This window comes from Lelliottia jeotgali, assembly GCF_977070485.1.
The window spans coordinates 1-224246 of sequence record NZ_CDRVFO010000002.1; the positions used below are offsets into that span (position 1 = coordinate 1).

The 224246-nt window shown below is 63.0% G+C and carries 211 protein-coding genes, 2 tRNA genes and 1 pseudogene (1 of these 214 running past the window's edge); 107 read left to right on the forward strand and 107 right to left on the reverse strand.

Features of this window, described 5'->3' with window-relative positions; translation table 11 throughout:
- The first annotated feature begins 235 nt into the window (after positions 1-235).
- From ACW4TB_RS02430 to ACW4TB_RS02440, 3 genes are all read left to right on the forward strand, one after another.
- Positions 236-312, forward strand: a tRNA-Val gene (locus ACW4TB_RS02430).
- Positions 313-464: 152 nt separating this feature from the next.
- Complete coding sequence (locus tag ACW4TB_RS02435; RefSeq protein WP_042111322.1) at positions 465-1037, forward strand: SPOR domain-containing protein; 573 nt, start codon at positions 465-467, stop codon at positions 1035-1037.
- A 178-nt stretch (positions 1038-1215) separates the two neighbouring features.
- The gene (locus tag ACW4TB_RS02440) at positions 1216-1641 is read left to right on the forward strand and encodes a GTP pyrophosphokinase (RefSeq protein ID WP_279928674.1); all 426 of its coding nucleotides are present in this window, start codon (positions 1216-1218) and stop codon (positions 1639-1641) included.
- Between the two features lie 20 nt (positions 1642-1661).
- Here ACW4TB_RS02440 and ACW4TB_RS02445 read toward each other — a convergent pair whose 3' ends face one another.
- Complete coding sequence (locus tag ACW4TB_RS02445) at positions 1662-2099, reverse strand: nuclear transport factor 2 family protein (protein WP_012313848.1); 438 nt, start codon at positions 2097-2099, stop codon at positions 1662-1664.
- Positions 2100-2198: 99 nt separating this feature from the next.
- Between ACW4TB_RS02445 and dksA the strand changes: the two genes are divergently transcribed.
- Entirely contained in the window at positions 2199-2630 is a 432-nt protein-coding gene (dksA, locus tag ACW4TB_RS02450) for an RNA polymerase-binding protein DksA (RefSeq protein ID WP_012313849.1), read from the forward strand.
- Positions 2631-2682: 52 nt separating this feature from the next.
- Here the strand turns inward: dksA and ACW4TB_RS02455 are convergent, their stop codons facing one another.
- Positions 2683-2925 carry a DUF1654 domain-containing protein gene (locus tag ACW4TB_RS02455; RefSeq protein ID WP_012313850.1) on the reverse strand — a complete coding sequence of 81 codons (243 nt, stop codon included), beginning with the start codon at positions 2923-2925 and terminating at the stop codon, positions 2683-2685.
- A gap of 166 nt (positions 2926-3091) precedes the next feature.
- A complete protein-coding gene (locus ACW4TB_RS02460; protein ID WP_012313851.1) occupies positions 3092-4180 on the reverse strand; it encodes an asparaginase in 1089 nt (362 codons plus the stop codon).
- Between the two features lie 341 nt (positions 4181-4521).
- Here ACW4TB_RS02460 and ACW4TB_RS02465 point away from each other — a divergent pair, with 341 nt between their 5' ends.
- The 7 genes from ACW4TB_RS02465 (at position 4522) to ACW4TB_RS02495 (ending at position 11480) form a co-directional block, all read left to right on the forward strand.
- Positions 4522-5478 (forward strand): sugar ABC transporter substrate-binding protein, encoded by a 957-nt coding sequence (locus ACW4TB_RS02465; RefSeq protein ID WP_012313852.1) that lies wholly within the window; start codon positions 4522-4524, stop codon positions 5476-5478.
- Between the two features lie 18 nt (positions 5479-5496).
- Positions 5497-7050, forward strand: coding sequence for a sugar ABC transporter ATP-binding protein (locus ACW4TB_RS02470; RefSeq protein WP_012313853.1), 1554 nt, complete (start codon positions 5497-5499; stop codon positions 7048-7050).
- Positions 7047-8042 carry an ABC transporter permease gene (locus ACW4TB_RS02475; RefSeq protein WP_455828222.1) on the forward strand — a complete coding sequence of 332 codons (996 nt, stop codon included), beginning with the start codon at positions 7047-7049 and terminating at the stop codon, positions 8040-8042. Before ACW4TB_RS02470 ends, ACW4TB_RS02475 begins: the two co-directional genes overlap by 4 nt.
- 4 nt (positions 8043-8046) lie before the next feature.
- On the forward strand, positions 8047-9069 hold the full coding sequence (locus ACW4TB_RS02480; RefSeq protein WP_012313855.1) for a LacI family DNA-binding transcriptional regulator: 1023 nt from the start codon (positions 8047-8049) through the stop codon (positions 9067-9069).
- A 9-nt stretch (positions 9070-9078) separates the two neighbouring features.
- Positions 9079-9987: a ribokinase gene (gene rbsK, locus ACW4TB_RS02485; RefSeq protein ID WP_012313856.1), complete on the forward strand. Its 909-nt coding sequence runs from the start codon at positions 9079-9081 to the stop codon at positions 9985-9987.
- Complete coding sequence (rbsD, locus tag ACW4TB_RS02490) at positions 9984-10382, forward strand: D-ribose pyranase (RefSeq protein ID WP_012313857.1); 399 nt, start codon at positions 9984-9986, stop codon at positions 10380-10382. The genes rbsK and rbsD overlap by 4 nt, the downstream gene beginning before the upstream one ends.
- Before the next feature lie 90 nt (positions 10383-10472).
- Complete coding sequence (locus ACW4TB_RS02495; RefSeq protein WP_012313858.1) at positions 10473-11480, forward strand: nucleoside hydrolase; 1008 nt, start codon at positions 10473-10475, stop codon at positions 11478-11480.
- Here ACW4TB_RS02495 and ACW4TB_RS02500 read toward each other — a convergent pair.
- Positions 11452-11664, reverse strand: coding sequence for a hypothetical protein (locus tag ACW4TB_RS02500; protein ID WP_012313859.1), 213 nt, complete (start codon positions 11662-11664; stop codon positions 11452-11454). The two genes, ACW4TB_RS02495 and ACW4TB_RS02500, sit on opposite strands and share 29 nt — an antisense overlap.
- Positions 11665-11949: 285 nt before the next feature.
- On the opposite strand from ACW4TB_RS02500, the gene ACW4TB_RS02505 reads away from it, so the two are divergent.
- Positions 11950-12270, forward strand: coding sequence for an I78 family peptidase inhibitor (locus tag ACW4TB_RS02505; protein WP_012313860.1), 321 nt, complete (start codon positions 11950-11952; stop codon positions 12268-12270).
- A gap of 176 nt (positions 12271-12446) precedes the next feature.
- Here ACW4TB_RS02505 and ACW4TB_RS02510 read toward each other — a convergent pair whose 3' ends face one another.
- Together ACW4TB_RS02510 and ACW4TB_RS02515 are read right to left on the reverse strand one after the other, a co-directional pair.
- Positions 12447-12659, reverse strand: coding sequence for a cold-shock protein (locus ACW4TB_RS02510; RefSeq protein ID WP_012313861.1), 213 nt, complete (start codon positions 12657-12659; stop codon positions 12447-12449).
- 159 nt (positions 12660-12818) lie between these two features.
- Positions 12819-13121 carry a hypothetical protein gene (locus tag ACW4TB_RS02515; RefSeq protein ID WP_012313862.1) on the reverse strand — a complete coding sequence of 101 codons (303 nt, stop codon included), beginning with the start codon at positions 13119-13121 and terminating at the stop codon, positions 12819-12821.
- Between the two features lie 335 nt (positions 13122-13456).
- Here ACW4TB_RS02515 and thrS point away from each other — a divergent pair, with 335 nt between their 5' ends.
- The 9 genes from thrS (at position 13457) to ACW4TB_RS02560 (ending at position 20929) form a co-directional block, all read left to right on the forward strand.
- The gene (gene thrS / locus ACW4TB_RS02520; RefSeq protein WP_012313863.1) at positions 13457-15379 is read left to right on the forward strand and encodes a threonine--tRNA ligase; all 1923 of its coding nucleotides are present in this window, start codon (positions 13457-13459) and stop codon (positions 15377-15379) included.
- Between the two features lie 17 nt (positions 15380-15396).
- Entirely contained in the window at positions 15397-15930 is a 534-nt protein-coding gene (gene infC, locus ACW4TB_RS02525) for a translation initiation factor IF-3 (RefSeq protein WP_042111930.1), read from the forward strand.
- A gap of 60 nt (positions 15931-15990) precedes the next feature.
- On the forward strand, positions 15991-16185 hold the full coding sequence (gene rpmI, locus ACW4TB_RS02530; protein WP_012313865.1) for a 50S ribosomal protein L35: 195 nt from the start codon (positions 15991-15993) through the stop codon (positions 16183-16185).
- Positions 16186-16213: 28 nt separating this feature from the next.
- Positions 16214-16570: a 50S ribosomal protein L20 gene (gene rplT / locus ACW4TB_RS02535; RefSeq protein WP_003250671.1), complete on the forward strand. Its 357-nt coding sequence runs from the start codon at positions 16214-16216 to the stop codon at positions 16568-16570.
- Between the two features lie 110 nt (positions 16571-16680).
- The gene (gene pheS / locus ACW4TB_RS02540) at positions 16681-17697 is read left to right on the forward strand and encodes a phenylalanine--tRNA ligase subunit alpha (RefSeq protein ID WP_012313866.1); all 1017 of its coding nucleotides are present in this window, start codon (positions 16681-16683) and stop codon (positions 17695-17697) included.
- A gap of 31 nt (positions 17698-17728) precedes the next feature.
- Entirely contained in the window at positions 17729-20110 is a 2382-nt protein-coding gene (gene pheT, locus ACW4TB_RS02545) for a phenylalanine--tRNA ligase subunit beta (protein ID WP_012313867.1), read from the forward strand.
- Positions 20111-20114: 4 nt separating this feature from the next.
- Positions 20115-20417 carry an integration host factor subunit alpha gene (gene ihfA, locus ACW4TB_RS02550; RefSeq protein ID WP_003250679.1) on the forward strand — a complete coding sequence of 101 codons (303 nt, stop codon included), beginning with the start codon at positions 20115-20117 and terminating at the stop codon, positions 20415-20417.
- Positions 20398-20754, forward strand: coding sequence for a MerR family transcriptional regulator (locus ACW4TB_RS02555; RefSeq protein WP_008100384.1), 357 nt, complete (start codon positions 20398-20400; stop codon positions 20752-20754). The genes ihfA and ACW4TB_RS02555 overlap by 20 nt, the downstream gene beginning before the upstream one ends.
- A gap of 98 nt (positions 20755-20852) precedes the next feature.
- Positions 20853-20929: transfer RNA gene (locus ACW4TB_RS02560), tRNA-Pro, on the forward strand.
- A 218-nt stretch (positions 20930-21147) separates the two neighbouring features.
- Here ACW4TB_RS02560 and ACW4TB_RS02565 read toward each other — a convergent pair.
- Positions 21148-21441, reverse strand: a complete 294-nt coding sequence (locus tag ACW4TB_RS02565) for an integrative conjugative element protein, RAQPRD family (RefSeq protein ID WP_042111338.1) — start codon at positions 21439-21441, stop codon at positions 21148-21150.
- 245 nt (positions 21442-21686) lie between these two features.
- Between ACW4TB_RS02565 and ACW4TB_RS02570 the strand changes: the two are divergent.
- A pseudogene (locus tag ACW4TB_RS02570) lies at positions 21687-23110 on the forward strand (IS1182 family transposase).
- Positions 23111-23330: 220 nt separating this feature from the next.
- On the opposite strand, the gene ACW4TB_RS02575 reads toward ACW4TB_RS02570, so the two are convergent.
- Positions 23331-24152: a DNA-binding transcriptional regulator gene (locus ACW4TB_RS02575; RefSeq protein ID WP_012313869.1), complete on the reverse strand. Its 822-nt coding sequence runs from the start codon at positions 24150-24152 to the stop codon at positions 23331-23333.
- Positions 24153-24478: 326 nt separating this feature from the next.
- On the opposite strand from ACW4TB_RS02575, the gene ACW4TB_RS02580 reads away from it, so the two are divergent.
- The 10 genes from ACW4TB_RS02580 to ACW4TB_RS02625 all read left to right on the forward strand — a co-directional run bounded on the left by ACW4TB_RS02580 (position 24479) and on the right by ACW4TB_RS02625 (position 37430).
- Positions 24479-26146: a bifunctional 3-(3-hydroxy-phenyl)propionate/3-hydroxycinnamic acid hydroxylase gene (locus ACW4TB_RS02580; protein WP_012313870.1), complete on the forward strand. Its 1668-nt coding sequence runs from the start codon at positions 24479-24481 to the stop codon at positions 26144-26146.
- 1 nt (position 26147) lies between these two features.
- Positions 26148-27092 carry a 3-carboxyethylcatechol 2,3-dioxygenase gene (gene mhpB, locus ACW4TB_RS02585; RefSeq protein WP_012313871.1) on the forward strand — a complete coding sequence of 315 codons (945 nt, stop codon included), beginning with the start codon at positions 26148-26150 and terminating at the stop codon, positions 27090-27092.
- A 19-nt stretch (positions 27093-27111) separates the two neighbouring features.
- Entirely contained in the window at positions 27112-27975 is an 864-nt protein-coding gene (locus tag ACW4TB_RS02590; protein ID WP_279928699.1) for an alpha/beta fold hydrolase, read from the forward strand.
- 21 nt (positions 27976-27996) lie between these two features.
- Complete coding sequence (mhpD, locus tag ACW4TB_RS02595) at positions 27997-28785, forward strand: 2-keto-4-pentenoate hydratase (RefSeq protein ID WP_455842894.1); 789 nt, start codon at positions 27997-27999, stop codon at positions 28783-28785.
- Between the two features lie 11 nt (positions 28786-28796).
- Positions 28797-29729 (forward strand): acetaldehyde dehydrogenase (acetylating), encoded by a 933-nt coding sequence (locus ACW4TB_RS02600; protein ID WP_012313874.1) that lies wholly within the window; start codon positions 28797-28799, stop codon positions 29727-29729.
- Positions 29726-30739 (forward strand): 4-hydroxy-2-oxovalerate aldolase, encoded by a 1014-nt coding sequence (gene mhpE, locus ACW4TB_RS02605; RefSeq protein WP_012313875.1) that lies wholly within the window; start codon positions 29726-29728, stop codon positions 30737-30739. Before ACW4TB_RS02600 ends, mhpE begins: the two co-directional genes overlap by 4 nt.
- Before the next feature lie 64 nt (positions 30740-30803).
- Positions 30804-32036, forward strand: coding sequence for a 3-(3-hydroxy-phenyl)propionate transporter MhpT (mhpT, locus tag ACW4TB_RS02610; RefSeq protein WP_012313876.1), 1233 nt, complete (start codon positions 30804-30806; stop codon positions 32034-32036).
- A gap of 36 nt (positions 32037-32072) precedes the next feature.
- Entirely contained in the window at positions 32073-33740 is a 1668-nt protein-coding gene (locus ACW4TB_RS02615) for an arylsulfatase (RefSeq protein ID WP_279928705.1), read from the forward strand.
- A 96-nt stretch (positions 33741-33836) separates the two neighbouring features.
- On the forward strand, positions 33837-35087 hold the full coding sequence (locus tag ACW4TB_RS02620) for an OprD family porin (protein WP_254467532.1): 1251 nt from the start codon (positions 33837-33839) through the stop codon (positions 35085-35087).
- Positions 35088-35135: 48 nt separating this feature from the next.
- Positions 35136-37430, forward strand: coding sequence for a tetratricopeptide repeat protein (locus ACW4TB_RS02625; RefSeq protein WP_012313879.1), 2295 nt, complete (start codon positions 35136-35138; stop codon positions 37428-37430).
- Positions 37431-37688: 258 nt separating this feature from the next.
- Here the strand turns inward: ACW4TB_RS02625 and ACW4TB_RS02630 are convergent, their stop codons facing one another.
- Complete coding sequence (locus ACW4TB_RS02630) at positions 37689-38528, reverse strand: PhzF family phenazine biosynthesis protein (RefSeq protein ID WP_012313880.1); 840 nt, start codon at positions 38526-38528, stop codon at positions 37689-37691.
- Positions 38529-38821: 293 nt separating this feature from the next.
- Here ACW4TB_RS02630 and ACW4TB_RS02635 point away from each other — a divergent pair, with 293 nt between their 5' ends.
- Positions 38822-39841: an IS30 family transposase gene (locus tag ACW4TB_RS02635; RefSeq protein ID WP_012313881.1), complete on the forward strand. Its 1020-nt coding sequence runs from the start codon at positions 38822-38824 to the stop codon at positions 39839-39841.
- A gap of 405 nt (positions 39842-40246) precedes the next feature.
- Positions 40247-40603 carry a hypothetical protein gene (locus ACW4TB_RS02640; protein WP_042111341.1) on the forward strand — a complete coding sequence of 119 codons (357 nt, stop codon included), beginning with the start codon at positions 40247-40249 and terminating at the stop codon, positions 40601-40603.
- Positions 40604-40906: 303 nt separating this feature from the next.
- Here ACW4TB_RS02640 and ACW4TB_RS02645 read toward each other — a convergent pair whose 3' ends face one another.
- Entirely contained in the window at positions 40907-41068 is a 162-nt protein-coding gene (locus ACW4TB_RS02645) for a hypothetical protein (protein WP_190273321.1), read from the reverse strand.
- Between ACW4TB_RS02645 and ACW4TB_RS02650 the strand changes: the two genes are divergently transcribed.
- The 3 genes from ACW4TB_RS02650 (at position 41019) to ACW4TB_RS02660 (ending at position 42246) form a co-directional block, all read left to right on the forward strand.
- Complete coding sequence (locus ACW4TB_RS02650; protein WP_455828231.1) at positions 41019-41135, forward strand: WYL domain-containing protein; 117 nt, start codon at positions 41019-41021, stop codon at positions 41133-41135. The genes ACW4TB_RS02645 and ACW4TB_RS02650 overlap by 50 nt on opposite strands.
- A gap of 5 nt (positions 41136-41140) precedes the next feature.
- Positions 41141-41488 (forward strand): hypothetical protein, encoded by a 348-nt coding sequence (locus ACW4TB_RS02655; protein WP_233100421.1) that lies wholly within the window; start codon positions 41141-41143, stop codon positions 41486-41488.
- Between the two features lie 110 nt (positions 41489-41598).
- Entirely contained in the window at positions 41599-42246 is a 648-nt protein-coding gene (locus tag ACW4TB_RS02660; protein WP_012313882.1) for a hypothetical protein, read from the forward strand.
- A 144-nt stretch (positions 42247-42390) separates the two neighbouring features.
- On the opposite strand, the gene ACW4TB_RS02665 is transcribed toward ACW4TB_RS02660, so the two are convergent.
- On the reverse strand, positions 42391-43089 hold the full coding sequence (locus tag ACW4TB_RS02665; protein ID WP_012313883.1) for a hypothetical protein: 699 nt from the start codon (positions 43087-43089) through the stop codon (positions 42391-42393).
- On the opposite strand from ACW4TB_RS02665, the gene ACW4TB_RS02670 reads away from it, so the two are divergent.
- Positions 43088-43318 carry a hypothetical protein gene (locus tag ACW4TB_RS02670; protein WP_039602299.1) on the forward strand — a complete coding sequence of 77 codons (231 nt, stop codon included), beginning with the start codon at positions 43088-43090 and terminating at the stop codon, positions 43316-43318. The two genes, ACW4TB_RS02665 and ACW4TB_RS02670, sit on opposite strands and share 2 nt — an antisense overlap.
- A gap of 203 nt (positions 43319-43521) precedes the next feature.
- Here the strand turns inward: ACW4TB_RS02670 and ACW4TB_RS02675 are convergent, their stop codons facing one another.
- Together ACW4TB_RS02675 and ACW4TB_RS02680 are read right to left on the reverse strand one after the other, a co-directional pair.
- Positions 43522-44244: a FadR/GntR family transcriptional regulator gene (locus tag ACW4TB_RS02675; protein ID WP_012313884.1), complete on the reverse strand. Its 723-nt coding sequence runs from the start codon at positions 44242-44244 to the stop codon at positions 43522-43524.
- 269 nt (positions 44245-44513) lie between these two features.
- Complete coding sequence (locus ACW4TB_RS02680; protein ID WP_012313885.1) at positions 44514-46247, reverse strand: IlvD/Edd family dehydratase; 1734 nt, start codon at positions 46245-46247, stop codon at positions 44514-44516.
- A gap of 186 nt (positions 46248-46433) precedes the next feature.
- Here ACW4TB_RS02680 and ACW4TB_RS02685 point away from each other — a divergent pair, with 186 nt between their 5' ends.
- The 5 genes from ACW4TB_RS02685 to ACW4TB_RS02705 all read left to right on the forward strand — a co-directional run bounded on the left by ACW4TB_RS02685 (position 46434) and on the right by ACW4TB_RS02705 (position 52885).
- Complete coding sequence (locus ACW4TB_RS02685; RefSeq protein ID WP_115275242.1) at positions 46434-47741, forward strand: MFS transporter; 1308 nt, start codon at positions 46434-46436, stop codon at positions 47739-47741.
- A 28-nt stretch (positions 47742-47769) separates the two neighbouring features.
- A complete protein-coding gene (gene araD1, locus ACW4TB_RS02690) occupies positions 47770-48759 on the forward strand; it encodes an AraD1 family protein (RefSeq protein WP_012313887.1) in 990 nt (329 codons plus the stop codon).
- Between the two features lie 165 nt (positions 48760-48924).
- Entirely contained in the window at positions 48925-50499 is a 1575-nt protein-coding gene (locus ACW4TB_RS02695; RefSeq protein WP_279932139.1) for an aldehyde dehydrogenase (NADP(+)), read from the forward strand.
- Between the two features lie 88 nt (positions 50500-50587).
- On the forward strand, positions 50588-51919 hold the full coding sequence (locus ACW4TB_RS02700; RefSeq protein ID WP_174141685.1) for an MFS transporter: 1332 nt from the start codon (positions 50588-50590) through the stop codon (positions 51917-51919).
- A gap of 9 nt (positions 51920-51928) precedes the next feature.
- Entirely contained in the window at positions 51929-52885 is a 957-nt protein-coding gene (locus tag ACW4TB_RS02705) for a 2-hydroxyacid dehydrogenase (RefSeq protein ID WP_012313890.1), read from the forward strand.
- A gap of 74 nt (positions 52886-52959) precedes the next feature.
- Here ACW4TB_RS02705 and ACW4TB_RS02710 read toward each other — a convergent pair whose 3' ends face one another.
- The 6 genes from ACW4TB_RS02710 to ACW4TB_RS02735 form a co-directional block, all read right to left on the reverse strand.
- On the reverse strand, positions 52960-54123 hold the full coding sequence (locus ACW4TB_RS02710) for an AAA family ATPase (RefSeq protein ID WP_115275238.1): 1164 nt from the start codon (positions 54121-54123) through the stop codon (positions 52960-52962).
- A gap of 112 nt (positions 54124-54235) precedes the next feature.
- The gene (locus ACW4TB_RS02715; RefSeq protein ID WP_279932133.1) at positions 54236-54505 is read right to left on the reverse strand and encodes a DUF3077 domain-containing protein; all 270 of its coding nucleotides are present in this window, start codon (positions 54503-54505) and stop codon (positions 54236-54238) included.
- Positions 54506-54672: 167 nt separating this feature from the next.
- On the reverse strand, positions 54673-54915 hold the full coding sequence (locus ACW4TB_RS02720; RefSeq protein ID WP_254467535.1) for a hypothetical protein: 243 nt from the start codon (positions 54913-54915) through the stop codon (positions 54673-54675).
- Between the two features lie 523 nt (positions 54916-55438).
- Complete coding sequence (locus tag ACW4TB_RS02725; RefSeq protein ID WP_254467536.1) at positions 55439-55651, reverse strand: DUF3077 domain-containing protein; 213 nt, start codon at positions 55649-55651, stop codon at positions 55439-55441.
- Positions 55652-55768: 117 nt separating this feature from the next.
- Entirely contained in the window at positions 55769-56038 is a 270-nt protein-coding gene (locus ACW4TB_RS02730; protein WP_012313892.1) for a DUF3077 domain-containing protein, read from the reverse strand.
- A 167-nt stretch (positions 56039-56205) separates the two neighbouring features.
- On the reverse strand, positions 56206-56448 hold the full coding sequence (locus tag ACW4TB_RS02735) for a hypothetical protein (RefSeq protein ID WP_254467537.1): 243 nt from the start codon (positions 56446-56448) through the stop codon (positions 56206-56208).
- Positions 56449-56974: 526 nt separating this feature from the next.
- Here ACW4TB_RS02735 and ACW4TB_RS02740 point away from each other — a divergent pair.
- From ACW4TB_RS02740 to ACW4TB_RS02750, 3 genes are read left to right on the forward strand one after another with little or no spacing between them, the layout of a single operon-like run.
- Entirely contained in the window at positions 56975-57388 is a 414-nt protein-coding gene (locus ACW4TB_RS02740) for a thiol-disulfide oxidoreductase DCC family protein (RefSeq protein ID WP_279932149.1), read from the forward strand.
- Entirely contained in the window at positions 57373-57933 is a 561-nt protein-coding gene (folE, locus tag ACW4TB_RS02745; RefSeq protein ID WP_125924799.1) for a GTP cyclohydrolase I FolE, read from the forward strand. Before ACW4TB_RS02740 ends, folE begins: the two co-directional genes overlap by 16 nt.
- Before the next feature lie 35 nt (positions 57934-57968).
- Positions 57969-58427, forward strand: coding sequence for a DUF3429 domain-containing protein (locus tag ACW4TB_RS02750; RefSeq protein WP_046787095.1), 459 nt, complete (start codon positions 57969-57971; stop codon positions 58425-58427).
- Between the two features lie 36 nt (positions 58428-58463).
- On the opposite strand, the gene ACW4TB_RS02755 is transcribed toward ACW4TB_RS02750, so the two are convergent.
- The 7 genes from ACW4TB_RS02755 to galB all read right to left on the reverse strand — a co-directional run bounded on the left by ACW4TB_RS02755 (position 58464) and on the right by galB (position 64157).
- A complete protein-coding gene (locus ACW4TB_RS02755; RefSeq protein ID WP_279932128.1) occupies positions 58464-58850 on the reverse strand; it encodes a cupin domain-containing protein in 387 nt (128 codons plus the stop codon).
- 71 nt (positions 58851-58921) lie between these two features.
- A complete protein-coding gene (locus ACW4TB_RS02760; RefSeq protein WP_279932125.1) occupies positions 58922-59746 on the reverse strand; it encodes an AraC family transcriptional regulator in 825 nt (274 codons plus the stop codon).
- 24 nt (positions 59747-59770) lie between these two features.
- Positions 59771-61294 carry a Fic family protein gene (locus ACW4TB_RS02765; protein ID WP_279932123.1) on the reverse strand — a complete coding sequence of 508 codons (1524 nt, stop codon included), beginning with the start codon at positions 61292-61294 and terminating at the stop codon, positions 59771-59773.
- 74 nt (positions 61295-61368) lie between these two features.
- Complete coding sequence (locus ACW4TB_RS02770) at positions 61369-61596, reverse strand: hypothetical protein (RefSeq protein ID WP_254467548.1); 228 nt, start codon at positions 61594-61596, stop codon at positions 61369-61371.
- Complete coding sequence (locus tag ACW4TB_RS02775; RefSeq protein ID WP_279932120.1) at positions 61580-62665, reverse strand: 4-oxalomesaconate tautomerase; 1086 nt, start codon at positions 62663-62665, stop codon at positions 61580-61582. The genes ACW4TB_RS02770 and ACW4TB_RS02775 overlap by 17 nt, the downstream gene beginning before the upstream one ends.
- 2 nt (positions 62666-62667) lie before the next feature.
- On the reverse strand, positions 62668-63384 hold the full coding sequence (locus tag ACW4TB_RS02780) for a 4-carboxy-4-hydroxy-2-oxoadipate aldolase/oxaloacetate decarboxylase (protein ID WP_254467550.1): 717 nt from the start codon (positions 63382-63384) through the stop codon (positions 62668-62670).
- Complete coding sequence (gene galB, locus ACW4TB_RS02785; RefSeq protein ID WP_279932147.1) at positions 63381-64157, reverse strand: 4-oxalmesaconate hydratase; 777 nt, start codon at positions 64155-64157, stop codon at positions 63381-63383. The genes ACW4TB_RS02780 and galB overlap by 4 nt, the downstream gene beginning before the upstream one ends.
- 118 nt (positions 64158-64275) lie before the next feature.
- Between galB and ACW4TB_RS02790 the strand changes: the two genes are divergently transcribed.
- Positions 64276-65469 carry a LysR family transcriptional regulator gene (locus ACW4TB_RS02790; RefSeq protein ID WP_279932117.1) on the forward strand — a complete coding sequence of 398 codons (1194 nt, stop codon included), beginning with the start codon at positions 64276-64278 and terminating at the stop codon, positions 65467-65469.
- A gap of 42 nt (positions 65470-65511) precedes the next feature.
- Here the strand turns inward: ACW4TB_RS02790 and ACW4TB_RS02795 are convergent, their stop codons facing one another.
- From ACW4TB_RS02795 to katB, 3 genes are all read right to left on the reverse strand, one after another.
- Positions 65512-66774, reverse strand: coding sequence for a gallate dioxygenase (locus ACW4TB_RS02795; RefSeq protein WP_279932115.1), 1263 nt, complete (start codon positions 66772-66774; stop codon positions 65512-65514).
- A gap of 268 nt (positions 66775-67042) precedes the next feature.
- The gene (locus ACW4TB_RS02800) at positions 67043-67603 is read right to left on the reverse strand and encodes an ankyrin repeat domain-containing protein (protein ID WP_279932113.1); all 561 of its coding nucleotides are present in this window, start codon (positions 67601-67603) and stop codon (positions 67043-67045) included.
- A gap of 56 nt (positions 67604-67659) precedes the next feature.
- Complete coding sequence (gene katB, locus ACW4TB_RS02805; RefSeq protein ID WP_279932111.1) at positions 67660-69201, reverse strand: catalase KatB; 1542 nt, start codon at positions 69199-69201, stop codon at positions 67660-67662.
- 562 nt (positions 69202-69763) lie between these two features.
- On the opposite strand from katB, the gene ACW4TB_RS02810 reads away from it, so the two are divergent.
- A complete protein-coding gene (locus ACW4TB_RS02810; protein ID WP_115275212.1) occupies positions 69764-70837 on the forward strand; it encodes an aldo/keto reductase in 1074 nt (357 codons plus the stop codon).
- A gap of 7 nt (positions 70838-70844) precedes the next feature.
- On the opposite strand, the gene ACW4TB_RS02815 is transcribed toward ACW4TB_RS02810, so the two are convergent.
- The 8 genes from ACW4TB_RS02815 to ACW4TB_RS02850 form a co-directional block, all read right to left on the reverse strand.
- Complete coding sequence (locus tag ACW4TB_RS02815) at positions 70845-71810, reverse strand: carbohydrate kinase family protein (RefSeq protein ID WP_279932108.1); 966 nt, start codon at positions 71808-71810, stop codon at positions 70845-70847.
- Positions 71811-71851: 41 nt separating this feature from the next.
- The gene (gene xylB / locus ACW4TB_RS02820; RefSeq protein ID WP_279932106.1) at positions 71852-73342 is read right to left on the reverse strand and encodes a xylulokinase; all 1491 of its coding nucleotides are present in this window, start codon (positions 73340-73342) and stop codon (positions 71852-71854) included.
- Positions 73343-73357: 15 nt separating this feature from the next.
- Complete coding sequence (locus tag ACW4TB_RS02825; RefSeq protein ID WP_254467556.1) at positions 73358-74833, reverse strand: mannitol dehydrogenase family protein; 1476 nt, start codon at positions 74831-74833, stop codon at positions 73358-73360.
- Positions 74834-74844: 11 nt separating this feature from the next.
- The gene (locus ACW4TB_RS02830; protein WP_012313927.1) at positions 74845-75957 is read right to left on the reverse strand and encodes an ABC transporter ATP-binding protein; all 1113 of its coding nucleotides are present in this window, start codon (positions 75955-75957) and stop codon (positions 74845-74847) included.
- A gap of 63 nt (positions 75958-76020) precedes the next feature.
- Positions 76021-76854, reverse strand: coding sequence for a carbohydrate ABC transporter permease (locus tag ACW4TB_RS02835; RefSeq protein ID WP_012313928.1), 834 nt, complete (start codon positions 76852-76854; stop codon positions 76021-76023).
- A gap of 10 nt (positions 76855-76864) precedes the next feature.
- Positions 76865-77788, reverse strand: coding sequence for a carbohydrate ABC transporter permease (locus ACW4TB_RS02840; RefSeq protein ID WP_012313929.1), 924 nt, complete (start codon positions 77786-77788; stop codon positions 76865-76867).
- Positions 77789-77868: 80 nt separating this feature from the next.
- Positions 77869-79179, reverse strand: a complete 1311-nt coding sequence (locus ACW4TB_RS02845) for an ABC transporter substrate-binding protein (protein WP_279932100.1) — start codon at positions 79177-79179, stop codon at positions 77869-77871.
- Between the two features lie 142 nt (positions 79180-79321).
- Complete coding sequence (locus ACW4TB_RS02850) at positions 79322-80227, reverse strand: AraC family transcriptional regulator (protein ID WP_012313931.1); 906 nt, start codon at positions 80225-80227, stop codon at positions 79322-79324.
- Positions 80228-80349: 122 nt separating this feature from the next.
- On the opposite strand from ACW4TB_RS02850, the gene ACW4TB_RS02855 reads away from it, so the two are divergent.
- Entirely contained in the window at positions 80350-81063 is a 714-nt protein-coding gene (locus ACW4TB_RS02855; protein WP_012313932.1) for a GntR family transcriptional regulator, read from the forward strand.
- Between the two features lie 6 nt (positions 81064-81069).
- Here the strand turns inward: ACW4TB_RS02855 and ACW4TB_RS02860 are convergent, their stop codons facing one another.
- The 3 genes from ACW4TB_RS02860 to ACW4TB_RS02870 form a co-directional block, all read right to left on the reverse strand.
- Positions 81070-82020 carry a PDR/VanB family oxidoreductase gene (locus ACW4TB_RS02860; RefSeq protein WP_012313933.1) on the reverse strand — a complete coding sequence of 317 codons (951 nt, stop codon included), beginning with the start codon at positions 82018-82020 and terminating at the stop codon, positions 81070-81072.
- Positions 82021-82032: 12 nt separating this feature from the next.
- Positions 82033-83100, reverse strand: a complete 1068-nt coding sequence (locus tag ACW4TB_RS02865; protein WP_279932096.1) for an aromatic ring-hydroxylating dioxygenase subunit alpha — start codon at positions 83098-83100, stop codon at positions 82033-82035.
- 148 nt (positions 83101-83248) lie between these two features.
- The gene (locus tag ACW4TB_RS02870; RefSeq protein WP_279932094.1) at positions 83249-83719 is read right to left on the reverse strand and encodes a MarR family winged helix-turn-helix transcriptional regulator; all 471 of its coding nucleotides are present in this window, start codon (positions 83717-83719) and stop codon (positions 83249-83251) included.
- 198 nt (positions 83720-83917) lie between these two features.
- On the opposite strand from ACW4TB_RS02870, the gene ACW4TB_RS02875 reads away from it, so the two are divergent.
- The 5 genes from ACW4TB_RS02875 to ACW4TB_RS02895 all read left to right on the forward strand — a co-directional run bounded on the left by ACW4TB_RS02875 (position 83918) and on the right by ACW4TB_RS02895 (position 91233).
- A complete protein-coding gene (locus ACW4TB_RS02875) occupies positions 83918-84748 on the forward strand; it encodes a p-hydroxycinnamoyl CoA hydratase/lyase (RefSeq protein ID WP_039604652.1) in 831 nt (276 codons plus the stop codon).
- A gap of 75 nt (positions 84749-84823) precedes the next feature.
- Positions 84824-86272 carry an aldehyde dehydrogenase gene (locus tag ACW4TB_RS02880; RefSeq protein ID WP_012313937.1) on the forward strand — a complete coding sequence of 483 codons (1449 nt, stop codon included), beginning with the start codon at positions 84824-84826 and terminating at the stop codon, positions 86270-86272.
- Between the two features lie 76 nt (positions 86273-86348).
- The gene (locus ACW4TB_RS02885) at positions 86349-88232 is read left to right on the forward strand and encodes a feruloyl-CoA synthase (protein WP_279932092.1); all 1884 of its coding nucleotides are present in this window, start codon (positions 86349-86351) and stop codon (positions 88230-88232) included.
- The gene (locus ACW4TB_RS02890) at positions 88229-89470 is read left to right on the forward strand and encodes a thiolase family protein (protein ID WP_279932090.1); all 1242 of its coding nucleotides are present in this window, start codon (positions 88229-88231) and stop codon (positions 89468-89470) included. The genes ACW4TB_RS02885 and ACW4TB_RS02890 overlap by 4 nt, the downstream gene beginning before the upstream one ends.
- Positions 89471-89484: 14 nt before the next feature.
- Entirely contained in the window at positions 89485-91233 is a 1749-nt protein-coding gene (locus ACW4TB_RS02895; protein ID WP_279932088.1) for an acyl-CoA dehydrogenase, read from the forward strand.
- Here ACW4TB_RS02895 and ACW4TB_RS02900 read toward each other — a convergent pair.
- Entirely contained in the window at positions 91214-92224 is a 1011-nt protein-coding gene (locus ACW4TB_RS02900; protein WP_012313941.1) for a formylglycine-generating enzyme family protein, read from the reverse strand. The two genes, ACW4TB_RS02895 and ACW4TB_RS02900, sit on opposite strands and share 20 nt — an antisense overlap.
- Positions 92221-93891 (reverse strand): arylsulfatase, encoded by a 1671-nt coding sequence (locus ACW4TB_RS02905; protein WP_279932085.1) that lies wholly within the window; start codon positions 93889-93891, stop codon positions 92221-92223. Before ACW4TB_RS02905 ends, ACW4TB_RS02900 begins: the two co-directional genes overlap by 4 nt.
- A gap of 248 nt (positions 93892-94139) precedes the next feature.
- Here ACW4TB_RS02905 and ACW4TB_RS02910 point away from each other — a divergent pair, with 248 nt between their 5' ends.
- Both ACW4TB_RS02910 and mhpT (ACW4TB_RS02915) read left to right on the forward strand, forming a co-directional pair.
- Positions 94140-95531, forward strand: coding sequence for an alginate export family protein (locus ACW4TB_RS02910; RefSeq protein WP_279932084.1), 1392 nt, complete (start codon positions 94140-94142; stop codon positions 95529-95531).
- A gap of 36 nt (positions 95532-95567) precedes the next feature.
- On the forward strand, positions 95568-96773 hold the full coding sequence (gene mhpT, locus ACW4TB_RS02915) for a 3-(3-hydroxy-phenyl)propionate transporter MhpT (protein ID WP_115275194.1): 1206 nt from the start codon (positions 95568-95570) through the stop codon (positions 96771-96773).
- A gap of 80 nt (positions 96774-96853) precedes the next feature.
- Here mhpT (ACW4TB_RS02915) and ACW4TB_RS02920 read toward each other — a convergent pair whose 3' ends face one another.
- Positions 96854-97363: a nucleoside deaminase gene (locus ACW4TB_RS02920; RefSeq protein ID WP_012313945.1), complete on the reverse strand. Its 510-nt coding sequence runs from the start codon at positions 97361-97363 to the stop codon at positions 96854-96856.
- A 34-nt stretch (positions 97364-97397) separates the two neighbouring features.
- The gene (locus tag ACW4TB_RS02925) at positions 97398-98732 is read right to left on the reverse strand and encodes a nucleobase:cation symporter-2 family protein (RefSeq protein WP_279932078.1); all 1335 of its coding nucleotides are present in this window, start codon (positions 98730-98732) and stop codon (positions 97398-97400) included.
- Positions 98733-98918: 186 nt separating this feature from the next.
- On the opposite strand from ACW4TB_RS02925, the gene ACW4TB_RS02930 reads away from it, so the two are divergent.
- Both ACW4TB_RS02930 and ACW4TB_RS02935 read left to right on the forward strand, forming a co-directional pair.
- Positions 98919-99833: a LysR family transcriptional regulator gene (locus tag ACW4TB_RS02930; protein ID WP_012313947.1), complete on the forward strand. Its 915-nt coding sequence runs from the start codon at positions 98919-98921 to the stop codon at positions 99831-99833.
- 98 nt (positions 99834-99931) lie between these two features.
- Positions 99932-100405 (forward strand): anti-virulence regulator CigR family protein, encoded by a 474-nt coding sequence (locus ACW4TB_RS02935; protein ID WP_254467565.1) that lies wholly within the window; start codon positions 99932-99934, stop codon positions 100403-100405.
- 226 nt (positions 100406-100631) lie between these two features.
- On the opposite strand, the gene ACW4TB_RS02940 is transcribed toward ACW4TB_RS02935, so the two are convergent.
- The 3 genes from ACW4TB_RS02940 to ACW4TB_RS02950 all read right to left on the reverse strand — a co-directional run bounded on the left by ACW4TB_RS02940 (position 100632) and on the right by ACW4TB_RS02950 (position 104661).
- Positions 100632-101636 carry a hypothetical protein gene (locus tag ACW4TB_RS02940; protein WP_012313949.1) on the reverse strand — a complete coding sequence of 335 codons (1005 nt, stop codon included), beginning with the start codon at positions 101634-101636 and terminating at the stop codon, positions 100632-100634.
- A gap of 275 nt (positions 101637-101911) precedes the next feature.
- Positions 101912-103576, reverse strand: a complete 1665-nt coding sequence (locus ACW4TB_RS02945) for a hypothetical protein (protein WP_254467566.1) — start codon at positions 103574-103576, stop codon at positions 101912-101914.
- A 212-nt stretch (positions 103577-103788) separates the two neighbouring features.
- Positions 103789-104661, reverse strand: coding sequence for a helix-turn-helix transcriptional regulator (locus tag ACW4TB_RS02950; protein ID WP_012313952.1), 873 nt, complete (start codon positions 104659-104661; stop codon positions 103789-103791).
- Between the two features lie 119 nt (positions 104662-104780).
- Between ACW4TB_RS02950 and ACW4TB_RS02955 the strand changes: the two genes are divergently transcribed.
- Positions 104781-105038, forward strand: coding sequence for a hypothetical protein (locus ACW4TB_RS02955; RefSeq protein ID WP_012313953.1), 258 nt, complete (start codon positions 104781-104783; stop codon positions 105036-105038).
- 9 nt (positions 105039-105047) lie between these two features.
- Here ACW4TB_RS02955 and ACW4TB_RS02960 read toward each other — a convergent pair whose 3' ends face one another.
- Positions 105048-106037, reverse strand: a complete 990-nt coding sequence (locus ACW4TB_RS02960; RefSeq protein ID WP_012313954.1) for a 5'-nucleotidase — start codon at positions 106035-106037, stop codon at positions 105048-105050.
- 173 nt (positions 106038-106210) lie between these two features.
- On the opposite strand from ACW4TB_RS02960, the gene adhP reads away from it, so the two are divergent.
- Positions 106211-107221, forward strand: coding sequence for an alcohol dehydrogenase AdhP (gene adhP / locus ACW4TB_RS02965; RefSeq protein WP_012313955.1), 1011 nt, complete (start codon positions 106211-106213; stop codon positions 107219-107221).
- Between the two features lie 104 nt (positions 107222-107325).
- Here the strand turns inward: adhP and ACW4TB_RS02970 are convergent, their stop codons facing one another.
- The 4 genes from ACW4TB_RS02970 to ACW4TB_RS02985 form a co-directional block, all read right to left on the reverse strand.
- Complete coding sequence (locus ACW4TB_RS02970; protein ID WP_012313956.1) at positions 107326-108072, reverse strand: SDR family NAD(P)-dependent oxidoreductase; 747 nt, start codon at positions 108070-108072, stop codon at positions 107326-107328.
- Between the two features lie 12 nt (positions 108073-108084).
- Positions 108085-108771, reverse strand: a complete 687-nt coding sequence (locus ACW4TB_RS02975) for a type 1 glutamine amidotransferase domain-containing protein (protein ID WP_012313957.1) — start codon at positions 108769-108771, stop codon at positions 108085-108087.
- A 246-nt stretch (positions 108772-109017) separates the two neighbouring features.
- Positions 109018-110169, reverse strand: coding sequence for an MFS transporter (locus ACW4TB_RS02980; protein WP_012313958.1), 1152 nt, complete (start codon positions 110167-110169; stop codon positions 109018-109020).
- 54 nt (positions 110170-110223) lie between these two features.
- Positions 110224-111906 carry an amidohydrolase gene (locus ACW4TB_RS02985; RefSeq protein WP_012313959.1) on the reverse strand — a complete coding sequence of 561 codons (1683 nt, stop codon included), beginning with the start codon at positions 111904-111906 and terminating at the stop codon, positions 110224-110226.
- Between the two features lie 132 nt (positions 111907-112038).
- Between ACW4TB_RS02985 and ACW4TB_RS02990 the strand changes: the two genes are divergently transcribed.
- Positions 112039-112659 (forward strand): TetR/AcrR family transcriptional regulator, encoded by a 621-nt coding sequence (locus ACW4TB_RS02990; protein WP_012313960.1) that lies wholly within the window; start codon positions 112039-112041, stop codon positions 112657-112659.
- A gap of 9 nt (positions 112660-112668) precedes the next feature.
- Here ACW4TB_RS02990 and ACW4TB_RS02995 read toward each other — a convergent pair whose 3' ends face one another.
- The 4 genes from ACW4TB_RS02995 to ACW4TB_RS03010 form a co-directional block, all read right to left on the reverse strand.
- Positions 112669-113292, reverse strand: a complete 624-nt coding sequence (locus ACW4TB_RS02995; protein WP_012313961.1) for a glutathione S-transferase family protein — start codon at positions 113290-113292, stop codon at positions 112669-112671.
- Positions 113293-113632: 340 nt separating this feature from the next.
- Positions 113633-114031 carry a hypothetical protein gene (locus ACW4TB_RS03000; protein WP_455828223.1) on the reverse strand — a complete coding sequence of 133 codons (399 nt, stop codon included), beginning with the start codon at positions 114029-114031 and terminating at the stop codon, positions 113633-113635.
- 6 nt (positions 114032-114037) lie between these two features.
- On the reverse strand, positions 114038-114205 hold the full coding sequence (locus ACW4TB_RS03005) for a hypothetical protein (protein WP_012313962.1): 168 nt from the start codon (positions 114203-114205) through the stop codon (positions 114038-114040).
- Between the two features lie 128 nt (positions 114206-114333).
- Positions 114334-116478, reverse strand: a complete 2145-nt coding sequence (locus tag ACW4TB_RS03010) for a methyl-accepting chemotaxis protein (protein ID WP_012313963.1) — start codon at positions 116476-116478, stop codon at positions 114334-114336.
- 216 nt (positions 116479-116694) lie between these two features.
- Between ACW4TB_RS03010 and ACW4TB_RS03015 the strand changes: the two genes are divergently transcribed.
- Positions 116695-118014 (forward strand): Na+/H+ antiporter family protein, encoded by a 1320-nt coding sequence (locus ACW4TB_RS03015; RefSeq protein WP_012313964.1) that lies wholly within the window; start codon positions 116695-116697, stop codon positions 118012-118014.
- Positions 118015-118018: 4 nt separating this feature from the next.
- On the opposite strand, the gene ACW4TB_RS03020 is transcribed toward ACW4TB_RS03015, so the two are convergent.
- Positions 118019-119029: a FecR family protein gene (locus tag ACW4TB_RS03020; RefSeq protein WP_012313965.1), complete on the reverse strand. Its 1011-nt coding sequence runs from the start codon at positions 119027-119029 to the stop codon at positions 118019-118021.
- A gap of 243 nt (positions 119030-119272) precedes the next feature.
- Between ACW4TB_RS03020 and ACW4TB_RS03025 the strand changes: the two genes are divergently transcribed.
- From ACW4TB_RS03025 to ACW4TB_RS03035, 3 genes are read left to right on the forward strand one after another with little or no spacing between them, the layout of a single operon-like run.
- On the forward strand, positions 119273-119746 hold the full coding sequence (locus ACW4TB_RS03025; RefSeq protein ID WP_012313966.1) for a MarR family winged helix-turn-helix transcriptional regulator: 474 nt from the start codon (positions 119273-119275) through the stop codon (positions 119744-119746).
- Between the two features lie 28 nt (positions 119747-119774).
- On the forward strand, positions 119775-120968 hold the full coding sequence (locus tag ACW4TB_RS03030) for an HlyD family secretion protein (protein WP_012313967.1): 1194 nt from the start codon (positions 119775-119777) through the stop codon (positions 120966-120968).
- Positions 120965-122500 (forward strand): DHA2 family efflux MFS transporter permease subunit, encoded by a 1536-nt coding sequence (locus tag ACW4TB_RS03035; protein ID WP_012313968.1) that lies wholly within the window; start codon positions 120965-120967, stop codon positions 122498-122500. Before ACW4TB_RS03030 ends, ACW4TB_RS03035 begins: the two co-directional genes overlap by 4 nt.
- A gap of 95 nt (positions 122501-122595) precedes the next feature.
- On the opposite strand, the gene ACW4TB_RS03040 is transcribed toward ACW4TB_RS03035, so the two are convergent.
- On the reverse strand, positions 122596-123615 hold the full coding sequence (locus tag ACW4TB_RS03040) for an alpha/beta hydrolase (protein ID WP_279932067.1): 1020 nt from the start codon (positions 123613-123615) through the stop codon (positions 122596-122598).
- A gap of 146 nt (positions 123616-123761) precedes the next feature.
- Here ACW4TB_RS03040 and ACW4TB_RS03045 point away from each other — a divergent pair, with 146 nt between their 5' ends.
- The 6 genes from ACW4TB_RS03045 (at position 123762) to ACW4TB_RS03070 (ending at position 127852) form a co-directional block, all read left to right on the forward strand.
- Positions 123762-124646 carry a LysR family transcriptional regulator gene (locus tag ACW4TB_RS03045; RefSeq protein WP_012313970.1) on the forward strand — a complete coding sequence of 295 codons (885 nt, stop codon included), beginning with the start codon at positions 123762-123764 and terminating at the stop codon, positions 124644-124646.
- Between the two features lie 66 nt (positions 124647-124712).
- Positions 124713-125114: a hypothetical protein gene (locus ACW4TB_RS03050; protein ID WP_012313971.1), complete on the forward strand. Its 402-nt coding sequence runs from the start codon at positions 124713-124715 to the stop codon at positions 125112-125114.
- 112 nt (positions 125115-125226) lie between these two features.
- Positions 125227-125448, forward strand: coding sequence for an MbtH family protein (locus ACW4TB_RS03055; protein ID WP_012313972.1), 222 nt, complete (start codon positions 125227-125229; stop codon positions 125446-125448).
- Positions 125445-126164: a thioesterase II family protein gene (locus tag ACW4TB_RS03060; protein WP_012313973.1), complete on the forward strand. Its 720-nt coding sequence runs from the start codon at positions 125445-125447 to the stop codon at positions 126162-126164. The genes ACW4TB_RS03055 and ACW4TB_RS03060 overlap by 4 nt, the downstream gene beginning before the upstream one ends.
- 57 nt (positions 126165-126221) lie before the next feature.
- Complete coding sequence (locus tag ACW4TB_RS03065) at positions 126222-126773, forward strand: hydrolase (RefSeq protein ID WP_012313974.1); 552 nt, start codon at positions 126222-126224, stop codon at positions 126771-126773.
- 26 nt (positions 126774-126799) lie between these two features.
- Complete coding sequence (locus ACW4TB_RS03070; protein ID WP_012313975.1) at positions 126800-127852, forward strand: DUF1615 domain-containing protein; 1053 nt, start codon at positions 126800-126802, stop codon at positions 127850-127852.
- Between the two features lie 58 nt (positions 127853-127910).
- Here the strand turns inward: ACW4TB_RS03070 and ACW4TB_RS03075 are convergent, their stop codons facing one another.
- The 9 genes from ACW4TB_RS03075 to ACW4TB_RS03115 all read right to left on the reverse strand — a co-directional run bounded on the left by ACW4TB_RS03075 (position 127911) and on the right by ACW4TB_RS03115 (position 135470).
- Entirely contained in the window at positions 127911-128780 is an 870-nt protein-coding gene (locus ACW4TB_RS03075; RefSeq protein WP_279932061.1) for a metal ABC transporter substrate-binding protein, read from the reverse strand.
- On the reverse strand, positions 128777-129676 hold the full coding sequence (locus tag ACW4TB_RS03080) for a metal ABC transporter permease (RefSeq protein WP_012313977.1): 900 nt from the start codon (positions 129674-129676) through the stop codon (positions 128777-128779). Before ACW4TB_RS03080 ends, ACW4TB_RS03075 begins: the two co-directional genes overlap by 4 nt.
- Entirely contained in the window at positions 129676-130422 is a 747-nt protein-coding gene (locus ACW4TB_RS03085) for a metal ABC transporter ATP-binding protein (protein WP_012313978.1), read from the reverse strand. The genes ACW4TB_RS03080 and ACW4TB_RS03085 overlap by 1 nt, the downstream gene beginning before the upstream one ends.
- Positions 130419-131321, reverse strand: a complete 903-nt coding sequence (locus tag ACW4TB_RS03090; RefSeq protein WP_012313979.1) for a metal ABC transporter substrate-binding protein — start codon at positions 131319-131321, stop codon at positions 130419-130421. The genes ACW4TB_RS03085 and ACW4TB_RS03090 overlap by 4 nt, the downstream gene beginning before the upstream one ends.
- Before the next feature lie 17 nt (positions 131322-131338).
- Positions 131339-131923 (reverse strand): DUF6162 family protein, encoded by a 585-nt coding sequence (locus ACW4TB_RS03095; protein ID WP_012313980.1) that lies wholly within the window; start codon positions 131921-131923, stop codon positions 131339-131341.
- Entirely contained in the window at positions 131920-132240 is a 321-nt protein-coding gene (locus tag ACW4TB_RS03100; RefSeq protein ID WP_012313981.1) for a hypothetical protein, read from the reverse strand. The genes ACW4TB_RS03095 and ACW4TB_RS03100 overlap by 4 nt, the downstream gene beginning before the upstream one ends.
- Positions 132237-132776, reverse strand: coding sequence for a thiamine pyrophosphate-binding protein (locus ACW4TB_RS03105; RefSeq protein ID WP_254467579.1), 540 nt, complete (start codon positions 132774-132776; stop codon positions 132237-132239). The genes ACW4TB_RS03100 and ACW4TB_RS03105 overlap by 4 nt, the downstream gene beginning before the upstream one ends.
- Entirely contained in the window at positions 132773-133966 is a 1194-nt protein-coding gene (locus ACW4TB_RS03110) for a PepSY-associated TM helix domain-containing protein (protein WP_012313983.1), read from the reverse strand. Before ACW4TB_RS03110 ends, ACW4TB_RS03105 begins: the two co-directional genes overlap by 4 nt.
- A gap of 169 nt (positions 133967-134135) precedes the next feature.
- Complete coding sequence (locus ACW4TB_RS03115; RefSeq protein ID WP_254467580.1) at positions 134136-135470, reverse strand: lysine N(6)-hydroxylase/L-ornithine N(5)-oxygenase family protein; 1335 nt, start codon at positions 135468-135470, stop codon at positions 134136-134138.
- Between the two features lie 200 nt (positions 135471-135670).
- On the opposite strand from ACW4TB_RS03115, the gene ACW4TB_RS03120 reads away from it, so the two are divergent.
- Positions 135671-136102: a hypothetical protein gene (locus ACW4TB_RS03120; RefSeq protein ID WP_279932055.1), complete on the forward strand. Its 432-nt coding sequence runs from the start codon at positions 135671-135673 to the stop codon at positions 136100-136102.
- A gap of 59 nt (positions 136103-136161) precedes the next feature.
- Here the strand turns inward: ACW4TB_RS03120 and pbpG are convergent, their stop codons facing one another.
- Together pbpG and ACW4TB_RS03130 are read right to left on the reverse strand one after the other, a co-directional pair.
- Positions 136162-137094 carry a D-alanyl-D-alanine endopeptidase gene (gene pbpG / locus ACW4TB_RS03125; protein ID WP_217433299.1) on the reverse strand — a complete coding sequence of 311 codons (933 nt, stop codon included), beginning with the start codon at positions 137092-137094 and terminating at the stop codon, positions 136162-136164.
- 237 nt (positions 137095-137331) lie between these two features.
- Entirely contained in the window at positions 137332-137514 is a 183-nt protein-coding gene (locus ACW4TB_RS03130; RefSeq protein WP_012313987.1) for a hypothetical protein, read from the reverse strand.
- Positions 137515-137734: 220 nt separating this feature from the next.
- On the opposite strand from ACW4TB_RS03130, the gene ACW4TB_RS03135 reads away from it, so the two are divergent.
- Positions 137735-138556, forward strand: a complete 822-nt coding sequence (locus ACW4TB_RS03135; RefSeq protein ID WP_012313988.1) for a shikimate 5-dehydrogenase — start codon at positions 137735-137737, stop codon at positions 138554-138556.
- Between the two features lie 58 nt (positions 138557-138614).
- On the opposite strand, the gene ACW4TB_RS03140 is transcribed toward ACW4TB_RS03135, so the two are convergent.
- The 3 genes from ACW4TB_RS03140 to ACW4TB_RS03150 form a co-directional block, all read right to left on the reverse strand.
- Positions 138615-138857 (reverse strand): hypothetical protein, encoded by a 243-nt coding sequence (locus ACW4TB_RS03140; protein WP_012313989.1) that lies wholly within the window; start codon positions 138855-138857, stop codon positions 138615-138617.
- A gap of 109 nt (positions 138858-138966) precedes the next feature.
- Positions 138967-139494 carry a lactoylglutathione lyase gene (gloA, locus tag ACW4TB_RS03145; protein WP_012313990.1) on the reverse strand — a complete coding sequence of 176 codons (528 nt, stop codon included), beginning with the start codon at positions 139492-139494 and terminating at the stop codon, positions 138967-138969.
- A gap of 224 nt (positions 139495-139718) precedes the next feature.
- Positions 139719-140078, reverse strand: coding sequence for a histone-like nucleoid-structuring protein, MvaT/MvaU family (locus ACW4TB_RS03150; RefSeq protein ID WP_012313991.1), 360 nt, complete (start codon positions 140076-140078; stop codon positions 139719-139721).
- 355 nt (positions 140079-140433) lie between these two features.
- On the opposite strand from ACW4TB_RS03150, the gene ACW4TB_RS03155 reads away from it, so the two are divergent.
- Complete coding sequence (locus tag ACW4TB_RS03155; protein WP_279932049.1) at positions 140434-141723, forward strand: OprD family porin; 1290 nt, start codon at positions 140434-140436, stop codon at positions 141721-141723.
- A 65-nt stretch (positions 141724-141788) separates the two neighbouring features.
- Positions 141789-142544, forward strand: coding sequence for a precorrin-6A synthase (deacetylating) (cobF, locus tag ACW4TB_RS03160; protein WP_279932048.1), 756 nt, complete (start codon positions 141789-141791; stop codon positions 142542-142544).
- A gap of 44 nt (positions 142545-142588) precedes the next feature.
- On the opposite strand, the gene ACW4TB_RS03165 is transcribed toward cobF, so the two are convergent.
- Positions 142589-142939 (reverse strand): response regulator, encoded by a 351-nt coding sequence (locus tag ACW4TB_RS03165; protein ID WP_012313994.1) that lies wholly within the window; start codon positions 142937-142939, stop codon positions 142589-142591.
- Between the two features lie 249 nt (positions 142940-143188).
- On the opposite strand from ACW4TB_RS03165, the gene ACW4TB_RS03170 reads away from it, so the two are divergent.
- From ACW4TB_RS03170 to ACW4TB_RS03210, 9 genes are all read left to right on the forward strand, one after another.
- Positions 143189-146656: a response regulator gene (locus ACW4TB_RS03170; protein WP_279932047.1), complete on the forward strand. Its 3468-nt coding sequence runs from the start codon at positions 143189-143191 to the stop codon at positions 146654-146656.
- A complete protein-coding gene (locus ACW4TB_RS03175) occupies positions 146653-147474 on the forward strand; it encodes a CheR family methyltransferase (RefSeq protein WP_012313996.1) in 822 nt (273 codons plus the stop codon). The genes ACW4TB_RS03170 and ACW4TB_RS03175 overlap by 4 nt, the downstream gene beginning before the upstream one ends.
- On the forward strand, positions 147471-148046 hold the full coding sequence (locus ACW4TB_RS03180) for a chemotaxis protein CheB (RefSeq protein ID WP_012313997.1): 576 nt from the start codon (positions 147471-147473) through the stop codon (positions 148044-148046). Before ACW4TB_RS03175 ends, ACW4TB_RS03180 begins: the two co-directional genes overlap by 4 nt.
- The gene (locus ACW4TB_RS03185) at positions 148040-149266 is read left to right on the forward strand and encodes a hybrid sensor histidine kinase/response regulator (RefSeq protein ID WP_279932043.1); all 1227 of its coding nucleotides are present in this window, start codon (positions 148040-148042) and stop codon (positions 149264-149266) included. Before ACW4TB_RS03180 ends, ACW4TB_RS03185 begins: the two co-directional genes overlap by 7 nt.
- 47 nt (positions 149267-149313) lie before the next feature.
- Entirely contained in the window at positions 149314-149691 is a 378-nt protein-coding gene (locus tag ACW4TB_RS03190) for a response regulator (protein WP_012313999.1), read from the forward strand.
- A gap of 126 nt (positions 149692-149817) precedes the next feature.
- Complete coding sequence (gene hemB, locus ACW4TB_RS03195; protein WP_455828224.1) at positions 149818-150792, forward strand: porphobilinogen synthase; 975 nt, start codon at positions 149818-149820, stop codon at positions 150790-150792.
- Between the two features lie 91 nt (positions 150793-150883).
- Entirely contained in the window at positions 150884-152386 is a 1503-nt protein-coding gene (gene proP / locus ACW4TB_RS03200) for a glycine betaine/L-proline transporter ProP (protein WP_012314001.1), read from the forward strand.
- Positions 152387-152419: 33 nt separating this feature from the next.
- The gene (gcvA, locus tag ACW4TB_RS03205) at positions 152420-153310 is read left to right on the forward strand and encodes a transcriptional regulator GcvA (protein WP_279932040.1); all 891 of its coding nucleotides are present in this window, start codon (positions 152420-152422) and stop codon (positions 153308-153310) included.
- 114 nt (positions 153311-153424) lie between these two features.
- Complete coding sequence (locus ACW4TB_RS03210) at positions 153425-154129, forward strand: SDR family oxidoreductase (protein WP_279932038.1); 705 nt, start codon at positions 153425-153427, stop codon at positions 154127-154129.
- Here the strand turns inward: ACW4TB_RS03210 and ACW4TB_RS03215 are convergent, their stop codons facing one another.
- The 3 genes from ACW4TB_RS03215 to ACW4TB_RS03225 form a co-directional block, all read right to left on the reverse strand.
- The gene (locus tag ACW4TB_RS03215; protein ID WP_254467586.1) at positions 154130-154747 is read right to left on the reverse strand and encodes a riboflavin synthase subunit alpha; all 618 of its coding nucleotides are present in this window, start codon (positions 154745-154747) and stop codon (positions 154130-154132) included.
- A 120-nt stretch (positions 154748-154867) separates the two neighbouring features.
- Positions 154868-156934 carry a maltose alpha-D-glucosyltransferase gene (gene treS / locus ACW4TB_RS03220; protein WP_279932036.1) on the reverse strand — a complete coding sequence of 689 codons (2067 nt, stop codon included), beginning with the start codon at positions 156932-156934 and terminating at the stop codon, positions 154868-154870.
- Positions 156935-157022: 88 nt separating this feature from the next.
- Entirely contained in the window at positions 157023-157940 is a 918-nt protein-coding gene (locus ACW4TB_RS03225) for a LysR family transcriptional regulator (protein WP_012314006.1), read from the reverse strand.
- A 119-nt stretch (positions 157941-158059) separates the two neighbouring features.
- On the opposite strand from ACW4TB_RS03225, the gene ACW4TB_RS03230 reads away from it, so the two are divergent.
- The 3 genes from ACW4TB_RS03230 (at position 158060) to ACW4TB_RS03240 (ending at position 160765) form a co-directional block, all read left to right on the forward strand.
- Positions 158060-158818, forward strand: coding sequence for a 5-oxoprolinase subunit PxpA (locus tag ACW4TB_RS03230; RefSeq protein WP_012314007.1), 759 nt, complete (start codon positions 158060-158062; stop codon positions 158816-158818).
- 91 nt (positions 158819-158909) lie between these two features.
- Positions 158910-159797: a 5-oxoprolinase subunit B family protein gene (locus tag ACW4TB_RS03235; protein ID WP_012314008.1), complete on the forward strand. Its 888-nt coding sequence runs from the start codon at positions 158910-158912 to the stop codon at positions 159795-159797.
- Positions 159794-160765, forward strand: a complete 972-nt coding sequence (locus ACW4TB_RS03240) for a 5-oxoprolinase subunit C family protein (protein WP_279932033.1) — start codon at positions 159794-159796, stop codon at positions 160763-160765. Before ACW4TB_RS03235 ends, ACW4TB_RS03240 begins: the two co-directional genes overlap by 4 nt.
- A gap of 74 nt (positions 160766-160839) precedes the next feature.
- On the opposite strand, the gene ACW4TB_RS03245 is transcribed toward ACW4TB_RS03240, so the two are convergent.
- From ACW4TB_RS03245 to ACW4TB_RS03255, 3 genes are all read right to left on the reverse strand, one after another.
- On the reverse strand, positions 160840-163008 hold the full coding sequence (locus ACW4TB_RS03245; protein ID WP_279932031.1) for a TonB-dependent siderophore receptor: 2169 nt from the start codon (positions 163006-163008) through the stop codon (positions 160840-160842).
- 165 nt (positions 163009-163173) lie between these two features.
- A complete protein-coding gene (locus ACW4TB_RS03250) occupies positions 163174-163896 on the reverse strand; it encodes a TIGR03915 family putative DNA repair protein (RefSeq protein WP_455842895.1) in 723 nt (240 codons plus the stop codon).
- Positions 163897-164007: 111 nt separating this feature from the next.
- Positions 164008-165228, reverse strand: a complete 1221-nt coding sequence (locus ACW4TB_RS03255; protein WP_012314012.1) for a putative DNA modification/repair radical SAM protein — start codon at positions 165226-165228, stop codon at positions 164008-164010.
- 231 nt (positions 165229-165459) lie between these two features.
- Here ACW4TB_RS03255 and ACW4TB_RS03260 point away from each other — a divergent pair, with 231 nt between their 5' ends.
- Positions 165460-166506, forward strand: coding sequence for a class I SAM-dependent methyltransferase (locus ACW4TB_RS03260; RefSeq protein WP_279932028.1), 1047 nt, complete (start codon positions 165460-165462; stop codon positions 166504-166506).
- Between the two features lie 219 nt (positions 166507-166725).
- Here ACW4TB_RS03260 and ACW4TB_RS03265 read toward each other — a convergent pair whose 3' ends face one another.
- Entirely contained in the window at positions 166726-167970 is a 1245-nt protein-coding gene (locus ACW4TB_RS03265; RefSeq protein WP_039602482.1) for a saccharopine dehydrogenase family protein, read from the reverse strand.
- Positions 167971-168002: 32 nt separating this feature from the next.
- Entirely contained in the window at positions 168003-169100 is a 1098-nt protein-coding gene (locus ACW4TB_RS03270; protein WP_012314015.1) for a carboxynorspermidine decarboxylase, read from the reverse strand.
- Between the two features lie 236 nt (positions 169101-169336).
- Here ACW4TB_RS03270 and ACW4TB_RS03275 point away from each other — a divergent pair, with 236 nt between their 5' ends.
- Positions 169337-169795, forward strand: coding sequence for a metallophosphoesterase family protein (locus tag ACW4TB_RS03275; RefSeq protein WP_254467592.1), 459 nt, complete (start codon positions 169337-169339; stop codon positions 169793-169795).
- A 51-nt stretch (positions 169796-169846) separates the two neighbouring features.
- On the opposite strand, the gene ACW4TB_RS03280 is transcribed toward ACW4TB_RS03275, so the two are convergent.
- Both ACW4TB_RS03280 and ACW4TB_RS03285 read right to left on the reverse strand, forming a co-directional pair.
- Positions 169847-170764 (reverse strand): pyridoxal-phosphate dependent enzyme, encoded by a 918-nt coding sequence (locus ACW4TB_RS03280; RefSeq protein WP_279932024.1) that lies wholly within the window; start codon positions 170762-170764, stop codon positions 169847-169849.
- A gap of 89 nt (positions 170765-170853) precedes the next feature.
- Complete coding sequence (locus ACW4TB_RS03285) at positions 170854-172080, reverse strand: MFS transporter (RefSeq protein WP_012314018.1); 1227 nt, start codon at positions 172078-172080, stop codon at positions 170854-170856.
- Between the two features lie 329 nt (positions 172081-172409).
- Here ACW4TB_RS03285 and ACW4TB_RS03290 point away from each other — a divergent pair, with 329 nt between their 5' ends.
- Positions 172410-172661, forward strand: coding sequence for a hypothetical protein (locus ACW4TB_RS03290; RefSeq protein WP_012314019.1), 252 nt, complete (start codon positions 172410-172412; stop codon positions 172659-172661).
- 109 nt (positions 172662-172770) lie between these two features.
- On the opposite strand, the gene ACW4TB_RS03295 is transcribed toward ACW4TB_RS03290, so the two are convergent.
- The 3 genes from ACW4TB_RS03295 to ACW4TB_RS03305 all read right to left on the reverse strand — a co-directional run bounded on the left by ACW4TB_RS03295 (position 172771) and on the right by ACW4TB_RS03305 (position 182611).
- On the reverse strand, positions 172771-173037 hold the full coding sequence (locus ACW4TB_RS03295) for a hypothetical protein (RefSeq protein ID WP_279932020.1): 267 nt from the start codon (positions 173035-173037) through the stop codon (positions 172771-172773).
- 141 nt (positions 173038-173178) lie between these two features.
- Positions 173179-173910 carry a Crp/Fnr family transcriptional regulator gene (locus tag ACW4TB_RS03300; RefSeq protein ID WP_279932018.1) on the reverse strand — a complete coding sequence of 244 codons (732 nt, stop codon included), beginning with the start codon at positions 173908-173910 and terminating at the stop codon, positions 173179-173181.
- Positions 173911-173965: 55 nt separating this feature from the next.
- Positions 173966-182611 (reverse strand): GH36-type glycosyl hydrolase domain-containing protein, encoded by an 8646-nt coding sequence (locus tag ACW4TB_RS03305; RefSeq protein ID WP_279932017.1) that lies wholly within the window; start codon positions 182609-182611, stop codon positions 173966-173968.
- A 207-nt stretch (positions 182612-182818) separates the two neighbouring features.
- Here ACW4TB_RS03305 and ACW4TB_RS03310 point away from each other — a divergent pair, with 207 nt between their 5' ends.
- Positions 182819-183457: a TetR family transcriptional regulator gene (locus ACW4TB_RS03310; protein WP_254467600.1), complete on the forward strand. Its 639-nt coding sequence runs from the start codon at positions 182819-182821 to the stop codon at positions 183455-183457.
- A 16-nt stretch (positions 183458-183473) separates the two neighbouring features.
- Here the strand turns inward: ACW4TB_RS03310 and ACW4TB_RS03315 are convergent, their stop codons facing one another.
- The 4 genes from ACW4TB_RS03315 to ACW4TB_RS03330 form a co-directional block, all read right to left on the reverse strand.
- Positions 183474-187037, reverse strand: a complete 3564-nt coding sequence (locus ACW4TB_RS03315; RefSeq protein WP_279932014.1) for a molybdopterin cofactor-binding domain-containing protein — start codon at positions 187035-187037, stop codon at positions 183474-183476.
- A gap of 15 nt (positions 187038-187052) precedes the next feature.
- Entirely contained in the window at positions 187053-187520 is a 468-nt protein-coding gene (locus ACW4TB_RS03320) for a (2Fe-2S)-binding protein (RefSeq protein ID WP_012314025.1), read from the reverse strand.
- A gap of 168 nt (positions 187521-187688) precedes the next feature.
- Entirely contained in the window at positions 187689-188165 is a 477-nt protein-coding gene (locus tag ACW4TB_RS03325) for a MarR family winged helix-turn-helix transcriptional regulator (RefSeq protein ID WP_012314026.1), read from the reverse strand.
- 69 nt (positions 188166-188234) lie between these two features.
- Positions 188235-189287, reverse strand: coding sequence for a 2,5-dihydroxypyridine 5,6-dioxygenase (locus ACW4TB_RS03330; RefSeq protein ID WP_279932009.1), 1053 nt, complete (start codon positions 189285-189287; stop codon positions 188235-188237).
- 327 nt (positions 189288-189614) lie between these two features.
- Between ACW4TB_RS03330 and ACW4TB_RS03335 the strand changes: the two genes are divergently transcribed.
- The 6 genes from ACW4TB_RS03335 (at position 189615) to ACW4TB_RS03360 (ending at position 195944) form a co-directional block, all read left to right on the forward strand.
- Complete coding sequence (locus ACW4TB_RS03335; protein ID WP_012314029.1) at positions 189615-190763, forward strand: FAD-dependent monooxygenase; 1149 nt, start codon at positions 189615-189617, stop codon at positions 190761-190763.
- The gene (gene nicD / locus ACW4TB_RS03340; RefSeq protein ID WP_254467605.1) at positions 190760-191566 is read left to right on the forward strand and encodes an N-formylmaleamate deformylase; all 807 of its coding nucleotides are present in this window, start codon (positions 190760-190762) and stop codon (positions 191564-191566) included. Before ACW4TB_RS03335 ends, nicD begins: the two co-directional genes overlap by 4 nt.
- Before the next feature lie 13 nt (positions 191567-191579).
- On the forward strand, positions 191580-192332 hold the full coding sequence (locus ACW4TB_RS03345) for a maleate cis-trans isomerase family protein (protein ID WP_115275151.1): 753 nt from the start codon (positions 191580-191582) through the stop codon (positions 192330-192332).
- Positions 192333-192346: 14 nt separating this feature from the next.
- Positions 192347-192988: an N-carbamoylsarcosine amidohydrolase gene (locus ACW4TB_RS03350; protein WP_254467606.1), complete on the forward strand. Its 642-nt coding sequence runs from the start codon at positions 192347-192349 to the stop codon at positions 192986-192988.
- 209 nt (positions 192989-193197) lie between these two features.
- A complete protein-coding gene (locus ACW4TB_RS03355; protein ID WP_012314033.1) occupies positions 193198-194511 on the forward strand; it encodes an MFS transporter in 1314 nt (437 codons plus the stop codon).
- A gap of 137 nt (positions 194512-194648) precedes the next feature.
- Positions 194649-195944 carry an OprD family porin gene (locus ACW4TB_RS03360; protein WP_254467607.1) on the forward strand — a complete coding sequence of 432 codons (1296 nt, stop codon included), beginning with the start codon at positions 194649-194651 and terminating at the stop codon, positions 195942-195944.
- A gap of 12 nt (positions 195945-195956) precedes the next feature.
- Here the strand turns inward: ACW4TB_RS03360 and ACW4TB_RS03365 are convergent, their stop codons facing one another.
- On the reverse strand, positions 195957-197669 hold the full coding sequence (locus ACW4TB_RS03365) for an FAD-dependent oxidoreductase (protein WP_279932002.1): 1713 nt from the start codon (positions 197667-197669) through the stop codon (positions 195957-195959).
- A 185-nt stretch (positions 197670-197854) separates the two neighbouring features.
- Between ACW4TB_RS03365 and ACW4TB_RS03370 the strand changes: the two genes are divergently transcribed.
- The 3 genes from ACW4TB_RS03370 to ACW4TB_RS03380 all read left to right on the forward strand — a co-directional run bounded on the left by ACW4TB_RS03370 (position 197855) and on the right by ACW4TB_RS03380 (position 200716).
- Complete coding sequence (locus ACW4TB_RS03370) at positions 197855-198631, forward strand: IclR family transcriptional regulator (protein WP_012314036.1); 777 nt, start codon at positions 197855-197857, stop codon at positions 198629-198631.
- Positions 198632-198796: 165 nt separating this feature from the next.
- Complete coding sequence (locus tag ACW4TB_RS03375) at positions 198797-199849, forward strand: Gfo/Idh/MocA family protein (protein WP_279931999.1); 1053 nt, start codon at positions 198797-198799, stop codon at positions 199847-199849.
- 51 nt (positions 199850-199900) lie between these two features.
- A complete protein-coding gene (locus ACW4TB_RS03380) occupies positions 199901-200716 on the forward strand; it encodes a sugar phosphate isomerase/epimerase family protein (protein ID WP_279931997.1) in 816 nt (271 codons plus the stop codon).
- 93 nt (positions 200717-200809) lie between these two features.
- On the opposite strand, the gene ACW4TB_RS03385 is transcribed toward ACW4TB_RS03380, so the two are convergent.
- From ACW4TB_RS03385 to ACW4TB_RS03400, 4 genes are read right to left on the reverse strand one after another with little or no spacing between them, the layout of a single operon-like run.
- Entirely contained in the window at positions 200810-202501 is a 1692-nt protein-coding gene (locus ACW4TB_RS03385; RefSeq protein ID WP_279931995.1) for an FAD-dependent oxidoreductase, read from the reverse strand.
- 21 nt (positions 202502-202522) lie between these two features.
- Positions 202523-202843 carry an NIPSNAP family protein gene (locus ACW4TB_RS03390; RefSeq protein WP_042111369.1) on the reverse strand — a complete coding sequence of 107 codons (321 nt, stop codon included), beginning with the start codon at positions 202841-202843 and terminating at the stop codon, positions 202523-202525.
- The gene (locus ACW4TB_RS03395; RefSeq protein WP_279931993.1) at positions 202828-204561 is read right to left on the reverse strand and encodes an FAD-dependent oxidoreductase; all 1734 of its coding nucleotides are present in this window, start codon (positions 204559-204561) and stop codon (positions 202828-202830) included. Before ACW4TB_RS03395 ends, ACW4TB_RS03390 begins: the two co-directional genes overlap by 16 nt.
- 4 nt (positions 204562-204565) lie before the next feature.
- Positions 204566-205375 carry a shikimate dehydrogenase family protein gene (locus tag ACW4TB_RS03400; protein ID WP_279931991.1) on the reverse strand — a complete coding sequence of 270 codons (810 nt, stop codon included), beginning with the start codon at positions 205373-205375 and terminating at the stop codon, positions 204566-204568.
- Between the two features lie 176 nt (positions 205376-205551).
- Here ACW4TB_RS03400 and ACW4TB_RS03405 point away from each other — a divergent pair, with 176 nt between their 5' ends.
- On the forward strand, positions 205552-206322 hold the full coding sequence (locus ACW4TB_RS03405; RefSeq protein ID WP_279931989.1) for an IclR family transcriptional regulator: 771 nt from the start codon (positions 205552-205554) through the stop codon (positions 206320-206322).
- 51 nt (positions 206323-206373) lie between these two features.
- On the opposite strand, the gene ACW4TB_RS03410 is transcribed toward ACW4TB_RS03405, so the two are convergent.
- The 3 genes from ACW4TB_RS03410 to ACW4TB_RS03420 form a co-directional block, all read right to left on the reverse strand.
- Positions 206374-206589, reverse strand: coding sequence for a TIGR02450 family Trp-rich protein (locus ACW4TB_RS03410; RefSeq protein WP_012314044.1), 216 nt, complete (start codon positions 206587-206589; stop codon positions 206374-206376).
- Positions 206590-206803: 214 nt separating this feature from the next.
- Positions 206804-206983, reverse strand: a complete 180-nt coding sequence (locus tag ACW4TB_RS03415; protein WP_012314045.1) for a CsbD family protein — start codon at positions 206981-206983, stop codon at positions 206804-206806.
- 73 nt (positions 206984-207056) lie between these two features.
- Positions 207057-208043, reverse strand: a complete 987-nt coding sequence (locus ACW4TB_RS03420; protein ID WP_039601269.1) for a hypothetical protein — start codon at positions 208041-208043, stop codon at positions 207057-207059.
- 195 nt (positions 208044-208238) lie between these two features.
- Between ACW4TB_RS03420 and ACW4TB_RS03425 the strand changes: the two genes are divergently transcribed.
- Positions 208239-209714, forward strand: coding sequence for a helix-turn-helix transcriptional regulator (locus tag ACW4TB_RS03425; RefSeq protein WP_279931985.1), 1476 nt, complete (start codon positions 208239-208241; stop codon positions 209712-209714).
- A gap of 98 nt (positions 209715-209812) precedes the next feature.
- Here ACW4TB_RS03425 and ACW4TB_RS03430 read toward each other — a convergent pair whose 3' ends face one another.
- Positions 209813-210061, reverse strand: coding sequence for a CsbD family protein (locus ACW4TB_RS03430; RefSeq protein WP_012314048.1), 249 nt, complete (start codon positions 210059-210061; stop codon positions 209813-209815).
- Between the two features lie 138 nt (positions 210062-210199).
- Between ACW4TB_RS03430 and ACW4TB_RS03435 the strand changes: the two genes are divergently transcribed.
- Together ACW4TB_RS03435 and ACW4TB_RS03440 are read left to right on the forward strand one after the other, a co-directional pair.
- Positions 210200-211741 (forward strand): gamma-glutamyltransferase family protein, encoded by a 1542-nt coding sequence (locus tag ACW4TB_RS03435; protein ID WP_279931983.1) that lies wholly within the window; start codon positions 210200-210202, stop codon positions 211739-211741.
- A gap of 74 nt (positions 211742-211815) precedes the next feature.
- Positions 211816-212511, forward strand: coding sequence for a GntR family transcriptional regulator (locus ACW4TB_RS03440; RefSeq protein WP_039601266.1), 696 nt, complete (start codon positions 211816-211818; stop codon positions 212509-212511).
- Here the strand turns inward: ACW4TB_RS03440 and ACW4TB_RS03445 are convergent.
- From ACW4TB_RS03445 to ACW4TB_RS03460, 4 genes are read right to left on the reverse strand one after another with little or no spacing between them, the layout of a single operon-like run.
- Positions 212480-213727 carry an amidohydrolase family protein gene (locus ACW4TB_RS03445; RefSeq protein WP_279931980.1) on the reverse strand — a complete coding sequence of 416 codons (1248 nt, stop codon included), beginning with the start codon at positions 213725-213727 and terminating at the stop codon, positions 212480-212482. The two genes, ACW4TB_RS03440 and ACW4TB_RS03445, sit on opposite strands and share 32 nt — an antisense overlap.
- The gene (locus tag ACW4TB_RS03450) at positions 213724-216204 is read right to left on the reverse strand and encodes a branched-chain amino acid ABC transporter ATP-binding protein/permease (protein ID WP_279931978.1); all 2481 of its coding nucleotides are present in this window, start codon (positions 216202-216204) and stop codon (positions 213724-213726) included. The genes ACW4TB_RS03445 and ACW4TB_RS03450 overlap by 4 nt, the downstream gene beginning before the upstream one ends.
- A gap of 2 nt (positions 216205-216206) precedes the next feature.
- Positions 216207-217076, reverse strand: a complete 870-nt coding sequence (locus ACW4TB_RS03455; protein WP_012314053.1) for a branched-chain amino acid ABC transporter permease — start codon at positions 217074-217076, stop codon at positions 216207-216209.
- A gap of 15 nt (positions 217077-217091) precedes the next feature.
- Positions 217092-218264 carry an ABC transporter substrate-binding protein gene (locus tag ACW4TB_RS03460; RefSeq protein ID WP_279931976.1) on the reverse strand — a complete coding sequence of 391 codons (1173 nt, stop codon included), beginning with the start codon at positions 218262-218264 and terminating at the stop codon, positions 217092-217094.
- Between the two features lie 184 nt (positions 218265-218448).
- Between ACW4TB_RS03460 and ACW4TB_RS03465 the strand changes: the two genes are divergently transcribed.
- Positions 218449-218847, forward strand: a complete 399-nt coding sequence (locus ACW4TB_RS03465; protein ID WP_046785557.1) for a nuclear transport factor 2 family protein — start codon at positions 218449-218451, stop codon at positions 218845-218847.
- Positions 218848-218949: 102 nt separating this feature from the next.
- A complete protein-coding gene (locus ACW4TB_RS03470; protein WP_254467622.1) occupies positions 218950-219879 on the forward strand; it encodes a LysR family transcriptional regulator in 930 nt (309 codons plus the stop codon).
- Here ACW4TB_RS03470 and ACW4TB_RS03475 read toward each other — a convergent pair.
- On the reverse strand, positions 219870-220313 hold the full coding sequence (locus tag ACW4TB_RS03475) for a GlcG/HbpS family heme-binding protein (protein WP_251962361.1): 444 nt from the start codon (positions 220311-220313) through the stop codon (positions 219870-219872). The genes ACW4TB_RS03470 and ACW4TB_RS03475 overlap by 10 nt on opposite strands.
- Before the next feature lie 2 nt (positions 220314-220315).
- A complete protein-coding gene (locus ACW4TB_RS03480) occupies positions 220316-221659 on the reverse strand; it encodes a metal-dependent hydrolase family protein (RefSeq protein ID WP_174141427.1) in 1344 nt (447 codons plus the stop codon).
- Between the two features lie 257 nt (positions 221660-221916).
- On the opposite strand from ACW4TB_RS03480, the gene ACW4TB_RS03485 reads away from it, so the two are divergent.
- Positions 221917-222297, forward strand: a complete 381-nt coding sequence (locus tag ACW4TB_RS03485; RefSeq protein ID WP_115275131.1) for a nuclear transport factor 2 family protein — start codon at positions 221917-221919, stop codon at positions 222295-222297.
- Positions 222298-222371: 74 nt separating this feature from the next.
- Here the strand turns inward: ACW4TB_RS03485 and ACW4TB_RS03490 are convergent, their stop codons facing one another.
- Both ACW4TB_RS03490 and ACW4TB_RS03495 read right to left on the reverse strand, forming a co-directional pair.
- Positions 222372-223529, reverse strand: coding sequence for an alpha/beta hydrolase family protein (locus ACW4TB_RS03490; RefSeq protein WP_161871384.1), 1158 nt, complete (start codon positions 223527-223529; stop codon positions 222372-222374).
- A 182-nt stretch (positions 223530-223711) separates the two neighbouring features.
- Positions 223712-224246: the 3' portion of a LysR family transcriptional regulator gene (locus ACW4TB_RS03495; RefSeq protein ID WP_046785551.1), read on the reverse strand. The gene runs 404 nt beyond the window's last position; 535 of the gene's 939 nt are visible here — the last part of the coding sequence; its start codon lies off the right edge, out of view — the gene reads right to left on this strand; its stop codon occupies positions 223712-223714.

A 224246-nucleotide genomic window follows, 5' to 3' on the forward strand; every position in this document is an offset into this window, starting at 1 on the left:
CACATAGCTCAGTTGGTTAGAGCACCACCTTGACATGGTGGGGGTCGTTGGTTCGAGTCCAATTGTGCCTACCAAATCTCAGGAAGGGCGATCCGAAAGGGTCGCCTTTTTTGTTGGTGCGCCTCTTTAAAAGGCCGGGCGCTACAGATGTGGCAGGCTTCTGAAAGTTTTTGATTTTTTTGAAAAAAACGCTTTACAGGTGCGCATTCGGTGACTAATATGCGCACCACACGACAGGCACATAGCTCAGTTGGTTAGAGCACCACCTTGACATGGTGGGGGTCGTTGGTTCGAGTCCAATTGTGCCTACCAAATATCAGAAAGGGCGATCCGACAGGATCGCCCTTTTTGCATTGTGCGCGTCCGACGGGCGTCCGGTGTGTAGCAAGGTGTAACGTATGGTCGCGGTCCGGGCCATGGGCCGCCATGCTAGAATCCGCCGCTTCGAAACGGGAGGTACACGCGTGCGCAAACTGGCAGTGGTAATGGCAGTGCTGGCCCTGGTGGGCTGTGAGAACGAGGTCGAAGGTGTGCACAAACAGGTGGCCGAGCACCTGCCCAACCCTAAGACCGCCAAGTTCGGCAACGTGCGGATCGACACCAAGGGCACCATTTGCGGCCAGGTGCGTGGCAAGGACGACGCCGGGCAGTACGAAGCTTACCGCAGCTACGTTGCTATCAAGGGTGACGGTGGCCAGTACGACATTATCGTCGACGACAACGGCAACAACCTGCGTATCCGCGAAATCTGCGGGGGCGCCGAGTTGCAGCGCCGCGCCGAGGCCCTGGCCGACCAGCCTGCCCCCCAAGGCTGGGATGTCGAGGTGATCCAGGGCGCCAACATGGGCGCATTGAGCGACATGACCGCCCGCCTGATCGAGAAGGGCATCCCGTCCTCGGTCGAATACCGCAATGGCAAGCCGGTGGTGCTGCTTGGGCCGTTCCCCACCAAGGAGGAGGCCGAGGCACGCAAGGCAGAGGTCATGGCCAAGCTGGGCACGGATTCGGTTGTCATTCAGCACGGAGCGCAGCGCTGATAACAGCGCACAGTGCACTTTGTAGTATGGCTTCTGTGGGAGCCATGCACTGAGGTGCCTGCATAGAGGCGAGCCGCCTTTTCCCACTGGCTGTGAAAGCCCCGGAACAGACGCCTGTCATCTGTAACCCGACCGGGCTATGCTTGCTCTGGGAGACTGCTGAAACGGGGAGGGCCTCATGTCTACACTGGAACGGGCCATCGTGGTAGCCATCAAAGCACATGAAGGGCAATACGACAAAGGCGGTGCAGCGTACATCCTGCACCCCCTGCGGGTGATGATGCAGGTGTCCACGCCCGAACAGCGCATCGTCGCCGTGCTTCACGATGTGATCGAAGACACGCCGCTGACACTTTCCGACCTTGCCCGCGAGGGCTTCACGCTCAAGATCCTCGCCGCCTTGCTTGCCTTGAGTCGGCGTGATGGCGAAAGCTACGAGGATTTCGTCGTGCGCCTGGGCTGCGACCCACTGGCGCGTACCGTCAAAATGGCCGACCTGGCCGACAATAGCGACCTTTCACGCATCGCCTGCCCAGGCCCTGCCGACCTGGCGCGGCTGGCCCGTTATCGACAGGCCAGCGCTTACCTGCAGGCACTGGTCTAGGCCTCGAGCTGAACTCGGGCTCAAGCTTCGATGGACGAGTGATGGCCAGTGATCAGCCACTGTTCATCGATGTTCTCGAATGTGAACAGAAAGCGCGCTGGTACCACGCGCTGAGCATCGCCTTCGCGCAAGGCAAAGGTGTACAAGCCACCGATGACCACGGTGCCGAGCTTGCGGCTGACGCGTTTTTTGAAAACCTCGATGTCACACACCAGGCCATCGTTGGCCAGAAAATTCTCGAAGTAATTACGGCGGCTGTCGTTGCAATCGCGCACCTGGTTGGACAGGGTGGGCACCAAGATGGCGTCCGAGGCGTAAAGCGCCAGAATCTTATCGACGTCACGGGTGGCCACAGTGGCCGCCCAGTGATAGAGCGCCGCTTTGGCCCCAGCCAGGCAGGCCATCTCGATGTCGGCATAGGGGGCTGTGCTGGCGGGCGAGGTAGTTGCTGGGCTCATGGATGCTTACCTGTGGGTTCGAAATTGGAAATGGCGTAGGTATGCTATCGTAAATTGTCATGTGTTATAACATAACAATTTAATCGAAGGCCCTACGCTATGTTTCGCAAGTTCGAACAGGTGCTCATGACCGAACAAGAACTGCTGTCTCTGCCCGATGAAACCTACATGGATGCTGCGCAGCAGGCGTTCTTCCGCGCGCTTTTGCTGTCACAGCGCAAGGAGCTACAGGATCGGATCTCGGGCGAGTTCGAGGCGATGCGGCAGTTCGAACCCAGCAGCGACCCTTCGGACCTCGGCACCGTTGAAGAGCAGCGGCAGTGGCAGTTGCGCCTGTTGGAGCGTGAAAAGAAGCTGCTGGACAAGATTGACGAAGCGCTGGAGCGCCTGTCGCGGGGGGAATATGGCTGGTGCAAGGAGACTGGCGAGCCCATCGGCTTGCGGCGGCTGCTATTACGGCCCACAGCCACGTTGAGCATCGAAGCCAAGGAGCGGCAAGAGCGGCGCGAGCGGCATATACGAGAAGGCTGAAGCTTGCCTGCACTTTTCTGTCGCCTGGCGCTCTGCCGCGGACTTTGCGCAGTCAATCGTCCTTCGGCACCGTCCAGAAAATCTGCACACCGCCATCGTCGCGGTGGGCGAGGGTGACGTTGTCGTTCTCGGCGATCTCCTCGAGCAGGGTTTCCCAGTCGTCGGGCGACTCCTGCTCCAGGCGGAAGATCAGGGCGGCGCGGCTACGTTGAGCGGTGGGGCTGTTGATGATTTTCTGGATACGCGTACCCAGTAGTTCATAACTGCTCGGCGTTGCGGGGGCGGTACTGGCCACGGGGCTTTTCCTTGTTTTGCTGTATGCGCATACAGTATTTCACTGTAAGGGATTTCGCAACTGCGTGTAAGGTAAAAAGCGGGGGCTGTGGGTGGGCGATTTGTGGCGAGTGGAACCGCTTAAAGGGCCGGTGTAGCCAGTACACCAGCCCCTTGTCATGCGGCAATCAGTATTCCCAGAAAATCCGCTGCAGCTCTTTGCTGTCCTGGGTCTTGGTCATTGCCACCATGGCCAGGATCCGCGCCTTCTGCGGGTTCAGGTCGTGCGCTACAACCCAATCGTTCTTGTCATCCGGTTGCTCGGCGTTGCGCAGCACGAAACCGCCCTGGTTGACGTGCGACGAGCGGATGATCTGCACACCTTCCTTGCGCAGCTCCTGCAGCGCCGGCACCACGCGCGACGACACCGAACCGTTGCCGGTACCGGCATGAATCAGCGCTTTTGCGCCGTTCTGTGCCAGTGCCTTGTAGGCCGTGTCGGTCACATTGCCATAGCCGTAGGCGATGTCCACCTGGGGCAGGCTGCTGATCTGCTTGATGTCGAATTCCGAGTTGACGGTGTGACGCTTGGCCGGCAGGCGGAACCAGTACGATTTACCCTCTACAACCATGCCCATCGGGCCCCAGGCGCTCTTGAATGCTTCGGTCTTGATGTTGACCGCCTTGCTCACGTCGCGGCCAGACTGGATCTCGTCGTTCATGGTCACCAGTACACCCTTGCCGCGGGACTGCTTGTCGCTGGCCACGGCCACGGCGTTGTACAGGTTGAGCATGCCATCGGCCGACATGGCAGTGCCGGGGCGCATGGAGCCCACCACCACGATCGGCTTGTCGGTCTTCTCTACCAGGTTGAGGAAGTAGGCGGTTTCTTCCAGGGTGTCGGTGCCGTGGGTGATGACGATGCCGTCGACGTCCTTGCTTTCGGCCAGTTCGGCGACGCGCTTGCCCAGCTTGAGCAGGTCGTCATTGCTGATGCTTTCGGAGGCGATCTGCATCACTTGCTCACCGCGCACGTTGGCAATGTCGGCAAGCTCCGGCACGCCGGCGATCAACTTGTCGATGCCCAGCTTGGCCGCTTGGTATGTGGCACTGTTGGCAGCGCTGGCGCCGGCGCCGGCAATGGTGCCGCCGGTGGCGAGGATGACCACGTTGGCCAGCTTCTGTTGGGTTTGAGCTTCTTTCGCCGAAGCGGTGGTTGGCAGGATCAGCAGCAGCGCCAGGGCGCTGGGTGCGAAGGTCTTCAGTGCAGCATTCATAATTATTCTTCTCTCTTCCTATATGAGATTTTGCTGTGTCGCATAGGGGTGCAAGGCAGTTTTCGTACCATCTTCGAGGGAGTGCTGTAATTTCCCGGCGCGGCGCTGTGCCTATGGCACGGGCTTTCCGGCAATGGGGGCGCAGCGGCCCCATCGGTTCGGCAATCCGAACAAGCTTAGGAAAACCTGTTCGGTTTTTCGGAAAAATCCAGATACTCTGCGCCATGAGCGACTAGGCGCAAAAGCGAAACGGATTTGACAAAACCTCGTCCTGTTTCCATAGTTAGCCAACGCAAACGTTTGCGATCCGATAAAAACCACAAAATTCGGAGTCATCTCCCATGAAACTGCCGTTTCCCGGTCGTCTGCTGGCGCTCGCCGTCATTTCCTCGTTGTCGCTTGCCCTGCCTCTGTCCGCCGCCCATGCCGAAGACAAACCCAAGGTCGCCCTGGTGATGAAGTCGCTGGCCAACGAATTCTTCCGCACCATGGAAGACGGCGCCAAGGCCTACCAGAAAGACCACGCCAATGAATTCGAGCTGGTGGCTAACGGCATCAAGGACGAGACCGACACCGGCAACCAGATCCGCATCGTCGAACAGATGATAGCTACCGGCGCGAAGGCGCTGGTCATCGCACCGGCCGACTCCAAGGCCCTGGTGCCAGTGATCAAGAAAGCCATGGACGCCGGCATCACGGTGGTCAACATCGACAACCGCCTGGACCCCGACGTACTCAAGAGCAAGAACCTCAGCGTACCCTTTGTCGGGCCCGACAACCGCAAGGGCGCGCGCCTGGTGGGTGACTACCTGGCCAAGGAAAAGCTCAAGGCCGGTGACCAGGTCGGCATCATCGAAGGCGTGCCGACCACCACCAATGCCCAGCAGCGTACCGCCGGCTTCAAGGACGCCATGGAAGCGGCGCAGATGAAGATTGTCTCGGTGCAATCGGGCAACTGGGAAATCGACAAAGGCAACGCTGTCGCCGCCGCGATGCTCAACGAATACCCCGACCTCAAGGCGCTGCTGGCCGGTAACGACAGCATGGCCCTGGGCGCTGTCTCGGCCGTGCGCGCCGCCGGCAAGACCGGCCAGGTGCAAGTGGTGGGCTACGACAACATCAACGCCATCAAGCCCATGCTCAAGGATGGCCGCGTGCTTGCCACCCTCGACCAGGCGGCCAGCCAGCAGGCGGTGTACGGCATACAGGCGGCATTGCAGATGCTCAAGGGCCAGAAGCCGAACGTGGACGCCGACAACGTCATCCAGACCCCGGTCGAACTCATCACCAAGCCTTGACGGCCAGGAGACATGGCCATGCCTGTAACGGCCAATGAAGTGCTGCTCGCTGCCAGCGGCTTGGGCAAGAGCTACGCGCAACCGGTGCTGGGCGACGTCAGCCTGGCCCTGCGCGCCGGCGAAGTGCTGGCCCTGACCGGCGAGAACGGCGCCGGCAAGAGCACCCTGTCTAAGCTCATCAGCGGCCTGGAAACGCCCACCACCGGGCAAATGACCTTCCGCGGCCAGGCCTATGCACCTGGCAGCCGTAGCGCCGCCGAGCACCTTGGCGTGCGCATGGTCATGCAGGAGCTCAACCTGCTGCCGACCCTGACCGTGGCCGAAAACCTGTTCCTCGACAACCTGCCCAGCCGCTTCGGCTGGATCAGCCAAAAGCGCTTGCGCCAACTGGCCACGGCCGCCATGGCGCAGGTTGGCCTGGACGCCATCGACCCGGACACCCCGGTGGGCGAACTGGGCATCGGTCACCAGCAGATGGTGGAGATCGCCCGCAACCTGATCGGCGACTGCCATGTGCTGATCTTCGACGAACCCACCGCCATGCTCACCGCCCGCGAGGTGGAGCTGCTGTTCACCCAGATCAAGCGCCTGCGCCAGCGCGGCGTGGCCATCGTCTACATCTCACACCGCCTTGAAGAACTCCAGCGTGTGGCGCAGCGCATCGTGGTGCTGCGCGACGGCAAGCTGGTGTGCGACGAGCCAATCCAGCGCTACAGCAGCGCCGAGTTGGTCAACCTGATGGTCGGCCGCGAGCTGGGCGAACACATCGACCTGGGTCGCCGGCAGATCGGCGCGCCGTTGCTCAAGGTCGATCGGCTGTGCCGCGGCGACAAGGTGCGGGACGTGTCGCTGCAGGTCAGGGCAGGGGAGATCTTCGGCATCTCCGGGCTGATTGGGGCCGGCCGTACCGAGCTGCTGCGGCTGATTTTCGGCGCCGACCGCGCCGACAGCGGCAGCATCGAAATCGGCCAGCCACTCACGGCGGTGACCATCGACTCGCCCAAGGCGGCGGTCAAGGCCGGTATTGCCCTGATCACCGAAGACCGCAAGGGCGAAGGCCTGCTCCTGACGCAATCGATCAGCGCCAACATTGCCTTGGGCAACCTCGCCGCGCTGTCCCGTGGCGGGGTGGTCGACGGCGACGCCGAAAAGGCTCTGGCCGAGCGCCAGATCAATGCCATGCGCATTCGCAGCGCCAATGCCGCCCAGGCGGTCGGCGAACTGTCCGGAGGCAACCAGCAAAAGGTGGTGATCGGCCGGTGGCTGGAGCGTGACTGCCAAGTGTTGCTGTTCGACGAACCCACCCGCGGCATCGACGTGGGCGCCAAGTTCGACATCTATGGCTTGCTGGCCGAGCTGGCGCGCCAGGGCAAGGCCCTGGTGGTGGTGTCCAGCGACCTGCGCGAGCTGATGCTGATCTGCGACCGCATTGCCGTGCTGTCGGCCGGCCGCCTGATCGACACCTTCGAACGCGACCACTGGAGCCAGGACCAGCTCCTTGCCGCCGCCTTCGCCGGCTACCAGAAACGTGACGCCTTGCTGCACGACGCAGCGCCCAGGATGGATGCATGAAAACCACACCTCTCGACACACAGGCCCGCGCCCCCGCGCGCCGCAGCGGCACCTACTTCGGCCTCGGCACCTACCTGGGCCTTGCGGGCGCCTTGCTGGCCATGATCGTGCTGTTTTCGTTGCTCAGCAGCCACTTCTGGTCGTACGCCACCTTCAGCACCCTCGCCAACCAGATCCCCGACCTGATGGTGCTGGCCGTGGGCATGACCTTCGTGCTGATCATCGGCGGCATAGACCTGTCTGTGGGGTCGGTGCTGGCGCTGGCGGCATCGGCAGTCAGCGTGGCCATCCTCGGCTGGGGTTGGAGCGTGCTGCCGGCCGCCTTGCTCGGCATGGCCGTCGCCGCGCTGGCCGGCAGCATCACCGGCGCCGTCACGGTGGCCTGGCGCATCCCGTCGTTCATCGTCTCGCTGGGCGTGCTGGAAATGGCCCGCGGCCTGGCCTACCAGTTCACCGACTCGCGCACCGCCTACATCGGCGATGCCTACGCCTGGTTCTCCAACCCGATCGCCTACGGTATCTCGCCGGCCTTCATCATTGCCTTGCTGGTGATCATCCTCGCCCAGCTGGTGCTGACCCGTACCGTGTTCGGCCGTCACCTGATCGGCATCGGCACCAACGAAGAGGCCGTGCGCCTGGCCGGCATCGACCCGCGCCCCTACAAGGTGCTGGTGTTCGCCCTGATGGGCCTGCTGGCAGGCTTGGCCGCGCTGTTCCAGATTTCCCGCCTGGAGGCCGCCGACCCCAATGCCGGCGCCGGCCTGGAGCTGCAGGCGATTGCCGCCGTAGTGATCGGCGGCACCAGCCTGATGGGCGGGCGCGGCTCGGTCATCAGTACTTTCTTCGGTGTGCTGATCATCTCGGTGCTGGCCGCAGGCCTTGCACAGATAGGCGCCTCCGAACCCACCAAACGCATCATCACCGGGGCGGTCATCGTCATCGCCGTGGTGCTCGACACCTACCGTAGCCGGCGAGCAGGCCGGCGGAACTGAAAACATGGCAACCATCAAAGACGTCGCGGCACTCGCGGGTATTTCCTACACCACGGTGTCCCATGTACTGAACAAGACCCGCCCGGTCAGCGAACAGGTGCGGCTGAAGGTCGAAGCGGCCATCGTCGAACTCGACTACGTGCCCAGCGCCGTGGCGCGTTCGCTCAAGGCGCGCACCACCGCCACCATCGGGCTGCTGGTGCCCAACAGCGTCAACCCTTACTTCGCCGAGCTGGCGCGCGGCATTGAAGATGCCTGCGAGCGCAACGGCTATTGCGTGATCCTGTGCAACTCCGATGACAACCCGCAGAAGCAGCGCAGCTACCTGCGCGTGCTGCTGGAAAAACGCATCGACGGCCTGGTGGTGGCGTCGGTGGGCGAGGACAGCGACCTGCTGCAGAGCCTGGCCTGCGTGCGCACGCCGATGGTCATCGTCGACCGCGCGCTGGAAGGCGTCGACGCCGACCTGGTGCGCATCGACCACGAGCAGGGCGCGTATCTGGCCACCCAGCACCTGCTGGAGCTTGGCCATCGCGACATCGCCTATATCGGCGGCCCTGCTGCGACCGGGGTCAGCCAGCTGCGCCTGGCCGGCTTCCACCGCGCCATGGCCGAGGCGCAGGTAGGCGTGCAGGGGGCGCACATCCTGCAATGCGACTTCACGAGCCCAGGCGGCCATGCGGCGGCCGGGCAACTGCTCGACGGCCAGCGGCCCACGGCGATTTTCGCCGGCAACGACATGATCGGCTTCGGTGTGCTGCGTGCGGCTGCCGAGCGCAACATCAGCGTGCCGGGCGAGCTGTCGGTGATCGGCTTCGACGACATCGAGCTGAGCCGCTACGTGTACCCGCCGCTGACCACCGTCGGCCAGTCGATCCGCGAGCTCGGCGAAAGTGCGGCGGCGCTGTTGCTGTCACGGATTGCCACACCACGGCGCGAGGGTGCAGAGCAACGCATCGTCGCCCCGCGCATCGTGCTGCGCGAGTCCACCGGGCCGCGCCCGGACCTGTTCAATGATTACCGCTAAGGAATGCCCATGAGTGCCAAGGTCGTGGTGGTCGGTAGCCTCAACATGGACCTGGTGGCCCGCGCCGAGCGGCTGCCACGTGCAGGCGAAACACTGGCCGGCGAAAGCTTTTTCACCGTGCCGGGCGGCAAGGGCGCCAACCAGGCGGTGGCCGCGGCGCGCCTGGGCGCGAGCGTGGCCATGGTCGGCAACGTCGGCGATGACGCCTACGGCCAGCAGCTGCGCCAGGCCCTTGAGGTTGAGGGTATCGATTGCCAGGCGGTGAGCGCGTGCCCGGGCGTCTCCAGTGGCGTGGCGCTGATTACCGTAGATGCCGCCAGCCAGAACTGCATCGTCATCATCCCCGGCGGCAACGGCCAGCTGACCTCGGCAAGCGTGCAGCGTTTCGACGCACTGTTGCAGGCTGCCGAGGTGGTCATCTGCCAGCTCGAAGTGCCCGCCGACACCGTGGCCTGGGCTCTGGCCAGGGGGCGTGAGCTGGGCAAGACGGTGATCCTCAACCCGGCCCCGGCCACCGGCCCGCTGCCCGCGCAGTGGTTCGCCCATATCGATTACCTCATCCCCAACGAAAGCGAGGCCGAGGCGCTGGCCGGTGAGCCGGTCAACGACCTGGCCAGCGCCCGCCGTGCCGGCGAGCGTCTGCTGCAACTGGGCGCCGGCAAGGTCATCGTCACCCTTGGTGCGCAGGGCGCGCTGTTCGTCAGCCGAGATGGCAGCCGGCACTTCCCGGCGCCGCAGGTCAAAGCGCTGGACACCACGGCAGCGGGCGACACCTTTGTTGGCGGTTTTGCAGCCGCGCTGGTGCGCGGCCTGGAGGAGGGTGAAGCGATCACCTTCGGCCAACGCGCTGCGGCGCTGTCCGTCACTCGCGCCGGTGCGCAGCCTTCGATCCCGACCTTGGCGGAGCTGGCCCCATGAAAAAGACCGCGCTGCTCAACATTGCCCTGTCGCGCACCATTGCCGGGCTTGGCCATGGCGATATCCTGGTGATCGGCGATGCCGGTTTGCCCGTGCCGCCAGGGGTCGAACTGATCGACCTGGCCTTGACGCCGGGCATTCCCGACTTCGCCAGCGTGCTGCGCGCAGTGCTAAGCGAGATGCAGGTAGAGCGCCATGTGCTGGCCGAAGAGATGCAGAAGGTCGTGCCGCCCGGCCTGGTCGAGATCGAGCGTCTGCGCGGCAAGCTCGGCAAGCGTGAATGGCTGAGCCATGAGCAATTCAAGGTGTTGTCGCGCAGTGCCCGCGCCGTGGTGCGTACCGGCGAGTGCCAGCCCTACAGCAATATCGCCCTCATAGCTGGCGTAACCTTCTAGTTCCCAGTCCAGTCTGTGGGCGCCGGCTTGCCGGCGATGGGCCGCAAAGCGGCCCCGACCGCTTCACCACCAAGGCAACAGGAGTGCCCCATGCTCAAACCCCTGCTACAAGGACTCGCCCTCATGGCCGCAGCCGCCACCACCACGCTCCAGGCCGCACCCCGCGACCTGATCATCGACACCGACCCCGGCGCCGACGATGTGGTCGCGCTGTTCCTGGCCATGGCCTCGCCGGGCGAGCTCAACATCCGCGCCATCACCACCGTCGCTGGCAACGTGCGCCTCGACAAAACCTCGCGCAACGCCCGTCTGGCCCGCGAGTGGGCCGGCCGCGAAGACATCCCGGTATACGCCGGAGCAGGGCGCCCGTTGGTGCGCGCGCCCATCTACGCTGCCGAAGTGCATGGCGAAGAAGGCCTGACCGGTGTCCCGGTGCATGAACCGAAAAAACCCCTGGCCCCGGGCAATGCCGTGCAGTATCTGGTCGATACCCTCGGCGCTGCCGAACCCCGCAGCATCACCGTGGCCATGCTCGGCCCACAGACCAACCTGGCACTGGCACTGATCCAGCGCCCGGACATCGCCAAAGGCATCAAAGAGGTGGTGGTGATGGGCGGCGCCCACTTCAACGGCGGCAACATCACCCCGGCGGCAGAATTCAACCTCTACGCCGACCCGCACGCCGCCGAGGTGGTGTTGGCCAGTGGCGTGCCACTGACCTACCTGCCACTGGACGTCACCCACAAACTGCTGACCAGTGACGCCCGCCTCAAGCAGCTGGCAGCCGTGAACAACCAGGCCAGCAAGCGCGTGGTAGACATCCTGAATGCGTACATCAAACACGACATGGACTTGTACGGCATGCCCGGCGGCCCGGTGCATGACGCCAGCGTCATTGCTTATCTGCTCAAGCCCGAGCTGTTCAGCGGGCGGCGCATCCACATCAGCGTCGACAGCCGCGAGGGCCCGACCTTCGGCCAGACTGTCGCTGACTGGTACGGCGTGCTCAAGCAGCCGGCCAACGTGATGTGGGTGGGCGAGGGCGATGCCCAGGGCTTTTTCGACCTGCTCAGCGCGCGCCTGGCTCGATTGCAATAGCGGCGTGCGGTGCGTAGCGCTCGAACACCTGGTCGATGAAGTTGCGCGCCGCCTCGCTGCCCAGGTCGCGCACCAGCAGGTCCAGGGCGATCAATACCAGTTCTTCTGGCGTGCTGGGGCTATAGGCGCTCTGGCCCTCCGCCCATTTGACCTTGATGTCGGCGTCGATGCTGTGGTGGCTCATGAAAGGCTCTCGTTTGGGCCTGTGGCGGAGGGGCGAACACCTGACCCTGGTGTTCGCAGCAGGCACTGTGCCTGCACTTCTTAAAGTAAATCATCACTTTGCGTCAATGGCTCTTCGACTTAAGAATAAAAAGCTTGCCCAAGCAAACCAACTGCGTGGTGCAAAATCCGGTCACGATTGGCTTTCGCTACACGCGGCGAGTTCAGGCAGACTTGGGCGGTTTTGCAACGAATTCAGGGTGGAACTGTCGGAACAGGCAGTTCCCAGATCTATTTAGGAGGATTCATGTTCCGTACCCGTGCTTCCCTGGCAACCTTGCTGGTCGCTGCTGTGCTGGCTGGTTGCAGCACTGGGGGCAACTCTGGCGGCGGCAGCGCCCCGGCTGCACCTGCAGGCAACGACGGCCGCTGCGAGGCCAGCGGTGCCGATTTCGCCATTGGCAAGCAAGGCAGTGCCGAACTGCTTGAGCAGGCGCGCAAGGCCAGTGGCTCGCAGATGGCCCGTATCCTCAAGCCGCATGACATGGTGACCCTGGAGTACCGCTCCGAACGCCTCAACCTGAATGTGGACGAGCAGGGCAAGGTGACCCGCGTCAACTGCGGTTGATGCAGCTCCAAGGACTACACTGCTCGGCATTTCATGCGGCGGCGCTAGAAGCCTGGGGCCGCTTAGCGGCCCTTCGCGACACAAGGCCGCTCCTACGAAGGGCTGGCGTGTGCTGCCCTGGCAAACGCCCATAAAAAAACCCGCCACAAGGGCGGGTTTTTTTACAGCTATCCGAATTACTCCGGACGAACCTGCGCAGCCTGCATACCCTTCTGGCCTTTTTCGGCAACGAAGGAAACAGTCTGGCCTTCTTTCAGGCTCTTGAAGCCGTCGGATTCGATGGCTTTGAAGTGAACGAACAGGTCGTCGCCGCCGCCTGCTGGGGTGATGAAGCCGTAGCCTTTCTCATCATTGAACCATTTGACGGTGCCTTGTTGGCGATTGGACATGGGTGAATCTCCAGAACATTTAATTTTCAGTGGTGCAATGTGGCCGAGGCTACGGAGCACGGACACCATAATAGTCTAATTCTGCGCCTGTAGCGTCTTTTACCTTCGCAGGATGCTGATCCAGGGCAAATAAAGCCCGGAAAGCCCTCCGCGCATGGCTCATTTCGGCTTGCAGGCCGCTTGCACGACGCTCTGTGCCTTCTGCATCAGCTTGGCGTCAACGCCGTCATTGCTGTCCAGGTCTTCGATCTCCTTATCAGTGAAATTATCTTTGATGGCTTGCGCGCCGCACGAGCAATGCTTGTCTGCAGTCGCAGCGTCGACACCTTGACCTTGCGCCACCTGCTTGCATTGCGTCATGTAGGCACCCTCCTTGCCGGCAGGGAAGTTGCCAGCGGTGGCTGCCATGGGCAGCAGCAGGGCGCCAGCGGCCGCCAGGGCCAGAAGAGACGGAACTCGCATAACCAGACACTCCTTGGGTTAAGGTCTCATCAAGAGTAGGTTGCTTCCCAAGGTCTGATAGGAAATTTTCCGTGTAAGTTCACCGCTACCGCGTAATTTCCAAATATTTCTGCGCTGCCATGCAACCCCCGTGCTAGCATGCCCGGCTTGCAGCTACACACTTGCAGCCTGCAACTATCTTTTTACTTTCCAGTCACTCAGGTCCCCCTGGCAAGCCGAAAGGCTTCTGCCACTGTGAGGCAGGCTTCCTTGAAGGAAGGCAGGTCGGATCTTGTACTGGCTCATCCCAACCCACGTGACCTTTGGTAGGGGTCACCACTAGGAGAGGAGGCGCCATGCCCACTATTACTCTTCCCGATGGCAGTCAACGCGCGTTTGATCACGCGGTATCCGTAGCCGATGTCGCCGCTTCGATCGGTGCCGGCCTGGCCAAGGCCACCGTTGCCGGCAAAGTCGACGGCAAGCTGGTCGACGCCTGCGAGCTGATCACCCACGACGCCACCCTGCAGATCATCACCCCTAAAGATGAAGAGGGACTGGAGATCATTCGTCACTCGTGCGCCCACCTGGTCGGCCACGCGGTGAAACAGCTGTACCCGACCGCCAAGATGGTCATCGGCCCGGTCATCGACGAAGGCTTCTATTACGACATCGCCTACGAGCGCTCCTTCACCCCTGAAGACCTGGCCGCCATCGAAAAGCGCATGCAGCAGCTGATCGAAAAAGACTACGACGTCATCAAGAAGATGACCCCGCGTGCCGAAGTCATCGACGTGTTCAAGGCCCGTGGCGAAGACTACAAGCTGCGCCTGGTCGAAGACATGCCCGACGAGCAGGCCATGGGCCTGTACTACCACGAAGAATACGTCGACATGTGCCGTGGCCCGCACGTGCCGAACACCCGCTTCCTCAAGGCATTCAAGCTGACCAAGCTGTCCGGCGCCTACTGGCGTGGCGATGCCAAGAACGAGCAGCTGCAGCGCGTGTACGGTACCGCCTGGGCTGACAAGAAGCAGCTGGCTGCCTACATCCAGCGTATCGAAGAAGCCGAAAAACGCGACCACCGCAAGATCGGCAAGCAGCTCGACCTGTTCCACCTGCAGGAAGAAGCGCCGGGCATGGTGTTCTGGCACGCCAACGGCTGGACCGTCTACCAGGTGCTCGAGCAGTACATGCGCCAGGTCCAGCGCGAAAACGGCTACTCGGAAATCAAGACCCCGCAAGTCGTCGACCGCATCCTCTGGGAACGTTCCGGCCACTGGTCCAACTACGCCGAAAACATGTTCACCACATCGTCGGAAAGCCGCGATTACGCGGTCAAGCCGATGAACTGCCCGTGCCACGTGCAGGTGTTCAACCAGGGCCTGAAGTCGTACCGCGACCTGCCACTGCGCCTGGCCGAATTCGGTGCCTGCCACCGTAACGAGCCGTCCGGCGCCCTGCACGGCATCATGCGCGTGCGTGGCTTCGTGCAAGACGACGCGCACATCTTCTGCACCGAAGACCAGGTGAAGAAAGAAGCCGCCGACTTCATCAAACTGACTCTGGATGTGTACAAGGACTTCGGTTTCACCGACGTCGCCATGAAGCTCTCCACCCGCCCCGCCAAGCGCGTGGGTTCCGAAGAGCTGTGGGACCGCGCCGAAGGTGCACTGGCCGACGCCCTGAACGAATCCGGCCTGGAATGGGAATACCAGCCAGGTGAAGGTGCCTTCTACGGCCCGAAAATCGAATTCACCCTGCGCGACTGCCTGGGCCGTAACTGGCAGTGTGGTACCCTGCAGTACGATCCGAACCTGCCAGAGCGCCTGGACGCCAGCTACATCGCCGAAGACAACGCGCGCAAGCGCCCGGTGATGCTGCACCGCGCCATCCTCGGCTCGTTCGAACGCTTCATCGGCATGCTCATCGAGCACTATGCCGGTGTGTTCCCGGCGTGGCTGGCACCGACCCAGGCCGTGATCATGAACATCACCGACAAACAGGCCGATTTCGCCCTTCAGGTTGAGAAATCTCTGAACGGTAGCGGTTTCCGTGCCAAGTCGGACTTGAGAAATGAGAAGATCGGCTTTAAAATCCGCGAGCATACTTTGCTCAAGGTCCCGTACCTTTTGGTTATAGGGGACCGCGAAGTCGAAACGCAAACCGTCGCTGTGCGTACTCGCGAAGGTGCAGACCTGGGCTCCATGCCCGTCGCCCAGTTCGTTGAGCTTCTGACACATGCGGTTTCCCGGCGTGGTCGCCAAGAATCGGAGTAATGACTATTAAGCGTGAAATGAGAAACGATAAACGTGCTGCACCGAAGGCCCCGATCAACGAGAATATCTCGGCCCGCGAGGTTCGGTTAATTGGCGCAGACGGCGAGCAGGTTGGCATCGTCTCGATTGATGAAGCGCTGCGTATCGCTGATGAAGCGAAGCTGGACCTGGTTGAAATCTCTGCAGACGCGGTACCGCCTGTCTGCAAGGTCATGGACTACGGCAAGCACCTCTTCGAAAAGAAGAAGCAGGCTAACGAAGCCAAGAAAAACCAGAAGCAGATCCAGATCAAAGAAATCAAGTTTCGTCCAGGGACGGAGGATGGGGATTACCAGGTAAAACTACGCAACCTGGTACGTTTCCTTACCGATGGGGACAAGGCCAAGATCTCTCTGAGATTCCGTGGTCGTGAGATGGCCCACCAGGAGCTGGGCATGGAGCTGTTGAAGCGGGTTGAAGCTGACCTCGCCGAATACGGCACCGTTGAGCAGCATCCGAAGATGGAAGGACGCCAGCTTATGATGGTCATCGCCCCCAAGAAAAAGAAGTAATCTCCCGGGCACGGCAGGCCTGATGATTATGTGTAATTTTATCGAATGCGGAGTTCCAACATGCCAAAAATGAAAACCAAGAGCGGTGCTGCAAAGCGCTTCCTGAAGACCGCTACCGGCTTCAAGCACAAGCACGCTTTCAAGAGCCACATCCTGACCAAAATGTCGACCAAGCGTAAGCGTCAACTGCGTGGTAGCAGCTTGCTGCACCCGTCTGACGTCGCGAAAGTCGCGCGCATGCTGCGCGTTCGTTAATTCTGGTCAAAGATAGAGGAAGTTACTCATGGCTCGTGTAAAGCGCGGCGTTATCGCTCGTAAGCGTCACAAAAAAATTCTGAAACTGGCTAAAGGTTACTACGGTGCACGCTCGCGCGTATTCCGCGTAGCCAAGCAGGCAGTCATCAAGGCAGGCCAATACGCCTACCGCGACCGTCGCCAGAAGAAGCGTCAGTTCCGCGCACTGTGGATCGCTCGTATCAACGCCGGTGCCCGCACCAACGGTCTGTCTTACAGCCGTCTGATTGCTGGCCTGAAAAAGGCGTCGATCGAAATCGACCGTAAGGTTCTGGCTGACCTGGCAGTGAACGAAAAAGCGGCGTTTGCTGCAATTGTCGAGAAAGCTAAAGCCGTTCTGGCTTAAGTACCCACGACAATCATCCGGCAGCGTTCTGCGCTGTCGGGTGTAAAACGTCATCGATAGGGGAAGAGCCTTCAAAGCTCTTCCCCTATTTTCGTATCTGGAGTCTGTACATGGAAAACCTGGACGCGCTGGTCTCCCAAGCCCTTGAGGCCGTGGAGCGCGCTGAAGACATCAATGCCCTGGAACAGATCCGGGTTCAGTATCTGGGCAAAAAAGGCGAACTGACCCAGGTGATGAAGACCCTGGGCAACCTGCCAGCCGAAGAGCGCCCGAAAGTCGGCGCGCTGATCAATGACGCCAAAGAGCGCGTCACCGAAGTGCTCAACGCACGCAAGGCAGCCTTTGAAGAAGCCGAGCTCAGCGCTCGCCTGGCCGCCGAATGCATTGATGTGACCCTGCCAGGCCGTGGCCAGGCTACCGGTGGCCTGCACCCGATCACCCGTACCCTCGAACGCATCGAGCAGTTCTTCACCCATATCGGCTACGGCATCGCCGAAGGCCCCGAGGTCGAAGACGACTACCACAACTTCGAGGCGCTCAACATCCCCGGCCACCACCCGGCCCGGGCGATGCACGACACCTTCTACTTCAATGCCAACATGCTGCTGCGCACCCACACCTCGCCGGTGCAGGTGCGGACCATGGAGTCCACCCAGCCGCCAATCCGCATTGTGTGCCCGGGCCGCGTCTACCGCTGCGACTCGGATATCACCCACTCGCCGATGTTCCACCAGGTCGAAGGCCTGCTGATCGATCGCGACATCAACTTTGCCGACCTCAAGGGCACCATCGAAGAGTTCCTGCGTGTGTTCTTCGAAAAAGAACTGGCCGTGCGCTTCCGTCCGTCGTTCTTCCCCTTCACCGAGCCGTCCGCCGAAGTCGACATCCAGTGCGTGATGTGTTCCGGCAAAGGCTGCCGCGTGTGCAAGCAAACCGGCTGGCTGGAAGTGCTGGGCTGCGGCATGGTGCACCCGAACGTGCTGCGCATGTCCGGCATCGACCCTGAAGAATTCCAGGGCTTCGCCTTCGGCATGGGCGCCGAGCGCCTGGCCATGCTGCGCTACGGCGTCAACGATTTGCGTCTGTTCTTCGACAACGACCTGCGGTTCTTAGCCCAATTCCGCTAGGCCCAATCGACGCAATTTTCAGGAGAACAGCATGAAATTCAGTGAACAGTGGCTGCGCGGTTGGGTAAACCCGCAAGTCTCCCGTGACGAACTGGTCGCCCGCCTGTCCATGGCCGGCCTTGAAGTCGACAGCGTAACCCCCGCTGCCGGCCAGTTCAGCGGCATCGTCGTGGGCGAAATCCTCGCCACCGAACAACACCCCGACGCCGACAAGCTGCGCGTCTGCCAGGTCAGCAACGGCCAGGAAACCTTCCAGGTCGTCTGCGGCGCCCCCAACGCGCGCCCGGGCATCAAAATCCCGTTCGCCATGATCGGCGCCGAACTGCCGGGCGACTTCAAGATCAAGAAGGCCAAGCTGCGCGGCGTCGAGTCGTTCGGCATGCTGTGCTCGGCAGCAGAGCTGCAGATCAGCGAAGAAAACGACGGCCTGCTCGAACTGGCTGCCGACGCTCCGGTAGGCGAAGACATTCGCCAGTACCTGAGCCTGGACGACGCCAGCATCGAAATCGGCCTGACCCCCAACCGCGGTGACTGCCTGTCGCTGGCTGGCCTGGCCCGCGACGTCAGCGCCCTGTACAACGTCCCGGTCACCCGCCCGGTGGTGCCGGCCGTTCCGGCTGCCCACGACGAAGTGCGCCCGGTCGAAGTCAGCGCCCCGGCCGTGTGCCCACGCTACCTGGGCCGCGTCATCCGCAACGTCGACCTCAGCAAGCCCACCCCGCTGTGGATGGTTGAACGCCTGCGCCGCAGCGACGTGCGTAGCATCGACGCCGCCGTCGACATCACCAACTACGTGATGCTCGAACTCGGCCAGCCGATGCACGCCTTCGACCTCGCCGAAATCAACGGTGGCATCCGCGTACGCATGGCCGAAGAGGGCGAGAAGCTCGTGCTGCTCGACGGCCAGGAAGTCGCCCTGCGCGCCGACACCCTGGTCATCGCCGACCACACCCGCGCCCTGGCCATTGCCGGCGTGATGGGTGGCGAGCACAGCGGCGTCAACACCGAAAAAACCCGCGACCTGTTCCTCGAAAGCGCCTTCTTCGAGCCGATCGCCGTTGCTGGCAAGGCCCGTTCCTACGGCCTGCACACCGACGCCTCGCACCGCTACGAGCGCGGCGTCGACTCGCAACTGGCCCGCGAAGCCATGGAGCGCGCTACCGCACTGGTGCTGGAGATTGTCGGCGGCGAAGCCGGCCCCATCATCGAAGCCGTCAGCGAACAGCACCTGCCGCAAGTCGCTCCGGTGACCCTGCGCGCCGAACGCATCACCCAGATGCTCGGCATGGAGCTGCAGGCCGCCCAGGTCGAGCAGATGCTCAACGCCCTGGAGCTGACCACCACGGCCAACGGGGCAGGGGAGTGGACCGTCAAGGTGCCAAGCCACCGCTTCGACATCAGCCTGGAAGTCGACCTGATCGAAGAGCTGGCCCGCCTGTACGGCTACAACAGCCTGCCAGTGCGTTACCCGCAAGCGCGCCTGGCACCCAAGGCCAACCCGGAAACCCGCGGTGAGCTGCCCAACCTGCGCCGCCTGCTGGTCGCCCGCGGCTACCAGGAAGCCATCACCTACAGCTTCATCGACCCGAAGCTGTTCGAGCTGTTCACCCCAGGCGTAGAGCCGCTGCTGCTGGCCAACCCCATCTCCAGCGACATGGCCGCCATGCGCGCCTCGCTGTGGCCGGGCCTGGTCAAAGCTATGCAGCACAACCTCAACCGCCAGCAAGACCGCGTGCGCCTGTTCGAAAGCGGCCTGCGCTTCGTCGGCCAGCTGGGTGACCTGAAGCAGCAGCCCATGATCGCCGGCGTCGTCACCGGCAGCCGCCTGCCAGAAGGCTGGGCCAACGGCCGTGACAGCATCGACTTCTTCGATGTGAAAGCAGATGTCGAAGCCCTGCTGGGCTACTCGGGCGCCCTGAGCGACTTCACCTTCGCCGCCGGCAAACACCCCGCCCTGCACCCAGGCCAGACCGCTCTCATCCAGCGCGACGGCAAGGAAGTCGGCTACCTCGGCGCCCTGCACCCGGAAGTTGCCAAGGCCCTGGGTCTGGACCGCCCGGTGTACGTCTTCGAGCTGGTGTTGGGTGATGTGGTCGAAGGTCGCCTGCCGAAATTCAGCGAACTCTCCAAGTTCCCGGAAACCCGTCGCGACCTGGCCCTGATCGCCGGCCGTGACGTGGCTGCCAGCGCCGTGCTTGAAGTAATTCGTGACAATGCAGGCGAATGGCTTACAGACCTCAGGCTGTTTGACGTCTACCAGGGTAAAGGTATTGATCCTGATAGAAAAAGCCTGGCCGTCGGCTTGACCTGGCAGCATCCATCGCGCACTCTTAACGACGATGAGGTGAACACTACCCTGCAAAACATCCTCACCTCGCTTGAACAAAGGTTGAACACCACGTTAAGGAAATAACGGCATGGGTGCTCTGACGAAAGCTGAGATGGCCGAAAGGCTGTACGAGGAGCTGGGGCTTAACAAGCGTGAGGCCAAGGAGTTGGTCGAGCTGTTTTTTGAAGAAATTCGGCACGCACTTGAAGAGAACGAGCAGGTCAAGTTGTCCGGTTTCGGCAACTTCGACCTTCGCGACAAACGCCAGCGGCCGGGCCGCAACCCCAAAACAGGGGAAGAGATCCCGATCACTGCACGGCGCGTCGTCACCTTTCGTCCAGGGCAGAAGTTGAAGGCCCGGGTTGAGGCCTATGCTGGAACCAAGCCATAACGACGAACTGCCCCCCATACCGGGCAAACGCTACTTCACCATTGGTGAAGTCAGCGAGTTGTGTGCCGTAAAGCCACACGTGCTGCGGTATTGGGAGCAGGAGTTCCCTCAGCTCAACCCTGTGAAGCGGCGGGGCAATCGACGGTATTACCAGCGCCAAGACGTGCTGATGATCCGCCAGATTCGCGCGCTGCTTTATGACCAGGGGTTCACCATTGGCGGGGCGCGGTTACGGCTCTCCAGTGATGAGGTGAAGGATGAGTCAAGCCAGTACAAGCAGCTGATTCGGCAGATGATTGTTGAGTTGGAGGATGTGCTGGTTGTCTTGAAGAAGTGAGCTTGAGCCGATGAATGGAAATTTTTGAAAAAAAGCTTTCATTTATCAAAAGGTTAGGGTAGATTTCTCATCGTTCTCAGAGGTTGTGAGAATGTAGTCGGGGCGTAGCGCAGCCCGGTAGCGCACTTGCATGGGGTGCAAGGGGTCGAGTGTTCGAATCACTCCGTCCCGACCAAAAAACTCCAAAGAATCCAGTCACTTAACGGTGACTGGATTTTTTTATGGCTATGGTTTTTTGCGGTGAATTCATTTTTGCTCCACTTTTTGCCCCACCGTGAAATCTCTTCAGTTTGTTGGCTTGTTATTGGTTCCTCTTAGATTGTCTGACCTTCAGCCAAGTGCTTACTCAGGGTTTCGCGTGAAAATCAGGTGTTACCAGGTGGTGTAGGCCTTTCAGGAATCACCGGTCAGTTCGACCAGATCGGCTGGCTGCGCACGCGAAGGAGACAGGTATTTTTGGATGCCTTGGCGCACACGTTCAAGGTCCGCTGCGAACCTCGGGTAGTCGAAGCGATAACGAGGCTCAGCGGTACTGACTGAGGCGGTGCTTGCGCGGTCTGCCAACAGTTCAATGGAGGTGATTTGCTGCTGCACCAGGCCGAGATCCGAGCGCTCCGGCGTGTCTTGAGCAGCGGCGCCGAGCGACACCACAAAGGTAAGCAACAGGGCGGAAGTTGAAGTGTTCATGGCGAAATCCAGCCGGGTAACTGGCATTCACTTTGGCTAGTCAGGCAGCCTTTGGCATGGAATAAAGGGATCTTTGAGCCTTCGCTTTAGAACCGGAGACTGCAGTGAGTGCGTCGTGAGCCACTGGGGCATGTGTGTTGGATCGGCTATGTATTACTTTCCAATGGCCGCAATCGACCCAGGCTGTGTGAAAACGCCTGCGATTGTCTAACCTTCTGATCGTCGAGATCGCGGCGGGGACGATCATGAAGCGATTCATTGAAGGTGAGTCTCGGACGCAAGTCACGTTGCTGCCGGAGTGCCTGGACGATTACATCACCGAAGAAAACCCAGTTCGGGTAGTCGACGTTTTTGTCGATGAACTCGACCTTGGAACACTCGGGTTCGAGGGTGTCGATCCTGCGGCAACGGGTCGTCCGGCTTACCATCCAGCAGTGCTGCTAAAAATCTACATCTACGGCTATCTCAACCGAATTCAGTCCAGCCGCCGGCTTGAGCGTGAGGCTGAGCGTAATGTCGAGCTGATGTGGCTGACAGGCCGATTGGCGCCTGACTTCAAAACGATTGCCGACTTTCGCCGAGACAATGGTAAAGCCATTCGCAGTGTCTGCCGGCAGTTCGTTGTACTTTGCCGCAACCTCAATCTCTTCTCCCAATCGATCATCGCCATCGACGGCAGCAAATACAAAGACGTGAATAACCGCGACCGCAATTTCACTCAAGGCAAAGTGAAGGCGCGCATGCAGCAGATCGAGCAGAGCATCAACCGCTATCTAGCGGCAATGGATTCAGCGGATCGGGCAGCGCCGGAAGTGGCCGAGGCCAAGACTGAGCGGTTGAAAGACAAAGTCGAAAAACTGAAACAGCAGATGCAAAAACTCAAGGACATCGAGGCGCAGCTTCAAGCCAGTCCCGATCAGCAAATCTCACTTACCGATCCAGATGCCCGTTCAATGGCCACAAGCGGCCGAGGCTCCGGCACAGTTGGGTACAACATACAAACAGCAGTCGACGACAAACACCATCTGATCATTGCCCATGAGGTCACCAACGTTGGTAATGATCGCGGGCAACTGAGCAATATGGCTAACCAGGCACGGGAAGAAATCGGTGCTGAGGCGCTGACGGTGGTTGCTGATAGAGGCTATTACAAAGGCTCGGAAATCCTTGCTTGCGAGCAAGCTGGCATCACCACCTTTGTACCTAAACCACTGACATCGAGCAGCAAAGCGGAAGGCCGATTCGGCAAGCAGGACTTCATCTACATGGCTGCTTCGGACGAATATCGATGCCCTGCGGGTCAGTTGCTGACGCGCCGGCATTCCTCAGTGGAAGACGGCATGCTACTGCACTGCTACTGGTGAGCTGCTCGATGCAGAAGCAGTGTACGACCGGTAAAGAGCGGCGATTAAAGCGCTGGGAGCATGAAGCCGTAGTCGAAGGAGTGCAGATTCGATTGGAGCATGATCCGGGGAAGATGAAGGTTCGCCGGCAGACGGTGGAGCATCCCTTTGGCACGCTCAAATTCTGGATGGGAAGTACCCACTTCCTGATCAAAAACCTGCCGAGGGTAAGCACCGAAATGAGCCTTCACGTGCTCGCCTACAACCTCAAACGAATGATGAGCATCTTCGGCCTCGCAGGGTTACTTGAGGCGATCAGGGCGTAAACCCCGCTGTTTGCTGGCCCGCAAACAGCTATATGGGCCGCTGACGCGGCCCATATAGCGCTGCAAACGTCTTTTTCGCTGGGTGAGGCTATTCGCGCTCTCGCGTGCTGATTCCACAGGCAGTCAGCTCGACTCTGAATTATCGATGTATTTACTGCGTTTTCACACAGCCTGGACCCGAAGCTGTCGGTGGCAACGGGCAGAAATCGGCCAAAAGCGTCTATTGAGGGCTTACAGACCCCGCAAGCGATTCACGAGTTAGGTTTTGCCGAACTTGTTGAGCGAATGTCTGCAGGGCTGGCAGATAGCGATCGACTGCCTGCTGGATACTCATTGCCTTTGCAATGTATATGAGGCTTACACAGCCCAGCAGTCGCTGGGTATCGTCGTACAAAGGGACTGCAATGGACGCGATGTTGGCTTCCTGGTTCCAGCCCATGTAGTTCTCGCCACAGCCCCGATGGCGCGCTTTGCGCAGGATGTTATCCAGCGCCAAGCGATCACGCGCCAGGCGGTACTCAGGTTCGTCTCTGCTGGCTAGCAGTGCCAGGATCTGCTCACGCTGCGCTTCATCACAGAATGCCAGGTACGCCAGCCCCGTGGCGGTCTGCAGCAACGGCAAGCGACGCCCGACCATGGAGCGGTGGAACGACAGGCGGCTGAAGCGGTGGGTGGTTTCGCGGACCACCATCTCGTCGACTTCCAGGGTGCATATGTCAGTCGGCCAGACCACCTGCTGCAGGAGGTCGCCAAGCAGGGGGGCGGCGATGGCGGAAATCCACTGTTCGTCGCGAAAACCCTCGCTCAGTTCACGGACCTTCAATGCCAGGCGGAAGCTATCGTCGGATTCACTGCGGCGCACGTAGCCCTCGTCCTGCAAAGTTTCGAGCAGGCGCCGAACGGTCGTGCGGTGCAAGCCAGTGAGCTCGGCAAGGCGCGTTGGGCTGGCGCCCCCATCCAGACGGTTCAAGGCGTTGAGCAGGGCCAGGCCGCGGCTTAGGCCACGCACGGTCTTGTAATCGGAATCTCGGTCTCTATTCACAAAAATCCATAAAAAACAATGATGTGCACTAAGTGCTCGGCGGGACTGTTTTTCATTGTAGGGCAATCGGTGCCATTCCTATACTCGCCGCAACAACTACAAACACCCTGACAGGGGAACACACCATGCGCTATGCCTGCCTGCACTCGCCATTTTTACCTGCATTCATTGCCTGCGTCTTTGCCCTGCGAAGCGTAGCGACATTCCGCTAGACCCGTACCAGTCAAAACGCCCAGTCATCCCCCTTGCGCCTGTCAGCGCGAGGACGGTCGCGGCTTGCCTGGAAACCTTCCGGGCCGCCGAGGGCAGTGTCGAGGATTACAACAATGAATAAGCCGCATCCAGATCACATTCAGGCCGATTACACCGCAGACGTGGTGATCATCGGTGCCGGGCCCGTGGGGCTGGCCATCGCCAACTATCTCGGCCAGGCTGGCGTACAGGTGCTCCAGATCGAGAAGCTCGACCAGCTGATCGACTACCCGCGCGCCATCGGCATCGATGACGAGTCGCTGCGCACCGTGCAGGCCATCGGCCTGGTCGAGCAGGTGTTGCCACACACCACGCCGTGGCACGCCATGCGCTTTCTCACGCCCAAGGGCCGTTGCTTTGCCGATATCCAGCCGACTACCGACGAGTTCGGTTGGTCGCGCCGCAATGCGTTCATCCAACCGCAGGTCGATGCGGTGCTGCACCGTGGTCTGGAACGCTTCGCCCATGTGCGCACGCTGTTCTCCCGCGATGTGGTGCAGTTCCAGCAGGACGACGAAGGCGTGAGCCTGCAGATGACTGCTCCGGACGGTCGTCAGGAAACTGTGCGGGCGCGGTACCTGGTGGCTTGTGACGGCGGCAACAGCCTGATCCGTCGTACCCTGGAAATCTCTTTCGAGGGCAAGACCGCCCCCAACCAGTGGATCGTCATCGATATCGCCAACGACCCGCTGGGCACCCCCAATGTGTACTTGTGCTGCGACCCGGTACGCCCTTACGTATCGGCGGCGCTCCCCCATGGTGTACGGCGCTTCGAGTTCATGGTGATGCCGGGTGAGACCGAGCAGGAGCTGGGCAAGCCGGAGAACCTGCGCAAGCTGCTGGCCAAGGTGCTACCCGATCCGGACCGCGTCGATCTTATCCGCAAACGCGTGTACACCCACAATGCCCGCCTGGCCGGCCGCTTCCGGGATAAGCGGGTGCTGCTGGCCGGCGATGCCGCGCACATCATGCCGGTCTGGCAGGGCCAGGGTTACAACAGCGGCATGCGTGACGCCAGCAACCTGAGCTGGAAGCTGGCCCTGGTGGTCAAGGGCCTGGCCGGCGAAGCGCTGCTCGACACCTATGAGCAGGAGCGCCGCGACCATGCCAAGGCAATGATCGACCTGTCGGTGCTGGCCGGCCATGTATTGGCGCCGCCCAAACGCTGGCAGGGCGCGCTGCGCGACGGAATTTCCTGGGCGCTAAACTACCTCCCGGCGGTCAAGCGCTACTTCCTGGAAATGCGCTTCAAACCCATGCCCCAGTATACGAAGGGGGCGCTGGTCGGCGCCGAGGACAGCAAGACGACAGCAGTCGGGCGCATGTTCATCCAGCCCAAAGTGGTCACCGAATCGGGCGAAATCCGCCTGCTTGATGACGTCATCGGCAGCAACTTCGCCTTCATTGCCTGGGGCAGCGATCCGCTCTGGGGTCTGAGCGCCGACCAGGAGCAAGCCTGGCGTGCGCTCGGGGCCTGCTTCATGCAGGTTGTGCCGGACGTGCAACTCAAGGCCGGTCGCAAAGTGCGAGATGGGGTGATTCGCGTGGGGGACTGCACGGGCCGCCTGAAGCAATGGTTCGGTCTCTACCCGGTATCCATCGCACTGCTGCGCCCGGACCGCTTCGTCGGCGCGGTGGCCATCCCGCAAACCATCGGTCAGGCCAGCGATACCCTGCTGCGCGCCTTGGCTGCCCAGCCACAGCCAAGCGCTCAGGCGTCTCTGGCATCGAAGGTGGCGTGAGATGAGCGCCTACCTGCACTGCCTGTCCCATACCCCGTTGGTCGGCTATGTCGACCCGCCGCAAGCCGTGCTGGCCGAGGTCGACGAAGTGATCGGAGCCGCCCGCGCACGCATCGCTGCATTCGACCCCGAGCTGGTGGTGCTGTTTGCCCCGGACCATTACAACGGCTTCTTCTATGACGTCATGCCGGCCTTTTGCATCGGCATGGGAGCTACCGCCATCGGCGATTTTCAGAGCGCCGCCGGACCGCTCGACGTGCCCCGTGAGCTGGCCGAGGCCTGTGCCGCTGCGGTGTTGGAAGCCGGAGTGGACGTGGCCGTGTCCTACCGCATGCAGGTCGACCATGGTTTTGCCCAGCCGCTGGAGTTTCTGCTCGGTGGCCTGGCGGAAAAGCCGGTGATCCCGGTATTCATCAACAGCGTGGCTGTGCCGCTGCCAAGCTTCGCTCGCGCCCGGCTGCTCGGCGAAGCCATCGGTAGTTTCGCCCAGGGCACTGGAAAACGCGTGCTGTTCCTGGGCTCTGGTGGCCTGTCGCACCAGCCGCCGGTGCCGGAGCTGGCCCATGTAGATGCGCGCATGGCCGACCGGCTAATGGGCAGCGGCCGCGACCTGCCGGCCAACGAACGCGAAGCCCGCCAGCAACGGGTAATCAGCGCCGCCGAGGGCTTCGTGCGTGACCAGCACAGCCTACACCCGCTCAACCCAGCCTGGGACAACCACTTCCTCGACCTGCTCGAACAACAGCGCTTCGGTGAGCTCGATGGCATGGGCAATGCCGAGCTGTCGACCCTGGCCGGCAAATCAACCCACGAGGTCAAGACCTGGGTGGCGGCCTTCGCCGCGCTCGCTGCATTCGGCGACTACCAGGCCCGTGAGCGCTACTACCGGCCGATTCCCGAGTGGATCGCCGGTTTCGGTTCGCTCAGTGCCCATTCCATTACCTGATGAACGGAGAACTCCCATCATGACCCGCATTGCCATCAGCGAAGCTGCAAGCAGCCGTTTCGCCCACATCCGCGAAGGCGAGCTGGACCTGCAAGTGCACTACAACGACCTGGGCGAAGGCGCCGAGACCGTGGTCATGCTGCACGGGTCCGGTCCAGGTGCCAGCGGTTGGGCCAACTTCAACCGCAACATCGAACCGTTGTTGACCGCCGGCTACCGTGTGGTGCTGATGGACTGCCCGGGTTGGAGCAAGAGTGACCCGATTGTCTGCCGCGGCTCGCGCTCGGACCTCAATGCCACCGCGCTCAAGGGCTTGCTCGACGTTCTCGGCCTTGAGCGCGTGCACATCCTTGGCAATTCCATGGGTGGGCACAGTGCCGTGGCCTTCACCCTGGGCTACCCCGAACGGGTCGGCAATCTGGTACTGATGGGCGGGGGCACCGGCGGCGCCAGCCCCTTCGTGCCGATGCCCACCGAAGGCATCAAACTGATCAACGGTCTGTACCGCGAGCCGACCATCGACAACCTGAAGAAGATGATGAACGTCTTCGTCTACGACCCGAGCGACCTCACTGAGGCGCTGTTCCAGACCCGCCTGGACAACATGCTCAGCCGCCGCGACCACCTTGAAAACTTCGTTGCCAGCCTGGCCGCCAACCCCAAACAGTTCCCCGACTTCAGCGCGCGTCTGGCCGAAATCAAGGCCAAGACCTTGGTGATCTGGGGCCGCAACGACCGCTTCGTGCCCATGGATGTCGGCCTGCGCCTGATTGCCGGTATCGCCAATTCCGAACTGCACGTGTTCAACAACTGCGGCCACTGGGCGCAGTGGGAGCACGCCGACACCTTCAACCGCCTGGTACTGGACTTCCTCCAGCACTGATTTGAGGTACATCCCATGACCATCGATTCGCAAACCCTCGAGCGCCTGGCTGCCGACCTGCGCCGTGCCCAGCAACAGGGTGAGGCCATTGCCCCGCTGCGGGACGTCATCGGCGCGGAAAATGCCGAGGCGGCCTACGCCATCCAGCGCTTGAACGTTGCCCATGCCCTGGCTGACGGGCGTCGCCTGGTGGGCCGCAAGATTGGCCTGACCAATCCCAAGGTACAGGCCCAGCTGGGCGTGGACCAGCCGGACTTCGGCAGCCTGTTCGCCGACATGTGCTATGGCGACAACGAAAGCGTGCCGTACGCCAGCGTCATGCAGCCGAAGATCGAGGCCGAGATCGCCCTAGTGCTGGCCCACGACCTGCCCAGCGCACAGACCACTTTCGCCGACGTGATCGCCGCCACTGGCCATGTGTTGCCGGCGCTGGAAATCGTCGGGAGCCGCGTGCAGGGCTGGAATATCCGTTTCGCCGACACCGTGGCTGACAACGCCTCCAGTGGCTGCTTCGTGCTTGGCGGCCCGGCCCGCCAACTGCAAGACCTCGACCTGCGTAGCGCGGGCATGCGCATGACCCGCAACGGCGAGCTGGTGTCCAGCGGCACTGGCGCCGAATGCCTCGGTCATCCGCTCAACGCCGCCGTGTGGCTGGCCCGCACCATGGCGAGCCTGGGCGAGCCGCTGCGTGCTGGCGACATCATCCTCACCGGCGCCCTCGGGCCGATGGTGGCGGTGGCGCCGGGCGACCATTTCGAAGCCGAGATCGACGGCCTTGGCCGCGTCGGCGCGACCTTCAGCGGCGAGTGACGGAGACCTCCATGAGCCAGAAACGCAAAGTCGCCATCATCGGCTCCGGTAACATCGGCACCGACCTGATGATCAAGATCCTACGCAACGCCAAGCACCTGGAAATGGCCGCGATGGTCGGTATCGACCAGGCTTCCGACGGGCTGGCCCGCGCCGCCCGTATGGGCGTGGCCACCACCGCTGATGGCGTAGACGGCCTGACCCGCCTACCGGTGTTTCAGGACATCGATTTCGTCTTCGACGCCACCAGCGCTGGTGCCCATGTGAAGAACGACGCTTTCCTGCGCCAGCACAAGGCCAGCCTGCGCATGATCGACCTGACCCCGGCGGCCATCGGTCCGTACTGCGTGCCTGTGGTCAACCTCGAACAGCACCTGCAGGCGATCAACGTCAACATGGTCACCTGCGGTGGCCAGGCCACCATCCCCATGGTCGCGGCGGTGTCGCGCGTGGCCAAGGTGCACTACGCCGAGATCGTCGCCTCGATCGCCAGCAAGTCCGCCGGCCCCGGTACCCGGGCCAACATTGACGAATTCACCGAGACCACCAGCAAAGCCATCGAAGTGATCGGCGGCGCGACCAAGGGCAAGGCGATCATCATCATGAACCCCGCCGAGCCGCCGCTGATGATGCGCGACACGGTGTACGTGCTGAGCGAGACCGCCGACCAAAAGCAGATCGCGGCAAGCATCGAGGAAATGGCTGCCTCGGTGCAGGCCTACGTGCCGGGCTACCGCCTCAAGCAGCAGGTGCAGTTCGAACAAGTGCACAACCTCACTTTGCCGGGGCAGGGGACCTTCACCGGCCTCAAGACCTCCGTGTTCCTCGAAGTCGAAGGCGCAGCCCATTACCTGCCGGCCTACGCCGGTAATCTCGACATCATGACCTCAGCCGCGCTGGCCACCGCCGAGCGTATGGCGCAAGCAATGGGGCCCCTGGCATGAACGGCAAGAAACTCTACATCTCCGACGTGACCCTGCGCGATGGCATGCACGCCATCCGCCACCAGTATTCGCTGGATGACGTGCGGGCCATCGCCACCGCCCTGGATCGGGCCAAGGTCGACTCCATCGAAGTCGCCCACGGCGATGGCCTGCAGGGTTCGAGCTTCAACTACGGCTTTGGTGCCCACACCGACCTCGAATGGATCGAAGCAGCCGCCGACGCGGTCAGCCACGCCAAGATCGCCACGCTGCTGCTGCCAGGGATCGGCACTATCCATGATCTGAAGAACGCCTACGACGCCGGTGCCCGCATCGTGCGCGTGGCCACCCATTGCACCGAAGCGGACGTTTCGCGCCAGCACATCGAGTATGCCCGCGAGCTGGGCATGGACACCGTGGGCTTCCTGATGATGAGCCACATGCAGACGCCTGAAGGGCTGGCGCAGCAGGCCAAGCTGATGGAGAGCTACGGCGCCACCTGCATCTACGTGGTGGACTCGGGTGGCGCGATGAACATGGAAGATATCCGAGCGCGATTCCGCACCGTGAAGGCGGTGCTGAAGGCGGACACCGAGACCGGTATCCATGCGCACCACAACCTCAGCCTGGGGGTGGCCAACTCCATCGCCGCGGTGGAGGAGGGCTGCGACCGCATCGACGCCAGCCTCGCCGGTATGGGCGCCGGTGCCGGCAACGCTCCGTTGGAAGTGTTCATCGCCGCCGCCGACAAGCTCGGCTGGAACCACGGCACCGACCTATACGCGCTGATGGATGCCGCCGACGACCTGGTCCGTCCGCTGCAGGACCGGCCGGTGCGGGTGGACCGCGAAACCCTGGCGCTGGGTTATGCCGGGGTCTACTCGAGCTTCCTGCGCCATTCCGAGATGGCCGCTGCCCGCTATGGCATCAAGGCGGTGGACATTCTTGTCGAGCTGGGCAAACGACGCATGGTCGGTGGCCAGGAAGACATGATCGTCGACGTAGCACTGGACCTGCTCGCTCGCCGTTGAACTACCGTGAGCCGGCTCATGCCGGCTCCCCATCGACCCAACAACAACAATTCGGGTATCAACGATGAAAGCATTGCACAACTTTGCCGCCCAGCAAGCCGCGCCGGCTGGCAACACTCACCTATCGCTCACCATCGGCCTGTGCTTTCTGGTCGCCTTGATGGAGGGTCTCGACCTGCAGGCTGCCGGTATCGCCGCTCAGGGCATCGCCGCCGACTTCGCCCTCGACAACCTGCACATGGGCTGGGTCTTCAGCGCCGGCATCCTTGGTTTGCTACCCGGCGCATTTGTCGGCGGCTGGCTGGCCGACCGCATCGGTCGCAAACGGGTGCTAATGGCCTCGGTGGCGCTGTTCGGGATATTTTCCCTCGCCACCGCCCAGGCCTGGGACTTCCCTAGCTTGCTGGGCGCGCGCCTGCTTACGGGCCTTGGTCTCGGAGCCGCGTTGCCCAACCTCATCGCCCTGACCAGTGAGTGTGCTGGAGGACGGCTGCGCGGTTTCGCCGTCAGCCTCATGTACTGTGGCGTGCCGCTGGGGGCAGCGCTCGCGGCAGGTATCAGCATCGCCGGCTATGCCGGAAGCTGGAAGACGGTGTTCATCGTTGGTGGCGTGGTGCCGCTCCTGATCGTGCCGCTGCTTGGCTTGTTCCTGCCCGAATCGCCGGCTTTTATCCAGCGTGAGGCGCAGTCCGAGACGCCGCGTACCGGCGTCTGGCAGGGGCTGTTCCAAGAGGGCGCCGCGACTGTCACGCTCCTGCTCTGGGTCAGCTACTTCTTCACGCTCATGGTGGTGTACATCCTGATCAACTGGTTGCCGAGCCTGTTGGTTGACCAGGGCTTCAGCCCGGCGCAGGCCGGCTGGGTGATGTTCTCCCTGCAGATTGGCGCAGCGGTCGGCACGCTGGTGCTCGGGGCGCTGGCCCAACGGCTACCGGCCTGGGCAATCTCATCGCTGGTCTACGCCGGCATCCTTGCTGCTCTCGCCATCCTCGGCGTTTCCAGCGAGTTCCCCTCGATGTTGCTCGCTGGCGCGGTCGCTGGCTTTTTCGCTACAGGTGGCCAGGGCGTGCTGTACGCATTGGCCCCGCCGCTGTACCGCACCGATGTGCGCGTCACCGGCGTCGGCAGTGCGCTGGCGGTCGGGCGTATTGGTGCCATGAGTGGGCCGCTGGTGGCCGGTCAGGTGCTTGCCCTCGGCGGCGGCACCCTCGGTGTGATGCTCGCTTCGGCGCCTGGCATCGTGGTCGCCGCCGTGGCGATGTTCTGTCTGTCGGCGCGTCGCGACCGCCACATCTGACACGCCGCCCCTCATCCTGCTATAGAGAGCCTTCAAATGACAATTCCAACTCGGCGCTTTCGTGCCTGCGCATTGCTTGTCACGGCCTTGTGCTCCGCCCCATTCGCGCTTGCGGATCAACGGCCCAATATCCTTTTGGTGGTGGCTGACGATCTTGGTTACTCGGATATCGGTGCCTTCGGTAGCGAGATACATACGCCCACGATCGACTCTTTGGCCAGCAGTGGTGTAGTTCTACGCGATTTCCACACCGCGCCCAGTTGCTCGCCGACGCGTGCCGCATTGCTGACAGGTAACGACCAGCACCTCTCCGGCCTCGGCCTGATGGCCGAAGTACGCAAGCGTCGCTTCGCCAGCCAACCCGTGCTGCCGGGATACGAAGGCGTGCTGAACAAAAACGCCGTCACCTTGCCGCAGCTTTTAAGCGACGCTGGCTACAAAACCATTATTTCCGGCAAGTGGCACCTTGGCAGAGCGCCTGAGTTGCAGCCGCAAAATCGCGGTTTCGAAGAGTCCTATGTGGTGCTGGAGGGCGGTTCGGCGAACTATCGGCAGAAGGAAATGGGCCTGTTCCCCAACTACCCGGCGACCTTCCTGCACAATGGCAAGCAGGTGGAGCTCCCGGCTGACTTCAATGCCACGGTGAACTACACCGATCACCTGATCGAATCGATCGACGCTGCCCGGCGCGAAAACAAGCCTTTCTTCGCATTCGCCGCCTACACCGCCCCGCACTGGCCGCTGCAGGCCCCGGACCGCTATCTGCAACAGACCCGAGGCCGCTATGACGCAGGTTACCAGGCGATCGCCAACAAGCGTGTCGAGCGCATGCATGCGTTGGGGCTGCTGAGCGAGGAAGAAGCCGCCAGCGCAAGCGTGGATGCACCGAATTGGAGCGGCATGTCGACAGAAGCCCGGCAGCATGCTGCGCGCAAGATGGAAATCTATGCCGCAATGGTGGAACAGTTGGACGACCAGGTCGCACGGCTGGTCGAACACCTGAAGAAAACCGGCCAGTACGACAACACGTTGATCGTGTTCATGTCCGACAACGGCCCGGAAAGTAAGGACTACGACGGTCGCCTCGCTGAATGGGTGAATGCCAATTTCGACAACAGTCTCGCCAACATGGGCCGGGTCAACTCTTTCGTCGCCTATGGCAAAGACTGGGCTGCGGTCAGCGCCACGCCACTGCGCGGCGCCAAGCAGAGCGTTCTGGAGGGGGGCACGCGAGTAACCGCCATTGTCAGCCTGCCGGGAGGTATCTCACCGGGAGAACGAAACGAGCTGCTCAATGTGCGCGACCTTATGCCGACAATTCTGGAGTTTGCCAAGGTTCCGGTACCTGGCATCGAATATGCCGGTCGCCCCGTTCATCCGTTGCAGGGCGAGTCGTTCGTTCCGCTTCTGCGCGATCCGAGAGCCACGACCCTCAACGGCGATCGCAGCGTAGTCGGTTGGGAAGTGGACGGCAGCGCGGCACTGCGCCTCGGTTCGATGAAGCTGGTGTATTCCGGCAAGCCGGGCGATGCCTGGCAATTGTTCGATCTTGCCAAGGACAAGGGTGAACGGCACGACCTCGCCGGCCAACAACCGCAACTGATCGAGACCATGAAAGCTCATTGGCGTCATTACGCGCAAGTCAACAACATTGCCTTGGACCCCGACCTGAGCCCGGCTGAACCCCTGCTTAAAAAGAACTGACTACGCGCTGTCGGGCTTCAAGATCTGGAGCCCGTCAGGGCAAGGAAGAGCGGCATGCCCGCGACTACCAATAAGAACAATCAGAGGTATTTCTTCATGTTGAGCACCTATAAAGGCCTGCTCATGGCCACCGTTGTGCCTTTTGCCTGCTCCAGCATGGCCAGTGGTTTCATCAATGACAGCAAGGGTAGCCTGACCCTCGAAAACTATTACTTCGATCGGGATTACCGTGAGGGGCCAGGTCAATCCCAGACCCAGGAATGGGCACAGGGATTGGTTCTGGACATGCGTTCGGGATTTACCGAAGGCCCCGTCGGTTTTGGCGTCGATGCGCTTGGTCAGCTGGGTTTCAAATTGGATTCCGGTCCGGGGCGCAGCGGCATAGGCTTGCTCAGCGTGGATGCTGAAACCGGTGAGCCGGGGGAGAGCTATGGAAAATTCGACGTGCTGGGCAAGGCCCGTCTGTCTAAGACTCAATTCGAACTCGGTACGAAGCAGGTGCTCGCGCCCGTGGCTCGCGGCATGAACGTGCGACTTTTCCCACCATTGATGCGTGGCGCATTCCTGACTTCCCGTGAGATAGACGACCTCACGCTTCAGGTGACGCGTATCGACGCGATTAAACTGCGTAACTCGACCAATCATGAGCCGATGTCGATCAGCAGTCCGTATCGTCGCTTCAATGGCTCTGCCACCAGCGACCAATTCGACATCCTTGGCGTCGACTACCAATGGAATGCGGGCCTGGCCACCAGTTACTACCATGCAACGCTGCAGGATCTATACCGGCAGGACTACATCAGCCTCCTGCATACATGGGCGCTGCCGCAAGCAAAGCTGGTCAGCGACCTGCGCTATTTCATCAGCAGGGAAGACGGCGCAGGTGAAGCCGGCCCGGTGGACAACCGCACCTTCAGCAGCATGTTCACGCTCAGTACCCAGGGACATTCCATCGGTCTAGGCTACATGGCACTTAGCGGGGCCACCGCCATGCCCTACGTTGCCGGTACCAGCCCATACGTGAACACCGGCGGCTCGCAGGTCAGCGAGTTCGTCAACCCCGGCGAGAAGACCTGGCAGTTCAGGTACGACTACGATTTTGTCGCGCTAGGCGTGCCAGGGCTGAAATTCATGTGGCGTTACATGGATGGTCGGCAGCTCAAACTGCCCATCGCCAAGTTCGAGGCCGAAGAGTCGGAGCGCGATGTCGAGCTCAGCTACGTCATCCAGAGCGGCAGTCTTAGGAACCTTGGCATTCGCCTGCGCAATGCCGACTACCGCGCCGACTTCACCCGTGACATCGACGAGACACGGGTGCAGATCGACTATACCTTGGCGCTCTGGTGAGCGTAACTCCGCCAAGGGCTCTCACGTGAATTTCTCAATAGGATTGGAATGAATCGTTGTCTCGGTCGCGGTGTCGTGTTGGTGCTGCTAGCGCTTTCGTGGTACGCCTCGGGCGCGCAGGTCCCTGAGCTCGCCCAGAACGCTGCCGGCTACGCGCCAGCAGATAGCTGTGCGGGGTGTCACATTAAACAAGCCAAGGCCTGGAAAGGCTCTGATCATGATTGGGCGATGCGTGTGGCGGATCCATCCAGTGTATTGGGAGACTTCTCAGGCGTAATCTTCAGCGATGCGGGCGTCGAGACGCGATTTTTCCGCCGTGGTGACCTGTTCTTCACACGTACCGAGGGAGAAGATGGCAAGCCCGCGGACTTTCAGATTCGCTATACCTTCGGCCACCGCCCGCTACAGCAGTATCTGGTAGCCTTTCCTGGTGGCCGGCTGCAAGCCCTGACTGTCGCTTGGGACAGCAGACCTGCCAGCGCGGGCGGGCAGCGATGGTTTTCCCTTTATCCTGGTCAGCGTTTTTCTGCTGGCGATGCACTTCACTGGACCGGGCGATATCAGAACTGGAATGCCATGTGTGCAGATTGTCATTCCACGAACCTGCAAAAAGGCTATGACAGTCAGAGCGATACCTTCGCCACTACCTGGCATGAGCAGAATGTGGGGTGCCAATCCTGCCACGGCCCAGCGCAATCCCATGTGAACTGGGCACGAAAGGCTCAATCGAAAACCCCTCATGACTCAGCTGGCGACGTCGGTCTGCTGGTGGACTTCTCCGCCCTCGGGGCCCAGGGGCTCATCGAGCAATGCGCTTACTGCCACAGTCATCGTGAGGGCCTGGGCGTTGCCCAGCAACCCGGGCATCCGTCACTCGATGCAGTGCTTCCGGCTACGTTGCGGCCAGATTTGTATCACGCCGATGGGCAGATCCAGGCAGAAGTGTACGTTTACGGCTCTTACACCCAGAGCAAGATGTACGCGGCGGGCGTGACATGCACCGACTGCCATGATCCACACTCCACACGGGTGAAACGCGAGGGCAACAGCCTCTGCCTGCAATGCCATAACCCCAAGCCACCGACCGAGCGATTTCCCACCTTGCTGGCAAAGAACTACGACAGCCCTGTCCATCACCATCACACGCCGTCATCGGCAGGCAGCCAGTGTGTGAACTGTCACATGCCAGAAGCAACGTACATGGTCGTGGATCCCCGCCGAGACCACAGTATACGAATACCTCGCCCGGACCTTGCGCGAGCGACAGGCAGCCCAGACGCTTGCACTCGATGTCACCAGGGCAAGACGGTTGAGTGGGCAGCTGAAGCGGTCAAGGGTTGGTTTGGCCAACCGCAACGTCCACCTCACTACGGTGAAACCTTTCAGGCGGTGCGTACTCGCAGCGCAGAATCCATAGCCCTGCTTGTCCAAGTGATCGATGACCTAGGCAAACCTGCAATCGTGAGGGCAACGGCGGCTGATCGCCTGGCTGACTTTGGCGGGGCTGCGCTACCAAGCCTGAGCAAAGCGTTGGAAGACCACAGCGCATTGGTGCGTGCTTACGCGGTAAGTGGTTTTACGGTGCTTACCCCGGCGCAGCGGGTTGTGCATTTGTTGCCGCTACTCAACGATCCTCTTCGCGCAGTGCGTGACGAAGCCATACGTGCGTTGGCGGATATTCCGCTGGCTGCGCTTCCATCGGCCCGCAGGGCGGGTTTCAGGGCTCAGTTACAGGAATACGAACAACGTTTGCACGCCAATGCCGACTTGCCGGGTAACCGCTTGAACTTGGCTGTGTTCCTGGAGCGTCGCGGTCGCGAACTTGAAGCCATGGAACAGTACCGTCAGGCCTTGCGCATGGATCCTTACTTCTCACCTGCTCGTGTAAACCTGGCGGCACTCGCCAGTAGGACCCTGCACATGGATGAAGCCGAACGGGTGCTGCGCAAGGGTATTTCTCTGCAGGACATACCGAAGGCAGACCGCGCGAACCTGGCTTACATGCTGGCGCTTTTGCTGGTAGAGCGTGGTCAGCCTGAGGATGCAGCCGTATATATGGCTGAGGCAGCTGAAGCCGCGCCTCAAAATACCCGGATCCGTTACAACCAAGGGCTGCTTTTGCTGCAGTTGCGCCAATCCGAGGCCGCGCGCAAGGCCTTGGAAGCCGGCCTGAGTCAGGCGCCGGCCGATTCCGACCTTCTCTATGCATTGATCTACCTACATAGTGTCAGCGGAGGTCGCGAGCAGGCAGTTCGATATTGGCGACAACTCAGACTGGTCTCACCCAATGATCCTAGGCTTATTCCATTACGCCGCGAACTCGGAGTTTCTGAAGGAGAGTAAGTCTGCATTAACGTGGAAGAGGTCTTTACCGGATACCTTTGGCATTTGGAGGCGATAACTGCAGGCCACGGCGGAGCGCTTTTCACCCATTGCGGATAGTGGATGTTCAGTGATGCTTTGACATTTTCAATGAACATCATCCGGATGCAGTGCTTCCTCGTTGTAATAGGCCATTGGACACGGATCTTAGTGACTCCATTACAGCTGGAAGACTTGAGTTATTGGCCCCCCTTTGGGTTCAGATGTCTCTCGTCAGGCTCAGCAGAAGACAGCCCTTCCCGAAATACAGTGCTGCACCTCCCCACCCACCCAGATCGTTCCGTTGATGCATTCGATCTGTAACCGACCGCGACGCCCCATAACCGTGCCCTGGCTGACCGTGTACCGATCACGAAGGATGCCTGCTCCGATCAACCACTGAGCCAGGCCTGCATTGAGGCTTCCCGTGACCGGATCCTCGTTGCATTCCTCCCCCATAAAAGTTCTGACCTCCACATCTGCTTCAGCCTCGGGACCTGCCCAAGGCGCAATGACGCCGACATTCAACCCCTGCAGTGCGGCGTAATCGGGTTTGATCGCCAGGACCTGATCACGACCCGCCAGCAACACTCCCGCCCAGCCAGGACCATTGTCCACCCATTGGCTAGCCAAGATCTGTCCCGCAGCAAGACCGAGCCCCTGCTCGATCTGATTCAGCGTCTTGGCGTCCAACGGGCCGCTGCGCAGCAGTGGGGGAGCAGAGAAAGCCAAATACCGCCCCTGCTTGAGCACACGAATCAAGCCAGCCGAACACTCTTGAATGATCTCAACGTTCTCGCGGTTACCTTGCTGTTTCAACCATACCTCGCAACTTCCTAGTGTAGGGTGCCCGGCGAAGGGTAACTCCCGTAGCGGGGTAAAAATGCGTACGCGATAATGCGCCTCGGGCGCTTCAGGTCTTAGCAGAAAAGTGGTTTCACTGAGTTGCGTCCAGCGAGCGAAAGCCTGCATCTGCTCGGCTGTCAGCTCGTCGGCCCCCACTACCACGGCCAGCGCATTACCCTCGTGGGGACGCTCGGCAAATACATCTACCTGTTCGAATTGCAGATAAAACGGCATCAGACTTCCTTGATAGCTATCGGTTGAATATCGCCAACTGGAGCGCGAGGCTACTCGCTACGCGGAAATAGTGGGAGGGTGCTCCGATCACGAGGTCGCCGAGGATAGCCTCATCCACGCGCAGCCGGTTGATCTCCAAACGACCGTACTTGGCTACGACATGATACCGGTCGTACCACGCCCGCCTGAGGGCAGTGAATCACCTTCGATTTTACGGCTTGATTGACTGACCGTTAGCGACCCAGACTGGGCGGTCTCAGTGACCAAGTGCAACACCCGAGGTAAGGTGCTGCATGACTACTCACTACACCCACTTGACCATCGAAGAGCGCGTAACGCTAATGATCATGCGTATGCAAGGCGCCTCGCTGCGAGCCATCGCCCAAGTTCTTGGGCGCCAACCCAGCACGCTGAGTCGAGAGGTGCGGCGCCAGTCGCAGCCTGAGCACTATGACGCCAGCACTGCCGGTGCTCGAGCCCGTGCCCTCAGACACGTCCCGAGGTGCAGCAAGATTCTTGCCCCTGGTTCTGAACTGTTCCAGGTCGTACACAGCATGTTGGCCAAGGGCTGGTCTCCTCAGCAAATTGCCGCCAGACTCAAGGACTACTGGCCTGATAATCCTGAGCGGCATGTGAGTCACGAAACGATCTACCTGACAATCTATGCATACCCACGCGGCGAGCTTAAGCGTCAACTCATTGGTTACCTGCGCCAGGGCGGCAGCAAGCGGCGTACTCGCAGCACTGCGCCAGCTCGGCGCGAGCGCTATCCAGCTGAACAGAATATTCGCTACCGGCCTGAAGAGGTCGAGGGTCGACAAGTGCCAGGTCATTGGGAAAGCGACCTGATCATGGGCGCGAACAATCGCTCGGCAGTAGCGACGATGGTCGAGCGCACGAGCCGTTTCGTGATCCTGGCCAAGTTGGATGCGCCCACCGCAGACGCCGCGCTAGAGGGGATGACGCGAGAACTTTCGCGGATGGCACCGGCGCTGCTGAAAACCATGACCCATGACCAAAGCAGCGAGATGGCCAAGCATCAAGAGCTGACAGCTCGTACGGGAATGAAGATCTACTTCGCTGACCCGCACAGCCCTTGGCAAAGAGGCAGCAACGAGAACACGAACGGCCTGCTCCGGCAGTACTTACCCAAGGGCACCGATTTGTCGCTGGTTAGCCAGGAGCGGCTGGACGAGATTGCCGACTTGCTCAACACCCGACCTCGTCAGACATTGGGCTGGAAATTCCCTGTTGAAGTGTTGACGGATCATCTGCAACTGCTGGCAACCAATCGGCTCAACATTATCAACTGACTGTTGCACTTGGAACCTGAGGCCGCCAAGCGTTGCACTTCATCGAAGTCGAGCAAACGGCTGTCCACGAAGCCCTCAGGTAGGGCCCACATCAGAGAGGTGAGTTCCATCTGCATCATCCGGCAGAACCGACTTCATTCACATCAATGCCCCATCAAGTAAAGACAGGCGCCCGGAAAGACAGCCGATAAGCTGCAAGAGTTCACGCCTTAAGTCCCCCATCGACTTATTCCAATAGACGTTCAAACAATGCACTGCAGATGATATGAAGTTCAAAACACCTAGTGGCCGATTTACATGAACCTCTCGCCTCACCCACCCCTTTGGTGCTCGCACCTGGAGTGATGGCATTGTGCCTTGGGCGGAAGGTATGATGCTACCTACCATCAAAATCATGGAGGGATTATGCGTCATTTTCTTTTCGCCCTAGCGGGTGCCATTGCTCTATCTCCTACAGCGCACGCTGCTACCTCGCCAATGCACGTGGACAAGGTTACTCAAGGGTACTATCAGATCCACACCGACAAAGGCCGTGAGCGGATTGAGGTCGTATCCACTGACAGCACGGGTAAAGTGACTGGCAGAATGACTGGTGACATCGCGCGCGAAGCCCGTCTCGCGCGTTTCACCGCCACGTTTGGTGAAGACTGCGTACTTGGTTTCACTCCAGCGAAGATGAAGATCTTGGTAGTAGAGGACATCGCGGTTGGCGCTGGCGTTTGTGAAGTCATGCCCCTTCCCACAGCACTTCGTGCTAAATGACCCCGCGTTATAATCGCTGAATTAGTGGCTGGTTTTGCCATCAGGCCACGAATCGCGGCTTCAAAACCTGATGAGGCCGGTCACGCCACAGGTCAAAACCGTCGAGCATCCTGTTAGTTCCTGAGCCGTCAGGGCAAGTGCCTGGAGTCGAACCCCGCCACTTTGAAATCGAGTTTGACCGGAAAACGCTATAGCCGGTGTGTTCAAAATCACATCCGAGCTGAGGACCCGTAGCAACCCCCGGCCAACCTTGGTCTCGATCCTTCGCAAACTGCGCATCGCCCGCGAGCTCTCTTCGGTCTACTACATCTGCGCTTCGACGGTCAGTGCTGCGGCTTCGTGCTGCTCCCAAGCTACGAAATGCTGAATCCTGGCAACGTCGAATGGCAGGACCGGAGCTTCTGTGAGACCGGAGGTGCTGCGGCAACTGCTCAAGGCTTGCTGGGAAAAGCGGCGCTTGGACATCGGGTATGTGTCTTTCAAAACCCCGCAAGTGGAAGGGCGTACGATCGCTCCGCACCCGCTGGTTTAACCGGCATGCGTTGGCACGTTCGTGCCTATTGCGAGAAAAACCGTGACTACCGGGACTTTGTGCTGGGTCGTTGTAGGGGTGAGCCGGAGCTGCTCGACGATCAGACGGACAACGGCAGCGAACACGATGTCGAATGGAACACTAAAATCAATGTTATCTTCAAGCTGGACGAGCGCCTGACGCCGGCGCAACGCTCGCTCATTGAATTGAATTACGCAATGACTGACGGGGCGGTTGGTTGTCGAAAGCTCTCAAGCGGTGGCGAAGTAGGTAGTGAAACGGTTTCACGTAAACCCGAATTTGCATGGCGCACGGCCTCAAGCTCAGCAATTAGTGTTGGCGAACCGGGCTGAATTGAAACGCTGGCTGAGGCTTGACTAAAAGCGTCCTTGGCCGATCTTGGGTTTTTGCCTGGCTTGGCGTTCAAGCCGATGTATAAATCATTACGTTCGAGGAAAAAGACATGGCAGTCGCCCCCGTTTGGTTTGCAAACGCGAAAAAACGCGCCCACGAGCTCGCCAAGGCCTATGAACAACGACACGATAGCTTTGAACGCTTGAAGGATGAACAGTTGCGCATCTTTGCCAGGACGGATGCTGCATCTTACCTGACACTCCTTGGTGAGCATGTTCGCAGCGCGTATGGAGATAATCAGGAGGCCGGCTGGTTACCGTCTGCCGGTTCTACGTATAGCGACCTGGAGTTCTTCGAGACCTTGATTCGCCATGATCGTAGCGCACGCCGTTTCAAGTCGTTGACCGAAGTGCCTGAATTTCTGCGCGAGGAATTTGAGGATTGGAGCGATGCTGATTTTCGCGCGCATGCCGAGGATCTGCGGGAGGCATCTCGTAATGGCTACGCCGGGCTTGAGGAGTCACGGATAATCATGGAAGACGAGCCAGAATGTGAAGACTTTTTTGAGCGCCTTTACAACTGGCCAGGCGAAGCTGGTGCGCCGGAGCGTGAACTCGCCCAGGCGGAAGTTCTGGTGGATAACCTGCATTCCGGCTGGAAGCGTTGCCAGAAAGCCGGGCTCGCGCTCTTGCATCCTGCCAACTATGACAGTCCGGACTATGATCCGTCATTGATAGCTGCACTGATGGAGGAGTGAGTCCTTGCAGTGCAGTCCATCATCTTTCCTTCAGGCGCCATGACAGCCGTGCCTGCCGCGTCGGCAGGCGCGTGAGAACATCTTTCAGATGCGCGTAGGGATCCGGTGTTGTCCAGCTTTTAAGGTGTGAGGTGGCAAGCCTTTCTAGTTTTGCTGCGCAAGCCCGGCCCAGCCATCGCGCATGCCGGCGAACACGTTCAAGCTTGGACATACCAAACGCACCATGCGGTCTGCCTTGCGCCGGAAGTTGAGGTTTTCGTCCTCTGTCCACACATAGGCTTTGAGCCAGATCGTCACGGAGCCGACCTGAAACCGCAGGGCACTCTCCCCATCCAGAATTTTTAGCGCTCGCTTGACCTTTTCGTCGCGCTCGAAAACGGTGGCTACCAGCCCGACGCGATAATCCAGCCCGTCATCCTGCTGCTGTTTCACGGCGCGGAAGTCGGCATCGGAGAAGCGGTAGTAGCCCCCTCGCTCCAGCTCCAGCTCAGTCTTTATCTCATCATCCTGATAGCTATACGGGTGGCTGTGATAATCGCCGAGGAACGTGACCTCGGGGAAGAAGGTATCGATGAAGCTTTGTTTGATTTCCTGCGGTGCATCGCTATAGGAAATCGACCCTTGGTCTCGGGTTACAGAGGTGCAAGTGTCTGCCCACACCACGCGATACATCGTTTGTCCGAAAGAGGATGTTTGAGCGTAACCCCACAGGTGGCCGTACGTTTCCACCCGTGCCGCGAAGTCGCCGTTTTCAAGCTGATGCTCGACTTTGTAAGCTTCCAGCGCCGAGGTAACGATGCTGAAGAATGCCTGTTCGGATATCGATACTACTGAGTTGACCATGGGTTACCTGGTGTTGATCAATCGGTTGTTGGGGCGGCGCTGCGCGCCAACGTATTGGGGAGCCTCGCTGCCAGGCCAAGCTGAAGAGGCTGGCCCAAGCGATACCTATGGTTTTATCAGCCTGGTGTATTTAGCGCAGGAAGTTGAAAAAGCTGGCCCTGTGATCGGTTTTGTCACGCAGGTACTTCGGTGTGAAGGTTTGCAAATTGGCGCTGTAGTGTCAATTTGATGTTGAAGATGGCGCAGCTGTACAGCGCATATGGGCAATTGAAGTCTTCAGGTTTGCTGAGAGGGGGGGGGGGGAGTCGCTCGATATTGGGGGACCGCTCTGCGGTCCTTTCGCGACACAAGGCCGCTCCTACGGAGGGCAATAACGTTTACATAAGCGATCCGCCACTTGTCCTGGGCGACCGGGCAATCAGCAGCTTTGCTTCAGCTAGTCGGATCTTGCCCCAAGACCTTGCTCAACGCCACACGCGCATCTTCAAGCTGCACCAGCGAAGCATGCCGTGCACCCAGCGCGTCGCCGTTCTGGATAGCCGTGAGAATCGCCTTGTGCCGGGGCAGGGCGAGTTGGTTGAAGTTCGGCCGCTGGTTGGAATAGCGCACCGATTCGCGCAGCGCCATCGAGAGCATGTTGCACAGGTAGGCCAGCAGATCGTTGTGGGTGGCGTCGGCGATGCGGGCGTGGAAGTCAAGGTCGGGTTGCAGGCGCTCTTCATGGGTGCGCGCGGCTTCCATGCGCTGGTAGGCCTCGGCGATCGACTCGACATCCTCGGGGCTGGCGTTGGTGGCGGCCAGCGCGGCGGCGGCGGGTTCGATAACCCAGCGCACGCTGGACAGGGTGTTGAAGAAGTCCTTTTGCGGGGTGGCCTGCATCAGCCAGTGCAGCACGTCGGGGTCGAGCATGTGCCAGTCATGGCGGGGCCTCACCAGCGTACCGACCCGTGGGCGGGCTTCGACCAGGCCCTTGGCGGTCAGGGCGCGCATCGCTTCGCGGAACACCGGCCGGCTGATCGCGTAGCTTTCGCACAGGCTGGCCTCGGAGGGCAGCTTTTGCCCGGGTGCGAGTTGGCCGGATACGATTTGCAGGCCGAGGTCCTGGACCAGGGTGGCATGCATGCTTTTGCGCGTGGTGGGCTGGCGGTAGTTCATGGGGGGCGCGGGAGGTCCTTCGAGCGAGGTGGGCATCATAGCATTAGTGGGTGGCGGAGGGCCTGTGGGGCAGATGTCATGCAGGCAGTTGCAGCCATCGGTATGCACTGCCTCAAGGTATGCGTGGGATGTGTAGGAGCGGCCTTGTGTCGCGAAAGGGGCGCGTAGCGCCCCCGGCAATATCAGCCTGATGCATGAATTGTGGGGGCGCTGCGCACCCCTTTCGCGACACAAGGCCGCTCCTACCGGGGGGAGGTGTTGAGGGTTGGTTAGTGCGAATGCTTGGGCACCGCCGCGCCACGGCAGCCAACCAGGAAGTCGAAATCGCAACCTTCGTCAGCCTGCATCACATGGTCCAGATACAGCTTCGCATAACCGCCACTGATCAACTGTGGCGGTGCTTGCAGGTCGGCCAGGCGGCCAGCCAGTTCCTCGGCAGAAATGTCCAGGTGCAGCCGGCCTTCCTTGCAGTCCAGCTCGATCCAGTCACCTTCGCGCACGGCTGCCAATGGGCCGCCCGCAGCAGCCTCGGGTGCCACGTGCAGCACTACGGTGCCGTAGGCAGTACCGCTCATGCGGGCATCGGAGATGCGCACCATGTCGGTCACGCCCTGGGCCAGCAGCTTGGCGGGCAGGCCCATGTTGCCGACCTCGGCCATGCCCGGGTAGCCCTTGGGCCCGCAGTATTTCATCACCAGCACCGAATTGGCGTCCACGTCCAGCTCAGGGTCGTTGATGCGCGCTTTGTAGTCCTCGAAGTTTTCGAACACTACGGCCCGGCCGCGGTGCTGCATCAGCGCTGGGGTGGCCGCCGACGGCTTGAGCACTGCGCCTTTGGGTGCCAGGTTGCCGCGCAGGATGCAGATGCCGCCATCGGCCACCAGCGGTTTATCAAGCGGGCGGATGACTTCTTCGTCATACAGCGGCGCGGCCTGGCAGTTGTCCCACAGGCTCTTGCCGTTGGCGGTCAGTGCGGTGGGGTTGGGCAGCAGGCCATGCTCGCCCAGGCGGCGGATGACTGCGGGCAGGCCGCCGGCGTAGTAGAACTCTTCCATCAGGAAGCGGCCCGATGGCTGCAAGTCGACCAAGGTCGGTGTGCCGCGGCCGACGCGGGTCCAGTCTTCCAGTTGCAGGTCTACACCAATGCGCCCGGCAATCGCCTTGAGGTGGATCACGGCGTTGGTCGAACCACCGATGGCGGCGTTGACGCGGATGGCGTTCTCGAAGGCTTCGCGGGTAAGGATCTTCGACAGGCGCAGGTCTTCGCGCACCATGTCGACAATGCGCATGCCCGACAGGTGGGCGAGTACGTAGCGGCGGGCATCCACCGCCGGGATGGCGGCGTTGTGCGGCAGCGAGGTGCCCAGCGCTTCGGCCATGCAGGCCATGGTCGACGCGGTGCCCATGGTGTTGCAGGTACCCGCCGAGCGCGACATGCCGGCCTCGGCCGAGAGGAACTCGTTGAGGTCGATCTGGCCGGCCTTATAGGCCTCGTGCATCTGCCAGACGATGGTGCCGGCGCCAATGTCCTTGCCTTTGTGCTTGCCGTTGAGCATCGGCCCACCAGTGACCACGATCGCCGGCACGTCGCAGCTGGCGGCGCCCATCAGCAGCGCCGGGGTGGTCTTGTCGCAGCCGGTCAGCAGCACCACGGCGTCCACCGGGTTGCCACGGATCGCTTCTTCCACATCCATGCTCGCCAGGTTGCGGGTGAGCATGGCGGTAGGGCGCAGGTTGGACTCGCCGCTGGAAAACACCGGGAACTCCACCGGGAAGCCACCGGCCTCCAGCACGCCTTTTTTGACGTGCTCGGCAATCTTGCGGAAGTGGGCGTTGCACGGGGTCAGCTCCGACCAGGTGTTGCAGATGCCGATGATCGGCTTGCCCTGGAATTCGTGGTCGGGGATGCCTTGGTTCTTCATCCAGCTGCGGTACATGAAGCCGTTCTTGTCGGCGGTACCAAACCATTGGGCGGAGCGCAGGGGGCGTTTGTTATCAGACATAAGCGGGACACCTAATTAGTATTACTATTTGTCGTTATGAGGCTGACTCTAGCGGCTAAAAAGGCATCTGTGAAGGCTTGTTGTTTTAAATAGTAATACTATATGATCGATTCGCCAGGTTAGCGGTCTGCCAAAAAGCCCCGGCCAGGTGCTGTGCCCATTACAAGAACAATTGGAGACATCGCCATGATTCAGGAGCAGCGGCTCGTCCGCCTGATCACACTGAAACTCATCCCTTTTCTGGTTCTGCTTTACCTGGTGGCCTATGTCGATCGTTCGGCGGTGGGCTTTGCCAAGCTGCACATGGGCGCCGACATAGGCCTGGGTGATGCGGCATATGGCCTTGGCGCCGGGCTGTTCTTCATCGGTTATTTTCTTTTCGAAGTGCCGAGCAACCTGTTGCTCGACCGCTTCGGTGCACGTCGCTGGTTCGCCCGCATTTTGCTGACCTGGGGCGCGATCACTGTCGGCATGGCGTTTGTCACGGGGCCCAACGGCTTTTATGTGATGCGTTTTTTGCTGGGGGCCGCCGAGGCGGGCTTCTTCCCGGGGGTGCTGTACTACATCACCCAGTGGTACCCGGTGCGCCATCGCGGCAAAATTCTGGGCTTCTTCATTCTCTCGCAGCCGCTGGCCATGCTGATCACCGGGCCACTTTCGGGTGCGCTGCTGGGGCTTGAGGGCATCTACGGCCTGCATGGCTGGCAGTGGTTGTTCATCTGTATCGGTACCCCGGCAGTGCTGTTGGCCTGGCCCACCTTGCGCCTGCTGCCGGACGGCCCTGCCAAGGTGCGCTGGCTCAGCGACGAGCAACGCAACTGGCTGCAGGAGCAGTTGGCCAACGACCTGCGCGAGTTCGGCCAGACCCGCCATGGCAACCCGCTACATGCCCTAAAAGATGGGCGGGTGCTGTTGCTGGCGCTGTTCTACTTGCCGATGACCCTGAGCATCTATGGCCTGGGCCTGTGGCTGCCAACGCTGATCCACCAGTTTGGCGGTAGTGACCTGGTCACCGGTTTTGTCTCGGCGGTGCCTTACCTGTTCGGCATCATCGGCCTGCTGATCGTGCCGCGAAGCTCCGACCGCCTGAACGACCGCTATGGCCATCTGGGCCTGCTGTACGCCCTGGGTGCCGTCGGCCTGTTTTTCAGCGCCTGGCTGACGGTGCCGGTGCTGCAGTTGGCCGCGCTGTGCCTGGTGGCGTTCGCGCTGTTCTCCTGCACGGCCATCTTCTGGACGCTGCCGGGGCGGTTCTTCTCTGGTGCCAGCGCTGCTGCGGGCATCGCCTTGATCAACTCGATCGGCAACCTCGGCGGTTACCTGGGCCCGTTCGGCATCGGCGCGCTCAAGGAGTACACCGGGCAGCTGTCGTCGGGCCTGTATTTCCTGGCGCTGGTGATGCTGTGCGGGGTGCTGCTCACGGGCGTGGTCTACAACCGCCTGGAGCGCCGCCAGCGCCTGGCTTCCACGCGGGCGGCCGAAGCCTCCCGCTAACCTTCGCAACCGACAAGCGAGCACAAGCATGCGACTGATCCAATTCGAAACCGCCGCCGGCGCGCGCCGCGTGGGCGTGGTGGAAGGCGAGTACGCCCTTGAAGTACTGGGCGCCGCCAGCACCCGTGAGCTGGCCCTGCAGGCCATAGCCGCTGGCCGTGACCTGGCCTGCGAAGTGCAGGCCGCCGGGCTGGGCGAGCGCCATGACTACCTGGCCCTGCTGGCCGAAGGCCGCGTACTGCCACCGCTGGACCACCCGGACCCGGCTCACTGCCTGGTGACCGGTACCGGCCTGACCCACCTGGGCAGCGCCGCCACCCGCGACAAGATGCACCAGCAGCAAGCCGAAGGCGCCGTCACTGACAGCATGCGCATGTTCCAGTGGGGCCTGGAAGGCGGTCGGCCGCCAGCGGGCGAGGAGGGCGCGCAGCCGGAGTGGTTCTACAAGGGCGACGGCGGCATCGTCGTGCGCCCCGGCGCCGACCTGCCGCTGCCGGCCTTTGCCGAAGATGCCGGCGAAGAGCCGGAGCTGGTCGGGCTGTACCTGATCGGTACCGACGGCACGCCATACCGCCTTGGCTACGCCTTGGGCAACGAGTTTTCCGACCATGTGATGGAGCGGCGCAACTACCTGTACCTGGCGCATTCCAAGCTGCGCGCCTGCAGCTTCGGCCCGGAGCTGCGCCTTGGGGCATTGCCGGCTCACCTGGAAGGTACCAGCCGCATCCTGCGCGATGGCCAGGTGCTGTGGAGCAAGCCGTTCCTGTCGGGTGAGCAGAACATGTGCCACAGCTTCGAGAACCTCGAGTTCCACCACTTCAAGTACGACCAGTTCCTGCGTGCCGGCGATATCCATGTGCACTATTTCGGCACCGCCACGCTGTCGTTTGCCGACGGCGTTCAGGCTCGCCCGGGCGATACCTTCGAGGTCAGCCTCGATGCCTTTGGCCAGCCGCTGCGCAATGGTATTGGCGCAGCGTCCGGGCAGCGTCGCCCAGGTGTAGTGAAAAGCCTTTGAGCGTGTTGCCGGTCAGTCGATGAAGTCGGCACGGCTGTGCGGTCCATCGCCGGCAAGCCAGCTCCCACAGGTACCGCGCAAACCTCAAGAATTTGCGCGGCCCCCTCCACCCTGACTGACCGCCATGCGCCACTGAGCCCTCATTCTTTGTTACAGGAGTCAACCATGTCTGGAAGCAACTTCATTGGCGGCCAGCGCAGCGCTGCCGGCAGCGTACGCCTGCAAAGCCTCGATGCACGCACCGGCGAAGCATTGCCGGTGGTCTTCACCCAGGCCACCCCTGAAGAGGTGGCCGCCGCCGCCCAGGCCGTCGAAGCAGCATTTGCCGAATACAACGCCCTGGCGCCAGAGCGCCGCGCGCAGTTTCTGGATGCCATTGCCGACCAGCTGGACGCGCTGGACGATAGCTTCGTCGCCACGGTGTGCCGCGAAACTGCGCTGCCGGCTGCCCGCATCCAGGGCGAGCGTGGCCGTACCAGCAACCAGATGCGCCTGTTCGCCAAGGTACTGCGCCGTGGCGACTACCTGGGGGCGCGCATCGACCGCGCGCAGCCACAGCGCCAGCCACTGCCACGCCCTGACCTGCGCCAGTACCGCACCGGCCTTGGCCCGGTGGCCGTGTTCGGCGCCAGCAACTTCCCGTTGGCGTTCTCCACTGCCGGCGGCGACACCGCCGCAGCACTGGCTGCCGGCTGCCCGGTAGTGGTCAAGGCCCACAGCGGCCATATGGCCACTGCCGAGCTGGTGGCTGAAGCCATCGAGCGTGCGGCGGTGGCTACCGGCATGCCCGCTGGCGTGTTCAACATGATCTATGGCGCCGGTGTCGGTGAAGCGCTGGTGCGCCATCCGGCGATCCAGGCGGTCGGTTTCACCGGTTCGCTCAAGGGCGGCCGTGCCCTGTGCGACCTGGCCGCAGCGCGCCCGCAGCCGATCCCGGTGTTCGCCGAAATGAGCAGCATCAACCCGGTGCTGGTGTTGCCTGCGGCGCTGCAGGCCCGCGGCGAGCAGGTGGCCAAGGAACTCGCCGCATCGGTGGTACTGGGTTGCGGGCAATTCTGCACCAACCCTGGGTTGGTCATCGGCATTGCCGGTGAAGCGTTCGGCACCTTCGTCGCGGCACTGGCTGCGCATATGGCCGACCAGCCCGCGCAGACCATGCTCAATGCCGGTACCTTGCGCAGCTATGCCAGCGGCGTACAACGCCTGCAGCAACACCCGGGCGTGCGCCATCTGGCCGGTGCCGAGCAGGTCGGCGACCAGGCCCGGGCACAGCTGTTCCAGGCCGATGTGAGCTTGCTGCTCAACGGCGACGAGCTGCTGCAGGAGGAGGTTTTCGGGCCTGCCACGGTGGTGGTCGAAGTGGCCGACGAAGCCGAACTGCGCCGCGCCCTGCAAGCCCTGCACGGGCAACTGACCGCCACCCTGATCGCCGAGCCGGAGGACTTCCAGCGCTTCGCCGCGCTGGTGCCGCTGCTGCAGCGCAAGGCCGGCCGCCTGCTGGTCAACGGCTACCCGACAGGCGTCGAGGTGTGCGATGCAATGGTGCATGGCGGGCCTTACCCGGCCACCTCCGATGCCCGTGGTACCTCGGTCGGCACTCTGGCCATCGACCGCTTCCTGCGCCCGGTGTGCTACCAGGACTACCCGGACGCGCTGCTGCCCGACGCCCTGAAAAACGCCAACCCGCTGGGCCTGCAACGCCTGGTCGACGGCCAGCACAGCCGTGATGCGCTGAGCTGAGGCAGGGTGCTAGCGCTGTATACCCGCCGGGCTATGCCCCGGCGGGCTTTCGACCGACACCGTAAAACAACAAAAAGAGGTTGCAGCCATGCCGAGTCGTTCCCTGCCCGCCGACCAGGTCGCGTGGGAGTCACTGGATAGTCGTCTGTTTCGCAAGATCAGCTGGCGCATTGTGCCGTTGTTCATCGTGTGTTTCCTGTTCGCCTACCTAGACCGGGTCAATATCAGCTTCGCCAAGCTGCAGATGCAAAGCGCGCTGGGTTTCAGTGACGCTGTGTACGGGTTGGGTGCGAGCCTGTTCTTCGTCGGCTACTTCCTGTTCGAGGTACCGAGCAACGTGCTGCTGCACCGCATCGGCGCACGTATCTGGATTGCCCGCATCATGATCAGTTGGGGTTTGACCTCGGCGGCAATGATGTTCGTCACCAGCGAAACCTGGTTCTACGTACTGCGTTTTCTGATCGGTGTCATGGAAGCCGGCTTCGTGCCCGGCGTGCTGTACTTCTTCACCCAGTGGTACCCCAGCGACCGCCGTGCGCGCATCAACGCCTATTTCAAGAGCTCGATCTGCCTATGCGGCATCGTTGGCGGTCCGTTGGCCGGGTTTATCCTCGGCCACTTCGACGGGGTAAACGGCCTGGCCGGGTGGCAGTGGCTGTTCCTACTCGAAGGCCTGCCATCGGTGCTGCTCGGCCTACTGGTACTGTGGCTGGTCACTGATCGCATCGAAGATGCCCGGTGGCTTGACGGCGAAGAGAAACGCTACCTGCGAGAGCGTCTGGACGCCGAGCCCAAGCCCAGCGGTGGCAGCTCGATCAGGGCGATTCTGCGTGAGCCCGCTTCGCTGGCGCTGTCGGCGATCTATCTGTGCCTGGTCATGGCGCTGACCGGGTTACTGTTCTGGATGCCCCAGTTGATTCGCAACGCTGGGGTGGACGATGCACTGGATATCGGCCTGCTGACCATGATCCCGTACCTGTTGGCAGTGGTGGGCAACCTGCTGATCGGCCGCAGCTCCGACCTGCGCGGCGAGCGCCGCTGGCACATGGCGGGTTGCGCAGCCATGACTACCGTTGGCTATGCCTTGTGTGCCGGTTTCAACGCCCAGCTGTTGGTACTGATGCTGGGCATGAGCCTTGTCATGACCGGGATCATCGCCTGGATGCCGATCTTCTGGACCTTACCGCCGAAATACCTGGCCGGGTTGGCCGCAGCGGCGGGTATCGCGTTGATCAACTCGATCGGCCAGCTCGGCGGCATCATTGCGCCTTACATGGTGGGCAAGGTCCGCGATGTCAGCGGCTCGGCGACGCCCGCATTGTGGCTGCTGACGGCGGTCAGCCTGCTGGCGGTGGTGCTGATTGTCTGGGCCGTGCCACGCCGCTTGTATGCGGTTCAACCTGAATCGCGCACCCACTGAGGAGGTTGCATGCAACGTGTCGTTTCTTTCGGGCCTATTTCCAGCGCCGAGGTGCTGGCCGACCTCGAACAGCGTTACCACTTCCGGCGTTTCGACCAGCCGTTGGCTGACCGCGACGGCTTCCTTGCGGCCTTGGCCACTGCCGACGGACTGATCGGCAGTACATTACCGCTGGATGCTGAGCTGCTCGACCACGCGCCTTCGCTCAAGGTGATTGCCAGCGTGTCTGCTGGCTTCGACAACTACCCCTTGGGCTATCTGCGCGACCGCGGCATCTGTTTGACCAATACCCCCGATGCGGTGACCGAAACCACCGCCGATACCGGGTTCATGCTGCTGATGATGGCCGCGCGACGCGCATGCGAGCTGGCGCAACTGGTGCGTGACGGCGGCTGGACTCAGGGCATCGATGCCTCGCGCTTCGGCATGGATGTACACGGCAAGACCTTGGGCATCGTCGGCCTTGGCCGGATTGGTGCGGCCGTGGCCAGGCGCGCGCACTTTGGTTTTGGCATGCCGGTGCTGTACAGCGGCAACAGCGCCAAGCCCGAGTATGAAGCGGAGTTTGCGGCAAGGCGTGTGCCGCTGATGCAGTTGCTGGGCGAGGCGGACTTCGTCTGCGTCTGCGTGCCGCTGAGTGCGGCCACCCATCACCTGTTCGGCCGCGCGCAGTTCGCCGCTATGCGCGCCGATGCCGTGTTCGTCAACATTGCCCGTGGCGCGGTGGTCGACGAGCGCGCGCTGCTAAAGGCGCTGGCCGAAGGGCAGATCCGCGCGGCTGGGCTGGATGTGTTCGAGCTAGAGCCGTTGCCCGCGAGTTCGCCATTGCTGGCCTTGCCCCAGGTGGTTGCCTTGCCGCACATTGGTTCCGCCACCGTCGAGGCACGTGCGTTGATGGCGCGTACCGCAGCGGCCGAACTGGCGGCGGTGCTCGAAGGTAGGGCACCAAGGCATCCAGTGCGATAGGGAGCGCGCAGGAGCGGCCAGCTCCTGCGTTGCACGCCTTGGCATTCGGGGCTTGAGGCAGGGTGCCGTCGTGGTCAGTCAACCCACCGCCACAGCGGTTCATCCAGCAACCCAACCCCGCGTAGCTGTGTCTGCCCCTGAACCTTCTCCAGCTCCAGCACATTGCACCCGTCACACGCCGACAGCGCCTCAATCAGCGGCGCACTGTGCGACACCACCCAAACCTGGCTCCGCCGCGAAGCGCGAATGATCAACCGCGCCAGCGCAGGCAGCAGGTCGGCATGCAAGCTGGTTTCCGGCTCGTTAAGCACCATCAGTGACGGCGGACGTGGCGTCAGCAGCGCAGCCATCAACAACAGATAACGCAACGTACCATCCGACAATTCACCCCCACCCAGCGGGCGCAACAGCCCATGCTGATGCAGCCGCACGCTGAACAGCCCACCCGGCGGCGCATCAATCTCCAAGCGGCTACCGGGAAACGCGTCATCCAGTGCCGCTATCAGGTCTTCAACCTCGCCAATCTCGATGATGGTCTGCAACGCCGAGGCAAGGTTACGCCCGTCATGATGCAGCACCGGCGAGCGCGTCCCCAGCTGCGGTTGGCGGCAGGGTGCGTCGCGGTCGATGCGGAAGTGATCGTAGAAGCGCCAGCTGTTGATGAACGCCCGCAGCTCACCAATCTCCGGCGCCTGTCGTGGCCGGCCCACGATGTTGAAAAAGCTCTCGCAGCTGTCGGCATGTTGATCGAGCACCGTCCAACCATTGCCTTCCCGCGCACGAACCATGGCGTTCTTGCGCTCAACCAATAAGGACGATGGGCGATAAGCCCCAGCGCCCCAGATGGCTTCGCACTTGATCTCGGGGTCGAGCATGAATGCGGTGGGATAGGGCAGGGGTATCGGCAAGCCCAGCGAGATGGCAAAGCCGAAATCCTCGGTGGCGAAGCCCAGCCGCAGGCGTTTGGCCTCGCTCGGATGCTGGCCTTGTATGGGCACTTCACCGCGCTTCATGCGCGCACTCATCTCTGGCCCGGCCCACCAGGTCGAATCCAGCCCGCCTTCGCGGGCAAGCGCTTCGATCACGCCGCCCTGGGCGGTCTCGGCGAGCAGGCGCAGGGCTTTGTACAGATTGGATTTGCCGCTGCCGTTGGCGCCGGTCACCAGGTTGAGTTGGCTTAAAGGCAACACAAGGTGGTTGATGGAGCGGTAGTTGCCTATGGCGAGGGTGGTGAGCATGCGGTGCGTCCCAGGTTTAACTCTGTGCCTGATTGTGGGCGAACTGCACGTGCCTTACTACCGTTCAGCACGGTTTCGGGAGGGCGGCGTGGGCCTGCAGGTAGGGGTGTGTTCACGGGGTTTTCATCATGCCCAGTTCGGCATCATCGAGCAGGGCCTTGGCCAGGGCGCAGAGGTAGTGCGAGGCCCACAGCAGCTGGGGTTTGTCTTCCATCAGGCCGTCGATGGTCAGGTCGCGGGCATAGCCCATCAGTTCCGAGGCCTGTTCGCGGGCGCTTTGGCAGGGGATGCCAGGCTCGATGCGGAACAGGGGGTGGGTCTGGTTTTCACCTTGGTAGAAGGTGGTTTTGCCGACGGCGAATGCGGTTTCTTCGGTGGCCATTGTTTGATCTCCCTGAAGGTTTAGATGCCTGGGCTGGCCCTATCGCCGGCAAGCCGGACTCCCACAGGTTTCACCGGGCGCCTGAGGGTCGTCTGCAACCTCAGGGGCGGTGCTGTGCGAGAGAGCTAGCCCGTGAAAGAGCCAGGCCAGGCAGATCATGATGAGGATTAATGCAGCGTCTGCGGGTCGGCTGGCTTTTGTATTTGGGCCAGTGCTGACTCGAGCAATTTGCGCAGGGCATCAAGCTCGTGCATCGAGGTCATGATCATCACGGACACGGGTGATTTCGGCTGCATCAACATCGCGTGTTGGGCAACGACTTCGGCGCAGAGCGCGTAGTCGGCAGCCATCATCAGCGTGTCTTCGAGGGAGTGGGGATTGTGAGGCGGATCGGGGACGATCTTCAACATGGTGTGGCTCCTGTCGTAGTGGAGCAACCACCAATCGCGGCTAAACGAATGGGTGGCAGCTGTACGCGGGTTAGCCGACCGGGACGTCAGGCACCCGGCGCACCCGAAGGTGCCCCACGCACAGCCGCCATAACGGCGCTAATGCCGATTTCTCGGTATTGCACGGCTGTAGTGTCCGACGATTTTTGGGCGGCTAACCCAGTCGTTGAGTGACAACGACGTGCCGAGACTAAAGTCCACTTTTTGCGTGCGCAACGGAAAACAGGCGCCGGCAGTATCTTTGGGAAATGCCCTACAAGAAAGCGGTTAAATCTGATTTTTCAGCTGTTCGATGTAACCGCTTGTAACCTGTTGGCAATCAACATTTAGCTCGCAGAAACTGAGCGTTGCCCAACGGCTCGAGCAAACCGTGACGCGTAGCCCTGCATAAAGCACTGACCGCGGCCCGCAACGAGGCTTGGAGAGAGTCATGCGAGCTTTTCTCGAACCGATTACCGCTCAACACGGCCACGGAGAAGGGGGGTTACTCATCCTCGAGCTGATCCAGCAGCACCCGCACCATCGTATTGAGGTGGTGGGACGCTACGACCATTCGGTGATCACCCAGCATGACGCCCGTGTGGTTCAGATAACGGGCGCACTCCATCAGTTTCGACGCTTGTTCCTTGGCTTTCAGGATGGGTACGTCCGGCGCGGCAGTGAACAGGGTTTGGGGTGTGATTGGGTCTTTTGGCATTGAGCTGTTCTCTTGGCGGTCAGCTGGGCGGGCTGAGATTGCTGGGGCCGCTAGGCGGCCCTTTCGCGACACAAGGCCGCTCCGGGGGGCGGAGTGGGCCTGCAGGTGGGTGTGTGTTCACGGGGTTTTCATCATGCCCAGCTCGGCATCATCGAGCAGGGCCTTGGCCAGGGCGCAGAGGTAGTGGGAGGCCCACAGCAGCTGGGGCTTGTCTTCCATCAGGCCGTCGATGGTCAGGTCGCGGGCATAGCCCATCAGTTCCGAGGCCTGTTCGCGGGCGCTTTGGCAGGGGATGCCAGGCTCGATGCGGAACAGGGGGTGGGTCTGGTTTTCACCTTGGTAGAAGGTGGTTTTGCCTACGGTGAATGCGGTTTCTTCGGTGGCCATTTTTTGATCTCCCTGAAGGTGTAGCTGCCTGGGCTGGCCCTATCGCCGGCAAGCCGGACTCCCACAGGTTTCACCGGGCGTCTGAGGGTCGTCTACAACCTCAGGGGCGGTGCTGTGCGAGGAAGCTGGCCCGTGAAAGAGCCAGGCCAGGCAGATCATGATGAGGATTAATGCAGCGTCTGCGGGTCGGCTGGCTTTTGTATTTGGGCCAGTGCTGACTCGAGCAATTTGCGCAGGGCATCAAGCTCGTGCATCGAGGTCATGATCATCACGGACACGGGTGATTTCGGCTGCATCAACATCGCCTGTTGGGCAACGACCTCGGCGCAGAGCGCGTAGTCGGCAGCCATCATCAGCGTGTCTTCGAGGGAGTGGGGATTGTGAGGCGGATCGGGGACGATCTTGAGCATGATGAAACTCCAACGTCGAACGGTGGAGCTACCACGGCCTTGCTGTCAAACAATGAGGTGGCAGCTGTACGCGGGTTGACAGACCGAGACGTTGGCACTCGGCGCACCAGAGGGTGCCCGCACGTACAGCCACCATAACAGTGTGCACATGTGGACAACGAAGACGGTCTGTCAAAACCGGTCGCTGAATTGGCAGCGACCGGCCGAGACTAGAATCCACATTGGCCATGTGCAACGAAAAATGGGCGGCGGCAGTATCTTTGGGAAATGCCCTACAGGAAAGGGGTTTAATCTGATTTTTTCGGCCGTTCGATGTAACAGCTTGTAACGCGTTGGCACTCAAGAATGACCACCGCGGTCAGGTCATGCCAGCCTTTGTGTAATAGCGGCAGCTGCGTCCCAGCAGCCACCGCACTCCATGCATTGCGCCTGGCTATCATCTCCCGAAAGCCATCACACACCCATTGCGATTTTCCTGGTTTCGGCTAACTTATACAAAAACCTGTACAAAGATGAGAGGTTGTACATGTATTGTAAGTGGCCCCTGACGCTGTACTTCGATGGCGCCTGCCCTTTGTGCGCCCGAGAGATCGCGTTCCTGCGCAGGAAATCGACCGAGGCAAAGCTCATTCTGGTTGACATCAGTGCTGATGATTTCGATGCAGAGTCACTGGGCTTGACGGTTGAGCAATTGAGGTCATGCCTGCATGCAAGGTTCGCGAACGGGCAGTGGGTCACAGGCTTGGACGCCACGTTGTGGAGTTGGCGGGCTGCTGATGTGGGAGGGTGGGTCGCGCCACTGTCCTGGCGCCCGTTACGCCCCCTGTTTTCAGTTTTTTACAGGCTGTTCTGTCGTTTGAGGCCACACTTGGCCTGGCTACCACATCCCGATGGCGGGCACCGTTGTACCGGTGAGGAGACCAAATGTCACATTCGTTAGCCGAGCACTATCATGAGATTCTTGTCGGCGTTGGTGAAAACCCGCAGCGCGAAGGGCTCCTGGACACGCCCAAGCGTGCGGCCAAAGCGATGCAGTACTTGTGCAACGGGTATGGCCAGAATCTTCAAGAGGTAGTGAACGGCGCTTTGTTCGAGAGTCAAAACGATGAAATGATTGTCGTTCGTGACATAGAACTCTACTCGTTGTGCGAACACCACATGTTGCCATTCATTGGTAAAGCTCATGTCGCCTACCTGCCAACAGGGCGCGTATTGGGGCTTTCCAAGGTCGCGCGCGTTGTTGACATGTTTGCCCGTCGTTTACAGATACAGGAAAACCTGACGCGGCAAATTGCGTATGCCATTCAGGAAGTCACGGATGCCGCAGGGGTTGCGGTCGTGATTGAAGCCAAGCACATGTGCATGATGATGCGCGGTGTAGAGAAGCAGAACTCGGTGATGATTTCATCGGTGATGTTAGGTGAGTTTCGCGACTCCGCTTCGACTCGCCACGAATTCCTCAACCTCATTGGCCGACACAATTGAAATCCGATGCTGAGCCGTCGCGAAGGGGTGTCCAAATGAGTTCAGTTACTGCTGCTTTACCTTCAAGCCGCTTTGCGGTGCTGGGTTACGGTGGCTTGCTGCCCTTTGTTGGCTTGACGCTGCTCATCGTTTTTTTTGCTGAATACCGAGGTTTTGCCTCGATCATGCTGGTCAGCTATGGCGCTGTGATATTGAGCTTCGTCGGCGCTCTGCACTGGGGTTTCGCCATGACGTTAGAGGGTTTGCTCGCCAAGCAGCGTCGCGAGCGACTCGTGTGGAGCGTCATACCGGCGCTGATCGGTTGGGTTGGCACGCTGCTACCTGTGCCATTGGGTTGTTTGGTGTTGACCTTTGGTTTTATCGGTCATCTTTGGCAGGATCGCCAACTGGCGCAAGCTGTGCCTGGGTGGTTTATGCCGATGCGAGTCCATTTGACGGCTGTCGCAAGCCTCTGTTTGCTGCTCAGTGCACTTGCGATAGCAATGGATTTTTGAAACCAGAAGCACTCCTTGATGAGTGATTTCAAGCGCTCAGATCCAGACGTCGTTCAAAGCAGTGCGCTCCCCACCTTCATGGCCGGTATTCAGAACGCCTCGCGGCTCGATCATCATCAGTTTTGCTTCGCCCTCGGCGGCTGTTCTGTGCTCCACGCCACGTGGCACCACATACAACTCGCCCGGGTTCACGTAAACGCAGCCCTCCGGTAGATCAATGCGCAGGGTGCCTTCGAGCACGAGAAACGCTTCGTCGGTTTCCGGGTGTGAATGCCAGATGAATTCACCTTCTATTCGCACAACCTTGAACTGGTAGTCGTTCATTTCGGCGACCACTCTCGGGCTCCACTGCTGGTCGATCAGCGAAGCTTTCTGGGCAAGGTTTACAGGGCATGTTGCGCGTTGCGGGTTGGAGTTAAACATGACGGATCCTCATGGGTTGAAGTGGCCAGCCTATCGAACCTACACAAGGCGTTCTTGTACGATCCTGCACGTCAGCGGGCAGGTCGCAAGCGCTCCATCCAGCGCAAAGGTGACACGCCATAGCTACGTGTGAAGTGGCGTGTCATGTGGCTCTGGTCGTGAAAGCCTGCCGCCAGGGCTGCATCAACCAAGGTGAAGCCATCGAGCATCAGCCTGCGCACAGTGTCCAGGCGTCGCAGGGTCACAAAGCGGTAGGGGCTGGTGCCGTAGAGGGCGCGAAAGTCGCGGGACAGGCTCCATTGTTCGCGGCCGCTGGCCTGTTCCAGCATCTGCAGGGTGATGCCCAGGTGAAGGTGCTCCATGATGAATGCCCTGGCGCGCTCGGCCGCGCGGTAATCCAGGCGTTTGCGGCCGCGTGGCTTACCGCCCACCGCACGCAACGCCATCGCCAGGTCGTACACGGCGTCCTGTTCCTCCAACGTTTCCAGCGGGTGGTCCAGTGCCTGCACGAAGGCTTCACTGGCGCGGTACAGGCGCGGGTCGCTGGACAGCCCGCCAGCAATGAAGGGCAATGGTTCACCGCCGAGCACGTTCTGGATCAGCGCCGGGTCGATGTAGGCCATACGGTAGCGAAAACCCGCTTCAGTCCCGGCCATGCCGTCGTGCACCTCGTCAGGGTGCAGGACCAGCGTATTACCCGGTAGGCCATGGCACAGCGCCCCTTTGTAGTGAAAGCTCTGTACGCCGGCGAGGGTGCGGCCGATCGAGTATGTGTCGTGACGGTGAGGGTCGTAGCCATGGCTACCGAACCACGCTTCGATCCGTTCCACACTGCCAGGGTGAGCGCTACGGATGACCCAGTCGGGGGTGGCTGCGTGGCTTGCTTTTCGTTCCATGAATAGACGCTCTGCGACCCAACACTATGCATCCGTCTGTGGCTCTGCGCCCTGTTGCGGCTGAGCGGCTGAGCGCTGGGCGGCAAGTACCTGTTGCGCCGTCTGTTCGATATAGTCGAACACTGCCTCGGGGACCCTGTACAGGTACTGCTTACGCCGATTGTTCGATACGCTCCCGCCATTGCTCAGGCACATCATCACCAGGTTTGCGAGGTCGCTGCCGCGAACATCGAATCGCTCATCTACGGCCCTGTAGACGGCGTCATAGTTTTCCAGAAAGGCCGTCTCATCGCGCAGCTCGACCTCTAGCGCCCGCTTTGCCATCAGGCAGGTGAATACAACGCACTGCGTTGCATCCCAGAATCGATAGATCGCGTCAGCGCCGATGAACTCAAATGTAAACTGCTCGTGATCGATCCAGTGCACTTGCCAGTATTCACGCACGGGCCCGGAGTATCCTTGAAGTGTCTCCAGATACAGGCGCTCTTCGCGTTTCATCGCAACCGAAACTGGAAGCAACAGGCCGTTTTCAAGCGCCCCGGAATGGCAAAGAGCCTGGTGGATCAAAAAGCGCGACAAGCGCCCGTTCCCATCCATGAACGGGTGGAGGAACACGAACCCAAATGAAATGATGCTTGCCGCCACAAGCGGATCGATTTGGGTAGGGCCTTCATTGGCGAAGCGCATCAGGCTTTCCATCAACTCGCGGCACAGGCCCGGGGGAGGGGGTACATAGGTCACCCCGGCTGCTCCATGCATGCCATTGCTAAGGTGGTTCTGTTCGTGTCGAAATGCCGCCGCAAGGTCCAGAGGGTTTGCCACAGTGGCGTTCTGTAAAGTAACCAGATAATCCTCAGTCAGTGGGTGGCGCTCATGGGCCTGGCGCAAGAGCTTGATGAAGCGGCGGGATTTATCTTCGGTTGGGGCTTCCTTTTCGATTGCAAACGAGTCCTGGGTCTCGTGCAGATACGCCCAGTTGATAGCCCTGTCCATCATCAGCGGAGGGAGTGAACCGATGAAGTTCTTCGCCTTGCCGAGAATGTCATGCTCGAGAAGCTCTGTAACTTGCGCAGTGCGCTCTACGGTCGCGCAGTAAGTCAGATCTCCGAGCCCGTTGAACTCCACCCGCCACTTCGAATTTCGCTCACCTGGTCGCGTAATGTACTGTTCTGGGTCGAATAGCTGAGCGAAGCCGCCGCGTACAGGTGAAGGCTGCTCAATGTCTTCACCGGTGAAGGCTTCCCGGAGATAGCAGGCCTTACGGATATAAACGCCATTGGGTGATGCTTCCAGCGCTTGCGAAAAACGTTCAGCAGGGATCTGTGGCAGAGCCTGGGCGAGAATTGAAAGGTTGATACCTTCATGCTTGAGCGCAAAAAGCACATTCCCAAGCAGGTCGTCCTCTGCGGGCGCCATTCGATGGGGCACCGCGAGCGTGTTCCCGATTTTTTCAATACGGGTGACCGGTTGTACGATCGCAGGGCGCTTGAGTGCGACCGCAGAGATCTGCAGCCTATCGAGTAGTAGCGAATATCCCGCTGCCCGCATGTACCTTTCCTTCAGTTTGGGCGTGAGCGCTGTGTTTTTTTTAAGTCAGCTCACAAAATCTTCAGATTTCGCGATTATGCCGTTTTTTTCTTCACTTTCCACAGGGCATGTGACGTGGGCTCGCAACGTCCGAAATCTGTGCTTGGATTTTTCTTCAGTTCTGACCAGTGTGGCGAAATTTTCTTGCCGAGGATGCGAAAATCTTCAGTTTTGCAACCGAAGCAGTTTTTTTCTTGAGTTTTGATGCGCCGCGCGGGCGGCGCCCCGCTGAAGAAACTGTGGCAATCACTGCTGCGGCCCACCCCATACATCCCGACCAACACACACAACCCCATCAAACAGCAAACGCGCCGTCCTCACCAACCCACACCCCGTGATCGCGCCACGTTCCAAGCTGATCTCCACTGTAAATTCGCCGCTAGGATGCTCCACCGCCAAACGCTGAATATCACCGCCGGACATGCTGGCAAGCCCCTGTGCAATCGACCCTTCGATCAAACAGGCCGTGGCGACACTCACCGCGCCAAACACCCCGATGGACGCATGGCAACGGTGCGGAATGAACGAGCGGGTATTGACCGTGCCGCCGTTGCGCGGTGCCGACAGCAGGCACATCTTTGGCACATTGCGCTGGCTGACATCACCCAGGTTCATGCTTGGGCCCAGTTGCAGGCGGATGGCTTCCAGGCGCGTTTTCAGTGCACTGTCGGCATCCAGCGTTTCGCACGGCTCGTAGCCGGTCACGCCAAGGTCTTCGGCACGCAGCAGCACAACCGGCATGCCGTTGTCGATGCAGGTCACTTCCACGCCATCGACCCGGTCGCGGCTGTTGCCTGTCGGCAGCAGGGCTCCGCAACTGGCCCCGGCCACGTCGGCAAACGTCACCACCAGCGCCGCCGCCCGGCCCGGCACCCCATCGATACGGGTATCGCCGGCATACTCCACCTGGCCATCGGTGGTCGGCACCTGGGCGACGGCGAGCTGCCCGGTGTTTTCCATGAATATACGCACCGGTGTGCTTGCGCCGCTGGCGGCCACCAGGCCGCGCTCGATGGCGAAGGGCCCTACGCCGGCCAGAATGTTGCCGCAGTTCTGCCCGTAGTCCACCCGTGCTTCGTCCACCACCACCTGCGCGAACAGGTAGTCGACGTCGGCGTCCTCGCGCTGCGAGGCGCGGATGATGGCGACTTTGCTGGTGAGCGAGTCGGCGCCGCCAATGCCGTCGATCTGCCGGGCATCGGGTGAGCCCATCACTGCCAACAGCACGCGGTCACGCAGCGGGCCAGGGGCGGGCAGGTCGTCATGCAGAAAATAGGCACCCTTGGAGGTGCCGCCACGCATCAGCAGGCAAGGTATGCGGGTCTGGCCCATGTTCAGCCTTCCAGGTCAGTGAGGTGCTCGACATAACGCAGGCCCTTCGCCGTCAGGCGCGTGCGCATCTCGTAAATGTCCAGGCCAAGCTCGCCGGCGGCCAGGCGCAGGCGTTTGCGTTCTTCCAGGTCGGCGCGTTGGGTGGCGGCTTCGAGTACCGCCTGGGCTTCGCCATGGCGCACCACCACGACGCCGTCGTCATCGGCAACCACGATGTCACCGGCATTGATCAGCTGCCCGGCGCACAGCAGCGGCAGGTTCACCGAACCCAGCACTTCCTTCACCGTGCCTTGGGCGTTGATGGCGCGGGCCCACACGGCAAAGCCCATGTCGCGCAGTGTCTGGCTATCGCGCACGCCCGCGTCGATCACCAGGCCGCGCACCCCGCGGGCCTGCAGCGAGGTCGCCAGCAGGTCGCCGAAATAGCCATCGCTGCACGGCGAGCTGGGCGCTACTACGAGTACGTCGCCCGGGCGGCACTGCTCCACGGCCACATGGAACATCCAGTTGTCGCCAGGGGCCACCAGCACGGTAACCGCGCTGCCGGCCACTGCCACACCTTGCTGGATGGGGCGCACGGCGGTATTGAACAGCCCCTTGCGACCTTGGGCTTCATGCACCGTGGCCACGCCCAGCCGGCCCAAGGCATCGATCAGTTCCTGCTCGACGCGCGGGATATTACGTACCACGATGCCGGTCTTGCCGATGAGCCCGCTCATGCCAGGGTCTCCGTCACCCGTGGGAACACGCTCTGCAGGCCTTCGGCGTAGAGGATGTTGCGTGCGCTGGTGATGCCTACGTTACGCTTGGCCTGCACGCCGCGCTGCAGAGCCACGCGGGTGTAGTACTCCCAGAGGTGTTCCTGGCCGGCCATGCACTGGATGGCGGCATACTTTTTGTCCCACACCGGGGTGATGTCTAGGAAGGTGTCCGGGCGCCATTCGCACTGCTCAGGCTGGTGCGGCTCAAAGGCGTACACGGGCGGTGCGCCAACGATTTTCTCGCCCGGCTTGTAGCCTTCGGCCTGGGCGATGATGCGGGCCTCCTGGGCCAGGTGCATGGCCAGCGGGTGGTCGTAGTTGTAGGGGTCTTTCAACGAATGGCTGAGCACGAACTCCGGTTGTACCCGGCGATACACATCGGCCAGGCGGAACAGGGTGTCCTTGTCGGCGCGCATCGGGTAGTCGCCGATATCGAAGAACTCCACGCTGGCGCCGAGGATTTCGGCTGCTGCCATGGCTTCCTCACGGCGTGCGTCCTTGACCTTGGCTTCGGTCATTTCACCCTTGCGCCACAGCTTGGCAGACTCGCCACGCTCACCGAACGACAGGCAAACCACGTGCATGGCATAGCCTTGCTCAGCGTGCAACGCAATGGCGCCACCGGCACGCCAGACAAAGTCGGCGGAATGTGCACTGACCACCAGGGCGGATTTTTGTGGGGTATTCATTGTGCGTTGGCTCCTGCAGTGGGGTTTTACGCAGGATGTCATCGGCATGGGCGAGGCACTAATGCGTTCACTTGCAGCGGCTATGCGTTTTATTTATTGCCTGGCAAGCAGGGTAGGGGCATAGTCGCCCCAGTCACGAGCCGGGCGCCAGGGAAGCCTTATGATCGACGTCGAACTGCCCAACCTGATGCAAGTACGCGCGTTCATCCGGGTCGCCGAGTTGGGCAGCGTTTCGCGGGCGACGCAGGTGTTGTTCCGTGCTCAGTCCGTGGTCACCCGGGCCATCGCCGAGCTGGAGGCGCGGTTCGCTGTTCCGCTGTTCGAGCGCCATGCCAATGGCATGCGCCTGACCGACTATGGCGAGTGCCTGCTGCCGCGTGCACAGCGCGTGCTGGCGGAACTGGACGGCGTGCCGGGGTTGCTGGGCACCGCGCAGGGCGAGCCCCTGTATCTGTTTCAGGCGCGGCGCCTGCAGGTGTTCGTGAAACTCTGTGAAACACGGCACATGCAAACCGTGGCGCGGCACTTCGGCCTTAGCCAGCCGGCCGTCAGTGCTGCTTTGAAAGTGCTCGAAGGCGGGTGCGGGCAGCCCTTGTTCGTGCGCACGTCGCGCGGCCTGCAGCCCACTGTGGCCAGCCGGGACATTCTTTTCCCCATCCGCCGGGCGCTGAACGAGTTGCGCCACCTGGACAGTGACCTGAGTGCGATGCAAGGCACCCTGCGCGGGGTGGTGCATGTCGGCGCGTTACCCTTGGGCCGCTCGCGCATTCTGCCGGAGGCCATTTTGCGTTTTACCGCCCAGCATCCACAGGTCCGGGTGGTGACCAACGAAAGCCCGTTCGACCTGCTGGCAACCGAATTGCGGGTAGGGGATGTTGACTTCGTGCTGGGCGCCTTGCGGCCTCACGACTATGCCAGCGACCTGGTGGGCGAGCCGCTCATCAACGAGGAAATGGTGCTGCTGGCCCGTCGGGGGCACCCGTTGTTGCACACACCCCTTACGCTCAAGGGCGTGCACCAGGCGCGCTGGGTGTTGCCGCGGGCCGGCTCGCCGGCGCGCGGGCTGCTCGACAACTGCTTCGCCGCCGCAGGCCTGGCAGCACCGTGGCCGGTGGTGGAAAGCGCTGATCTGGCGGTTATCCGTGGCCTGCTGGTGCGTTCAGACATGCTGGCGGCGGTGTCTGCGCACCAGTTGGCGTACGAGATTACCAGCGGCGAGCTGCAACGCCTGCCGCTGGCACTGCCCGGTACTGCCCGCGCCATCGGCCTCATGCAGCGCAGTGGCTGCCTGCAGTCGCCGGCGGCGGTCGCGCTGATGGCTTGTATCCGCCAGGTGATCACCGAGCATGCCTGAGCCGGACTGGGGCCTTGGAGCGGGCTCAACGGGCTGCGTCGGTCAGCTGGACGCCTTGCCAGCGACCGAGTAGCGAACCTGCTGGTTGCGGGTCTTCATGAAGTCTTCGATGCTCTGCCCGCGCATGGCGGCGTAGATGTCCAGGTTGGACACACCCAGCACGGCGCCCAGCTTCTCCAGCACGAAGAAGATCACCCCATAGTGGATCAACCCGCGCCAGTCGCGGCGGCGCAGCAGGTCGCTTTCCTCTTCGCTCAGGCCTGCCTCGCGGTAAAGCGCTTCGGGCTCGCTCAGGAACCGCTGGCGCCACTGCGGCTCGATCATCCGGTGCAGGAACTTGTTCAGGCGGTAGCCTTTGGCACTGCGCTCCAGGGTGTAGGGATAAGTGCCTTCAAGCCGTTCCGCTCCCGCTAGCTGATGCTGCATGTGCTGTCGGTGGCGTTCGTTGACCGGCGCCGGCAGTGCCTGGTCGCGGTTTTCCAGCAGCAGGGTGGCGATGCCGGTCATCGACGGCAGGTAGTAGCTCTGGTGCTTGCGCTCGACATTGCTAGACAACGCGCCACGCATGATCAGCCAGGTGATCACCTCGGCGCCTTCCATACCGCCGAGCGCGGCGTACTCGGCCAGCGTCATCTCGGTAAGGCGCTGCGGGTCGTTGACCAGCAGGTCGAGGAACTGCGCGTCCCACTCAGGGTTGTTGAAGCCGCAACGCTCGCCATGCACCTGGTGTGATACTCCGCCGGTGGCGACGATCGCCACCTTGAGGTCCTCGGGGTAGCTTTCGATTGCGCGGCGTAAGGCTTGGCCCAGTTTGTAGCAGCGTCGCGCCGTGGGGATCGGCAACTGCAGCACGCCGACCTGCAGCGGCACGATCTGTACAGGCCAGCTTTCATCGCAGGGCAGCAGCGCCGACATGGGCGAGAAGAAGCCGTGGTCCAGCGGCTTGTCGCGGAAGAAGCTCATGTCGAACTCATCGGCCATCAGGCTCTGGCCGATGTGCCGCGACAGCGCTGCGTGGCCGCCTACTGGCGGCAGATCCCGTGGGTTACCGCCCTCATCGGCCACGCCGTATTGCTCGTCCACGCCCAGGATGAAGGCACTGTAATGGTCAAAGAAGAACGAGGTGACGTGGTCGTTGAAGATGTAGAAAAGTACGTCCGGCTGGCGCTGCTGCAGCCAGTTGCGGATCGGCTCGAAGCTTTCGAAGATCGGCGCCCAGGCGGCTTCTTCCTGTTTGTCGTGGTCGACTGCGAAGCCGATGGTCGGGGTGTGGGAGACGGCCAGGCCACCAATGATACGAGCCATGCGAAAGTCCTCTGTTACAGGTTACGGCGCGGTTACTGCAGAGGGCGTGCGCTGCCGGGCGTGGCCGTTGGCCAGGATCGCCAGGGCAGCGGCGAATGCCGGCAGGCCGCCCTGGGGTAGCCAATTACCCGCCGGGCTACGGCGAGACGGCGACTGTAATCCCACGGTTCAGGCAGCGCCTGCGGGATTTTCTTAACGAGATATCCAATTTTCTTATCGCAGCCATCTGGCGGTGTGCCGGCAGGTGGCATTGCAGAATGCGCTGCCCTCAGCGTTGCGCCGATACGCCGTTGAGCTCACCCTGTTGCAGGCTTTGCACGCTGTTGCCCAATGCATCTGTTGCTTCGAAATCAGCGCCATGGGCGGTCAACGCGTCGAGCAATTCCTTGCGCTGAAACATGGCCGCGTACATGGCTGCCGTCTGGCCTGCGCCATTTCGCTGGTCAGGGTTGCACTTGGCCTCGATCAGGCGCCGGGCAATACGCACCTCGCCTTTGAATATCGCCCCCATCAGTGCGGTGTTGCCCCGCTTGTCTTGGGCGCATGGGTCGGCGCCGGCCGCCAGCAGTTGCTCCACGGCCGCTCGCTGGCCGTGGTAGGCCGCCAGAATAAGGCCGGTGTAGCCCTTTTCGTCAGGGGTATCCAGTTTGTAGCCCGCCTGGATGAATGTCTTGAGCATCGCCTCATCCCCACGGCGTGCGGCCCCGAAGAAGTAATCGCGCAACCGCTGCTCGGTGTTGGTGTCTTGCCCTTGGGGCGGCAGTGGCTCTTGTGCCTGGGCGGTGAGGATCAGCAAGCCGCACACGGCTGCCATCATCCATTTGTGCATGGTGTTTACCTGCGTAGAAACGAAGAGCGGGCCGTCGGCCCGCTCAGTCATTGCAATCAGTCCTGCAGCTTCGCTGCCAGCTGCTGAACGCGCTTGAGGTCTGCCTTGGCCACTTTGGCCAGGCCTGCACCGTAGTCGCTATCGGCCTTGTAGAAGAACGACAGCATGATGTAGCGGCTTTCCTCGTCAGTCACTGCCAGGGCCTGGCCCAGGCTGTTGATCAGGTCGGTCTGTTCCTTCTTGTTGTAGGAACGGAACAGCTCGCCGGTCTGCTTGAAGTTCTGCTCGCGCTGGATCTTCGCCTGCTGGGTGCTGCCCACCAGCGCGGTCGGCACATAGCGGGCGCTGGCCTGTTCTTCACGCGGCTGCAGGCGGCTTGGCTGGTAGTTGACCCCCGTGGTGGTGTGGCCTGCGTTGGCCTGGCCATCCTGGTTGACGTTATTGACCGGGAGGCGCGGCTGGTTGACTGGCAAGCCCAGGCCGTTGGCGCCAATGCGGTACATCTGGGTGTCGGCATAGGCGAACAGGCGGCCTTGCAGCAGGCGGTCTTCAGACGGTTCGATACCTGGCACCAGGTTGGACGGCGCCATGGCGACCTGCTCGGTTTCCTGGAAGAAGTTGTCGACGTTGCGGTTCAGCACCATCTGGCCGATCTTGCGCTCTGGCACATTCGGCCAGATCTTGGTGGCATCGAGCGGGTCGAAGTCGAACGTGGCCAGGTCTTCGGGCTTGAGCACCTGGATGTACAGGTCCCATTTGGGGAACTTGCCGTCCTTGATCGCGCTGACCAGGTCGTTGGTCATGTGGCTGTAATCACGGCCCTGGACCTGCTCGACTTGTTTGGGGTCAAGGTTCTTCTGGCCTTGCAGGCTCTTCCAGTGGAACTTCACGTAGTGCACTTGGCCTTTGCTGTTGACCAGCTTGTAGGCATGCACGCTGTTGCCGTCCATTTCGCGGTAGCTGGCCGGGGTACCCTCGTTGGAGTACAGCAGGGTCAAGGTACGGGTGGCTTCTGGTACGTGGGAGAAGAAGTCGAAGCGGCGGGAGTCGTCATCGAGGTTGGTGCGTGGGTCAGGCTTGAACGCGTGCACCATGTCCGGGAACTTGATGGCGTCGCGGATGAAGAAGGTCGGGAAGTTGTTGCCTACCAGGTCCCAGTTGCCGTCTGCGGTGTAGAACTTGGTGGCGAAGCCGCGTGGGTCACGCAGGGTTTCGGGCGAGTGGTTGCCGTGCACCACGGCAGAAAAGCGCACGAACACCGGTGTCTTCTCACCTGGGCGGAAGACTTTGGCGATGCTCAGGTCGCTGATGTCGGCGCTGGCGGTGAACTCACCGTGCACCCCGGTACCACGGGCGTGCACCACCCGCTCTGGAATGCGCTCGCGGTCGAAGCGCTGCAGCTTCTGCAGCAGGTTGGCGTCTTGCAGCAGCACCGCGCCGTTGGCGCCGGCCGTTTGCGAATTCTGGTTGTCACCAACCGGTGCACCGCTGTCGCGGGTTAGGGTCGCGGCCTGGACGGACATCGTCAGCAGGCTGGCGGCCAGGCTTGCTGCAATCAGCAGGCGGCCGGGTTGGAAATGCTTTAGCACAGGGGTCATCGAGAAGCTCCATAGGCTCAATCGGGCGTTTTTGAATGCGCCCGCAGAGGATAATGAGCGTTGCATGCCCCCCTAAATTGATACTGCGCATCAGCACGATTGGCAATTTCAATTCAGCTTTTTATGCACTTGTTGCTAGGTGAGGACTGACGGTACGTCGGCAATCTCACTTGAACTGCCCTCTCACAGGAATGCCTAACGCACATCAACCCGAGGGCAAGCACCATGACTGAGCACAAAGACGACCCGAAACAAAGCCAGGTTCCGGCCCATTCCACGGAAGAGGAAAAGGCTAGGCTCAAGGACAAGAACAAGGACGGTATCCCGCCTGGCGCTGAGTGAAGCCTTGAGGTTGGGGCCGCTTTGCGGCCCATCGCCGGCAAGCCGGCTCCCACAGGTCTAGCGCGCAGCTCAAGAACTGCGCGGTCCGTGTAGGAGCCGGCTTGCCGGCGATGGGCTGCGTAGCAGCCCTGAAACGCGTAAGGGTAACCAATCAGATTGAACGTTTCAGCAATCCGCCCCGTCGGTACTTCCAAGTCGTTCGCATTTGGAGGCACTACCCATGAAGTACCGCGCACTCGGCAACACTGGCCTGCTGGTTTCTGAACTGGTGGTCGGCACGGTCCCGTTCGGCGGGCGTGGCGCATTCGAGAAAACCGGCAGCGTGGACGTGGCACTGGCCCGGCGCATGTTCGACATGGCCTTCGACGCGGGGGTCAACCTGGTCGACACGGCAGACCTGTACTCCCACGGCCTGGCCGAAGAGATCGTCGGCCAGGCGCTGGGTGAGCGGCGCCAGTCGGTCATCCTCGCCACCAAGGCGCGCAGCCCGATGGGGGACAACCCCAACGACAGCGGCGCCTCGCGCTATCACCTGATCCGTGCCTGCGAGGCCAGCCTCAAGCGCTTGGGCACCGACCATATCGACCTCTACCAGATCCACAACTGGGACGGCATCACGCCTGTGGAAGAGACCTTGGCCGCCCTTGAGCACTTGGTGCAAAGCGGCAAGGTGCGTTACTTCGGCACGTCCAACTACACCGCCTGGCAGATGATGAAAACCCTCGGCAGTGCTCGGCTCAACGGCTGGCAGCAGCCGGTATCCCAGCAGATCTACTACACCCCCGAAGCCCGTGAAGCGGAGTACGAGCTACTGCCGATGGCACTCGACCAAGGCCTTGCCACGCTGGTGTGGGGGCCGCTGGGGGAGGGCTTGCTGACCGGCAAGGTGCGGCGCGGGCAACAGACGCCGGCCGGCACGCGACAGGGCAATGATTGGCCGGAACCCTACGTGCACGACAAGGAGCGGGCCTACGACATCATCGAGGCGCTGATCGAAGTTGGGCGCCGGCATGGCTGCTCGCCGGCGCGGGTGTGCCTGGCCTGGCTCAAGGACCGACCAGGCATCACCAGTGTCATCACGGCCGGTCGCACCGCCGAGCAGTTGCACGACAACCTGCAGGCGGTGGAGCTGGTGCTGACCGGCCAAGACCTTGAGCAGATCGAGCGGGTGACGCGGATCGCGCCGCAGTATCCGTACTGGCATCGCATCGCGGCGAAAATGGACCGCATCGACCCGGCGGAGGCACCCTTCATTGCCCTGCATCGGCAAACGATGAAGCAGCACAAACCTTGATCCGCAATCAGCCCGATGTACCGCTGGCCTGTGGCATGCACGAAAGCTCGCCTTCAAACGGCAGGTCCGGCCCGGCCCTGGAACAGGTCACCGCCGCCGCCCCAATGGCGTAGGCCAGCATCGCATCGACCGTCTCGCGCGTCAGCATCGCGACACCCATCGGGCTGTCCGCACCCAGCCGAGCCAGGCAGGCCAGCACGGCCGCCTGGAACGTATCCCCGGCCCCCACGGTGTCGCGAACCGGCAGTGAGCTGTCCGCCGGCCGGTGCCAGGACCCGTGCGCACAATGCACGCTGGCACCCTCGGCCCCGTGGGTCACGAACACCAGCCGGCAGCGCTCGTTCAACCAGCCACGGGCTACCTCGCCAGCGTCGCGCCCCGGGTACAGCACCTGCAGGTCTTCCACGCTGGCCTTGATCAAATGTGCATGCGCAGCAAACGCTTCAACGCGCCTGCGCCACAGCGCCACATCAGGCTGCGGATTCAGGCGTACGTTCGGATCCAGGCTGATCAACCGCTGGTCGCGTTCGCGTTCCACCAGTGCCAGCAACGTGTCGCCCACGGGTGTCACCACCAGTGTGTACGATCCCACGTGCAGCCCTCGTACGCGCTCATCCAGTACCGGCAGATGCTCCAGCCGCACCTGTCGGTCGGCGCAGCCTTCGCCGCGGAACTGGTACTGCGCCGAGCCGTTGGCATCCAGGCCGACCATGGCCAGGGTGGTGGGTGCATCGCTGGTCACCAGGTGCTGGCAATTCACGCCTTCTTCCTCCAGTACCCGGCGCAGCCGTGCGCCAAGGTGGTCGCTGGACAGTCCGCCGAACAACCCTGCGGCAACGCCCAGCCTGCGCAGGCCGACGGCGACGTTGAACGGCGAACCGCCGGCAATCGCGGTAAAGCCCAGTTCTGCGCTGCGCGTGCTGTTTTCCAGGCTGAACACATCGAACAATGCCTCGCCACATACCAAATACATGAAGTTCTCCCAAACAGAAAAGCGTAAGGACAGTACCGCGATCAATGCGCAGGCAGGTGATCCAGGTAGCGTCTGTAGGCCACACCATAGGCGGCCTGCTGCGCCAGACGTGGCAGGGTGCGGGTGCTTTCGTCCAGCTCGACGCAGCGTTCGCACAGGGCCTGGAGGCTGTCGCCGTGGCCCAGTTGGCGGCCAAGGCTCCAGGCAGCCTGAATTGCCGCCCCCAGCGCGGCGGCTTCGGTCTGGCGCGGGCACACCACTGGCAGGCCGAGCAGATTGGCCAGTACCTGGCGCCACAGCTCGCTCTTTGCCGCCCCGCCCACCAGGCGGATTTCGCTGCCCTGCAGGCCGCTGGCGTGCAGCAGGTCCAGGCCATAGCGCAGGCTGAAGCAAGTGCCTTCGAGCACGGCCCGGCACAGGTTGGCGCGTGTCAGGTTGGCGCTGGTCATACCATGCAGGCTGGCGCTGGCAGTAGGCAGCGCGGGTACCCGTTCGCCATCGAAGAATGGCAGCATCAACAGGCCTTCGGCACCGACCGGGGCTTGGGCGGCGAGGGCCGTGAAGCGGGTGAGGTCCAGCTCCAGCAGGTCACGTACCAGCGCGCAGGCGTTGGTCAGGTTCATCGTGCAGATCAAGGGCAACCAGCCACCGCTGGAGGCGCAGAAGTTCGCCACCTCGCCCTTGGGGTTGAACTGGGCATGGTCGGCGTAAGTTGCCAGGGTACCCGAGGTGCCCAGGCTGAGGGTAATCATGCCAGGGCTGATATTGCCGGTACCGATGGCGCTGAGCATGTTGTCGCCGCCGCCGCTGGCCACCCAGGCGTGAGGGTTCAGCCCCAGGCCTGCGGCGGCCTGCTCGCGCAGCGGGCCGATGCAGTCGCCGGGTGCGAGCAGCTCGGGCAGTGCCGCCAGCAGGCGCTCGCCCGGTTCGATGTGTTGCAGCACATCGGTTGCCCAGGTGTTGTGGTGCACGTTGTAGTAACCGGTGCCAGACGCATCGCCCGGCTCGCTGCAGGCGCGGCCTGTCAGCCAGTAATTGAGGTAATCGTGGGGCAGCAGCACATGGGCCAGGCGGGCGAACAGGTCGGGGAAGCTGCGTTTGCTCCACAGCAGTTTGGACACGGTATAGCCCGGCGCAATCACCAGCCCCAGGCGTTCGATCGAGCCCTGCGGGCCGCCGAGCACGTTCAGCAGCGTCTGGTTTTCTGCCGTGGTTTCGGTGTCGCACCAGAGCTTGGCCGGGCGCAGTACCTGGCCTTGGGCGTCCAGCATCACCAGGCCATGCTGCTGGCCGGATACCGCCAGCGCACGGATGGCCTGGCCATTGACGCCGGCCCCATGCAGCGCGCCAGCGACTGCCGTGTGCAGGGCGGCGAGCCAGTCGGCCGGGTCTTGCTCGCGGCGCCCGTCGCGGCCCCGTGCAGGGGCGTGCGCGGCACTACCAAGGCCCAGCACCCGGCCGCTGCCGGCGTCCAGCACCAGCGCCTTGGTGCCCTGGGTGCCGCAATCAATGCCGAGAAACAGTCCTTCCATTGCGTGTGCTCCGGGTCAGTCGCCAAGCACTCGGCGCAGCGTTTCGCTCACGCCAACCTCACACAGGCTGTCATACAGGCGCTCGAAAGCGCTGACGAAGGCACCGGAGGCGGGGATGACCGTGCCAAATATCGTCTCGTCGCCCAGCACCCGGGCAGCAAGCCCATCACGCTGCACCACCCGTGCCTGGCACTGGGCCGCGCGTGGGTCGGGGATGGCATAGGCGCTGCCCTGTTCGTCTACCCCGCCCAGGTACAGGGCCCAGGCCGCTACCACCAGGGCCACGCGGTCCAGCGGTTGGCCCTCGGCAATCAGCTGGTTGGCGGTGGGGACGATGTACTTGGGAAACTTCGATGAGCCGTCCGAGCACACCCGCTCCAGCTGGTCGGCGATGGCGCGGTTGGCGAAGCGCTCGGTGAGGCTGTCCTTGTAGCGTTCCAGGTCGATGCCGGGCGCCGGGGCAAGCTGTGGCGTCACGTCCAGGTCCATGAACGTGCGCATGTAGCGGCGCAGCAGAGGGTCGGCAAGGGTTTCGTGGACCAGGCGGTAGCCCTGCAGGAAGCCCAGGTAGGTCAGTGCCAGGTGGCTGCCGTTGAGCAGCTTGATTTTCATTTCTTCATAGGGCGTGACGTCGTCGGTGAACTGCACACCGACCTTTTCCCACGCTGGGCGCCCGGCTACGAATTTGTCTTCCACCACCCACTGCAGGAACGGCTCGCACACCACTGGCCAGGCATCCTCGACGCCGTGGCGCTCGAACAGTTGTTGGCGGTGGTCGCTGCTGGTCATTGGCGTGATGCGGTCGACCATAGCGTTGGGGAAGCTCACGTTCTCACCTATCCAGCGGGCCAGGTGCGGGTCGAGCAACTGGGCGAAGGCCAGCAGGGCCTTGCGCGCGACCGCACCATTGTGCGGCAGGTTGTCGCAGGACATCACCGTGAACGGCCCCACGCCGGCTTCGCGGCGCCGCCGCAGCGCTTCGCATAGAAAGCCGAACACGCCTTGCGGGGCCTGCGGGTTGGCCAGATCGTGCCGGACCTGCGCCAGGTCAGCGCGAAACTCGCCGGTGCTGTCGTCGATGCAGTAGCCGCCTTCGGTGATGGTCAGCGAGACGATACGTACGTCGGGCTCGGCCAGTTTGGCCAGCAGCGCTTGGGTGTCGTCTTCGGCCAGGAGCATGTCACTGAGGGCACCAATCACCCGCACTTCGGTGTCGGGTTGGTCGTCCAGCACGAACAGGGTGTACAGGTAGCCCTGCGCCGCCAGGGCGTCGCGCATGGCGCGGTCTTCGCTGCGCAGGCCGGCGCCGCAGATGGCCCAGTCCAGGCCTTCGCCGCGGTTCATCAGGGCGTCGGTGTAGGCCGCCTGATGGGCACGGTGAAACCCACCTACGCCAATGTGCACAATGCCCTGGCGCAGCTGCGAGGGCGCGTAGGAAGGGCGGGCGACCGTGGGCGCCAGCAGGTCGAGGTGGTGCGGGTCGAGTTTCATCGTGTGTGTCCTCAGGCCGCTTGCTGCAGGCGTTTGTCCAAGGCCTGGCCGTTGCTGTCGAACAGGTGGCAGTGGCCTGGGTCGAAGGTCAGTTCCAGGGGCTCGCCGAAGGCCGGCGCAAAGTCGCCGCGCACCCGTACGGTAAGCATTTCCCCGGAGCCGGCACGTACATGGCAGTAGCTGTCGCTGCCCAGGCGCTCACTGACGTCGGCAGTCACCTGCAGCAAGCCGGGTGTGCCTTGCCCGGCGCTGGCGATGTTCAGGTGCTCCGGGCGGATGCCCAGTGTCACGGGGCTGCCAGCGGGCAGACCGTCCGCGCACAGCGCCAAGCTGACACGGGCGCCGCATTCAAGGGTGACCTCGCACGATGTGCCCTGGCTGTGGCTCACGTGGCCGCGCAAAAAGCCCATTTTCGGGGTGCCGAGAAAGCCTGCGACGAACAGGTTGGCCGGGTGGTGGTACAGCTCCAGCGGCGAGCCGACCTGCTCGATGCGCCCGCCGTTGAGCACCACCACCTTGTCGGCCAGGGTCATCGCCTCGACCTGGTCGTGGGTCACGTAGATCATGGTCGCGGCCAGCTCCTGGTGCAGGCGCGCGAGCTCCAGGCGCATCTGCACGCGCAGGGCGGCGTCAAGGTTCGACAGCGGCTCGTCGAACAGGAAAATCTTTGGGTTGCGCACGATCGCCCGGCCGATCGCCACCCGCTGACGCTGGCCACCAGACAGTTGGCGCGGCTTGCGTTCGAGCAGCGGTTGCAGTTCGAGGATGCGCGCGGCGTTGTCGACCTTGGCCTGCACCTCACGCTTGTCCACGCCGGCCAGGTCCAGGGCGAACGACAGGTTCTTGCGTACGGTCATGTGTGGGTAAAGCGCGTAGGTCTGGAACACCATGGCCAGGTCGCGTTTGGCCGGGGCGGTGTCAGTGATGTCGACGCCGTCCAGGGTGATGTGGCCGCCGCTGACTTCCTCAAGGCCGGCGATCAGCCGCAGCAGTGTCGACTTGCCACACCCGGACGGGCCGACGAACACCACGAACTCACGGTCGCGCACCTCCAGGTCGATGCCCTTGATGATGGCGTGGCCATCGAAGCCTTTGTGCAGGTTGCGGATCTTCAGGTCAGCCATGGCGAATGTCCTCTGCGGCGGCCCGCAATAGGGGGATTGAGCAGGTGTCGTGGGGGAGCCGGTTCATTTCACGGCCCCGAACGAAAGGCCGCGCACCAGCTGCTTCTGGCTGATCCAGCCGAAAATCAGGATGGGTGCGCAGGCCAGGGTCGAGACGGCCGAGAGCTTGGCCCAGAACAGCCCCTCCGGGCTTGAGTAGGAGGCCACCAGCGCGGTTAGTGGGGCGGCAGCCGAGGAGGTCAGGTTGAGCGACCAGAACGCCTCGTTCCAGCACAGGATCAACGACAGCAGCACGGTCGAGGCAAGCCCGCCGCGAGCGATCGGCAGCAACACGCGGACGATTTCCTGCCAGGTCCCGGCACCGTCCAGGCGCGCGGCTTCAAGGATGTCCACCGGGATGTCCTTGAAGTAGGTGTACACCATCCACACCACGATCGGCAGGTTGATCAGGGTGTAGACGATGATCAGCGCCAGGCGCGAGTCGAGCAGGCCGAACTGTTTGGCCAGCAGGTAGATCGGCATCAGCACGCCCACCGGCGGCAGCATCTTGGTCGACAGCATCCACAGCAGCGTGCGCTTGGTGTGGCGGGTTTCGAAAAAGGCCATGGAGTAGGCCGCCGGCACTGCGACAAGCATGCACAGCGCGGTTGCCGAGAAGGCGATCAGCACCGAATTCCAGGCGTAGGCGAAGTAGTCGCTGCGCTCGTTGATGTGCAGGTAGTTCTCCAGTGTTGGCGCGAAGATGAACTGCGGTGGTGTAGCGAAGGCGTCGAGCTCGGTCTTGAAGCTGGTCAGCAGCATCCAGAAGATCGGGAAGAAGATCACCAGGGCGATGCCCCAGCACAGCAGGCCGATCAATGCGTCGCGCAGGCGGCGGGTTTGCTTGAGTGGCAGCATGGCGGGCTCCTCAGCGGCGCTCGGTCAGGTTCTTGCCGATCATCCGTATCAGCACGATGGCGGCGATGTTGGCGATCAGCACGGCGATCAAGCCGCCGGCCGAGGCCATGCCGACGTCGAACTGCAGCAGCGCCTGGTTGTAGATCAGGTAGGCGAGGTTGGTGGATTCATAGCCCGGGCCGCCGCTGGTGGTGGTGAATATTTCGGCGAACACCGACAGCAGGAAGATGGTCTCGATCATCACCACCACGGCAATCGGGCGGGCCAGGTGCGGCAGGGTCAGGTGCCAGAAGATCGCCAGCGGCCCGGCGCCATCCAGGCGCGCGGCTTCTTTCTGTTCCAGGTCCTGCGACTGCATGGCGGTCATCAGGATCAGGATGGCGAACGGCAGCCACTGCCAGGAGACGATCAGGATGATCGACAGCAGCGGGTAGTGCGCCAGCCAGTCCACCGGCTGCGCGCCGAACAGCCGCCACACGGCGGCGAGGATGCCCGACACCGGGTGCAATATCAGGTTCTTCCACAGCAGCGCGCTGACCGTGGGCATGATGAAGAACGGTGAAATCAGCAGCACCCGTACCACGCCGCGCCCCCAGAACTCGCCGGCCTCCAGCAGCGCCGCGATGAGCACGCCGAACACCACGCTGATCGCCAGCACGCTGCCGACCAGGGTCAAGGTGTTCAGGGCGCCGGGCATGAAGCCTGGGTCGGTGACGAAGTACGCGAAGTTCTCCAGGCCTACGTATGCATTTTCGCCCGGGTACAGCAGGTTGTAGCGGATAAGCGAAAAATACAGGGTCATGCCCAAAGGTACGACCATCCACAACAGCAGCAGCGCCACCGAAGGGCTGACCAGGAACCAGCCCGGCCCGACGCGGCGTTTGCCGGGGCGTGCAGTGGCGAGGGTCGGGGTATCGAGGGCCGAAGTGTCCATGGCGACTCCGTGTGCAGCGAAAAGGGCGGACGGCAGCCGTCACCGCGCCAGGCGTTGGCGCGGCTCAGGCCACGGGTGGGCTACTTGGGGTAACCGGCGCGCTTCATCTCGCGTTCGGTGGATTGCTGGGCGGCGGCAAGTACCTGGTCGACCTTCATCTGCCCGGTCAGGGCGGCGGAGAACAGCTTGCCGACCTGCGTACCAATGGCCTGGAACTCGGGGATGGTCACCAACTGAATACCCACGTACGGCACGGGCTTGAGCGTGGGGTGGTTGGGGTCAACGCGCTTGAGCGACTCCAGCGTCACCTTGGCGAACGGCGCTGCGGCCAGGTAGGCGTCGCTGTAGGTAGAGGCGCGGGTGCCGGGTGGCACGTTGGCCACGCCTTCCTTGTCGGCCACCAGCTTGCCGTAGGCTTCGGACGTGGCCCAGGTGCTGAAGGCCTTTGCCGCGTCCTTGGCCTTGGAGCTGCTGGGGATAGCCAGCGCCCAGGAATACAGCCACGAGGCGCCCTTGTCGGTGACCTCTTTTGGCGCAAATGTGAAGCCGACCTGGTCGGCGACCTTGCTCTGGGTCTTGTCGGTGACGAACGAGCCGGCAACGCTGGCATCGACCCACATCGCGCACTTGCCGCTGTTGAACAGTGCCAGGTTTTCGTTGAAGCCGTTGCTCGACGCGCCTGGCGGGCCGTACTGCTTCAAGGTGTCGACGTAGAAGTTCAGGGCGTTCTTCCACGCGCTGCCGGTGAATTCCGGCTGCCACTGTTCGTTGAACCAGCGTGCGCCAAAGGCATTGGCCACGGTGCCGATCAGCGCCATGTTCTCGCCCCAGCCGGCCTTGCCGCGCAGGCAGATGCCGTACTGGCCCTGGTCGGGGTGGTGAAGTTTGGCGGCATATTCACCCAGCTGGGTCCAGGTCGGTTGCTCGGGCATGTTCAGCCCTGCGTTCTGGAACAGGTCCTTGCGGTAGTAGGTGATGGAGGCTTCGGCATAGAAGGGCAAGGCGTACAGCGTGCCGTTGGCCGACAAGCCATTGCGCACAGACGGGAACACGTCGTCGAGGTTGTAATCGGTCGGCAGGTCCGTCATCGGCTCCAGCCAGCCTTTGGCGCCCCACAGCGCGGCTTCGTACATGCCGATGGTCAGTACGTCGAACTGCCCGCCCTGGGTGGCGATGTCGGTAGTCAGGCGCTGGCGCAGCACGTTTTCTTCAAGCACGACCCACTTGAGCCTGATGTCCGGGTGTTGCTCTTCGAACACCTTGGCCAGGCGCTGCATGCGGATCATGTCGTTGTTGTTGACCGTGGCGATGGTCAATCTCTCTGCGCCCTGGGCCAATAGCGGCAGGCTGAGGCAGGCAGCGGCCAGGCAGGCCTTGATCGCGTCGTTCATCTATGAACTCCCTTACCGGGCCGGCTGACGGCACGGAAGACATTATTATTTTTGTGTCGCTGGCGCTGATTACACCCCCGCGTGGCGCTGCCGACAAAGCTTGGGCTGCACGCTGGCTGATACTTTTTTGCAGTTGTTGCGCTCAGTGATGGTTCTGCTCGGTCAGCCGCTGGATAACCAGGCTGCGATAGTCGGAGGGAGTCATGCCTTTGAGCTGTTGAAAGCGCCGGTTGAAATTGGACAGGTTGCTGAAGCCTGATTCGAAGCACACTCCGGTCACCGGCAGGTCGCTTTTGGCCAGCAGTTCGCAGGCCTTGCTGACCCGCAGGCGGTTGACGAACTCGACAAAACCGCGCCCGGCGGCCTGTTTGAAGAAGCGTGAGAAGTACGTGGGGGTCATGCCCAGGTGCTCGGCCACTTCGTTCTGGGTCAAGTCCTGGGCGTAGTGCTCGAAGATATAGTCCACCGCCCGGTTTATGCGCTCGACGTTGTGCTCGTCAGCCAGGTACGAAGAGGTGACTGTGGACAACAACTGGTAGTCCTCGCAGCCGGCCAGCTGTTCCATGAGGATAAAAAAGTATCCAAGGCGGGTCATGCCGCGGCTGTCCGCTATGCATTGCAACAATTTGCGGCTCTCGGCGATCAGCGCCGGGTCACGGAACTCGATGCCGTAGTGCGCGCGGGCCAGCAACGGGCTGAGCTGGTGCAGCTCAGAAAATACCCGGCTGCCGCTGTGCAAAACCTCGTCCGTGAAATTGACCAGCATGTCGCGCTGGCTGAACACCTCCCCGGGGCCGGCCTGGCTGATCCAGTTGTGCGGCAGGTTGGGCCCTGTGAGGAAAAGCGTGTTCGGCGCGAAGCTGCCGATGTAGTCGCCGATGAACACTTTGCCGGCGCTGGCCACGATCAGGTGCAGTTCGTATTCCTTGTGGAAATGCCAGCGTACCAGCGGGCTGGGAAAACCATGCTGGCGGTAGATCAGTGAGTCGCCCTCGTGATCGTCCATCAACTCGTAGGACGGGTCGGTGACTTTGCTCGTTCTGGGCATGGCGCTGATGGGCTCCGAAGGACGAAGTATCATCGTAGCCTGAACAGGGCAGGTGTCACAGGCCGCCAAGCGCGCCCGCGCTTGCGGTATGATTGGCGCTTCTGTCTCTGGAACCTCCCTGGATGAGCAAGCCCGGTCAAATGGTGCTGATCGCGTTGCGCAAGATGATCGCTTCGGGCGAACTGGCGGCTGGCGCGCGGCTGATGGAAGTGCCTACCGCCGAACGTTTCGGCGTCTCACGCATGCCCGTACGCATGGCGTTTCGTACCCTGGAGCAGGAGGGCCTGCTGGTGCGTTGCGGCGGCCGTGGCTTCCAGGTGCGTTCGGTCAGCGCCGATGACATTGCCGGTGCGGTGGAAGTGCGTGGTGTGCTAGAAGGCCTGGCTGCCCGCCAGGCCGCTGAGCGTGGCCTGCTGCCCGCGGCGCGCGAGGCACTGCAGCGCTGCCTGGTCGAAGGCGACCTGTTGTTCGACAAGGGGTATGTGACCGAAGAAGACTTGCACGCCTATCACGACCTGAACATGCGCTTTCACCAGGTGATCGTAGAGGCCAGCCACAACCCGGCCATCGCCGATGCGCTGGCGCGCAACGACCACTTGCCGTTCGCTTCGGTCACTGCGCTGGCGGTGGACCGTCACGACCTTGCCCGTGAATACCGGCGCTTCAACTTCGCGCACATGCAGCACCATGCGGTGTTCGATGCGCTCACCCACGGCCAGGGTGCCCGCGCCGAGGCGATCATGCGCGAACATGCCAATGCCACGTTGCGCTATGCCGAAACCTTTGGCGCGTCCACGGCGGACGAGGGCATGAAGGTGATCCTGCCCTCGTCCTGAGGCGTTTTACAGGTCCAGTACCAGCAGGGGCGTCTTCGCCCGCGAACAGCACGGCGTGAACTGATCATTCAGGGCCTGTTCCTGCTCCGTGAGGAACAGGTCGCGGTGCTCTGGCGTGCCCTGCAGCACACGCGTCAGGCAGGTGCCGCAAATACCCTGTTCACAGGAGACGGCGATCTCGATGCCATGGCGTTCCAGCACCTGCACCACGCTCTGGTCGGCCGGCACCTCGAACACTTGGCCGGTGCTGCCTACCTGCACCGAGAAGCTGCCGTCGTCGCTGTTTTCAACCGGCGCTGCGGCGAAGTATTCACGGTGCAGGTTGGCCTGCTGCCAACCCAGCTGCTTGGCAGTGTCCAGCACGTGCTGCATGAAGCCGCCAGGCCCGCACACGTAAAGGTGCACATCGCCCTGCGGGCTGCCCAGCACTTGGGCGATGTCCAGGGCGGTCTCCGGCTGCTCGTCAAAATGCACGAACAGGCGGTCAGCGAAGGGGGCGGCGCGCAGGCGCTCGACAAAGGCTGCGCGGTCGCTGGAGCGTGCGCAGTAGTGCAGTTCGAAATCGTCGCCGTTGCAGGCCAGTTGCTCAGCCATGCACAGCAGGGGCGTGATGCCGATGCCACCGGCGAACAGCAGGCTGCGCCGGGCGCCCTGGGCCAGCGGGAACAGGTTGCGCGGGGCGCTGATGCGCAGGCGGTGGCCTGCCTGCACCTGCTCGTGAAGGCTGCGTGAACCGCCGCGTGAGGCGGGGTCGTTGAGCACGCCGATCAGGTAGCGGTGGCGTTCTGCTGGGTGGTTGCACAGGGAATACTGGCGCACCAGCCCGTCCGGCAGGTGCACATCGATGTGCGCGCCGGCGCTGAAGGGCGGCAGTGGGCTGCCATCGGCGGCCGCCAGCTCGAAGCTGCAGATGCCCTGGGCTTCGTCGTTGCGGGATACCACTACGGCATCGATCATGGCGCGGGCTCCTCAGGCGGGGGTGGTGTGGGTGGCGATCATGTGCGGTTTGGGCGCGTGCTCTTTGGCGATTAGCCGCTCCAGCACCTTGCGCGCCTGTACGCCGCCGGCGTCGATGTTGAGCTTGAGCAGGTTGCGCTCGGGGTAGGCGAGCAGGTTCTGCTGCTGGCGTTCGAGCATTTCCAGGTCTTCGCTGAAAATCTTGCCCTGGCCTTCGCGGATGCTCGCGGTCAGGGCCTGATCGTGGGCGGCAAAATTGCGCGCCATGCCCCAGAAGTACCAGATCGAGGTGTCGCTCTCGGGAGTGATGAAATCGACCACGATGCTCGAGGCCTTGTGCTCGGCCGGGGCGTGGTAGCCGCCGTGGCCGGCATGGGCCACGCCCACCTCGATCAGTACATGGCTGGGCGGGGTGAAGCGGCAGATCTGCCAGCGGTCCACCGGCACATCATCGGCCAGGCCGTTGCCGCGCAGGGCCATGCGCCAGAAGGGCGGGGGCATGATGTTTTCCATGTGCCGGGCGGTGACCACTTCGTCGCCGCTCACCGTGGTGACCGGGGGCGCCTCGTCGATTTCCTTCTGGCCGATGCTGGAGGCATGCACATAGGTTTCATGGGTGAGGTCCATCAGGTTGTCGATCATCAGGCGGTAATCGCAACCGATGTGGAACAACCCGCCGCCATAGGCCCATTCGTCGCTGGCCGCCCACGGCAGGTGCGGGATCAGGGCCGGGTCAGCCTGGGCCTGGTCACCGGGCCAGACCCAGATGAAGCCATGGCGCTCGATCACGGCGAAGGCTTTGTTGCAGGGAAAACCCCGCACCCGTTGGCCCGGCATGGCGATGGTCTTGCCATCACAGCCCATCACCAGCCCGTGGTAGCCGCACACCAGGTTGCCGTTTTCGACAAAGCCCAGCGACAAGGGCGCGCCGCGGTGCGGGCAAAAGTCTTCCACGGCGGCGACGCGGTTTTCGTTACCACGGTAGAACACGATCTTCTCCCCGCAAATCTGCCGGCCCAAGGGCTTCTCGGCGATTTCGTCAGGGGTGCAGGCGACGTACCAGGTGTTTTTCGGGTACATGGAGGACCTCCGATTGTTGTTGTTATTTAATGGATCCATTAAGACCTGATCCGAAAGACTGGTCAATGGTTTATCCCAACAAAAATTGGAGGTCTTACGATTATCGTGCGTCTAATGGATCCATTTAGTGGTTTGCGGATGAATGGCCCTATTCCTTGTAAATTTTCGTCAGCAGCCGCAGCAGTTCCGCGCGCTCATCTTCTTCGAGGCTGCCGGTAGCCTCCCGATCGCTGTCGCTGGCGATCTGCTTGAGCTCCTTGAGCATCGCCTCACCCGATTTGCTCAAGAAAATCCCGTAGGAGCGCTTGTCCGGCTTGCAACGCACACGCACGGCCAGCGCACGCTCTTCCAGTTTGTTCAGCAGCGGCACCACCTGCGGCGGCTCGATCGCCAGGGCACGCGCCAGGTCCGCCTGCATCAGGCCAGGGTTTTGCTCGATGATCGCCAGCGCTGAAAACTGCGCCGGGCGCAGGTCGTAGGCCGCCAACCGGCCGATCAGGTGCTGGAACAGCTTCAGCTGGGCGCGGCGCAACGCGTAACCGAGCAGGTCCTCAAGGACCGTGTCGCCAGGGGGCGTGGGCAGGGAAGCGGTGTCGTCGGTTCGGGCAGACCTTGCCATCGGATTGCATGCTCCTGTGTCATGAGTAAGAAAGTTACCCAGTTTGCCTGCGCTGGCTTAATCCGGCTAGTGAAGCTCAGGCTAAAAAGCTTCTCAACCGGCCGGAAGGCAAAGATAATTTTCATAATAGTTAATTGACATAACTAATTTGCCGGATTAGCTTGGTGTCACCACCTCGAACAACAAGAGTGCAGAACCATGAGCAAATACGAAGGCCGCTGGACCACGGTGAAGGTCGAACTGGAGTCGGGCATCGCCTGGGTAACCCTCAATCGCCCGGAAAAACGCAATGCCATGAGCCCCACCCTGAACCGGGAAATGGTCGACGTGCTGGAAACCCTGGAGCAGGACGCTGACGCCGGCGTGCTGGTGCTGACCGGGGCCGGTGAGTCGTGGACTGCAGGCATGGACCTGAAGGAATACTTCCGCGAGGTCGACGCCGGCCCCGAGATACTTCAGGAAAAAATCCGCCGTGAAGCCTCGCAATGGCAATGGAAGCTGCTGCGCATGTACGCCAAGCCGACCATCGCCATGGTCAACGGCTGGTGCTTTGGCGGTGGTTTCAGCCCGCTGGTGGCGTGCGACCTGGCGATCTGCGCTGACGAGGCCACCTTCGGCCTGTCGGAAATCAACTGGGGCATCCCGCCCGGCAACCTGGTCAGCAAGGCAATGGCCGATACCGTTGGCCATCGCCAGTCGCTGTACTACATCATGACCGGCAAGACCTTTGGCGGTACCAAGGCCGCCGAAATGGGCCTGGTCAACGAGAGCGTGCCGCTGGCCCAACTGCGCGAGACGACCCGCGAGCTGGCGCTGAACCTGCTGGAGAAAAACCCGGTGGTACTGCGTGCAGCCAAGAACGGCTTCAAGCGTTGCCGCGAACTGACCTGGGAGCAGAACGAAGACTACCTCTACGCCAAACTCGACCAGTCCCGGCTGCTGGACACCGAGGGCGGTCGCGAGCAGGGCATGAAGCAGTTCCTCGACGACAAGTCCATCAAGCCGGGCCTGCAGGCTTACAAACGCTGAGGGCCGGGGCGGGCTGTGCCGCCACTGGCCACAGCCTGCGGATATTTCTCTATAACCACAACAAGAGGGATGAGCATGTTGCAGGTGCCTTTGCTGATTGGCGGGCAGTCGCGCCCCGCCAGCGATGGACGAACCTTCCAGCGCTGCAACCCGGTCACCGGTGAGGTGGTGTCGCAAGCCGCTGCCGCCACGCTGGCCGATGCCGATGCTGCGGTGGCCGCCGCCAGTGCAGCGTTCCCGGCCTGGGCCGCGCTGGCGCCCGGTGAGCGGCGCAGCCGCTTGCTGGCCGGCGCCGACCTGTTGCAGGCGCGGGCTGCCGAGTTCATCGCCGCGGCCGGCGAAACCGGGGCCATGGCCAACTGGTATGGCTTCAACGTGAAGCTGGCCGCCAACATGTTGCGCGAAGCTGCGGCCATGACTACGCAGATTACCGGTGAGGTCATCCCCTCGGATGTGCCCGGCAGCTTTGCCATGGCCCTGCGCGCCCCTTGCGGTGTGGTGCTGGGCATCGCACCGTGGAACGCCCCGGTGATCCTCGCCACGCGAGCCATCGCCATGCCGCTGGCCTGCGGCAACACCGTAGTGCTCAAGGCCTCCGAGGTCAGCCCGGCGGTGCACCGGTTGATCGGCCAGGTGCTCCACGATGCAGGTTTGGGCGAGGGCGTGGTCAATGTGATCAGCAATGACCCGGCCGATGCTCCCGCCATCGTCGAGCGGCTGATCGCCAACCCTGCGGTGCGCCGCGTCAATTTCACCGGTTCCACCCAGGTGGGGCGCATCGTCGGCGAGCTGGCTGCACGGCACCTGAAGCCTGCCTTGCTCGAACTGGGCGGCAAGGCGCCGCTATTGGTGCTCGATGACGCCGACCTGGACGCCGCCGTCGAAGCTGCAGCGTTTGGTGCCTACTTCAACCAGGGCCAGATCTGCATGTCCACCGAGCGCCTGGTGGTCGACAACCGCATCGCCGACACCTTCGTCGACAAGCTGGCGGCCAAGGTCGGCGGGCTGCGCGCAGGTGACCCGCAGGCCAGCACGTCGGTGCTCGGTTCGCTGGTCAGCGGTGCGGCCGGCGAGCGCATCAAGGCGCTGATCGACGATGCCGTGGCCAAGGGCGCACGCCTGGTATGCGGCGGCCAGCTGGACGGCAGCATTTTGCAGCCCACCCTGTTGGACAACGTCGACGCAAGCATGCGCCTGTACCACGAAGAGTCCTTCGGGCCGGTGGCAGTGGTGCTGCGCGCCGAGGGCGATGAAGCTTTGCTGACGCTGGCCAACGACTCCGAGTTCGGCCTGTCGTCGGCCATCTTCAGCCGCGACACCAGCCGTGCGCTGGCCTTGGCCCAGCGTGTGGAGTCGGGTATCTGCCATATCAACGGCCCGACCGTGCATGACGAAGCGCAGATGCCCTTCGGTGGGGTCAAGGCCAGCGGCTACGGCAGCTTCGGCAGCCGCACCGCCATCGATCAATTCACCCAGCTGCGCTGGGTCACCCTTCAGCACGGCCCCAGGCATTACCCCATCTAGGCAACGCGCACCATCGGCCGCCGCCCGCACCGCCGGGCCGCGGCAGGCTGTACAACAATAACAAGGAGCAACCTGCGTGAATAACCAAGCCCGCACAGGGTCAACCGACCCTGGCCAAAGCCCGCGCTATCGGCAGGTGTCCATCGGGCATCCCAAGGTGCAGTTCAGCGAGGCCGACGGCATCTTGCGCATGCAAGCCGTCGAGCCCCTGGCGCCGCTGCCGTCGCGCCTGCTTGACCGGCTGCTGCACTGGGCCGCACAGCGCCCGGACACCACCTTCATTGCCGCGCGTCAGCCCGATGGTGCCTGGCGCACAATCACCTACGCACAAATGCTCGCGCAGGTACGCACCATCGCCGCCAACCTGCTGGGCTTTGGCCTGAGCGCCGAGCGGCCGCTGGCGCTTTTTTCCGGCAACGATATCGAGCACCTGCAGGTCGCCTTGGGCGCCATGTACGCCGGCATCCCGTATTGCCCGGTGTCGCCGGCCTACGCACTGTTGTCCCAGGACTTTGCCAAGCTGCGGCATGTGTGCGAGGTACTGACGCCGGGGTTGGTGTTCGCCACCGACACCCAGCCGTTCCAGCGTGCCTTCGACGCCGTGCTGGACCCATCGGTGGCGGTGGTGAGCGTGCGCGGCCAGGCCCCGGGCCGCCGGCACCTGAGCTTCGACAGCCTGCTGCAGCCGGGCGACCTTGCGCCAGCCGATGCGGCGTTTGCCGCCACCGGGCCCGACACTATCGCCAAGTTCCTCTTCACCTCAGGCTCCACCAAGCTGCCCAAGGCGGTCGTCACCACCCAACGCATGCTGTGCGCCAACCAGCAGATGCTGTTGCAGACCTTTCCGGTGTTCGCTGAAGAGCCGCCGGTGCTGGTGGACTGGCTGCCGTGGAACCACACCTTTGGCGGCAGCCACAACCTGGGCATCGTGCTGTACAACGGCGGCAGCTTTTACCTGGACGCCGGCAAGCCGACCCCGCAGGGCTTCGGCGAAACCTTGCGCAACCTGCGCGAGATTTCCCCAACCGCCTACCTGACCGTGCCCAAGGGCTGGGAAGAACTGGTCAAGGCGCTGGAGCAGGACGCACAGTTGCGCGAGGTGTTCTTTGCCCGCATGAAGCTGTTCTTCTTCGCCGCAGCGGGGCTTTCGCAAAGCGTGTGGGACCGCCTGGACCGCATCGCCGAACAGCACTGTGGCGAGCGCATCCGCATGATGGCCGGCCTTGGCATGACCGAAGCGGCGCCGTCCTGCACGTTCACCACCGGGCCTTTGTCGCTGGCAGGCTATGTGGGCTTGCCTGCCCCGGGGTGCGAAGTGAAGCTGGTGCCGCTGGACGGCAAGCTGGAGGCACGCTTTCGCGGCCCGCACATCATGCCCGGCTACTGGCGTTCGCCGCAGCAAACGGCCGAGGCGTTCGATGACGAGGGCTTTTACTGCTCGGGCGATGCCTTGAAGCTCGCCGATGCGCAGCAGCCCGAACAGGGCCTGATGTTCGATGGGCGTATTGCCGAAGACTTCAAGTTGTCGTCCGGGGTGTTCGTCAGTGTCGGGCCGCTGCGTAACCGTGCGGTGCTCGAAGGTTCACCCTATGTGCAGGACATCGTGGTGGCTGCGCCGGACCGCGAGTGCCTGGGCATCCTGGTGTTCCCGCGTCTGCCCGAATGCCGTCAACTGGCCGGGCTACCGGCTGCAGCCAGCGATGCCGAAGTGCTCGGCAGCGACGCGGTGCGCAGCTGGTTCGCCGCTTGGCTGGAGCGGCTGAACCGTGACGCCCAGGGCAACGCCAGCCGGATCGAATGGTTGTCACTGCTGGTAGAGCCGCCGTCGATCGACGCCGGGGAAATCACCGACAAAGGTTCGATCAACCAGCGTGCGGTGTTGCAGCGCCGGGCTGACACGGTAGAGGCGCTGTACCGTGGCGAAGACCCGACCGTGCTGCCCGCGCAGGTACGCCCGTGAGCAGCGCCGGGCTGTGCACTGTGTTCGACGATGTGGCCATCGTGCAGATGGTGCGCACGCCGTGGGTCGACCTTGGTGGTGCGCTCGCCGCAGTTTCACCGATCGACCTGGGCATCAAGGCCGGGCGTGCGGTGCTTGCGCGGGCCGGTATCGCCCCGCAGGCGGTGGACAGCGTGCTGGCCGGCAGCATGGCCCAGGCCAGTTTCGATGCGTACCTGCTGCCGCGCCACGTCGGGCTGTACTGCGGTGTGCCGCAGGCTGTTCCGGCACTGGCCGTGCAGCGCATCTGCGGCACCGGCCTCGAGCTGCTGCGCCAGGCCGGGGAGCAGTTGCACAGTGGTGTGCAGCAGGTGCTGTGCGTGGGCGCCGAGTCGATGTCGCGCAACCCGATCGCGGCGTATGAACACCGTGGCGGCTTTCGCCTTGGCGCGCCGTTAGGGTTCAAGGATTTTCTCTGGGAGGCGCTGTACGACCCGGCTGCCGGTGTGGACATGATCGGTACTGCAGAAAACCTGGCACGCGTGCATGGCCTTGGCCGAGAGGCGGTGGACGCCTGGGCGTTGCGCAGCCATCAGCGTGCGCTGCAGGCCCAGCAGCAGGGCTGGTTCGATGAGGAAATCGTTGAGGTCACGGCAGAGGCTTTCAGTGCTGAAGGCTGCCTGCCACGTGGCATCGGACTGCCACGCGGCGTGGCCCAGGTCAGCCACGACAGCCACCCGCGGCCTACCGATGCCCCAGCGCTGGCCCGCCTGCGTGCGGTGCACGCCGGTGGCGTGCAAACTGCCGGCAACAGTTGTGCGGTGGTCGATGGCGCGGCGGCGGCGTTGGTGACGCGTTTTTCCGCCTGCACCCAGCCACCGTTGGCACGGTTGCTGATGGCCACAGCCGTGGGCGTGCCCCCCAGCACCATGGGCATTGGGCCGGCCCCGGCCATTGCCTTGCTGCTCGAACGCAGTGGCCTGCGCCTGGAGCAGATCGACCGTTTTGAAATAAACGAAGCGCAAGCCGCCCAGGTGCTGGCGGTGGCCCAGGTGCTGCAACTGGATGTGGAAAAACTCAACGTGCATGGCGGCGCCATCGCCCTGGGCCACCCCTTGGCTGCCACCGGCCTGCGCCTGGTGCACACCCTGGCCCGTCAGTTGCGCCAGGGCAACCTGCGTTATGGCATCGCTGCGGCCTGCATCGGCGGCGGCCAAGGCATGGCGGTGCTGATCGAAAACCCCCACTTCGTGGCTTGAATCTGAGGACTCCCATGGCTTGGAAGGCTCCCCTGCAGGACATGCAATTCGTGCTGGAGCACTGGTTGAGGGCCGAGCAGGCCTGGCAGCGGCTGCCGGCCTACGCAGACGTTGATCTTGAGCTGGCCCTGCAAGTGCTGCAGGAGGCCGCCCGCTTCAGCGAACAGGTACTGGCGCCGTTGAATGCACCGGGCGACCGCCAGGGCTGCCGCCTGGAGCAGGGCAGGGTGCGCACACCGGACGGCTTTGCGGCGGCCTATCGCGCCTACGTGGACGGCGGCTGGCCGGCGCTGGCCTGTGAGCCCCGGTGCGGCGGCCAGGGGCTGCCGTTGGTGCTGGATGCAGCGGTTCAGGAAATGCTCTTTGCCAGCAACCATGGCTGGGCCATGTACACCGGCATCGCCCATGGCGCTTACCTGTGCCTGAAGGCCCATGGCAGTGCCCAATTGCAGGCGCGTTACCTGCCCGGCATCGTCAGCGGCGCAAGCCTGGCCACCATGTGCCTGACCGAGCCGCAGGCCGGCAGTGACCTTGCCTTGCTGCGTTGTCGTGCCGAACCGCTGGGCGACGGCAGCTACGCGGTCACCGGCAACAAGCTGTTCATTTCCGGGGGCGACCACGACCTGACCCGCGACATCCTGCACCTGGTGCTGGCGCGTTTGCCCGACGCACCGGCAGGCAGCCGTGGGCTGTCATTGCTGCTGGTGCCCAACGGGTTGGAGGGCGCTTTGGGCAACGGGGTGCAGTGCGATGGCCTTGAGCACAAACTGGGCATTCGCGGCAGCGCCACCTGTGCGCTGCGCTTCGAGGGGGCCAAGGGCTGGCTGGTGGGGCAGGCGCACGGTGGCCTGGCGGCCATGTTCGTGATGATGAATTCCGCCAGGTTGCATGTCGGCCTGCAAGGGCTGGGGCACGCCGAAGCGGCTTGGCAACTGGCCCGTGACTACGCACTGGAGCGTCGCCAGATGCGCGCACCTGGTCATTCGCCGAGCGCCGGGGACGCCGCTGCCGACCCCATCCACTTGCACCCCGCCATGCGCCTGACGCTGCTGGAATTGCGGGTGCGTACCGAAGGCATGCGCACCTTGGGTTACTGGACGGCGCACTGGCTGGATGTGGCCGGCGCCTCTACCGACCCTGCGCTGCGTGCAAAAGCGTCGACTCTGGCGGCGTTGCTGACGCCGATCATCAAGGCGGCGTTCACCGACTACGGTTTCAGCCTGTCGAGCAAAGCGCTGCAGGTGTTTGGCGGCTATGGCTACACCTGCGAATTCCCCATCGAGCAGGTGCTGCGCGACAGCCGGATTGCGATGATCTACGAAGGCACCAACGAAATTCAGGCCAACGATCTGTTGTTGCGTAAAGTGCTGGGCGATGGCGGTGAAGGCTTTGCGCTGCTGTTGGGCGAACTGCGTGCCGAGGCCAAGGCTGACCAGGGCGCCGCTGCCGAGGCGCTCGGTACGGTCTGCGACCGGTTGCAAAGGGTGGTTGCCGAGGTCGAGCGCAGTGCTGCGCATCGCCCGCAATACCCCTACCGCGCAGCGGGGGCCTTCTTGCAGTTGTGCGCCACGGCGCTGCAGGCCTTTGCCTGGGCCCGCACCGTTCGCTGCCTCGAGGCGTTGCCGGCCGAAGCGCCGCTACGGCGCGAGAAGCACGAAAGCGCCACCTTCTTTTTCAACTATCTGCTGCCAGACTTCGACCGGCAGGTGGCAGCCATCGAGGCGGCCGCCTGCCCATTGCCGTTCATTGGCGAACCGTTCTGAACCCTACGTGCGAAGTCGCGATAAAGACCGGCTGCGGCTGGCGTGCCGAGGGCCGGTAGCGCATACACCGGTCCGCTGAGCACAGGTGCGAGCCGCCTTTGATCACAGCGACCGGTATGCCGGGTTCGGCCGGGTCGTAGCTTGCGCTCAAGGCGGGGCCGGACGGGTCCAAGGCCGCGTCGCGTTGCGCATCGTGGCCCGGGCGATAACCCGTGCGGGTCAGCTCCCAGACATTGCCCCCTGCATCGAATACACCGAACCGGTTGGCCGGGAAGCAGCCCACCGGTGAGGTACCGGTGAAGCCGTCAGCGGCCATGTTGTTATAGGGGAACTGGCCTTGCCAGGTGTTGGCCATCAGCTTGCCCTTGGGTAGTTCAGTGGTGCCCCAACTGAAGTCGGCATCGTCCAGCCCGCCACGCATGGCGTATTCCAGTTGCGCTTCGCTGGGCAGGGCACGGCCAGCCCAACGCGCGTAGGCCTGGGCATCTTCCAGTGTCACTTGCACAACCGGGTGGTTTTCAAGCCCTGCCAGGTCACTGCCAGGGCCCTGCGGGTGTCGCCAGCTGGCCCCCGGCACAAACTGCCAGCCGGGGTCGAGCACGCTCGGCCCTTGCTGGAACACCATCGCGCCCGGTACGCGCAGCGTGTCGGGCAGGGTGGGGTCGGCCTCGCTGCTGATGCCCCGTTCGGCCTGGGTAAGGTAACCGGTAACTGCCACGAACCGGGCGAACTGGGCGTTGGTGACCGGGTGCCGGTCGACCCAGAAGCCCGACACCTTTGCCGCGTGTGGCGGGCCTTCTTCATCATAGAAACGGTCTGAACCGAAGGTGAACACGCCACCCGGCAAGCGCACCATGCCATCGTGCCTGGCGGGCAAGCCGCTGTAGCCCTCGCACAGCAGCACCGGCGCCGGGGTTTGTGGCCAGGCGCCGTAGGCCGCGGCGAGTACGCCGGCGGCGACCAGCGCGCAGCCGGCAACCCGGGCAATCATGGCTTGCTGGCCAGGGGCATGGCGGGGCTTGCGGGGCGCCCGTCAGCGTCGATGGCGATATTGCTGCGTTGGGCATAGGCCTTCCAGTCGCGCAGCAGGTCGCTCACTTGCCGGGGGTGTGCGGCTGCGATGTCATGGTGCTCGCCAGGGTCGTTGCTCAGGTCGTACAGGTGCCAGGCCGGGGTGCCATCGGTTGCATCCCACAGCAGTTTCATCGGCCCTTTGCGCAACGAGGCGCTGCCATTGATTTCCCAGCCCAGGGCCTCGTCATGGGCGTGGATCCGGGTGTCCTTGCCTTGCAGGTAGTCCAGTGCCGAGGTGCCCTGCGGCGGAACGATGGCGCGGTCGCGGTAGGTGATGCCGGGCATCGGCGCGCCTGCCAGTTGCAGCAGCGTCGGCATGATGTCTCTGACGCTGGCCAGTTCATCGCTGCGCCCGGCCTTGATGGTGGCCGGGTGGTAAACGAAGGCGGGCACGCGGATGCCGCCCTGGTAGGTGGTCATCTTGTAGCGGCGGCTGGGCAGGGCGCTGACCTGGGCCCAGGCCGAGCCGATCATCAGGAACGAATCACGTCGGCCGTAGTTGGCCAGGCGGGTATCGAAGTTTTCCTTGATCCAGTTGGGGTCGACGCGGGTGGCATTTTCCGGCCCGTTGTCGGACATGAACAGCACCAGTGTGTTGTCCAGTTCACCGGTTTTGCGCAGGTGGTCGACCAGGCGCCCGACCTCGGCGTCCAGGGCCGCCACCATGGCCGCGTAGACCTCCATGGTGCGCGCCGATTGCTGTTGCTGCTGTTCTGTCAGCGATGCCCAGCCTGGTACGCCCTCCAGTTGCGGCTCGAGGGGGAAGTCCGCCGGCACCAGCCCGGCCTTGCGCTGGCGCGCCAGGCGTTCGCGGGCAATCACCTCATAGCCTTGGTCGTAGCGGCCGCGGTATTGCGCCAGGTATTCATCCGGCGCCTGCAAGGGCCAGTGCGGCGCGGTGTAGGCGGCAAAGGCAAAGAAGGGTTTGTTGCTGGCCTTGCCGTCGTCGATGGCGTCGATGAGACGGTCGGTGAACCAGGTCGTGGAGTAGAAATCATCGGGCAGTTCGATGGGCTCGCCATTGTGGCGGAAGGTCGAACTGTAGTTCGGCTGCAGCGCCATGTGGGCCTGTTTGAAATGTGCGGCGCCCCCTTCCAGCAGCACGTAGGCCTGGTCGAAACCACGGTTCTGGGGCTGCTGCGCGGGCTGCATGCCCAGGTGCCATTTGCCGGAAATGTAGGTGCGGTAGCCAGCATCGTGCAGCAGTTCTGCCAGGGTGGCGACATTGCTGCCCAGTACCCCTTCGTAACCGGCGCGCACCTGAGCGCCGGCCGGCAAGCGCTTGCGTGCTTCGGCCATCATGCCCAGCCCGGCCAGGTGCGGGTCGTTGCCAGACATCAGCATGGCGCGTGTAGGGGAGCAGCTTGGCGCGGCATGGAAGTCCAGCATCAGGCGGCCGTCGGTCAGCAGTTTGTCCAGGTTGGGTGTCTGGATTTCGCTGCCCAGGGCCGACAGGTCCGAGAAGCCGAGGTCATCGGCGACGATCAGCAGAATGTTTGGTTGTTTAACGGTTGGCGAGGCCAGGGCCTGGCTTGCGCCGAGCATGAGCAAGCCGAGAGCGGCAAGAGGTTTGAGGCAGTTCATGAGGATGCTCTTTTTGTTTTGATTAGAGTCGTGGCGGCGTTCCCGCAAGGTAGAGAGCCCGCAACGTCCATGTTAACGGCCATTTCTGCGGCTGCGCAGGCACCTGCGAAAAAAACGTTCGATAAACGAACGCTGGATCTGCCTGATATCAGGTAGTTTCAATCCGCCTATTGACGGCAATATGGTTAACAAAAATAATCGTTAACAGAGTTATCCAATTTCATAAAAACAAGTAAAGGGAAATTCTGATGACCAGGCCGTTGAACCGGTGGTGGGTGCCCGTTGTACTGCTTTCGATAGGCCAATGCGTGCAGGCGGCCAGTCCACTTGAACAGAGCCGGCCAGGCCGGCCCGGTGCGCCTCGCTGGGTCGAGGACTATCGGTTCCTGGATGCCCCGGCCAAGGCCAGCGACCCATTCGATGGGGTGCGCTACCATCGCTTGTCCGAGTCGGCCTGGCTGCAGTTGGGGGCCGAAGCCCGTTACCGGGCCGATGTATTCAACAAGCCTTTTTTCGGCTTGCGCGGTTTGAACGACGACTCCTATTTGATGCAGCGCTTGCAGGCGCACGCCGACCTGCATCTGTTCGATGATGCTGTGCGCACATTCGTCCAGGTGGAGAACACCCGGGCTTTCGGCAAGGACCTGTACTCCCCAAATGATGAAAGCCGCAATGAAGTGCGCCAGGCCTTCGTCGATTTCAATCATGATTTTGCCCAAGGGCGTTACACCACCCGCATCGGCCGCCAGGAGATGGGGCTTGGCGACCAGGCTTGGGTCACCTACCGGGACTCGCCCAACATCCGCCTGAGCTTCGACGGCGTGCGTGCCAGCCTCAACCTCAAGGACGGCCGCAAGCTCGACGCCTTCGCGTTCAGGCCGCTCAAGACCGGTGAGGACAGCTGGGACGATGGCAGCAACAACGCAGTGAAATTCTATGGCCTGTATGGCACCTTGCCGCTGACGGCAGCCTGGAACATCGACCTGTTCGCCTTCGGCCTTGAAACCGATGACCGCAGCCTGGCCGGTGAAGCGGGCGATGAGCAACGCTATACCTTCGGCACGCGGGTGTTTGGCCGCCAGCAGGCGCTGGACTGGAGCTGGAACCTGGCCGTGCAGACCGGGCACCTGGGCAATGCCTCGATTCGTGCCTGGGCACTGTCCAGCGATACCGGCTACACCTTCGCACATGCCTGGCAGCCCCGGCTGGGCATGCGCATCGACGCCGCCAGCGGTGACCGCGAGCTGGGCGATGGCAAGGTCAACACCTTCGACCCGCTGTTCCCGCGCAACGGCGTTTATGGCGAGGCCAGCCTGACCACTTTGAGCAACATCATCGTGGTGGGGCCGACGTTCGGCTTTTCACCTTGGCGTACCTTGCGCTTCGAACCGGGCGTCTTCGAAGTGTGGAAGCAGCGTGCAGAAGACGGTGTGTACATGCCCGGCATGAGTCTGTTGGCCAATACCCGTGGCACCGGGCGCCATGTGGGCACCATCTACCGCGCCAACACCCGTTGGCTGGCAACCCCCAACCTGACCTTGGATGTCGACTTGAAATACTACGACGTCAGCTCCGCCATCAAGGACGCCGGTGGGGAAGATTCTTCGTTCATCTCGTTACGTGCCACGTTCAGGCTTTGATCCCAACCCAACGCATAACAACAAAAGGGCCTACCCATGCGTGATTCATCCTCATCTTCAAGCAAGCCGGTGCTCACCATCGGCCTGTGTTTTCTCGTGGCACTGCTCGAAGGCCTCGACCTTCAGGCTACCGGCATCGCCGCACCGCACATGGCCAAGGCGTTTGCACTGACACCGGCGATGCTTGGCTGGGTGTTCAGTGCAGGGCTGCTGGGGTTGCTGCCCGGCGCATTCATCGGCGGTTGGCTTGCCGACCGGCTGGGCCGCAAGAACATTCTGATCGTGGCGGTGCTGTTGTTCGGCGGCTTCTCGCTCGGTACCGCCCTGGCCGACAGCTACGCCTCGCTGCTGGTTGCACGGCTGATGACCGGCTTGGGGCTGGGTGCCGCGTTGCCCATCCTGATAGCCCTGGCCAGTGAAGCGGCGCCCGAGCGGCTGCGCAGCACCGCCGTGAGCATCACGTATTGTGGCGTGCCCCTGGGCGGCGCCATCGCTTCGATCATCGGCATGGCGCCGTTGGGCGAAGACTGGCGTGTGGTGTTCTACGTGGGTGGTATCGCACCGATCGTCATCGCCCTGGTGCTGGTGGTATGGCTGAAAGAGTCCCAGGCGTTTCGTGCTCAAACCGGTGAGAAGGTTGCCGGCCAAGGCATGCTGGCCCAGTTGTTCGGGCCGGGGCATGCAAGCCGCACCCTGCTGCTGTGGGTGGCGTGCTTCTTTACCCTGACCGTGTTGTACATGCTGCTCAACTGGTTGCCTTCGTTGCTGATTGGGCAAGGTTTCAGCCGCCCGCAGGCAGGCACGGTACAGATCCTGTTCAACCTCGGCGGTGCGGCCGGCTCGTTCCTGACCGGGCGCATGATGGACAAGGGCCACGCCCGCCGCGCAGTGTTCATCGCGTATATCGGCATGCTGGCGGCGCTGGCGGGGCTTGGCCTGTCGACCAGCTTTGCCTTCATGCTCGTGGCCGGGTTCATTGCCGGCTACTGCGCCATCGGCGGCCAACTGGTGCTGTACGCACTGGCACCGACCCTGTATTCGACTCAGGTACGGGCCACTGGGGTGGGGGCTTCGGTTGCCATCGGGCGCTTGGGTTCGATGGCCGGGCCGTTGGCGGCGGGGCAGATCCTGGCAGCCGGGACGGGGGTGGGTGGGGTGCTGCTGGCGGCTTCACCAGGCTTGGTGGTGGCTGCTGTGGCGGCACGGGCATTGCTGGCCAAACGTAACCGGCAACCGCAGTAAGCCGGCCCGCAGGCGATTCAAGGTGCCAGGCAGTTCGGTGAACCTGCCTGGCGATTCTTGAGCTCAGTGTGTGCCTGCGTTCATTTCCAGAACCCCTTGTGCGCAGCCGCTGCTTCGTCCTCCAACAGTGGGCCGTGCACGATCACATCACGTTGGCCCCGGGCGAACACCTCACGGCATGGCAAGGAAAACGTCGGGTTTTCCGGGTGGTCACCGGTCAGCCCGAGCAGGGTATGTTCCGACAGCGCATACACCACTCGGCCAATGCCGGTCCAGTACACGGCACCGGCGCACATGCAGCAGGGTTCTGCGCTGGTGTAGAGCGTGCAGTTGGCCAGTGCTTCGGGTGGCAGGGCCTTGGCAGCCAGGGCCGCGGCGACCAGTTCGGCGTGTTGGGTGGGGTCGCCTTCGGGCGGCATTGAGTTGTTGCCGGCGCTGGCGATCACCCGGCCTTCGGCATCGGCGACAATGGCTGCAAAGGGGTGACGACCGCGTGCTTTGGACTGCTCTGCCAGGCGCATCGACTGGCGTAGCAGGTCCAGGTCGAGGGCGGACAGGTCGGTGGCAGCTGGCGTGTAGGGAGTGGTCATGGATGCTCCTGGGGATAGGCAGGGGTAAAAGGGCTCACTCGGCCACGCTGGCATCGGCGTGGTCGGGGTCTGTGGTCTTGTCGTTGTTGAGCAGCAGGTTGAGCGTGATCGCCGTGATCGCGCCGAGGAAAATGCCGCTCTCCAGCACCAGCTTGAGCGGGCCGCTCAGTTGATGGAAAAGCGCCGGGAAGGACATTGGCAGCACGCCGATGCTGATCGAAACGGCGACGATGATGCCGTTGCGGGTACCTTCGAAAGGTACGCGAGAGAGCGCCTGGATGCCGGCCACTGTGGTCATGCCGAACATGACGATGGCGCACCCGCCCAGCACTGGCGTGGGCACGGCAGCGATCAGCGCGCCCAGTTTCGGAAACAGCCCCATCAGCACCATGATTGCGCCGGCGGCGGCGACCACAAAGCGGCTCTTGACGTTGGAAAGCGCGATCAGCCCGGTGTTCTGGGTGAAAGCGTTGTACGGGAAACTGTTGAACAGCCCGCCAAGCATCGTCGATAGGCCGTCTGCCCGGAAAGCGTTGCCTAGTGTGCTGGTGTCTGTGGGCTTGCCGACCAGTTTGCCGATGGCCAGGCAGTTACCCGTGGTCTCGGCCATGATCACCAGCATCGCCAGCACCATGATGAGGATTGGCGTGGTGGAGAACTGCGGCGCACCGAAGGCCATGGGTGGGCTCAGCTCGAACCAGGCGGCTTCGCTGACCTTGCCGAAGTGGGTCATGCCAAAGGCTGCGGCCAGCAGGCTGCCGCACAGCAGGCCGATCAGCACGCTGAGGTTGCCGATAAAGCCCGAAAAGCGCGCATACACCAGCAGCGTGATGGCCACCGTCGCCATGCCCAGCAGCAGGTTGGCGGGGTTGCCGAAGTCCGGCGCCCCCGGGTCGCCGCCACCCAGCCAGATGGCCGCCGCAGGCATCAGCGAGATACCGATGATGGTGATCAGGCTGCCGATCACCACCGGCGGGAAGAAGCGCAGCAGTCGGCTGAACAGCGGCGCGAGGCCGATGGTGATGGCGCCGGCGGCAATCACGGCGCCAAACACCTCCTGCAGGCCGTACTGCTTGCCGATCATGATCATCGGTGCCAGCGCGATGAACGAGCAGCCCTGGATCAACGGCAGGCGCGCCCCGAAGCGCCAGAAGCCCAGGGTCTGGATCAGTGTGGCGATGCCCGAGGTGAACAGGTTGGCGTTGATCAGCGTCACGACCTGCGCCTGGGTCAGGCCCAGTGCGCTGCCGAGGATGAGAGGCACCGCGACCGCGCCGGCATACATCACCAGCACGTGCTGCAGGCCAAAGGTGAACAGTTGCCGCAGCGGTAATACTTCGTCTACAGCGTGGACCTTGCTTGGGCTCATGGCGTGAATCTCCTGAAGGTGCGGCTCTTTTCGTTGTTTTCGGCGCCTGGAGTGACACGCAGCGCAGGGTGTGAACAGGGCAGCTGCAAGCGTGGTCGAGGCCGATGATCCGGCGAAACAAACGATGGAACAAATGAGTAACCATCGTTAGCATCGATGGTTCATGTGGCAGGGCAGGGGGTGGGGATGCGCTTTTCGCTGGAGCAATTGCAGGTGTTCGTCGCCGCGGTACAAGCGGGCTCGTTTTCGGCAGCGGCGCGGCGCCTGGGGCGTACCCAGTCCACCGTCAGCGCTGCAATCAGCAACTTGGAAACCGACCTGGGCGTGGAGTTGTTCGACCGCAGCAGCCGCATACCGGCATTGACCGCCGCCGGGCATAAACTGCTGCTACGGGCCGAGGGCATCCTTGAGCGTTGCTATGCCCTGGAGGGCAGCGCCGACAACCTGGCGCAGCAGGCCGAACCTGCGCTCACGCTCGCCATCGAGGTGCCGTATGGGTCACTGATCCCGGTGTTCAAAACGTTCGACCAGGCGTTCCCGTTCGTCGATTTGCTGATTCGCCACCCGGTGCACGGTGATGTCAGTGAAATGGTGCATAAAGGTGAGGCAGACCTGGGCATCGCTTTTTCCCAGCCGGGCTACCCGCCTGCATTGGCCTTCCAGCAGTTGGGCAAACTGATCATGGCTCATGTCTGCCACGCCACACACCCGCTGGCGCAACTGCAAACCTGCACCTTCGCCGACCTGCACGCCCACCGCCGCCTGGCCTTCTTCGCCCACGCGCAAAAGCTGCCCAGCAGCGAATACTTGCGTACCGCCCAGCTCTGGCAGGCCGAGAGCTATCTGGCGCTGGTAGAGATGGTGCGCGGTGGCCTGGGTTGGGCGACCCTGCCACGGCAGCTGGTTCAGCGGGAGCTGGACGCCGGTGAGCTGATCGAACTGCAGCTGCAGGCCTATCCGCACACCGACTGGCTGGTCGGCGTGGACCTGCTGTGGCATCAGCAGCGCCGGCCGGGCAGGGCTGCCCTGTGGTTGCGCGATTGCCTGCAGCGCACCAAGGTGTTCGAGCTGGACCGGCGCGGCATGCCTACCACGTTGTAGGCGCCATGTGCTGAGCTTCCCAGGCGCGCTGGCCTGCTGTCGATGATTGCAATGTCGTCTACATTTCAACAAACCACTTCACCGCAAAGGATGCTCTCATGGCCAAGTTGAAAGCTCTGATTGCCGCTGTAACGTCAGTGGCATTGCTCGCGGCGTCGGGCGCTGCGCTCGCCGACCCGGGTAACGGTAAAGGCAACGATAAAGGGCATGGGCAAGGCAAGGGGCAGGCTCCGCATGCCCAAGGCCAAGGCAACGCTGGCGGCAAAAAGGGTGGCTCGGGTGGCAATGACTGGCATGGCGGGCCGTCGATCGACCGGGGTGATGTGCTGGGTATTCTGGGTGGCCACCGCAGCTATTGGAGCCCGGGCCCCGCATTGCCGCCGGGCATCCAGAAGAACCTGGCGCGGGGCAAGCCACTGCCGCCCGGTATCGCCAAGAAGCTCGATGGCCGGCTGCTTGGGCAGTTGCCGCATTACGACGGTTACGAGTGGATGCAGGCCGGCGTCGACCTGATCCTGGTGGCTGTCGCCACGGGTATCATCTACGAGGTGGTGAACGGGGCGTTCGATTGAGCCCGTTGCGTGTCTGGAGCCGTGGTGGCCCGCGGTAATACCGCTGCGCTCATGTGATCGAAACACGCCACGGGGGCAGCCCATTTCTACGGCTTGGCGCCGCAGGGCAATGCTGCCGAAGATTTTCCCGCCAGCTTGGAGCACTGGGCTGGCGGGAGGGACGTTGGTGTCAAATGCTGACCAGGCGCTGATAAGCCGCCTGATCAATGCCCGCATCTGTGGGGGATCAAGCGGCAAGCTTGCCGCGAACTTCCTGGGCATGCTCCAGCTCTTTGTGGACGCTGTCCTGCAGGACCACGTCCTTACCGTTTTTCTTGCCGGCCAGTGCGCTCTGCACCAGTTGGCTCAGCAGTTTGACCAGCATGATATTGTTGGACAGCAGGTCTTTTTCATCCTGGCTGAATGCGTTGTAGTCTGTGGTGCGCTGGACCAACTGCTCCAGGCTGGTGACGTGTTTCACGTACAGGCTGAATGTAATGGTCAGTTCGCCAATGACTTTGTCGCTGATGAGCTTGAGCTTCTTCAGATAAACAGTCGATTCCTTGATCAGGTCGACAGTCTTGTTCACTTCCTGGCGGATCTCTTCAGCCTTTTCGAGGCTCGAGTTGCCCTTGGCATTGAGCAGCAAACCACCCACGGCAATCACCGGCCCCGCTACTGCGCCGCCCAGTACCATCGAGCCCAGCGCCATGCCGCCGCCACCCGCAGAAAGCGCGCCGCCGCCCAGGGCCGCGAGCGTAGCGTTGTAGGCTGCCACACCAGACAGCGAGCTGATCGCCGTGCCGGTCGACGCCACACCCAGTGCCATGGTGCCACCGTAGGCTGCAAAGCCTGCGAGTGCGCCAGCGCTTGCAGTCAGTGCCGAGCTGCCGAGAAGGTCGATTGCCGAAATGGAGATTTCCTTGATCTGATCCAGATCGTGCTTGTCGAAGCGGATGTCCTCGCCGTGAAATTCTTTGAATTGCGGCTTGTTCTTGATTTTCTCGTAGGCGGATGCAAAACGTCCAAAGCTACGGCTGATGTCGAGCTTGAGTGCACCCAGAGCCTCAAGTGATTGCTCGGTGTTCTTCTGGTCACCATCAAGTTGTTCGCGGGCGCGGTCATAGCGTTCCTGGGCGTCGGCCACGATGCCCTTGGCTTCGGAAATTTTCTTGGCGCCTTTCACGCCGCCGGCGATCCCGGCTCCGCCCGCGACTACAGCTGCACCGATCAACAGAAACGGTAATGGCATCTCTAACGTGTCCTTTTGCTTTTGAGAGTTTCACAGGCAGCCTGATTGAGCTCATGGAAGTGCGCTCGGCTCATGTGGCTTGCGTAAATATGGTCGTAGCTGTCGTCGATCCGGCACTTGAGCGGTCGTTGCTCATAAATGCCGCAGCGGCTGCTGGTTTTGTCGTAGTGGCGGCAAACCCCTGTCCCGTCGTCCAGGTCGCTGTACAGCGGCTGCCCTGCCAGGTTCTGGCAGCACAGCCCACAGGCATCGCAGTTGAACCGCGACATTGGCGTTTAAAACACCAGCACAGCGTCTTTGTCGTTCATGAAGTCGTCCAGGCCTTTGCGATCTTGGTAGGGCATGTCGATTTCGCAAGTGGCCATTGCACTGAACAGTGCGTCATTGAGGTCAGCATGGGTTTGCGCCAGCACCAGGCTGGCATTGACCTTCTGCAACGTGTCCAGCTCGGCTTGCAACTGCTTGAAATCAATACCCGCGAGTTCGGCGGTGTAGGCTTCCAGGCGCTGGTTGACCAGCTTGTAGTAGTCCAGCGTGTGGTCCAGTGTCGACTTGAGGCCGTTGGCAAACTCGACAATTCGGTTCACCAGCGGCGAGTGGTCGATGAAGTACAGCAAGGAGATGTTCAGCAAGCCGCTGGCCAGCGCACCGACGAAGGTGGAAAGTATTTCTCCCAGCACTGGCACCTGCATGCCAGGCACTTTGGCGATGGCTTCTTGCACCAGCACCCCGGTACACACCGACACGCCGGTTGCAACGATCTTCGAGACCGCGCGCAGCAACTCACCGAATGGCAGCCGCTGAGGGTTGAATACCAGCGTGCGCACCGCTTCAAGGATGGCTGCCCAGGATTCACGCAGGATCTTGGCAACGTTTTTGGCCGTGGTGAAGAAGATATTGATCAAGGTGGTCATCACTGACGACAGCACGCCGGCCAGCAGGCCGTCCTTGAAGCGTGTCAGCAGTTCACCGCGCCGGGCCTGTACCCCTTCAAACGCGGCCTTGCAGGCATTACCCAGGTGCTGCAGGAAGAGGCCGAGGTCGAAGTTGCCTTTCATGCTCTGCAGAATGTGCGGCAGTTCCTGGCGTAGCGCATTCCACGCCTCAAGCAGGACCAGGCCGAGCGTTTCCCGGGCGCCCATACGAACCCCTTGGTTGAGGCTGGCACTGGCAGTGTCGGCCAGGAATGCAGTGCTGGTGTAATAACTGTTGGCCAGTTCGCGTTCGTAGGCTTCACGGGCGATCCGGTCTTTTTCACGCAGTTTGCCCGGGTCGACGGCGTCGAGTTTTTCCAGCTTGTTTAACGTTTTGCGTTCTTTATCGGTGAGGCCGACACTACGCTGTTTCGACTGAAGGTCGCTGATTTCAGCCTTGCGTTGCGCTTCATTCTGGTCGAGATAGCGAATGAACTCGTCAGCGCTCTTGTCCTTTTTCGATGTATTGACAGACCCATCGGTGGCGTTGAGGTTGCTGCGCTGGTTGGCCAGTTCTACACCATCACGGTTCGCCAGAACCCGGGCAGGGTCGTCGTGGATCTTTTTCGCCGAGATGGTGTGGTCGCGATGTACATCGGCGTTCGGCGCGAACGTCTTGCCCGTATAGGCATCCTGCAGCGTGCCGGATTGCTTGCCAGCTTTGTACTCTCGGCCTACTTGTATGTAAGTGTCGGTGGAGTGGTAAGCCGCGCTGTCATAGTCGCCGCGCGCCGCATAAGCAGCCTCGTTCGCTGCAGATGCATATCCAACGGACTCGTCGCGCACGGTATGCAGGGTATCTACATGGCCACCACGCCGATCGTTGGCCAACAGGAAGTCCAGACCAAATGAAGTGAGCAGGCTCTTGATGACGACTTGCTCATACTGGTGCACAAGCGTTGCGCCGACATCGGGGGTGGCTTGGTGGACGGCTTGGGCCAAAGGGTCCAGGGCGAGTTGGGTCATCGAACATGCTCCTTGCACGGGTAGGGCGTCTTGCGGCGATTGGCAGATATACCTGAACCGGAACGGAATATAGCGAAGTGCCATCTTTGCTTCAAGGCGCGGCGCCAGTACTTTGATAGCATGGCCGAAGGAACGTGACCTCAGGCGGTGGTTACCCCGCTGGCACCGCCTTGCCCCGGTCAAGAGAACGGGCTACCGAGCCCGTTGTTCATTCATTCGTACAGCCAAGGCTTCAACGCCTCCAGGTTTTTCACCACGATCTGCTGTGCCGATGCCTTGGGCTCAAGCTTTTTCGGGTCGATCTGATAGCGCTGCAGCACATAGCCCACCAGTGCGCAGCGTGTCGGGATCACCAGCTCACCGGCTTGCATACCCAGGTCAATTTCGATGATCGCCTTCTGTGCGGGTTTGAGGCGCGAGTCTGGCTCGATGACCACATCGATCATCGTGTTCCATTCCTCATCGTCATCGATCAGGTTCTCGCTCATGCGCTCGAACTCTGGTACACCCCTGAACCTGCTCAGCACAAAATCCCGGTACTTGCGATTCTTCTCGCAATACGCGCGCACGTGCCAGCGCATGCCGGTGTAGACCAGGGTGTGGGGCGAAATCAGCCGTGTTTCCGGCACCGGGTTGGCCAGCGACACGTATTCGATGGAGAGCACTTCACTGTTGCGGCAGGCCTTGAGCAGAGGGCGCAACACGTCCGGGCGAATTGTCCTGTCGGGAACTTCCAGCACCTTGGTATGGGCATACGCCAACGCCAACCCCTCCACGTGGGGCGCCCGCGAGTGGGTCTGATTCAGCAATTGCAGATAGGCATTGGCACTGTCATCGATGAACAGCGGCTTGAACTGCTTGCCGGGTACATAACCCTTCAGTTGCTTGTCATATGTAAGGTTTTTAGGCGCATGCTCGCTGATGTAGGTATTGATGTCCTTGGAGGCCTGTTGGCGGCTGATGCCAAAGCTCTGCATCAAGTGGCCCGTGGTCAGGCGGCCCTCCCACCAGGCCACGGTTTCGATCAGGCGATAGCGAAGTGCCAGGTCCCAGCGGACCTGGTCTATTTGCTGAGTACGTTTCATGGCCCGTCCATGTGTGCGAATTGTTTACCTGTATAAGTCTACAATCTATACGTGTAAAAAATCACTACATATCCTTTGGCTGTCCTCGAAACAAACTGACCTGGCAAAAGGATTGAACAATGGCTACGACGGATATGATTTGGGCAGCGGCGCTTCTGATGATGCTGGTGATTGCGGTGCTGTTGTTGGCCCAATACCTGAAACTGCAGGAAGTGTGGGAAACCCTCGTCAATTGCCGCACCACCCTGCGTTGGGCGCGGATTCAACAATCGGAAAACAATGAGCTGCGCTCGGCACTGCGTGCGCACAAGGCGCATGTCGACCAGTTGCAGCGCAAGGTGACCCTGCTGCAAGCGCTGGTCCCTGAAGGCAAGTAGATCTGGCCTTTACTCTGCCGTGTTGTCGAGTTCGGCAAGGCTCACTGGGTGCTCGACAACCCTGGCACCCAACGCCCTGTTTGCTACCCCGAACGGCACATGCACCATCGGCAGATTCCCCGCAGCCGAAGTCAGGTGAGTGCGCTGATCATCGAAGAACATGTGCGGCTTGAGAATCGACAGCACGCGGTCTTTTGCCATTCCGCCCAGGAAGAACGATTCATCCGGTGAAACACCCCAGTTCTTAAGCGTCGTCACCACGCGTTCATGGGACGGTGCATTGCGCGCCGTGACAATGGCAATACGCAAAATGCGCTTGTATTCAGGGTCGAGCGACAACTTGCGGTCTTCAAGCTGGCGAATCAGCGAAAGCTTGCGATACAGGTCTGCCAACGGCCCCGGCTGATGCGGGATGGTCTTGTGGGCATGCTCATGGGCCTGAAACTCGGTCAGGTCCTGGCGCTGCTTGTACACGCTTTCCGCTTCGTCATCGGCAATCACCCCATCGAAGTCGAAAGCCACCCGCAATTCGGTGTCGATCTCGTCATCATAGATCTTGCTCGGCAGCACCAGGCCGGCGGGGTAATCGGCGTCGATGGCGCGCTGTACGTCGCCTTCGTGGGCGCTGAGAAACAGCGAGGCGTTGAAGGCGGGGATGTATTCGTAGGGCGAGCGGCCGGACATGAACGCCGCGCGGGTGATGTCCAGGCCGTAGTGATCGATCGAGCGGAACACCCGCAGGCCGGTTTCGGGTGAGTTGCGTGACAGCAGCACCACTTCTACCGGCAACTGCTCGGGGAAGGCCTTGTTGATGCTCAGGAAGCGGCGGATGAAAGGGAATGCCACACCTTTGGGGAAGGGCACATCGAGGTTGGCCTCTTGGTGCAAGCGGTAGGCTTCTACGCCATCTGCCTGGTAGATGTCGTCCGAGACGGTCAGGTCGAACAGTGCACTGGAGGCGACGCCGACGACGAGTTTCTGTTCGATGGGGTAGGGCATGGCGGGCTTCCTGGTGATGGAGCAGGGGCGCCTTGTCAGCAGGCTAGGCTCGAATCCTAGCAAACCCGGGCACCTACCGTCACAGACCCTGACCTGCAGCAAGTCCTGTGGCCAAACCACCACTATGCTGAACCCTTCAACTCAAGCTCATTCAAGTAATCAAGGAGGCATTCATGAAAGCTGCAGTTGTTGCAAAAGGGCGCCGCGTGGAGGTGGTGGAAAAAAACCTGCGCCCGCTCGCGCACGGTGAAGCGTTGCTGAAGATGCAGTGCTGTGGCGTGTGCCATACCGACCTGCACGTCAAAAATGGCGATTTCGGTGACAAGACCGGCGTGATCCTCGGCCACGAGGGTATTGGTGTGGTGGTGGAGGTAGGGCCGGGCGTCACTTCGCTCAAGCCGGGCGACCGGGCCAGCGTGGCGTGGTTCTTCCAGGGCTGTGGGCACTGCGAGTACTGCAACAGCGGTAACGAAACGCTGTGCCGTGAGGTGAAGAACTCTGGCTATACCGTCGACGGCGGCATGGCCGAGGCGTGCATCGTGGTGGCCGACTACGCGGTAAAGGTGCCCGACGGGCTCGACTCGGCTGCCGCCAGTAGCATCACCTGCGCCGGTGTGACCACCTACAAAGCGGTGAAATCGTCCAACATCCGCCCCGGGCAGTGGATTGCAGTTTACGGCCTCGGCGGGCTGGGCAACCTGGCCCTGCAGTATGCGAAGAATGTCTTCAACGCCCGGGTCATCGCGATCGATGTGAATGATGAGCAACTGGCGTTCGCCCGTGAAATGGGCGCCGACCTGGTGGTCAATGCGCGCAGTGAGGATGTAGCCAAAGTCATCCAGGCGCAAACCGGTGGCGCGCATGCGGCCGTGGTGACGGCGGTGTCGAAAAGCGCGTTCAACTCTGCGGTCGATGCGCTGCGTGCCGGCGGCCGACTGGTGGCTGTCGGGCTGCCGCCAGAGGCCATGAGCCTGGACATTCCGCGCCTGGTGCTCGATGGCATCGAAGTGGTCGGTTCACTGGTCGGTACCCGCCAGGACTTGGCTGAAGCCTTCGAGTTTGCTGCGCAAGGCAAGGTTGTGCCGAAGGTGACCCTGCGTCCGATCGAAGACATCAACGACATTTTCGAAGAGATGCTGGAAGGTAAGATCAAGGGTCGGATGGTGATCAACTTCGCGGATTGAGCAGTGCGCTGCCAGGTGCATGGGGCGGGTTATTCAGCGCTGTATAAAGCGAGCGTCAGAACACTCAAGCCATGCACCCGTCCTTGTCTTCAACCTTGGCAACATCACCAGGTAATCGGCTGACCATCCCACGCCCAGAAGCTGCCACTGTCCGCCGGCCCAAGCCGGCCAATCTGCTCAAGGATGCACTGCGCAGCGAACGCAGGTTCAAACAATTGCTCGGCGGGCACATTCGCCTGAAACGGTTGGGAAAGCTGCGTATCGGTAGTGCCGGGGTGCAGCACCAGCACCGTGGAAGCCGGGTTGATGCGTTTGAGTTCGATGCTTGCCGTATGCAGCAACTGGTTCAGCGCGGCCTTGCTGGCGCGGTAGCTGTACCAGCCGCCCAGTCGATTGTCGCCGATGGACCCGACCCTGGCCGACAGCGCGGCAAAGGTGCAGGGCTGCTTGCGCAGCAGCGCCAGCAGGTGCTTGAGCAGCAGCACCGGCGCGAACGCGTTGGTCGCGAAGCTGGCCTGCAGGCCAGCCAGGTCAAGTTGGGCCAGGGCCTTTTCCGCCTTGGCACCGTCGCGCTGCAGAATGCCCAAGGTGCTTATGACCAGATCAAGGTGCGTGCAGGTGCGGCTGACCTCACGGGCCAGTGCTTCAAGGGACTGTTCGCTGCGGGCGTCGCAATCGATGCGCACCAGGCGTTCGCCATGTGCAGCGGCGAGCGCGGCCAGGGCTTCGCTGCCCCTGGCCTGGCGCGACACCGCCCACACCTGCGCCACGTCATCGCGTGCCAGCAGCTGTTCACAAAGCGCCAAGCCGATGCCCTGGCTGGCGCCGCAGATGAGTGCGTTCAGCGTCATGGTGCAGCAGCCCTATTCGCTTGCCAGGCGCTTGAGCAGCGCCGTGGCCACCGCCTCGGACGATGCCGGGTTCTGCCCGGTGATCAGGTGCCCGTCCTCGACAACATGGCTCGCCCAGTCCGGGCCCTTGGAATACTCACCGCCATTGCGTTTGAGCATGTCCTCGACCAGAAATGGCACTACATCGGTCAGCCCGACCGCGTCTTCCTCACTGTTGGCGAACCCGGTCACTTTCTTGCCCTTGACCACAGGATGGCCGTCTGGCGCGTTGACGTTCTTGAACACACCCGGCGCATGGCACACGGCGGCAATCGGTTTGTTGGACGCATAGAAGGCTTCGAGCAGCGTCTTGGAGTCCTTGTCCTCGGCCAGGTCCCACAGCGGCCCATGGCCACCGGGATAAAACACGGCGTCGAAGTCGTAAGGGTCGATTTCGCTCAGCGGTACTGTGTCGGCCAATGCCATCTGCCCCTCGGTGTCACTGCGAAAACGCCGGGTCGCATCGGTTTGCGCATCGTCCTCGTCGCTCTTGGGGTCCAGCGGCGGCTGCCCGCCTTTGGGCGATGCGAGGGTGACGTCGGCGTTGGCGTCGATGAACACGTAGTAAGGTGCGGCAAACTCCTCCAGCCAGAAGCCGGTTTTCTTGCCGGTGTCGCCCAGCTGATCGTGGGATGTCAGCACCATCAGGATCTTTTTCATCTGTGCCAGTTCTCCAAGCGTGAATGGGCAGCGCGCCGTTCGCCCTGCGTTACTGTGGGAGGGCGCAGCAGGGCAGACGTTCCCTGCGCACCATCATCCTGTTGTTCTCAGCTCTGTGCAGTCTGGCCCTTGGCGCTCGGCCATGCCACCGCCTGGCAAGGTAAGTATGTGCGATATCCTGCGGCAGAATGCAGCATCGTCCTTACTAGTGATGCAGGCGCTGCGGTGCCTGTCGAGCTTCAGCCATTACGCCGGCCTGGTCCTGCGATGAACCACTCCCGCCGCACACTTGAGCGCAAAGCCCAGCACGATCGCCGCCCCGGCACTCACGAAAATCATCTCCCGCCCCGCACTCTGCTGCTGCACGGCGACAAACGCTGGCGCCGCGGCCGCCGCCGCCACTTGCAGAGTGCTCACCCACGGGGTCAGCGTGCCCTTCGGGTCATTGGTGGCGATTGCGCCCATGTAGTAGGTCAGCGCCAGTACCCAGCCAAAGTTCATCAGCAGCAATGCCCCGCAAAGCTGTTGTGCATCGTGGCTGTAGCGCGCCAGCAGCATGATCGACAGCAACACCAGCAGCGAACCGAAACCGATCATCGGCCCACGCGGCACTCGCCCGCCGAGCACGCTTGGCAGCGCCCCGCCGGGCAGGCCGCCGAGTATCCCCAGGCCGAACGCCCAGCCCACGTCCACCGGCGCGATCCCACGCTCACGCGACAGCGGGTCGACGAAGCCCCAGATGCAATAGATGGCAAGCTGCAAGCACAGCATACCCAGCAAGGCATAGCGCCCGAGCATGGCCGAGCCGCAACCGCCCTGCGCCAGTTGCCGGGGTGCCTCGCGGTGCATCCGGGTGGGGATGGCAAGCGCTGCCAGGGCGATCAATACGAACCAGAAGCCGATCGACGCGATCGCCCAACGGTTGCCAAATACCTCAGCCAATTGCGGCATGCAGGTGGCGTACAGGGCAAACACGGCAGTCTGAATCAGCAGCGACAGCCCATACGAGCGGTCCTGCCCAGGCAGGCGCCCCAGTCCACTGATCGCCCCGGCATACAACAGGCCCGTGGCCACGCCACAGGCCAGGCGGCAGGTGATCAGCGTCGGCAGTGAGTCCAACGCGCCACTGAGCAGGTTCAATGCCATTGCCACTAGCGCGCAGGCCACGTAGAAGCCACGGCCACCAAAGCGCCGCCCCAATGCCGGCAGCAGCAGGCTGCCGAGCAAAGTCCCGATCATTTCAACCGACAGCACCCAGCCTTGCTGGCTGAGGTCCAGGTGCAGCCGTTCGCCGACCAGGCCAATGAAGATCGGTTGCACGCCAATGATGATCAGCGCCGTGGCGGCGATGTAGATCAGGGCGGCACGCAGAAGCAGGGTATTTTTATTGTTGTGCATCGAGGGTTTCCCGGGTGAAGCAGGTAGCGCGGCCCGCAGGCCGCGGCGCTCAGGTCAGGCGTGGGGGAGGGTGCCTGCATCGTGGGTAATACGGCCGTTCATCAAGGTCATGGCCACGTCCGTTTTACCGATCTGGTAGCGGTCCAGCTCGAACAGGTCCTGTTCCATGATGATGATGTCTGCCCGTTTGCCCTCGGTAATCGAACCAATCTCTTTTTCCAGGCCCAGCTGGTAGGCGCCGTTGAGGGTGTAAGCGGCGATCAGTTGGGGAATGCTCAGGCGCTCGTTGGCATCAGGCATCACCGGTGCATCGGGCTCGCCGCTGAGCTGGCGGGTGTGGCCCGACTCGATGTGCTCCACCGGTTTGTGTTGGCAGCGGCACTGGCACACCAGCCCGTCCATGCCGATGGACACGGTCACACCCTGGTCGATGAAGGTACGGAATTTGTACATCGAGGCCCAACGCTTGAACCCGTACGACTGCTGGATCGCCTCGGCATAGGCATCGACCACACCCCATTGCAACTGGGTGTTGGCCATGACGCCAATGCGGCGAAAACGCGGGATGTCGTCGGGGTGGGTGAGGAAGGCGTGTGTGATCACATGCCGTCGGTCGCGCGGCGGGTTGCTGGCGAAGGTGCGCTCGAACACGTCCAGGGCCATGCGCACCGCTGCATCACCCACCGCATGCACCATCACGTCGATACCGTTGGCGTCGGCGTTGCGTACATGCTCTTCGAACACCGCCTCCGGCATGGTCGTCGAGCCACAGCTGTGGGGTTTGTCGCAGTAGGGCTCGAGCAGGAATGCGGTGTGGTTCAGCTCGGTGCCGTCGAGCATCAGCTTGAGGGTCTGCGCCTTCACCAGCGGCGAGTTGTAGCGCTGGCGCAGGGCCTGCAGCTGGATGACCGGGTCGGGCTCGGTGCCCATGTTGATGTAGCTGCCCACCACACGCAGTTTCAGGCGTGCTTCGCGTTCCAGTTGCTGCAGGGTTTCATACAGCAGCGCCTGGTCGCCGCTGGGGTCGAGGAAGCCTGCGTCGAACACCGTCGTGATGCCGGCAGCCACCAGCTTCTCTTGCCAGAACGGGATCGAGCGCAGGTACAGGTCGATCCCCGTCGGCAGGTAGCCGGCCTCGCTCAGGCGTTGCATCAGCAGCGAGTAAGCCGCGCAGTCAATGATGATGCCGGTGGGTTCGCCGGTGACCGGGTCTTTTTCGAACCAGCTGGCGCCTTCTTCCACCGCGGGGGTGTCGCGGTCGATGCCCGCCGCTTGCAGGGCAAAGCTGTTGACCCACATGGTGTGGTAGTCGGTGGACAACAGGCACACCGGCTTGTCCGGGCAGATGGCGTCCAGCACTTCACGGCGCAGCATGTCGGCCGGCATCAGCGGCTGTATCCAGCCCATGCCGGTGATGGCCTTCTCGGCGGGGTTGGCCTGGACGTACTGCTTGAGCAGGGCCAGCACCTGGTGTGGGTCTTCATGGTTGACCAGGGCCTGGAAGGCGAACGCGGTGCTGGAAAAGTGCCAGTGCGATTCGACGAAGCCAGGCAGCACCAGCTTGCCGTCGGCATCCAACAAACGGGTGGATGGGCCGGCATGGGCCATGACACTGGCCTTGTCGCCCACGCGCAGGATGCGTTCGCCCTGGATGGCCACGGCATCGGCCCAGGGCTGGTGCGGGTCGACGGTGTAGATGCGGGCGTTATGGATGATGAGCTCTGCAGCGGCGGTCATGGCGACTCCCTGGGTCAAAATGCCGCGCTAGTTTTGCGTCGATAAAAAGTTTTAGTCAATAAAATATTTTCCCGGTTCAGCGATGTTGTATGCTGGCCCTCCCGACCAATCGGGTTCGACAAAGGTAGTGACGTGAGCGGATTACGCGAACAGCAGAAGGCCATGCGCCGGGAGACGATCAGCCGTACGGCGCTGGGCCTGTTCGAGGCGCAGGGCTACCAGACCACCACCATGGAGCAGATCGCGCGCCTGGCGGCGGTGTCTGTGCCCACGGTATTCGCCTATTTCGGCAGCAAACAGGAGATCCTGCTGGAGAAGCTGCGCGAGGCGGACCACCGCGCCGTCACCCAGGCGCGCCGCCGCCTGCCCGAATTCGAGGATGCGCTGGATGCCTTGTGCTGTTACGAGGAGCACCTCACCGATTACGCCTTCGCGGTGCTGCCCGCGCCACTGTGGCGCGAGATCCTGCCGCCCTTGCTGCCGCTGCTGGGCGGTGACCAGCAGGCGTTGCCCGCCGCCTACAAGCGTGTCAACGACGCGTTGGTCGAGGAGCTCAAGCACCTGCTGCAGGACCTGTGTGACAGCGGCAAGCTGCGGGCCGATCTCGATGTCGGCTATGCGGCGTTCCTGATCAACGACTATGGGCACTTGCAACTGCTGCGCCTGTGCAACAGCGAGACGCTGGACATGCCTGCGCATCGCACGCAAGTGCGCATGTTCATGGCCATCTTGCTGGCCGGCATGCGCGGTTGACGGTTCCCCCTACGCCATCCCGTTACGGCCATGGGCCAGGAAGCCCGCACGCTCGCTCAGCCGTTGGTAGTAATCCCGCACAGCCGGCAGGTGAGGGTGCTCGAAGGGCGTTTCGAACCAGCGATTGACCGAAAGCCCGATGGGGATATCGGCCAGCGTAAAGCTGTGACCGGCCACATAAGCACCGGTCGTAACCAACTGCTGCTCGAGGATGCGCATATGGCGCGACCAGTCTGCGCACCCGGCGGCCAGCGCCTGGGCATCCTGGTGCGCGGGTGAGTGGCGTACCAGCGACATGAACGCATAGCTCCACGAGCGGTTCAGGTCCGAGGCTTGCCAGTCGATCCATTGATCCACCCTGGCCCGAGCCGTGACCTCGGTGGGGTACACCGGCGCATCGCCATAACGCGTGGCCAGGTAGCGGATGATGGTGTTGGACTCCCACAGCGTGAAGTCGCCGTCCTGAATCACCGGGACCATGGCGTTGGGGTTCAGGGCCAGGAACGCAGGCGTGTCGGTGGGCTGGAAGCCTGCGCCCCAGTCTTCGCGATCGAAGGGAATATCGAACTCAATGCAGGCCCAGAGGACCTTGCGCACGTTGATGGAAGAATCCCTGCCCAATATCCGTAGCATGCTGTAGTCCTTTTCCGGGAAGAGCCGATCGTCAACCACGGCACTTCTTCGGTCAAGCGTAAAAGCGCAGTGGTCAGTAGCGGGCCTAAATCCCCACCTAGGCACCGATTCGGTCCCCCGGCAAGAGGCCGCCACCGAGGCCTTGTCAGCCTTGGTGTTCCGGCAATTGGGGAGTTTCGTATTCGTATGGGTCGCGGGCAAGAAGCCCGGCAGCCGGCTACGCTCACTACTTGAGAAACATTCTGCAACATTAGGCCAGCAGGCCCTGAAGGATCATGTTCACCGCTGCTGATGGATGGCCGCGCTGGTTGGCAGGTCGCCCCATGGGGGAGGCCGCAAATCACAGGTTGCCGCAAGCAATCTGTGCAACTCCAAGCGGAGGGTCATCATGCTCGGGAAATGCTTGTTGGCTTTGGCCATCGGGGCTGTGTTGTCGGCTTCGGCGGTATTGGTGCCTGACACTATCGGCATTACTTCGAATGCGTATGCGAAGGATGGTGGTGGTGGTGGTGGTGGTCATGGTGGCGGTGGTCATGGTGGCGGTGGTGGCGGCCACGGTGGGGGTAGCGGTGGTGGCGGCCACGGTGGGGGTAGCGGTGGTGGTGGCCACGGCGGTGGGGGAGGTCACGGAGGCGGCGGCGGTCACGGCGGTGGAGGTGGTGGGGGGCATGGAGGCGGCAGCGGTGGCAGTGGCGCAGGCCACGGCGGTAGCGGCCACAGCGGTGATGGGGGCGGTCATGCTAGCTCAGGTCGCGGTGAAAGTGGCCGCAACGGGGCGGATGATGGAGCCAACCATGAAGCGAATCACGAAGCCAGTCATGGTGTGGGTGAGGCCCACGGCGTAGGGCATGGTGCTGATGATGGGGTCAATCATGATGTCGGGGATGATCATGGAGGTGATCGGACCTGACATTCACTCACCTCATGCAGCGGGGTGCCTGTTGCCGGCAACCCGGCCACAGGCACCCCGCTGCATGTCAGCTGTTGCAGGCCTCATCGCTGGAATGTTTGCGCAGCCATGCCAGCGATGAGAGGCACCAGTCAGACGCGGAACTGGTCCATCAATCCCTGTTGCTGGTTGGCCAGGCTGTTGAGCGACTGGCTGACCCGTGCAGATTCATTGGCCTGCCCGGACAACGACTCGGTGACATCGCGGATGGTCGCGACATTGCTGTTGATCTCTTCGGCCACGGCGCTCTGTTCTTCGGCGGCGGAGGCGATCTGCAGGTTCATGTCGGTGATCACGGTCACGGCCTGGCCGATGCGCTGCAGCGCGGTGACGGCCTGGCCGACCTGCTCCACACCGCCCTGGGCCTGGCGATGGCTATTATCCATGGCGCCGACCACCTCGCGGGTGCCGGCCTGCAGGGCTTCGATGACCTGACGGGTTTCTTCCACAGACTCCTGGGTGCGTTGGGCCAGGTTGCGCACTTCGTCGGCGACCACGGCGAAGCCACGGCCGGCCTCACCGGCACGGGCAGCTTCGATCGCGGCATTGAGTGCCAGCAAGTTGGTCTGCTCGGCAATCGAGCGGATCACCTCCAGCACCGAGCCGATCTTCTCGCTGTTATGTGCCAGCCCTTCGACCTCGGCCATCGCATGGCTCATGTCTGCTGCCAGTGTGTCGATGCTGCGGGTGGTGCGGTCGATCACTGCCAAGCCTTCGCGGGTTGCCTGGTCTGCTTCACGAGCGGCCTGTGCCGCCTGGGCGGCGCTGCGAGCGACGTCCTGAGCCGTGGCGCTCATTTCGTGCGAGGCGGTGGCCGCCTGGTCGACCTGACGGTATTGCTGTTCCATGCCGGCGCTGGTTTGCGTGGCAATCGCCGAGGACTGGTCGGCGGTGCTGCGTGCCGCCTGCACCGAGCGTTTGACCTCGGCGATGGTCGGCTGCAGTTTGTCCAGGAAGCGGTTGAACCAGCCGGCCAGTTCCCCGAGCTCGTCGCGTTTGTCGTAGGTCAGGCGGCGGGTGAGGTCGCCTTCACCGCTGGCGATGTCTTTGAGCATGGCCGCCACCCCGAGGATCGGCCGGGTCACGCCACGGGCCATCAGCCACACCAGCAGCAGGCCGGCAATCGCAGCGCCCAGGCCAAGGCCCAGCTCCAGCAGGGTGCCGCTGGTGTTCAGGGCATCGAGCTCTTGTTTCAGCGCCTCGGCCGGGCCGGTCAGGGCGTTTTCCGGCACATCCAGCAGCACACCCCATGGCTGGGCGCCAGGGATTGGCTGGAACGCCGCGAGTACCTTCAGGCGTTGCTGGTCGTGGTGGACGCTCAATTTACCTTCGGCCAGCTTGCGTACCAATTCGGCGCCTTTGCTGGTGTCGACCTGGTCAAAACGCTGGGCCAGCTTGCTGGCGTCGGCACTGTAGCCGGCCAGCAGGCCCACTGGGCTCAGGATGCCTACGGTGGTGCGGCCTTCGTACAGGCTGCGGCTGGCTTCCTGGCTCAGGGCCTGCAGGCTGTTGAGGTTGATGTCGATGGACAAGGTGGCGATCACCTTGCCGTTGACCGCCAGCGGGAACACGATGCTGGTCATCAGCACGCGCTGGCCGTCGATGTCGTAGAAGTACGGCTCCACCACGCAGACCTTGCCGCTGCTGCGCGGGCACACCCACCAGGTGTTGGCGGGCTGGCCGCTGGGGCCGATCTCGGTGTTGGCCATGTCGTGTTCGGGCAGGGCCATGGCGGTCAACTGACCGACGCGCGGCTGCGACCAGTACAGGGCGAAGCGGCCGGTCTCGTTGCTGCCAAGCTCGGGTTGGGCGGTGAAGAGGCTGTCCTTGCCGTCCAGGGCATTGGGTTCGAACACCAGTGACAGGCCCAGCAGTTCGGGGTTGGCCTGCAGGGCTGCACGAACCTGGCGGGTCATGTCTTCACGCAGGTCGTAGGCATCCAGAAAGCGCTTTTCCGCCTGCTCACGCAGGAACAGCACCTGGCGGGCGAACCCGGCACCGTACTGGTAGGCATCCATGAACTGGCGGCTGATGTTCAGGGCCTGGACCTCGCCTTGCGACTCGATACGCGCCTGCGCTGCCTCACTGAGCATCTTCTCGCTGCTGGCTTTGACCAGGTCCGAGCTGTGGTCCATGCGGTACAGCGAAAGGCCGACGAGCAGTGTGACGATGCTGGCCAGGCACAGGCCGGCAAGCAGGGTGATCTTCCACTGGATGGAAAGTTGTCGCAAAGGCATGGGGCGTCCCTTTTTTGAGGGTAAGGGTTTGGCTTTGGATCTTGGGTGGGGCTTAACCCCTCTGCTATATCGGCTCCCCGGTTTTTTTCTTTATTCAAACATTCAATTTAAATTTACCGGCCCGCGTAATACGCCGCAGCCCGGCGCTTTTGACATCTGTGCCCCACTGCTGCAGAGTGCGCGCTTTTTGTCTGCAGCTACGAGGAAAGCCAAACCATGAATGCAGTGATTGCCGCGGTAGGCATCATGCTCATACTCAGCCTGTCGCGCGTGCACGTGGTCATCGCGCTGATCATCGGCGCCCTGGCCGGTGGCCTGGTCGGCGGCCTGGGCATCGAGGGCACACTCAAGGCCTTCAACGGCGGCCTGGGCGGTGGCGCCACGGTGGCGTTGTCCTATGCCTTGCTCGGCGCCTTCGCCGTTGCGATCGCCAAGTCCGGCCTGGCCCACGCCCTGGCAGACCGTGCGCTGGCGATGATCGACCGCCAAGGCCATGCCAATGGCGGCAAGGTCAAGTGGCTGCTGATCGGCCTGATGCTGGTGGTGGCGGTGTCATCGCAGAACATCCTGCCGATCCACATCGCCTTCATCCCGCTGCTGGTGCCGCCGCTGCTGTACGTGTTGACCCGCCTGCGCATCGACCGCCGGCTGATCGCCTGCGTGATCACCTTTGGCCTGATCACGCCTTACATGTTTCTGCCGGTGGGGTTTGGCAACATCTTCCTCAACGAGATTCTGTTGGCCAACGTTGCCCGCGCAGGCGTCGACGTGAGCGGTGTCAACGTCACCCATGCCATGGCCATTCCCGCGGCGGGCATGCTGGCCGGCTTGCTGCTGGCGGTGTTCTTCAGCTACCGCAAGAAGCGCGACTATGACCTGGCGCGCATTGAGCAGGTCGAGCAGGTCAGCGTGCAGTACAACCCGCTGACCCTGCTGGTGGCGGGGCTTGCTATCGCTGCGGCGTTCATCGTTCAGTTGTGGCTGGACTCGATGATCATCGGCGCCATGGTCGGTTTCCTGATCTTCTCGCTGTCGGGCATCGTGCGCTGGAAAGACACCGACAGCCTGTTCACCGAAGGCATGAAGATGATGGCCATGATCGGGTTCATCATGATCGCAGCTTCGGGTTTCGCCGAGGTGCTCAAAGCCACTGGCGAGGTCAAGGGCCTGGTAGAAACTTCGGCGCAATGGATCGACCACAGCAAGGGCGTCGGTGCCTTGCTGATGCTGTTGGTGGGGTTGCTGGTGACCATGGGCATCGGTTCGTCGTTCTCGACGGTGCCGATTCTGGCGGCGATCTTCGTGCCGCTGTGCGTGCAGCTGGGCTTCGACCCCCTGGCCACCGTGTGCATCGTCGGCACCGCCGGTGCCCTGGGTGATGCAGGCTCGCCGGCATCGGACTCGACCCTGGGGCCAACCTCGGGGCTCAACGTCGATGGCCAGCATCACCATATCTGGGACACCGTTGTACCGACCTTCATCCACTACAACCTGCCACTGCTGGCGTTTGGCTGGCTGGCGGCGATGACGCTCTAGGGCATCAGCCCTTGTCGGGCGGTGGGGAGATGCTGTTGAGGACGGTGCTGCCGTCCTTGCTGCGGGTCAGGTACACCGGCAGCACCTTGGGCAGGTTGTCCACCAGGCGCTTGACTTCACGGGTGTTGTAAATGCCGCTGATGCGGATGCGGCCGGTGCTGGCATCGGCCAGCAGCAGGGGCGCATCGAGGTAGCGGTTGATCACTGGCAGGGCCTGTTCGAGGCTGAGATTGTCGAGCACCAGCTTGCCGTTGCGCCAGGCCAGGCTGCTGCCATGGTCTTCGCTCTGGGCCAGTTGCGGCTCGAAGTCGCCGGTGCGATAACTGGCCTGCATGCCGGGGCCAAGGCGGTAGCCGCCGGTGCTGCCGTCGCTGCTGACCAGTACCGAACCCTGCACCAGGGTGACCTTGACCTGGTCCTGATACTTCCACACGTTGAATTGGGTGCCAGTGACCCGGGTCTGGCCGTGGCCGGCACGGACGATGAAAGGGTGGGTGCTGTCATGCTGCACCTTGAAGAACGCCTCGCCTCGCTTGAGCGTGACCTGGCGCTGGTCCTTATAGTTGAGGTAGGTCAGTTCGGTGTTGAGGTTGAGCTCCACCGTACTGCCGTCGCTCAGCTGTACGGTCCTTGCCTGACCGCCTGCTTCAACGTGCTGGTAGTGGTTTGGCAGCCAGCCTTGGATCCAGCCAATCCAGCCCGCCAGAGGCAATACCAGCAGGGCGACGGCTGCCGCCGAGGCCATTGGCCTCCAGTGTTGGCGTCGCCGCGCCACCTGGCGCACCGGTGGGTTGAAGTCGACGACCGTGGCGTTGCGCGGCAGCAGGTCGGCGGTGAACCAGATCTCCAGCATCGCCTGGTATTCGTCGGCGTGGCGCGGGTCCGCTGCCAACCAGCGGGCGAATGCGTCGCGCTCGGCCTGTGTGCAATCGTCGGCGTGCAGGCGCATGCACCACTGCGCGGCGGCGTCGGCGATGGCATCGTCAGGGCTGGGATTGAGGCGGTCTTGGTTCATTGCGGCTCCGGGTTTTGCGCATTCTACTCCTGCGAGGGGCTCCCGAGAACCGAGGTAATGGCGAATGACTATCAGTTGTGTGTGTTTTTCATCGGGTTCGCAAGTGTTTTCCAGCGTTTGAGAACCTTTCCCGCTACCCATCTAGCGTGTTTCCCAAGGCTATTTCCATAGCCCCCTAATGAAAGCTTTGACATTTGCTGCTTAGGCAGTAATATTTTTACACAATTGCCCGGGCTGCTGCCGATGTCTCATTTCACCCCGCAAAACTTCCAGTCCTGCGCCATCGGCATGCTGCTCGGCCGTGCGGCCATTCTCAAGGACCGTATTCTCGACTGGCACCTCGAATCAGAAGGCGTGACCGCGGCTCAGTTCAAAGTGTTGATCATCGTCACCCAATACCAGGTGGATACGCCGGCAGAACTGTGCCGCTACCTGGGCCTGGACAGCGGCTCGATGACCCGCATGCTCGACCGCCTCGAGCACAAGGGCCTGATCTTGCGCAACCGCTGCGCCAACGACCGTCGCCAGGTACGCCTGGCCCTGACCGCCGAAGGCCAACGCCTCGCCGACCGCTTGCCCGAGATCGGCGCGGCGGCGATGAACGAGCTGGTCGGCGTGCTGCAGCCTGACGAGCTCAAGACCCTTGAAGGCCTGCTGGCCAAAGTCCTGCTCGGTGCCGGCGACCCTCTGACGATCCGCCGCTTCGGCGATCGTTGATTCCTGTTTCATATTCCAAGGTATTGTCATGGCCAATAACGCAGACACCTCGACTCCCTCCGCCGCACCCGAACCGTCGCGCAAGCGCAAAGTCTGGCTGCTTGGCCTGTTGCTGGTGGTGCTGCTTGCCGGCGCTGGCGCCTGGGCCTGGTACAGCCTGATCGGGCGCTGGCATGAAAGCACCGACGACGCCTACGTCAATGGCAATGTGGTGGAGATCACCCCGCTGGTCACCGGCACCGTCATCAGCATCGGCGCCGATGATGGCGACCTGGTACACGCCGGCCAGGTGCTGCTGCAGTTCGACCCGGCCGACAGCGAGGTGGCCCTGCAGGCCGCGCAAGCCAAGCTGGCCCGGACGGTGCGACAGGTCCGTGGCCTGTACAGCAACGTTGATTCACTCAAGGCCCAGTTGCAGACACGCCAGGCCGAGCTGCAGAAGGCCCGGCAGAACTACAACCGGCGCAAGGTGCTGGCCGACAGCGGCGCGATTGCCGCGGAAGAAATCTCCCATGCTCGCGATGACCTGACCGTGGCCCAGGCCGCCGTCAACAGCGCGCGCCAGCAGCTCAATACCAGCACGGCGCTAGTGGACGACACGGTAGTGTCTTCGCACCCTGAGGTCATGGCCGCCGCCGCCGACCTGCGCCAGGCTTACCTGGACCACGCACGCACCACGCTGGTGGCGCCAGTCACCGGTTACGTTGCCAAACGTACCGTGCAGCTCGGCCAGCGTTTGCAGCCGGGCACCGCGACCATGGCAGTCATCCCGCTGGACGAGGTGTGGATCGACGCCAACTTCAAGGAAACCCAGCTGCGCGACATGCGTATCGGCCAACCAGTGGAAATCAGCGCCGACCTGTACGGTAGCGACGTCAAGTACAGCGGCACGGTCGATAGCCTGGGCGCCGGCACCGGCAGCGCGTTCGCCTTGCTGCCGGCACAGAACGCCACCGGCAACTGGATCAAGATCGTCCAGCGCGTACCGGTGCGCATCCACCTCAGCCCGGACCAGCTCAAGGACCACCCGCTGCGCATCGGCCTGTCCACCGTGGTCGAGGTCGACCTGCACGACCAGAGCGGCCCGGCCCTGGCCCAACAGCCGCCGCAGCAGGCCAGCTACACCACCCAGGTGTACGACCGTCAGTTGGTCGAAGCTGACCATCTGATCGCTCGGCTGATCCACGACAACAGCGCCCCCGGCAAGACGGCGCAACGATGAGCAACAACGCTGCGGCGCAGTTCACCCCGCCGAGCCTGCTGCTGACCACCATAGGCCTGTCGCTGGCGACGTTCATGCAGGTGCTCGACACCACCATCGCCAACGTCGCCTTGCCGACCATTTCCGGCAACCTGGGGGTGAGTTCCGAGCAGGGCACCTGGGTGATCACCTCGTTCGCGGTGAGCAATGCCATCGCGTTGCCGTTGACCGGTTGGCTCAGCCGGCGCTTCGGTGAGGTCAAACTGTTCATCTGGGCCACGCTGCTGTTCGTACTGGCGTCTTTTCTGTGCGGTATCTCGCAGTCGATGCCGGAGCTGGTGGGCTTTCGTGTGCTGCAGGGGGTGGTGGCCGGGCCGCTATACCCGATGACTCAGACCTTGCTGATTGCTGTCTACCCGCCGGCCAAACGGGGGATGGCGCTGGCGTTGCTGGCGATGGTCACGGTGGTGGCGCCGATTGCCGGGCCGATCCTGGGCGGGTGGATCACCGACAGTTACAGCTGGCCTTGGATCTTCTTCATCAACGTGCCGATCGGCCTGTTCGCTGCCGCAGTGGTGCGCCAGCAGATGCGCGCACGGCCAGTGGTGACCAGCCGCCAGCCCATGGACTACATCGGCCTGCTGACCTTGATTGTCGGTGTGGGCGCATTGCAAGTGGTGCTCGACAAGGGCAATGACCTGGACTGGTTCGAGTCGTCGTTCATCATTATCGGCAGCCTGATCTCGGTCGTGTTCCTGGCGATATTCATCATCTGGGAGCTGACTGACCGCCACCCGGTGGTCAACCTGCGGCTTTTCGCGCACCGTAATTTCCGCATCGGTACCATTGTGCTGGTGGGAGGCTACGCAGGCTTTTTCGGCATCAACCTGATCCTGCCCCAGTGGCTGCAGACGCAGATGGGCTACACCGCCACCTGGGCAGGCCTGGCGGTGGCACCGATCGGCCTGCTGCCGGTGATCATGTCGCCGTTCGTGGGCAAGTACGCGCAGCGTTTCGACTTGCGGGTGCTGGCGGGGTTGGCGTTCCTGGCCATCGGTGCCAGCTGTTTCATGCGCGCGGGGTTCACCAACGAGGTGGACTTCCAGCACATTGCCCTGGTGCAGCTGTTCATGGGGATTGGTGTAGCGCTGTTCTTCATGCCGACCTTAAGCATTCTGCTGTCGGACCTGCCGCCGCACCAGATCGCCGACGGGTCTGGCCTGGCGACGTTCCTGCGGACCTTGGGCGGCAGCTTTGCGGCGTCGTTGACCACGTGGATCTGGATCCGCCGGGCGGACCAGCATCATGCCTACCTGAGCGAGAACATCAGCCAGTTCGACCCGGCGACGCGGCATACGCTGGAGCAACTGGGCGGGGCAAACCCGCAAAGCTATGCGCAGCTGGAGCAGATACTCAACGGGCAGGCCTACATGATGTCGACGGTGGACTACTTCACCTTGATGGGCTGGGTGTTTGCCGGGTTGATTCTGCTGGTGTGGTTTGCCAAGCCGCCGTTTGCTGCCAAGGCGGGGCCGGCTTCAGCGGGGCATTGAGGGGCGGGCAGCGGGCCTTGGCGCGTGGCGCGAATAAAGCGTTGCGCGCCAAACGCGCCCGGCTGGTGTCGGAATGATCAGCGCATACCCTCTGATTACTGCAAGTGCACCTTCAATTCCCCCGCCGCCTGGCGCATCGCCGCCTTCACTTCAGACACTTGGCTCAGCGGGTTCAGCAAGCCATAGTCATGAATCATCCCGTTGTAGCGCACCGATGTCACCGTCACCCCAGCCGCATCCAGTTTGCGTGCATACGCCTCACCTTCATCACGCAGCACATCGAACTGCGCCGTCTGCACCAGTGCTGGCGGCAACCCTTTGAGCTGCTCGCTGCTGGCCCGTAGCGGCGAGGCGTAGATCTGCTCGCGGGCCTTGGCGTCGGTGGTGTAGTTGTCCCAGAACCACTTCATCATCCCTGTGGTGAGGAAGTGGCCCTCGGCAAACTGCTTGTACGAAGCGGTCTCGAAGCTGGCATCGGTCACCGGCCACAGCAGCAACTGGAAGCGCAACTGGGGCGTACCGGCCTCTTTGGCCTTGAGCGCGACCACCGCCGCCATGTTGCCACCGACACTGTTGCCGGCCACGGCCAGACGCTTGCCGTCCACACCCAGTTCCTTGCCATGCTCGGCCACCCAGCGGGTCGCGGCGTAGGCCTGGTTGATTGCAGTGGGGTAGTGCGCCTCTGGTGAGGGGGTGTAATCCACATAAACGGCCACTGCGCCGGAGCCGACCACCAGATCGCGAATCAGGCGCTGGTGGGTCTGGAAGTCGCCGAGCACCCAGCCGCCGCCATGGAAGAACATGAACACTGGCAACTCACCTTCGACGTTGGCCGGGCGTACGATCTGCAGCTTGATCGCCTCACCGTTGACCTTGATGGTATGCGCTCTCACTTCAATGCCAGACAGGTCCACCTTGACCGAAGCCTGGGCACCGGTCAGCACGGCGCGGGCATCTTTCGGGCTGAGTTGTTCGAGCGGCTTGCCGCCGCCTTTTTCCAAGGCTTCGAGGAAGGCCTGGGTGTGCTGCTCGACGCCTGGGCTACCTGCGGCGAAAGCACTGGTTGCGGACACGGCCAGTAGGCTGACGGTGAGGGTCTTGTGGACAATGTTCATGGGCGAATCCTTTTCTGGGCAAGTGTTTGTGGTGGGCGTATTGCCTGGCCTTCGCGGCCATCGCTGCGACCTGTGCGTAGAGTAGGCAGATGCAATGATGGGAAAAAGCCGCTATAAAGCGTTTGACTGTCACCAAGAGCGAGACAATGAACCCGTACGAAGACATGCGCATTTTTGCCCAAGTGATGGAGGCTGGCAGTTTTACCGCCGCCGCCGACCGCCTGGGCATGTCCAAGCAGTCGGTCAGCCGGCGCCTGATGCAGCTCGAAGGGCGCCTGGGCGTACGCCTGCTCAACCGCTCCACCCGGCGCCTGGATGCCACCCCACTTGGCCAGCACTACTACCAGTCGGCCTTGCGCTTGCTGGGTGAGGTGCAGCAGGTGGAGCACGACATCAGCGGCCAGGCCCAGGCCTTGCGCGGCACCCTGCGCTTGAGTGCGCCATTGTCGTTCGCCATGGCGCACCTGGGGTGCCTGCTGACCGAGTTCCTGCGCTTGCACCCACAGGTGGATGTGGAGGTGGACCTGAGTGACCGGCCCGTGGACCTGATCGGCGAGGGCTATGACCTGGCCTTGCGCATCGGTGCATTGGAGGATTCCAGCCTGATCGCGCGGCGCATTGCGGGTGTCGAGCGGGTGTATTGCGCCAGCCCTGCTTATCTTCAAGCGCGGGGCGTACCGCAGCGGCCAGACATGCTGGCCGAGCATGACTGCCTGCCCTATGGCCATTCGCGGCAGGTGCAATGGCAGTTCACACAAGGGGGCAGGTCCCAGGCAATCGCAGTGGCTGGCCGCATGCGGGCCAATAATGGCGAGTTGCTCAGGGATGCGGCGATTGCCGCGATGGGGGTAACTTATCTGCCGACCTTCATTGTAGGGCAGGCGTTGGCGGACGGGCGCTTGGTGAGCGTGCTGCAAGACTGGACGCCGCCGGCGTTGCAACTGTCGGCGGTTTATCCGCAGCATCGGCAGGTGGCCAGACCGGTGCAGGGGTTTGTCGAGTTCTTGCGGGAGCGGTTGGTGCACCTTTAGCGATGGCGGGAAACCGATGACTTTTTTGCTGCTCTTACTCTCGCCGCGACGCGCTATGCTTGGCCCATGAGCACAGCACCTGCCTTACGCCAACCTTGCCCACCTGGCGCCTGTGACTGCGGCCGCGAGCACCTGGCTGCGCACGCGCCAGCTGCGCAGCGCATCCTCTTGCTTACCCGCCAGGAGGAGAAGCGCCTGATCGAACGGCTGGAAAACCTCAAGGACCTTGAAGACCTGCAGCGCTTGCAGGCCAGAATGTACGAGAACCTGGGCATCCGGGTGCACATCGCTCCTGGTTACAACGAGGTGCGTACCATGCGCGGGATTGTCATCGAACTCGATGACCAGCCTGGCCTATGCCGCAAGACCCGCCAGTCGATTCCAGCGGCTATCCGGCGAGGGTTGGAGCGCAATCCGCAGGTGGCTTATCGCTTGCTGGATACCTATGACTTGCTGAGGGATGCTTGAGGCCCAGATGTTGACGTGCCCAATTGCTAATTTTCCGGAAGTTTCCTACGTCTACCAGAGAGCCGCTCTACGCCACGCGCGTACCGGCATCCATCACTCAAGGAGACAGGCAATGACTTCCGTTTTCGACCGCGACGATATCCAATTCCAGGTAGTGGTCAACCACGAAGAGCAATATTCCATCTGGCCCGACTACAAGGCGATCCCCAACGGCTGGCGCGCTGTGGGCAAGAGCGGGCTGAAGAAGGACTGCCTGGCCTATATCGATGAAGTCTGGACCGACATGCGCCCGCTGAGCCTGCGCCAGAAGATGGCGGACGCTGCCGCACAGTGACCGCGCTCAACCTGCTGTGCCTGCCTTATTCCGGGGCCAGTGCCATGGTCTACAGCCGTTGGCGGCGCAAGCTGCCAGCCTGGCTGCAGGTATGCCCGGTCGAATTGCCTGGGCGCGGTGCGCGCATGGGCGAGCCGCTGCACACCGACATGCAGGCCTTGGCGCGGCAGCTGGCAGCCGAACAGCGCCAGGCCGCCGCCACGCCGTATGCGCTGCTCGGCCATAGCCTGGGGGCGCTGCTGGCCTTCGAGCTGGCCCACGAGCTGCAGGCGCTGGGGTGCCCGCCACCGGTGGCGCTGTTAGCCTGCGGTACTGCGGCGCCCACCCGGCGTGAGGACTACGACGGCAAGAACTGGCGCGACCCCAAGACCGATGACGAGCTGCGCAATGAGCTGCGCGAGCTCAATGGCACGCCGGAGGAGGTGCTGGCCAACGCCGAGCTGATGAGCCTGACGTTGCCGATTCTGCGGGCGGATTTCCTGCTCTGTGGCCGGTACAGTTACCGCCCAAGGCCTGCCTTGGCGTGCCCGCTGCATGTGCTGGGTGGGCAAGACGACCGCGCCAGTGAAGAGCAACTGCGGGCCTGGGGCCAGGAAACCCAGGGTGCGTTCACCTTGCAGATGTTTCCGGGCAGCCACTTCTTCATCCATGAGCAGGAGGACCGTGTGCTCACGGCGCTGGCTGCAGCATTGGAGCCCCATCGGCTTTGCGCCTGATTGACGTTGCCGCTTGCCTTGGGGATGCTAGGTATTTTCCCAGGCAAGAGGCAGACAATGCTGATCGATCCTCACAAGGCCACGCTGCTGGTCGTCGACATCCAGGAAAAGCTCATTGGCGCGATGAGCGACGCCGAGGGCACCCGCGCCCGGGCGCGCTGGCTGCTGGCCGCATGCACCGATCTGGCGCTGCCGATCGTCATCTCCGAACAATACCCAAAAGGCCTGGGTCATACCCTGCCCGAACTTCTCGCCGCCGCCCCTGCAGCTGAAGTCGTGGAAAAAACCCACTTTTCTTGCGTTGCGGCCCAGTGCATGCCAACCAGCCTTCTGGCGCGAGAGCAAGTAATCGTGTGTGGCATGGAAACCCACGTCTGCGTGCTGCAGACCGTGCTCGGCCTGCTGGGCCTGGGCAAGCAGGTGTTCCTGGTCGAGGATGCCTGCGACAGCCGTACCTTGGCCAACAAGGCTGCTGGGCTTGAGCGGATGCGGCAGGCCGGGGCGCAGGTAGTCACCCGCGAAATGGTGCTGTTCGAGCTCATGGGCAACGCCAGCCACCCGCAATTTCGCCATATCAGCAAGACCTACCTGGTCGGGGACCAGCCCTGAACGGCCGGCTGCTGGCTGCCGGGTTGATGGCCCTGGCGCTGCTGCAGGGTTGCGCCGGGCGTCGCGAGGAAGAGCCCGAGGCCGACCCCGCCAAGGTGCGTGCCCAACTGGTGCGCTTGTTGCCTGCCCAGGCCAGGGACCGCGAGGGCTGGGCCAAGGATATCCAGGTGGCGTTCGAGGCCCAGCGCATCGCCCCGAGCAAGAGCAACCTGTGTGCGGTGCTGGCGGTGACCGAGCAGGAATCGACCTTCAATGCCGACCCGCAGGTCCCTAACCTTGGGCGCATTGCCCGTGCCGAGGTCGACCGCCGCGCGGCGAGCCTGCATATCCCGCGGTTGCTGGTGGACGGTGCGCTGAATACGGCTTCTGGCAATGGCCAGACGTATCAGCAGCGGCTGCTTGCGGTGCGCAGTGAGAAGCAGCTGAGTGCGCTGTACGACGAGTTCATCACCGGCCTGCCGTTGGGCCGGACCTTGCTGGGCGGGCTGAACCCGGTGCACACCGGTGGGCCGATGCAGGTCAGCGTCGAGTTTGCCGAGCAGCATGCCAAGGACTACCCCTACACGTACGACGGCACCATTCGTCAGGAGGTCTTCAGCCGTCGAGGCGGCATGTATTTCGGTATTGGCCATTTGCTGGGTTACCCCGCGCACTATGAGCGCCAGCTCTATCGTTTCGCCGACTTCAATGCGGGGTGGTACGCCAGCCGTAATGCCGCGTTTCAGGCTGCCCTGAGCAAAGTGACGGGCGTGCCCTTGGCCCTGGATGGTGACCTGATCGCCCCCGGCGCGATCATGCCTGGCAGTACCGAGCAGGCGGCGCGCAAGCTGGGTGTGAAGCTGGGGCTGCGTAACCCGCAGATTCGCAGCCAGCTGGAACTGGGTGACAGCCTGGCGTTCGAGGACAGCAAACTGTACAGCGGGGTGTTCGCCCTGGCTGACGCAGCCGCAGGCAAGCCGGTGCCGCGCGCCAGGTTGCCGGGGATCGAACTGAAAAGCCCGAAGATCACCCGCAAGCTGACCACGGCGTGGTTTGCGGGGAGGGTGGATGAGCGGTATCAGCGGTGCATGAAACGCTAGGGCTGTCTGCCCTGGCCCGATCGCCGGCAAGCCGGCGATCGGGCAGGTACAGGCTGCATCACCCTTTGCTCAGCGCCCCGACCACCTGATCGACACTGGCCTTGAGCCCGGCCAAGGCGTCTTGCGGGTCACTTTCCACCACGAGCAACGTGGCCCCCGAGGCCTTGATCACCTCGGCCACTGCCGCATCCGGCTGCCGATGGTCCAGCACCAGCGCCACATCCTGGCTCTTGAGGTTTTCGCCCAGTGCCTTGAGCGCGGCTTCGTCCCACTTGCCCTCGGCCGGCAGTGCCTGTTCCACCACATCCAGGTTCAAGCCGCTGGCCAGGTAGCCCAGGCGCTCGGACAGGCTGACCACGCTGAGGTTATCGACCTCGGCAAGCTTCGTCTGGCTGTTGGCGGTCAATTCCAGCAACTGGCGCTTGAGCCCCGCCAGGTTGCCCTGGATCTTCGCTTTGTCGGCGGGCGCCAGGCGTTCCAGGTCGTTGGCCAGCACGTCGGCCATGCGCCCAAGGTTGGTCGGGTTCAGCCAGGGGTAGGCGCTGTAGGCGTCGTCGCCACTGACCGCGATGCCCGGCAGGGCACCGTCCACCGGCCGCGCTGCATCGATTTCGACGATGCGGATATTGCTGCGCCGGGCCATGGGGTACAGCGGGTCGTCACGCCAGATCGAGCGCAGGCCGATCACCGCATCGGCCTGCTGCGCCGCTTTGGCAAGGCTCGCTCCGCCACGGCTGCTGAAGTAAGAAGGCTGGCGGCTGGCTGGCAGGTTGGCCGGCGCGGCGCGCTTGAGCTGCACGGCGGTACCGTCGAGCAAGGCAGCGGCCAGGCTGTGGGTCACCGGCAGGGTGGTCAGCACTTCAGTGGCGAGGGCGAGCGAGGGCAGGCCGGTGAGGGCCAGCGCCAGGGTGAGCTGTTTCAGGTTCATGCCGGGTTTCCTTGCAGGCGTGGGACGAGGGCGCGGGCCAGGGCCGCGAGGGCGAAGCAGAGGCCGGCAACCAGGATGATCGCGGCACCCGACGGTATCGGCAGGTCGAAGACGATCGGCATCAGGATGCCCAGCAGCGTGCTCAGGGTGGCGATCAGTACCGAGATGAAGAAAAACCCTTTGAGCGACTGGCTGACCAGGCGCGCGGCAGCGGCCGGAATCACCAGCAGCGCACCGACCAGGATTGCCCCGATCACCTTCACCGACGCCACCGTTACCAGCGTCACCAGCACCACGAACAGGTAGTCCAGGGTCTTCACCGCTACCCCGCGTACGGCGGCCAGCTGCGGGTTGAAGCTGGCCAGGATGATGCGGTTGTACAGCGGCAGGGCCAGCGCCAGCACCAGGGCAGCGACGATGCCCAGCACCACCAGGTCCTGCGCGCTGACCGTCAGTACCGAACCGAACAGCACGTTTTCGAGGATGTGCACGTTGATCTTGCCGGCCAGCATCAGCAGCAGGCTCGCCCCGAGTGCCAGCGACACCGAAAGGAACACCCCGATCAGCGTGTCCGGCGACAGCCCGGTGCGGTTGCGCAGGAAGTTGAGCAGGATGCCGAACAGCAGGCAGTAGCCGAACAGGCTGCCGTAAGGCCCGGTGTAGGGTTCACCGAGCAGGATGCCGATGGCCACCCCGGTCAGGGCGGCATGCCCGACCGCTTCGGAGAAGAAGGCAAAGCGCTTGACCACCACCAGGGTGCCCAGGCCGCCCAGTACCGGGCCGATCATCAGGCCGGCGAGCAGTGCGTTGATCACGAAACCGTAGGCCAGTGCCTCGGGCAGGTAGCCAGCGCCGGCCCATTCCTGGACCAGTTGGCGGAATGCTTCATAGCTCATCAGGTGCGACCCTCGCTGCGCGGGTGTACGGAGAACAGGCTCAGCAGGCGTTCCGGGGTGAGGGCTTGAGCAGGTGGGGCGTCGAACAGTACCTGGCGGCTCAGCCCGGTGACCCGATCGGCCAAGCGCAACACTGCTTGCAGGTCGTGTTCGATCCACAGCACGGTGGTGCCGGCCTGGCGCCAGCCGTGCAGCAAGTGCTCGAACACCTGGATGCCGGCTTCATCGAGCGCCGACATGGGTTCGTCGAGCACCAGCAACTGCGGCTCGGGGATCAAACCCTGGGCCAGCAGCACGCGCTGGCGTTCGCCACCCGATAACGCGCCCATGCGCCGCTTGCGTTTGTCGAGCATGCCTACCTGCGCCAGCGCTGCGTCGATTGCCGGTTGCACGCGACGCGAAAGGCCGAGAAAGGCCGGGCGGCGTTGGCACATTGCGGCCATGAAGTCGTCCACGGTCATCGGCAGGCCGCGGTCGAACTCCAGCGCCTGGGGCACGTAACCGATCACCTGGTGCTCGCCCGGCCAGTGCAGGGTCAGTTGGCCCTGGTGTGGCATCTGCCCGAGCAGGGTCTTGATCAGCGAGCTTTTACCGCCGCCGTTGGGCCCGACGATGGCATGCACGCTGCCGGCGGCGACGTTGAACCGGACCTGCTCGAGGATGCGCGTGCGGCCGAGCGTCAGGTCGATGCCTGCGAATTCGATGCCGGGCCCGCCGCGCACAACGAGGTTGGCGGCCGCGGTCATGCGCGGTTCTCCTGAATGGCGCGGACCACGGTGTCGAGGTTGCGCTTCATCTCTACTTCGTATTTGTCCTTGGTGTATTCACCGTAGGAAATGTGCGTCAGCGGATACAGGCGCACACCGGACTCACGCTGGATGGTCTCGACATAGGCCGACGGGAAGTCCATTTCCGAGAAGATCACCTTGACGTCCAGCGCCTTGAGCTGGTCGATGGTTTTCTTCAGCTGTGCCGGGCTCGGTTCGATGCCGTGGGCCGGCTCCACCACTGCCGTGACCTCCAGGCCAAAATCACGCACCAGGTAGTCGTAGGCTGCATGAATGGTGGCCACACGGAAGTTGGCGCCGGGCGCTTCGGTGACCTTGGCCAGCGCCTCGGCGCGCAAGCCGCGCAGGCGCTTGGCATAGGCGCGGGCATTCTGGGTGTAGAACCTGGCGTTGTCCGGGTCGAGCTTGCCCAGTTCACGGGCGATGTTGTTGACCTGGGCAATGGTGGTGCTGATGGACAGGAAGGTGTGCGGGTTGACCACTTTGCCGGCACCGCGGGCGGCGATGCCGGTGGCCGCCAGCAGCGGCACGTTCTGGTTGGCTTCGATGGTCTTGATGTCGGGCTTCTCACTGGCGGCGATCATGCGGTCGGCGAAATCGTCATGGCCGACGCCGTTGAGCACCACCACGTCCAGGCTGCCGATACGCTTGATGTCCTCGGCGCGTGGCTCGTAGGCGTGCGGGTTGAAGCCTGCGGGAATCAGCGGCACCACTTCGGCCTTGTCGCCGACGATATTGCTCACATAGCTGTAGTACGGATGCAGGGTAATGCCGATGCGCAAGGGCTTGCCGGTGTCGGCCAGGGCCAGGGCCGGTAACGCGAGGGCCAGGAGCAGGGTGAGGGCGGAGCGCAACATGGGGGAATTCCTTGGGTTCAGTGACGGTGTTCGCGGGTGACCCCAGCGTCGTAATGGCTGACCACTTGCTGCCAGCCAGCGGCGATCAGGGTTGCCTGGCCAAGGTCTTGCGGTACCACGGCGGCGCTGTCGCGGCGCAGCCAGACGTCAGGCTGGCCGCTGCGCTCGTGCGGCACGATCAGCAAAAAGCTGCCGGCGACCTGCGGGGCCTGGCTGCGACCCAGATAGGCGCCAGCCTCCAGCCACTGCCATTGGTGGCTGCCACGGCTCTGGCTGCCGGCATCTACCACGAACGGTGGCAAGCCTTCCTCGGCCAACGACACCACACTGGGTACGGCGGCGGTTTCTTCGCGCAGCAGCTGGATCTCGTCGAATGCGACGCGAAGGTCGGTATAGACGCCTTGTTCGGCGGGCGTCAGGTCGCGGCGGGCGTCGATCTGGTGGCTGGCGATGGCCTGCTCGTCTTCGCGTTCACCGCGCAGCAGCACCACGCAGGCCGCGACGATGACGATCAGCAGGCTGACCAGCAGCACGTAGAGGGTTTCGTGCCCGGCGCCGGCGGGGCGCACCACCTGGGTGCGGCTCAGGGTAGGGCCGCTCATGGTTGCGCGATGTCGGCGTAGTCGACTTCCACCACGTGGCCGGGGCCGGCATCGAACAGCACGTAGAACTCGCCATCGGGGCGCTTGAAGGTAAGCGTCGAGTCATCGCCGAGCTTGCCGCCGACCAGTACTTGCTCGTCGTAGCCGATCACGTCCAGGGTCACGCCCGGGGCGCCGCTGCCGTCCGAGAAGCCACCGGTGCACTTGACCTGGCCGCCATCGAGCTCTTCGCACTCGCACATCGGGTTGTGGGCCAGGGCCGGGCCTGCGGCCAGCACCAGCAGGGGCAGGGCGAGCCTGCGCATCATGTGCTTCATTTCTTGCCTCCTTGTTTTTCGAGCCAGGCCACGGTGGCTGGCGAAGCCTTGCTCAACGGGACCGATGCCTGGTGCATGCTGCCGTCCCAGCCTTCGAGGGTGATCCAGATCTGCGCGTCGGGCTTGGTGCGCGCAGGGATCGGCAGGTTGGTCACCATGCGGTACGGCGCGCCGAAGAAGATGGTGCCGGCGGCGCGCAGGCTGCGGGGTTTGCCGATGCGCAGGTACACCGCTTTGACGTCGTTGATGCAGGCTTTGCAAAGCGCGGCGTTGAAGGGCTTGAAGTAGCCCGCCGGGCCGTCGGCGCGGGGGGCTTCACTGCGCAGCTCGGCCAGGTCCAGGCTGTAAGGGCCAACCTGGATATCGCTGATCTGGTTCACGCCCAGCCCGGCATCGCCGCGAAACAGCTTGGCGTCGGCGAAATACTTGGGCATGAAGCCCAGCGGGATGAGGATCAACAGAATGTTCAAGTGAAAGCGCCACTTCAGCCACCATTGCTTGAATGGGCGGGTGGGCAGGGCCTGGGCCTGGCTCATGTGCGGATCTCCACGGGGGTATCGCTGGCGGTGGCGCGGGGCGCACGCTCGCTGCGCTTGAGGGCGGCGGCAGTCGCCTGGGCGGTCCGCTTGGTCCAGATCAACAGGCCGCTGAACACCATCAGCGTCAGGACCAGGCCGAAGAAGAACCAGATCAGTTTGACCGGCAGGCCGCCAAAGTCGCCGGTGTGCAGTGGGCGCATGGATTCGGTGACGAACTCCAGGGCGGAGCGGTCGCTGATCAGGAACTGGCTGTCGACGTTACGCGTGTAGGGGTTGATGTTGGCACTCTGGAACATCAGCGGGTACCAGCCCGGGCCATTGAGGGTGATATGGCTGTAGGCCGTGGCGGGCAGCGAGATGGCGTTGATTTCAAGGCCCGGGATGGCCAGGCCGGCGATACGCGCCGCTTCGTCCAGGTCGATGCGCGGGGCAGGGCTGCCATCGGCGGTTTGCGGTACATCTTCCCGGGCGATCACAGGTGTGATCGGTTGGCTGGAGATCGTGATGTGGTTATCGAACAGGATCGCCTGGATCAGGAACCAGGTGCCGGTGATGGCAATGACCGCGATGAACCAGATCGACCAGACCCCGGCCAGGCGATGCAGATCGCCCCAGAAAATGCGCGAGCCGTGGCCGGTGCGGATGGGCTTGAAGAAGCCTTTCCAGAATTTCTTGTACACCACCAGCCCTGTCACCAGCGAAGCGAGCATCGGCAGGCCCAGCAGCGAGACCAGGTACCAGCCCCAACTGAAACCGTTGGTGAAGGGCACCAGCCACCAGCCATGCAGGGCACGGGTGAACGCTTCGAAGTTGAAGTCGGGAACCTTGCCCTGGATGGCCCCGGTGTAGGGGTTGACGTACAGCGTCGGGCTGCTGCCGTCGGGCAGGGTAACCCCGGCGTTGAGGGCAAAGTGCGAACCGTCCGGCTGCCTCAGTGTGCGCACCACCATATCGGGTTCGGCCTTGTGCAGGGCGTCTAGCACCTGCTGAAAGGTCAGGCGTTCGGCGCTGTCGTCGGGCTTGCTGGCGCGCACATCGGCGTTGGCCAGCCAGACGATTTCCTGGCTGACCACGGCAAGCATGCCGGTGAAGCAGACGATCAGCACGAAGAACCAGATCGGCAGGGCGAGCCAGCTGTGGACCAGGAACCACAGCTTGGACTTGGATTTTTTGGTTGATTTGGCCATGGGTCGGTCTTCTGAAAATGAGGGTCGAGCATATGCCCAACCACAGGGGCTGCATCTATAAAGACGAATGAGAATGGAAATCCTGCCTATTTAAATGCAACTAAATATTTCAGAAAAGCAAAAGCCGACAGGGCGCGGGGCGCCGTGTCGGCTTGAAGGCAGCGACGGGTCAGGCGCTGGTGAGGGCGACCGACGGTTGCGCTTTGTCATGTTGGCGCGCGAGGTCCTGGTATAGCGCCCGGCCGATTTCGGCGGCACGCGACGGCAGTACCGACAGCAGAGTGTCGCTCAGGCCATGGCTGCCCTCGCAGAAACCTTGCAGGTAAACCGATGCTTCAAGATTCGGGCTGGACAATACCCGGTAGTTGCGATCGACGTTGAAATCCTCAAGGTAACCGGCCAACGGCGCCAGCAGGTCGCGATGCGAGCGGCGCTCGTAGCCGGTGGCCAAAATGACCGCATCGTAACGGTGGGTCTGATGCTGGTCGGTGGCCAGGTCGCGCAGGGTGAGTTCGATGCCGTCGCGGGTGGCGACAACCGCTTCCACCTGGCGACGGCACAGCACGTTGTGGCGCAGCTGATGCGAAACCTTTTGGCGGTAGAGGATGCCGTAGATGCGCTCGATCAGGTCCAGATCGACCACTGAGTAGTTGGTGTTGTGGTATTCACCCAGCAGCTTGGCGCGCTGCTCGGCCGGCTCGTTGTAGACCAGGTCGGTGTAGTCCGGCGAGAAGATCTCGTTGACGAACGGGCTGTCGTCCGCAGGCTTGAGTGCCGAACCGCGCAGTATCATGTCGACTTTGACCGACGGGTAGCTGTCATTGAGGTCGATGAATGCTTCTGCTGCGCTCTGGCCAGAGCCGATTACCGCGATGCGCATCGGTTTGCCTTCGGCGCATGGCAACTTTTGCAGGCTGCTCAGGTACTGGGAGTGGTGGAAGACGCGCGGGTCGTCCTTGAAGGCGCCGAATTTTTCCGGGATTTTCGGCGTACCGCCCGTGCCGACCACGACCGAACGGGTACGCCGGGTGTATTCACGGCCCTGCGCATCTTCAGAAACCAGGCGCAAATGCTCGACACGGCCAGCCTTCACTTCCGGCTCGATACGCAGCACTTGCTCGCCATAGACGGCTTGATTGGCGAAATGTTCGGCGGCCCACCGCAGGTAGTCGTTGTACTCCAGGCGGCAGGGGTAGAAGGTGCCCAGGTTGATGAAATCGGCCAGGCGCTGCTTCTGGTGCAAGTAGTTGACGAAACTGTAGGGGCTGGTGGGGTTGCGCAGCGAGACCAGATCCTTGAGGAAGGATATCTGCAGCTCGCTCTGGGTCGCCAGCGTTTCACCATGCCAGCGGTATTGCTTCTGCTTGTCGATGAACAGCGCGTCGAGGGCGCGGCCTTGGGTCTGGGCGAGTTCCTCCAGGGCGATGGCCAAGGCCAGGTTGGAAGGGCCAAAGCCCACGCCGATCAGATCCTTGATGGTTTCCGGGTTTGAAGACTGGCTCATGGCTGCGATCCCATAATGGTCGAATGTGTGCGCCCGCCGGTGCTCCGGCGCCTGCGTGAGTACATTGGTTGGAACGAGCCATGTACCAGGGAATTTACCTGAGTCATTGCGCACAGCTTGTGCTGCCGGGCTAAAGAACTGCGCCGCGTGGCCGATAGGCAGGTCAACGCAAGGACCTATTTCAAGGCAGGGACCGGAACATGGCAGGTATCGCAGCAATCACCATCAACAACGTTTCGGCGCAGGCCGCCGGCAGTGCTGAAACGGTAAAAAGCGAAGACGCTCAGAAGAGTGGAGCGTCAGCCGCGTCGTCAGAAACGGCCAAGGCTCAGGGTGGCGGCGGTGCGCAAGGTGCGCAGCAAAGCGATGAGAGCTCGGAGCCTGCGCACATCAAGCAATTGCGCGAGATGATCAAGCAGCTGCAAAAGCAGTTGGCCGAAGAGCAGAAACAACTGGCCAACCTGATGGCGCAGAAAATGGAAGAGACAGCCAAGGCCGCTGCCGTGAGTGCCAGGCAGGCGAGCATTACCACGCTCAATGGCCAGATCATGACCGCTACGTCGCAGCTGCTCGAAGCGTTGCAGGAGACGGGTGGCAGCACTGCCGGTACGGTCGTCAGCACTCAGGCCTGAGCCTGTGTGAACCGGCCCGCCTGCGGATAACGCCGCAAACGGGCCAGCCCCTTGAGGCGTTACTCTGCGGCCAGGCGGCTCTTGTTCTGCCGGTCCGACTTGTACTGCATCGCCACTGCCGGTGCCGGCTTGGCTGTGCCGGTCTCCAGCCACTGGCGCATGCGGCTTGCATCGGCAAAGTGGGTGTACTTGCCGAACGCATCGAGGATCACCATGGCCACGGGGCGGTTGTCCATGCGCGTCAGCAGCACCAGGCAATGCCCGGCCTCATTGGTGAAGCCGGTCTTGGTCAGCTTGATGTCCCAGTTGCTCTTGTTGACCAGGTGGTCGGTATTGCGAAAGCCCAGTGTGTAGTTGGGTTTGCGGAAGGCCACGGTTTTTTCGCGGGTGGTCGACAGCTCGCTGAGCATCGGGTATTTGCGCGATGCCATCAGCAGCTTGGCCAGGTCGCGGGCGCTGGAGACGTTCTGTGTCGACAGGCCGGTCGGCTCGACATAGCGGGTGTGCGCCATGCCCAGGCTGCGGGCTTTGGCGTTCATCGCCTTGATGAAAGCCGGGTAGCCCCCTGGATAGTGGTTGGCCAGGGAGGTGGCGGCGCGGTTTTCTGACGACATCAGGGTAATGAGCAGGGTTTCGCGGCGGTTGAGTTGGCTGCCCAGGCGCACGCGCGAGTACACCCCTTTCATGTCCGGGTTGTTGGCGATGGTCATGGTGAGCATCTCATCCATGGGCAGCTTGGCGTCCAGCACCACCATCGCAGTCATCAGTTTGGTCACCGAGGCAATCGGCACCACGCGGTCGGCGTGGCTCGAATACAGTTCCTTGTTGGTATTGAGGTCGATCAGCAGGGCGCTGCCGGAAGCCAGATGCAGCTTTGAAGGGTCGCGTTGAATCTGGGCTGGGGGTTGTGCAGCAGCGGTCGACGGTAGGGTCGCGGTACCTGTGAGCAACAGCAGCAGGCTGAGGATGGACAGGGATGTTTTCACGTTCAGGCTCACTAAAAGTTGGTATGTCGTTGGCTGTGCAAGGGTTTCCCCCAAAAACCGCTCGCATTCTGGAGTATGGCTCAGCGGCTGTCGAATGCTCGTGGAGCTACCCGGTCGAAATGAAAAAACCTTCATGCTGTAACGGTTGTCCTCCCTCCGTTCGTCGGTTTCGCGCTGGCAAAAAAAGACCCGCCAAAAGGCGGGCCAGAACAGGGCAGAGAGCAACGCACAACACGTTCGTTTTCAAGCGAGCAGACAATCGTCCTTCAGTCGGTCGGCAAGGGCCTGGGCTGATGCACGGGTAGCCAACGGTCCGCTCACCGCTTCACCGTTGCGCACCAGGTACCAACATGCCAGCAGGCCCTGCTCACGCAGGGTAGAGGGAACGGCGCTGCCGACGACGGACATGATCTGGATAGTGGCCATGTGGACCTCCTGTAAAACATGCCCCTACCTTACGCAGCGGCCAGCTCGGTTTGAAATCGACTCGCTCAATAGTGCTCATCAGCTTTATCAACTGTTCACTACTATGGCTCTAGCCACTGTCAGCTGAGCGCAGGGAAACGGTAAAGGTTGTGTAAGGGGCGATGAACGGGTGGGTCTGTTACGCTGAACAAACGTTTCAGTTACGAACAAGGAGCAGGTTATGACGGCAACTCCCAGCAGGGACACCGTGCTGTGCATTTCCCTGGCCGGCCGGCCAGGTCACTTTGGCGTTCGCTTTCATAACCACCTGTACCGGCAGTTGGGCCTGGATTACTACTACAAGGCGATGAGCACCGATGACTTGCCGGCCGCTGTGGCGGGTATCCGCGCGCTGGGCATCCGCGGCTGTGGTGTTTCCATGCCGTACAAGGAGGCCTGCATGGCCTTGGTCGATGAGGTTGACCCGTCAGCGGCAGCCATCGAGTCGGTCAACACCGTGGTCAACACGGCAGGTCATCTGAAAGCCTACAACACCGACTACCTGGCAGTGCGGCAGCTGCTCGAGCAGCATCGTGTCGACCCGTCTACAGCCTTTGCCCTGCGCGGCAGTGGTGGCATGGCCAAGGCGGTTGCCAGTGCTCTGCGCGATGCCGGGTTCAAGGAGGGCATCATCGTCGCCCGCAACGAGCAGGCGGGGCGGCAGTTGGCCGACGTTTGTGGCTATCGCTGGGTCGCTGAGCTGGGTGACCGGTGCCCGCCGATGCTGGTGAATGTGACGCCGATCGGCATGGCGGGCGGGCAAGAGGCCCACGAGCTGGCGTTCAGCGAGAACGCCATTGCTGCGGCGCAGCGGGTCTTCGATGTGGTGGCTATGCCGGCGCAGACGCCCTTGATCCGCCGGGCGCAGGCGCTCGGCAAGCCGGTGATTACCGGTTTGGAGGTGATCGCGTTGCAAGCACTGGAGCAGTTCGTACTGTACACCGGCGTGCGACCTACCCGGGAGCAGGTCGAGGCTGCAGTGGCATACGCCCGGGACGTCTAGCTCTTCTTCTGCGGCCTCCTCGCGGGCAACCCGGCGAGGAGGCCGTCGATGCCCAAGGTCAGAACGCCTTGTGCCCCTTGTCCAACTGCTCGTCCACCAAGGCCCGGCCATGGGCCAGCGACACATGCTGAGCATTCTCAAGGTTAGAGAAGAACTTCATCGGCATGGATAAACGCTTGCTGGTATGGCCTTGCGGATCGGTGATCAGGCACCCCGCAGAATAGGGCAGAGGGGAGTCGGGGTGAGGCATCACACTGGCGGTGATGGTGTGGTCGCGGTATTCACAGTGAAGAGATTGCATCGTCCTTACCTCGCTGTGGCTAGTGAAGCTGTTACTTCCATATACCACAGCGAGGGGCCGGGAGTTCCCGGCCTGACGAGCGCAAGCCGACGAGGCTCACACTTTCGGATCAGCCCTTGAGCTCAGAGGGCTGAATCACTTCGACCCAGTAACCGTCCGGGTCTTTGACGAAGGCCAGATGGTTCATGCGGCCGTCTGCCAGGCGTTTCTGGAACGGCACGTTCAGCTCTTCGAAGCGGGCGCAGGCAACACGCACGTCCGGTACCGAAATGCAGATGTGGCCGAAACCACGTGGGTCGGTGTTGCCGTTGTGATAGGCGAACGCCGGGTCGTTTTCAGTACCGTGGTTGTGGGTCAGCTCAAGCACGCCGGGGATCGATTTCATCCACTGATGGCGCTCGGCGTCGTCGGCCGGAATCTGCGCCGGGTCGACCAAGGCCAGGAAGTACAGGCTGAATTCCGCTTCCGGGAAGTCGCGCTTGTCGACCACTCGAAAGCCCAGGACACGGGTGTAGAAGTCCAGCGACTTCTCGATGTCCTTGACCCGCAGCATGGTGTGGTTGAAAACGAATTGAGCAGTGGCGGCGTCGGGCTGTGCGGTGACGCCAGGCAGGTTTTGCAGATCGTGCAGGCTCATGGGTACTCCAGAGACGAGGCTGGCACCGGGGCCAGCGGAACAGACAGGAGGGCCATGATACGGCAGTGAACCGATTGCGCAAATGAAAGCGCCCTGCACGAGTGCAGGGCGCTGGAATTAGAGGCCCGCGTGTGCGGGCGCGTGATGGGGTCGCTAGTCCTTTAGCTGTCTCGATATTGAGCCAGCCCTTGTGAAAAAAGTGTGAAGCAAGCGTTGACGTTTCATCAGCGCAGCCAACTTTCCACCGTGCCGGCCCCGTACTGTTCTTTCCACGCCTTCAGCCCGCGGTGGTTGCCACCTTTGGTCTCGATCAGCTCGCCGGTGTGCGGGTTTTCATACACTTTCACCACGCGCGGACGACGTTGTTGCTTTGGCGCACTGGTCGCGCCCCGAGTGACGGCCTTGGGGTCGAGGATGGCGATGATGTCGCGCAGACTTTTGTCATAGCTTTTCATCAGGCCGACTAGTTTCTGCTCGAATTCGATTTCACGTTTTAGGCCGGCATCCTTTTTTAGCGCCTCCAGTTGAGCCATCTGTTCCTGGAGCGCTTTTTCGGCAGCACGAAACTCTGCAAGTCTGGACACTGTAATCACTCCTGTACGTCATCTGTGGCGGGGCGTGACGAACATTGAAGAGAAATAACGCCGGCCACGCGGGGGGGTTAAACTGTTCGCTGGTATCGAGTGTAGACACTTGTGGCAATTGGGTAAACCGCAAACTTTTCCAATTAAGAAGGGAACTTTACAAGTGTTTCGGGCGGTAATTTCGATGCGTGACAGGTAGTCAGTGCGGCGTTTCTAGACCATGGTCCAATGGTGCGGGCTAGCGCCTTTGCGCAATCATTTTCAATGATGGTCGGAGATTGTTCGGCCGGGTCTTGTCTGCGCCGCGTGCGTTCGCCGTGCATTGTTTTCTGCCTTTCTCTGGATGTTCCCTCGCATGTTTGCCCCTTTTCCTCTCGCCCCTGGGCGCCGAGTTGCCGGCCTGTTGCTGATGTGTGCCGGTGTGCACGCCCAGGCCGCCGGTTTTCTTGAAGACAGCCGTGCCAAGGTCGAAGCACGCACAGTTTATTTCAACCGGGATTTTCGTGACGGCCACAGCACTTCCAGCCAAGGTGCGTCAAAGCGGGAAGAGTGGGCACAAGGCTTCATTCTCAACGTGCAGTCGGGTTATACCCAAGGCCCGGTAGGCCTCGGTGTGGACGCATTGGGCATGTTCGGTGTCAAGCTGGACTCCAGCCCGGCGGACAGTAACAGCGGTTTGTTGCCTTCTTCTGGTCATGACCCCAGGCACGCTGCTGACCAATACGCGAAGATGGGCCTGGCCGCCAAGGTCAAGGTGTCCAATACCGTGTTCAAATACGGCTCGATGATGCCGGATGTTCCGTTGTTGAAATACAACGATGGGCGCCTGTTGCCGACGATGTTTCACGGCGCCATGCTCACTTCAGAAGAAGTGCGCGACCTGAAATTCACGCTGGCCCGCCTGAACAAATACACCGCCCGCGATTCCACCGACCGCCAGGACATTCGCGTGCATTGCAAGAACAAGCGCTATGCCTGTGATACCCAAGCCGACCACTTCGACCTGGCAGGGCTGGATTACCGGTTCAATGATCGGTTCAGCGCCCAATACCAAATGGCCAAGCTGGAAAACATCTACCGTCAGCACTTTCTCGGTCTGGTCGCCAGCCAGCCGCTTGCAGTCGGCAGCCTGTCGGCCGACCTGCGGCTGATCAAGAGCGATGACATCGGTAACGCCCGAGCAGGCCAAATCGACCATCGCGCCTTCAGTGGCATGCTCGGTTATAGCCTGGGCGGCCACAAGGTCAGTGCAGGCTGGCAGCGCATGTATGGCGAAAACGCCATGCCGTACCTCGATGGCAGCAACCCGTACCTGGTCAACTATGCGCAAGTCAATGACTTTGCCGCCGCGCAGGAACGCTCATGGCAGTTGCGTTACGACTACGACTTCAAGGCCTTGGGCGTGCCGGGCCTGACGTTCTTTACCCGCTACATCAATGGCGAGCACATCAAGGTCCCGGGCAGTAACGCCCAAGGCAAGGAATGGGAACGCGACACCGAGCTCAAATACCAGGTACAGAGCGGTACCTTCAAAGATGTCAGCGTGCGACTGCGCAATTCTACCTACCGCAGCAACTACGAAAAGTGGGCGCGCGACATGGACGAAACTCGCGTCATCGTCAGCTACAACTTCTCGATCTTCTGAGTGCGCTTTGCCAAACACCGGCGGTCGGCCGACAATGGCTGCCGGTTATTGTTCAGGGCGAAGCCATGAGAGACCTGTTGTTGATTGGTATCGGCCCAGGCGACCCGCGCCAGGTGACCTACGAGGCCGTCGATGCTCTGCGCCGCGCTACCGTCTTCTTCGTAATTGACAAAGGCTCGGACAAAGACGAGCTGATTAGTCAGCGCAAGGCCATTGTTGAACGCTACAGGCCGCAGGGCGACTACCGCTTGGTACAGGTTGCCGATCCGCGACGCGACGCTGAAGCGGCCGACTATGTGACTGCGGTCCAGGACTGGCACCGCCAGCGCGCGGCGCTGTATGCCCGGCTGATAGCCGACGAAATGAGCAGTGATGACATCGGCGCCTTTTTGCTGTGGGGCGAGCCTGGCTTGTATGACAGTACCCTGCGCATTCTGCAGTTGGTTCGTGAGCGTGGTGTGTCACTGCGCCTGCAGGTCATCCCAGGCATCAGCAGTGTGCAGGCGCTGGCGGCGCGGCATCAGGTGCCGCTGAACCGTATAGGCGAGCCATTGGTGGTTTTACCGGGGCGGCGCCTGGCGCAACAAGGGCAGATCGACAATGTGGTGGTGATGCTTGACGGGCAATGCGCATTTGCCCGGATCGACGACCCTGGGTTGGTGATCTATTGGGGGGCTTACCTGGGAACGGAGGACGAAGTGCTGATCGCCGGGCCTTTGCAGGCGGTGAAGGGGCGGATTCTACAGGTGCGCGAAGAGGCGAGGAGGCGCAAGGGGTGGATCATGGATACTTACCTGCTGCGGCGCGAGTCATGGACTTGAGCCGGCCTCTTCACGGGTAAAACCGCGAAGAGGCGCCACCGATGTCACGGCGTACCCAAAATCCCCACCACTTTATCGCGCAACTGCTCGATGCTGAACGGCTTGCCAATCATGTGCATCCCTTCGGGCACATCGAGGCTTTCGGCGTAGCCGCTGGCAAACAGCACTGGCAGCGCTGGCCGGATGGCACGGGCCTGTTTCGCCAGTTCTTCGCCGCGCATGTCCGGCAGGCCTACATCGGTCATCAGCAGGGCCAGCGCCTTGCCTGGGTCTTGAAGGATCTTTAGCGCGGCACTGGCGCAGTCCGCCTCCAGGGTCTCATAGCCCAGTTCGTCGAGCACATCGACCATCAACATACGGACGATGTCGTCATCTTCGACTACCAAGAGGTGCATTTTGTGATCCTGTACCAGAAGAATGTCTTTATTCTGTGCGCCGGCCAGCGTCAGAAGTTCCGTGAGGATACCGATCGTTGCGATTGGATGGAACGATTGCTGAAGGTAACCTTCAAATACTGGCTAAATGCCCTGTCGCGGCCAGCAAAGCTGGTTAGACTCGCTGTTAACCGGTGAGCGCGGCGGCATACAAGAACAGGCTTTATCCGCCACACCGTTCAATGGACTTTTTCGCTCGGGCGTTTTCAAATGATTCAAGCAGCCTCGATGGACCAGCAAAGCTTCCGCAAGCTGTTGAGCCGCAACATTGGCTTGCCCCTGGGGGTGGGCCTGCTCGGTGCCGTGGCTTTCGTCGCGGTGATCAACTACCTGTTGTCGGCCATGCAGTGGGTCGAGCACACCGATCGGGTGATCGGCAATGCCAACGAAGCGGTCAAGCTGTCGATCGACATGGAAACCGGCATGCGCGGGTTTCTGATCACCGGTGACGAGCGCTTCCTGGACCCTTACGAGGTCGCCAAACCGAAGATTCAGGGTAGCCTCAACAGCCTGCGCGGCATGGTCGAGGACAACCCTCAGCAGGTCGATCGCATCGACCGCTTGATCGCCCTGCAGCATGCCTGGAATGAGTTTGGCGGCGAGATGATCAACCAGCGCCGCGATGGCGGGGATTACCGACAGTCGGTCATCAACGGTCGCGGCAAACGCATCACCGACGAGATCCGCAAGGAATTCGACGACCTGATCGGCACTGAGCAGCAGCTGCGCATGGCCCGCAACGAGAAGGTCAGCAGCGTCACGGTGACCGCCATCTCAGCGTTTGTGCTATTGATCGTTGGCCTGAGCGCTTTGTTGGCTTACCTGGGCCGTCGCGACCTGATGGCGCTGTCTACCAGCTACGATGACAACCTCAAGGCTCAGCAGCGCTCGGCCGAGCGCCTGGAACACCAGGCCTGGCTGCGCAACGGTCAGACCCAGCTGGCCGAGCAGGTACTGGGGCAGCTGACCCTGCCGATGCTTGGCGAAAACATCCTGCGCTTCTTCGCCAGCTATCTGGGCAGCGTGGTCGGTGCGCTGTACGTGCGCGACGGCCATGGGCGCCTGGTGCGCGTCGCCAGCTATGGCCTGGACGCCGAGGAGCAGGGCCGCGAACAGGTGCTGGCCGCCCACGATGGCCTGCTGTCTCAGGCAGTGCGCGAAGGCCGCCTGCTGCGCCTGGATGACCTGCCCGAGGACTACTACCGCCTCAGTTCCGGCCTGGGGAGCGGCTTGCCGCGCAGTGCCTTGCTGATGCCGGCCATCGATGATGGCCAGATCAATGGCGTGATCGAGCTGGGCTTCCTGCGCCCGCTGCAGGAGCGCGACGATGAGCTGATGGAGCGGGTTGGTGGCAACCTCGGCATGTCCATCGAAAGCGCCCGCTACCGTCAACGCCTCCAGGAAGTGCTGGCCGAGACTCAGCAGCTCAACGAAGAGTTGCAGGTGCAGCAGGAAGAACTCAAGACTGCGAACGAGGAGCTTGAAGAGCAGTCCCGCGTGCTCAAGGAGTCCCAGGCCCACCTGGAGACCCAGCAAGCCGAGCTTGAGCAGACCAACGAGCAACTGTCCGAGCGTACCGATGCCCTGGACCGCAAGAACGACGAGCTGATGCAGGCCCAGCAAGAGTTGCAGGCCCGCGCCGATGAGCTGCAGCGTTCGAGCAAGTACAAGTCCGAGTTCCTCGCCAACATGTCCCACGAGTTGCGCACGCCGCTCAACAGCTCGCTGATCCTGGCCAAGCTGCTGGCGGAGAACGGCGAGGGCAACCTCAGCGCCGAACAGGTCAAGTTCGCCGAGTCCATCTATTCGGCCGGCAATGACCTGCTCAACCTGATCAACGACATTCTCGACATCGCCAAAGTCGAGGCCGGCAAGCTTGAAGTGCGCCCCGAGAGCACTCAGCTGGAGCGCCTGGTCGAGGGCCTGCGCGGCATGTTCCTGCCGCTGGCCGAGCACAAGGGCCTGGCGTTCGAGGTCAACGTCGAGCCCCATGTACCGGTGACACTGTTCACCGACCGCCAGCGCCTGGAGCAGATACTCAAGAACCTGCTGTCCAATGCGATCAAGTTCACCGACCACGGCCAGGTCAGCCTGACCATCAGCCACCAGGCAGGCACCGGCATTGTCTTTGCCGTGCGCGACTCCGGCATCGGTATCGCCGCCGACCAGCAGCAGGCGATCTTCGGTGCCTTCCACCAAGTCGATGGCAGCAGCAACCGCCGATACGGCGGCACCGGGCTGGGCCTGTCGATTTCCCGCGACCTGGCGCATTTGCTGGGTGGACAGATCAGCGTCGACAGCAACCCTGGCCAGGGTAGTGTGTTCAGCCTGACCATGCCGGAGCGCTACGAAGCCGAGGTCGAGGAGGTCGAGGCCCACAGCCTGCGCCCGGCAGTCGACACCTTGCCGCCGGCGCCCAAGGTCGCCACGGCAGCATCGCCGAAACTGCCTGCACCGACCTTCGCAGATGACCGCGAGCACGCCCCGTTCGGCAACCGCTGCATCCTGGTGATCGAGGACGAGCCGAACTTCGCCCGTATCCTCTTCGACCTGGCTCACGAACTGGGCTACAGCTGCCTGGTGGCCCAGGGCGCCGACGAGGGCTTCGCGCTGGCCGCCCAGTACATTCCCGATGCGATCCTGCTGGACATGCGCCTGCCCGACCACTCCGGCCTCACCGTGTTGCAGCGCCTGAAGGAGCTGGCTGCCACCCGGCATATCCCGGTGCACATCATATCGGTGGAAGACCGCGTCGAGGCGGCCATGCACATGGGCGCGGTGGGTTACGCGGTCAAACCGACCAGCCGCGAAGAACTCAAGGAAGTGTTCGCTCGCCTGGAAGCCAAGCTCACCCAGAAGCTCAAGCACATCCTGCTGGTGGAGGATGACGACCTTCAGCGCGAGAGCATCGCCCGCCTGATCGGCGACGATGATGTCGAGATCACCGCTGTGGCCCTGGCCCAGGACGCCCTGGCATTGCTGCGCGAGAACATCTACGACTGTATGATCATCGACCTCAAGCTGCCCGACATGCTCGGTAACGAGCTGCTCAAGCGCATGACGGCAGAAGATATCCGCTCCTTCCCACCGGTGATCGTCTATACCGGGCGCAACCTCACCCGTGAGGAAGAAGCCGAGCTGCTCAAGTATTCACGTTCGATCATCATCAAGGGTGCCCGCTCGCCGGAGCGCCTGCTCGACGAAGTGACGTTGTTCCTGCACAAAGTCGAATCGCAGCTGTCCCATGAACGCCAGCGCATGCTCAAGACCGCGCGCAGCCGTGACAAGGTGTTCGAAGGCCGCAAGGTGCTGCTGGTGGACGACGATGTGCGTAACATTTTCGCCCTCACCAGTGCCCTGGAGCACAAGGGTGCCATCGTCGAGATCGGCCGCAACGGGCGTGAGGCCATCGAACGCCTGGAGCAGCATGACGATATCGACCTGGTGCTGATGGATGTGATGATGCCGGAAATGGACGGCTTCGAGGCTACCCGCCTGATCCGCCAGCAGCCGCGCTGGCGCAAGTTGCCGATCATCGCCGTGACCGCCAAGGCGATGAAGGATGACCAGCAGCGCTGCTTGCAGGCTGGCGCCAATGATTACCTGGCCAAACCGATCGACCTGGACCGCCTGTTCTCGTTGATCCGTGTGTGGCTGCCGCAACTGGAGCGAATTTGATTAGCGAGCGCAACACCGACATCGAGATCAGGCTGCTGATCGAGGCGATCTACCTCAAGTACAGCTACGATTTTCGCAACTACTCCGGCGCGTCTATCAAGCGCCGGATCCTCCATGCCCTGCGCCAGTTCGATTGCCTGACGGTGTCGGCCCTGCAGGAGCGGGTGCTGCACGACCCGGGCATGTTCATGCAGTTGCTGCAGTTCCTGACGATCCCGGTCAGCGAGATGTTCCGCGACCCGAGCCACTTCCTTGCCCTGCGCAACGAAGTGGTGCCGCTGTTGCGCACCTGGCCGTCGATCAAGATCTGGATCGCTGGCTGCAGCACCGGCGAGGAGGTGTACTCGATGGCCATCCTGCTGCGCGAGGAAGGGCTGCTCGAGCGCACCATCCTGTATGCCACCGATATCAACCCGCGTTCACTGGACCGGGCCAAGCAGGGCATCTACTCGATGCAGAGCATGCGCGAGTACGAAGAAAACTACCGCCTGGCCGGCGGGCGCCGCGATTTTGCCGAGTACTACACCAGCGCCTACGGTAACGCCATCATGGACAGCAGCCTGCGCGACAACGTGACCTTCGCCGACCACAGCCTGGCCACAGACAGTGTGTTCTCCGAAACCCAGCTGGTGTCCTGCCGCAATGTGCTGATCTACTTCAACAAGGAGCTGCAGGACCGCGCCCTGGGGCTGTTCCATGAGTCCTTGTGTCACCGTGGCTTTCTGGTGCTGGGCAGCAAGGAATCGGTGGATTTCTCCGCTTACAGCGACCGCTTCGAGCCGCTGGTCAAGCCCGAACGGATCTTCCGGAAATCATGAAGGGCGTAAACGCGGTGGTGATCGGTGCCTCGGCGGGCGGCGTGCAGGCGCTGTTTCAGGTGCTCGGCGGCCTGCCGCCGGCATTCGTGACGCCTGTGCTGTGCGTGCTGCACCTGCCCGATGACCGTCACAGCCATCTGGCCGAAGTGCTGCAGCGGCGCCTGCACAGGCCGGTAAGCGAGGCTCGGGACAAAGAGGCCATCGCCCCTGGCCAGATCTACGTGGCGACCCCTGGTTATCACCTGTCGGTCGAGCAGGATTTGAGCCTGTCGCTGAGCCAGGAGGAACCGGTGCATTTCTCGCGCCCGGCCATTGACTTCCTGTTCATCTCGGCTGCCGATGCCTATGGCGCGGGCCTGTTGGGTGTATTGCTCACAGGCGCCAACGAGGACGGTGCCAAAGGCCTTGCCTACATCAAGAGCAGCGGCGGCCGGACCGTGGTCCAGGACCCCTGCGACGCCCAGGTGGCGCTGATGCCGGAGGCCGCATTGGCGCTCCACCAGCCCGACCTTATTCTTTCTTTGAGCGGTATCGGGCAATTGCTCGCCAACCTGGAATCCAGCGCATGCTAAGGCACATCACCGCCAAACTGCTGATCGTCGACGATCTGCCGGAAAACCTCCTGGCCCTCGACGCCCTGATTCAGGGCCAAGACCGTGAGGTGCACCAGGCTCAGTCTGCGGAAGCCGCATTGTCGTTGTTGCTGGAGCACGAATTTGCCCTGGCCATTCTCGACGTGCAAATGCCGGGCATGAACGGCTTTGAACTGGCCGAACTGATGCGCGGCACGGAAAAGACACGCAATATCCCGATCGTCTTCGTTACCGCTGCCGGGCGCGAGATGAACTACGCCTTCAAGGGCTACGAAAGCGGCGCGGTGGATTTCCTTTACAAGCCGCTCGATACCCTGGCGGTGAAGAACAAGGTCACGGTGTTCGTCGACCTGTACCGCCAGCGCAAGGTGCTCGACAGGCAGTTGCAGGCCCTTGAGCGCAGCCGCCAGGAGCAGGAGCTGCTGCTGACGCAGTTGCAGGTGGCACGCAGTGAGCTGGAGCATGCGGTACGTATGCGCGACGACTTCATGTCGATCGTAGCGCACGAGGTGCGCACGCCGCTCAATGGCCTTATCCTCGAGACCCAGCTGCGCAAGATGCACTTGGCCCGCGGCAGCCTCGAGGCGTTCAGCGCCGACAAGCTGCAGGCCATGGTCGAGCGCGACGAACGGCAGATCAATAGCCTGATCCGCCTGATCGAAGACATGCTCGATGTGTCGCGCATCCGCACCGGCAAGCTGTCGCTACGGCCTAAACTGTTCGACCTCGGCCAGCTGGTGCGTGGCCTGGTGGAAAACTTCACCGCCCAGGCCACCGCAATGGGCACGCATATCGATCTGCAGCGCTGCGATGGCCTGCAGGGTGAGTGGGACGAATTCCGCATTGAACAAGTATTGGCCAACCTGTTGTCCAACGCCTTGCGTTATGGTGAACGCCAGCCGGTCGAGGTGCGGGTATTCGAGCAGGCGGGCATGGCCTGGGTGCAAGTGCAGGATCACGGCATCGGCATCAGTGGCGTGAACCAACAAAGGATCTTCCAGCAGTTCGAGCGCGTGGCCACTCAGCAGGCCAGCGCCGGGCTGGGGTTGGGGCTGTATATCTCGGAGCAGATCGTCCAGGCCCATGGCGGGCAGATCCAGGTGCAGAGCGAAGAAGGCAAGGGCGCCACCTTTAGCCTGCAATTGCCGCTGACGCGGCTGACAGAACAAAACGACCAGGAGCGGGCAACCTCTGCCTGAGCCTGGGGTCAGATGGCCAACTGTAAGAATTTCAAGGCGTTGTTGTCATGAGTGAAGATGCACAAGATGTGGTTTTGGTGGTCGAGGATGAACCGGCAATCCGGATGATCCTGCGTGATTACCTGGCAGGTGAGGGCTATCACGTACTGGTGGCCGAGGATGGTGAACAGGCGTTCGCCATCCTGGCGAGCAAGCCGCACCTGGACCTGATGGTCACCGACTTTCGCTTGCCTGGCGGCATTTCCGGCGTCGAGATCGCCGAGCCTGCGGTGAAACTGCGACCGGATCTGAAGGTCATCTTCATCAGCGGCTACCCGGCGGAGATTCTCGAGTCAGGCAGCCCCATCGCCCGCAAGGCGCCGATCCTGGCCAAACCGTTTGACCTGGATACCTTGCACAAGCAGATCCAGGACCTGTTGCGCTGAGGCCGTGTACCGGGGCTGACTGCTCCGGCTATTGCCCCGGATGCAAGGCACAATCTCGTCATTGAGCCTTTTCACTGAAGCTCAACAGGCATATGGTGTACGCCGTCCATATTCCCTGGAGCTGTCATGTCCAATCATTTCCCTTCCGTTCGCCCCCGCCGCCTGCGCCAGAACGAGTCGCTGCGCACGATCTTCCAGGAGACGGAATTCCGCCTCGAAGACCTGATCCTGCCAATCTTCGTCGAGGAAGGCATCGACGACTTCGTGCCGATCAGCAGCATGCCGGGGGTCAACCGTATCCCTGAGAAACTGCTGGCCCAGGAAATCGAACGCTACGCTCGCGCCGGCATCAAGTCGGTGATGACCTTCGGCGTTTCGCACAACCTCGATGCCACCGGTAGCGATACCTGGAACGAAAACGGCCTGGTGGCGCGCATGGCTCGCATCTGCAAGGACAGCGTGCCGGAAATGGTGGTGATGTCCGACACCTGTTTCTGTGAGTACACCAGCCACGGCCATTGCGGCGTACTGCACGACCATGGTGTGGACAACGACGCCACCCTGGCCAACCTGGGCAGGCAGGCGGTGGTTGCTGCGGCAGCCGGTGCCGACTTCATCGCGCCGTCGGCGGCGATGGACGGTCAGGTTCAGGCAATCCGTGGTGCACTGGATGCCGCGGGCTTTCACGACACCGCGATCATGGCCTACTCCACCAAGTTCGCCTCGTCGCTCTATGGCCCGTTCCGTGAAGCCGGTGGCACCACGCTCAAGGGTGACCGCAAGAGCTACCAGATGAACCCGATGAACCGCCGCGAAGCGGTGCGCGAGTCGCTGCTCGACGAGCAGGAAGGCGCCGATGTGCTGATGGTCAAACCGGCGGGTGCCTACCAGGACGTGATCGCCGACATTCGCGCCGCGTCACGTTTGCCGCTGGCGGCTTACCAGGTCAGCGGTGAGTACGCGATGATCAAGTTCGGCGGCCTGGCCAGCGCCATCGACGAGGGGCGAGTGGTGCGTGAGAGCATTGGCGCGATCAAGCGTGCCGGCGCCGATCTGATCCTGACCTACTTCGCCATGGACCTGGCCCGCGAAGGCATCTGAGGCCAATACACGCGAGAAATCGCTGAGCGTGGAATTATTTTGTGTCCCTGTGTATCTGATGCCAAAGAGCCTCATTAACAGGGACACAGGGATGAAATCACGCAAGAAAACCGTCAAGCCGATCGGCTTGAAAGACATCACCATCGTCGACGACGCCAAGATGCGCAAGGCGATCACCGCCGCCGCGCTGGGCAATGCCATGGAGTGGTTCGACTTCGGCGTATACGGCTTCGTCGCCTATGCCCTGGGCAAGGTGTTCTTCCCCAACGCCGACCCCAGCGTGCAGATGATCGCGGCCTTGGCCACTTTCTCGGTTCCGTTCCTGATTCGCCCGTTGGGCGGGCTGTTCTTCGGCGCCCTGGGCGACAAGTTTGGCCGACAGAAGATCCTCGCCGCGACCATTGTGATCATGTCGCTCAGTACCTTCGCCATCGGCTTGATACCGTCCTATGATTCCATTGGCATCTGGGCGCCGATCCTGCTGCTGCTGGCGAAAATGGCCCAAGGCTTCTCGGTGGGTGGTGAATACACCGGCGCCTCGATCTTCGTCGCCGAATACGCACCCGACCGCAAGCGCGGCTTCCTCGGCAGCTGGCTGGACTTTGGCTCGATTGCCGGCTTCGTCCTCGGTGCCGGCGTGGTGGTGCTGATTTCCACCTTCCTGGGCGAGGAAAAATTCCTTGAATGGGGCTGGCGTCTGCCGTTCTTCCTGGCCTTGCCGCTGGGCATCATCGGCCTCTACCTGCGCCATGCGCTGGAAGAGACTCCGGCGTTCCAGCAGCATGTTGAAAAACTTGAACAGGGCGACCGCGAAGGCCTGGCCTCGGGGCCCAAGGTGTCGTTCAAGGAAGTCGCCACTAAACATTGGCGCAGCCTGGTGACGTGCATTGGCGTGGTGATCGCCACCAACGTCACGTACTACATGCTGCTTACCTACATGCCCAGCTACCTGTCGCACAACCTGCACTACAGCGAAGACCACGGTGTGCTGATCATCATCGCGATCATGGTCGGCATGCTGTTCGTGCAGCCGATCATCGGCCTGCTCAGCGACAAGTGGGGCCGCCGCCCGTTCATCATCGTCGGCAGTGTCGGGCTGTTCGCCCTGGCCATCCCGGCCTTCATGCTGATCAACAGCGGTGTGCTTGGGGTGATCTTCGCCGGCTTGCTGATCATCGCCGTGTTGCTCAACTTCTTCATCGGCGTGATGGCGTCGACCCTGCCGGCGATGTTCCCCACCCACATTCGCTACAGCGCCCTGGCCAGCGCTTTCAACATTTCGGTGCTGATCGCCGGCCTTACCCCGACCTTGGCTGCCTGGCTGGTAGAGAGCACCGGTGACCTGTACATGCCGGCGTACTACCTGATGGTGATTGCCGCCATCGGCCTGATTACCGGCCTGACCATGAAAGAAACCGCCAATAAGCCACTGCGTGGCGCTGCCCCAGCGGCCTCGGATATCGATGAGGCGCGTGAGTTGCTGCAGGAGCACCACGACAACATCGAACAGAAGATCGAAGACATCGACGAACAGATTGCCGAGCTTGAGGCCAAGCGCAAGTTGCTGGTGCAGCAACACCCGCGCATCGAGTAGGGTACAGGCCTGTTCACTCAGTAGATAAACTGTATGTCCGAAGGCTTTTCCGCGCTGCCGCCGCTCAATGGGCTACGTGTTTTCGAGGTGGTGGCGCGCCACCTCAATTTCCGCCTGGCAGCCGACGAGCTTGGGGTAACCCAGGCCGCCGTGGCGCAGCAGATCCGCGGGCTTGAAGCGAACCTGGGGATCAAGCTGTTCGAGCGCTTGCCCAGGGGCCTGAGCCTGACAGGCGCCGGCCAGCGTTACAGTGTCGATATCCGCAGCGCCTTTGCCTTGATCGGCAGCGCCACCCAGGCGTTGCGCCCGGATGCGTCGCACCTGACGGTGAGTGTCACACCGACCTTCGCGGCAAAGTGGCTGATCCCCAGGTTGTCGTCGTTTGCGCAGCAGCACCCGGACATCGATCTCCAGGTGCTGGCCACCGATCGGCTTTGCCAGTTCCGTCCAGAGGGCGTGGATATTGCCGTACGTTACGGCGTGCCACCGTTCGGGCCGGGACTGCATACCGAGCCGTTTCTGGCCCAGCGCGTGGTAGCCGTCGCCAGCCCGGCGCTGCTCGAGCAACTGGGCAAGCCCGAGGATCTGGAGCAGTTACAGCGTTACCCGTTGCTGCATGATGCCCACAACTTCTGGCCGGACTTCATCACCGAGGTATTCCACCGGCATTTGCCGCCGGGTGCGAAGAATGTGCGGTTCAACCAGACGTCACTGGCCATCGATGCAGCGATTGCCGGGCAGGGCCTTGCCCTGGCCAGCGAATTTTTCGTCCACAGCGACCTGCGCGCCGGGCGCCTGGCCCTTGCCTTTGACCAAGTGCTGGACTTGCAACAGGCGTTTTACCTGGTGTGGCCGCGTAATGCCCACCAACCGCCGGCACTGGCAACGGTGCGGGCATGGCTGCTGGCGCAGGCGATGCTTTAATACAGTAGAAAATCTATCGTTTAGTCGAAGCTTGTCTGGCTCTCTGGCAACGCAGGCCAGGTGCTAGTCTGGGCCCATTACCCATGCACACCGCAGGGTTGACCCGGAGGTTTCATGTCCAACGAAAAAGTAGCAATCGTGATCGCCGGCGGCAGCGGTATGGGCGCCGCGGCAGCCAGGCGCCTGGCTGCCGACGGCTTCAAGATCGGTATCCTGTCGTCGTCTGGCAAAGGCGAGGCGTTGGCCGAGACGCTGGGCGGGATTGGCGTGACCGGCAGCAACCAGTGCAACGACGACATCAAGCGCCTGGTCGATGCCGTAGTCGCCAAATGGGGCCGTATCGATGTGCTGGTCAACAGTGCAGGCCACGGTCCGCGCGCGCCGATCCTTGAAATCAGCGATGCAGACTGGCACCAGGGCATGGAGACCTACCTGCTCAATGTCATCCGCCCGACGCGGCTGGTCACGCCCATCATGCAGCGCCAGCAGGGTGGGGTTGTGATCAACATTTCCACCGCCTGGGCCTTTGAGCCGAACGAAATGTTCCCCACCTCGGCCGTATTCCGCGCCGGCCTGGCGGCGTTCAGCAAGATCTTCGCCGACACCTATGCTGCGGACAACATCCGCATCAACAATGTACTGCCGGGCTGGATCGACAGCCTGCCGGCCACTGACCAACGCCGTGACAGCGTGCCGCTCAAGCGCTATGGCAGCAGCGAGGAAATCGCCGCCACCGTGGCCTTCCTGGCCAGCGATGGCGCGGCATACATCACCGGGCAGAACATCAGGGTCGATGGCGGTATTACCCGCAGCATCTGATCAGGCGCGGGCCAGCGTGGCTTTGAGGGTGCGCTCCACCACATCGACCAGGACCATGGTCTGGTGGTCCACTTCGATGTTGATCAGTTCACCGGCCTGGTAGTTGGCGAAGGTCGTCTGGCGTAGGGTTTCCGGGATCAGGTTGATGGTGACCAAGGTGTCGTCCACGTCGGCGACGGTCAGGCTGCAGCCGTTGACCCCGAGATAACCGCGTGGGAACACGTATTTGGCCCACTGCGGCGGCATGCGGAAGGTGATGAAGGCGCCGGTTTCCTTGATCGACAGCTCGACGATCTCGGCGGTGGTGGCGACGTGGCCGGCCATCAGGTGGCCGCCGACTTCGGCGTTCATTTTCGCCGAGCGCTCGATGTTCACGCCTTGGCCGGCCTTGAAGCAGCGCAGGTTGGTGCGCTCCAGGGTGGCTGTCATGGCGTCGAACTTCACTTGGGTGCCGTCAATTTCGGTGACCGACAGGCAGGTGCCCTCGACACTGACGCTGGCGCCGATCTTCAGGTCGTCGAGCAGTTCCGGGGTAAGGTCGATGGTGAACTGGTTGTGGCCCGGGTAGGTGGTCACAGCAAGCAGGGGGCGGACGGCCTGGACGATGCCGGTGTACATGGAGTTGCTCCTGGGCTCGGTAAATGATGCCCGGAAACTATGCCCCTGCAGCCTTAAAAGCAAGCCGGCCGGACCGTGGGCGCCGGCAACCCGGCGCCCACAGGTGTAGCTGATACAGCCTCAGACGTGCCCGCTGCTGTTGACGATTCTCAGGCACAAGGCTTCATACGGGTCCAGGTTGATCATCAGGCGCCCATCCTCGGTCAGGTCGCCTTCGACCGTCTCGTTGATCATGTCCACCACCGTCCCGGGCGTGAAGCCGGTCAGCAGCAGCTCTTCAGCGATCACCTCCTGCCCGAAGTTCAGCGCACTGATCTGGATGCCACGCCCGGCCGGCAGCTCGTGCACCATCACCAGCAATCCCGGGCTGCTGACCTCGGGCACCAGTACCTGGCGGCTGCTGGCAATACCGTAGGCCTGGCGCACGGCGAGCAGTTTTTTAACCTTGCTGGCAAACGAATCGCTGCTTTCCAGCTGCTGGTCGAGGCTGCCGTACAGTGCGCGTGCGCGCGGCATGCCACGCACCGATGCCTCGGCCTGCGCATCGAGCCCGGCCAGGTCGTAGCCGCCACGGTGTATCCAGCGGGTATCGCCATCGGCCATCTTTTGCGCCACCGCTTCGGCCGGCAGCGGCAGGGCGCCGACCAGGTCCCAACCGGACAGTGCGACCACACCGGGCTGCATGGCGTTGTACATCACCAGCAACAGGTGCACCTTCTGGATCTGCTCGATATCCGCCGGGCCAATCTGGTCCAGGTCACGGATGCCCAGCGCCGCCGTGATCAGGCTGGCGGTGGTGCAGGAGATGCCGTTGGTGACAAAGCGCAAGTTGTAAGGGGCGTGTTCGCCCGAGAGGCGTTCGTAGATTTCCTCGCGGATATGTTCGCGCAGGATGTTGCCGGGCAGGGTCTGGCCCCGGTACAGGTACATGTCATGGGCGTGCAGGGTCCAGAAGTGCACCAGCTCGACGGTGAGTTCGTCGTGGTTCTGCAGGGCGTGAATCAACGACGCCGGGTCGATGGCGAAACCGTGCATTTCCTTGAGCATCAGGCGCAGGAACTCGGTATCGCCGGTCAGCAGCGCATGCTGGTAAGCCGGGCGGGTGATGAAGTCATAGGACAGGTCGGCGCCGCCCTTGGACATCTGCGCGATGTCGTCCAGGGTCAGGTTCAGCTCCTGGAAGCTGAACCCGCCGGCCTTGCGGATCATGCCACCGATCAGCTGGTTACCCACGATCGACAGCGGGTGGCTTTCTGACCAGGCGGTACCACTGGCGCAGGTCTCGACCCCGAGAAAACCGTTGGCATCCAGGCGTAGGCCGCGCGCGCCCAGGCAATCCAGCGCATGCAGGGCGTCGCCGATGATCATTTGCTGGGCGGCAAAGCTTGGGTCCAGCCAGTTCAGCGACGGCTGGCCATCCTTGAAGTAGTGCAGGTAGACCCAGCGCCGCGTCTTGCCATCGACACCAGTGATCGGTGGCGTTGCGCTCCAGTCGGTCTCCTTCACGCCAGGCTCGAAGAAGATCACCCGTTGCAGCTGGCCGACGATGTAGTGGTGTGCCTTGAGTTCGTCGCACTGTGCGGGCAGCAGGTTGACCGAATCACGGCCAGGGGGCACGTCCGGCAGCAGCGGCCAGTCTTCCTCGCGGATCTCGACCATGTGGTACAGCCCTGGATAGGCGCCGTAGGCCAGCTCGGCCAGGCGGAAATCGGCGCCCTTGCCGGTGTGCGAGGGGATCAGGTCGTCGATGGTCACGGCATTGTGCGCCGCCGCCATGCGGCTCATCTGCACCAGCTCCTGTTCACTGCCGTAGAGCGGGTCGATGTCGAAGCTGATGCGGTCGAAATTGCCGTCCACGCTGGGGGTGAAGTCGCGCCCGCTGACACCGCCGGACTGTTTGATGGGGCCGGTGTGAATGCCCTGCACGCCAATTTCCGACAGGCGCTTCCACAAGGCTTCGTGGCCCAGCGCGCCGAGCACCGAGCAGCCTTCAGGCGCGATGATCGCGTCGGGGTAGACCGTGAGCCATACCGACGCAATGTCGGTGGCGCGGCGTGGCTGCGTTTCGGCGTAGGGGTTCATCCACAGGCGCGATTGCCCGGAATACAGCCGGGCTCGCTCCTGCGAGGCCTTGAGCATGGAGCGTTCTTCGAGCCATTTGACGTATGACGGGTCTGGTTGGGTCATTTCGCGTCCTCTCTGCGTGGCGGCACCGGCCAAGTTATGACGACGACGGCGCCTGAACGTTCGGCTGAGGTATCAAGGCCCTTGCCATTCAGCGCCGAGCCGACAACTGCTGTGGCGCCAGGAAGGCGTCATGAAAGTAGTTGCGCAGCGCCAGCATCGCCGGGCTGAATGCCCGCTCGCGGTGCCAGGCCAGGCCCACGCTCATGGGCGTTACCGGGTCGCTGATGGTTACGGTCTCGATGCGCTTGCCTTCGAGCGACCAGGGCCGGTGCACCAGGTCCGACAGGATCGCCACGCCGCTGCCATTGGCTACCATGCTGCGCACCGCCTCGACCGAACTGGTGCGCACCCGCACGCTCGGCCGCTGGCCGGCCAGCTCCCAGTAACGCATGGCGCTCTGCTCGGCTTCGTCCACAGTCAGCAGGATGAACGGCTCACGCGCAACATCGGCCAGGCTCACCGTAGAGCGCTCGCACAGCGGATGGTGGCTGGGCAGCCACAGCCGGCGCTCGGAGTTGAACAGGGTTTCGGACACGATATCCGGGTGGGTGAGGTTGGCGGTGAGCACCACCGCCATGTCGAAGCGGCCTTCCAGCAGGCCTTGTTCGATGGCGCTGCGCTCCTGCTCGTGGACCTGGAGGTTTACGTCCGGGTGCCAGTGTTCCAGGCGTTGCAAGTGGTGCGGCAGGAAATAGCCGATCACCGTGTAGCTCGCCGCCAGGCGCAGCAGGCCGCTGGCGCGCACGTCCGGCAGCGGGCTGTTGAGTGCGTCATCGACACTGCGCAGGATCACATAGGCGCGGTTGAGAAAATGCCGGCCCGCATCGGTCAGGCTCATGCCTTGCGCCGAGCGCTGGAACAACAACACCCCTAGCATTGCCTCCAGTTCCTTGATCGCGGTGGTGACCGCCGATTGGGAAATGTTGAGGTGGATGGCGGCCTGGGAAATCTGGCCGATCTCGGCGGTGGCGACGAAGTAGCGAACCTGGCGCAAGGTCAGTGACACGGGAGACTCCTGGGTATCTGTTTTTCAGAAGACACCCTATCTGTTTATAGATCTTCCCAAGGGGGTTGTGGAGAATCTAACGTGACCTTCACACCGTCACAAGCACCGGGAGCGTAGGCATGCAGGCAGTAGACTTCAATTCTGACATGGGCGAGGGCTTCGGCCCGTGGACCATCGGCGACGGCGTCGACAACGAACTGATGGCCTTCATCAGTTCGGCCAACATCGCCACCGGCTTTCATGCCGGCGACCCTGGCACCATGCGTCGCACCGTCGAACGGGCCAAGGCGCTGGGCGTGGCGGTAGGCGCTCACCCGGGTTTTCGTGACCTGGTCGGGTTTGGCCGCCGGCACATCAACGCACCGGCTCAGGAGCTGGTCGACGACATGCTGTACCAGTTGGGTGCGCTGCGTGAAATTGCCCGTGCGCAGGGCGTGAAACTGCAACACATCAAGCCCCATGGTGCCCTTTACATGCACCTGGCCCGTGATGAGGAAGCCGCCCGGTTGCTGGTGCAGAACCTGCAGGTGATCGAGCCGCAGCTTTTGCTGTACTGCATGCCTGGCTCGGTGATCTGCCGGGTTGCGCAGGCACTCGGCCAGCCGGTGGTGCGTGAGTTCTATGCTGACCGTGAGTACGACCAGAGCGGTTCCATCGTGTTTACCCGCAATGTGCGTGGCCATCAGCCGCAGGCGGTCGCCGAGCGCGTGCTGCGAGCTTGCCGCGAGGGCGTGGTCCGTACGGTCGAGGGCCAGGACCTGGCCATCGAATTCGACTCGATCTGCCTGCACAGTGATACCCCCGGCGCGCTCGACCTGGTCGAAGCCACACGCGCGGCGCTGGACGCCGCCGGCATTGAGGTGCGCACGCCCCGTTGAGGTTCAAGGCACCCGGTGCTCAGACACCGGTGCCGCTGCACTGCATTGTTTTTGCCTGCCTTACGATAAAGATTCCAAAAAAGGAGCAGACATGGCCGAGCCGCTTGCCAGTACCCCGATCCGCTACAGCTTTGGTGCCGACGAGCACCTGTTTGCCGAGGTCAGCGACAGTATGTCGCTCGAGGCGTTCTTCAAGGGCATGGCCGTCACCCGGGCGGTGGAGCGCCTGGCGCTGGAGGGCGTGCTGGACATCTGCCTGGCCAATGCCTCGTTCCAGATCCGCTTCGACCCCGACCGCATCGCCCCCGACGTGCTGCTTGCAGCGGTGCGCGGTGCAGAGGCCGAGGCGGTCGCCGAACGCGCGTTGCACACCCGGATCATCGAGATCCCGGTGCTGTACAACGACCCCTGGACCCATGAAACCCTCATGCGCTTTCGCGACCGCCACCAGGACCCGAACAGTACCGACCTCGAATACGCGGCGCGCATCAATGGCCTGGCCGATGTCGATGCCTTCATCGCCGCGCACAGTGGCGCGCCTTGGTTCGTGTCGATGGTCGGCTTTGTCGCCGGCCTGCCGTTCATGTTCCAGATGGTCGAGCGCGAGCGTCAGTTGCAGGTGCCCAAGTACCTGCGCCCACGCACCGACACGCCGAAGCTGACCCTGGGCCACGGCGGTTGTTTCGGCTGCATCTATTCGGTGCGCGGGGCAGGGGGCTACCAGATGTTCGGCGTTACCCCGGCGCCGATCTACGACCCGCAGCAAGGCCTGAACTACCTGAAGGAGCACATGGTGTTCTTCCGCCCAGGGGACATCGTGCAGTTCAAACCCATCGACCGTCAGGCCTACGACCAAGCGGTGGCGGATGTCGAGGACGGCCGTTTCGACCTGCGCATTCGCCCGGTAGAGTTTTCCCTCGATGCTTTCCTGGCCGACCCGGTCGGCTATCCCAAGTCCTTGCAGGAGGTGCTGGCATGATCAAGGTACTCAAACCTGGCCTGGCAACCTCGGTGCAGGACCTGGGCCGTGAAGGCTATTACCACCTGGGTATCCCACCCTCCGGTGCGCTTGATCAATATGCGTTGCGCGCCGCCAATCAGCTGGTCGGCAATCCGGCGGGTACCGCTGGCCTTGAATGTGCGCTGGTGGGGCCGGAACTGGAGTTTCTGCAGGATGCCGTGGTGGCGGTGTGTGGCGCACAGATGCCGGTGCTGCTCGATGGCCGCGCACAGCGCCCTGACACTTCGTTTGCAGTCAGGGCAGGCCAGGTGCTGCGCTTCGCCTTCCCCACAGCCGGGGCACGTGCCTACCTGGCAGTTGCGGGCGGCATTGATGTGCCAGAAGTGCTGGGTAGCCGGTCCACTTACGCCCTGGGCGCGCTGGGCGGTTTTCACGGTCGCAAGCTGCTGGCAGGCGATGTATTGCCGGTCGGTGTGCCCAGCGCCAAAGCCCGTGCCGGAGCCAGTTTGCCAATGGCGCTGCGCCAGGCACTGGGTGGGGAAGTGGTGTTGCGCGTGGTGCCGGGGCTGTACTTCCACCGCCTGACTGATGCTGCGGCGAAAAGCTTTTTCACCGATGCCTGGACGGTGGGCTCCGAGGCCGACCGCATCGGCTACCGTTACAAGGGCGGCAACGCACTGGGTTTCCAGCCGCGAGAGCAGCCATTCGGCGCAGGTTCGGACCCGTCCAATATCGTCGACAGCTGCTACCCGATCGGCTCGATACAAGTGCCAGCCGGGCTGGAACCGATCATTCTGCACCGCGATGCAGTGTCCGGTGGTGGGTACGCCATGATCGGCACGGTGATCAGTGCCGACCTGGACCTGATCGGGCAGATGCAGCCGAACCAGCAGGCGCGGTTCTTGCCGGTGAGCATGGAGGATGCGCTTGAGGCGCGGCGGTCCTACAAGAAGAGGCTGGGGTATCTGAGCAAATTGTTCGGCTGATTGGTGGGGGCCTGTACCGGCGTCTTCGCGGGTTGTGCTGCGAAGCGACCGGTACAGGCTGGCAACCCGTCAGGTCAGAAGCTGTACTTGGCCGTCAGCATCATGTTGCGCGGCGCGCCCCAGGTGTCGCCGGCATAGTTGACCGAGGTGGCCACGGCCGAGTAGTACTTGCGGTCGAACACGTTGTTGGCGTTGAGCTGCAGGTCGAGGTGCTTGTTGACCTGGTAGCCGGCCATCAGGTCGGTGACCGCGTACGACCCCTGGACCAAGCGGTACTCGCTGCCATCGGCAACGGTGAAGTCGTTGTAGATGCGGCTCTGCCAGGAGATGTTGCCACCGATGCGCAGCTTCTCAAGCGGGCCCTCGAAGCGGTAGGTGGTGGTCAGCTTGAACAGGTGCTCGGGGGTATCGGTGTCGAAGCGCTGGTTGACGTTGCCTGGGTTGGCGGCGTCCTTCAGGGTGTGGACGCGGGCATAAGTGTAGCCGGCACCCACCTGCCAGTTGCGGGTCAGCGCACCTTGCAGCTCCATGTCGATACCTTGGCTGCGCACCTCGCCAGAGGCGACGTAGCAGTTGGTCGGGTCGCTGCAGCCGGCCAGGTCGGTCTGCGAAACGCCACGGTTTTCCTGGTCGATACGGAACAGCGCCACGCTGGCATTGAGGGCGCCATCGAAGTACTCGCCCTTGACGCCGATTTCATAGTTCTTGCCCTCGACCGGCTTGAGCGGGCTGCCGGAAGCGTCCTTGTACTCCTGCGGGTTGAAGATGTCGCTGTAGCTGACATACACCGAGTGATGATCGTCCAGGTCGTAGATCAGGCCCGCGTAGCGAGTGACGTTGCGCGTGACTTTGTAATCGGCGCTGGCACTTTCCTTGTTGTCATAGTCATACCAGTCCAGGCGGCCGCCCAGGATCAGCTTCAGCGGATCGGCCAGGCTCAGCCGGGTGGTCATGTACACGCCCTCCTGGGTGGTGACTTCGCGTACGTTGTTGGTGTGCACGAAGTTCGGCTTACCGCCATCGATCGGCCAGTTGGTGTCGTATGGGCTGTAGTTGCGTGTGTCCATGTCGTAGATGCGCTTGCTGGCGCCCACCACCAACTCATGGGTGCGGCCGAAGGCTTGGAACGGGCCGCTGACGAAGCCGTCAAGGCCGGCCTGGTTTTCCTGGTGCTTGGACTGGTAAGCGGTGCGGGACAACGGCTCATTGAGCCCGGCCCAGCGCGACTGGTAGGAGCCGGTGAAGGTGCCGTCCTGTTGGGAATAGTTGGCGTTGACCTGAAGTTTCCAGTCATTGGCCAGGCGCTGCTGCACTTCGGCGAATACGGTGTTGATCTCCTGATCCTTGTTTTCCCAGTCACTGCCTGGGTTGTAGGAACGCGAGAAGTCCATGTGGTGGCCGTTCAGGGCGGTTGGCATGGCGCCCCAGAAGTTGTTGGTCTGGTCTTTCTGGTGAGAGAAGCCGAGGGTCAGTGTGGTGTCTTCGGACAGATCCGCCTCGGTGATTGCATAGAACAGGCCGTGGTCTTCTTCGACATCATCGATGTAGCTGTTGGCTCCCCGGTATGACGTCACCACGCGGCCGCGCAGTGTGCCACTGTCGTTGAGCGGGCTGGAGGCATCGATTTCGCCGCGGTAGTCGTCCCAGCTGCCAGCGGCGCCGGTCAGGGTGACCTTCTGTTCGGCCAGCGGACGCTTGCGTACCAGGTTGATGGCCGCCGAAGGGTTGCCGGAGCCGGTGATCAGGCCGGTCGCACCGCGGACGATCTCGACGCGGTCGAACATGGCCAGGTTAGGCTGGGCACCTACGGTATACGGCTTGTAACCGCTCGGAATGCCGTCGTACATCAGGTTGTCGATGTCAAAGCCACGCGAGATGTAGTTTTGCCGACCTGGACCGCCGGAATAGTCAAGGAACAGCCCTGGCGTGGCCTTGACCACGTCGTTGATGCTGGTCATCGCCTGGTCGTCCATGCGCTGACGGGTAATCACGGTCACCGCCTGCGGCGTTTCACGCAGGCTCAATGGCAGCTTGGTGGCGGTGGCCATGGAACCTGTGGTGTAGGACTGCGAACCCTCGGTGGTGCTGCCCAGCCGATCGGAGCTGATCTCGGTGGCGCCCAACACCAGCGTGGTGGGCTGGTCGTCTTCGGCCAGGGCCGGTGTGACGATGGCCATGCACACGGCCATGGCGAGCAGGTTGCGGGCAGGGAGATGGCGCGAGGGCGCGAGTGGCGACGGCATTGGGGGTGGGTTCCTGTACATTGTTAAACGTTATTGAAAGCGTGTATGAGAACGATTAACAATAAGTTTGTCAGGATTTGCCTGCCCTTGAAAGATTGGGATGCAGGAATTTTTACCTTTTTTTCACATTTGTGGCGGTGGCCAGGCGGCTTCGTGCAGAGGGGATCAGGGTTCAGCGCGGTTTATCGTCTTGCCCTGCTGCACAGCCACTTCCGCAGCCTGGCCATCACGTTGCTTGCCTTGGCGCGCCAACCCTTCCAGTTGCGGGATCAGCATGCCTTCGGGCAAATGTCGCCAGAAACGCCCCGGCATGTGCAGGCGCAAGGCATCCGGGTTGAGGCGGGCGGGGTTGAAGGTATGGCGGTAGTAGGTCCGCCACAGCTCGGCACCCGGGTCATCGGCATTGCGGGCCCACTGCCGCCAGGCGTCCGGGCAGTGCCGCTGATAATCGAAACCCTGGCCGTCGAAGCGAATACCGTCCTGCGGTGTGGCGATCAACCAGCGCTGGCGCCCCAGGCGGTCGGCGAAGTGCGCGCTGGCACTGGGCAGAATGTCATGGGCCGGCTCGTGATAGGCCACCAGGTCCAGTTGCAGTTGCTCGGCAAGTGCTGGTGGCAAGGGTACGAAACGCACGAACGCGTGCAAGTGATGTGCTTCACGGCTGACCTGCTTGATACGCCGGTGCAGTTCACTGCCCAGGCGGTCGCCCGCAAGCATTGCCGTGCGGTCACCGTGGGCCACGCGCCAGAGCACTTCGTACAGCAGGTTCCAGCGTTGCTCGCCCCGGTAGCGCGATGCCTGTTCCAAGAGGCTCAACAGCGCCGCCGGTACCGTGGCGCGAAACGGGCCGGGCCCGTCTGGCAGGGGGGGCAGGCACCGCCAGGAGATCGTCGATCGGGCCTTGCGACCAGGTCACTTGCGCCGGGTCGATGCCGTGCCCGAGCAGCGTGCGGGCCTGGTCGCGCCAGGTGCTGAAGCGCTCGTCACAGTCGAGCGCGATCACCCCCACAACCCCATCTGCACCGGCGCCTGTGGTTCACGCAGGCGCTCGCGCAGCAGGCCGCTGCGCAGCTCCGCCTGGCCTGGGCGGTAGTCGCTGGTGATGATGAATGGCCGGGCCTTGTCGAGCACGCAGCGCAGCTGGATCAGGTCGTCGTAGCGCACGCGCCGTTCCCGGCGCAGCGCCACCAGCCGCTGCACACTGCGCAGGCCGATGCCGGGGATACGTGCCAGCAGCGCGGGCTCGGCACGGTTCACATCCAGTGGGAACACCTCACGGTTGGCCAGCGCCCAGGCAAGCTTGGGGTCGATGTCCAGCGCCAGGTTAGCCTCCTGGCCAAGCAACTCACCCGCTTTGTAGCCATAGCCGCGTAACAGGAAGTCTGCCTGGTACAAGCGGTGCTCGCGCAGCAGCGGTGGGGCTGCCAGCGGCACGCTGCCGGGGCTGTCGGGTATCGGGCTGAAAGCTGAGTAATACACGCGCTTGAGGCCGTAACCCTGGTACAGCGACTCGGCGTTGCGCAGCAGTGTGCTGTCGTCAGTGGCGTCGGCGCCGACGATGACCTGGGTGCTTTGCCCGGCCGGGGTGAAGCGCGGTGCTTTCGGTTCGCCCGCCACGGCTTGCTGCCCCTGGTGGATGACGCCCATGGCCTGGCGAATGGTATGGGCGTGTTTTTCCGGGGCCAGGCGCTTGAGGCTGGCATCGGTGGGCAGTTCGATATTGACGCTGAGGCGGTCGGCCAGGCGCCCGGCTTCCTCGATCAGCAGTGGATCGGCGTCGGGGATGGTCTTGAGGTGGATGTAACCCCGGAAGTTGTGCTCCTCACGCAGCAGGCGCGCCACGCGGATCAACTGTTCCATGGTGTAGTCGGCCGAGCGGATGATGCCGGAGCTCAGGAACAGGCCACTGATGCAGTTGCGCCGGTAGAAATCCAGGGTCAGGCGCACCACCTCCTCGGGCGTGAAACGTGCCCGCGGCACGTTGCTGGAGCGGCGATTCACGCAGTATTGGCAGTCGTACAGGCAGAAGTTGGTCAACAGCACCTTGAGCAGCGAAACGCAGCGCCCGTCCGGTGTATAGCTGTGGCAGATGCCCATGCCATTGGTGGCGCCCAGGCCGTTGCTGCCGCGCGAGCTGCGTTTGGGCGCGCCACTGCTGGCACAGGACGCGTCGTACTTGGCGGCATCGGCGAGGATGCCAAGCTTGGCAATGAGCTGCATGAGGGTGTCTCGTGATACTGAATATTCATACAGTATTTTGAGAATGGACTGAATGCAAGTGGCGCAGCAGCCCTGTCAAACGTTATGACCCGCTCAGTCAGGACATCTAAACTTACAAACAGCCCGCCGCGGTTGCCATCACGGCGGGCTCTCACACCTTAATCCGACCACCGCGACCCCGGACCGGACATCCCTCGCTGACGGTGGCCTTCTTGCAGAGGAGGGCAGGTCATGGACGAGGCAAGGCTTCATGATTTCATGGGCAAGCTGGTGGGTGACATGGGCGCTGCGGCGACCCTGGCCAATGTGATACTCGGCGACGAACTGGGTTTGTACCGGGCCATGGCCGATAGTCAGCCGATCACCCCCGAGGAGCTAGCGGCACGGACCGGCTGCCACCCACGGCTGGTGCGCGAATGGCTCAACGCCCAGGCCGCGTCCGGCTATATGGTCCATGAGCAGGGCAGGTTCGTGCTGCCCGAGGAGCAGGCCATGGCACTGGCGCTGGAGGACTCACCGGCCTATATGGCGGGTGGCGCGGCGGTGGTGGCCGCGCTGTTCCACGACAAGGACAAGCTGGTGGCTGCCATGCGCGGTGATGGCGGGCTGGCCTGGGGCGACCATCACCCCTGCATGTTCAGCGGTACCGAGCGTTTCTTCCGGCCCGGCTATCGCACCTTCCTGGTGGCCGACTGGCTGCCGGCGCTTGACGGAGTGATGGCCAAGCTGCAGGCCGGCGCCAAGGTCGCGGATGTCGGTTGCGGGCATGGCGCTTCGACGCTGGTCATGGCCCAGGCGTTTCCAGCATCGACCTTTATCGGCTATGACTACCATGCGCCGTCCATCAGCACGGCCCGCGAACGCGCCAGTGAGGCCGGTTTGACCCCGCAGGTGAGTTTCCAGCAGGCTTCGGCCAAGGATTATCCGGGCAGCGATCATGATCTGGTGTGCTTCTTCGATTGCCTGCACGACATGGGCGACCCCGTTGGCGCTGCACGGCATGCCTACCAGGCGTTGAAGCCCGGTGGCACGGTGATGCTGGTTGAGCCCTATGCCGAGGACACGCTGGACGGCAACCTGACGCCGGTCGGTCGCCTGTTCTATGCCGCGTCGACGTTTATCTGTACACCGAATTCGCTGTCTCAGGAGGTTGGGCTGGGGCTCGGCGCACAGGCCGGGGAGGCGCGCTTGCGGGCGGTGTTCGAGGAGGCGGGGTTCACGCAGTTCCGGCGGGCGACACAGACACCGTTCAACCTGATACTGGAAGCCAGGAAGTAGGCGTAGATCTATGCTGGCCTCATCGCCGGCAAGCCGGCTCCCACAGGAACACCACTGGCCTTGAGAGCAGTGGCAGGCACACCACCGGGCTTGAGTGAGGTGGCAGACACACCACTGCCCTTCAGAGCAGTGGTTAGCCTGTGGGAGCCGGCTTGCCGGCGATGAGGCCGGTGCAGACAAAAAGAAGGGGCGCCCTGTTGGCGCCCCTTCTCTTGCTGCTTAGGCTTCAGCGTCCCAAGGACGATCGCCTTTTTCATCTTTCACGCGGGTCGGCAGGCCCATGACATCCAGCGCCTTGAGGAACGGCTCGGCTGGCAGCTCCTCGACGTTGACCATGCGCTTGGCATCCCACTCGCCGCGGGCAACCAGCAGGGCCGCAGCCACCGGCGGTACACCGGCGGTGTAGGAGATACCCTGGCTGTCGGTCTCAGCGTAGGCCTCTTCGTGGTCGGCCACGTTGTAGATGAACACTTCACGCGGCTGACCATCCTTGGTGCCCTTTACCAGGTCACCGATGCAGGTCTTGCCGGTGTAGCCCGGGGCAAGCGAAGCCGGGTCAGGCAGCACGGCCTTGACCACTTTGAGCGGCACCACTTCCAGGCCTTCAGCGGTCTTGACCGGTTGCTCGGAAAGCAGGCCAAGGTTCTTCAGCACGGTGAACACATTGATGTAGTGCTCGCCGAAGCTCATCCAGAAGCGCACGTTCGGCACGTTCAGGTTCTTCGAGATCGAGTGGACCTCGTCGTGACCGGTCAGGTACAGGTTCTGCGAACCCACGACCGGCAGGTCGTCGGTACGCTTGACCTCAAACATGGTGTTGCTGGTCCACTGGCTGTTCTGCCAGCTCCATACTTGCCCGGTGAACTCGCGGAAGTTGATTTCCGGGTCGAAGTTGGTGGCGAAGTACTTGCCGTGGGACCCAGCATTGACGTCGAGAATATCGATCGAGTCAATGCTGTCGAAATACTGTTGCTGCGCCAGTTTTGCGTAGCTGTTCACCACACCCGGGTCGAAACCGACGCCGAGAATGGCGGTGATGTTCTTCTCTTGGCATTCTTCGAGGTGTTTCCACTCGTAGTTGCCATACCAGGGCGGCGTCTCGCAAATCTTGCCCGGTTCTTCGTGGATCGCGGTGTCCAGGTAGGCGACACCGGTATCGATGCAGGCACGCAGCACCGACATGTTGAGGAAGGCGGAGCCCACGTTGATCACGATCTGCGATTCAGTCTCGCGGATCAGTGCCTTGGTTGCCTCGACATCGAGGGCGTTGAGCGAGAAGGCCTGGATGTCGGCGGGTACCTTGAGGCTACCCTTGGCCTTGACGCTGTCGATGATGGCCTGGCATTTGGAGATGTTCCGCGACGCAATGGCAATACGACCGAGTTCGTCGTTATGCTGCGCGCACTTGTGGGCCACCACCTTGGCGACACCTCCTGCACCAATGATAAGAACGTTCTTCTTCAATTTATCCCTTGCTCCTTACTTGATAGCCGGCCTTACGACAGGCTGGAAACGTAGTCTTCGAAACCGAACTCGCGCACCACTTCGACGCTGCCGTCGAGCTGCTTGACCGCGATGGATGGCATCTTCAAACCGTTGAACCAGTTTTTCTTGACCATGGTGTAACCCGCCGTGTCGATGAACGACAGGCGATCGCCGATGGCCAGCGGACGATCGAATTGGTACTCGCCGAAGATGTCGCCGGCCAGGCACGATTTGCCGCAGACCATGTAGGTGTGCTCGCCATCGTTGGGGGCCATCTTGGCGTTCAGCCGGTAGATCAGCAGGTCGAGCAGGTGTGCTTCGATCGAGCTGTCGACCACGGCCAGGTTCTTGCCGTTGTACAGGGTGTCGAGCACGGTGACTTCCAGCGAGGCGCTGTTGGTGATGGCCGCTTCGCCCGGCTCCAGGTAGACCTGCACGCCATACGTCTGCGAGAAGGCTTTCAGGCGCGCGCAGAACGCATCGACTGCATAGTCTTCACCGGTGAAGTGAATGCCGCCACCCAGGCTGACCCACTCGACCTTGTGCAGCAGGTGGCCGAAGCGCTCTTCGATGTGCGTCAGCATCTTGTCGAACAGGCCGAAGTCACCGTTCTCGCAGTTGTTGTGGAACATGAAGCCGGAAATCTGCGAAATGACCTTCTCGATCTTCTCCGGGTCCCATTCACCGAGGCGGCTGAACGGGCGGGCCGGGTCGGCCAGCAGGTAGTCGGAGCTGCTCACCTGCGGGTTGACGCGCAGGCCGCGGACCTTGCCTTCGGACTTCTCGGCGAAGCGCTGCAGCTGGCCGATCGAGTTGAAGATGATCTTGTCGCAGTTCTCGAGCATTTCCTCGACCTCGTCGTCGGCCCAGGCCACGCTGTAGGCGTGGGTCTCGCCGGCGAACTTCTGGCGGCCGAGCTTGAGCTCGTACAGCGACGAGGACGTGGTGCCGTCCATGTACTGCTGCATCAGGTCGAAGACCGACCAGGTGGCGAAGCACTTGAGGGCAAGCAGTGCCTTGGCACCGGAGTGTTCGCGCACGTAGGCGATCTTCTCCATGTTGCTCAGCAGCTTGGTTTTATCGATGAGGTAATACGGCGTCTTGATCATTTAAAGGCCCCCGGCCAGGCCGGCCAAAAAAAGGACACGCATTGTGCCTTCACTTGCTGCATACCGAAAGGGCGAGATATGCATTTCGTCGAGGTCGTTGCCGATAGGCCGGAATTTTTCCGATTGCGGCGAGCTCATTGGAACAGGCTCGTATGACCATCCTAATCACCGGCTGCGCATTTGAAGGAGAATCCGATGAGTAGCTGTAACAGAACAGACCGGCACAGGAGCCATGAATGAAAACTGGCGTTATCTCCGACACCCACGGCTTGCTGCGGCCCGAGGCGCTTGATGCGCTGGCCGGTTGCGAACTGATCGTGCATGCCGGTGATATCGGCAAGCCTGAAATCATTGAGGTACTCCAGGCGTTGGCACCCGTGCAGGTGGTGCGCGGCAACAACGACCTGAAGCTGCCATGGGCAGTTCGATTGGCCGATCAGCGACGCTTCGACATGGAGGGGTGGCAGACACTGCTGGTGCACGACATTGCCGATGTGCCGGCCGAACTGGATGAGGCGGTGCGTGTGGTGATCACCGGGCATTCGCACAAGCCATTGATCGACTGGCGGCAAGGGCGGTTGTTCCTGAACCCCGGGAGTGCCGGGCCGCGGCGGTTCAAGTTGCCGGTGACGGTGGCGGTCATTGACATTGAGGGGGAGCACCTGGCGCCGCGCATCATTCAATTGCTTGAGTGATGCTACGCCCTGATCGCTGGCCTGCCGGCGATCAGGGCGGCGAAGGGAACCTCAGGCAACCTGCTTCAACCACTCCTGAATCTGTTTCAGCGTGGCCGTAGCCCCCCCACAAACGACCACCAGCACATTCTGGTAACCGTCCAGCTTCGCGGCCTCATAAGCCAGCGCCAACGCCGCCCCACAGGCAGGCTCCACCAGCACCCTATGATCCGCCAGGAACCGCTCGCACGCCTCAAGCGCGGCGCGATCACTTACCAGAACACTGTGCACCGGATGCTCCTTCACGCACGCCAGGGCCTGGTCGGCAACACGCTTGGCGCCCAGCGAGGTCGCCACCGATGTGAGGCGCTCCAGCTCTACCGGGTGACCTGCCTGCACCGCCGCGTGCAGCGAGGCTGCCCCGTCGGTTTCCACCGCCAGCACAGGGACATCGCTCCAGCCGTTGCGCTTGAGCCCTTCGACCACGCCACTGAGCAGGCCACCGCCGCCCACCGACAGCACCACCGCATCGGGCTTGTACCCGGTTGCCGCAACTTCATCCACCAGGCTGGCATGCCCGGCCCACAGCAGTGGGTCATCGAAGGGGTGAATGAAGGCATCGTCCGGCCCGACCAGTGTTTGCGCCAACGCGTTGGCCTCCTGCCACGAGCTGCCATGCACCACCACCTTGGCACCCTCCTGGTGCAACAGTTCCTTGGCGCGATCGGTGGTGGTTTCAGGCACTACCACCGTGACCGGCACACCCAGCTGGCGCCCGGCGTAGGCTACCGCCAAGCCGGCATTGCCACCGGACGAGGACACGAAGTGGCGGGCGCCCCGGGCATGGTGCACTTCGCAGGCATGGCCCACCCCACGCAGCTTGAACGAGCCACAGGGCTGAAGCGCGTCGAGCTTGAGCCAGATCGAGCGGCCAGCGGCCAGCGACAGCGGGCGGGATTCGATCAGAGGGGTGTGGATATGCAGGGTCATCGCGTAGCTCCATGCTTCGGGTAGGGGTCAATGGTAACGCGGGATGCCAGTTGTATGTCGTTGAATTTGTGGTGATTGCACCCTGCCTGTCAGCAAGCCTCAGCCACAGCGCTATTGCTGACGCTGCGCCCCAGCACCAGCACCGTGACGAACCCGCAGCCCACCAGTGCCGTGGCCAGACTCAGCAGCACCGAGCTGCCCATCTGGTCGACGATCTGCCCGCCGAAGAACGAGCCCAGCGCGATGATCACCTGGAACATGGCGACGAACAGTGGCATGCCTCGTTCGACATCCTTGGGCGCTACCACAAACATCCAGATACTGGCACAGGCCGGGAAGGCGCCGAAGGCGAAGCCCCAGAGTGCGATCAGCATCGCCGCGCCAGTCATGCCGGTGGCGAAATGGGGGAACAGGGCGGTGCTGATGCCGATCATCAACGCGACCAGCAACAGGGTGTGACGCACGCTTTGGTTGGCGGCGAAACCGGCAAAGATATTGCCCATCACCCCGGCCACGCCATACAGCAGCAACAGCGAACCGATGGTCGGCCCATCGAAACCGGAATTCTGTTTGAAGAAGGGCGCGACGTAGGTGTACGCGGCAAAATGCGCCAGGCCAATCAGCAATACCGCAATCAGGCCCACCCGCGCTTGTGGGTTGATGAACAGCGCCGGCAGGTCACTGATGCGGATGGCCTTGTCCGGGTTGAGCCGCGGCAGCAGCAGGATCTGCGCCAGCAGCACCGGTACGCCTACCAGGGCGGTGACCAGAAAAGTCATGCGCCAGCCCAGCAGGCCACTGAGCCAGGTGCCTACCGGCACACCCAGCACGGTTGCCAAGGTCACACCGACCATGATGATCGAGGTGGCCTGGGCAACGCCCACCCCCTTGGGTGCCAGGCGGCCGCTGAGGGCAATGGCGGTAGCCCAGAACCCGCCGATGCTGATGCCCAGCAGCACGCGGCCGAACAGCAGCAAGTTGAAGTCGCTGGCGTAGGCCACCACCGCATTGGCAATGATCATGATCAGCGTCAGGCCGATCAGCAGGTAGCGCCGGTCCAGGGCACCGATGCCCACCGACAGCAAGGGCGCGGCGAGGGCGGCCATGATACCGGGCAGGGTGACCATCAGGCCGGCGTGGCCTGCACTGATGCCCAGGTCACTGGCGACATCGTTCAATACGCCTACCGGCAGAAACTCGCTGGTCACCAAAGCGAAGGCACCCACGGCAACCGAGAGTATCGCCAGCCACTGCTGTTTGACGCTTTGCTGACTGTGTTCGGGGAGGCCACCAGGGGCCGGGCTGCTATTTGACATGGTGCGGGGTTCCAGAGGGGAATGTCGCCTTGAGCAGGCGCGTGGAGCGGGGAGAATTCGGGGAGGAGTATACGGGGCCTGTCTGCCACGCCGACAGGCGGGTCTTTCGATAGTGATCATCAGTGCGATTGATGTCGGACCCTGGCTGGGCAGCGGCCTGTGACGCAATGCAGCTTACACTGCGCATGTCGGACGCATTTGCCCTTACGGGGCTGCGGTGCGCCGATTGACGTTGCCCCCAAGCGCAATCGGTCCGATATAACCCTGTTCCCGGACAGGAAGGCGCACACTCGAAACAGCCCAGGACTTCTGGGCGTTGAGAGGTGCGTATGACCACTGGCAAGCGCTTCACGGATAACGATGCCCCAGGTGCCAAACCCCATGAGGACGCAGACTGGCCAACCGGGGAAGACGACGAGGACAGTGAGCAGGACGAGCGCTCCAAAGCACAAGACCGCGATGACTCTGTGGATGAGCAGGTGCGCAAGGAGAGCGAAAGAGGTTCGGGTCGCCCGGACCCGTCCAGGGCCTCTGAAGCTGAACGGTACAGCTATCAGCCATGGCAAAAGATGAAGCCGTGATTACGCCGCCCAGGGGGCAAGGCGCCCCCGGGTTTCTGGCTGGCTGACTGATTCACACCGGCGCCTGCTGCGCAGGTTCCCACAGCCAGGCGTCCGGTCTGCAGGTGTCTCAGTGTTTGTCGGTGAAGTGGTGAGGGTAAAGCATCCGATCCAGCTCCAGCTTTTCTGCATCCCCCACGCGCTTGCGTACTTCCGCGTAGAACTGCTGGCTCTGGTTCTGGAACCTGATGTAATTGCGGGTACAGGCCTTCAGTGCTGAGCTGAGTTGCTTGCCCGTCAGCCCCTGTGCGCGCTTTTGCGAGGCGAGATAAGCCTGCCAGCTGTTTTCCACCTGCTGCAGCCCCTGAGCGAGCGCTGTTGTCTCGATTGTCGCCATTGCTGCACCCTCTTTGAGCGTTTAACGGCCCGTCGGTGTGGATCGCCCGAGCGACGATGGACATGCAAAGCTGTGCCGAGCACTGGTGTGGCTCGCAGACCCGAGCTTAGCCTGTTTTCCCGGGGGCGCCTGCTCCGGGCGCTAAACGGCGGTGGGCGCCGGAGGAAGGTAGGGCAGCAGCCGTTCGGTCTCCTTCTTCACCACGGCGTAGCATTCGCAGCTCAGCTGCTCCAGGCGTACCCTGTCCAGTACCCGGATATGGCCGCGGTTGTACTCGATCACACCTAGCCGCTGCAGCTTGCCAGCGGCATCGGTCACCCCCTCGCGACGCACGCCCAGCATGTTGGCGATCAGCTCCTGGGTCATGCGCAGCTGGTCGCCCGGCAGGCGGTCCAGCGACAGCAGCAGCCAGCGGCAAAGTTGCTGGTCGATGGAGTGATGGCGGTTGCAGACCGCCGTCTGCGCCATCTGGGTAATCAGGGCCTGGGTGTAGCGCAGCATCAGCATCATCAGCTCGCCATGGCGATTGAATTCGTCCTTGAGCTGCTGGCCTGGCAGGCGATAGCCATGCCCTGCGCTTTGCACGATCGCACGGCTGGGAGTGCTTTCACCACCCATGAACACGGCGATGCCGACCAGCCCTTCATTGCCCACCACCGAGATCTCGGCAGAGGCGCCGTTTTCCATGACGTACAACAGTGAAACGATCGCATCGACAGGAAAGTAGACATGACGCAAGGTATCACCGGATTCGTAGAGCGCTTGGCCCAACGCCAGGTCCACCCGTTCCAGGTGTGGCTCCAGGCGGCCCAGGACCTGCTCGGAGAGGGCGGCCAGCAGGTAATTGTGTTGCGGATCTGGCACCGATTGCATGCGCGGGACCATCCAGGGCAGCGGTTGTCGCAACAAGCGTAGCCCAGCAGGCGGATCAGGCGATGGGCAAGGGCGACGGTTGGTACTGGGCGATGACGTGGTGAAGCATGCCGTCATCGCTCAAGGCCAGGCTGGCCTGTTCCTGCACCTGGCCGTCCAGGCTGAGGGTCAGGTCCGCGCCGCCAGCATTGCGCACTTCAATGCGGTAGTGCGTGCTGCCGAAACGGTAATGCAAGGTGTAGCCGGGCCAGTCCGCCGGCAGCAGTGGTTGTATGCGCAAGGTATCGCCGCAGCGCTTGAGGCCCAGCAGGCTCTCGACGATCAACCGGTACATCCAGCCGGCCGACCCGGTGTACCAGCTCCAGCCGCCACGCCCTACGTGGGGCGCCAGGGCGTAGACATCTGCGGCCATGACATAGGGTTCGACCTTGTAAGTGTCGATCAGCCCCTCACTGCCCTGGCGCACCGGGTTGATCAGGCGCAGCAGCTCCCAGGCCTTGCCGGCATTGCCCATCTGGGCATACGCCATGCCCGCCCATATTGCCGCGTGGGTGTACTGCCCGCCATTCTCACGCACCCCTGGCAGGTAACCCTTGATGTAGCCAGGGTCCAGGCTGCCGCGGTCGAACGGCGGGTCGAGCAGTTTGACGATGCCCAGGTCGCGGCGCACCAAATGCTGCCCAAGGGCGGTCATGGCAGCGCTGGCGCGCTCGGGGGCGGCGACCCCGCTAAGCACAGCCCAGCTCTGCGTGAGGGAGTCGATACGGCATTCCTGGTTGCTCGCTGACCCCAGTACCTGGCCATCGTCGAACCATGCCCGGCGGTACCATTGGCCGTCCCAGGCATGCTGCTCAAGGTTTTCGGCCAGGGCGGCGGCCTGGTGTGTGCAGCGCATCGCAAAGGCGCTATCGCCTTGGTGCAAGGCAACGCTGGCGAACGCGCGCAGCACTTCATGCCCGAAGAAGCCCAGCCACACGCTTTCGCCACGCCCCTGTTCGCCGACGCGATTCATGCCGTCGTTCCAGTCGCCACTGCCCATCAGCGGCAGGCCGTGAACCCCGCACTGCAGAGCGTGCCCAAGGGCGCGCTGGCAGTGTTGGTACAGGTTCTCGACCAGGCTCGAGTGGGTTGGCAGGTCGTAATACGACTCTTCACCGGCATTGAGCGCACGCCCCTCCAGGTAGCCGACCGGTTCGTCCAGCACCGTGTGGTCACCGGTCACCGTGACGTAGCGGCAGGTCGCAAGCGGTAGCCACAGCAGGTCGTCCGAACAGCGGGTGCGCACCCCACGCTGCAGGGGCGGATGCCACCAGTGCTGCACATCGCCTTCTACATACTGGTGAGCGGCGCAGGCAAGCAGGTGTAGGCGTGCCGCCGCTGGCGCCGCGTGGAGCATGGCCATACTGTCCTGCAACTGGTCGCGAAAACCGAACGCCCCCCCTGACTGGTAGAAGCCGCTGCGCGCCCAGAAGCGGCAGGCAATCACTTGGTACATCAACCAGCCATTGGCCAGGACATCCAGCGCAGGTTCCGGGGTTTCGAACTGCACGGTGCCCAAGGTCTCGCGCCAATAAGCCTGCACTTTGTCGAACTCGTTCATGGCCGCACGCAAACCCCGATATTGCTGTACACAGCGGCTGGCGGCCTTGGCATCGTGTTCGGCGCCCAGGCGAAACACCACTTCACGGCTTTCGCCCGCCGCCAGCAGCAGGCTGGCCTGCAGTGCTGCGCACGGGTCCAGCCCACCACCGGTGCGCCCCGACAGCCTTGCCTGACGCAGGCCCGCCGGGTGCTGGCTGTCGCCGTTGCGGCCGAGGAATTCGCTGCGGTCACAGGTGACGCCGTGCGCTGGCAGGTCGCAATCGAGAAACGCCACGTGCCCGCAGAACTCGATGTTATAGGCGTTGCGGGCAAACAAGGCGCCGCTGACCGGGTCGATCTCGCTGACCACGTGCATCGCCGATTTACTGCGTAGGTCACCCAGAACCCACTCCACGAAGCAGGTCACGGTCAACCTCCGCTCCCGCTCCGAGCGGTTGTGCAGTTTGAGCCTGCAGAACTTGACCGGTGCCTCTTGCGCGACATGCATCCACAACTCACTGTCCAGCTGGTCATCGGCGTACTCGAATACGCTGTAGCCAAAGCCGTGGCGGGTACGGTAGCGGCCAGGGCCGGGGCAGGGTCGCGGGGTGGGCGACCAGTAGTGGCCGCTGTCTTCGTCACGCAGGTAGAAGGCTTCGCCGCTCGGGTCGGCGACCGGGTCGTTGTACCAGGGTGTCAGCCGGTATTCGTGGGCGTTTTCGCTCCAGGTGTAGGCACTGCCCGCTTCTGACACCACGCTGCCGAACCGCGGGTTGGCCAGGACATTGACCCATGGTGCGGGCGTAGGTCGGCCGGCGATGTGCGTAATGACATACTCGCGGCCGTCGGCACTGAAGCCGCCATAGGGATTGGCAAGCAGCAGGGCGGGGGCGTCTGCCAGCGCCTCACTGCTGGCCTTGGGCCGGAGGGCGGCGGGTGCCGGCTCGAAGGCGGCAGGCGCAGGCGCAGGGCGCCGGTGATGCAGTTGTTCGGCCAGCGTGCCACGGCCGTCGCTGAGCACCAGCCTGGCCACGGACAGTGTCAGCACCCGATCCTCCTCGGACAACTGTTGCGCAGGCCGCACGAAGATGCCGCCCGGGCGGTCGAGCAGCGCGGCTTCGCTGCCGGAGGTGACGATGCCGATGATCAATTCCTGCAACTGCTGGCGGTAGCCGGCCTGGTCTTCGTTCCAGATCACCAGGTCCAGTACCAGGCCTTTCTGCCGCCAGTAGGCATGGGCAAGGACCATTTGCCTGACCAACTGGATGTTGGCCAGATCGCCGATCTGCACCAGCACGATCGGCAGGTCCCCCGACAGCCCCTGGCCCCACAGCCCGGACTGGCTGCGGCGGTTGCTCGCCAGCAGGGCGCTGCCGGCGCGCAGCATTGCATTGGGGTAGATGACCGATGCGGCCATGTGCTCGAACAGCCGTGCATCTGCCAGCGAGCCGTTGAGCTGGCGCAACAGCACCTGGCTGTGTGGCCAGGCCAGTTCGAACACCCGGTCGGCCAAATGGCGGTCGCGGTACTTGGCAATCTGCTGCAGGCACGCATCACGGCTGTCGGCCACACCGGTGGCCAGGTCGACCGTTGCTGTCTGGCCTGGCGCCAGGGTGATGCGGCAGCGGATCGCGATGATCGGGTCAAGCACCGGACCGGCACTGCCAGACAGCGCTTCGGCTTGCCGGTCCAGTGCCGCCGGAGCCCTCAGGCTGCGGCCCCGGCCGATGAAACGGGCGCGGTCGGTCTCATAGGAAATGGCGTCGATATCAACCCCATGCACCGCCAGCACATGGCACATCCAGGGCGCGGCCTCCAGCATCGCGCGCGGTCGTCGGGTGCAGAGAATGGCCTGCAGCGGGCGGACCAGCTCGGTCTGCACGAACAGCTTGCTGAAGGCCGGATGCAGCGCATCGCTCAGGGCTGGCGCCAGTACCACCTCGGCGTAGCTGGTCAGCTCCAGGGTGCGGGGCGCTTCGCCGTGGTTGGTCAGGTGCAGCCGGCGCAGTTCGATGTCGTCTTCAGGGGATACGGCAATTTCAGTGTGGCAGTCGAAATCGCGTTCGCGCACGCGAAACTCCGCCCGGCCATCGCTGAATATCGCTTCCTGGTTATAGGTGCGGCGCTGTGTCGGTTGATAAGTCGTGGACCAATATGCGCCGCTGGCGACATCGCGCAGGTAGCAGAAGCTGCCCAGGGCATCGCCGGTGGCGTCTTCGCGCCAACGGGTGACAGCCAGGTTGTCATGGTGACTGTAACCACTGCCGACATGGTTGATCATGACGTGGTAGTGGCCGTTGGAGAGCAACTGCACTGCCGGGTGCCGGCGGTTCGGTTCACTGAAAACGCGCAGCCGGGTTTCGCAGCTTGGGTCTGCGCTGTCTTGCGCCGGTGCCTGGAGGGTATGCAAATACGGCGCAGCGGTTTTCGGCACGCGCTCCTGAAGCAGCAGCATGCTCGCTTGAAACTGTGGGTCGCAGGCGAAGCGACGTTGCATGGGCAGGTTCAGCAGTACTGCAGTCAGGGCAAGGAAACTCATGCCCTGGTGGTGCGCCATGAACGAGCGGATGACCACAGCGTCCTGCCCGGGGGGCAGACGCGCCTCGCTGTAGTCTACCGCTTCGTACAGTCCAAACCGGCCTGCGACGCCCAATGCGCACAGCCGCTGCAGGTTTTTGCAGGCCGCGGCTGGCGCTACCATCAGCGCCAGCGCGCTGGCGTAGGGTGCAATCACGCGCTCCTCGCCCAGGCCGCGCTTGAGGCCCAGGCCCGGTACGCCGAACGCCCGGTACTGGTAGTTGAATTGAGCGTCCAGCGCATTGTAGGCAGATTCTGAAACACCCCACGGGATGCCCAGCAGGTGGCCATATTCGATTTGTCGTTTGACTGCTGCCTGGCAGGTCTGGTCGAGCAAAGTCCCTTCATAGTTGGGCATGACCAATAGCGGCATCAGGTACTCGAACATGGAGCCGGACCAGGACAGCAGTACAGGCACACCGGCATTGCTGGTCAGCAACCGCCCCAGCGCGAACCAACTGTCCTGAGGCGCCTGGCCTTGGGCAATGAGCACGAAATTGGTCAGGCGCATCTCTGATGCCAGCAGGTCGTAGAACGCCGTATCGAGGCGGTGCTCATCGGCGTTGTAGCCGATGGCGAACAGGTCACGCTGGCTGTCGTAGAGGAAACTGAAGTCCATGTTGACCAGGCGGGTGATGCGCAGTGCCAAGTGTTGCGCCTGGTCGATGCGCTGGCGGGCGAGGGTGCGGACCTTGACCACTGCGGGGCGGTCAGCTGCCGGCCACGTGGCGGGGTCCAGCTCCGTCATTTGCCGCCAGTTCAGGCTGTGCTCCGGAGCCTGCTCATTGCCAGAAGGCAGTCGCAGGGCCTCTAGCTCACCGGCCAGGTCCAAGCACTGGCGCAACAGCGCTTGCAGCCAGAAGGCGCAATCATCGGTCGCCGCTTCTTCAGCCTGCGGTGCTGCGTATTTACCGATCAGGCCCTGCAATTGCCCGCAAAGCAGCGCCATCAGCGCAGCCGTCGGCGGTTGTTCTCGCTCCAGGGCTTGCCATGCTTCCTGGCGCAGCGCCTGTATTTCGGCAGTGTCACGGCCGGCTTGGGTGAATGCTTCGTGCAGGATATCGAGAGTATCGAGCAGCCCGCGGGTTACCTGGCGGCCCGGCGCCGGGGCCTCTGCCATCGCCAACAGGCCGGGCCTGAGCGTCAGCAGCAGCGCAGCCAGGTTGCCGCTGTCCACCGATGACACATACAACGGCGGCAGCGGTTTGAGGGCTTGGGTGTCGTACCAGTTGTAGAAGTGCCCCTTGTAGCGCTCCAGGCCATCCATGCTGTCGAACATGCACGTCAGGCGCTCGAACAGACGGCCGGCAGACAGATAGCCGAAGTCGTGTGCCGCTAGGTGCGACAGTAATGCCATGCCCATGTTGGTGGGGGAGGTGCGGTGCGCCACACTGGCATAGGGCGGTTCCTGCAGGTTGTCGGGTGGCAGCCAGTTGTCGGCAGGGCCTACGTGCTGCTCGAAGAACGCCCAGTTGCGCCGGGCCAGGCGGTGCAGAAAACACAGGTCCCCGGCCGATGGTGTGAACACGCTGCGAACCTGCGCGCGGCTGAGCCACCAGGCCAGCGCCGGGCCGAGCAGCCAGATTGCGAGAATGGGTGAGGCCAACAGCAGGGTCGCGGGCTGCAACGCCAACAAACCCGCCAGCGTCAGCGCCAAGGCCGGTTGCAGCCATTGCTCGCGATAGACCGCCTGCAGGGTATCGGCGCTGCTGCGTTCCTCTGCTTGCGAGGGGTTCCATTGCAGCAAGCGGCGCTTGCTCACCGCAAGGCGCCACACGGTGCGGGCGATGGCATCCAGGCTGTAGCCGGCCTCGAAAGGTAGCCATGCCAACGATAGCAAGGCGCGCACAAAGTAGGTGCCCGACGTTCTCAGGGCTGCGACAAGGTGTTCGGTAAACGCTACCTCGGCAGTTTTGTGCAGCAGTTCAAGCAACGTATCCAGCAGCGGTCGCACCAGCAGCAACCCCAGCACTGCGAGTGTCCACCACAGTGGCGAGGCGCTGGCGAGCCAGCCCCACGTCAGTACTGTCAGCAGGGCTGCCGGCTCCAGGCTGCGGCGCAGGTTGTCGAAGATTTTCCACCGCGACAGCGCGCTCAGCGGGCTTTGCGCATTGCCCTTGGTGCCATTGCGCCTGCGTGATAAAAGCCACGGCAGCAGTTGCCAGTCGCCGCGGATCCAGCGGTGGCGCCGCTTGGCATCGGCGCTGTAGCGCGCCGGGTAGCCCTCGAACAGCTGCACGTCGCTGAGCAGGCCGGAGTGGGCATAGCAGCCCTCTATCAGGTCATGGCTAAGCACGCGGTTGTCGGCAAAGCGCCCGTCCAGCGCCTGCTCGAAGGCATCCACGGCGTAAATGCCCTTGCCGATGAACGAACCGCTCAGGAACAGGTCCTGGTAAACGTCCGAGACGGCCTGTGTATAGGGGTCGATACCGGCATCGGTGGCGAACAGGCGGGCGTAGGCCGAACGTGATACTGCCGGCAGGCTGATGCCAACCCGCGGTTGCAAGATGGCGTAGCCGGAAATGATACGACCGGTTCGGGCATCGAACCGCGGGTGGTTCAGCGGGTGCTGCATGGCACCGACAAACTGCTGCGCCACATCGCGTGGCAGCAGAGTGTCGGTGTCCAGTGTGATGACATAACGCACGCTGTCGAGCTTCAGCACATCGCCGACGATGCGCATGAAACACTCGGCCCCATGCCCACGCAGCAGGGCATTGAGCTCGGCGAGCTTGCCGCGCTTGCGCTCACGGCCCATCCAGCAGTGCTCGGTAGCGTTCCATACCCGGGGCCGATGCAGCAGAAAGAACCGCTCACAGCCCAGGGTGGGGTATTTGTGGTTCAGGGCCTCGACACCCTCGCTGGCAAGGTCGAGCAGGCCCAGGTCCTCTGGGCAAGTCTGTTGCCGCGCATCGACGAAATCACTCAACAGGGCGAAATGCAGGTGTTCATCGCGGTTGGCCAGAAAGCGCACTTCAAGGCCTTCGACGAGCGCCTCCACATCGCTGGCACTACTTAGCAGGCTGGGTACCACCACGAGCGTGCGGGCATCGGCGGGAATGCCTGCGGTGTAGTCCAGGCGTGGCAGGAACGACGGTTTCACGGTCAGGGTGACCAGCCAGTTCACCAGGCCGATGGCCAGGCGGCTGGTGGCCAGCAGTATCGGTAGGGCCATGAGCGTTGTCACCCAAAACGGCCAGCCCTCGGCCACGATTGTGCCGATCAAGCCCCAGCCCAGCATGCACGACAGCAACACCGTCGGTACCAGGTAGAACGTCAGCGGTGCCCGATGCAACAAACGCTGCCAGCGCTCGGCAAGGCCAACCCGTGCAGCGAGCTTGCGTTCAAGCAACGGCAAGCCGTCGCCTGCCAGGTAAAAGCCGACGTGCCCGGCCGCCTCATCCACCCCGACCCCTGCGGCCCGCGCAAGCTCGATGGCCGTGCGCGCCACCTGGTCTTCGTTGAATGCACTGTGCCGCGCCAGCCGCTCGACGATGTGTCGGTAGTGATCGCGGCTGGTGAAATCCATGGCCGTGTAGACCGCGGCCGGGTCCTGGCACAGCACCTGCTCGACATGGCTCAGGCGCTCGACGAACAGCCGCCAGTCGATGGTCGACAGCAGCCGCAGGCTACCGATGCTGTTGCTGATGGACAGCTGGTCGATGGCCTGCTGTTGCGCATCGAGTTGCACATTGCGTTCGATGCTCAGCGCCGATTCGCTGAGCATCTGTTCGATCCAGGCCAGCGGCTGGGTGAGTGTGCTGCTGTGGCCCTGTAGCCGCCTTGCCAGTTCGGCGACGAAGGCGGCGGTCAGCGGTGGTGCTGAGCGGGCCATGTCGGCGACCACCAGGATCACGCTCTTGGCATCGCGCTCGGCGGTTTCGCACAGCGTGTCAGCCCAGCCATTGGCCAGATCACGGTCCGCTAGGTTGGCCATGACCCGGGCGGCTACCCGGCGCAGGTTTTCGATCAGCGCCAGGCGCAGCATGATCGGAATCGCCCAGAGTTCGCCCAGGCTCAGCGTGTTGCGCTGCTGGTAGGCCTCGATGAAGCCACTGAGGCTTTCGGCGTCGACCCGGCCGTCACCATGGCAAATGGTCTCCAGTGCCAGGTCATACACCCGTGGCAGGCCACTCGAAGGGCCGTTGTCCAGCCTTGGCAACTGCAGGCTGTAGTCGGTCGGCAGGTGGCGTTTGGCAATGCGGATATGGGTTTCGACCAGGTAGAAGTTGTCGAGCAACCATTGCGCGGCCGGCAACGCCGGGCGTGAGCCGGGCAGGCTGGCGGCCAGGGCCGAACAGCTGGTGTAGAGCATGTGTTCGTTGTCGGCCAGGCGGTCGAGCAGCGCATCGTCGGCGGGCAGCAGGCTCAGCCGATGCTGGCTGGAGAGCCAGCGCCCATGCTCGGCCAACTGCTGGGCGCTGTAGAGCTCCGAGCGCAGCAGGCTTTCATAGGTGAACCTGTGCCGCGGCGAACCCCAGCGCCGGGCGTGACGGGCCAGGCGTTTAAGGAAGGCGAGCGGGTGGAGCCAAGGGTTGTCCATGGTCGCTGGTTGCCTTGAACTGGCCGGTCAGGCCCTCAGTCTGGCTGGCTGGCACACGGCAGGTCTGTACGGTAGCGAACAGACCGGGCCGCGAGGGGAGACTATGTCAGGCATTGACCGCGCACATCGTGCAGTGCCAAAAAGCCGCGCAAAGACCGAACGGCTGTGGCAGTGTTAGCCTTCAGGCCAGCCCTACAGTGGTTCCACATGCAAACTCGCAAAACCGGTGTTCGCGCCCAGCAGGCAGACCGCACCAGGCACAACATTCTCCAAGCGGCGGTGAAGGTGTTCAGCAAGGAAGGCTTCACTGGCGGGCGCATCGAGCAGATCTCCTCGCTGGCAAACTCCAATGACCGGATGATCTACTACTACTTCGGCAACAAGGAAAAGCTGTTCATCAGCGTGCTGGAGCACATCTACGCAAGCTTCAATCAAGCCGAAGCCAAACTGCGACTGGACCTTTCCGACCCCGAGGCGGCACTGCGCGAGCTGGTGGCGTTCATCTGGGACTACTACGTGCGCCATCCCGAATTCGTCACCCTCCTGGCCACAGAGAACCTCCATCAGGGCAAGCACGTCAGACAGTCGCAAAACCTGAAGGCGTTGTCCGGCGAGGCGGTCGGCGTACTGCGGCCGATCGTCGAGGCGGGCCAGGCCAAGGGCGTGTTCCGCACCGATATCGACATCAGGCACACCTACCTGATGATTGCCTCGCTCTGCTATTTCTATAACTCCAACCGCTACACGCTCAGTTCGTTTCTTGCCGCGGACCTGGCCGATAAACAGGCCAAGTCCGACTGGCTGGCGTTCATCAGCGACCTGGCCTTGCGCGGGCTGCGCTGCTGACGGGCAAGCGCATGGGTCAATGGCTGCCGGGGTTGGCGCGCACCTGGGCGCTCTTGGCCACCAGCCCCTCCCAGGCCGGCTTTTGGGCCGCAAAGCGCTGGCGCAGGTAAGCGGCAAGGTCCGCCACCTGGCGGTTCGACAAACTGTCCTTGAACCCCGGCATGTAGCCCAGCTCACGTGTCGCCGGCGCCGGTATGCCGTGCAGTATCACGCGCAGCAGGTTGTCCGGCAGGTCGCTGTGAACATTACTGTTCACAGCCATGGACGGGCTGACCCCGAACAGCTTCGGCCCCAGCCCGTCGCTGTGGCAGGCCATGCACGCGCCCTTGAACACCCGCTCGCCATTACTCAATGACACCTGGGTGTCGACTTGCGCTGGCGCTTTGGCTGCGACCGCCTGCGGTGTGCCGTCCAGTGAGGCCAGGTAATGGGCAATAGCGCGTACATCGCTTTGCGGCAAAGTTGCCAGTTCGCTGACCACTGGCCCCATAGGGCCAGCAGCCACGCCATGCTTGTCGGAAAAACCGGTGCTCAGGTAGGTGAACAGCTCATTCTCGCTCCAGGGTGTCGATGATTTGCCCAGGGCGTTGAGCGCGGGCGCTTCCCAGCCATCGACCATGCCGCCGGCAAGGTAGCTGTTACCGCTTTTCTCCGCGCCCATCAGGTTGCGTGGCGAGTGGCACGCCGCGCAGTGGCCGAGGCCGTCGACCAGGTAGGCGCCACGGTTCCATTGCTCGCTGCGCTGCGGGTCGGGCTGGTATTCGCCGCGCTTGAGAAACAGCGCGTTCCAGCCGGCCATCAGTGGGCGCTGGTTGAACGGGAAGCGCATCTGATTGGCCGAGGGCGCCTGGTATACAGGCGTTTGCGACATCAGGTAGGCGTACAGGGCCTGCATGTCGGCGTCAGTGATGTTGCGAAATGACGTGTAGGGAAAGGCCGGGTACAGGTGCCGGCCGTCGCGGCTGATGCCTTGGCGCATCGCCCGTTCGAAGGCGGCGAACGACCACCGGCCGATGCCGGTATCCGGATCGGGAGTGATATTGGTGCTGTAGAGCGTACCGAACGGAGTCTCCATCGCCAGGCCGCCGACATTGACCTTACCGCCTTGTACCGTATGGCAGACAGCACAGTCCCCGGCAGCAGCCACTTGGCGCCCGCGCTCGAGCATCGAGGCTGACCAGCTGCCGGCAGCAGGTGGTGTCACAGGGGCGATTTCAGCGCGCCAGGGCAGGGCGGTAGCGGCCATGCCCAACGCGGCCCCGAACACTCCGGCGATTGAGCCGAACCACCATTTCGAGCGCTTCGGCGCGGGCTGCGCTGACGCCGGCCCGCTGCAGCCCTGACCATCGCCGCTCAGTGCCTCGCGCACCCGCTCAGCTGTGATCGGCAGCTCGCGGAAGCGAATGCCGGTGGCATCGAACACGGCGTTGGCGATGGCTGCTGCACTGGGTACCGAGGCTGATTCACCGCTGCCCATCGGAGGCTCGTGTTGGCGCGGGAGCATCATTACATCGATGGCCGGCACTTCGGGGAAGGTCAGGATCGGGTATCCGCCCCATTCCTTGCTGGCCACCGTCGATTCTTCGAAGCTCACCTGCTCCTTGAGCACACGGCTGGTGGACTGGATCACATTGCCGTGTATCTGGTGCCGCACCCCGTCGGGGTTGACCATCATGCCGGCGTCATGGCCGATGACTACACGCGTCACGGCGACCTCGCCGGTGCGTCGGTCCACTGCAACATCGGCGACCCAGGCCGCCCACGCGGCCCCGAAGCCCGGGAACTTGCTGTGGATGTAGCGTGCATAGGCGAAACCGCGTCCGCGCAACACATCACCTTCGGCGGGTGTCTGCATGGGCTCGGTGCGCGGCTGCCAGCCGGCGCGCTCGGCCGTGGCTCTGACCAGGTCGATGGCGCGCGGATCGCTGAGATGCTTGAGGCGGTACTCGACCGGGTCGACGCCGGCTGCAAAGGCCAGTTCGTCGATGTAGGACTCATGGGCGAAGCTGTTGGGCATGGCCGACACACCGCGCATCCACGAGGCGCGTACCAGGGGCGTCATGTCATTGATTGTGACGCGCATGTGTTCGTAGTCATAGGGTGGAATGGAGGTGCGGTCGCCCATTTCAAACAGTGCCGGTACCGGCTCCACCGCGCCTGTGAGCAGCAGGGCGAGCGTGGGTGCACCGTTGGAGGGGTAGCTGGTCTGGAAGTCGTAGGCGGCGACCGTGCCGTCGGCATTCAGGCCGCCATCGATTTCCATCAGCTGCGCGGTACCCTTGGGTTCCCAGGCATGCTCCTGCTCGCGGGTCAGTTGCACCCGCACCGGGCGGCCGACTGCACGCGACAGCAGTACTGCATCGGCGCAGACGTCGTCCGCGCAGTTTCGGCCATAGCAGCCGGCCGCTTCCATGCGGATGATCTCGATGCGTTGTTCGGCACAGTCCAGCAGCCAGGCCAGGTCTGCACGCAGCAGGTGCGGGTTCTGGGTGCCCGACCAGACGCGGATCTGCCCGTCGGTGTAGTCGGCCAGCGCGCAGGAGGGGCCAATCGAGCCATGCAACTGGTAGGGCCAGAGATAGCTGCGGCTCAGGCGCTGGCTGGCGTTGGCGATGCCTGCGTCGACATCGCCCTGGTCCAGCACGGTGCGCTGCACGCGGGGGTTGTCGCGGATTGCCTGGGCGACATCGCTGAGGTCGGGCAATTTGCCGGTGAGCGGTTTCCAGCTGAGCTTCAAATCGTGGGCAGCGCGGATCGCCTGTTCCTCGCGCTCGGCAACCACACCGACGAAGTCACGGATGACCACCACCGCGATCACCCCCGGCACATGGGCAATAGAGGATTCGTCCACTGCCAGCAGGCTGTTGCCGACGAATTCGCCGCTGTCATGGCCTGCATAGGGCGGGCGGATCACCCGGCCATGCAGCATGTCGGGCAGGCGCATGTCGTGGACGTAGGTCAGCTCGCCGGTCGCCTTGCCAGGGATGTCCACCCGTGCCGCGCTGCGACCCACCAGGCGGTAATCCTCGATGGCCTTGAGCGGCGCATCGTCGGCAATGTGCAGTTGATGGCGCTGCCCGCCGACCAGGTCGGCAAAGCTCAGGGTGCGGCCGTCCTCGGTAATCAGCATGCCGGCCTCCATGCGCAACGCCTGCACCGGGCAGCCCAGGCGCAGGCTGGCCTGTTCCAGCAAGAAGCGCCGCGCCGTCGCTGCGGCCTTGCGCAGCGGCACGGCGGAAATCTGCAGGGTCGCGCTGGCGATGGTGGCGCCCTGGTTCGGCGCCCGCTCGGTGTCACCCAGCACCATGTGCACCTGGTCCATGCGCAGGTCGAGTTCTTCGGCAACGATCTGAGCCAGCGACGTGCGGATGCCGGTGCCCAGGTCAACGTGGCCATTGAAGGCGTAGACCATGCCGTCATCGCTTACGGCAAGAAACAGCGCCAGCTCACGCGCCTTGACTGTGGGTGTCACACCCTTGGCCACAGGGCCCGAGGGCGGCGTGATCTGGTCGACGATCAGCAGTACGCCGGTTTTGCCCATTAACTGGTCGCGGGTGGGAACGTGTTGGGAGTGGTTCATGCTCTGCTCCGGGTCTCAGGCCTGGCGGCCGGCAGCGCGGCGCACCGCGCGCAGGATTTCGACATGAGTGCCACAGCGGCACAGGTTGCCTGACAGTTCGTTGCGGATCTGTTCGTCACTGGCGTCGGGGATGCGGTCGAGCAGGGCCTTGGCGGTCATGATCATGCCGTTCATGCAGTAGCCGCACTGGGCGGCCTGCTCATCGATGAACGCCTGTTGCACCGGGTGTGGCGCGGCCTTGCTGCCCAGGCCTTCGAGAGTGGTGATGTCGCGGTTGGCGGCGCCGGACAGCGGGATCACGCAGGCGCGTGCGGCCACGCCGTCGATGATCACCGTGCACGCCCCGCACTCGCCCAGGCCGCAGCCGTACTTGGGGCCGTTCAGGCGCAGGTCGTTGCGCAGGATCAGGAGCAAGGGCGTGTCGGCCATGGCGCTGACTTCGACAGCCTGGCCGTTGACCCGCAGGGGGAGGGTGATTTGCATGGTTGGCTCATCTCTGGAAGTTTGCATGCCGTTCAAAAGCGAGTACCTGCGCTACCAAACCACTCAAGTGGTGCGCTTGTTTAGGTAAGTACTCACTACATGAAATGATCAGGCAAGAAGCAGGCCAGCGATGATTGCGCAAGAAGTTGTTCGAGGTATTGGGCGTGCTCAGCCTGCCTGATCGTCCCCATCGATCATCTTGCGCAGCAGAAACAGGATCGCCACCCGCTCTGCGGCGTTCAGGCAGCCCATGCTCAGTTCACTGATTTGCCGGGCGCAGGGGATCATCGCATCGAGCAAGGCTGCGCCACTGTCGGTGAGCCCGACAATGACCTTGCGCCGGTCATCCGGGTCTGGTGACAGCTCGATCAGCCCGCGCGCCTTCAGGCGCTCGACAATGCCGCGGATGGTCGCCTGATCGACGGCGGTGGCCTTGATCAGTTCGGCTTGGGAGCTGGGGCCGTGGTCGCGCAGGGCGCACAGGGTGACGAACTGGATCGAGGTCAACTGCGGGTCGCACGCCTGTTGCTGGAAAATCGCGGTGTGCCGTTGGTAGGCCTTGCGTAAAAGGTGGCCGACCTGTTCGGTCACGTCGTAGGGGGCAGTGTCGGGTGCAGCGGGAGCGGGGGTGTTTTTATTCGACATGGGTTGGCTTGGGCTGTGTGGGTTGGCTGGCCGGCCCCCCCGGAGCGGGGCGCCGGGCCAGTATAACCACTATCGCGCCCTGGACTCCTCAGGCGCGACCACATCACCGGCCAGCACCACAGCCTGGTCATCCAGGTAGATATCGCAGTTGCGCAGCGGAATATCCAGATGGCAGGGGGTCTTGCGCTTGCCCCCGACCTCGGTGTTGGGGCCGGTGGAGAACAGGAAGTTGCCATAGAACGCGCGGGCATCCATGCACATGCCGTCGTTGCGGTCGTGCAGCCCCATGGCGGTCCACTGGGCACGCGGCTGCAGGCCCCAGCCGATATGGGAGATGCCGTAGACCTCGGGGTCGTTGAAGTACTTCATGTAGTCGCGCAGGTACTCGGCCTCGAAGCCGCCATGGATGCCGGTAATGAAGCCTTTCTCGATCTCCAGGGTGATGCGCTCGCGGCAGTAGTTCTTGAACGGCAGGATGATGTCGCCCACATCCAGTACCAGCGTGCCTTCGGCGCTGTCCTCGTTCGGCCAGGTGAACAAAAAGCCGCTTGGCCAGTGGTCCCAGCGGCCGGGCTCGTCGGCATAGCCGTATTCGGTAACGGCCGGGTATTGGCCCAGTGGGGCGTGGAAATCACTGCCGGCCCTGGAACGCACCTGCATCGTGCGGGCTTGCTTGAGCTGGGTTTCGGCGGCCAGCACGCGGCGCTTGTCGTCTTCGCTGGGCAGCATGCGCGCCAGGACTTCCGGGGGTTCGACCGCCAGCAGTATGCGCGTTCCGGTCTTCAGGATCTGCTCCTGCTCCGGTGAGTGCAGCAGCATCATGGTGTCGACGATCAGGTCGGCCGCTTCCAGCGCCCGCTGGGCGGCCAGGTTGCCGGTCAGGGCGGTGTCGCCGCAGTAGGCGGTCATGTCGTTGCCCATGGCCGTGGGGTGGTTGAACGAGGGCAATTCCACCGCGTAGACCTTCGCCTTGAGCCGCTGCGCCGCTTCCATCGCGGCACTGACCGTACGCGGGTCGGAGTAGTGGCTCTTGAGCACGGCGACGCTCTGAGTTTCGTCCACCCGGGACAGTTTGAGTACGTGTTCGAACATTTGGGTCAGTTCTGCGTTGCTAACCGGCATCAGCTTTCTCCTGGCAGGCCTCGATGAAACCGAAATGCCGCACCGCAGTGGTGCGGGGCGCTTTATCTCGGTGCGAATTAATAGCGTGTACGCCATATATGCGTTGATGAAAGCGTATCCGGCCTGCAAGCGCAAGTGGTGCGTTGAAACGTTACGAATCCACACATAGCCTAGGTAATGCGGTGACATCTAGCCGACTCGCCGATTTCGATCACCCGTTTGAATTTTTTTGAATATTCCCCTTCCCAATAAAAAAATACAGCGTATACACTCTAATTCGTCAGGCGGTTCGGCTGACCACATCACAGAACAAGAGGGGACATACCTATGCGGGGCAGGCAGAAAATCGCAATCGTCGGTGCAGGATTGGGCGGGGCAGCCGCCGCCACTTTGTTGCAGCAGGCCGGCTTTGAAGTCGACGTGTACGAGCAGGCACCGGAGTTCACCCGCCTTGGCGCGGGTATTCACATCGGCCCTAACGTGATGAAGATATTCCGCCGCATGGGGCTGGAGCAGAAGCTGGAGCTGATGGGGTCGCACCCGGATTTCTGGTTCAGCCGCGACGGCAATACGGGTGACTACCTGGCGCGCATCCCGCTGGGTGATTACGCCCGCCGTGAATACGGCGCCTCGTACATCACCATTCACCGTGGCGACCTGCACGCCCTGCAGATCGATGCGATCAAGCCGGGCACCGTGCACTTCGGCAAGCGCCTGGAGAAGATCCTCGACGACGGCGATCAGGTACGCCTGGACTTTGCCGACGGCACCCACACCGTGGCCGACATCGTCATCGGTGCCGACGGCATCCATTCGCGCATCCGCGAAGCGCTGCTGGGTGTCGAGGCACCGATCTACAGCGGCTGGGTGGCTCACCGCGCACTGATCCGCGGCGAGCATCTGGCGCAACATGCCGACGTGTTCGAGGACTGCGTGAAATGGTGGACCGAAGACCGCCACATGATGGTCTACTACACCACCGGCAAGCGCGACGAGTACTACTTCGTCACCGGCGTCCCGCACGAAGCGTGGGACTTCCAGGGCCCGTTCGTGGACAGCAGCCAGGAAGAAATGCGTGCTGCTTTCCAGGGTTACCACCCCACGGTGCAAAAGCTGATCGACGCCACCGAATCGATCACCAAGTGGCCGTTGCGCAACCGCAACCCGCTGCCGCTGTGGAGCCGTGGCCGCCTGGTGCTGCTGGGGGATGCCTGCCACCCGATGAAGCCGCACATGGCGCAAGGCGCGTGCATGGCCATCGAGGACGCTGCGATGCTCACCCGTTGCCTGGAAGAGACCGGGCTGTCCGACCACCGCACCGCCTTCGCTCTGTACGAGGCTAACCGCAAGGAACGCGCTTCGCGGGTGCAGGCGGTCTCCAACGCCAACACCTTCCTCTACACCCAGGAAGACCCGGCATGGGTCTATGGCTACGACCTCTACGGCCAGGCACTGAAGAGCGGGGAGGCAGCATGAGCACCTTCGTCGCCGGCGGCAACGTCAACGCCAACGGCATCCGTCAGCATTACCTGCGTTACGGCGGCAAAGGCCCTGCGCTGATCCTGGTGCCGGGCATCACCAGCCCGGCGATCACCTGGGGCTTTGTCGCCGAGCGCCTTGGGCAGCAGTTCGACACCTATGTGCTGGATGTACGCGGCCGCGGCCTGTCCGCGAGCGGGCCTGAACTGGACTATGGCACCGATGCCTGCGCTGCGGACATTCCGGCGTTCGCGGCGGCGCTCGGCCTGGCCAGCTACCACCTGGTCGGCCATTCGATGGGCGCGCGTTTCGCCATCCGCGCAGCCGCGCAAGGGGCGCCCGGGCTGCAGCGCCTGGTGCTGGTCGACCCGCCGGTATCCGGGCCTGGTCGGCGCGAATACCCGAGCAAGCTGCCGTGGTACGTCGACTCTATCCGGCAGGCCTGCAGTGGCATGAGCGGTGACGACATGCGCGCCTTCTGTGCAACCTGGACCGACGAGCAGTTGGCGCTGCGCGCCGAGTGGCTGCACACCTGCCACGAGCCTGCGATCGTGCGTGCCTTCAACGATTTCCACCAGGTGGACATCCACCAAGACTTGCCCCATGTGCGCCAACCGGCATTGCTGATGGTGGCGGGGCGAGGCGGGGTGATCCAGCCCCAGGACATCGCCGAGATCCGTGAGCTCAAGCCGGACATCCAGGTCGCTCACGTCGACAACGCCGGCCACATGATTCCCTGGGATGACCTCGAAGGCTTCTTTGCCGCCTTTGGTGATTTCCTGGGCCACCCCCTTGTCTGAAGGAGCACGCGACATGACCAAGCCCTACCGTATCGGCCAGATCGTGCCGAGTTCGAACACCACCATGGAAACCGAGATCCCGGCGATGCTCCTGGCCCGCCAGGCGATCCGCCCGGAGCGCTTCACCTTCCACTCCAGCCGCATGCGCATGAAGCAGGTGAAGAAGGAAGAACTGGCGGCGATGGACGGCGAGTCCGACCGCTGCGCAGTGGAACTGTCAGACGCCAAGGTGGACGTGCTCGGCTATGCCTGCCTGGTGGCGATCATGGCCATGGGGCTGGGGTATCACCGCCAGTCAGAGAAGCGGTTGCAAAAAGCCACTGCCGACAACGACGCACTGGCGCCGGTCATCACCAGTGCCGGTGCGCTGGTGGAGGCCCTGCACGTGATGAAGGCCAAGCGCATCGCCATCGTCGCGCCCTACATGAAGCCGTTGACCGAACTGGTGGTCAACTACATCCGCGAGGAAGGCTTCGAGGTGCAGGACTGGCGCGCGCTGGAAATCCCCGACAACCTCGCCGTGGCACGTCACGACCCGGCCAACCTGCCGGGCATCGTGGCCGGCATGAACCTTGAGGGCGTCGATGTGGTGGTGCTTTCGGCCTGCGTGCAGATGCAGTCGCTGCCGGCAGTCGCCAAGGTCGAGGCGCAAACCGGCAAACCGGTGGTCACCGCTGCCATCGCCACCACCTACGCCATGCTCAAGGCGCTGGACCTGGAACCGGTGGTTCCGGGCGCTGGCGCCTTGCTGTCGGGCGCCTACTGAATCGGGAGACGAACATGAGCGACGCACAAAGCGCCAGCGACAACTACCAGGGCGTATGGGGTCAGCGTATCGGCTTCGGGCGCAAGGCAGCCCTGCTGATGATCGACTTCATGCAGGGCTACACCACCCCCGGTGCGCCGCTCTACGCCCCCGGCGTGGTGACGGCGGTCGAGCAGGCTGCCGTGCTGCTGGCATTGGCCCGGGACTGCGGTACGCTGGTGGTTCATACCAATATCCGCTACCAGGCCCCGCATTTTGCCGATGGCGGCGTTTGGGTACGCAAGGCGCCGGTAATGAAGGACATGGTCGAAGGCAACCCGCTGGCGGCATTCTGCGAGGCCGTCGTGCCACGGGCTGATGAGCCGGTGCTCACCAAGCAGTACGCCAGCGCGTTCTTCGGCACCAGCCTGGCACCGCTGCTGCATGCACAAGGGATCGATACCGTGGTGCTGGCCGGCTGCTCCACCAGTGGCTGCATCCGCGCCAGTGCGGTGGATGCGCTGCAGCACGGCTTGCGAACCATCGTGGTGCGCGAGTGCGTCGGTGATCGCCACCCCGCGCCGCACGAAGCAAACCTGTTCGACATCGACAGCAAGTACGGCGATGTCGTCAGCCTGCAGGAAGCCATGGCGCAACTCCAGCGCCTGGCCAACTGAAACCGCACACCTTGCACCCATAACAATCAAGTAACGGCGCGGGAAGCCCGTTGCATGACCGTCCGCTGTGCGGGCGGCCACCCCGCAGGAGCACCCGGGGTATTGTGACGCCGTCCTGAAACGCCGCGTATAGTGCGCGGCGCGCCCGGAGCGTCGAAAACTGCTGGCCTGAAAACAAAACCACAAAGTCACCCGCCAGGAGACAGGAAATGCCAATTGCGAATGCAACAGCGGTCCACAGCGACATCGACCAATCGACTCAAGCGCTTTACCGCAGGATCACCTGGAGGCTCATACCTTTCCTGTGCTTCTGCTACCTTGCGGCCTACCTGGACCGCATCAACGTCGGCTTCGCCAAGCTGCAGATGCTCGAAGACCTGCAGTTCAGCACCGCAGCCTATGGCTTGGGGGCGGGCCTGTTCTTCGTCGGCTACATCATCTTCGAGGTGCCAAGCAACCTGGTCCTGCAGCGCGTCGGCGCCAAGCTGTGGATCGCCCGCATCATGATCACCTGGGGCCTGCTCTCGGCCTGCACCATGTTCGTCACCACCACTACGCAGTTCTACGTCCTGCGCTTTCTGCTCGGGGCGGCCGAAGCGGGCTTCCTGCCGGGCGTGCTGTTTTACCTGACCATGTGGTACCCGACCTATCGGCGCGGGCGCATCATCGCGCTGTTCATGATCGGGCTGCCGCTGTCGAGTGTGATCGGCGGGCCGATCTCGGGCTGGATCATGGGCCACTTCGACCAGGTGCATGGCCTGCAGGGCTGGCAATGGCTGTTCCTGCTGGAGGCGATCCCCAGTGTGCTGCTGGGTATCCTGACGTTCTGGGCATTGCCGAACAACTTCCAGCAGGCCAAGTGGCTGTCCGCAGACGACAAGGCACAACTGGCCGCCGACCTTGCCGCCGACGATGCCGAAGGCAAGGGCAGCAAGCACAGCTTCCGCGACGGTTTCTTCAACCTGAAAGTGTGGATGCTCGGTGGCATCGATTTCTCGATCCTGCTGAGCGCCTACGCCATGGGCTTCTGGATGCCCACCTTCATCCGCGACGCGGGTGTCAGCGATACCTTCCATATCGGCCTGCTCACGGCGATCCCGAGCCTGGCGGCATTGCTTGGCATGTTGATGATCGGTGCCAGTTCCGACCGTCATCGCGAGCGCCGCTGGCACATCATCGTGCCCTTCATCATCGGTGCAATTGCCATGGCCAGCAGCACCCTGTTCAGCCAGAACCTGGTGATGACCGTGCTGCTGTTCGCCATCGCCTCGGCAGCCATCATCGGAGCGGTGCCGGTGTTCTTCAGCCTGCCGGCGACCTTCCTCAAAGGCACCGCTGCGGCGACCGGTTTCGCCCTGGCGTGTTCGCTGGCCAACATCGCGGGGCTAGTGAGCAACTCGTTGATGGGGATGGTCACCGACCTGACCGGTACCTCCCATGCCGCGCTGTGGGTGTTCGCCCTCTGCTTGCTGCTCAGCTGCTTCCTGGTCATCGCCTTGCCGGCAAAGCTGGTCAACCGATAACGGCCTGACCCTTCGCGCCACGGCAGTGCAAGCGGGCCAGCCAGCCCGCTTGAAGACCCTTCCAAAAACACTCCGCGCGGGTGGCCTCAAGGCCACTGCGGCGGGGAGCTGTTGCCCGAATCCAGGAGTCGTTTCAAATGCCCGTCAACACGTCACAGCGTCATTCCCCGACCGCGCGCCTGGCTGGCGGCTGCATCGCCGCAGCCCTCTGTGCTGAAGCAACGGCCGAAGTAGAGGCCGGTTTCATCGAGGGCGCCAGTGCTACGCTGCAAGCGCGCAATTATTTCTTCAGCCGCGATTATGCCGATATCAAAGGGGCGAGCACGCAGTCGCGCACCCAGGAGTGGGCCCAGGGTTTCATCCTCAATGCCACCTCTGGCTACACCCAAGGCCCCATCGGCGTTGGTATCGATGTCACCGGCCTGCTGGGTTTCAAGCTCGACAGCAGCCCCGCGCATGCCAGGTCAGGGCTGTTGCCCAGCCTTGACAGCGGCCAGTCGGCAGACGACTACAGCCGCGTGGGTGCGGCGGTGAAATTCAAGGTGTCGCGCACCGAACTGAAGGTGGGCGAATTGATGCCCAACCTGCCGGTGCTGCTGTTCAGCGACCTGCGCCTGCTACCGCCGACCTACCAGGGCGCCATGCTCGAGTCCCGCGAGTTTGCCGGGTTGACCTTGAGCGCCGGGCAGTTTCGCTCCACCAGCCTGCGCGACTCCTCCAACAGCCAGAAGATGTATGCCCTGGTCAATGACCCGATCAACCCTTCACGGTTGGCGCGATTCACCAGTGATCGTTTCAATTATGTCGGCGCGGACTATGCGTTCAACGACAACCGTACCCAGGTCGGCGTGTGGCAAGCGCAGCTGGAAGACATCTACCAGCAGCGTTTTTACAGCCTCAAACACGCTGAACCTTTGGGTGACTGGACCCTGGGGGTGAATGCCGGCTACTTCGATGCCCAGGAGGATGGCCGGCAGATCGCAGGCCGTTACGACAACCATGCACTGTTCAGCCTGTTCTCGGCCAAAACGGGTGGGCATACCTTCTATGTGGGGTACCAGCAGATCGGCGGGGACGACGGGTTCATCCAGGTTGGCGCCAACACCAACCCGATGGGCAATACCCTGCCCACCTATGAGTTCGCAGCGCCCGGTGAGCGCTCGTGGCAGGTTCGTCACGATTACAACTTCGTTGCGCTGGGGATACCCGGGCTGACCTCGACGCTGCGCTATGTGAAGGGGCGCGACGTGGAGACCGGCCTGGGCTTCGAGGGGCGTGACCGGGAGCGCGATCTGGACCTTGCCTATGTGGTGCAGAGCGGCCCCCTGGCCGGGCTGGGGGTACGGATTCGCAACGTGATGGCCCGCTCGAACTATCGCACGGACATTGACGAGAACCGGTTGATCCTCAGTTATACGGTAAAGCTGTTCTGACCCCGGGCTGGCTTACTCCCGCGCCTGGGCCCCGGCGATATGCCGACCGGCCACATAACCGAACGTCAGCGCCGGGCCCAGGTTGATGCCCCCGGACGGGTACCAGCCGCCGAACACGCTGGCCATGTCGGTGCCCGCTGCATACAGGCCGCCGATGGGCTGGCCGTGTTCATCCAGCACACGTGCGTGGCCGTCGGTGCGCAGGCCGGCGAAGGTGCCGAAGCAGCCGGGCTGCACCTTGACCGCGTAGAACGGGCCTTGCTCGATCGGCGCGACGCAGGGGTTGGGCCCCTTGTGTTGGGGATCGCCCTGTTTGCGGTTGAACGGCGTGCTACCGCGCCCGAACTCAGGGTCCTGGCCTTGGCGTGCGTGGCGGTTGTATTCAGCGACTGTGGCGCTCAAGCCCGCAGGGTCGATGCCGCAGGCGCGGGCCAGCAGTTCCAGGCTGGCACCGCGCTTGAGGTAGCCACTGCGCAGGTGCGGCCCCACCGGCAGCGGGGCGGGGCGGGCGTGGCCAAGGCCGTAACGGCGCAGGAAACGGTGGTCACAGATCAGCCACGAGCAGGCTTCCTCGTCTTGCGGTACGGCGTCGAGCATGGCGGCGACATAGTCGTAGTAGCCGTGCGCCTCGTTGACGAAGCGCTTGCCGTTGGCCAGTACACCGATGATGCCCGGTTTGCCGCGTTCGATGATGTGCGGGAAGTGGCCGACGCTGCCATCACGGTGCGCTACCTTGGACACCGGGGCCCAGGCGACCGCCGACTTCAGGTCGGTGGCTACCACGCCGCCGGCTGATTCGCCCAGGCGCAGGCCATCGCCGGAGCACGACGGCGGCGGCAGGGCGAGGTTGTCATGGCCAGTGGCATCGCGCGGGAACAATTGCCGGCGCCGCACCGGGTCATGAGGAAAACCACCGGCTGCCAGCACCACGGCTTTGGCGCGAAGCGTGAGGTCGCCCTGCGCCGTGCCGATCACCGCGCCACGCACTTGGCCGTCCTCCATCAGCAGGCGCTTGGCTGGCGCAGACTCAAGCAGGCGTACGCCCAGGTCTTCGGCCGACTTTGCCAGGCGCGCCACCAGTGCCACGCCGTTGACCAGGTGCATGGCCCGGCCATGGCGGGCGAGGTGGTAAAGGTGGCGCCCGAAACGCTTGCACACATGCCAGAAGGCGCGGGGCGAGCGGGTCATGTTGAGAAAGGCCGCAAGGTCGGCGCCAGCCATGATCGGCATGCCCATGAACGAGGTTTCGCGCAGTGTCCTGCGCAAGCGTGGCAACAGCGCGCCGAGTTCGCGGGCATCATAAGGGGCGGCGATGACCTGGTGCCCACCGGTGGCGGCGCCAGGGGTGTCGCCGTGCATGTCGGGGATGGCGTTGCCATCGGCGAACTGCAGGGCCGTGTGTTTCTCGAAAAAGGCGACCATGTGCGGGCAGGCTTCGAGAAAGGCGTCGATGCGCTGCGCATCGTAATGTGCGCCCAGTTCGTTGCGCAGGTAAGTGCGTGGCTGCTCGATGTCTTCTTCGATACCGGCGCGGCGCGCCAGCGGGTTGCGCGGCACCCAGGCCCAGCCGCCGGACCAGGCTGTGGCGCCGCCGAACACCGGGTCTTTTTCCACAAGGGTAACCCGCTGCCCATGCCAGGCAGCCGTGACCGCAGCAGCCAGCCCGGCGGCGCCGGAGCCAATGACCAGTACATCGCATTCGGCTTGCAAGGTGTCGGTGGGCATTGCGGGTCTCCGGTATTATTATTGGAACAAGGTTCCATATTCTTCTTGGTTGACCCGCCGGGATGCAAGTGACGCCAGTAAGTAGTGGTCGATAAACGGACACTTCAGAGCTGGTCAGCTGCGGTGGCCCATGAGGATATGGAATCATCTTCCAGAATTTGCCTTCTTTATCAGGAAACCCTGTCATGGCCGGTAGTCAGATCGAACGCGCCTTCAGTCTTGTAGAAAGCCTTGCCGCCGAGCCCCAGGGCCTGGGCCTGCAAACCCTCGCTGACCAGCTTCAGATCCCCAAGAGCGCAGCCCATCGCATGCTCGCTGAACTCGCGCGTCTGGGCTACGTACGCCAGAACCGTGACAACAGCCGCTATCAGTTGTCCGCCAAGCTGGTGGCGCTGGGCTTTCGCTATCTGTCCAGCAGCGGCGCCGACATCATCCAGCCGATACTCGACCGCCTGGCCCAGGAAAGCGGCGAGCTGGTGCGCCTGGGCGTGATCGACGGCGCCCGCCAGACCTGGATCGCCAAATCCCAGGGCGCGCGGTCCGGTTTGCGTTACGACCCGGACATGGGCCGCGATGCGCCCCTGTTCTATACCGCCTCCGGGCATGCCTGGCTGGCCAGCCTGAGCGATGACGAGGCGCTGCAAATGGTCCTGCGCCAGGGCATCGCCGACCCCGAGCAGTTCGGCCCCAACGCGCCGCGCTCCACCGAACAGCTGCTGAGTTACCTGGCGGGCGCCCGTGAGCGGGGTTATGCCTGGGTCGAGCAAACCTCGGCAGTCGGTACCTCGGCCCTGGCTGCGGTGGTGCGCCGGCCGCAAGGTAATGAGGTCATTGGCGTGCTAAGCATTGCCGGGCCCAGTGCGCGCCTTTCGCAAGCACGCCTGCCGGAGCTTGCGCCTTTATTGTTGGCGGCTGTGGAGGAGTTGTCGGCAGCCAGCCAGGCGAGTGAGTTGTTTGCTTGATATGCACCGCAGCATTGGCCTGCCTCTGAAGCTTTCCGGTCGATTACCGCACACTCTATGCACGGCGTCCTTTTGCAAAGCAGACCGTAGTTCTAAATTATCGATAGTCGATTTTGGAACTGTGTTCAGAATTTGCCAAAACAACAACGAAAAGAGGACTGCCCGTTGAACGCCCCCCTTCGCATCGCCCTGATTGGCGCCGGTATCATGGGCCGCCAGCATTACCAGCATCTGAGCCAGGTGCCGCAAGCGCAGTTGTGCGCGGTGGCCGACCCCGGCCCCCAGGCTGAAGCCTTCGCCGCCGAGTGCGGGGTGGCATATTTCGCCGATCACCGGCAGATGCTGCAAACTGTGCGCCCCGAGGCCGTGATCGTGGCCAATCCGAACAACCTGCACGTGGCCACCGCCCTCGATTGTGTCGAAGCCGGTGTGCCGGTATTGGTAGAAAAGCCAATAGGAGTGCACCTGGATGAAGTGCGGGCGCTGGTGGAGGCGTCGCGCCGCTGCGGCGTGCCGGTGTTGGTCGGCCACCACCGGCGGCATAACCCGCTGATTGCCAGCGCGCGGGGCGTGATCGCCGAAGGGGCCTTGGGCCGGTTGGTCAACGTCACCGCGCTGTGGCAGTTGCAAAAGCCCGACAGCTATTTCGACACCCCATGGCGCCGCGAGCCCGGCGCCGGTTTTCTGCTGACCAACCTGATCCATGACCTGGACCTGCTGCGCTACCTGTGCGGCGAGGTGGTACAGGTGCAGGCGTTCACCCGTAACCAGGTGCGCGGTTTTGCCAACGAGGACAGCGCGGCAGTGCTGCTGGAGTTCGCCAACGGTGCGCTGGGCAGCCTGACCGGCTCCGACGCGGTGGCAGCGCCGTGGAGCTGGGAGCTGAGCTCGGGAGAAAGCCCTGTCTATCCGCGCCAGGCGGACCAACCCTGCTACCTGCTGGCCGGCACCCGGGGAGCGCTGAGCATCCCGCAGCTCAAGCACTGGCAGTACGCCGAGGCAAACTCGGGTTGGCATACACCGTTGCTGCAGAGCGAGGCGGGCATCCCGGTGGGGGAGGCATTGACCCTGCAGTTGCAGCACTTTGTCCGTGTTGCCCGTGGGCACGAAGCGCCATTGACCGATGCCGCTGACGGTGGCCGCACCTTGGCGTTGATCGAGGCGATCCGCCAGGCGGCCGCCACCGGCCGGGCTTGCGCGCCAGAGATCATCGTGTGAACCGCGTGAGCGTTCTTTTGCCCCGTACCCATTTGCCTGCAGGTAACCCGCATGACTGATCGAATCTTTTCCCTGGCCGCGCTGACGGTGCTGGAGCTGTCACCCCCGGCAATGGTCGAAGCCGCCGTCCGTGCCGGCTACAGCCACGTTGGGCTGCGCTTGCTGCCAGCGACCAGCGAAGAGCAGCACTTCCCGCTGGTTACCGACGCCGAACTGCGCCGCCAGACCCAGGCGCGCTTGCGCGACACCGGCATCAAAGTCCTGGACCTGGAAATCCTGCGTCTCAAACCCGACACCTGCGTGGCCGATTTCGAGCCGATGCTGGCGGTCGGGGCCGAGCTGGGCGGCAGCGAACTGCTGGTAGCCGGCAACGACCCGAGCGAGGCGCGCCTCACCGAGCGCTTCGCTCAATTGTGCGACCTGGCTGCCGGCTACGGTATTCACCCGCATCTGGAGTTCATGCCCTGGACCGACGTCCGTGACCTGCAACAGGCCATGCGCATCGTTGCCAAGGCAGACCGCCCGAACGCTTGCGTACTGGTGGATGCCTTTCATTTCAACCGCTCCGGGTCGTCGCTCGACGACCTGGCGCGCCTGGCCCCGCAGCGCATGCGCTACGCCCAGTTGTGTGACGTGGCTGGGCCGGTGCCGGCCGACATGGATGAAATCTTGCGCCAGGCCCGTAACGAGCGGCGTTTTCCGGGGGAGGGTGATGCCGACCTGACGGGCCTGTTGCGCGGGTTGCCAGCGAGTGTTCCGTTAAGCCTGGAGATCCCCACGCGGCAATTGCTGGAGCAGGGCGTCAGTGGCGAACAGCGTGCGCGGATGGCGCTGGAAAAGGCCCGGGCGGTATTGGCATTGATTTGAGCCAAGGGGCCGCTTTGCGGCCCATCGCCGGCAAGCCGGCTCCTACAGGTAAAGCGCAGACCTCAAGAACTGCGCGGCCCCGGCAGGAGCTGATCAGGCCTGTCGGGGCGGCGGCAACCCGCACAGCGCCAGGCCCGCGAGGTACCCAAAGGTCATCCCGGGCCCCAGCGTAATACCGCCACTGGGGTAGTGCCCGCCCATGATGCTGTGCATGTCATTGCCCACGGCAAATAGCCCCGGTATGGCGTGCCCTGCACCATCGAGCACCCTCGCCGAAGCATCTGTGCCCAGCCCGGCAAAGGTGCCGAGGCTGCCCGGCAGCAACTTCACTGCATAAAAAGGGCCGCGCAGCAGGGGCCGCAGCGAAGGGTTCGGCGCCTGTTCAGGCTCACCCTGCGCCCGGTTGTACGCCGAGGCGCCGCGCCCAAAGTCAGGGTCCACGCCCTGCGCCGCATGCTGATTGAAACGCGCCACAGTGCCCTGCAATTGCTGGCCATCTATGCCACAACGCGCGGCCAGTTGCGCCAGGTCGTTGCCGCGCAACAGGTAGCCACGCCGTTCATAGAAGCGGGCAGGGAAGGGAAACGGTTTGGCCCAGCCGATGCCATAGCGACGCTGCGCGGCGTGGTCGCAGATCAACCAGGCCTCATATGGCTCGCCCTCTGGCGTAGCGGCGAACAGCGCATTCATAAAATCGTGGTAGCAGTCCGCCTCGTTGACGAAGCGTCGGCCGTCACTGCGCACTGCAATGAAACCAGGCTTGGCGCGGTCGATCAGGTGCGGGAAATGCCCAACGCTGCCATCGCCGCGCGGCACCTGCGATACCGGCGCCCAGGCACCGGCATGGGCCAGGGTGGTGGCGACCCGGGCGCCAACCTGCTCTCCCAGGCGCAGGCCATCGCCGCTGTTTTCCGGCGGCGCGGCAGAGTAATGGCCAACCCCATCGGGCGCGTGCGGCATCAGTTGCGCGATGCGCTGGCGGTCATGGGCAAAGCCGCCACAGGCCAGCACTACGCCACGCCGCGCCTGGATCAGCTGGCCATCGGCACACTGCGCGCCGGTGATGCGTGCCCCTCCCAGCAAGGCAATGGCCGTTTTGTCGGTCAGCAGCGTGACGCCCAGGTCCAGGGCACTGCGCAGCAGGCGGGCCACCAGCGCGTTGCCGTTGACCAGTTGCAAGCCGCGCCGGTGCAGCAACAAGTCGCGCCCGTGACGCAACAGGCGTTTGGCTACATGCCAAGCCGCCCTGGGCGATTGGCGAGCATTGAAGAAAGCGGCCATGTCCGTGCCACCTGCAATGCCCATGCCGGCCAGGCTGACGATGTCCAGCGGTGGTCGCAGCCTGTGTATCCAGGGCCCGAGCAGGCGGCCGTCATAGGGCAGTGCACACAATGCTCGCCCGCCGCGCGCGCTACCGTCGCCTTCACGCATGTCGGGGAGCTTCGTACCGCACTGGAACTGCACGCGGGTGTGCTGCTGGAAGAACGCCACCATTGCCGGGCCATGGCGCAGGAACGCACGTTGGCGTGCGTCCAGTTCAGCGACGCTGGTCTGGGCACGCAGGTAGCGCTCTGGTGCATCGTCGGTTTCGACCAGGCCTTCGGCCACGGCCAGTGGGTTGCGCGGTATCCACAACCAACCGCCCGACCAGGCGCTGGTGCCGCCTAGCCGGGGGGCTTTTTCCGCCACGATCACCTTCAGGCCGTGGTGCGCGGCGGTAACCGCCGCAGCCAGGCCACTGGCACCGGAGCCGATGACAAGTACGTCACACTCAAGGGGTTGCATGGGTGCACTCCGGTAGCGGTTTCACTGCAGTGGCGAGAAGCCTGTAGGCCGCAGCAGGCGTGATTGCAGCCGCAGTACGGCGCCCAGTTCACGGTTGCGCCGCGAAAACTCCGCCCAGCGCGGGTCCGCTGCCATCGCCGCACGGCGTTCGCTGCGTTGGTCCAGGCTGGTATAACCCCAGATGTGCACCACCTGGTTCACCTCACCGAATTCGCTGGTGAAGAAGCCGACCAGGTTGCCCAGGTGTTCGCACTGCACCGCCAGTGCTTGGCTTTGGTAGAGGGCCAGCCAGTCAGCCATTTTCAGTGGGTCAAGGGTGTAGGTTCTCATTTCGTAGTACATGGGAGCGTCTCCTTTACAGGGCTGTGGGCTTGCAGGCGTTCAGCGATATGGCTGGCAGCGATCCAGCCGAAGGTGAGGGCAGGGCCGAGGGTGATCCCTGGGCCTGGATAGGTGCCATTCATCAACGCGTTCATGTCGTTGCCGGCGGCATACAAGCCAACGACCGGCGCACCGGCGCGGTTGAGCACGTTGGCGTTGGCATCGGTGACCAGGCCGCGCGCCGAGCCAAGGTCGCCGGTGTGCATACGGATGGCGTAGAACGGGGCCTTGGCCAGTGGCGCCAGGCACGGGTTGGGCTTGTGCTGCGGGTCGCCCATGTAGCGGTTGTAGCTGTTGCCGCCCTTGTCGAATTGCCGGTCGATGCCGCTGCGGGCGTCAGCGTTGAAGCGCTGCAGTGTTTCCTGCAGTACTTGGGCGGGCACGCCGATGGCCTGGGCCAGCCCTTGCACTGAGCCGGCGCGGTGCAGGTAGCCGGCTTCGATCAGGGCCGTGTTGTCCACCGGTCTGGGCCGTGCCAGGCCCAGGCCGTAACGGTTCATGGCCTCGGCGTCACAGACCAGCCAGCAGGTGCTGATGCCGTTGGCGAACATGGCCTGGACGAAGTGGTGATAGGAGTTGGATTCGTTGACGAAGCGCCGCCCGGCTGGGTCGAGCGCAATGACCCCAGGCTTGGCGCGGTCGGTGACCAGGTGCGGGAAGCGTTCTCGCTCACCACTGGCATGGCGCCGCTCGGAAACCGGCGCCCAGAAGAAGTTGGCGGCCAGGCCTTCGCCCTGGGCTGCATCCACCGCCTGGGCAAGGCGCAGCGCAGCACCGTCGTTGCTGGGCGGGGACATGCTGAGGTGCGGCGCGTCAGGGGCCGGCCGGTAGGCCGCAGCCAGCGCACCCGCAGCAAACCCGCCCATGGCGCAGACCACACCGCCGCGGGCATGGACCTGGGTGCGGCGGCCCTCATGCTGTACTTCCACGCCGGTGACCTTGCCGTGCTCGACGATCAGTGCCTGCGCTTCGCTGCGCAACCACAGGTGCGCGCCGTGGGCAAAGGCTGTGCTGGCCAGGCGGGCGACCAGCGCGTTCCCCGTGGTCAGGCGCGTGCCACGGTGGTGGCGAACACGGTCCAGTGCGTAGCGCGCCATCAGTTTCAGGCAATGCCACAGTGACCGGGGTGAGCGGCGCAGGCTCAGGAAGTGCTGAATGTCCTCGCGGTTGACCATCATTGCGCCGAACAACAGCATGCCCGGTGGTGGCATCTTCAGGTCCTTGAAGCGCGCGCCGAGGCGGCGGCCGTCGTACTCGACCATTTCCAGCGCCCGGCCGAACGCCGTAGCGCCGGGTGCGTCCGGGTAATAGTCCGGGGAGTGCGGGCGCAGTGCGTAGCGCAGTTCGGTGTTGTGCTCCAGCCAGCGCAGCGCCTGGTGCCCGCGCGCGATGAAGGCGTCCACCAGTTCGGCGTTGTAGCCGGCACCGATGATGGTTTTCAGGTAGGTCCTGACGGCCTCGGGCGAATCCTGGGCACCGGCGGCGCGCGCCTGATCGGAGCCATACAACCATGCTGCTCCGCCGGAGATCGCCGAGGTACCGCCAAAGTGTTCGGCCTTTTCCACCACCAGGACCTTCAGGCCCAGGCGTGATGCCGTGGCGGCGGCAGCCAGGCCACCGGCGCCGCTGCCGAGCACGACCAGGTCGTACACCGGTTGCGCTTTTTCGATAGGGGGCATGGCCTCAGATCTCCAGTGGCGTGACGCCCATGAAGGCGCCCAGGTGGCCAAGCTGCGCAAAGGCCATTTGCGCGCCGGTTTGGACTGCGCAGCCGCGTTCGCGCGCCTGTTCCAGCAGTGGGGTGATCTCCGGTGAGGTGACAACATCGGCCACCAGCGTGGCGGCGTTGAGCGTGCCCAGCAGGGCAGCGGGCAGCGGCAGCTCGCCCGTGCCGCCCATGCCCACGGGCGAAGCGTTGACCACCAGGTCGAAGGCGTCCAGCGCGCTGTATGCAGTGGTGATGCCGACGCCAGGGAAGGCCTTGCCCAGCAGCTCGGCAAGTGCTGCAGCGCGCGACGTTTCGGGGTCGCTGAGGGAGACCTGGGCGACCCCGGCCTCACCCAGTGCGTAGGCAATGGCACTGCCGACGCCGCCGCAACCAATGACCAGCACTCGCTTGCCCGCAGGGTCGAAGCCGTGCTTGCGTGCTGCGCCCAAAAAACCTGCGCCGTCTACGTTGTCGCCATACAGGCGGCCATCGTTTTCGCGCCGTACCACGTTCACCGAGCCCAGGGCTGCTGCACGTTCGCTCAGGCCGTCCAGGCGGCTGGCAAATGCCTGCTTGTAAGGCACGGTAACCACGCAACCGCACAGGTTGCGCCAGCCGCGCAGGGTGTCGATAAAAGCGTCCAGCGCGGCGTGCTGCAAGTCGATGGGCAGCATGGCCAGGTCAAGGCCATTGTTGCTGAACCAGGTGTTGAAGTTTTCAGGCGATTTCACCTGGGCGATGGGCGAACCGACGATGGCGACCAGCGCTGTCGAACCTTTGATCATGGTGACTTCCGTTATGGGTGTTGTTATGGAAGTCAGGGTGATGCGGCGGCGGCGTTGTCACAATGCGCTTGCCAACGGTTTGATGCGATAATCGCATTGATGAAGCGATATTCGCAGCATACGCGCTGTTTAGCACTGCTCAGCGGCACGATTCTCCCCACTCACGAGTGCAGCGAATGGACAAACCCCAGACTCACCCCCGCGACCTGATTGCCGGTTTACAAAAAGGCCTGGCGCTCATGCAGCTGTTCAACGCCGAGCAGCCACGCCTGACAGTGCCCCAGGCGGCCAGGCAAGCTGGCCTTACGCCCAGCGCAGCGCGCCGTTTTCTGCTGACCCTGGTGCATGAAGGCTTCGCCGAAACCGACAACCGCCACTACTGGCTGACCCCCAAGGCCCTGCGTATCGGCCAGGCCTATGTGGACTCGGCGCAGTTGCCACGCATGCTGCGCCCGATCGTCGAGCAAGTGGCCAGGCAGACCCAGGAGCATGTCTCGGTGGGCACACGCGACGATGATGAAATCATCCACCTGGTGCGCAGCCGCTACAGCCATATCGCATCACTGTCGATACGCCCCGGCTCGCGGGTGCCGATGTACTGCACTGCCGGGGGGCGGGTCTGGCTAGCGGCCCTGGACCAGGCGCAGCGCGATGACTACTTCGCCCGCAACCCGCTACACCCTCTGACGCCCTACACCCAGACCGACAGGGCGCTGCTGGACGCGACGTTGCAGCAGGTGAGCGAGCAGGGCTACTGCATCGTCGATCAGGAGTTCGAAATTGGCATGCGCGTAGTCGGCGTGCCGTTACTGGACCGGGCGGGGCAGCTCAAGGCGACACTGACCATCACTACCCATGCATCGCGGCTGAGCATGGATGAGATACGGCTGCGTTACCTGCCACCGCTCTATGAGGCGCAGGCCTTGCTGAAACCGGTGTTTGGCTGACCGGGGGGCGTGTGTTGAGCGCGATCGGGGCGGCAGCGGATCAGGCCGTTTTCACTGCCAGCCCATCAGCCATACCTCGGGGTCGCGTAATACCCGCCAGTCGAGCCACTGGCTGCGCTTGCTGTGCACCGCTTCCAGTTCCACACGCAGCACATGCCCCTCTTCATCCAGCTCCAGGTCGGTCACCAGGAAGTGCTTTTCGCGGTTCTCAGGGTGTCGCGCTGTCCATTTCGAGAGTTTCAATTTGCCAGGGTTGAAGCGGTTCATCATTGCTCCTTGGGCGAGAGTGCGGCCTGCATGCTGATCGTTATACAAACAGACAAGTAGCTGATGATACTTGCACGGGAAGCATTTGGTCGGTCGATCGCTGTGCGCAATGGAGTGCTCGCGTCATGGCTCGGCCGTTGGCCGAGAAGGGTATGCCGCCAAATAGCAAACGGCCGCCCTCAGGCGACCGTTTGTATAGGCTCAAGCGCAATGGTCAATCCTTGCTGACCGCGTCCTTGACATCAGCGACTACCTGCTGAGCTTCGCCTTTTTTCTCCTGCACCTTGCCTTTGACCTCCAGCTCCGTGTTGCCAGTGGCTTTGCCTACGGCTTGTTTGACCTTGCCGACGGCTTCGTTGGCCAAGCCTTTTACTTTGTCCGAAGTGCTGCTCATGGTCGTTCTCCTTCAACAGACATCAGTGAAACGTGGGTTGGGTGAAGCGTTCATACAGCGTTTGCGTTGCGACTCACACCGTGGCGACGCGGGTCTTGCGAGACGTCAGCGCGAAGCGGCCTACGCCAAAACTCAAGGCGGCACCGATCAGCAGGGTTACCAAGGTGCCCCAGGCGGCTTTCGATACGTTGCTGGCGGCTACCTGGGCGGCTTCGCGAGCCTGTTGCTCGGCCTGCTCTTTGAGCACTTTCACTTGCTCGGCGGCCTGTTGGTAGGCACGGGCGTAGTTATCGACCACCTGCTGGGCCTCCTGCTGGCTCTTGCCGGTGCGCGCAGCGACGATGTTGACCAAAGCTTGCTTGTCTGCCGCGCTCAGGGCAGGTTCACCGGCCTTGCGCACCCGCTCGAACCACTGCTTGAGCTGGTCGACGGCCTGGGTCGGGTCCTCGGCCGCGACGCGCCCTGCCGACTCTCCCTGAGCCTGGGCCTGATCGGCCTGCTGCTCCAGGGACGAAGGGGCCAGTTCAGCCTTGCCGGACTGCGCCAAGGTTTTGTTCAACTCCGCTTCCAGGTTGTCCCAGTCCAGCGAGATGCCATTCTTGTTCAGTTGCTCCTTGATGCCCTGGCTCACACTGGGTGCGGCGGCGGCGACACCGTCAGCTGCCAGCGACAGGCCTTTGCCAGCGATATTGCCGGCAGTGCCAACTACGGTGCCGGCCAACGAAGCCAGCAACCAGGTAGCCAGCAGAGTGGTCACCGTCCAGCTCAACAGGCCATGCAGGCCGCCGCGGGTGGGCGCGGTACGCCCGGCGACCCAGGCACCGGCTGCGACCGAGAGCAGGGTGCTGATGAACAGCCACACCCCAGCGCCGGTCCCAAAGCCCTGCAGCGGATTGCCGTCGGCCATCGGGTTCATGGCTCCGGCGCCAATGGCCGTGCCCAGTACGCTGAGTACCAGGTAGCTGGCCAGGGCGATGGCGCCGCCTGCAAACACGGCGCTCCACGATACCCGTAGCGGGCTGACAGCGTTGGTTGGGGTGGTCACGTACGATTCAGTCATCTATGCATCCTCGTGGGTAAGTTCCGGCAGCACCGGCAACACAGGCCAAGTGCAACGTCAGGGCCAGTTTGCAGGTCACATGCAAGGCTGTATTGGCGCATCCGCACCTGATCGATTAGTGCATTCGCACCAACCCTGGCTCGCCTGCAGCGTTTAAGCTCCAGGCCATGCAGACCTGCCGACTGGAGAACCTCTATGAGCGACGCCGTGCTTGCCCGCGAGACCAACCGCCGCCAGCTTCAGCAAATCATCGCCGGGCTGTCCGATGGTGTGATCCTGCTGGAGGTCGACCAATCCATCATCTGGGCCAACGAAGCGGCTTTGCGCATGCACGGGGTCGACAGCCTGGAGCAACTGGGCAGCAACGCTCAGGGTTATCGCGAACGCTTTGCCCTGCGCTACCGCAACAATCACCCTCTTGACGCCGAGCAGTACCCTATCGCCCGCGTGGCTGCGGGGGAGGTGTTCAGCGACGTGATGGTAGAGGTGCTGGCTGTTGGCGGCGATGAAGCGCGCAGCCGCGTGCACCGCGTGCGCAGCATGGTGCTGGAAGACAGCAAGGGCGAGGCCGAATCGCTGGTGCTGATCATGGCCGATGCCACCGAGTGGGCCAGCGCCGAGCAGCGTTTCGAAAAAACCTTCAATGCCAACCCGGCCCCTGCAGTCATCTGCAGGCTCAGCGACCTGCGCTTCATCAAGGTCAACCAGGGCTTTCTGGAAATGACCGGCCATATGCGGGAGAACGTCATTGGCCGTTCGGTCTACGAAGTGGATGTGCTGGAAAACGCCGAACGCAAGGAATTGGCAATCGAACGCCTGATGGAAGGGGCGACCATTCCGCAGATGCAGGCTGAGCTGCGCTTGCCCGATGGCGGCAGCAAACTGGTGATCGTTGCCGGGCAACCGCTGGACATGCATGAAGAAGATTGCATGCTGTTTTCATTCACCGACCTGGAGCCCCGGCGCAAGGCGGAAAATGCCCTGCGCCAGAGTGAGGAGCGCTTTGCCAAGGCCTTTCGCCTCAGCCCTGTGCCCACCCTGTTGTGCAGCGCCGACAGGCAGCAGCTGATCGATGCCAATGAAGCCTTTCTGGACACCCTGGGTTACGCCGCCCAGGAGCTGATAGGCAAGACAGTGGCCGAAATCGACTTCATGGATGATCGACGTGTGGCTACCCAGGTGTTCGATGCGCTGGAAAAGACCGGGCGCATCGAAGGGCTGGACCTTAAGCTGCGAAAAAAAGGCAATGACCGGCTCGACTGTGTGCTGCAGGCGGACACCGTCAGCTTGCAGGACACCCCGTGCTACCTGTTGGTACTGATGGACATTACCGAGCGCAAACGTTCTGAGCTGGAGTTGGTCGAGGCGATAGAAACGGTGATGCAGGATGCGTCCTGGTTCAGCCAGACCTTGATCGAGAAACTGGCCAATGCAAAGCGCATCAACACAGGGCGTTTACCAGATGCATCGTTTACCGACCTGACCCGCCGCGAGCGCGATGTGCTGGCGCTGATCTGTGAAGGCCTTGCCGACAAGGAAATCGCAACGCGGCTTAACCTGGCGCTCAATACCGTGCGCAATCATGTGGCAACGGTGTACTCCAAGCTCGATGTTCACAGCCGCAGTGAAGCCATTGTCTGGGCGCGCGAGCGACGGCTGTTCACCCATTGATTCGCCTCGGTACAGTCTGCTCTCGAGTTTGCCGAGGCTGCTGCTTGATGCCAAAGGGCTTCAGATGCCTCGAAGCCCTTGGACCCACCTTTTGCTTATCAGCGACGCAGCAGACGGCTCACCACCAGGGTGAGCGCGGCGCCGATTGCCAGGGCGGTGATGGGCTTCTCTTTAACGAAGGTGGAGACGTTGTTCAGTGCGTCACCATAGGTTTTGGTCAGTTGGCCTGCGACCTGGCGGCCATCACCCTCTGCCTCCAGGGCCGGGTCCTCGAACAGCCGGCCCACTGCGCTCTGCGCCTTGCCAGCGACTTTCTGTGCAACACCTTCAACTTGTTCGCTTTTCATAGTGATCAAACCTTCCTAGTGAGTGGCAATGGGAACGCACAAGGTTAGGGAGCGGGGGGTGGGGATTAGTTCAAAGCGGTTTTGGCAAATGGGAACGATTCTTGCTGATTGCTAGCAATATCAGAAAAGGAGCTAGCAATGAACGAGTCCCTGGTCGCCCATTCCCGCGGTGGCGTGCTGTGCACCCCGCACCCCTTGGCAAGCGCGGCGGGCCTGGAGGTGCTCGACGGCGGGGGTAGCGCAATCGATGCAATGCTCACCGCCAGTGCCGTGCTGGCGGCGGTGTACCCACACATGACGGGCCTGGGTGGCGATGCACTGTGGTTGCTCCATGACGACCAGGTACGCACCATCATCGGGATCGGCCAGGCCGGGATGCGCTTGCCCGCAGCAGGCGCGATCAGCCTGCGCGGGCCTGCCTCGGTCGGGACCACGGCCGGGGCCATGGCCAGTTGGGCGCAGGCCAAGGCAATCAGCGAGCAATGGGGGTCGCGGCTGGGCTGGGCCGACCTGCTGACTGGCGCCGCAGGGTTGGCCCGCGACGGGGTTGAGGTATCGCCCTCGCAACTGTTCTGGCAAGGGCAGCGCGCCAGCCTGATCAAGACACTGCCCAGCCTGCAGCCATTGTGTACGCCCCAGGGTGGCCGTCTGCGCCAACCCGCGCTGGCCACCAGCCTGGAGCATCTGGCGCGGCGTGGCCCAGGCGACTTCTATCACGGGGAACTGGCAGAAGCCTTTGGTGTGGCGTTCGACGCGCTGGGTTGCGGCCTGACCGTCGAAGACCTGCGCGCCACCCGGGCGTACCTGGCGGCGCCGATCTCCGTACGCTATCGCAACGGCCGGCTGTACAACGTCGCGCCACCCACCCAAGGCCTGTACACGCTGCGCGCCATGGCTGCCCTGCAGGCTGTGAACCTGGGCGAAAACGGCACGCCGCGCTACTACCACCTGCTGGTCGAAGCCATCAAGCAGGGCCTGCTGCAGCGCAACGCTCAACTGCATGACCCGCTCGCCAGCGGCTGGGACTTCGAGCACGCGCTTGCTCAGCCTGCCGCGACCCTTGACGAGCAGCGGGCGACGCCCTGGGGAGCGCCCGGGCAACCTGCCGACACTGTGTGGATGGCCGCCACCGACCGCGCCGGGCGCAGCGCCTGCCTGATCCAAAGCCTGTTCCATGACTTCGGCTCCGGTTGCATCCTGGGCGATACCGGCATCCTCTGGCACAACCGCGCGGCAGGTTTCAGCGCCCAGCCGGGACACCGCAATGCCTGGGCGCCCGGCAAGCGGCCGGCGCACACGCTCAACCCTTCGGCCTACCTGGCCGATGATGGGCGCCGCTGGTTTTTCGGCACCCAAGGGGGTGACGGCCAACCCCAGACGCAGATGGTGCTTGCCACCCAGTTGATCGACTACCAGCAGCCTGCCGAGGTGGCGTTGCGTGCACCGCGGTTTCTGCTTGGACGCAGCTTCTTCGACAGCACCGACAACCTCAAACTGGAGGCCGATATCGGCGAATCGGTGGTGCAGGGGCTGGCTGACCGGGGCCATCAGGTCGAGACCACGCCTGCGCTAAGCCCGTTGATGGGCCTGGCCGGTGTGATCGCCATCGGCCCTGACGGCCAGCGCACTGCTGCCTACGACCCGCGCAGCCAGGGCAGCGCCCTTGGCCAGCAGGACTGAACCGCGCCGATTGCCGCAATGCCTGGCCCGGCGGATAATGCCGGCCCAATGCGTTTGAGGGTTTCGAGGTCTCGATGAAAGGCAAGACGGTCAGCAGCAAGCAACAAGAAGTCCAGCGCATCGCCGAGATGCTCGCCAAGGCCATTGCCCAGCATCGCCTGCGCCCCGGCGTGCGGCTGGTCGAGGCGCACATCGTCGAGACCCTGCAGGCCAACCGCAACCACGTACAGGCTGCGCTGCAACGCCTGGCCATGCAGCGCATCGTCGACATCGAGCCCAACCGCGGTGCCACCGTGGCCCAGCCCAGTGCCCGCGAAGCACGGGAAATCTTCGCCGCACGCCGCGCCGTGGAGCGGGCGATCGTCGAGGCCATCACACCGGCCCATGTCGCCGAGCATCAGGTGCGCATCGAACAGCACATGCACAACGAGCGCGCAGCCACTGCCAGCACCGATCGCCGCGCCATCGTCCGCGAACTCAGCGAGTTTCACCTGTTGCTGGGGGAGGTGAGCGGTAACCAGGTGCTGGCCGATATCCTCGGCAACCTGATGGTGCGCAGCTCGCTGATCGTCGCCCTTTACCAGCGTGGTGACAGCCCGCCCTGTGCCTCGGACGAGCACCAGGCGATCATCGATGCGTTGCGCGCCGGCAACACCCAGGCGGCCGTGGACGAAATGATCGCGCACTTGGACGAACTCGAGGGCCAGTTGGCCCTCGAGGATGTGGCTGCGCCTGAGGTCAACCTGCGTCAGGCACTGTCAGGGCTGTGAGCTGTGCCGGGAACAGCTCGGCGGGTGGCCGGCTGAAGGTCTGCCGGCCCTGTTTGAAACCCATCAGCGGCGCGGCGATACGGCCGATCACCTCGGCGGGCGAGGGCGCGTCGAACACCACGAAGTCGGCTCGGCAACCTGGCTCCAGGCCATAGTCGGCAAGGCGCAGCAGGCGCGCCGACTGCCGTGAGATCCAGCCCAGGCACAGCAGCAGTTCCTGCGGCGTGCCCAATTGGGCGACGTTGGCGTACAGGTTGGCCTGACGCACCAGGGAGGCGTCGCCGTAGGGCGTGAAGGGGTTGCCGATGTTGTTGCTCGACAACGAACAGGTCACCCCGCACTGATGCAACTGCGCCAGCGGTGCCAGCCCCCGCGGCTTGTCATGGAAGCGGTCACGGCCGGTGAGGAACAGGTCGGTGGCTGGCAGGCAGGTGACCTGCACGCCGGCTTCTGCCAGCGCGTGGCCCATGCGTAGCAGTTCGGCCTGCGGCAGTGCCGAGAGCTTGGTCACATGGCCGACGGTGACCCGGCCCTGCCAGCCATGCTGGTGGGTGCAGCGGATCACCTCGCCAAGGGTCATGCCTGCGACCTGCAGGTCGAAGTCCAGGTGCAGGTCCAGGTCGCGATCGTAGGCCACCGCCAGTTCGAACAGCCGGCGGATCTGTGCAGGCGGGTCGGCGTCGGTGTAAGGGCAGCCGCCCAGCACTTCGGCGCCTTCGTCCAGGGCCTGGCACAACAGCGCTTCGGTCCCGGGGTTGTCGAGCATGCCTTCCTGCGGAAACACGCAGATCTCCAGGGTCACGGCCCAGGCGTAATCAGCCTGCAGCCTGCGGATGGCGCGCAGGCCGGTCAGGCCGATGCCGGGGTCGATCTCGACATGGGTACGCATGTGCGTGGTGCCTTGCACGATGGCTTGCTCCAGCACTGCCGCGCCGCGCGCGTACACATCGGCCTCGGTGAAATCGGCTTTGGCCAGGCGGGTCTGGGCGATGGCTTCGGCCAGCGTGCCTTCGCGCAGTTGGCAGCGCGAAAGGATGCAGGCCTTGTCCAGGTGGATATGGGTTTCGATCAGGCCCGGTAACACCAGCCGGCCGCCGAGGTCGAGTTTGGGCGCCGGCCGGCTCAGCCGGGCCACGAACCGGCCGTCTTCGATCAGCAGGCGGCTCAGTGCCGGGCCGTCGCCCAGCCGCACATTGATCAGTTCCAGGTGGCTCATGCGGCGGCTCCTGCGCCCAGGTAGGCGGCTTCCAGTTGCGGGTCGCCGCGCAGTTGCTCGGCGCTGCCCTGTTTGACGATGCGGCCTGTTTCCAGCACGTAGGCACGGTCGGCCACCTGCAGTGCCAGGTTGGCCATCTGATCGACCAGCAGTAACGTCACGCCTTCGTCGCGCAGGGCGGCGAGGGCGTCGTACAGCTCGCCGATCATCGCCGGGGAAAGGCCCAGGGACGGTTCGTCGAGCAGCAGGATGCGTGGCTTGGCCATCAGCCCGCGGCCGATCGCGACCATCTGCTGCTCACCGCCCGAGAGCAGCCCGGCCGGGCTGTCGATACGCTCGCGCAGGCGGGGGAAGCGTTTGAGGATCGCGGCAATCTCGGCGTCGGGATCGACGGCATCCTGGCGCACGTTGGCCCCCAGCAGCAGGTTCTCGCGCACGCTCAACTGGCCGAACAGCTGCCGGCCTTCAGGGACCAGGGCCAGGCCTAGGCGGGCGATCTGGCTGGCATCCAGGCTTTCGATGCTGCGGTTGTCCAGCACGATGCTGCCGCCACGCGGCCGGTGCAGGCCGGCAAGGGCCTGCAGGATGCTCGATTTGCCGGCGCCATTGGCGCCCAGAATGGCGATCAGCTCGCCTGGGTTGACCACCAGGTCGACACCTTCGACCACTGGCGCCGCGCCATAGTCGATGCACAGGTCGCGCACGTGCAGCACGGCATCACGCGAGCCTGCCCAAGCCTGCGCGCGCGGCTGGGCCTGGTACTCGGTGCCACCCAGGTACGCGGCAATCACCCGCGGGTCAGCGCGCACCTGTTCAGGTGTGCCCCAGGCGATCGGTTTGCCGGCGTCGAGCACCAGTAGCCTTTGCGACACTGCCATCACCAGCGGCATGTCGTGCTCGACAAGGATGATCGCCAGGTTGAAGGCGGCCAGGCGTTGCAGCAGCGTGGCCAGGCGGTCGGTGTCCTGCCGGCCGAGGCCGGCGGCAGGCTCGTCGAGCAGCAGCACCTGAGGCCGGCTGGCCAGGGCCCGGGCGATCTCGACCAGGCGGCGGTCGACGTGGGGCAGGTCATCGGCGGCGACGTGCAGGTTGCCGCGGTAGCCGACCAGCGCCAGCAACTCAATGGCCATGGCCTTGCGTGTGGCTTGCTGGCATGGCCAAGGCCGTTCGATGGCCCCTTGCTGGAAGGCCAGCAGCAGGTTTTCGAGCACGCTCAGCTCACCGAACAGCTGGGTGGTCTGGTACGTACGGGCGATACCGGCGCGGGCGATGCGCCAGGCCGGTTGCCCGGCCAGCTCCCCGCCCAGCTGGATCGAGCCGGTGTCGGTGCGGTAGAAACCACTGATCAGGTTGAGCACCGTGGATTTGCCCGCACCATTGGGCCCGATCAGGCTGGTGATGCTGCCAGGCACAGCCTGCAGGCTGACCTGCTGCGCGGCCTGAACACCGCCAAAACGGATGCCGATGCCCTCGACCTTCAGCCCATGCTGCGCACCACCGGCGAAGAACGCCCGCAGCGCCGCCGTGTCGGGCTGTGCCGTGACCGGCTCGTGTCGCGGCCGCCAGAAGCGCTTGGCCAGGCTGCCCAGCACACCGCGTGGTGCAGCCCACAGTACCGCCAGCAGCAAAACCGAAAATGCCAGCAAGCGGTACTCGGCAAAGTCGGCCAGCAATTCGGGCAGCAGCACGATCACCAGTGCACCGAGCACTGGCCCGAACAGCATGCCGGCGCCACCGACGATCACCGCCAGGACGAACAGGATCGACTGCGAGAACGGGAACGCCGCCGGGTTGATGAACATCAGCACCGGCGCCACCAGCGCACCGGCCGCCCCCGCCAGGCCGGCCGACAGGGCAAAGGCCAGGGTCCGCGTCTGCACCGGGTTGACCCCCAGTGAACGCGCGGCGATCTCCGAAGCCTTCACTGCACGCATTGCCAGGCCCCAGCCGCTGCGTTGCAGGCTCCAGTAGAAGACCAGCGCAGCCAGCATCAGCAGCACCGAAGCCAGTGCCAGCAGTAGTGCCGGGTCCAGCGTGCCGAGTTCAGGCAGCGGGATGCCCATCAGGCCATTGGCCCCTCCGGTGACACTGCGCCACTCGATCAGGCCGTTGTGCACCACCAGCGCAAAGGCAATGGTGATCATCGCCAGGTACGGGCCGCTGACCCGCAGCGCCGGGATCGCCAGCAAGCCACCCAGCACTGCGCAGCCAAGGCCGGCCAGGGGCAGGGCGCCCGAAAGCGGCAGGCCGGCCAGCGTCAGCAATGCCGACAGGTAGGCGCCGATGGCATAGAAGGCGATGTGGCCGAAGGACATCTGCCCGGACAAACCGATCAGGATGTTCAGGCCCACGCCGACAGTGACCGCCAGCGCGTACAAGGTCAGGATCAATAGCCAGTAGCTGTCCAGGCCCAGTGCCAGGCCAAGGCAGGCGACCCCGAACAGGGCCAGGCCGAGGGGGGCGAGTCGCTCGCGCATGGTCATACCTTTACCCAGAGTTTGCGGCCGAACAGGCCGTCAGGACGTGCCGCGAGCACCACGATCACCAGTGCAAAGCACAGCAATTGCGTGAACGCAGAGCCGAAATACAGCGTGACCACCGCCTCGAGCAGGCCAAACAGCAGGCCTGCGGCAAACACCCCACCGGCACTGGCGATGCCGCCCAGGATGGCCACGGCAAAAGCCTTCAGACCGAACAACGTGCCCATGTCCGCGTGCACGCTGTACAGCGGTGCGATCAGCAGGCCCGCCAGTGCCGCGAATACGGTCGACAGGGCAAAGGCCGCCGCCACCACGCGGTTCACTTCGATGCCCATCAACCGCGCTGCCCGTGGGTTCTGCACGCAGGCCTCCAGGCGCAAGCCCAATTGCGTGCGTCTGCGCACCCAGTAAAGCGTGGCCGCAACTGCCGCACCGGCCAGGGGGATGGCCAGTTGCACGGCATTCAGGCTGCTGTCGCCCAGGTCCAGACGCAGGCTGGTCAGGGCACTGCCGAACTGCCGCGGCTCCTTGCCGAAGGTGAACATCGCCAGGTTGTCCAGCAGCAGCCCGCCCGCCACCGTCGCCATCAGCCAGGCGTCCGAGCCACGGGCATGGAACGGCCGCACCAGAAAGCGCTCGATGGCCAGGCCCAGCACCGCGCACAGCACCAGGGTAGTGGGCAGTGCCAGCCACAATGGCCAGCCCCAGGTCACTGCCAGGCTGTAGCCAAGCACGGCGCCGACCATCATCGCGCTGCCTTGGGCAAAGTTGACCGTGCGCGACACGGCATAGGTGAGGTGAAAGCCCAAAGCCAGCAGCGCATACATGCTGCCCAGGCCCAGGCCGCTGACCAGTGCGGTGGTGATCATGTCGAGGGCCTCCGCTCAGGGCGTCACAGGCACGATGGTGTCGCCATCGAAGCGGCTGAAAATATAGTCGTCAGGGCCCAGGGCATCGTGGCGGTCAACGCTGAACGGCTGCTGGTAGTGTTTGATCAGCCCGTCGTAGTCGCTGATGGCATAGAAGCCGTCACGCACCTTCGTGCCTTGGGTGTCCTGGGCCTTGTCGATCGCCAGGCCCACCAGGTGCATGGCGTCGTAGGCGTTAGCGATGCCCACGGCAGGGGTTACGTCGGCCAGGGTCTTGACCTGCGGGTAGCGCTGCTTGAGTGCGGCCAGCAAGGCATCGCCGCGGGCGCTGTTGTGGGCGCTGAAGACGAAGGTCTGGATGAAGTGCACGCTCCCGGCGTCTGGCCCGGCCAGCTCGCCAAAGCGGCCACCGGCCGGGCCCCAGTGCGACACCACCGGCACGTTCCAGCCCATCTGCTGGAGCGACTTGACCACCTGCGCCGACGGGCCGACGTTGCCGACCAGCAGCAGGGTGTCGACACCTGCGCTTTTCAGGCGGGTAAGTTGCGGCACCATGTCCAGGTCACTGTCTTCAAAGCGCTCGGCCGGCGCCTGGGCCATGTCGCGGCGGGCCAGGGCCGCGTTGAGCCCTGCCAGGTTCGACTCGCCCCAAGGGTTGTTGGCCAGGATCAAACCCGGTTGTTTCATGCCCTGGCGCAGGCCATAGGCGACCAGCGCTTCATCCACCTGTTCATCCACCGCCGACACGCGGAACACGTAGTTGTCCTTCGCGCCGTTCTCGGTGATTTTGGTACCTGCCGCCCAGATGCCCATGAATGGCGTTTTCAGTTGGTTGGCCAACGGCACGATGGCCAGCGACACCGGGGTGTCGAGGCCGCCGAACAGCACGCTGACCTTCTCCCGCTGGATCAGCTCGCGTGCCGCCAGCATGCCTTTGGCGGGGTTGCTTTCGTCATCGCGGCGCACCAGCTCCACCGGGCGGCCCAGCAGCCCGCCTTTGGCATTGATTTCGTCGATGGCCAGGGTAAGGCCCCGGGTCAGGGCCTCGCCGGACTTGGCCGACTGCCCCGACAACGCGGCCACCAGGCCCACCTTGATTGGCTCGGCGGCCTGTACCCAGCCTGTGCAGCAGGCCAGGGAAAAGGCTGCGCAGGGCAGCCAGCGACGTAGCAAGGAACGGCTGAACATGGTTCGAACTCCTGATTGCTAGCAATTTATAAAAATGTGCTAGCAAAACAGGTGCCATTTGGAAAATACTTCGGGCACCCCGTGTTTTGGGGCTTGCGCCTTCGGCTTCAGCGCCCTCGCGTGCACTGGATCAAGGCATCGTTCGGGGCCGACGCCCCGTTCTGGACACCCTCGGAGACTTGCAATGACCGAAAGCAACAGCGCCGTACAGATCGTGCGCGACTTCCTCGCCGCCTCCATGGCCCCGGACCCGGTGCGCGCCGCCACGTTCATGAGCGACGACGTACGCATCACCTTTACCGGCGGCCGCGCGATGCCCACCCCGACCGACATTACCGCGTTCAACGGCGCGCGTTACACCTGGGTGAAAAAGCAGCTGGGGCAGTTCGACTGGTGCGAGCGCGAGGACCACACCGTGGTGTATTCCAATGGCACGCTGTACGGGCAGTGGCCGGATGGCCGCAGCTTTTCCGGCAACCGTTACCTGGACCGCTTCGAAGTGAAGGCGGGCAAGATCGTGCGCATGGATGTTTGGAACGACAGCGCGGAATGGATGCTGGTGCCGGAGATTGGCAAAGCCTGAGTGGGGCGACTGTTGCGATGCAGCCCGATGTATCGCGCAGGGCGATACCTGGTAGTGCGAAAACCGCATCGTGACTGCACCGCTGTCGGGTATAAGTTGCCCATGCGCTATCGACGTCTTGATCTCAACCTGCTGGTCGCCCTGGATGTGCTGCTCGAGGAGTGCAGCGTCAGCCGGGCGGCGCAGCGCCTTAACCTTGGCCAGTCTGCCACCAGCGCTGCGCTGGGGCGTTTGCGCGAACATTTTCAGGACCCCCTGCTGATCCCGCTCGGGCGCGGCCTTGAGCCCAGTGCCTTGGCGCGGCAGCTGGCACCCAGAGTGCGAAAGGCGCTAAGCCTGGTCGGGGAGGTGGTGCAGACGTCCCTGGACTTCGATCCCGGCCGCTGTGAGCGGTGCTTTACCTTGGTGGCGTCGGACTATGTGGCGGCCACTGTCATACCTGCGCTCAGCCGTGTGCTGGCGCGCCTGGCGCCCGGCATATCGCTGACGGTTCGCGACCTGCCGCTGTCGCGTGATGGTGACGTGGTTGCCGAGGCACTGGACTATCGCCGCAGCGACCTGGTGGTCGTGCCCCAGCGGCGCATCAACCCGCGCTACCCCCACTCAGTGTTGCTCGAGGATGAGCTGTGCTGCGTTGTTTGCGCGCATGAAGCGGCTTACCAGGCGGGCCTTGGCCTGGCTGAGTTCTGTGCAGCCGCGCATGTCGTGCGCGAGTTCACCGATGGCCAGAACCTCTCGCTCGACACCCAGCACCTGCGCGAAATCGGCATCGAGCGGCGTGTGGCCGTGGCGGTGCAGAGTTTCGCGCTGATGGGCGACTTCGTCGCCGGTACGCCGCGCATCGCTACGTTGTTTCGGCGCCAGGCCCAAGGGCTGGCACGTCATCATCAGCTACGGGTACTGCCATCGCCCATCGCCTTCCCGGTGGCTGTTCAAGTGGTGCAATGGCACCCGCAACAAGCATCCGACCCGGCCCTGAGCTGGCTGCGACAGGTGCTGACCGAGCAGGCGGCGGGGGTAGATCACGCCTGAAGGTCGCCCGTGTCACCGACAAGGCCGAACTCTTCGATGGCCAGCAAGGCGCAACGCTCATCGTTGTCCGAGGTGTCACCGCTGACGCCGATTGCCCCGAGCAGGCGCCCCTCGGTGTCGCGCAGCAGAACACCGCCGGGTACCGGGATCACGTGGCCTTGGGTCAGGCTGTTGATCGCGTCGAAGAATGCTGGCATCACCTGAGCGCGCCTTGCCAGCTCCCGGCCACCGAAGCCCATACCCAGGCAGCCGCTGGCTTTTGCGGTGGCGATCTGCGGGCGCAAGGCGCTGGCCTGCTCATCGCGCAACAGCGCCAGCGGGTGGCCTGCAGCATCGAGCACGGCGGCTGCCAAAGGCCGCACGCCCAAGGCCCGTGCGTGTCGCAGCGTAGACGCGGCAAGCCGCGCGGCGGTTTCGAAATCGAGTGCCTGCATGGTCACTGGCTCCATTTGCCAAGTTCGGCTACACGGTCGCGGGTGTAGAGTTCGGTCCATTTCAGGGAGTTGAAGTCCGACACCTGTTTAGGGTTGTAGGGCGTGCGTTGCAGGCGTACTGGCTGGCCTGCCTTGTACACCGCCTGCAGGCGGTTGCGGTCTTGCAGGATGCGGATGTCGTCAAGCGGCGAGCCGTCGAGGATCAACAGGTCGGCCTGTTTGCCTGGCTCCAGGGTGCCGAGCGTTTCACCGCGTGGCATCAGGCGTGCGCCGACATTGGTCGCAGCGTGCAGCGCTTGTGCCGGGGTGAAGCCCAGGCGCGTGACCAGCAACTCCAGTTCACGCGCATGCCACTCGCCGTAAGGGGTAACGGCAAAACCGCTGTCGCTGCCGCAGGCGAAAGGAATTCCGGCAGCCTTGGCGCGCTTGAGCACCGGCGTGCCCAGTTCCAGCGTGCGGGCACAGTAGCCGGCGTAGCCGGTGGTCACCGCCGGGTCGTGGGGCTGGCAGAAATCTACGGTGTTCTGCGGGAAGGTCATGGTGGGCGCCAGCACGCTGCCTGCTTCCAGAAGTGCTTCGATGCAGGCGTCGTCCATGTAGAAGGCATGAAAGACCAGATCGACGCCTGCCTTGGCCGCGTACATCACGGCTTCGCGGCCGTAGGCATGCGTGGCTACCCGGCAGCCGAGGCGGTGCGCTTCGTCGACCATTTCGCGGGTTTCATCGGCTGTGAAGGCGGCGATGATTTCACCGTTGGGGCGGCGGTGCGTGCCGTCCATGGCGATCTTGATCAGGTCGACGCCATCCTTGGCCTGTTTGCGGATCTGCGCGATGGCTTCGGTACGGCTGGTGACCAGCGCAGCGGTGAAGTATTCCGGTGCGCCGACGCGGCTGGGAAACCAGTCGTTGAGGCTTTGCCGGTTGGTGATCACGCGGCTGCTTGCCGCGATGCGCGGGCCTTCGAAGAGCCCGGCGTTGACTGTGTTGCGCACGGCGATGCTGAGCTGGCCGCTGTCACCCGGGCAGACCATCGAGGTCACCCCGGCAGCCAGCACGTGCTGGGCAAAGAACATGCCGCGCAAGGCGCGGAATTCGTCGCTGGTCCAGATGTCGATGTCTTCCTCGCTCTGGGCGTTGCCGAACGCCAGGTGGGTGTGCACGTCTACCAACCCCGGCATGACGAAGTCGCCGCGCGCTTCGCGGTCACCGGGCAATGGGCGTGGCGCCTGGGCCGTCGCGCCAACATGGCGTATCAGGCCGTTTTCGATGATCAGCGTCTGTTGCTGGCGTGCCTGAAGGCTGGCGCCATCGAACAGGGTGGCGCAGTGAAGGTGCAGGGCGCTCATGGTCGGGTTCTACTCGTCTTGTTGTTTCCGGCAGGCTATGTGCCTGCGGCGGCAGGCACCATCAGATCCTGTCGTTGGCCACCCATCGACGGCATCGATACCTGCCGCAACCCCTGTGGCTGCCGGGTTGCCCGGGCCGGCAGGGGGCAATGGCCAGGTATCGTCAGTGTCGATGGCAGGCATGGATATCCACGATTGTTCCTTGCGCTGGGGGTGAGGTGAGGATGTGCCGGTCAATCAATCCTGAAGGAAGTACCATGAAGGCTATTCGTGATGAGTTGCTGAGCCTTGAAGCCGAACGCCAGCGCGCCTTGGTCCACGAGGACCATGAGCAGCTCGAGGTGCTGTTCGACGATGATTTGCTTTATGTCCACACCACGGGGCTGGTGCAGGACAAAGGACAGTACCTGGATTATGCCCGCAATGCCGTGCGCTACCTGGCCGTGGATCGCGGTGAGCTGACGGTGCGGGTGTTTGCCGACGGGCTGGCGCTGATGAGCGGGGTGCAATGCAACCTGCTGCAAAAACGCGGCGGCGGTGAACCGGTGCGCGCCGAAGGTTTCGCCACGCAGCTTTGGGTCAAACGGGAGAAGGGGTGGCGGATCGCATCATTCCACGGTACGCGGGCACCGGCCTGATGACGGCATGAACCGCTGACAGGCACCGGGGCAGTCGCCATACAGGCTGCCCCGGCACCTTCACCAGCAAGGGTTCAGGCGGTATGCCCGCCGAGCGTTTCGGCAACCCAGTCGGCGATGAACTGGCCGGCATTGATGCTGTTGTCGAAGCTTGAATGCTGCACGCCGCCTTCGCGCTCAGTGAAGACCTTCAATTCGCGCTTGGGGCTGTTGACCAGCTGCTCGTAGGTGCGATGGGCCCACTTGAGCGGGATCTGCGAGTCCTTTTCGCCGTGGGTCACCAGGAAGGGGACGCGAATGCGGTCGAGCACGCCATCAAGGTGCACGTTTTCGGCAATGGTCATGAATTCATCCATGTCCTTGGCGCCCCAGACCCAGCATACGTGCGCCCAGTAATGCGGCACCGGGAAGTCGCCTTCCTTCTCCAGGCGACGCTTCTGTACATCCCGCCAGTCGTGGTTGGCGCCCCACACCACGCCGCAGGCGAAGCGCGGTTCGAAGGCCACCGCACGTGGGCAGTAGTAACCCCCCAGCGATACCCCTTCCATACCGATGCGCTTGGGGTCGACTTCCGGGCGGGTTTCCAGCCAGTCCACTACGCGGCTAGCCCAATGCTCGCTGTCGTAACGCGCGGTCAGGCCTTGCAGGCGCAACGCCTCGCCCGTGCCGGGTTGGTCGATGATCAGCGAGGACACGCCACGTTTGGCCAGCCACGCTGGCAGACCGACGCGGTACTTCATCTCTTTGGTCGAATCCAGCCCGTTGACCTGCACCAGCAGTGGTGCCGGGCCGGTCGTGCCTTCGGCGCGCACGAGCAGCCCGCTCAGGTGCTGGCCTTCGTAGGGGATTTCCACCCGCTCGCAGTTTTCCCTGGACAGGTCGATGCCGCGGGCGAAGGTCTCGAGAAAACGCTGGTACAAGGCCTCGCGCCCTGGCGCACCATGCGCCTGCAGGCGTTCGCAGGTCAGGTAGTAAGTGGCGGCGCGGTTGTATTTTTCGCCAGCGGACAGGCATCGGCCTGCGGCCTCGTCTTCTTCAGCCAGGGCGCAGAGCTTGTCGGCCATCTTCGACCAGGTTTCGCGAAACGCCTGGGTGCCGGCTGCGTCGGGTTGCAGGGCCGCCTCCTGCAGCGGCGCGCACATCGCTTCGATCTCGCCCAGGCGGGCGCCCATTTCGATGGCCAGGTCCACCGAGAGATTCCAGACATAGTTGGTGGGGAAGTAACGGAACATTGTTGTTGTCCTTCTGCGGTCGTTGAGTCCGGCGCCTGACAATTGCGACAGGTACGCAAGGCGCTGTCCGAAGGCAAGGTACGCAGACACGGCGAGGTGGGGCCAATCGTGAACAGGGATGCGAGGTATCGCCAAACGCGATGCCCCGGCGACGTTGCGCCGGCCGGGGCGATGGCTGCCGGTCAGGCGCTGGCGAGCAGGGCGTCGGGTTGCTGGTCGACATGCTGAATGAAGTCGCTGATGCGTTCACGCAACCAGCGGTGCATGGGGTCGCCCTCCATGCTGCGGTGCCAGAGCATGAATTCGCGCATCACCGGGATCTTCACCGGTGGCGGCAGGATGCGCAGGGGCAGGTAGCGGGCATACAGCTGCGCCAGGCGTCGGTGCATGGTGGCCACGCGGGGGGTGCCTACCAGCAGCTGCGGCAGGGTGTTGAAGTCGTTGGTAATCACTTCCAGGCGGCGGTTGAAGCCGTACTGGTTCATGAACCAGTCCTCGATGCTCAGGTGCCGGTTACGGCCAAAGCCCACCGAGATATGCCCCATCTGCATGTACTGCTCCAGCGTCAGGCTCTCGCCGACCTGCGGATTGTCGCGCCAGACCACGCACACGTGGTCTTCCTCGAACAACAACTGCGACGGGTGGCCATCGATGAGGTAACGCTCGGGCACGATCATCATGTCGACTTCGCCGCGCATCAAAAGCTCGGCGCTGTTG

Bases quoted from the DNA above. Each gene is read 5' to 3' on its own strand.
- ACW4TB_RS02955 (WP_012313953.1), top strand. From the start codon at position 104,781: ATGGCTACGACGGATATGATTTGGGCAGCGGCGCTTCTGATGATGCTG.
- folE (WP_125924799.1), top strand. From the start codon at position 57,373: ATGTCACATTCGTTAGCCGAGCACTATCATGAGATTCTTGTCGGCGTT.
- ACW4TB_RS02555 (WP_008100384.1), top strand. From the start codon at position 20,398: ATGCTGGAACCAAGCCATAACGACGAACTGCCCCCCATACCGGGCAAA.
- ACW4TB_RS02840 (WP_012313929.1), bottom strand. From the start codon at position 77,788: ATGGACACTTCGGCCCTCGATACCCCGACCCTCGCCACTGCACGCCCC.
- rbsD (WP_012313857.1), top strand. From the start codon at position 9,984: ATGAAAAAGACCGCGCTGCTCAACATTGCCCTGTCGCGCACCATTGCC.
- ACW4TB_RS02875 (WP_039604652.1), top strand. From the start codon at position 83,918: ATGAGCAAATACGAAGGCCGCTGGACCACGGTGAAGGTCGAACTGGAG.
- ACW4TB_RS02980 (WP_012313958.1), bottom strand. From the start codon at position 110,169: ATGCACAACAATAAAAATACCCTGCTTCTGCGTGCCGCCCTGATCTAC.
- ACW4TB_RS02725 (WP_254467536.1), bottom strand. From the start codon at position 55,651: ATGCCAAAAGACCCAATCACACCCCAAACCCTGTTCACTGCCGCGCCG.
- ACW4TB_RS03215 (WP_254467586.1), bottom strand. From the start codon at position 154,747: ATGTACACCGGCATCGTCCAGGCCGTCCGCCCCCTGCTTGCTGTGACC.
- ACW4TB_RS03065 (WP_012313974.1), top strand. From the start codon at position 126,222: ATGCTGATCGATCCTCACAAGGCCACGCTGCTGGTCGTCGACATCCAG.
- ACW4TB_RS02795 (WP_279932115.1), bottom strand. From the start codon at position 66,774: ATGGCTCGTATCATTGGTGGCCTGGCCGTCTCCCACACCCCGACCATC.
- ACW4TB_RS02970 (WP_012313956.1), bottom strand. From the start codon at position 108,072: ATGACGCTGAACGCACTCATCTGCGGCGCCAGCCAGGGCATCGGCTTG.
- ACW4TB_RS03050 (WP_012313971.1), top strand. From the start codon at position 124,713: ATGAGCACAGCACCTGCCTTACGCCAACCTTGCCCACCTGGCGCCTGT.
- ACW4TB_RS03165 (WP_012313994.1), bottom strand. From the start codon at position 142,939: ATGCACCTCTTGGTAGTCGAAGATGACGACATCGTCCGTATGTTGATG.
- ACW4TB_RS03015 (WP_012313964.1), top strand. From the start codon at position 116,695: ATGAATGCAGTGATTGCCGCGGTAGGCATCATGCTCATACTCAGCCTG.
- ACW4TB_RS02565 (WP_042111338.1), bottom strand. From the start codon at position 21,441: ATGAACACTTCAACTTCCGCCCTGTTGCTTACCTTTGTGGTGTCGCTC.
- ACW4TB_RS03005 (WP_012313962.1), bottom strand. From the start codon at position 114,205: ATGTCAGGTCCGATCACCTCCATGATCATCCCCGACATCATGATTGAC.
- ACW4TB_RS03085 (WP_012313978.1), bottom strand. From the start codon at position 130,422: ATGACCGCGGCCGCCAACCTCGTTGTGCGCGGCGGGCCCGGCATCGAA.
- ACW4TB_RS03180 (WP_012313997.1), top strand. From the start codon at position 147,471: ATGAAGGGCGTAAACGCGGTGGTGATCGGTGCCTCGGCGGGCGGCGTG.
- ACW4TB_RS03245 (WP_279932031.1), bottom strand. From the start codon at position 163,008: ATGCCGTCGCCACTCGCGCCCTCGCGCCATCTCCCTGCCCGCAACCTG.
- ACW4TB_RS02900 (WP_012313941.1), bottom strand. From the start codon at position 92,224: ATGATTGCCCGGGTTGCCGGCTGCGCGCTGGTCGCCGCCGGCGTACTC.
- ACW4TB_RS02640 (WP_042111341.1), top strand. From the start codon at position 40,247: ATGCGTCATTTTCTTTTCGCCCTAGCGGGTGCCATTGCTCTATCTCCT.
- ACW4TB_RS03230 (WP_012314007.1), top strand. From the start codon at position 158,060: ATGCAGGCAGTAGACTTCAATTCTGACATGGGCGAGGGCTTCGGCCCG.
- ACW4TB_RS02615 (WP_279928705.1), top strand. From the start codon at position 32,073: ATGACAATTCCAACTCGGCGCTTTCGTGCCTGCGCATTGCTTGTCACG.
- gloA (WP_012313990.1), bottom strand. From the start codon at position 139,494: ATGAGCCTGCACGATCTGCAAAACCTGCCTGGCGTCACCGCACAGCCC.
- dksA (WP_012313849.1), top strand. From the start codon at position 2,199: ATGTTTCGCAAGTTCGAACAGGTGCTCATGACCGAACAAGAACTGCTG.
- ACW4TB_RS02495 (WP_012313858.1), top strand. From the start codon at position 10,473: ATGCTCAAACCCCTGCTACAAGGACTCGCCCTCATGGCCGCAGCCGCC.
- ACW4TB_RS03295 (WP_279932020.1), bottom strand. From the start codon at position 173,037: ATGGCGACAATCGAGACAACAGCGCTCGCTCAGGGGCTGCAGCAGGTG.
- ACW4TB_RS03080 (WP_012313977.1), bottom strand. From the start codon at position 129,676: ATGAGCTATGAAGCATTCCGCCAACTGGTCCAGGAATGGGCCGGCGCT.
- ACW4TB_RS02855 (WP_012313932.1), top strand. From the start codon at position 80,350: ATGAGCAAGCCCGGTCAAATGGTGCTGATCGCGTTGCGCAAGATGATC.
- pheT (WP_012313867.1), top strand. From the start codon at position 17,729: ATGAAATTCAGTGAACAGTGGCTGCGCGGTTGGGTAAACCCGCAAGTC.
- treS (WP_279932036.1), bottom strand. From the start codon at position 156,934: ATGACCCAACCAGACCCGTCATACGTCAAATGGCTCGAAGAACGCTCC.
- ACW4TB_RS03415 (WP_012314045.1), bottom strand. From the start codon at position 206,983: ATGAGCAGCACTTCGGACAAAGTAAAAGGCTTGGCCAACGAAGCCGTC.
- ACW4TB_RS02465 (WP_012313852.1), top strand. From the start codon at position 4,522: ATGAAACTGCCGTTTCCCGGTCGTCTGCTGGCGCTCGCCGTCATTTCC.
- proP (WP_012314001.1), top strand. From the start codon at position 150,884: ATGAAATCACGCAAGAAAACCGTCAAGCCGATCGGCTTGAAAGACATC.
- ACW4TB_RS03325 (WP_012314026.1), bottom strand. From the start codon at position 188,165: ATGTCGAATAAAAACACCCCCGCTCCCGCTGCACCCGACACTGCCCCC.
- ACW4TB_RS02515 (WP_012313862.1), bottom strand. From the start codon at position 13,121: ATGCGAGTTCCGTCTCTTCTGGCCCTGGCGGCCGCTGGCGCCCTGCTG.
- pheS (WP_012313866.1), top strand. From the start codon at position 16,681: ATGGAAAACCTGGACGCGCTGGTCTCCCAAGCCCTTGAGGCCGTGGAG.
- ACW4TB_RS03320 (WP_012314025.1), bottom strand. From the start codon at position 187,520: ATGCAAATCACCCTCCCCCTGCGGGTCAACGGCCAGGCTGTCGAAGTC.
- ACW4TB_RS03400 (WP_279931991.1), bottom strand. From the start codon at position 205,375: ATGATCAAAGGTTCGACAGCGCTGGTCGCCATCGTCGGTTCGCCCATC.
- ACW4TB_RS03040 (WP_279932067.1), bottom strand. From the start codon at position 123,615: ATGAACATTGTCCACAAGACCCTCACCGTCAGCCTACTGGCCGTGTCC.
- ACW4TB_RS02475 (WP_455828222.1), top strand. From the start codon at position 7,047: ATGAAAACCACACCTCTCGACACACAGGCCCGCGCCCCCGCGCGCCGC.
- ACW4TB_RS02620 (WP_254467532.1), top strand. From the start codon at position 33,837: ATGTTGAGCACCTATAAAGGCCTGCTCATGGCCACCGTTGTGCCTTTT.
- ACW4TB_RS03000 (WP_455828223.1), bottom strand. From the start codon at position 114,031: ATGACCGCCCCCATCACCGCTGTGGCCGCTACCGCCGTGGCCTGCGCC.
- ACW4TB_RS02445 (WP_012313848.1), bottom strand. From the start codon at position 2,099: ATGAGCCCAGCAACTACCTCGCCCGCCAGCACAGCCCCCTATGCCGAC.
- ACW4TB_RS03420 (WP_039601269.1), bottom strand. From the start codon at position 208,043: ATGACTGAATCGTACGTGACCACCCCAACCAACGCTGTCAGCCCGCTA.
- ACW4TB_RS03380 (WP_279931997.1), top strand. From the start codon at position 199,901: ATGACTGATCGAATCTTTTCCCTGGCCGCGCTGACGGTGCTGGAGCTG.
- gcvA (WP_279932040.1), top strand. From the start codon at position 152,420: ATGTCCGAAGGCTTTTCCGCGCTGCCGCCGCTCAATGGGCTACGTGTT.
- ACW4TB_RS02910 (WP_279932084.1), top strand. From the start codon at position 94,140: ATGACCAGGCCGTTGAACCGGTGGTGGGTGCCCGTTGTACTGCTTTCG.
- ACW4TB_RS03305 (WP_279932017.1), bottom strand. From the start codon at position 182,611: ATGGACAACCCTTGGCTCCACCCGCTCGCCTTCCTTAAACGCCTGGCC.
- ACW4TB_RS02960 (WP_012313954.1), bottom strand. From the start codon at position 106,037: ATGCCCTACCCCATCGAACAGAAACTCGTCGTCGGCGTCGCCTCCAGT.
- nicD (WP_254467605.1), top strand. From the start codon at position 190,760: ATGAGCACCTTCGTCGCCGGCGGCAACGTCAACGCCAACGGCATCCGT.
- ACW4TB_RS03410 (WP_012314044.1), bottom strand. From the start codon at position 206,589: ATGAACCGCTTCAACCCTGGCAAATTGAAACTCTCGAAATGGACAGCG.
- ACW4TB_RS03035 (WP_012313968.1), top strand. From the start codon at position 120,965: ATGAGCAACAACGCTGCGGCGCAGTTCACCCCGCCGAGCCTGCTGCTG.
- ACW4TB_RS03030 (WP_012313967.1), top strand. From the start codon at position 119,775: ATGGCCAATAACGCAGACACCTCGACTCCCTCCGCCGCACCCGAACCG.
- ihfA (WP_003250679.1), top strand. From the start codon at position 20,115: ATGGGTGCTCTGACGAAAGCTGAGATGGCCGAAAGGCTGTACGAGGAG.
- ACW4TB_RS02765 (WP_279932123.1), bottom strand. From the start codon at position 61,294: ATGCGGGCAGCGGGATATTCGCTACTACTCGATAGGCTGCAGATCTCT.
- ACW4TB_RS02760 (WP_279932125.1), bottom strand. From the start codon at position 59,746: ATGGAACGAAAAGCAAGCCACGCAGCCACCCCCGACTGGGTCATCCGT.
- ACW4TB_RS02675 (WP_012313884.1), bottom strand. From the start codon at position 44,244: ATGAACTACCGCCAGCCCACCACGCGCAAAAGCATGCATGCCACCCTG.
- ACW4TB_RS03130 (WP_012313987.1), bottom strand. From the start codon at position 137,514: ATGGCCACTATCCAGATCATGTCCGTCGTCGGCAGCGCCGTTCCCTCT.
- ACW4TB_RS03425 (WP_279931985.1), top strand. From the start codon at position 208,239: ATGAGCGACGCCGTGCTTGCCCGCGAGACCAACCGCCGCCAGCTTCAG.
- ACW4TB_RS02695 (WP_279932139.1), top strand. From the start codon at position 48,925: ATGTCTGGAAGCAACTTCATTGGCGGCCAGCGCAGCGCTGCCGGCAGC.
- hemB (WP_455828224.1), top strand. From the start codon at position 149,818: ATGTCCAATCATTTCCCTTCCGTTCGCCCCCGCCGCCTGCGCCAGAAC.
- ACW4TB_RS02670 (WP_039602299.1), top strand. From the start codon at position 43,088: ATGGGTTACCTGGTGTTGATCAATCGGTTGTTGGGGCGGCGCTGCGCG.
- katB (WP_279932111.1), bottom strand. From the start codon at position 69,201: ATGACCCCTGTGCTAAAGCATTTCCAACCCGGCCGCCTGCTGATTGCA.
- ACW4TB_RS02835 (WP_012313928.1), bottom strand. From the start codon at position 76,854: ATGCTGCCACTCAAGCAAACCCGCCGCCTGCGCGACGCATTGATCGGC.
- ACW4TB_RS03115 (WP_254467580.1), bottom strand. From the start codon at position 135,470: ATGAGCCAGTCTTCAAACCCGGAAACCATCAAGGATCTGATCGGCGTG.
- ACW4TB_RS03270 (WP_012314015.1), bottom strand. From the start codon at position 169,100: ATGATCAAGACGCCGTATTACCTCATCGATAAAACCAAGCTGCTGAGC.
- ACW4TB_RS03465 (WP_046785557.1), top strand. From the start codon at position 218,449: ATGACCGAAAGCAACAGCGCCGTACAGATCGTGCGCGACTTCCTCGCC.
- ACW4TB_RS02590 (WP_279928699.1), top strand. From the start codon at position 27,112: ATGACCCGCATTGCCATCAGCGAAGCTGCAAGCAGCCGTTTCGCCCAC.
- ACW4TB_RS02635 (WP_012313881.1), top strand. From the start codon at position 38,822: ATGACTACTCACTACACCCACTTGACCATCGAAGAGCGCGTAACGCTA.
- ACW4TB_RS02730 (WP_012313892.1), bottom strand. From the start codon at position 56,038: ATGGCCACCGAAGAAACCGCATTCACCGTAGGCAAAACCACCTTCTAC.
- ACW4TB_RS03430 (WP_012314048.1), bottom strand. From the start codon at position 210,061: ATGAAAAGCGAACAAGTTGAAGGTGTTGCACAGAAAGTCGCTGGCAAG.
- ACW4TB_RS03460 (WP_279931976.1), bottom strand. From the start codon at position 218,264: ATGTTCAGCCGTTCCTTGCTACGTCGCTGGCTGCCCTGCGCAGCCTTT.
- ACW4TB_RS03100 (WP_012313981.1), bottom strand. From the start codon at position 132,240: ATGAAGCACATGATGCGCAGGCTCGCCCTGCCCCTGCTGGTGCTGGCC.
- mhpE (WP_012313875.1), top strand. From the start codon at position 29,726: ATGAACGGCAAGAAACTCTACATCTCCGACGTGACCCTGCGCGATGGC.
- ACW4TB_RS02660 (WP_012313882.1), top strand. From the start codon at position 41,599: ATGGCAGTCGCCCCCGTTTGGTTTGCAAACGCGAAAAAACGCGCCCAC.
- ACW4TB_RS03045 (WP_012313970.1), top strand. From the start codon at position 123,762: ATGAACCCGTACGAAGACATGCGCATTTTTGCCCAAGTGATGGAGGCT.
- ACW4TB_RS02710 (WP_115275238.1), bottom strand. From the start codon at position 54,123: ATGCTCACCACCCTCGCCATAGGCAACTACCGCTCCATCAACCACCTT.
- ACW4TB_RS02870 (WP_279932094.1), bottom strand. From the start codon at position 83,719: ATGGCAAGGTCTGCCCGAACCGACGACACCGCTTCCCTGCCCACGCCC.
- ACW4TB_RS02830 (WP_012313927.1), bottom strand. From the start codon at position 75,957: ATGGCTGACCTGAAGATCCGCAACCTGCACAAAGGCTTCGATGGCCAC.
- cobF (WP_279932048.1), top strand. From the start codon at position 141,789: ATGAGAGACCTGTTGTTGATTGGTATCGGCCCAGGCGACCCGCGCCAG.
- ACW4TB_RS02680 (WP_012313885.1), bottom strand. From the start codon at position 46,247: ATGTCTGATAACAAACGCCCCCTGCGCTCCGCCCAATGGTTTGGTACC.
- ACW4TB_RS02580 (WP_012313870.1), top strand. From the start codon at position 24,479: ATGAATAAGCCGCATCCAGATCACATTCAGGCCGATTACACCGCAGAC.
- ACW4TB_RS02950 (WP_012313952.1), bottom strand. From the start codon at position 104,661: ATGAAACGTACTCAGCAAATAGACCAGGTCCGCTGGGACCTGGCACTT.
- ACW4TB_RS03235 (WP_012314008.1), top strand. From the start codon at position 158,910: ATGGCCGAGCCGCTTGCCAGTACCCCGATCCGCTACAGCTTTGGTGCC.
- ACW4TB_RS03310 (WP_254467600.1), top strand. From the start codon at position 182,819: ATGCAAACTCGCAAAACCGGTGTTCGCGCCCAGCAGGCAGACCGCACC.
- rpmI (WP_012313865.1), top strand. From the start codon at position 15,991: ATGCCAAAAATGAAAACCAAGAGCGGTGCTGCAAAGCGCTTCCTGAAG.
- ACW4TB_RS02775 (WP_279932120.1), bottom strand. From the start codon at position 62,665: ATGGGCCAGACCCGCATACCTTGCCTGCTGATGCGTGGCGGCACCTCC.
- ACW4TB_RS03140 (WP_012313989.1), bottom strand. From the start codon at position 138,857: ATGCAATCTCTTCACTGTGAATACCGCGACCACACCATCACCGCCAGT.
- ACW4TB_RS02460 (WP_012313851.1), bottom strand. From the start codon at position 4,180: ATGAATGCTGCACTGAAGACCTTCGCACCCAGCGCCCTGGCGCTGCTG.
- ACW4TB_RS03330 (WP_279932009.1), bottom strand. From the start codon at position 189,287: ATGCCGGTTAGCAACGCAGAACTGACCCAAATGTTCGAACACGTACTC.
- ACW4TB_RS03120 (WP_279932055.1), top strand. From the start codon at position 135,671: ATGGCAGGTATCGCAGCAATCACCATCAACAACGTTTCGGCGCAGGCC.
- ACW4TB_RS03110 (WP_012313983.1), bottom strand. From the start codon at position 133,966: ATGGCCAAATCAACCAAAAAATCCAAGTCCAAGCTGTGGTTCCTGGTC.
- xylB (WP_279932106.1), bottom strand. From the start codon at position 73,342: ATGGAAGGACTGTTTCTCGGCATTGATTGCGGCACCCAGGGCACCAAG.
- ACW4TB_RS03285 (WP_012314018.1), bottom strand. From the start codon at position 172,080: ATGTCAAATAGCAGCCCGGCCCCTGGTGGCCTCCCCGAACACAGTCAG.
- ACW4TB_RS03490 (WP_161871384.1), bottom strand. From the start codon at position 223,529: ATGTTCCGTTACTTCCCCACCAACTATGTCTGGAATCTCTCGGTGGAC.
- infC (WP_042111930.1), top strand. From the start codon at position 15,397: ATGAGAAACGATAAACGTGCTGCACCGAAGGCCCCGATCAACGAGAAT.
- ACW4TB_RS02750 (WP_046787095.1), top strand. From the start codon at position 57,969: ATGAGTTCAGTTACTGCTGCTTTACCTTCAAGCCGCTTTGCGGTGCTG.
- ACW4TB_RS02740 (WP_279932149.1), top strand. From the start codon at position 56,975: ATGTATTGTAAGTGGCCCCTGACGCTGTACTTCGATGGCGCCTGCCCT.
- ACW4TB_RS02985 (WP_012313959.1), bottom strand. From the start codon at position 111,906: ATGACCGCCGCTGCAGAGCTCATCATCCATAACGCCCGCATCTACACC.
- ACW4TB_RS03275 (WP_254467592.1), top strand. From the start codon at position 169,337: ATGAAAACTGGCGTTATCTCCGACACCCACGGCTTGCTGCGGCCCGAG.
- ACW4TB_RS03355 (WP_012314033.1), top strand. From the start codon at position 193,198: ATGCCAATTGCGAATGCAACAGCGGTCCACAGCGACATCGACCAATCG.
- ACW4TB_RS03155 (WP_279932049.1), top strand. From the start codon at position 140,434: ATGTTTGCCCCTTTTCCTCTCGCCCCTGGGCGCCGAGTTGCCGGCCTG.
- ACW4TB_RS02845 (WP_279932100.1), bottom strand. From the start codon at position 79,179: ATGAACGACGCGATCAAGGCCTGCCTGGCCGCTGCCTGCCTCAGCCTG.
- ACW4TB_RS03450 (WP_279931978.1), bottom strand. From the start codon at position 216,204: ATGCGCGAGCGACTCGCCCCCCTCGGCCTGGCCCTGTTCGGGGTCGCC.
- ACW4TB_RS03370 (WP_012314036.1), top strand. From the start codon at position 197,855: ATGGCCGGTAGTCAGATCGAACGCGCCTTCAGTCTTGTAGAAAGCCTT.
- galB (WP_279932147.1), bottom strand. From the start codon at position 64,157: ATGACATCCTGCGTAAAACCCCACTGCAGGAGCCAACGCACAATGAAT.
- ACW4TB_RS03105 (WP_254467579.1), bottom strand. From the start codon at position 132,776: ATGAGCCAGGCCCAGGCCCTGCCCACCCGCCCATTCAAGCAATGGTGG.
- ACW4TB_RS02600 (WP_012313874.1), top strand. From the start codon at position 28,797: ATGAGCCAGAAACGCAAAGTCGCCATCATCGGCTCCGGTAACATCGGC.
- ACW4TB_RS03440 (WP_039601266.1), top strand. From the start codon at position 211,816: ATGAAAGGCAAGACGGTCAGCAGCAAGCAACAAGAAGTCCAGCGCATC.
- mhpT (WP_012313876.1), top strand. From the start codon at position 30,804: ATGAAAGCATTGCACAACTTTGCCGCCCAGCAAGCCGCGCCGGCTGGC.
- ACW4TB_RS03470 (WP_254467622.1), top strand. From the start codon at position 218,950: ATGCGCTATCGACGTCTTGATCTCAACCTGCTGGTCGCCCTGGATGTG.
- ACW4TB_RS03090 (WP_012313979.1), bottom strand. From the start codon at position 131,321: ATGTTGCGCTCCGCCCTCACCCTGCTCCTGGCCCTCGCGTTACCGGCC.
- ACW4TB_RS03025 (WP_012313966.1), top strand. From the start codon at position 119,273: ATGTCTCATTTCACCCCGCAAAACTTCCAGTCCTGCGCCATCGGCATG.
- ACW4TB_RS03335 (WP_012314029.1), top strand. From the start codon at position 189,615: ATGCGGGGCAGGCAGAAAATCGCAATCGTCGGTGCAGGATTGGGCGGG.
- ACW4TB_RS02810 (WP_115275212.1), top strand. From the start codon at position 69,764: ATGAAGTACCGCGCACTCGGCAACACTGGCCTGCTGGTTTCTGAACTG.
- ACW4TB_RS03185 (WP_279932043.1), top strand. From the start codon at position 148,040: ATGCTAAGGCACATCACCGCCAAACTGCTGATCGTCGACGATCTGCCG.
- ACW4TB_RS03350 (WP_254467606.1), top strand. From the start codon at position 192,347: ATGAGCGACGCACAAAGCGCCAGCGACAACTACCAGGGCGTATGGGGT.
- ACW4TB_RS02630 (WP_012313880.1), bottom strand. From the start codon at position 38,528: ATGCCGTTTTATCTGCAATTCGAACAGGTAGATGTATTTGCCGAGCGT.
- ACW4TB_RS03315 (WP_279932014.1), bottom strand. From the start codon at position 187,037: ATGAACCACTCCCAACACGTTCCCACCCGCGACCAGTTAATGGGCAAA.
- ACW4TB_RS02505 (WP_012313860.1), top strand. From the start codon at position 11,950: ATGTTCCGTACCCGTGCTTCCCTGGCAACCTTGCTGGTCGCTGCTGTG.
- ACW4TB_RS02715 (WP_279932133.1), bottom strand. From the start codon at position 54,505: ATGGCCACCGAAGAAACCGCATTCGCCGTCGGCAAAACCACCTTCTAC.
- ACW4TB_RS03260 (WP_279932028.1), top strand. From the start codon at position 165,460: ATGGACGAGGCAAGGCTTCATGATTTCATGGGCAAGCTGGTGGGTGAC.
- ACW4TB_RS02735 (WP_254467537.1), bottom strand. From the start codon at position 56,448: ATGCTCAAGATCGTCCCCGATCCGCCTCACAATCCCCACTCCCTCGAA.
- ACW4TB_RS03345 (WP_115275151.1), top strand. From the start codon at position 191,580: ATGACCAAGCCCTACCGTATCGGCCAGATCGTGCCGAGTTCGAACACC.
- mhpT (WP_115275194.1), top strand. From the start codon at position 95,568: ATGCGTGATTCATCCTCATCTTCAAGCAAGCCGGTGCTCACCATCGGC.
- mhpB (WP_012313871.1), top strand. From the start codon at position 26,148: ATGAGCGCCTACCTGCACTGCCTGTCCCATACCCCGTTGGTCGGCTAT.
- ACW4TB_RS02480 (WP_012313855.1), top strand. From the start codon at position 8,047: ATGGCAACCATCAAAGACGTCGCGGCACTCGCGGGTATTTCCTACACC.
- ACW4TB_RS02685 (WP_115275242.1), top strand. From the start codon at position 46,434: ATGATTCAGGAGCAGCGGCTCGTCCGCCTGATCACACTGAAACTCATC.
- ACW4TB_RS03280 (WP_279932024.1), bottom strand. From the start codon at position 170,764: ATGACCCTGCATATCCACACCCCTCTGATCGAATCCCGCCCGCTGTCG.
- araD1 (WP_012313887.1), top strand. From the start codon at position 47,770: ATGCGACTGATCCAATTCGAAACCGCCGCCGGCGCGCGCCGCGTGGGC.
- adhP (WP_012313955.1), top strand. From the start codon at position 106,211: ATGAAAGCTGCAGTTGTTGCAAAAGGGCGCCGCGTGGAGGTGGTGGAA.
- ACW4TB_RS02825 (WP_254467556.1), bottom strand. From the start codon at position 74,833: ATGAAACTCGACCCGCACCACCTCGACCTGCTGGCGCCCACGGTCGCC.
- ACW4TB_RS02945 (WP_254467566.1), bottom strand. From the start codon at position 103,576: ATGACCCAACTCGCCCTGGACCCTTTGGCCCAAGCCGTCCACCAAGCC.
- ACW4TB_RS03055 (WP_012313972.1), top strand. From the start codon at position 125,227: ATGACTTCCGTTTTCGACCGCGACGATATCCAATTCCAGGTAGTGGTC.
- rplT (WP_003250671.1), top strand. From the start codon at position 16,214: ATGGCTCGTGTAAAGCGCGGCGTTATCGCTCGTAAGCGTCACAAAAAA.
- ACW4TB_RS03390 (WP_042111369.1), bottom strand. From the start codon at position 202,843: ATGTACTACGAAATGAGAACCTACACCCTTGACCCACTGAAAATGGCT.
- ACW4TB_RS02780 (WP_254467550.1), bottom strand. From the start codon at position 63,384: ATGAGCGGGCTCATCGGCAAGACCGGCATCGTGGTACGTAATATCCCG.
- ACW4TB_RS03480 (WP_174141427.1), bottom strand. From the start codon at position 221,659: ATGAGCGCCCTGCACCTTCACTGCGCCACCCTGTTCGATGGCGCCAGC.
- ACW4TB_RS02905 (WP_279932085.1), bottom strand. From the start codon at position 93,891: ATGAACTGCCTCAAACCTCTTGCCGCTCTCGGCTTGCTCATGCTCGGC.
- ACW4TB_RS03475 (WP_251962361.1), bottom strand. From the start codon at position 220,313: ATGCAGGCACTCGATTTCGAAACCGCCGCGCGGCTTGCCGCGTCTACG.
- ACW4TB_RS02510 (WP_012313861.1), bottom strand. From the start codon at position 12,659: ATGTCCAATCGCCAACAAGGCACCGTCAAATGGTTCAATGATGAGAAA.
- ACW4TB_RS03135 (WP_012313988.1), top strand. From the start codon at position 137,735: ATGACGGCAACTCCCAGCAGGGACACCGTGCTGTGCATTTCCCTGGCC.
- ACW4TB_RS02440 (WP_279928674.1), top strand. From the start codon at position 1,216: ATGTCTACACTGGAACGGGCCATCGTGGTAGCCATCAAAGCACATGAA.
- ACW4TB_RS02815 (WP_279932108.1), bottom strand. From the start codon at position 71,810: ATGTATTTGGTATGTGGCGAGGCATTGTTCGATGTGTTCAGCCTGGAA.
- ACW4TB_RS03435 (WP_279931983.1), top strand. From the start codon at position 210,200: ATGAACGAGTCCCTGGTCGCCCATTCCCGCGGTGGCGTGCTGTGCACC.
- ACW4TB_RS02940 (WP_012313949.1), bottom strand. From the start codon at position 101,636: ATGCCATTACCGTTTCTGTTGATCGGTGCAGCTGTAGTCGCGGGCGGA.
- ACW4TB_RS02880 (WP_012313937.1), top strand. From the start codon at position 84,824: ATGTTGCAGGTGCCTTTGCTGATTGGCGGGCAGTCGCGCCCCGCCAGC.
- ACW4TB_RS03385 (WP_279931995.1), bottom strand. From the start codon at position 202,501: ATGCAACCCCTTGAGTGTGACGTACTTGTCATCGGCTCCGGTGCCAGT.
- ACW4TB_RS03070 (WP_012313975.1), top strand. From the start codon at position 126,800: ATGGCCCTGGCGCTGCTGCAGGGTTGCGCCGGGCGTCGCGAGGAAGAG.
- ACW4TB_RS03210 (WP_279932038.1), top strand. From the start codon at position 153,425: ATGTCCAACGAAAAAGTAGCAATCGTGATCGCCGGCGGCAGCGGTATG.
- ACW4TB_RS03445 (WP_279931980.1), bottom strand. From the start codon at position 213,727: ATGAGCCACCTGGAACTGATCAATGTGCGGCTGGGCGACGGCCCGGCA.
- ACW4TB_RS03240 (WP_279932033.1), top strand. From the start codon at position 159,794: ATGATCAAGGTACTCAAACCTGGCCTGGCAACCTCGGTGCAGGACCTG.
- ACW4TB_RS03255 (WP_012314012.1), bottom strand. From the start codon at position 165,228: ATGCAGCTCATTGCCAAGCTTGGCATCCTCGCCGATGCCGCCAAGTAC.
- ACW4TB_RS02470 (WP_012313853.1), top strand. From the start codon at position 5,497: ATGCCTGTAACGGCCAATGAAGTGCTGCTCGCTGCCAGCGGCTTGGGC.
- ACW4TB_RS03095 (WP_012313980.1), bottom strand. From the start codon at position 131,923: ATGAGCGGCCCTACCCTGAGCCGCACCCAGGTGGTGCGCCCCGCCGGC.
- ACW4TB_RS02850 (WP_012313931.1), bottom strand. From the start codon at position 80,227: ATGCCCAGAACGAGCAAAGTCACCGACCCGTCCTACGAGTTGATGGAC.
- ACW4TB_RS02920 (WP_012313945.1), bottom strand. From the start codon at position 97,363: ATGACCACTCCCTACACGCCAGCTGCCACCGACCTGTCCGCCCTCGAC.
- ACW4TB_RS03010 (WP_012313963.1), bottom strand. From the start codon at position 116,478: ATGCCTTTGCGACAACTTTCCATCCAGTGGAAGATCACCCTGCTTGCC.
- ACW4TB_RS02800 (WP_279932113.1), bottom strand. From the start codon at position 67,603: ATGCACAAATGGATGATGGCAGCCGTGTGCGGCTTGCTGATCCTCACC.
- ACW4TB_RS02930 (WP_012313947.1), top strand. From the start codon at position 98,919: ATGCGCTTTTCGCTGGAGCAATTGCAGGTGTTCGTCGCCGCGGTACAA.
- ACW4TB_RS02865 (WP_279932096.1), bottom strand. From the start codon at position 83,100: ATGTACCCGAAAAACACCTGGTACGTCGCCTGCACCCCTGACGAAATC.
- ACW4TB_RS03365 (WP_279932002.1), bottom strand. From the start codon at position 197,669: ATGCCCACCGACACCTTGCAAGCCGAATGCGATGTACTGGTCATTGGC.
- ACW4TB_RS03455 (WP_012314053.1), bottom strand. From the start codon at position 217,076: ATGATCACCACCGCACTGGTCAGCGGCCTGGGCCTGGGCAGCATGTAT.
- ACW4TB_RS02665 (WP_012313883.1), bottom strand. From the start codon at position 43,089: ATGGTCAACTCAGTAGTATCGATATCCGAACAGGCATTCTTCAGCATC.
- ACW4TB_RS03395 (WP_279931993.1), bottom strand. From the start codon at position 204,561: ATGCCCCCTATCGAAAAAGCGCAACCGGTGTACGACCTGGTCGTGCTC.
- ACW4TB_RS02655 (WP_233100421.1), top strand. From the start codon at position 41,141: ATGCGTTGGCACGTTCGTGCCTATTGCGAGAAAAACCGTGACTACCGG.
- ACW4TB_RS02925 (WP_279932078.1), bottom strand. From the start codon at position 98,732: ATGAGCCCAAGCAAGGTCCACGCTGTAGACGAAGTATTACCGCTGCGG.
- thrS (WP_012313863.1), top strand. From the start codon at position 13,457: ATGCCCACTATTACTCTTCCCGATGGCAGTCAACGCGCGTTTGATCAC.
- rbsK (WP_012313856.1), top strand. From the start codon at position 9,079: ATGAGTGCCAAGGTCGTGGTGGTCGGTAGCCTCAACATGGACCTGGTG.
- ACW4TB_RS02755 (WP_279932128.1), bottom strand. From the start codon at position 58,850: ATGTTTAACTCCAACCCGCAACGCGCAACATGCCCTGTAAACCTTGCC.
- ACW4TB_RS02720 (WP_254467535.1), bottom strand. From the start codon at position 54,915: ATGTTGAAGATCGTCCCCGATCCGCCTCACAATCCCCACTCCCTCGAA.
- ACW4TB_RS02700 (WP_174141685.1), top strand. From the start codon at position 50,588: ATGCCGAGTCGTTCCCTGCCCGCCGACCAGGTCGCGTGGGAGTCACTG.
- ACW4TB_RS02625 (WP_012313879.1), top strand. From the start codon at position 35,136: ATGAATCGTTGTCTCGGTCGCGGTGTCGTGTTGGTGCTGCTAGCGCTT.
- ACW4TB_RS03485 (WP_115275131.1), top strand. From the start codon at position 221,917: ATGAAGGCTATTCGTGATGAGTTGCTGAGCCTTGAAGCCGAACGCCAG.
- ACW4TB_RS02500 (WP_012313859.1), bottom strand. From the start codon at position 11,664: ATGAGCCACCACAGCATCGACGCCGACATCAAGGTCAAATGGGCGGAG.
- ACW4TB_RS03405 (WP_279931989.1), top strand. From the start codon at position 205,552: ATGGACAAACCCCAGACTCACCCCCGCGACCTGATTGCCGGTTTACAA.
- ACW4TB_RS02790 (WP_279932117.1), top strand. From the start codon at position 64,276: ATGATCGACGTCGAACTGCCCAACCTGATGCAAGTACGCGCGTTCATC.
- ACW4TB_RS03300 (WP_279932018.1), bottom strand. From the start codon at position 173,910: ATGCAATCGGTGCCAGATCCGCAACACAATTACCTGCTGGCCGCCCTC.
- ACW4TB_RS02860 (WP_012313933.1), bottom strand. From the start codon at position 82,020: ATGATCGATGCCGTAGTGGTATCCCGCAACGACGAAGCCCAGGGCATC.
- ACW4TB_RS03190 (WP_012313999.1), top strand. From the start codon at position 149,314: ATGAGTGAAGATGCACAAGATGTGGTTTTGGTGGTCGAGGATGAACCG.
- ACW4TB_RS03020 (WP_012313965.1), bottom strand. From the start codon at position 119,029: ATGAACCAAGACCGCCTCAATCCCAGCCCTGACGATGCCATCGCCGAC.
- ACW4TB_RS03170 (WP_279932047.1), top strand. From the start codon at position 143,189: ATGATTCAAGCAGCCTCGATGGACCAGCAAAGCTTCCGCAAGCTGTTG.
- ACW4TB_RS02975 (WP_012313957.1), bottom strand. From the start codon at position 108,771: ATGAAAAAGATCCTGATGGTGCTGACATCCCACGATCAGCTGGGCGAC.
- ACW4TB_RS03290 (WP_012314019.1), top strand. From the start codon at position 172,410: ATGACCACTGGCAAGCGCTTCACGGATAACGATGCCCCAGGTGCCAAA.
- ACW4TB_RS03075 (WP_279932061.1), bottom strand. From the start codon at position 128,780: ATGAACCTGAAACAGCTCACCCTGGCGCTGGCCCTCACCGGCCTGCCC.
- ACW4TB_RS02645 (WP_190273321.1), bottom strand. From the start codon at position 41,068: ATGTCCAAGCGCCGCTTTTCCCAGCAAGCCTTGAGCAGTTGCCGCAGC.
- ACW4TB_RS02895 (WP_279932088.1), top strand. From the start codon at position 89,485: ATGGCTTGGAAGGCTCCCCTGCAGGACATGCAATTCGTGCTGGAGCAC.
- ACW4TB_RS03360 (WP_254467607.1), top strand. From the start codon at position 194,649: ATGCCCGTCAACACGTCACAGCGTCATTCCCCGACCGCGCGCCTGGCT.
- ACW4TB_RS02995 (WP_012313961.1), bottom strand. From the start codon at position 113,292: ATGCTACGGATATTGGGCAGGGATTCTTCCATCAACGTGCGCAAGGTC.
- ACW4TB_RS02935 (WP_254467565.1), top strand. From the start codon at position 99,932: ATGGCCAAGTTGAAAGCTCTGATTGCCGCTGTAACGTCAGTGGCATTG.
- ACW4TB_RS02705 (WP_012313890.1), top strand. From the start codon at position 51,929: ATGCAACGTGTCGTTTCTTTCGGGCCTATTTCCAGCGCCGAGGTGCTG.